The organism is Burkholderia sp. DN3021 (assembly GCF_049805555.1).
Lineage (GTDB): Bacteria > Pseudomonadota > Gammaproteobacteria > Burkholderiales > Burkholderiaceae > Burkholderia > Burkholderia pyrrocinia_C.
The window spans coordinates 1-227183 of the sequence record NZ_JBNCAB010000001.1 but is presented as its reverse complement, the minus strand read 5'-3'; the positions used below and the strand labels follow the sequence as shown (position 1 = coordinate 227183).

General features: G+C 66.0%; 208 protein-coding genes, 1 tRNA gene and 6 pseudogenes (1 of these 215 running past the window's edge). 124 read left to right on the top strand and 91 right to left on the bottom strand.

Annotation, left to right across the window (positions count from 1 at the left end; all coding sequences use genetic code 11):
• Positions 1–269, bottom strand: partial view of an aspartyl/asparaginyl beta-hydroxylase domain-containing protein gene (locus ACPUER_RS01075; RefSeq protein ID WP_425130119.1) — the 5' portion only. 421 nt of this gene lie to the left of the window's left edge; 269 of the gene's 690 nt are visible here — the first part of the coding sequence; its start codon is at positions 267–269; the stop codon falls past the left edge of the window.
• Positions 270–485: 216 nt separating this feature from the next.
• Between ACPUER_RS01075 and ACPUER_RS01070 the strand changes: the two genes are divergently transcribed.
• Together ACPUER_RS01070 and ACPUER_RS01065 are read left to right on the top strand one after the other, a co-directional pair.
• Positions 486–830 carry a DUF4148 domain-containing protein gene (locus ACPUER_RS01070; RefSeq protein WP_425130118.1) on the top strand — a complete coding sequence of 115 codons (345 nt, stop codon included), beginning with the start codon at positions 486–488 and terminating at the stop codon, positions 828–830.
• 71 nt (positions 831–901) lie between these two features.
• Positions 902–1177 (top strand): DUF4148 domain-containing protein, encoded by a 276-nt coding sequence (locus ACPUER_RS01065; protein WP_111020361.1) that lies wholly within the window; start codon positions 902–904, stop codon positions 1175–1177.
• Positions 1178–1443: 266 nt separating this feature from the next.
• On the opposite strand, the gene ACPUER_RS01060 is transcribed toward ACPUER_RS01065, so the two are convergent.
• Positions 1444–1971 (bottom strand): cytochrome b, encoded by a 528-nt coding sequence (locus ACPUER_RS01060; protein ID WP_425130117.1) that lies wholly within the window; start codon positions 1969–1971, stop codon positions 1444–1446.
• Positions 1972–2042: 71 nt separating this feature from the next.
• Positions 2043–2672, bottom strand: a complete 630-nt coding sequence (locus ACPUER_RS01055; protein WP_425130116.1) for a hypothetical protein — start codon at positions 2670–2672, stop codon at positions 2043–2045.
• Positions 2673–2858: 186 nt separating this feature from the next.
• On the opposite strand from ACPUER_RS01055, the gene ACPUER_RS01050 reads away from it, so the two are divergent.
• From ACPUER_RS01050 to ACPUER_RS01040, 3 genes are read left to right on the top strand one after another with little or no spacing between them, the layout of a single operon-like run.
• Positions 2859–3209 (top strand): hypothetical protein, encoded by a 351-nt coding sequence (locus ACPUER_RS01050; protein WP_175962165.1) that lies wholly within the window; start codon positions 2859–2861, stop codon positions 3207–3209.
• Positions 3210–3260: 51 nt separating this feature from the next.
• The gene (gene hpnI, locus ACPUER_RS01045; RefSeq protein ID WP_425130115.1) at positions 3261–4430 is read left to right on the top strand and encodes a bacteriohopanetetrol glucosamine biosynthesis glycosyltransferase HpnI; all 1170 of its coding nucleotides are present in this window, start codon (positions 3261–3263) and stop codon (positions 4428–4430) included.
• On the top strand, positions 4427–5515 hold the full coding sequence (locus tag ACPUER_RS01040) for a lysylphosphatidylglycerol synthase domain-containing protein (RefSeq protein ID WP_425130114.1): 1089 nt from the start codon (positions 4427–4429) through the stop codon (positions 5513–5515). Before hpnI ends, ACPUER_RS01040 begins: the two co-directional genes overlap by 4 nt.
• Before the next feature lie 69 nt (positions 5516–5584).
• Here the strand turns inward: ACPUER_RS01040 and denD are convergent, their stop codons facing one another.
• The 8 genes from denD to ACPUER_RS01000 all read right to left on the bottom strand — a co-directional run bounded on the left by denD (position 5585) and on the right by ACPUER_RS01000 (position 13750).
• Positions 5585–6556, bottom strand: a complete 972-nt coding sequence (gene denD, locus ACPUER_RS01035) for a D-erythronate dehydrogenase (RefSeq protein ID WP_425130113.1) — start codon at positions 6554–6556, stop codon at positions 5585–5587.
• 28 nt (positions 6557–6584) lie between these two features.
• Positions 6585–7361, bottom strand: a complete 777-nt coding sequence (gene otnI / locus ACPUER_RS01030; protein WP_175750150.1) for a 2-oxo-tetronate isomerase — start codon at positions 7359–7361, stop codon at positions 6585–6587.
• 64 nt (positions 7362–7425) lie between these two features.
• Entirely contained in the window at positions 7426–8751 is a 1326-nt protein-coding gene (locus ACPUER_RS01025) for an MFS transporter (protein WP_175962170.1), read from the bottom strand.
• A gap of 121 nt (positions 8752–8872) precedes the next feature.
• The gene (locus ACPUER_RS01020) at positions 8873–9514 is read right to left on the bottom strand and encodes an aldolase (RefSeq protein WP_425130112.1); all 642 of its coding nucleotides are present in this window, start codon (positions 9512–9514) and stop codon (positions 8873–8875) included.
• Positions 9511–10809, bottom strand: coding sequence for a 3-oxo-tetronate kinase (gene otnK / locus ACPUER_RS01015; RefSeq protein WP_425130111.1), 1299 nt, complete (start codon positions 10807–10809; stop codon positions 9511–9513). Before otnK ends, ACPUER_RS01020 begins: the two co-directional genes overlap by 4 nt.
• Before the next feature lie 19 nt (positions 10810–10828).
• Positions 10829–11719: an L-threonate dehydrogenase gene (gene ltnD / locus ACPUER_RS01010; protein ID WP_425130110.1), complete on the bottom strand. Its 891-nt coding sequence runs from the start codon at positions 11717–11719 to the stop codon at positions 10829–10831.
• 70 nt (positions 11720–11789) lie between these two features.
• Complete coding sequence (locus ACPUER_RS01005; RefSeq protein WP_425130109.1) at positions 11790–12494, bottom strand: FadR/GntR family transcriptional regulator; 705 nt, start codon at positions 12492–12494, stop codon at positions 11790–11792.
• Between the two features lie 188 nt (positions 12495–12682).
• Entirely contained in the window at positions 12683–13750 is a 1068-nt protein-coding gene (locus tag ACPUER_RS01000) for a GlxA family transcriptional regulator (RefSeq protein ID WP_072444463.1), read from the bottom strand.
• Positions 13751–14034: 284 nt separating this feature from the next.
• Between ACPUER_RS01000 and ACPUER_RS00995 the strand changes: the two genes are divergently transcribed.
• The 7 genes from ACPUER_RS00995 (at position 14035) to ACPUER_RS00965 (ending at position 21527) form a co-directional block, all read left to right on the top strand.
• Positions 14035–15420, top strand: coding sequence for an L-serine ammonia-lyase (locus tag ACPUER_RS00995; RefSeq protein ID WP_425130108.1), 1386 nt, complete (start codon positions 14035–14037; stop codon positions 15418–15420).
• 16 nt (positions 15421–15436) lie between these two features.
• Complete coding sequence (locus ACPUER_RS00990) at positions 15437–16681, top strand: sarcosine oxidase subunit beta family protein (protein ID WP_006480591.1); 1245 nt, start codon at positions 15437–15439, stop codon at positions 16679–16681.
• A gap of 22 nt (positions 16682–16703) precedes the next feature.
• Positions 16704–17018 (top strand): sarcosine oxidase subunit delta, encoded by a 315-nt coding sequence (locus tag ACPUER_RS00985; protein ID WP_034180812.1) that lies wholly within the window; start codon positions 16704–16706, stop codon positions 17016–17018.
• Positions 17015–20026 carry a sarcosine oxidase subunit alpha family protein gene (locus ACPUER_RS00980; protein WP_425130107.1) on the top strand — a complete coding sequence of 1004 codons (3012 nt, stop codon included), beginning with the start codon at positions 17015–17017 and terminating at the stop codon, positions 20024–20026. The genes ACPUER_RS00985 and ACPUER_RS00980 overlap by 4 nt, the downstream gene beginning before the upstream one ends.
• Entirely contained in the window at positions 20016–20648 is a 633-nt protein-coding gene (locus ACPUER_RS00975; RefSeq protein ID WP_425130106.1) for a sarcosine oxidase subunit gamma, read from the top strand. The genes ACPUER_RS00980 and ACPUER_RS00975 overlap by 11 nt, the downstream gene beginning before the upstream one ends.
• Positions 20645–21085 carry a dihydroneopterin aldolase gene (locus ACPUER_RS00970; protein ID WP_034180809.1) on the top strand — a complete coding sequence of 147 codons (441 nt, stop codon included), beginning with the start codon at positions 20645–20647 and terminating at the stop codon, positions 21083–21085. The genes ACPUER_RS00975 and ACPUER_RS00970 overlap by 4 nt, the downstream gene beginning before the upstream one ends.
• Before the next feature lie 115 nt (positions 21086–21200).
• Complete coding sequence (locus ACPUER_RS00965) at positions 21201–21527, top strand: helix-turn-helix domain-containing protein (protein WP_175962175.1); 327 nt, start codon at positions 21201–21203, stop codon at positions 21525–21527.
• Between the two features lie 141 nt (positions 21528–21668).
• Here ACPUER_RS00965 and ACPUER_RS00960 read toward each other — a convergent pair whose 3' ends face one another.
• A complete protein-coding gene (locus ACPUER_RS00960; protein WP_425130105.1) occupies positions 21669–22742 on the bottom strand; it encodes an alkene reductase in 1074 nt (357 codons plus the stop codon).
• Positions 22743–22911: 169 nt separating this feature from the next.
• On the opposite strand from ACPUER_RS00960, the gene ACPUER_RS00955 reads away from it, so the two are divergent.
• The gene (locus ACPUER_RS00955; RefSeq protein ID WP_175962177.1) at positions 22912–23787 is read left to right on the top strand and encodes a LysR family transcriptional regulator; all 876 of its coding nucleotides are present in this window, start codon (positions 22912–22914) and stop codon (positions 23785–23787) included.
• On the opposite strand, the gene ACPUER_RS00950 is transcribed toward ACPUER_RS00955, so the two are convergent.
• Both ACPUER_RS00950 and ACPUER_RS00945 read right to left on the bottom strand, forming a co-directional pair.
• The gene (locus ACPUER_RS00950) at positions 23750–24865 is read right to left on the bottom strand and encodes an FUSC family protein (RefSeq protein WP_175962178.1); all 1116 of its coding nucleotides are present in this window, start codon (positions 24863–24865) and stop codon (positions 23750–23752) included. The two genes, ACPUER_RS00955 and ACPUER_RS00950, sit on opposite strands and share 38 nt — an antisense overlap.
• 9 nt (positions 24866–24874) lie before the next feature.
• Complete coding sequence (locus ACPUER_RS00945; RefSeq protein ID WP_072444451.1) at positions 24875–25456, bottom strand: hydrolase; 582 nt, start codon at positions 25454–25456, stop codon at positions 24875–24877.
• Positions 25457–25521: 65 nt separating this feature from the next.
• Here ACPUER_RS00945 and ACPUER_RS00940 point away from each other — a divergent pair, with 65 nt between their 5' ends.
• Positions 25522–26169: a TetR/AcrR family transcriptional regulator gene (locus tag ACPUER_RS00940; protein WP_425130104.1), complete on the top strand. Its 648-nt coding sequence runs from the start codon at positions 25522–25524 to the stop codon at positions 26167–26169.
• A 64-nt stretch (positions 26170–26233) separates the two neighbouring features.
• Here ACPUER_RS00940 and ACPUER_RS00935 read toward each other — a convergent pair whose 3' ends face one another.
• The 5 genes from ACPUER_RS00935 to osmF all read right to left on the bottom strand — a co-directional run bounded on the left by ACPUER_RS00935 (position 26234) and on the right by osmF (position 30926).
• The gene (locus ACPUER_RS00935; protein WP_175962180.1) at positions 26234–26899 is read right to left on the bottom strand and encodes a lytic transglycosylase domain-containing protein; all 666 of its coding nucleotides are present in this window, start codon (positions 26897–26899) and stop codon (positions 26234–26236) included.
• Between the two features lie 220 nt (positions 26900–27119).
• Entirely contained in the window at positions 27120–27896 is a 777-nt protein-coding gene (locus ACPUER_RS00930) for an ABC transporter permease (protein ID WP_425130103.1), read from the bottom strand.
• The gene (locus tag ACPUER_RS00925) at positions 27893–28831 is read right to left on the bottom strand and encodes an ABC transporter ATP-binding protein (protein WP_425130102.1); all 939 of its coding nucleotides are present in this window, start codon (positions 28829–28831) and stop codon (positions 27893–27895) included. The genes ACPUER_RS00930 and ACPUER_RS00925 overlap by 4 nt, the downstream gene beginning before the upstream one ends.
• Positions 28828–30006 (bottom strand): ABC transporter permease, encoded by a 1179-nt coding sequence (locus ACPUER_RS00920; RefSeq protein ID WP_425130101.1) that lies wholly within the window; start codon positions 30004–30006, stop codon positions 28828–28830. The genes ACPUER_RS00925 and ACPUER_RS00920 overlap by 4 nt, the downstream gene beginning before the upstream one ends.
• Positions 30003–30926, bottom strand: coding sequence for a glycine betaine ABC transporter substrate-binding protein OsmF (gene osmF, locus ACPUER_RS00915; RefSeq protein ID WP_175962184.1), 924 nt, complete (start codon positions 30924–30926; stop codon positions 30003–30005). The genes ACPUER_RS00920 and osmF overlap by 4 nt, the downstream gene beginning before the upstream one ends.
• Before the next feature lie 166 nt (positions 30927–31092).
• Between osmF and ACPUER_RS00910 the strand changes: the two genes are divergently transcribed.
• Positions 31093–32022 carry a 2-hydroxyacid dehydrogenase gene (locus ACPUER_RS00910; protein WP_175962185.1) on the top strand — a complete coding sequence of 310 codons (930 nt, stop codon included), beginning with the start codon at positions 31093–31095 and terminating at the stop codon, positions 32020–32022.
• Positions 32023–32122: 100 nt separating this feature from the next.
• On the opposite strand, the gene ACPUER_RS00905 is transcribed toward ACPUER_RS00910, so the two are convergent.
• The gene (locus ACPUER_RS00905; RefSeq protein ID WP_425130100.1) at positions 32123–34081 is read right to left on the bottom strand and encodes a Xaa-Pro dipeptidyl-peptidase; all 1959 of its coding nucleotides are present in this window, start codon (positions 34079–34081) and stop codon (positions 32123–32125) included.
• Positions 34082–34770: 689 nt separating this feature from the next.
• Complete coding sequence (locus ACPUER_RS00900) at positions 34771–36024, bottom strand: lipoprotein-releasing ABC transporter permease subunit (RefSeq protein ID WP_425130099.1); 1254 nt, start codon at positions 36022–36024, stop codon at positions 34771–34773.
• A 307-nt stretch (positions 36025–36331) separates the two neighbouring features.
• Between ACPUER_RS00900 and ACPUER_RS00895 the strand changes: the two genes are divergently transcribed.
• The 3 genes from ACPUER_RS00895 to pbpC are packed head-to-tail and all read left to right on the top strand — an operon-like array spanning position 36332 to position 44773.
• A complete protein-coding gene (locus ACPUER_RS00895) occupies positions 36332–37480 on the top strand; it encodes an Ig-like domain-containing protein (RefSeq protein WP_425130098.1) in 1149 nt (382 codons plus the stop codon).
• 24 nt (positions 37481–37504) lie between these two features.
• A complete protein-coding gene (locus ACPUER_RS00890; protein ID WP_425130097.1) occupies positions 37505–42334 on the top strand; it encodes an alpha-2-macroglobulin family protein in 4830 nt (1609 codons plus the stop codon).
• Between the two features lie 45 nt (positions 42335–42379).
• Positions 42380–44773: a penicillin-binding protein 1C gene (gene pbpC / locus ACPUER_RS00885; RefSeq protein ID WP_425130096.1), complete on the top strand. Its 2394-nt coding sequence runs from the start codon at positions 42380–42382 to the stop codon at positions 44771–44773.
• Between the two features lie 111 nt (positions 44774–44884).
• Here the strand turns inward: pbpC and ACPUER_RS00880 are convergent, their stop codons facing one another.
• The 6 genes and pseudogenes from ACPUER_RS00880 to ACPUER_RS00855 all read right to left on the bottom strand — a co-directional run bounded on the left by ACPUER_RS00880 (position 44885) and on the right by ACPUER_RS00855 (position 51677).
• A complete protein-coding gene (locus tag ACPUER_RS00880; protein WP_310132222.1) occupies positions 44885–46291 on the bottom strand; it encodes a methyl-accepting chemotaxis protein in 1407 nt (468 codons plus the stop codon).
• A gap of 224 nt (positions 46292–46515) precedes the next feature.
• Positions 46516–47586 (bottom strand): porin, encoded by a 1071-nt coding sequence (locus ACPUER_RS00875; RefSeq protein ID WP_425130095.1) that lies wholly within the window; start codon positions 47584–47586, stop codon positions 46516–46518.
• Between the two features lie 217 nt (positions 47587–47803).
• A pseudogene (locus ACPUER_RS00870) lies at positions 47804–48241 on the bottom strand (AMP-binding enzyme); the annotation flags it as partial.
• Between the two features lie 19 nt (positions 48242–48260).
• Positions 48261–48575, bottom strand: a complete 315-nt coding sequence (locus tag ACPUER_RS00865) for a high-potential iron-sulfur protein (protein ID WP_310132226.1) — start codon at positions 48573–48575, stop codon at positions 48261–48263.
• 98 nt (positions 48576–48673) lie between these two features.
• On the bottom strand, positions 48674–49876 hold the full coding sequence (locus ACPUER_RS00860; RefSeq protein ID WP_425130094.1) for a c-type cytochrome: 1203 nt from the start codon (positions 49874–49876) through the stop codon (positions 48674–48676).
• Between the two features lie 79 nt (positions 49877–49955).
• On the bottom strand, positions 49956–51677 hold the full coding sequence (locus tag ACPUER_RS00855) for a methanol/ethanol family PQQ-dependent dehydrogenase (RefSeq protein WP_175962194.1): 1722 nt from the start codon (positions 51675–51677) through the stop codon (positions 49956–49958).
• Between the two features lie 277 nt (positions 51678–51954).
• Here ACPUER_RS00855 and ACPUER_RS00850 point away from each other — a divergent pair.
• Positions 51955–52237 (top strand): annotated as a pseudogene (locus ACPUER_RS00850) (TonB-dependent receptor); the annotation flags it as partial.
• A gap of 69 nt (positions 52238–52306) precedes the next feature.
• Here ACPUER_RS00850 and ACPUER_RS00845 read toward each other — a convergent pair.
• Positions 52307–53368, bottom strand: coding sequence for an alpha/beta fold hydrolase (locus tag ACPUER_RS00845; protein WP_425130093.1), 1062 nt, complete (start codon positions 53366–53368; stop codon positions 52307–52309).
• A 340-nt stretch (positions 53369–53708) separates the two neighbouring features.
• Here ACPUER_RS00845 and ACPUER_RS00840 point away from each other — a divergent pair, with 340 nt between their 5' ends.
• From ACPUER_RS00840 to pqqE, 6 genes are all read left to right on the top strand, one after another.
• Positions 53709–55730: a sigma-54-dependent Fis family transcriptional regulator gene (locus tag ACPUER_RS00840; protein ID WP_425130092.1), complete on the top strand. Its 2022-nt coding sequence runs from the start codon at positions 53709–53711 to the stop codon at positions 55728–55730.
• 333 nt (positions 55731–56063) lie between these two features.
• The gene (gene pqqA, locus ACPUER_RS00835) at positions 56064–56138 is read left to right on the top strand and encodes a pyrroloquinoline quinone precursor peptide PqqA (protein WP_006485436.1); all 75 of its coding nucleotides are present in this window, start codon (positions 56064–56066) and stop codon (positions 56136–56138) included.
• 62 nt (positions 56139–56200) lie between these two features.
• Positions 56201–57124, top strand: a complete 924-nt coding sequence (gene pqqB, locus ACPUER_RS00830) for a pyrroloquinoline quinone biosynthesis protein PqqB (RefSeq protein ID WP_425130091.1) — start codon at positions 56201–56203, stop codon at positions 57122–57124.
• A 2-nt stretch (positions 57125–57126) separates the two neighbouring features.
• The gene (pqqC, locus tag ACPUER_RS00825) at positions 57127–57846 is read left to right on the top strand and encodes a pyrroloquinoline-quinone synthase PqqC (protein ID WP_425130090.1); all 720 of its coding nucleotides are present in this window, start codon (positions 57127–57129) and stop codon (positions 57844–57846) included.
• Positions 57843–58124 (top strand): pyrroloquinoline quinone biosynthesis peptide chaperone PqqD, encoded by a 282-nt coding sequence (gene pqqD, locus ACPUER_RS00820; RefSeq protein WP_034180785.1) that lies wholly within the window; start codon positions 57843–57845, stop codon positions 58122–58124. The genes pqqC and pqqD overlap by 4 nt, the downstream gene beginning before the upstream one ends.
• Before the next feature lies 1 nt (position 58125).
• The gene (gene pqqE / locus ACPUER_RS00815) at positions 58126–59265 is read left to right on the top strand and encodes a pyrroloquinoline quinone biosynthesis protein PqqE (RefSeq protein ID WP_425130089.1); all 1140 of its coding nucleotides are present in this window, start codon (positions 58126–58128) and stop codon (positions 59263–59265) included.
• 278 nt (positions 59266–59543) lie between these two features.
• On the opposite strand, the gene ACPUER_RS00810 is transcribed toward pqqE, so the two are convergent.
• Complete coding sequence (locus ACPUER_RS00810; protein ID WP_425130088.1) at positions 59544–59882, bottom strand: helix-turn-helix domain-containing protein; 339 nt, start codon at positions 59880–59882, stop codon at positions 59544–59546.
• A 78-nt stretch (positions 59883–59960) separates the two neighbouring features.
• Between ACPUER_RS00810 and ACPUER_RS00805 the strand changes: the two genes are divergently transcribed.
• A complete protein-coding gene (locus ACPUER_RS00805) occupies positions 59961–60860 on the top strand; it encodes a hypothetical protein (protein ID WP_175962200.1) in 900 nt (299 codons plus the stop codon).
• A 207-nt stretch (positions 60861–61067) separates the two neighbouring features.
• On the top strand, positions 61068–61298 hold the full coding sequence (locus ACPUER_RS00800; RefSeq protein ID WP_072442034.1) for a hypothetical protein: 231 nt from the start codon (positions 61068–61070) through the stop codon (positions 61296–61298).
• Positions 61299–61440: 142 nt separating this feature from the next.
• Here the strand turns inward: ACPUER_RS00800 and ACPUER_RS00795 are convergent, their stop codons facing one another.
• The 4 genes and pseudogenes from ACPUER_RS00795 to ACPUER_RS00780 form a co-directional block, all read right to left on the bottom strand.
• Positions 61441–62319: an alpha/beta hydrolase gene (locus ACPUER_RS00795; RefSeq protein WP_175962285.1), complete on the bottom strand. Its 879-nt coding sequence runs from the start codon at positions 62317–62319 to the stop codon at positions 61441–61443.
• 112 nt (positions 62320–62431) lie between these two features.
• Positions 62432–62578 (bottom strand): annotated as a pseudogene (locus ACPUER_RS00790) (alpha/beta fold hydrolase); the annotation flags it as partial.
• A 49-nt stretch (positions 62579–62627) separates the two neighbouring features.
• Positions 62628–63434, bottom strand: coding sequence for a DinB family protein (locus ACPUER_RS00785; RefSeq protein ID WP_425130087.1), 807 nt, complete (start codon positions 63432–63434; stop codon positions 62628–62630).
• A gap of 145 nt (positions 63435–63579) precedes the next feature.
• Positions 63580–64011 (bottom strand): YciI family protein, encoded by a 432-nt coding sequence (locus ACPUER_RS00780; RefSeq protein ID WP_310132249.1) that lies wholly within the window; start codon positions 64009–64011, stop codon positions 63580–63582.
• A 214-nt stretch (positions 64012–64225) separates the two neighbouring features.
• Between ACPUER_RS00780 and ACPUER_RS00775 the strand changes: the two genes are divergently transcribed.
• On the top strand, positions 64226–64456 hold the full coding sequence (locus tag ACPUER_RS00775; protein ID WP_047902501.1) for a hypothetical protein: 231 nt from the start codon (positions 64226–64228) through the stop codon (positions 64454–64456).
• Between the two features lie 43 nt (positions 64457–64499).
• Here ACPUER_RS00775 and ACPUER_RS00770 read toward each other — a convergent pair whose 3' ends face one another.
• From ACPUER_RS00770 to ACPUER_RS00755, 4 genes are all read right to left on the bottom strand, one after another.
• Positions 64500–64754, bottom strand: coding sequence for a hypothetical protein (locus ACPUER_RS00770; RefSeq protein ID WP_310132252.1), 255 nt, complete (start codon positions 64752–64754; stop codon positions 64500–64502).
• 12 nt (positions 64755–64766) lie between these two features.
• The gene (locus tag ACPUER_RS00765; RefSeq protein WP_425130086.1) at positions 64767–66191 is read right to left on the bottom strand and encodes an MFS transporter; all 1425 of its coding nucleotides are present in this window, start codon (positions 66189–66191) and stop codon (positions 64767–64769) included.
• Between the two features lie 162 nt (positions 66192–66353).
• Positions 66354–67115, bottom strand: a complete 762-nt coding sequence (locus ACPUER_RS00760; RefSeq protein WP_175962204.1) for an ABC transporter permease — start codon at positions 67113–67115, stop codon at positions 66354–66356.
• Between the two features lie 5 nt (positions 67116–67120).
• Complete coding sequence (locus ACPUER_RS00755; RefSeq protein ID WP_072442024.1) at positions 67121–68065, bottom strand: ABC transporter ATP-binding protein; 945 nt, start codon at positions 68063–68065, stop codon at positions 67121–67123.
• Between the two features lie 434 nt (positions 68066–68499).
• Between ACPUER_RS00755 and ACPUER_RS00750 the strand changes: the two genes are divergently transcribed.
• The 11 genes from ACPUER_RS00750 to ACPUER_RS00700 all read left to right on the top strand — a co-directional run bounded on the left by ACPUER_RS00750 (position 68500) and on the right by ACPUER_RS00700 (position 79894).
• The gene (locus ACPUER_RS00750) at positions 68500–68796 is read left to right on the top strand and encodes a cupin domain-containing protein (protein ID WP_072442022.1); all 297 of its coding nucleotides are present in this window, start codon (positions 68500–68502) and stop codon (positions 68794–68796) included.
• Between the two features lie 615 nt (positions 68797–69411).
• On the top strand, positions 69412–71025 hold the full coding sequence (locus ACPUER_RS00745) for a DUF2957 domain-containing protein (RefSeq protein WP_310132258.1): 1614 nt from the start codon (positions 69412–69414) through the stop codon (positions 71023–71025).
• Positions 71026–71096: 71 nt separating this feature from the next.
• Entirely contained in the window at positions 71097–72350 is a 1254-nt protein-coding gene (locus ACPUER_RS00740) for a DUF2957 domain-containing protein (protein ID WP_425130085.1), read from the top strand.
• Positions 72351–72423: 73 nt separating this feature from the next.
• Positions 72424–73248, top strand: coding sequence for an OmpW/AlkL family protein (locus ACPUER_RS00735; RefSeq protein WP_072442016.1), 825 nt, complete (start codon positions 72424–72426; stop codon positions 73246–73248).
• A gap of 121 nt (positions 73249–73369) precedes the next feature.
• Complete coding sequence (locus ACPUER_RS00730; protein ID WP_034180772.1) at positions 73370–73873, top strand: hypothetical protein; 504 nt, start codon at positions 73370–73372, stop codon at positions 73871–73873.
• A 225-nt stretch (positions 73874–74098) separates the two neighbouring features.
• A complete protein-coding gene (locus tag ACPUER_RS00725) occupies positions 74099–75211 on the top strand; it encodes a hypothetical protein (RefSeq protein WP_425130084.1) in 1113 nt (370 codons plus the stop codon).
• A 379-nt stretch (positions 75212–75590) separates the two neighbouring features.
• Complete coding sequence (locus ACPUER_RS00720; protein WP_072442013.1) at positions 75591–76733, top strand: MGDG synthase family glycosyltransferase; 1143 nt, start codon at positions 75591–75593, stop codon at positions 76731–76733.
• A complete protein-coding gene (locus tag ACPUER_RS00715) occupies positions 76730–77224 on the top strand; it encodes a hypothetical protein (RefSeq protein WP_175962208.1) in 495 nt (164 codons plus the stop codon). The genes ACPUER_RS00720 and ACPUER_RS00715 overlap by 4 nt, the downstream gene beginning before the upstream one ends.
• A gap of 13 nt (positions 77225–77237) precedes the next feature.
• On the top strand, positions 77238–77837 hold the full coding sequence (locus ACPUER_RS00710; RefSeq protein WP_425130083.1) for a dual specificity protein phosphatase family protein: 600 nt from the start codon (positions 77238–77240) through the stop codon (positions 77835–77837).
• 463 nt (positions 77838–78300) lie between these two features.
• Positions 78301–78615 (top strand): helix-turn-helix transcriptional regulator, encoded by a 315-nt coding sequence (locus ACPUER_RS00705; protein WP_343300749.1) that lies wholly within the window; start codon positions 78301–78303, stop codon positions 78613–78615.
• Positions 78608–79894: a type II toxin-antitoxin system HipA family toxin gene (locus ACPUER_RS00700; RefSeq protein ID WP_072442005.1), complete on the top strand. Its 1287-nt coding sequence runs from the start codon at positions 78608–78610 to the stop codon at positions 79892–79894. Before ACPUER_RS00705 ends, ACPUER_RS00700 begins: the two co-directional genes overlap by 8 nt.
• A gap of 23 nt (positions 79895–79917) precedes the next feature.
• On the opposite strand, the pseudogene ACPUER_RS00695 reads toward ACPUER_RS00700, so the two are convergent.
• The 4 genes and pseudogenes from ACPUER_RS00695 to betI form a co-directional block, all read right to left on the bottom strand.
• Positions 79918–80204, bottom strand: a pseudogene (locus ACPUER_RS00695) (TIGR03751 family conjugal transfer lipoprotein); the annotation flags it as partial.
• 299 nt (positions 80205–80503) lie between these two features.
• Positions 80504–82204 (bottom strand): choline dehydrogenase, encoded by a 1701-nt coding sequence (gene betA / locus ACPUER_RS00690; RefSeq protein WP_425130082.1) that lies wholly within the window; start codon positions 82202–82204, stop codon positions 80504–80506.
• A 16-nt stretch (positions 82205–82220) separates the two neighbouring features.
• Complete coding sequence (gene betB, locus ACPUER_RS00685; RefSeq protein WP_065501270.1) at positions 82221–83690, bottom strand: betaine-aldehyde dehydrogenase; 1470 nt, start codon at positions 83688–83690, stop codon at positions 82221–82223.
• 30 nt (positions 83691–83720) lie between these two features.
• The gene (gene betI / locus ACPUER_RS00680) at positions 83721–84305 is read right to left on the bottom strand and encodes a transcriptional regulator BetI (protein ID WP_175962213.1); all 585 of its coding nucleotides are present in this window, start codon (positions 84303–84305) and stop codon (positions 83721–83723) included.
• A 719-nt stretch (positions 84306–85024) separates the two neighbouring features.
• Between betI and ACPUER_RS00675 the strand changes: the two genes are divergently transcribed.
• The 8 genes from ACPUER_RS00675 to fdhA all read left to right on the top strand — a co-directional run bounded on the left by ACPUER_RS00675 (position 85025) and on the right by fdhA (position 94908).
• The gene (locus ACPUER_RS00675; RefSeq protein ID WP_425130081.1) at positions 85025–85927 is read left to right on the top strand and encodes an alpha/beta fold hydrolase; all 903 of its coding nucleotides are present in this window, start codon (positions 85025–85027) and stop codon (positions 85925–85927) included.
• 67 nt (positions 85928–85994) lie between these two features.
• A complete protein-coding gene (locus tag ACPUER_RS00670; RefSeq protein ID WP_425130080.1) occupies positions 85995–86564 on the top strand; it encodes a methyltransferase family protein in 570 nt (189 codons plus the stop codon).
• Positions 86565–86581: 17 nt separating this feature from the next.
• Positions 86582–87865: a glycosyltransferase gene (locus ACPUER_RS00665; RefSeq protein ID WP_425130079.1), complete on the top strand. Its 1284-nt coding sequence runs from the start codon at positions 86582–86584 to the stop codon at positions 87863–87865.
• A complete protein-coding gene (locus tag ACPUER_RS00660; protein WP_425130078.1) occupies positions 87862–89457 on the top strand; it encodes a DHA2 family efflux MFS transporter permease subunit in 1596 nt (531 codons plus the stop codon). Before ACPUER_RS00665 ends, ACPUER_RS00660 begins: the two co-directional genes overlap by 4 nt.
• A 10-nt stretch (positions 89458–89467) precedes the next feature.
• The gene (locus tag ACPUER_RS00655) at positions 89468–90406 is read left to right on the top strand and encodes a glycosyltransferase family 2 protein (RefSeq protein WP_425130077.1); all 939 of its coding nucleotides are present in this window, start codon (positions 89468–89470) and stop codon (positions 90404–90406) included.
• Between the two features lie 8 nt (positions 90407–90414).
• Positions 90415–92268, top strand: a complete 1854-nt coding sequence (locus ACPUER_RS00650; protein ID WP_425130076.1) for an efflux transporter outer membrane subunit — start codon at positions 90415–90417, stop codon at positions 92266–92268.
• Positions 92268–93458: an efflux RND transporter periplasmic adaptor subunit gene (locus tag ACPUER_RS00645; RefSeq protein ID WP_425130075.1), complete on the top strand. Its 1191-nt coding sequence runs from the start codon at positions 92268–92270 to the stop codon at positions 93456–93458. Before ACPUER_RS00650 ends, ACPUER_RS00645 begins: the two co-directional genes overlap by 1 nt.
• Before the next feature lie 253 nt (positions 93459–93711).
• Positions 93712–94908 (top strand): formaldehyde dehydrogenase, glutathione-independent, encoded by a 1197-nt coding sequence (gene fdhA / locus ACPUER_RS00640; protein WP_027781331.1) that lies wholly within the window; start codon positions 93712–93714, stop codon positions 94906–94908.
• Positions 94909–95008: 100 nt separating this feature from the next.
• On the opposite strand, the gene ACPUER_RS00635 is transcribed toward fdhA, so the two are convergent.
• On the bottom strand, positions 95009–95461 hold the full coding sequence (locus ACPUER_RS00635) for a helicase (protein ID WP_425130074.1): 453 nt from the start codon (positions 95459–95461) through the stop codon (positions 95009–95011).
• Here ACPUER_RS00635 and ACPUER_RS00630 point away from each other — a divergent pair.
• Positions 95460–95585: a hypothetical protein gene (locus ACPUER_RS00630; RefSeq protein WP_425130073.1), complete on the top strand. Its 126-nt coding sequence runs from the start codon at positions 95460–95462 to the stop codon at positions 95583–95585. The two genes, ACPUER_RS00635 and ACPUER_RS00630, sit on opposite strands and share 2 nt — an antisense overlap.
• A gap of 462 nt (positions 95586–96047) precedes the next feature.
• Here the strand turns inward: ACPUER_RS00630 and ACPUER_RS00625 are convergent, their stop codons facing one another.
• Positions 96048–97469: a PLP-dependent aminotransferase family protein gene (locus ACPUER_RS00625; protein WP_425130072.1), complete on the bottom strand. Its 1422-nt coding sequence runs from the start codon at positions 97467–97469 to the stop codon at positions 96048–96050.
• 267 nt (positions 97470–97736) lie between these two features.
• On the opposite strand from ACPUER_RS00625, the gene ACPUER_RS00620 reads away from it, so the two are divergent.
• Positions 97737–99149 carry a discoidin domain-containing protein gene (locus ACPUER_RS00620; RefSeq protein ID WP_425130071.1) on the top strand — a complete coding sequence of 471 codons (1413 nt, stop codon included), beginning with the start codon at positions 97737–97739 and terminating at the stop codon, positions 99147–99149.
• A 235-nt stretch (positions 99150–99384) separates the two neighbouring features.
• Here the strand turns inward: ACPUER_RS00620 and ACPUER_RS00615 are convergent, their stop codons facing one another.
• From ACPUER_RS00615 to ACPUER_RS00595, 5 genes are all read right to left on the bottom strand, one after another.
• Positions 99385–99849: a hypothetical protein gene (locus ACPUER_RS00615; RefSeq protein ID WP_425130070.1), complete on the bottom strand. Its 465-nt coding sequence runs from the start codon at positions 99847–99849 to the stop codon at positions 99385–99387.
• A gap of 72 nt (positions 99850–99921) precedes the next feature.
• Positions 99922–100410, bottom strand: coding sequence for a hypothetical protein (locus ACPUER_RS00610; RefSeq protein WP_425130069.1), 489 nt, complete (start codon positions 100408–100410; stop codon positions 99922–99924).
• The gene (locus tag ACPUER_RS00605; protein ID WP_425130068.1) at positions 100410–101084 is read right to left on the bottom strand and encodes a M35 family metallo-endopeptidase; all 675 of its coding nucleotides are present in this window, start codon (positions 101082–101084) and stop codon (positions 100410–100412) included. The genes ACPUER_RS00610 and ACPUER_RS00605 overlap by 1 nt, the downstream gene beginning before the upstream one ends.
• Positions 101071–101622, bottom strand: a complete 552-nt coding sequence (locus ACPUER_RS00600; RefSeq protein WP_425130067.1) for a PAAR domain-containing protein — start codon at positions 101620–101622, stop codon at positions 101071–101073. Before ACPUER_RS00600 ends, ACPUER_RS00605 begins: the two co-directional genes overlap by 14 nt.
• A 10-nt stretch (positions 101623–101632) precedes the next feature.
• Positions 101633–102295: a hypothetical protein gene (locus tag ACPUER_RS00595; RefSeq protein WP_425130066.1), complete on the bottom strand. Its 663-nt coding sequence runs from the start codon at positions 102293–102295 to the stop codon at positions 101633–101635.
• A 256-nt stretch (positions 102296–102551) separates the two neighbouring features.
• On the opposite strand from ACPUER_RS00595, the gene ACPUER_RS00590 reads away from it, so the two are divergent.
• Together ACPUER_RS00590 and ACPUER_RS00585 are read left to right on the top strand one after the other, a co-directional pair.
• The gene (locus tag ACPUER_RS00590; protein ID WP_175962226.1) at positions 102552–102710 is read left to right on the top strand and encodes a hypothetical protein; all 159 of its coding nucleotides are present in this window, start codon (positions 102552–102554) and stop codon (positions 102708–102710) included.
• A gap of 73 nt (positions 102711–102783) precedes the next feature.
• On the top strand, positions 102784–102963 hold the full coding sequence (locus tag ACPUER_RS00585) for a hypothetical protein (protein WP_175962227.1): 180 nt from the start codon (positions 102784–102786) through the stop codon (positions 102961–102963).
• 50 nt (positions 102964–103013) lie between these two features.
• On the opposite strand, the gene ACPUER_RS00580 is transcribed toward ACPUER_RS00585, so the two are convergent.
• Positions 103014–104039 (bottom strand): GlxA family transcriptional regulator, encoded by a 1026-nt coding sequence (locus tag ACPUER_RS00580; protein WP_175962228.1) that lies wholly within the window; start codon positions 104037–104039, stop codon positions 103014–103016.
• Between the two features lie 445 nt (positions 104040–104484).
• Between ACPUER_RS00580 and ACPUER_RS00575 the strand changes: the two genes are divergently transcribed.
• The 11 genes from ACPUER_RS00575 to ACPUER_RS00525 all read left to right on the top strand — a co-directional run bounded on the left by ACPUER_RS00575 (position 104485) and on the right by ACPUER_RS00525 (position 118760).
• Positions 104485–105759, top strand: coding sequence for a serine hydroxymethyltransferase (locus ACPUER_RS00575; protein WP_072441970.1), 1275 nt, complete (start codon positions 104485–104487; stop codon positions 105757–105759).
• 40 nt (positions 105760–105799) lie between these two features.
• Entirely contained in the window at positions 105800–106771 is a 972-nt protein-coding gene (locus ACPUER_RS00570; protein WP_072441968.1) for a dipeptidase, read from the top strand.
• Between the two features lie 137 nt (positions 106772–106908).
• Entirely contained in the window at positions 106909–107442 is a 534-nt protein-coding gene (locus ACPUER_RS00565; RefSeq protein WP_425130065.1) for a DUF5943 domain-containing protein, read from the top strand.
• 68 nt (positions 107443–107510) lie between these two features.
• Positions 107511–109574: an NADH:flavin oxidoreductase gene (locus tag ACPUER_RS00560; protein WP_034180747.1), complete on the top strand. Its 2064-nt coding sequence runs from the start codon at positions 107511–107513 to the stop codon at positions 109572–109574.
• A 2-nt stretch (positions 109575–109576) separates the two neighbouring features.
• Complete coding sequence (locus ACPUER_RS00555) at positions 109577–111502, top strand: (Fe-S)-binding protein (RefSeq protein WP_175962230.1); 1926 nt, start codon at positions 109577–109579, stop codon at positions 111500–111502.
• Positions 111503–111506: 4 nt separating this feature from the next.
• Positions 111507–112673: an electron transfer flavoprotein subunit alpha/FixB family protein gene (locus ACPUER_RS00550; RefSeq protein WP_425130064.1), complete on the top strand. Its 1167-nt coding sequence runs from the start codon at positions 111507–111509 to the stop codon at positions 112671–112673.
• Positions 112670–113455 carry an electron transfer flavoprotein subunit beta/FixA family protein gene (locus tag ACPUER_RS00545; RefSeq protein ID WP_072441962.1) on the top strand — a complete coding sequence of 262 codons (786 nt, stop codon included), beginning with the start codon at positions 112670–112672 and terminating at the stop codon, positions 113453–113455. The genes ACPUER_RS00550 and ACPUER_RS00545 overlap by 4 nt, the downstream gene beginning before the upstream one ends.
• A 52-nt stretch (positions 113456–113507) precedes the next feature.
• Entirely contained in the window at positions 113508–114749 is a 1242-nt protein-coding gene (locus ACPUER_RS00540; RefSeq protein WP_425130063.1) for an aromatic ring-hydroxylating oxygenase subunit alpha, read from the top strand.
• Positions 114750–114779: 30 nt separating this feature from the next.
• On the top strand, positions 114780–115928 hold the full coding sequence (locus tag ACPUER_RS00535) for a hybrid-cluster NAD(P)-dependent oxidoreductase (protein WP_310132329.1): 1149 nt from the start codon (positions 114780–114782) through the stop codon (positions 115926–115928).
• 133 nt (positions 115929–116061) lie between these two features.
• Entirely contained in the window at positions 116062–116925 is an 864-nt protein-coding gene (locus ACPUER_RS00530; protein ID WP_310132331.1) for a glycine betaine ABC transporter substrate-binding protein, read from the top strand.
• Positions 116926–117104: 179 nt separating this feature from the next.
• Positions 117105–118760 carry an APC family permease gene (locus ACPUER_RS00525; protein ID WP_310132335.1) on the top strand — a complete coding sequence of 552 codons (1656 nt, stop codon included), beginning with the start codon at positions 117105–117107 and terminating at the stop codon, positions 118758–118760.
• 134 nt (positions 118761–118894) lie between these two features.
• On the opposite strand, the gene ACPUER_RS00520 is transcribed toward ACPUER_RS00525, so the two are convergent.
• A complete protein-coding gene (locus ACPUER_RS00520) occupies positions 118895–119968 on the bottom strand; it encodes a substrate-binding domain-containing protein (protein WP_425130062.1) in 1074 nt (357 codons plus the stop codon).
• A 212-nt stretch (positions 119969–120180) separates the two neighbouring features.
• On the opposite strand from ACPUER_RS00520, the gene ACPUER_RS00515 reads away from it, so the two are divergent.
• The 5 genes from ACPUER_RS00515 to ACPUER_RS00495 all read left to right on the top strand — a co-directional run bounded on the left by ACPUER_RS00515 (position 120181) and on the right by ACPUER_RS00495 (position 125771).
• Positions 120181–121173, top strand: coding sequence for a substrate-binding domain-containing protein (locus tag ACPUER_RS00515; RefSeq protein ID WP_425130061.1), 993 nt, complete (start codon positions 120181–120183; stop codon positions 121171–121173).
• A gap of 87 nt (positions 121174–121260) precedes the next feature.
• On the top strand, positions 121261–122820 hold the full coding sequence (locus tag ACPUER_RS00510) for a sugar ABC transporter ATP-binding protein (protein WP_425130060.1): 1560 nt from the start codon (positions 121261–121263) through the stop codon (positions 122818–122820).
• Positions 122813–123820: an ABC transporter permease gene (locus ACPUER_RS00505; protein WP_425130059.1), complete on the top strand. Its 1008-nt coding sequence runs from the start codon at positions 122813–122815 to the stop codon at positions 123818–123820. Before ACPUER_RS00510 ends, ACPUER_RS00505 begins: the two co-directional genes overlap by 8 nt.
• A 2-nt stretch (positions 123821–123822) precedes the next feature.
• Positions 123823–124881, top strand: a complete 1059-nt coding sequence (locus ACPUER_RS00500; protein WP_175962240.1) for an ABC transporter permease — start codon at positions 123823–123825, stop codon at positions 124879–124881.
• Entirely contained in the window at positions 124878–125771 is an 894-nt protein-coding gene (locus ACPUER_RS00495) for a sugar phosphate isomerase/epimerase family protein (RefSeq protein WP_425130058.1), read from the top strand. The genes ACPUER_RS00500 and ACPUER_RS00495 overlap by 4 nt, the downstream gene beginning before the upstream one ends.
• A gap of 82 nt (positions 125772–125853) precedes the next feature.
• Here the strand turns inward: ACPUER_RS00495 and purU are convergent, their stop codons facing one another.
• Entirely contained in the window at positions 125854–126729 is an 876-nt protein-coding gene (gene purU, locus ACPUER_RS00490) for a formyltetrahydrofolate deformylase (protein WP_175962241.1), read from the bottom strand.
• A gap of 170 nt (positions 126730–126899) precedes the next feature.
• Complete coding sequence (locus ACPUER_RS00485) at positions 126900–127805, bottom strand: choline sulfate utilization transcriptional regulator (protein ID WP_065501307.1); 906 nt, start codon at positions 127803–127805, stop codon at positions 126900–126902.
• A 241-nt stretch (positions 127806–128046) separates the two neighbouring features.
• Here ACPUER_RS00485 and betC point away from each other — a divergent pair, with 241 nt between their 5' ends.
• The 3 genes from betC (at position 128047) to ACPUER_RS00470 (ending at position 131989) form a co-directional block, all read left to right on the top strand.
• On the top strand, positions 128047–129582 hold the full coding sequence (gene betC / locus ACPUER_RS00480; RefSeq protein WP_425130057.1) for a choline-sulfatase: 1536 nt from the start codon (positions 128047–128049) through the stop codon (positions 129580–129582).
• 45 nt (positions 129583–129627) lie between these two features.
• Entirely contained in the window at positions 129628–130593 is a 966-nt protein-coding gene (gene choX, locus ACPUER_RS00475; RefSeq protein ID WP_425130056.1) for a choline ABC transporter substrate-binding protein, read from the top strand.
• A gap of 256 nt (positions 130594–130849) precedes the next feature.
• Positions 130850–131989 carry a porin gene (locus ACPUER_RS00470; RefSeq protein ID WP_425130055.1) on the top strand — a complete coding sequence of 380 codons (1140 nt, stop codon included), beginning with the start codon at positions 130850–130852 and terminating at the stop codon, positions 131987–131989.
• A 573-nt stretch (positions 131990–132562) separates the two neighbouring features.
• On the opposite strand, the gene ACPUER_RS00465 is transcribed toward ACPUER_RS00470, so the two are convergent.
• Both ACPUER_RS00465 and ACPUER_RS00460 read right to left on the bottom strand, forming a co-directional pair.
• The gene (locus ACPUER_RS00465; protein ID WP_425130125.1) at positions 132563–134149 is read right to left on the bottom strand and encodes a glycoside hydrolase family 68 protein; all 1587 of its coding nucleotides are present in this window, start codon (positions 134147–134149) and stop codon (positions 132563–132565) included.
• A gap of 362 nt (positions 134150–134511) precedes the next feature.
• Complete coding sequence (locus ACPUER_RS00460) at positions 134512–136146, bottom strand: glycoside hydrolase family 32 protein (protein WP_425130054.1); 1635 nt, start codon at positions 136144–136146, stop codon at positions 134512–134514.
• 847 nt (positions 136147–136993) lie between these two features.
• Here ACPUER_RS00460 and ACPUER_RS00455 point away from each other — a divergent pair.
• Positions 136994–138244, top strand: coding sequence for an MFS transporter (locus tag ACPUER_RS00455; protein ID WP_425130053.1), 1251 nt, complete (start codon positions 136994–136996; stop codon positions 138242–138244).
• Positions 138245–138257: 13 nt separating this feature from the next.
• Here the strand turns inward: ACPUER_RS00455 and ACPUER_RS00450 are convergent, their stop codons facing one another.
• The 5 genes from ACPUER_RS00450 to ACPUER_RS00430 form a co-directional block, all read right to left on the bottom strand.
• Positions 138258–138620 carry a YbjQ family protein gene (locus tag ACPUER_RS00450; protein WP_425130052.1) on the bottom strand — a complete coding sequence of 121 codons (363 nt, stop codon included), beginning with the start codon at positions 138618–138620 and terminating at the stop codon, positions 138258–138260.
• 196 nt (positions 138621–138816) lie between these two features.
• Positions 138817–140070, bottom strand: a complete 1254-nt coding sequence (locus ACPUER_RS00445) for a M20/M25/M40 family metallo-hydrolase (protein WP_425130051.1) — start codon at positions 140068–140070, stop codon at positions 138817–138819.
• A gap of 79 nt (positions 140071–140149) precedes the next feature.
• Positions 140150–141862 carry a M36 family metallopeptidase gene (locus ACPUER_RS00440; RefSeq protein WP_175962249.1) on the bottom strand — a complete coding sequence of 571 codons (1713 nt, stop codon included), beginning with the start codon at positions 141860–141862 and terminating at the stop codon, positions 140150–140152.
• Between the two features lie 489 nt (positions 141863–142351).
• Positions 142352–143296 (bottom strand): GlxA family transcriptional regulator, encoded by a 945-nt coding sequence (locus ACPUER_RS00435; RefSeq protein WP_175962289.1) that lies wholly within the window; start codon positions 143294–143296, stop codon positions 142352–142354.
• 259 nt (positions 143297–143555) lie between these two features.
• Positions 143556–145136 carry an isocitrate lyase gene (locus tag ACPUER_RS00430; RefSeq protein WP_258284277.1) on the bottom strand — a complete coding sequence of 527 codons (1581 nt, stop codon included), beginning with the start codon at positions 145134–145136 and terminating at the stop codon, positions 143556–143558.
• Between the two features lie 707 nt (positions 145137–145843).
• Between ACPUER_RS00430 and ACPUER_RS00425 the strand changes: the two genes are divergently transcribed.
• The 6 genes from ACPUER_RS00425 (at position 145844) to ACPUER_RS00400 (ending at position 151590) form a co-directional block, all read left to right on the top strand.
• The gene (locus ACPUER_RS00425) at positions 145844–146797 is read left to right on the top strand and encodes a choline ABC transporter substrate-binding protein (RefSeq protein WP_072441929.1); all 954 of its coding nucleotides are present in this window, start codon (positions 145844–145846) and stop codon (positions 146795–146797) included.
• Positions 146798–146876: 79 nt separating this feature from the next.
• The gene (locus ACPUER_RS00420) at positions 146877–147806 is read left to right on the top strand and encodes a 3-keto-5-aminohexanoate cleavage protein (protein ID WP_175962250.1); all 930 of its coding nucleotides are present in this window, start codon (positions 146877–146879) and stop codon (positions 147804–147806) included.
• 82 nt (positions 147807–147888) lie between these two features.
• Positions 147889–148854 carry an L-carnitine dehydrogenase gene (locus tag ACPUER_RS00415; RefSeq protein WP_034180716.1) on the top strand — a complete coding sequence of 322 codons (966 nt, stop codon included), beginning with the start codon at positions 147889–147891 and terminating at the stop codon, positions 148852–148854.
• Between the two features lie 22 nt (positions 148855–148876).
• Complete coding sequence (locus ACPUER_RS00410) at positions 148877–149365, top strand: thioesterase family protein (RefSeq protein WP_425130050.1); 489 nt, start codon at positions 148877–148879, stop codon at positions 149363–149365.
• Between the two features lie 28 nt (positions 149366–149393).
• Positions 149394–150362, top strand: coding sequence for an alpha/beta hydrolase (locus ACPUER_RS00405; protein WP_425130049.1), 969 nt, complete (start codon positions 149394–149396; stop codon positions 150360–150362).
• Positions 150363–150384: 22 nt separating this feature from the next.
• A complete protein-coding gene (locus tag ACPUER_RS00400; RefSeq protein WP_425130048.1) occupies positions 150385–151590 on the top strand; it encodes a TauD/TfdA family dioxygenase in 1206 nt (401 codons plus the stop codon).
• A gap of 201 nt (positions 151591–151791) precedes the next feature.
• Here ACPUER_RS00400 and ACPUER_RS00395 read toward each other — a convergent pair whose 3' ends face one another.
• The 3 genes from ACPUER_RS00395 to ACPUER_RS00385 form a co-directional block, all read right to left on the bottom strand.
• Positions 151792–152094 (bottom strand): DUF4148 domain-containing protein, encoded by a 303-nt coding sequence (locus tag ACPUER_RS00395; RefSeq protein WP_034180712.1) that lies wholly within the window; start codon positions 152092–152094, stop codon positions 151792–151794.
• Between the two features lie 214 nt (positions 152095–152308).
• Positions 152309–153295, bottom strand: coding sequence for an oxidoreductase (locus ACPUER_RS00390; protein WP_425130047.1), 987 nt, complete (start codon positions 153293–153295; stop codon positions 152309–152311).
• Between the two features lie 167 nt (positions 153296–153462).
• On the bottom strand, positions 153463–153753 hold the full coding sequence (locus tag ACPUER_RS00385) for a DUF3331 domain-containing protein (RefSeq protein ID WP_034180711.1): 291 nt from the start codon (positions 153751–153753) through the stop codon (positions 153463–153465).
• A gap of 665 nt (positions 153754–154418) precedes the next feature.
• Here ACPUER_RS00385 and ACPUER_RS00380 point away from each other — a divergent pair.
• The 9 genes from ACPUER_RS00380 (at position 154419) to ACPUER_RS00340 (ending at position 163713) form a co-directional block, all read left to right on the top strand.
• Positions 154419–155183: an SDR family oxidoreductase gene (locus ACPUER_RS00380; protein ID WP_175962255.1), complete on the top strand. Its 765-nt coding sequence runs from the start codon at positions 154419–154421 to the stop codon at positions 155181–155183.
• A gap of 40 nt (positions 155184–155223) precedes the next feature.
• Positions 155224–156066: an ureidoglycolate lyase gene (locus ACPUER_RS00375; RefSeq protein WP_111018759.1), complete on the top strand. Its 843-nt coding sequence runs from the start codon at positions 155224–155226 to the stop codon at positions 156064–156066.
• A gap of 23 nt (positions 156067–156089) precedes the next feature.
• A complete protein-coding gene (locus ACPUER_RS00370) occupies positions 156090–157367 on the top strand; it encodes an L-fuconate dehydratase (RefSeq protein ID WP_425130046.1) in 1278 nt (425 codons plus the stop codon).
• A 62-nt stretch (positions 157368–157429) separates the two neighbouring features.
• Positions 157430–158206: an SDR family oxidoreductase gene (locus ACPUER_RS00365; RefSeq protein WP_425130045.1), complete on the top strand. Its 777-nt coding sequence runs from the start codon at positions 157430–157432 to the stop codon at positions 158204–158206.
• 21 nt (positions 158207–158227) lie between these two features.
• The gene (locus ACPUER_RS00360) at positions 158228–159766 is read left to right on the top strand and encodes a sugar ABC transporter ATP-binding protein (protein ID WP_425130044.1); all 1539 of its coding nucleotides are present in this window, start codon (positions 158228–158230) and stop codon (positions 159764–159766) included.
• A 19-nt stretch (positions 159767–159785) separates the two neighbouring features.
• Positions 159786–160823 (top strand): ABC transporter permease, encoded by a 1038-nt coding sequence (locus ACPUER_RS00355; RefSeq protein ID WP_425130043.1) that lies wholly within the window; start codon positions 159786–159788, stop codon positions 160821–160823.
• A gap of 70 nt (positions 160824–160893) precedes the next feature.
• Positions 160894–161835, top strand: coding sequence for an ABC transporter substrate-binding protein (locus tag ACPUER_RS00350; protein ID WP_204421785.1), 942 nt, complete (start codon positions 160894–160896; stop codon positions 161833–161835).
• An 85-nt stretch (positions 161836–161920) separates the two neighbouring features.
• On the top strand, positions 161921–162793 hold the full coding sequence (locus tag ACPUER_RS00345) for an amidohydrolase family protein (RefSeq protein WP_425130042.1): 873 nt from the start codon (positions 161921–161923) through the stop codon (positions 162791–162793).
• Positions 162794–162951: 158 nt separating this feature from the next.
• Positions 162952–163713, top strand: coding sequence for a FadR/GntR family transcriptional regulator (locus ACPUER_RS00340; RefSeq protein WP_425130041.1), 762 nt, complete (start codon positions 162952–162954; stop codon positions 163711–163713).
• A 31-nt stretch (positions 163714–163744) separates the two neighbouring features.
• On the opposite strand, the gene ACPUER_RS00335 is transcribed toward ACPUER_RS00340, so the two are convergent.
• Entirely contained in the window at positions 163745–164986 is a 1242-nt protein-coding gene (locus ACPUER_RS00335; protein ID WP_425130040.1) for an NAD(P)/FAD-dependent oxidoreductase, read from the bottom strand.
• A gap of 414 nt (positions 164987–165400) precedes the next feature.
• Here ACPUER_RS00335 and ACPUER_RS00330 point away from each other — a divergent pair, with 414 nt between their 5' ends.
• From ACPUER_RS00330 to ACPUER_RS00255, 16 genes and pseudogenes are all read left to right on the top strand, one after another.
• The gene (locus ACPUER_RS00330; protein ID WP_425130039.1) at positions 165401–166573 is read left to right on the top strand and encodes an ImmA/IrrE family metallo-endopeptidase; all 1173 of its coding nucleotides are present in this window, start codon (positions 165401–165403) and stop codon (positions 166571–166573) included.
• Positions 166570–166791, top strand: coding sequence for a DUF4411 family protein (locus ACPUER_RS00325; RefSeq protein ID WP_425130038.1), 222 nt, complete (start codon positions 166570–166572; stop codon positions 166789–166791). The genes ACPUER_RS00330 and ACPUER_RS00325 overlap by 4 nt, the downstream gene beginning before the upstream one ends.
• Positions 166775–167068, top strand: a complete 294-nt coding sequence (locus ACPUER_RS00320; RefSeq protein ID WP_425130037.1) for a DUF4411 family protein — start codon at positions 166775–166777, stop codon at positions 167066–167068. The genes ACPUER_RS00325 and ACPUER_RS00320 overlap by 17 nt, the downstream gene beginning before the upstream one ends.
• Before the next feature lie 365 nt (positions 167069–167433).
• Positions 167434–168132 carry a YfiR family protein gene (locus ACPUER_RS00315; RefSeq protein ID WP_425130036.1) on the top strand — a complete coding sequence of 233 codons (699 nt, stop codon included), beginning with the start codon at positions 167434–167436 and terminating at the stop codon, positions 168130–168132.
• On the top strand, positions 168129–169397 hold the full coding sequence (locus ACPUER_RS00310; protein WP_425130035.1) for a diguanylate cyclase domain-containing protein: 1269 nt from the start codon (positions 168129–168131) through the stop codon (positions 169395–169397). The genes ACPUER_RS00315 and ACPUER_RS00310 overlap by 4 nt, the downstream gene beginning before the upstream one ends.
• An 85-nt stretch (positions 169398–169482) precedes the next feature.
• Positions 169483–169995 carry an OmpA family protein gene (locus tag ACPUER_RS00305; RefSeq protein ID WP_175962269.1) on the top strand — a complete coding sequence of 171 codons (513 nt, stop codon included), beginning with the start codon at positions 169483–169485 and terminating at the stop codon, positions 169993–169995.
• A gap of 345 nt (positions 169996–170340) precedes the next feature.
• Entirely contained in the window at positions 170341–172215 is a 1875-nt protein-coding gene (gene tssF / locus ACPUER_RS00300; RefSeq protein WP_310132444.1) for a type VI secretion system baseplate subunit TssF, read from the top strand.
• Between the two features lie 134 nt (positions 172216–172349).
• Positions 172350–174487: pseudogene (locus ACPUER_RS00295) on the top strand (type VI secretion system Vgr family protein).
• A gap of 13 nt (positions 174488–174500) precedes the next feature.
• Complete coding sequence (locus ACPUER_RS00290; protein ID WP_425130034.1) at positions 174501–174959, top strand: DcrB-related protein; 459 nt, start codon at positions 174501–174503, stop codon at positions 174957–174959.
• Entirely contained in the window at positions 174956–179299 is a 4344-nt protein-coding gene (locus ACPUER_RS00285) for an RHS repeat-associated core domain-containing protein (RefSeq protein WP_425130033.1), read from the top strand. Before ACPUER_RS00290 ends, ACPUER_RS00285 begins: the two co-directional genes overlap by 4 nt.
• Before the next feature lie 471 nt (positions 179300–179770).
• Positions 179771–180214, top strand: coding sequence for a hypothetical protein (locus ACPUER_RS00280; RefSeq protein ID WP_425130032.1), 444 nt, complete (start codon positions 179771–179773; stop codon positions 180212–180214).
• A 75-nt stretch (positions 180215–180289) separates the two neighbouring features.
• Positions 180290–180910 carry a hypothetical protein gene (locus ACPUER_RS00275; protein ID WP_425130031.1) on the top strand — a complete coding sequence of 207 codons (621 nt, stop codon included), beginning with the start codon at positions 180290–180292 and terminating at the stop codon, positions 180908–180910.
• A gap of 469 nt (positions 180911–181379) precedes the next feature.
• Positions 181380–181763 carry a hypothetical protein gene (locus ACPUER_RS00270; protein ID WP_425130030.1) on the top strand — a complete coding sequence of 128 codons (384 nt, stop codon included), beginning with the start codon at positions 181380–181382 and terminating at the stop codon, positions 181761–181763.
• Between the two features lie 314 nt (positions 181764–182077).
• Positions 182078–182587 (top strand): hypothetical protein, encoded by a 510-nt coding sequence (locus ACPUER_RS00265; protein ID WP_425130029.1) that lies wholly within the window; start codon positions 182078–182080, stop codon positions 182585–182587.
• A 214-nt stretch (positions 182588–182801) separates the two neighbouring features.
• Positions 182802–183779, top strand: coding sequence for a hypothetical protein (locus ACPUER_RS00260; RefSeq protein ID WP_425130028.1), 978 nt, complete (start codon positions 182802–182804; stop codon positions 183777–183779).
• A gap of 573 nt (positions 183780–184352) precedes the next feature.
• Positions 184353–184571 (top strand): hypothetical protein, encoded by a 219-nt coding sequence (locus ACPUER_RS00255; protein ID WP_175959706.1) that lies wholly within the window; start codon positions 184353–184355, stop codon positions 184569–184571.
• Positions 184572–184671: 100 nt separating this feature from the next.
• On the opposite strand, the gene ACPUER_RS00250 is transcribed toward ACPUER_RS00255, so the two are convergent.
• Positions 184672–185280, bottom strand: a complete 609-nt coding sequence (locus tag ACPUER_RS00250; RefSeq protein ID WP_425130027.1) for a hypothetical protein — start codon at positions 185278–185280, stop codon at positions 184672–184674.
• Between the two features lie 813 nt (positions 185281–186093).
• Here ACPUER_RS00250 and ACPUER_RS00245 point away from each other — a divergent pair.
• The 5 genes from ACPUER_RS00245 to ACPUER_RS00225 all read left to right on the top strand — a co-directional run bounded on the left by ACPUER_RS00245 (position 186094) and on the right by ACPUER_RS00225 (position 191066).
• Positions 186094–187212 carry a branched-chain amino acid ABC transporter substrate-binding protein gene (locus tag ACPUER_RS00245; protein WP_425130026.1) on the top strand — a complete coding sequence of 373 codons (1119 nt, stop codon included), beginning with the start codon at positions 186094–186096 and terminating at the stop codon, positions 187210–187212.
• Between the two features lie 173 nt (positions 187213–187385).
• Positions 187386–188312, top strand: coding sequence for a high-affinity branched-chain amino acid ABC transporter permease LivH (gene livH, locus ACPUER_RS00240; RefSeq protein ID WP_072441879.1), 927 nt, complete (start codon positions 187386–187388; stop codon positions 188310–188312).
• An 11-nt stretch (positions 188313–188323) separates the two neighbouring features.
• Positions 188324–189595, top strand: a complete 1272-nt coding sequence (locus ACPUER_RS00235) for a high-affinity branched-chain amino acid ABC transporter permease LivM (protein WP_175918448.1) — start codon at positions 188324–188326, stop codon at positions 189593–189595.
• Entirely contained in the window at positions 189592–190365 is a 774-nt protein-coding gene (gene livG / locus ACPUER_RS00230) for a high-affinity branched-chain amino acid ABC transporter ATP-binding protein LivG (protein ID WP_425130025.1), read from the top strand. Before ACPUER_RS00235 ends, livG begins: the two co-directional genes overlap by 4 nt.
• Positions 190365–191066, top strand: a complete 702-nt coding sequence (locus tag ACPUER_RS00225; RefSeq protein WP_175959701.1) for an ABC transporter ATP-binding protein — start codon at positions 190365–190367, stop codon at positions 191064–191066. Before livG ends, ACPUER_RS00225 begins: the two co-directional genes overlap by 1 nt.
• A gap of 95 nt (positions 191067–191161) precedes the next feature.
• Here the strand turns inward: ACPUER_RS00225 and ACPUER_RS00220 are convergent, their stop codons facing one another.
• Entirely contained in the window at positions 191162–192013 is an 852-nt protein-coding gene (locus tag ACPUER_RS00220; protein ID WP_175959700.1) for a LysR substrate-binding domain-containing protein, read from the bottom strand.
• Between the two features lie 158 nt (positions 192014–192171).
• Between ACPUER_RS00220 and ACPUER_RS00215 the strand changes: the two genes are divergently transcribed.
• The 4 genes from ACPUER_RS00215 (at position 192172) to ACPUER_RS00200 (ending at position 195520) form a co-directional block, all read left to right on the top strand.
• Positions 192172–193152: a hypothetical protein gene (locus tag ACPUER_RS00215; RefSeq protein ID WP_425130024.1), complete on the top strand. Its 981-nt coding sequence runs from the start codon at positions 192172–192174 to the stop codon at positions 193150–193152.
• Positions 193153–193181: 29 nt separating this feature from the next.
• Positions 193182–194168: a 2OG-Fe(II) oxygenase gene (locus ACPUER_RS00210; protein ID WP_425130023.1), complete on the top strand. Its 987-nt coding sequence runs from the start codon at positions 193182–193184 to the stop codon at positions 194166–194168.
• A 12-nt stretch (positions 194169–194180) separates the two neighbouring features.
• Positions 194181–195104: a DMT family transporter gene (locus ACPUER_RS00205; RefSeq protein ID WP_425130022.1), complete on the top strand. Its 924-nt coding sequence runs from the start codon at positions 194181–194183 to the stop codon at positions 195102–195104.
• 65 nt (positions 195105–195169) lie between these two features.
• Entirely contained in the window at positions 195170–195520 is a 351-nt protein-coding gene (locus ACPUER_RS00200) for a VOC family protein (protein WP_425130021.1), read from the top strand.
• A gap of 27 nt (positions 195521–195547) precedes the next feature.
• On the opposite strand, the gene ACPUER_RS00195 is transcribed toward ACPUER_RS00200, so the two are convergent.
• Complete coding sequence (locus tag ACPUER_RS00195) at positions 195548–195928, bottom strand: DUF2000 domain-containing protein (protein WP_244137234.1); 381 nt, start codon at positions 195926–195928, stop codon at positions 195548–195550.
• A gap of 1 nt (position 195929) precedes the next feature.
• Between ACPUER_RS00195 and ACPUER_RS00190 the strand changes: the two are divergent.
• The 4 genes and pseudogenes from ACPUER_RS00190 to ACPUER_RS00175 form a co-directional block, all read left to right on the top strand.
• Positions 195930–196046, top strand: a pseudogene (locus ACPUER_RS00190) (branched-chain amino acid ABC transporter ATP-binding protein); the annotation flags it as partial.
• A 198-nt stretch (positions 196047–196244) separates the two neighbouring features.
• Entirely contained in the window at positions 196245–196844 is a 600-nt protein-coding gene (locus tag ACPUER_RS00185) for a helix-turn-helix domain-containing protein (protein WP_175959696.1), read from the top strand.
• Positions 196816–197262 carry a DNA-binding protein gene (locus tag ACPUER_RS00180; protein ID WP_175959695.1) on the top strand — a complete coding sequence of 149 codons (447 nt, stop codon included), beginning with the start codon at positions 196816–196818 and terminating at the stop codon, positions 197260–197262. Before ACPUER_RS00185 ends, ACPUER_RS00180 begins: the two co-directional genes overlap by 29 nt.
• An 84-nt stretch (positions 197263–197346) precedes the next feature.
• On the top strand, positions 197347–197697 hold the full coding sequence (locus ACPUER_RS00175; protein ID WP_425130020.1) for a VOC family protein: 351 nt from the start codon (positions 197347–197349) through the stop codon (positions 197695–197697).
• A 27-nt stretch (positions 197698–197724) separates the two neighbouring features.
• Here ACPUER_RS00175 and ACPUER_RS00170 read toward each other — a convergent pair whose 3' ends face one another.
• From ACPUER_RS00170 to ACPUER_RS00160, 3 genes are all read right to left on the bottom strand, one after another.
• Complete coding sequence (locus ACPUER_RS00170; RefSeq protein ID WP_425130019.1) at positions 197725–198132, bottom strand: DUF2000 family protein; 408 nt, start codon at positions 198130–198132, stop codon at positions 197725–197727.
• Positions 198133–198176: 44 nt separating this feature from the next.
• Positions 198177–199034 (bottom strand): AraC family transcriptional regulator, encoded by an 858-nt coding sequence (locus ACPUER_RS00165; RefSeq protein ID WP_425130018.1) that lies wholly within the window; start codon positions 199032–199034, stop codon positions 198177–198179.
• A 154-nt stretch (positions 199035–199188) separates the two neighbouring features.
• Positions 199189–200166, bottom strand: a complete 978-nt coding sequence (locus ACPUER_RS00160; protein WP_425130017.1) for a cupin domain-containing protein — start codon at positions 200164–200166, stop codon at positions 199189–199191.
• A gap of 41 nt (positions 200167–200207) precedes the next feature.
• On the opposite strand from ACPUER_RS00160, the gene ACPUER_RS00155 reads away from it, so the two are divergent.
• Entirely contained in the window at positions 200208–200957 is a 750-nt protein-coding gene (locus ACPUER_RS00155; RefSeq protein ID WP_310132495.1) for an SDR family oxidoreductase, read from the top strand.
• A gap of 84 nt (positions 200958–201041) precedes the next feature.
• Here the strand turns inward: ACPUER_RS00155 and ACPUER_RS00150 are convergent, their stop codons facing one another.
• Positions 201042–202343 carry an aspartate aminotransferase family protein gene (locus ACPUER_RS00150; RefSeq protein ID WP_425130016.1) on the bottom strand — a complete coding sequence of 434 codons (1302 nt, stop codon included), beginning with the start codon at positions 202341–202343 and terminating at the stop codon, positions 201042–201044.
• 78 nt (positions 202344–202421) lie between these two features.
• Between ACPUER_RS00150 and ACPUER_RS00145 the strand changes: the two genes are divergently transcribed.
• Positions 202422–203306, top strand: coding sequence for a LysR family transcriptional regulator (locus ACPUER_RS00145; RefSeq protein ID WP_425130015.1), 885 nt, complete (start codon positions 202422–202424; stop codon positions 203304–203306).
• A 259-nt stretch (positions 203307–203565) separates the two neighbouring features.
• Here the strand turns inward: ACPUER_RS00145 and ACPUER_RS00140 are convergent, their stop codons facing one another.
• Entirely contained in the window at positions 203566–204807 is a 1242-nt protein-coding gene (locus tag ACPUER_RS00140; protein ID WP_175959687.1) for an MFS transporter, read from the bottom strand.
• Between the two features lie 139 nt (positions 204808–204946).
• Here ACPUER_RS00140 and ACPUER_RS00135 point away from each other — a divergent pair, with 139 nt between their 5' ends.
• On the top strand, positions 204947–205819 hold the full coding sequence (locus ACPUER_RS00135) for a LysR family transcriptional regulator (RefSeq protein ID WP_175959686.1): 873 nt from the start codon (positions 204947–204949) through the stop codon (positions 205817–205819).
• 169 nt (positions 205820–205988) lie between these two features.
• Here the strand turns inward: ACPUER_RS00135 and ACPUER_RS00130 are convergent.
• A tRNA-Leu gene (locus ACPUER_RS00130) sits at positions 205989–206073 on the bottom strand.
• Between the two features lie 146 nt (positions 206074–206219).
• On the opposite strand from ACPUER_RS00130, the gene ACPUER_RS00125 reads away from it, so the two are divergent.
• Positions 206220–207545 (top strand): leucine-rich repeat-containing protein kinase family protein, encoded by a 1326-nt coding sequence (locus tag ACPUER_RS00125; protein WP_425130014.1) that lies wholly within the window; start codon positions 206220–206222, stop codon positions 207543–207545.
• A 51-nt stretch (positions 207546–207596) separates the two neighbouring features.
• On the opposite strand, the gene ACPUER_RS00120 is transcribed toward ACPUER_RS00125, so the two are convergent.
• The 8 genes from ACPUER_RS00120 to ACPUER_RS00085 all read right to left on the bottom strand — a co-directional run bounded on the left by ACPUER_RS00120 (position 207597) and on the right by ACPUER_RS00085 (position 212987).
• Positions 207597–208226, bottom strand: a complete 630-nt coding sequence (locus tag ACPUER_RS00120; RefSeq protein ID WP_425130013.1) for a LysE family translocator — start codon at positions 208224–208226, stop codon at positions 207597–207599.
• Positions 208227–208318: 92 nt separating this feature from the next.
• Positions 208319–208492 carry a hypothetical protein gene (locus ACPUER_RS00115; RefSeq protein WP_175959683.1) on the bottom strand — a complete coding sequence of 58 codons (174 nt, stop codon included), beginning with the start codon at positions 208490–208492 and terminating at the stop codon, positions 208319–208321.
• A gap of 32 nt (positions 208493–208524) precedes the next feature.
• The gene (locus tag ACPUER_RS00110; protein WP_175959682.1) at positions 208525–208971 is read right to left on the bottom strand and encodes a copper chaperone PCu(A)C; all 447 of its coding nucleotides are present in this window, start codon (positions 208969–208971) and stop codon (positions 208525–208527) included.
• 83 nt (positions 208972–209054) lie between these two features.
• A complete protein-coding gene (gene copC, locus ACPUER_RS00105) occupies positions 209055–209420 on the bottom strand; it encodes a copper homeostasis periplasmic binding protein CopC (RefSeq protein WP_425130012.1) in 366 nt (121 codons plus the stop codon).
• 256 nt (positions 209421–209676) lie between these two features.
• Complete coding sequence (locus tag ACPUER_RS00100) at positions 209677–210054, bottom strand: DUF2946 domain-containing protein (RefSeq protein WP_175959680.1); 378 nt, start codon at positions 210052–210054, stop codon at positions 209677–209679.
• Between the two features lie 92 nt (positions 210055–210146).
• A complete protein-coding gene (locus ACPUER_RS00095) occupies positions 210147–210641 on the bottom strand; it encodes an SRPBCC family protein (RefSeq protein WP_175959679.1) in 495 nt (164 codons plus the stop codon).
• A 58-nt stretch (positions 210642–210699) separates the two neighbouring features.
• Positions 210700–211002, bottom strand: a complete 303-nt coding sequence (locus ACPUER_RS00090; RefSeq protein ID WP_204421749.1) for a 2Fe-2S iron-sulfur cluster-binding protein — start codon at positions 211000–211002, stop codon at positions 210700–210702.
• A gap of 80 nt (positions 211003–211082) precedes the next feature.
• Complete coding sequence (locus tag ACPUER_RS00085) at positions 211083–212987, bottom strand: sigma-54-dependent Fis family transcriptional regulator (RefSeq protein ID WP_310132531.1); 1905 nt, start codon at positions 212985–212987, stop codon at positions 211083–211085.
• 257 nt (positions 212988–213244) lie between these two features.
• On the opposite strand from ACPUER_RS00085, the gene ACPUER_RS00080 reads away from it, so the two are divergent.
• Both ACPUER_RS00080 and ACPUER_RS00075 read left to right on the top strand, forming a co-directional pair.
• The gene (locus ACPUER_RS00080) at positions 213245–213520 is read left to right on the top strand and encodes a DUF2964 family protein (RefSeq protein ID WP_244137239.1); all 276 of its coding nucleotides are present in this window, start codon (positions 213245–213247) and stop codon (positions 213518–213520) included.
• Between the two features lie 240 nt (positions 213521–213760).
• Entirely contained in the window at positions 213761–214048 is a 288-nt protein-coding gene (locus tag ACPUER_RS00075) for a DUF1488 domain-containing protein (protein WP_034180648.1), read from the top strand.
• Between the two features lie 152 nt (positions 214049–214200).
• On the opposite strand, the gene ACPUER_RS00070 is transcribed toward ACPUER_RS00075, so the two are convergent.
• From ACPUER_RS00070 to ACPUER_RS00060, 3 genes are read right to left on the bottom strand one after another with little or no spacing between them, the layout of a single operon-like run.
• A complete protein-coding gene (locus ACPUER_RS00070) occupies positions 214201–215058 on the bottom strand; it encodes an MBL fold metallo-hydrolase (RefSeq protein ID WP_425130011.1) in 858 nt (285 codons plus the stop codon).
• A 3-nt stretch (positions 215059–215061) separates the two neighbouring features.
• Positions 215062–215388, bottom strand: a complete 327-nt coding sequence (locus tag ACPUER_RS00065; RefSeq protein ID WP_175959675.1) for a hypothetical protein — start codon at positions 215386–215388, stop codon at positions 215062–215064.
• A gap of 13 nt (positions 215389–215401) precedes the next feature.
• Positions 215402–215941: a sugar ABC transporter gene (locus tag ACPUER_RS00060; protein ID WP_425130010.1), complete on the bottom strand. Its 540-nt coding sequence runs from the start codon at positions 215939–215941 to the stop codon at positions 215402–215404.
• A gap of 200 nt (positions 215942–216141) precedes the next feature.
• Here ACPUER_RS00060 and ACPUER_RS00055 point away from each other — a divergent pair, with 200 nt between their 5' ends.
• Positions 216142–216993: a LysR substrate-binding domain-containing protein gene (locus tag ACPUER_RS00055; protein ID WP_175959673.1), complete on the top strand. Its 852-nt coding sequence runs from the start codon at positions 216142–216144 to the stop codon at positions 216991–216993.
• A gap of 90 nt (positions 216994–217083) precedes the next feature.
• Here the strand turns inward: ACPUER_RS00055 and ACPUER_RS00050 are convergent, their stop codons facing one another.
• Positions 217084–218385, bottom strand: a complete 1302-nt coding sequence (locus ACPUER_RS00050) for an NCS2 family permease (protein WP_175959672.1) — start codon at positions 218383–218385, stop codon at positions 217084–217086.
• 767 nt (positions 218386–219152) lie between these two features.
• Here ACPUER_RS00050 and ACPUER_RS00045 point away from each other — a divergent pair.
• Entirely contained in the window at positions 219153–219431 is a 279-nt protein-coding gene (locus ACPUER_RS00045; protein ID WP_047902603.1) for a hypothetical protein, read from the top strand.
• Between the two features lie 160 nt (positions 219432–219591).
• Here ACPUER_RS00045 and ACPUER_RS00040 read toward each other — a convergent pair whose 3' ends face one another.
• The 5 genes from ACPUER_RS00040 to ACPUER_RS00020 all read right to left on the bottom strand — a co-directional run bounded on the left by ACPUER_RS00040 (position 219592) and on the right by ACPUER_RS00020 (position 224255).
• Positions 219592–219966 carry a DUF2917 domain-containing protein gene (locus ACPUER_RS00040; RefSeq protein ID WP_425130009.1) on the bottom strand — a complete coding sequence of 125 codons (375 nt, stop codon included), beginning with the start codon at positions 219964–219966 and terminating at the stop codon, positions 219592–219594.
• A 250-nt stretch (positions 219967–220216) separates the two neighbouring features.
• The gene (locus ACPUER_RS00035) at positions 220217–220504 is read right to left on the bottom strand and encodes a hypothetical protein (RefSeq protein WP_034180641.1); all 288 of its coding nucleotides are present in this window, start codon (positions 220502–220504) and stop codon (positions 220217–220219) included.
• 78 nt (positions 220505–220582) lie between these two features.
• Positions 220583–221488, bottom strand: a complete 906-nt coding sequence (locus ACPUER_RS00030; RefSeq protein ID WP_175959670.1) for a metal-dependent hydrolase — start codon at positions 221486–221488, stop codon at positions 220583–220585.
• A gap of 34 nt (positions 221489–221522) precedes the next feature.
• Positions 221523–223310 carry an SDR family oxidoreductase gene (locus tag ACPUER_RS00025; protein WP_425130008.1) on the bottom strand — a complete coding sequence of 596 codons (1788 nt, stop codon included), beginning with the start codon at positions 223308–223310 and terminating at the stop codon, positions 221523–221525.
• Between the two features lie 45 nt (positions 223311–223355).
• On the bottom strand, positions 223356–224255 hold the full coding sequence (locus ACPUER_RS00020; RefSeq protein ID WP_425130007.1) for a M24 family metallopeptidase: 900 nt from the start codon (positions 224253–224255) through the stop codon (positions 223356–223358).
• Between the two features lie 607 nt (positions 224256–224862).
• Between ACPUER_RS00020 and ACPUER_RS00015 the strand changes: the two genes are divergently transcribed.
• Positions 224863–226140, top strand: coding sequence for a haloacid dehalogenase-like hydrolase (locus ACPUER_RS00015; protein ID WP_425130006.1), 1278 nt, complete (start codon positions 224863–224865; stop codon positions 226138–226140).
• Between the two features lie 88 nt (positions 226141–226228).
• Here the strand turns inward: ACPUER_RS00015 and ACPUER_RS00010 are convergent, their stop codons facing one another.
• Both ACPUER_RS00010 and ACPUER_RS00005 read right to left on the bottom strand, forming a co-directional pair.
• Positions 226229–227002 (bottom strand): slipin family protein, encoded by a 774-nt coding sequence (locus ACPUER_RS00010; protein ID WP_175959666.1) that lies wholly within the window; start codon positions 227000–227002, stop codon positions 226229–226231.
• A partial coding sequence (locus tag ACPUER_RS00005; protein ID WP_425130005.1) for an NfeD family protein occupies positions 226999–227183 on the bottom strand: 185 nt, incomplete at its 5' end. The genes ACPUER_RS00005 and ACPUER_RS00010, both read right to left, overlap by 4 nt.

The window sequence follows — 227183 nt, the reverse complement described above, 5'->3', positions numbered from 1 at the left end:
GGCTGGCCGTACGCCTGCATGATGAACATTCGCCAGTCGCGCGCATCGTTGGCCGAGATGTCGTACTGCTCGCGCATGATCTCGTGGAAGCGCGGGATACGCGGCATGTCGCGGGCCACGGCGAGCGCTTCCGCACGAATCGCAGGCCATGCGTGCACGAAACGCTCGGCATCCGGGAACGCGGCCGTATCGAGCACCGCGTCGCCGTCGATATGGCGGTCGTACAGCTTGCGGAGCAGGCCGGCTGCATAGTCGTAAGCGACGGACATGGTCGATCGATGGGCGAGCCGTATCAGGTGTCGTCAGTCTGCACGAAGCGCGACGGGCGCTGCGTTACGTCAGATTACGCCGTCTGACGAAAGAATGACAGTTCGATGACCGGTCGCCGCAAGCGGCGCGAGCCACAACGCGCGGGAATAAACGAACCCCCTCCGTCGTCATACGGGTGTAGCACATCGTCTCGTTGACTTCAGAAGGAGTAAACCATGAACAAGCATTGGCTGGTGGCCGCCACGGTGGTGGCGATGTCTGTCGCGGGTGTCGCGACGCAAGCGTCGGCACAGGCGCTCACGCGCGCGCAGGTCAGGCAGGAACTGATCGACGCCGAAAACAACGGGCTGCGCTTCGTGACCGATACGTCGTATCCGGACGTGAGCCCGCTCTTCCAGCGGCAGGTCGAACAGATGCCGCAGCGTCAGTCCAGCACGGCGGTCGGCAGCGATCCGGCCGTTTCATCGGAAGCCGGCAAACCGGCGGCGATGTCGCCGCGCCAGCGCCCGGCCGCGTGCGTCGGCCCCGCGAGCTTCTGCACGATCTATTTCGGAAGCTGACAAACCGGCCTGCATCCGCAGGTTCGGCATTCACAACGGTTGATCGATACGGAACATTGAAGGAGTCGATGATGAAGACATATATCGCAGTACTGACAATGATCGGAATGATCGTCGGTCAGTCGGCATTCGCGCAATCGGCTGCACCGTTGACGCGTGCGCAGGTTCGCGACGAGCTGATGCGTCTGGAAGCGGCCGGGTATGACCCGGCGAAGGGAGATGACGGCGAGTATCCGGCGGACATCCAGGCCGCGGAAGCGAAGCTCGCCGAGCAGGATCGGGCCCGGCAGGCGGCCGCCGCCATGCATGCGCCGGCCCCCGGTATGCCTGCTCAAACCAGCAACTAGGTGTCGATATGTACGTGTGTGGTTTCTGGCCGCCGTGTTCGCGGTACGGCAATCCGCGCGCCCGTCGCGCCGCTCGACCTGGCCGAAGGGCGCCGGCTGCCATGCCGCTCATCGCACGCCGCTTCGCGCGGCGTCGCGATCATCTCGCCAACCGATCCCGATGGGTGGGCAGGTTTATAGGACGATGAACAGGAATGCAGATGATATAGAAAACTGGAACAATCCGGTTCATGCCGGCGATGATGCACTGAAACAGGGGGAGGCTATCACCACGGCATCATGCGCTGCACGACCTGATCGCGCAGCACGAAGCGGTGTGCCAGCGCGGCTGCCACGTGCAGGCAAATGCCGGCAAACAGTACCCATGCGAGGATGCCATGCACGTCGCCCATCGCGTGACCGACTCCGGAGCCGACCGCCGACAGCGCCGGCAACGGGACGACACCGACCAGCGTCACGGCCCAGGCGCGCGACGATGCGTTGATCCAGCCGAGCAGCGGCACCGCGATCAGCAGCGCGTAGATCGCGAAATGCGTCACGCCGGACAGCGCGCGCATCGCGGGCGGCAGGTCGCTTGCGGGCGGGCGATGCGTCGCGCGCCACAGCACGCGGCAAGCCATCGCCGCGAGCAACGCGGTACCCACGATCAGGTGCGCGGCGATCAGGCCGATCGGTTGCGTATCGCGATGCACGTCGGGCATCGTCCAGCCGATCGCGTACTGCGCGACGACCAGCGCCACGATCAGCCAGTGAAGAAAGCGTGCAACTGCGTCATAGCGGGCGGGTGTGCGCATGAAAACTCCTGACGAATGGCGGGAATCGTATATATGTCGGCGAATTCTACGGGCGAATCCTTAACGAAACGTTAAGCAACCGGCATCGCGCGCGATCGATCGTCGTGTTCGTCGGCCGGCGCACTGCGCGGCATCGATCCGGCCGCGTTCGCCGACGGCAGCGCGACCACGACTCCAAGGCCTTGGCCGCCGATGTCGGGCTCGAATTGCACGGTGCCGCCGAAGTATTGCGCGATGAACGCGCGCTCGCGCACGATCGATTGCCGCAGCCTCGCCAGCAGTCGGTCGATCGCGTCGACCAGCGTGCGCACTTCCTCCGGCACGGTGGCGATGCCGAGCGGTTCGAGCGATCGCGCATCGCGCGCGCCGATCAGCGTCGACAGCGTCTTCAACGGCGCGAGACTGCGTCCGATCAGGTACCAGAGGAGGAGCGCCAGCACCGGCAGCGCGACGATCAGCGGCAAGACGATGCCGCGTGCGATGCCAGTCGCCAGATCGCTGCGCGTGTTGAGCGTTTCCATCACGCGTATCCATCGCCCCGACGGGTTGTCGCGCAGCGTATGCGTGCGCCATTGCGTGTCGCCGATGACGATCGTCCGAGGGGCGCCGCGCGGTTCGCGTGCATCGGGCAGGCCGGCGGCGTCGGCCGGCAGGTTAGATGCGACGACGTGGTTCTGCGCGTCGCGCACCTCGAACAGCATGTCGCGCGGCAGGCGATCGCCGTCGTTGTCGGGGCCCGATCTTGATTCGCCGAGCGCCAGTTCGACGCGCGCGTCGGGCGGAAAGCAGGCGAGGCGGGCGAGGTCGGCCGGCGAGAGACCGAATCCGCGCCCCTTCGGTTCGATTTCAAATCGATCCGGGTCGCCCGCACGGGAGGTTCATTCTTCATGGCACCCTCGACGATCGAGCGATGGCGCGCCCACCTGCTGATCGCCGCGCTGACCGGCATGTTCGTTCAGTGTTTCGTGCCGGTTTCGCTGCTTGCATTGCGCGTACCCGAAGCGCTTTTCACGACGATGACATTTCGCGTGTGGATCGTCGTCGCGGTTGCGACTGCGATCCTTTCGGCCCGCAAGCTTGCCGATGCGGCGTTCAGGGCCGCAGTCGCGTGCGGATACGTGCGCGTGACCGGAATCGATCGCCGCACGATAGTTGTGTCATCTGATTGCGCGTACCGTCGCTTGGTCGTCCTTCATATCCGGCTCAACGGGAATCGATACGGCAGCGTGCACGGGTGATCCCGCGTGCGCGGCCGGTTGCGGTCGTACGGGTCACCACTGGGGAGAAGCATGGTTTTGCTGCATGTGCTGCACGCGCTGGCCGGGGCACTGTCGATCGTCTGCGGGCTGGGCGTGTTGCTGGGCATTGCCTACACGGTCACGGCCAGCGTGCTGGTCGGCAGGTTCTTTTCCCGGGCGGCGGCGGTGCCGCGCGATTATCCGGGCGTCACCGTCGCGAAGCCGCTGCACGGCGACGAATGGGATCTCGTACAGCATCTCGAAAGCTACTTCGTGCAGGATTATCCGGGGCCGGTCCAGCACCTGTTCGGCGTGCACGATGCGGGCGACGCGGCGCTCGCGGCCGTCGAGACGCTGCGTGCGCGCTATCCGGACGCGAACATCAAGGTCGTCGCCGATGCGCGGCTGTACGGGCCGAACCGCAAGGTCGCGAATCTCGTCAACATGCTCGAACATGCGGAGCATTCGGTGCTTTGTCTTGCCGACAGCGACGTGCTGGTCGGGCGCGATTATCTGCGTGCGGTCGTCGGCGCGCTACAGCAGCCGGAAGTCGGTATCGTGACGAGCGTGTATCGCGGTGTCGCGGCGCCGGGATTCTGGCCTGGCGTCGCCGTCGCGATGACGAATTACCATTTCCTGCCCGGCGTGATTACCGGGCTCTTCATCGGGCGTGCACGGCCATGCTTTGGACAGACGATTGCGATCACGCGCGCGACGCTCGAACGCATCGGCGGGCTTGCGCGTTTCGCGCATCACCTGGCCGAGGATCACGCGCTTGGCGAAGCGGTGCGGCAGGTGGGCGCGCAGGTCGTCATCCCGCCGTTCGTCGTCGGGCATGCCTGTGTGGAAGAGACGTTCGCGAAGTTGTATGCGCACGAATTGCGCTGGAGTTGCACGATTCGCGCGGCGGACCGGCTCGGTCATGCCGGGTCGGTGCTGATGCACCCGGTGCCGCTCGCGCTGCTGGCCGTGCTGTTCTCCGGCGGTACGCCGGCCGCCTGCTGGCTGACGGTCGCGGCGCTCGCCGCGCGGGCGCTGCTGATGCTGAAAACGAGCCGTGCGACCGGCGCCGGCCTGCGCGGCGCCCTCTGGCTGCCGTTCGTCGATCTGCTGCAGTTCATGGTCTTCGTGGCGAGCTTCTTCTCGTCGCACGTCGTCTGGCGCGGCACGCGCTTTCGCGTCGACCGGGAAGGCTTGCTGTCGCCGGCGGGTGAATCATGATGACGGAGACGAACACCGCCAAAGCCGACGCGCAACGCGTGTCCGCGCGTCACGACGCACGGCTGCGACATGCGGGACGCGCGGCGGCGCTGGCCGGGCTGGCGCTCGCGGTGTGGCTGATCTGGCGCGAGCATCCGCTGGAGATCCTGCACCGGCTGCGGATCGCCGGCGCCGGGCTGCTCGTCGCCGCGCTGGCCCACATCCTGCCGATGCTCGCGAATGCGTGGGACTGGCGGATGCTGATCCGCGGCCCGCGCCGCCCGTCGTTCGCGACGATGCTGAAGCTCGTGTGGATCCGCGAATCGATCAACGGGCTGTTGCCGGTCGCGCGGATCGGCGGCGAGATCGTGTCGTTCGGGCTGCTGCGGCAGGCGGGCGTGCGGCCGGCGACCATCGTGGCCAGCCTCGTCGCCGACATGCAGCTCACGCTGATCAGCCAGCTGGTGTTCGCGCTGATCGCGATCGGCTATGTGCTCGAACACGTGTCGTCCGACGCTGCGCAGGTGGCCGCGCACCTCGCCATCGGCATGGCCGCGCTGGTGCCGGTGCTGCTGCTGTTCGCGCTGGTGCAGCATGCGCGGCCGTTCGAGCGCGCGATGCGCGCGGTCAACCGGATCACGAGCGGCAAGGTGGTTGCGCTGGTCGGCGAATCGGCACGCACCGATCAGTCGATCCGGATGATCTGGAGAAAGACCGGCATCGTCGTGCGCTATCTGGGGATCTGGCAGACGCTGCAGTTTGCGGGTTATGCGCTGGAAATCTGGCTCGCGCTTTACTTCCTCGGCGCCGATCCGACCTTTGCGCAGGCGCTCGCGATCGAGGCGCTGATCCAGCTCGTGAGCAGCATCGCGTTCCTGATGCCGGGTGGGTTGGGCGTGCAGGAGGGCGGGTTCGTGCTGATCGGCGGGCTGCTCGGGTTCGACGCGCCGACCTGTCTTGCGCTGGCCGGCGCCCGCCGCGTGCGCGATCTGCTGTTCTATCTGCCGGGCTTGCTGGCGTGGCAGTGGGCGGCCGGTTCGGCGAACCGGCCGGGCGGCGCGAAGCGCGTGTCGCCGGGCATCGAGGAATCCGCCAGGCCGCGCTGACGCGGCCCGACGACGATGTGTGCGTGCCCCGGGCGAGCACGCATCCGCCGACGCGCCGCGGCGCGTGAATCAGCGCCGTTCGTCGGCGATATAGCTGCGGATCACGTCCGCGAACGACGTGTCGCCCTTCAGCCCGAGCGCTTCCGCACGCGTCGTGTCCCAGCGGCCCGGCCAGCTGCCGACGATCTTCTCGACGCGCTCGTCGGGCGCATGGCGGATCAGCTTCACGACGTCGTCGCCCGCGACTTCGCGCAGCGCTTCGATCATCTCGTCGACCGACACCGACAGGCCGGGCAGGTTGATCACGCGCTTGTTGCCGAGCTTCGCGCTGTCGATCTCGCAGCCCGCGACGAGCGCGTCGATCGCGCCGCGCGGCGACAGCAGCCACAGCCGCGTCGAACCCGGCACCGGGCACACGCTTTCCTCGCCGTTCAGCGGCTCGCGGATGATGCCGCTCGCGAACGACGACGCGGCCGCGTTCGGGCGGCCGGGCCGCACGCTGATCGTCGGCAGCCGCAGCACGCGGCCGTCGACGAAGCCGCGCCGCGCGTAGTCGCACAGCAGCAGTTCGGCGATTGCCTTCTCGGCGCCGTACGACGATTGCGGATTCAGCGCGGTGTCGTCCTGCACGACGTCGGGCAGTGCGCCGCCGTAAACCGCGACGGAGCTCGTGAACACGACGCGTGGCTGGTGGCCGCGTGCGCGGCACACGTCAAGCAGCGTGCGCGATGCGTCGAGGTTGATCCGCATGCCGAGATCGAAATCGGCTTCGGCCTGCCCGCTGACGATCGCCGCGAGGTGGAAGATCGCGCCCGTCTGCGTGTCGATCGCGCTTTCGAGCACCGCGCGATCGGCGATGTCGCCGACGATCGACGTCACGCGCGCGTCGCCGAAATCGCTGCCCTTGACGACGTCGAGCAGCACCAGTTCGTCGATCTTGCCGATCCGGCCGTCGGGGCCGGTCAGTTCGCCGCGCTCGAGCAGCTTGCGTGCGAGGCGCTGGCCGAGAAAGCCGGCGCCGCCGGTGATCAGTACTTTCATGTTCTTTATCCTCTTCGGAATACGTGAATCACAGGTACGGCTTGAGCCAGCCGAGGCCGGCCGACGTGCCGGCCTTTGGGCGGTATTCGCAGCCGATCCAGCCGTCGTAGCCGAGCGCGTCGATCAGCTCGAACAGATACGGGTAGTTGAGTTCGCCGAGATCCGGCTCGTGGCGCTCGGGCACGCCCGCGATCTGGATGTGGCCGATGCCCGCGAAATCGCGCTTGAGCTTCATCGCGAGATCGCCTTCGACGATCTGGCAGTGGTAGCAGTCGAACTGCACCTTCAGGTTCGGCGCGCCGACTTCCGCGCAGATCGCCTGCGCGTCGTCCTGGCGGCTCAGGAAATAGCCGGGCATGTCGCGCTGGTTGATCGGCTCGATCAGGATCGTGACGCCGCGTGCGTTGGCGGCCTGCGCCGCATGCCGCAGGTTCGACAGGTAGGTGTCGCGATGGCGTGCGCGGTCGGCGCCGGGCGCGACCATGCCGGCCATCACGTGCAGCTTCTTGTTGCCGAGCACGCGCGCATAGTCGAGCGCCTGGTCGATGCCGCGCCGGAATTCGTCCTCGCGGCCCGGCAGCGAAGCGATGCCGCGTTCGCCCGCGGCCCAGTCGCCCGGCGGCGCGTTGAACAGCGCCTGTTCGAGGTTGTGCGAGTCGAGGCGCGCGCGGATGTCCTCGGCGGCGAAGTCGTACGGGAACAGGTACTCGACGGCCTTGAAGCCGTCGTAGGCGGCAGCGGCGAAGCGTTCGAGGAACGCGTGCTCGTTGTACATCATCGAGAGGTTGGCGGCGAAGCGTGGCATGGCAGCGGATCCTGTGAATGAATGGGGCGGGGCATACCGCGCCCCGCGTCGAATGGTGGCCGACTCAGCGGTTCACGAGTTTCGCGGGCGTGAGCCACACGGCGATCGCGCCGATCACGAGCATGGCGGCCAGCACGTACATGCCGGACGACGTGCTGTGCGTGACGTCCTTCAGGTAGCCGATCACGTAGGGGCTCGCGAAACCGGCGAGGTTGCCGACCGAGTTGATGATCGCGATCCCGGCAGCGGCCGCGGAGCCCGCGAGGAACGCGGTCGGCAGCGACCAGAACAGCGGTGCGCAGGTCAGCACGCCGCCTGCCGCGAGCGACAGGAACACGATCGACACCGCCGTATTGTGCGAGTACGACGCGGCGACCGCAAACCCGGCCGCGCCCATCAGCGCCGGCACGATCAGGTGCCAGCGGCGTTCGCGGCGCTTGTCCGCGCTGTGGCCGAACAGGTTCATCACGACGATCGCGACGACGAACGGGATCGCGGACAGCAGGCCGATCTGGAGCGTATCGGTGATGCCAGTCGATTTCACGAGCGTCGGCATCCAGAACGTGAGGCCGTACTGGCCCGTGACGAACGCGAAGTAGATAAGCGACATCCACCACATGCGCGGGTCGGAGAACACGGCCTTCAGCGAATGGCCATGCTTCTGCTGTTCCTGCGGCTGCGCGGCGATTTCGTCTTCGAGGAGCTGCTTCTCGCGCTCGTCGAGCCACTTCGCGCCGCGGATGCTGTTGTCGAGATACAGGATCGTCGCGATGCCGACCAGCACGGCCGGCACGGCTTCGATCATGAACATCCATTGCCAGCCGTGGAAGCCCGAGCCGCCGTGAAAGCGCTCCATGATCCAGCCCGACAGCGGGTTGCCGAAGATGCCCGACACGGGAATCGCGGACATGAACACCGCGATGATCTTCGCGCGGCGGTGCGACGGGAACCAGTACGTGAGGTACAGGATCACGCCGGGGTAGAAGCCGGCTTCCGCGAGGCCGAGCAGGAAGCGCAGCACGTAGAACTGCGTCGGCGTCTTCACGAACGCGAACAGCGCGGACAGCAGGCCCCACGTGATCATGATCCGCGCGATCCAGATGCGCGCGCCGAGGCGGTGCATCAGCAAGTTGCTTGGCAGTTCGAACAGAAAGTAGCCGAGGAAGAAGATGCCCGCGCCGAGGCCGAACACGGTTTCGCTGAACGCGAGATCCTGCGACATCTGCAGCTTCGCGAAGCCGACGTTCACGCGGTCGAGATACGCGACCACGTAGCAGAGCATCAGGAACGGCACGATGCGCCAGAACACTTTCTTGTAGGTGCGGTCGAGTTCGGCCGCATGGGCGGGCGCGGCGGGCGAGCGGCCTGCGGCCGCGTCAAGAGCAGTCATCGTCGTGTCTCCAGGGATGTCTTGTGCCGGCGGCGCGTACGCCGCCGGATCGTTTGTGTGTGCTGACGGAAGGGCCCGCGCACACGGCGGGCATGAGAATCGGTACGGGGTGCGCGCCGCGTTACCAGCGCGCGCCGAAGGTTTCGCGCAGTTCGTCGAGCGCCGCATCGGAAAGCGGCTTGGGCTTCGGGTTCGTCATCAGCCACAGCCGTGCGGTTTCCTCGAGCTCCTCGAGCGCATACGACGCGTGCGACACCGACGGCCCCCACATCACGGGGCCGAGACGGTCGAGCAGCACGCCGCGCACCTGGTCGGCGAGCGCCGCGACTTCGGCCGCGACGGCCGGGTCGCCCGGGCGGCGGTAACGAATCAGCGGAATGTGGCCGACCTTCATCACGTAGTACGGCGTGATCGGCGGCAGCACGTCGGTATCGCGCCACACGCCCGCGAGCGTCAACGCGACGAGGTGCGTCGAATGCGTGTGGACGACGCCGTTTGCTTCGGCGTTGCGCGCGTAGATGCCGCGATGCAGCGCGAGCGTTTTCGACGGCTTGCCGCCCGATACGGGCTGGCCGTCGGCGCCGACTTTCGCGATGTCGTTCGGGTCGAGCCGGCCGAGGCACGCGTCGGTCGGCGTGATCAGCCAGCCGTCGGGCAGGCGTGCGCTGATGTTGCCGGCGCTGCCGACCGCGTGGCCGCGTGCGTACAGGCTCGCACCGACGACGCAGATCTCTTCGCGCAGTTTCGCTTCGTCGCTCATCATGCGGCTCCGTCCAGCGCGCGCAGCGCCTTGTCGAAAAAGTCCATCGCGCCGAAGTTGCCGGATTTCAGCGCGAGGCCGAGCGGCTGTGCATCGATGGTGGCCGTGGCCGGCACGCCCGGATCGATCTGCGCGCCGATCTGCAGCGACTTCACGTCGAGCGCCTGCACGACCGCGCCGGACGTCTCGCCGCCGGCGACGACGAACTTGCGCACGCCGAGTCCGCGCAGGCCCTTCGCGATCGCCGCGAGCGTGCTTTCGACGAGATGGCCGGCCGCCTCGACGCCGAGCGCCTGCTGCACGGCCTTCACTTCGTCGGGCGTCGCGGTCGCGTAGATCAGCACCGGCTGCGGCAGGTGCGCGCGCGCGAAGGCGAGCGCTTCGTCGACGACGGGCTCGCCGCGCGCCGCCGCGAGCGGATCGATGCGGAAGCTCGGCCGCGTCGCGCGCCACGCGGCGACCTGCGCATTGGTCGCTTTCGACGCGCTGCCGGCGAGCACGGCCGACAGCCCGTCGATGCGCGGCAACGATGCCGCGTTGTCGCGCTCGGGCAGCAATTCCGCGCGGCGGAAATTCGCGGGCAGGCCGAGCGCGACGCCCGAGCCGCCGGTGACGAGCGGCAGGCCCGCGCAGGCTTCGCCGAGCACGTAGAGGTCGCGGTCGGACAGCGCGTCGGCGATCGCGAAGCGCGCGCCTTCCGCGCGCAGCTGGTCGATCCGCGCGCACACCGCGGCCGCGCCCAGCGCGATCGTGTCGTAGCGGATCAGGCCGACCGGCGACTTCGTCTGCCGCTGCAGCACGCGCACGAGGTTCGCGTCCTGCATCGGCGTGAGCGGATGGTTCTCCATGCCCGATTCGTTCAGCAGCACGTCGCCGACGAACAGGTGGCCGCGATAGATCGTGCGGCCGTTCTCCGGGAACGCCGGGCACGCGATCGTGAAGCCGCCGCCGGCCGCATCGAGCAGCGCGTCGGCGACGGGCCCGATGTTGCCCGCGTCGGTCGAGTCGAAGGTCGAGCAGTACTTGAAGAAAAACTGCCGGCAGCCTTGCGCGCGCAGCCATTCGTATGCGGCGAGCGATTGCGCGACGGCATCGGCCGCGGGGATCGTGCGCGACTTCAGCGCGACGACGATCGCGTCGGTGTCGACTGCAATGTCGACTGCGGCGTCGCCGGCGGGCACGCCGATCGTCTGCACCGTGCGCATGCCGCTCTTGACGAGCATGTTCGCGAGATCGGTCGCGCCGGTGAAGTCGTCGGCGATGCAGCCGAGCAGGGGACGGGAAGCGGAAGCGGTCATGGCGGGAACGTCGTTCGAATCAGCGGGCGGGCGGCAGCGTGATGCCGGGGAAAGTCTTGATCACGGCGGAATCGTCCTCGCCGCCGTGGCCGGCGCTCGACGCGCTCATGAACATCTGGTGTGCGGTGGCCGACAGCGGCAGCGGGAACTTGCTGCGGCGCGCGGTATCGAGCACGAGGCCGAGATCCTTCACGAAGATGTCGACGGCCGACAGCGGCGTGTAGTCGCCGTTCAGGATGTGCGGCACGCGGTTCTCGAACATCCACGAGTTGCCGGCGCTGTGCGTGATCACGTCGTACAGCGCGTCGGCATCGACGCCTTCGCGCAGGCCCAGCGCCATCGCCTCGGCCGCTGCCGCGATGTGCACGCCGGCCAGCAACTGGTTGATGATCTTCACCTTCGAGCCGATGCCGTGCGCGTTGCCCAGGCGATAGACCTTGCCGGCGATCGCGGCGAGCACGTCCTCACAGCCCGCGTACGCGGCGGCCGGGCCCGACGTCATCATCGTCATCTCGCCCGATGCCGCGCGCGCGGCGCCGCCCGACACGGGCGCATCGAGCATCTGCAGGCCGGCGGCCTCGATGCGTGCGCCGAGCGCGACCGCGAATTCGGGCGCGACGGTCGCGCTCGCGATCACGACGCCGCCCGGCTTCATCGCCGCGACCGCGCCGTGCTCGCCGAACAGCACCGTTTCCGTTTGTGCGGCATTGACGACGAGCGTGACGACGACGTCGCACTGTGCGCCGAGTTCGGCCGGCGTCGCGCAGGCAATGCCGCCTTCGGCGGCGAACGCCTGCAGCACGGTGTCGCGCACGTCGCACGCGTGCACGCGCAAGCCTGCGCGCAGCAGCGAGCGGGCGACGCCGAGGCCCATCGCGCCGAGGCCGATGACTCCAACATTTCGTGACATGGTCAACCTTGATCGATTCGGAAGAGGTTCGGGACAACGGCGGCGCCTGGCTCGGCAGGCGCCGCCGGCTTCAGCAGATGCCGGCTTCCGCGAGACGGCGGGCGGCGTTGTACATGTGCGTGCGCGCCGCGTTGCGCGCCGCCATCGGGTCGCGCGCGCGGATCGCGTCGGCGATCGCCGCGTGTTCGTCGCGCACCTGGCGCGAGAAATCGTCGCGCGTCGCTTCGTTGCCCCGCGTGACCTTCACGCCGGCTTCGAGGTACTGGTTCAGGAACTGCAGCGTCTTCAGGAAATACGGGTTGCCGGTGACAGCGGCGATCGTGCGGTGGAACGCGACGTCTTCCGCGACGCCGTCGCGCCCTTCTGAGACTGCGGCGTCGATCTTGCGCAGCGCATCGTCGATGTCGGCCATGTCGTCGGCGGAGTGGTGCAGCGCGGCTTCGGCCGCGACTTCAGCCTCGATCGCGCGGCGCACCGCGAGCAGGTGCGGCAGCGAGCTCGCTTCGACCGCTTCCGCGTAGTCGATTCGCAGCGGCCGGATCGCGCCGTGCTGGTTCACGTACACGCCGCTGCCCTGGCGCGGCTCGACCACGCCCTCGTTCTTCAGCCGCGAGATCGCCTCGCGGATTACGGTGCGGCTCACGCCGAATTCCTGCGCGAGCACGGCTTCGGTCGGCAGCTTGCCGGTGGCCGAGAAACTGCCGACTTCGATCTGCTTGAGCAGTTGCTGCGCGACGTGATCGCTCATCGCGCGGGCGGGAATTTTCTCGAACATGGCACTCAGGTTTGTAAGGTGATATGGTCATCATATAAATTTGAGCGAGGTGAAGCATCCGGAATAACCCTCGATCTACGGCGTGCAACGTCGGTCAAATCGACTGAAACCGGTTCCAAATGAGTCGAAACCGGCGCGATTGCGTGCCGTTCTACGGTCGATCGGGAAGGGGCGGATGCCCGTGGCCGTCAGTCGGCGATGTCCTCGACGGGGTCGGCCGCCATTGCCGCGCCGGCTTCCGCCGCTTCGCCGCCGCGCTCGCGATAGGTGGCCGGCGGCACGCCGAACTGCTTGCGGAATTCGCGCCCGAGGTGCGACGCATCGGCGAACCCGCAGCTCGACGCGATATCGGCGACCGTCCGGTCCGAACTCGTCAGCAGCCACGCGGCGGTGCGCAGCCGCACCTGCTTCGCGAACACCTGCGGGCTCTTGCCCGTCTCGGCCTTGAACAGCCGTTCGAGCTGCCGTGTCGACAGGTCGAGCTTGCACGCCAGTTCATCGAGCGGCAGCGTGCGCCCGACATGCTGTTCCATCAGGAGAATCGCGCGCTTGACCTTCGGGTGCGTCGCGGGTTCGAGCCCCGGCGGGTGCGGCTGCGGCGCGTTGCCCTTCTGCATCTCGCCGACGAGCAGGATGCGCAGCGCCTTCTGCACGGTCGCGTGGTCGAAATGGCGCAGCAGGATCGCGGCGGCGACGTCGATCGACGCGCGGCCGCCCGAACAGGTGATCCGGCGCCGGTCGATCACGAACAGCCGGTCGGCGATCAGCAGGTCGGGATCGGCGGACGGGAAGCGTTCGATGAAATCCCAGTAGTGGAACCAGCTCACGCAGGTGCGGTAGCCGTCGAGCACGCCGGCGCGCATCAGCGTGAACACGCCGGTGCAGATCCCGACGACCGTCGCGCCGCCGGCCGCCGCGCGGCGGACGAAGTCGAGCGTTTCGGGGCCCGCCTGCGGCCCCGAATGCAGCAGCCCGCCGACCACGACCACATAGTCGAACGGTTCGGACGCGTCGAACGTCTCCCACGGCGTGATCTGGATCCCGCAACTCGCGCGCACCGGCGCGAGGGTCTCGCCGATCACGCTCCACGCGCAGCGCACGGGCTTGCTGTAGTCGCCGTCGTCGGCCGACAGCCGCAGCATGTCGACGAAACCCGAGAAGGCCGTCAGCGTGAAGTTCGGCAGCAGCACGATGCCGAAGCGGATGCGCCGCGGTGCGGGTTCTGCAAGGGGGGAAGCGGGTACGTCGGGTGTCATCGCGGCCAATCTCGTCACGCCGGGCAGGCGGTCTCACTCATATCACTCTGGTTGCGGGTACGGCTGCCGGGGCGGCGCGGATGTAGCCAGCGTCGCCGATCGGCTTCGGCCGGACTTGTGGTTTTCCGTCGCGAACCATCGCCAAACCGTACTTTTGCACCGGCCGGCGCGGCGCTTGGCGGCGCTATCCCACGCCGATGCCGTTTTTGTTCTATCGGCCAATTTTACGCTTTGATGTACTGGTGCCCAACGTCATTCCACGCATGTCATCCAGAGGAAGCCAGATGAACGTCAGCGCGTTCGACCTGTTCAAGATCGGCATCGGCCCGTCCAGTTCGCATACGGTCGGCCCGATGATCGCCGCGTGCCGCTTCGCGTCGCACGTCGAGGACGCGAACCTGCTCGGCTTCGTGCGCCGCGTGCGGGTCGAGCTGTACGGCTCGCTGGGCGCGACCGGCAAGGGCCACGGCACCGACAAGGCCGTGCTGCTCGGCCTCGAGGGCCACCTGCCCGACACGATCGATCCCGACCTGATCGAGCCGCGGCTCGCCGCGATCCGCGCGGAGAAGTCGCTGTCGCTGCTCGGCAAGCAGACGGTCCGCTTCGAGGAAAAGGAGCACATCGGCTTCTTTCGCAAGCTGATGAGCGGCACGAGCATCGTGCACCCGAACGGGATGCGCTTCCAGGCATTCGACGAACACGGCCAGTTGCTGGTCGAGAAAGAGTATTACTCGGTCGGCGGCGGTTTCGTCGTGAACCGCGACGGCGATCGCGTGAACGGCGTGCGCGCGGCGGTCGAGGTGCCCTATCCGTTCCGCACCGGCGACGACCTGATGCGCCAGTGCCGCGAACACGGGCTGTCGATCGCCGAGCTGATGCTGCGCAACGAAAGCGCGCTGCGCCCCGCCGACGAAGTGCGCGCCGGGCTGCTCGCGATCTGGCGCACGATGGCCGCATGCGTCGAGCGCGGCTGCAAGGTCGAAGGCGAGCTGCCGGGCCCGATGCGCGTGAAGCGCCGCGCGGCCGAGATGAACGGTAACCTGCGCGCGCGTTCGGAAGAGTCGCTGCGTGACCCGCTGTCGATGCTCGACTGGGTCAACCTGTACGCGATGGCCGTCAACGAGGAAAACGCGGCGGGCGGGCGCGTCGTCACCGCGCCGACCAACGGTGCGGCCGGCGTGATTCCCGCGGTGCTGCACTACTACGTGAAGTTCGTGCCGGGCTCGAACGAAGCCGGCATCGTCGAATTCCTGCTGACGGCCGCGGCGATCGGGATCATCTACAAGGAAACCGCGTCGATCTCCGGCGCGGAAGTCGGTTGCCAGGGCGAAGTGGGCGTCGCGTGCTCGATGGCCGCGGCCGCGCTCTCCGCCGTGATGGGCGGCACGCCCGACCAGGTCGAGAATGCCGCCGAGATCGGCATGGAGCACAACCTGGGCATGACCTGCGATCCGGTCGGCGGGCTCGTGCAGATCCCGTGCATCGAGCGCAACGCGATGGGCGCGATCAAGGCGCTGAACGCGTCGCGCATGGCGCTCAAGGGCAACGGCCAGCACTACGTGTCGCTCGATTCCGTGATCAAGACGATGCGTGAGACCGGCGCCGACATGAAGACGAAATACAAGGAAACGTCGCGCGGCGGTCTCGCCGTGAACGTCATCGAATGCTAACGAAGGGTCAATCATCATGAGCCGCTACTCGATATTCAGCCTGTTCCGCAACGGCCTCTCGTATCACGAGAACTGGGAAAAGCAGTGGAAGAGCCCGGAACCGAAGAAGGAATACGACGTCGTGATCGTCGGCGGCGGCGGCCACGGCCTCGCGACCGCGTACTACCTCGCGAAGGAACACGGGATCACGAACGTCGCGATCCTCGAGAAAGGCTGGATCGGCGGCGGCAACACCGCGCGCAACACGACGATCGTGCGCTCGAACTATCTGTGGGACGAATCGGCCGCGCTGTACGAGAAGGCGATGAAGCTGTGGGAAGGGCTGTCGCAGGACCTGAACTACAACGTGATGTTCAGCCAGCGCGGCGTGATGAACCTCGCGCATACGCTGCAGGACGTGCGCGACACCGAGCGCCGCGTCAACGCGAACCGGCTGAACGGCGTCGATGCCGAGTTCCTGACGCCCGCGCAGATCAAGGAAATCGAGCCGACGATCAACCTGAACAGCCGTTACCCGGTGCTCGGCGCATCGATCCAGCGCCGTGCGGGCGTTGCACGCCACGACGCGGTGGCCTGGGGCTTCGCGCGCGGCGCGGACCGCGCCGGCGTCGACATCATCCAGAACTGCCAGGTGACGGGCATTCGCCGCGAAGGCGGCGCGGTGGTCGGCGTCGATACGGTGAAGGGCTTCATCAAGGCGAAGAAGGTCGCGGTGGTCGCGGCCGGCAACACGACGACGCTCGCCGACATGGCCGGCGTGCGTCTGCCGATCGAAAGCCACCCGCTGCAGGCGCTGGTGTCCGAGCCGATCAAGCCGGTCGTCAACTCGGTGATCATGTCGAACGCGGTGCACGCGTATATCAGCCAGTCCGACAAGGGCGACCTCGTGATCGGCGCGGGCATCGACCAGTACACGGGCTTCGGCCAGCGCGGCAGCTTCCACATCATCGAAAGCACGCTGCAGGCGATCGTCGAGATGTTCCCGGTGTTCTCGCGCGTGCGGATGAACCGCCAGTGGGGCGGCATCGTCGACGTGTCGCCGGACGCGTGCCCGATCATCACCAAGACCGACGTGAAGGGCCTTTATTTCAACTGCGGCTGGGGCACCGGCGGCTTCAAGGCGACGCCCGGCTCGGGCTGGGTGTTCGCGCACACGATCGCGCGCGACGAACCGCATCCGCTGAACGCGCCGTTCGCGCTCGACCGCTTCTACACGGGCCACCTGATCGACGAGCACGGCGCTGCAGCCGTTGCGCACTAAACCCACCATTGGAGAAAGAAACATGTTGCTGATCGAATGTCCGTGGTGCGGGCCGCGCGCCGAATCCGAATTCTCGTGCGGCGGCGAAGCCGACATCGTGCGCCCCGTCAACAACGAGAACATGACCGACCGCGAATGGGGCGAGTACGTGTTCATGCGCGAGAACAAGCGCGGGCTGCACAAGGAGCAATGGCTGCACACGCAGGGCTGCCGCCGCTGGTTCAAGGCCACGCGCGACACGGTGACCTACGATATCAAGGGATACGAAACGTTCGGTGGGGCTGCCATCAGCGGCGCGGCCGCCGGCAACGCACACGAAGAGGGCACGAGCAAATGAGCCAGAAAGACCGTCTCGGCACCGGTGGCCGCATCAATCGCGCGATTCCGTTGACGTTCACGTTCAACGGCCGCACGTACCAGGGCTTCCAGGGCGACACGCTCGCGTCCGCGCTGCTCGCGAACGGCGTGCATTTCGTCGCGCGCAGCTTCAAGTACCACCGTCCGCGCGGGATCGTGACGGCGGACGTCGCGGAACCGAATGCCGTCGTGCAGCTCGAATCGGGCCCGTACACGGTGCCGAACGCGCGCGCGACCGAAATCGAGCTGTACCAGGGGCTCGTCGCGACGAGCGTGAACGCCGAGCCGACGCTCGAGAACGACAAGTACGCGATCAACCAGAAGTTCTCGCGCTTCCTGCCGGCCGGCTTCTACTACAAGACCTTCATGTGGCCGCGCAAGATGTGGCCGAAGTACGAAGAGAAGATTCGCGAGGCGGCCGGCCTCGGCAAGGCGCCCGAGGCGCTCGACGCCGATCGCTACGACAAGTGCTACGCGCACTGCGACGTGGTCGTCGTCGGCGGCGGCCCGTCGGGCCTCGCGGCCGCGCATGCGGCGGCCGTGGCCGGCGCGCGCGTGATCCTCGTCGACGACCAGCGCGAGCTCGGCGGCAGCCTGTTGTCGTGCCGCGCCGAGATCGACGCGAAGCCCGCGCTGCAGTGGGTCGAGAAGATCGAGGCCGAGCTGCGCAAGCTGCCCGACGTGACGATCCTGTCGCGCAGCACCGCGTTCGGCTACCAGGACCACAACCTCGTGACGGTCACGCAGCGCCTGACCGATCACCTGCCGGTGTCGATGCGCAAGGGCACGCGCGAGCTGCTGTGGAAGGTCCGCGCGAAGCGCGTGATCCTCGCGACCGGCGCGCACGAGCGTCCGATCGTGTTCGGCAACAACGACCTGCCGGGCGTGATGCTCGCGTCGGCCGTGTCCACCTACGTGCATCGCTTCGGCGTGCTGCCGGGCCGCAACGTGGTCGTGTTCACGAACAACGACCGCGCGTACCAGACCGCGCTCGACCTGAAGGCGTGCGGCGCGAAGGTGACGGTCGTCGATTCGCGCGCATCGTCGAACGGCGCGCTGCCGGCCGCTGCGAAGCGGCAGGGCGTGACGGTGATGAGCGGCGCGGTCGTGACCGCGGCATCGGGCAAGTGGCGCGTATCGTCGGTCGACGTCGCGTCCAGCACGAACGGCCAGGTGGGCGGCAAGCTGCAGACGCTGCCGTGCGACCTCGTCGCGATGTCGGGCGGCTTCAGCCCCGTGCTGCACCTGTTCGCGCAATCGGGCGGCAAGGCCTGCTGGAACGACGAGAAGGCGTGCTTCCTGCCGGGCAAGCCGGTGCAGGCAGAGGCCAGCATCGGTGCGGCGGCGGGCGAATTCGGCCTGGCGCGCGCGCTGCGGCTCGCGGTCGATGTGGGCGCGGAAGCGGCGAAGGCGGCGGGCTTCACGGCCGCGCAGCGCCCTGCCGCACCGCAGGTTGCCGAAACCGTCGAAGGCGCACTGCAGCCGCTGTGGCTCGTCGGCAGCCGCGAGGCCGCGGCGCGCGGGCCGAAGCAGTTCGTCGACTTCCAGAACGACGTGTCGGCCGCCGACATCCTGCTCGCCGCGCGCGAAGGCTTCGAATCGGTCGAGCACGTGAAGCGCTACACGGCGATGGGCTTCGGCACCGACCAGGGCAAGCTCGGCAACATCAACGGGATGGCGATCCTCGCGCAGGCGCTCGGCAAGTCGATTCCGGAAACGGGCACGACGACGTTCCGCCCGAACTACACGCCCGTGTCGTTCGGCACGTTCGCGGGCCGCGAGACCGGCGATTTCCTCGACCCGATCCGCAAGACCTGCGTACATGAATGGCACGTCGAGCACGGCGCGCTGTTCGAGGACGTCGGCAACTGGAAGCGGCCGTGGTATTTCCCGAAGAACGGCGAAGATCTGCACGCGGCCGTGAAGCGCGAATGCCTCGCGGTGCGCAACAGCGTCGGCATTCTCGACGCGTCGACGCTCGGCAAGATCGACATCCAGGGCCCCGATGCGGTGAAGCTGCTGAACTGGATGTACACGAACCCGTGGAACAAGCTCGAAGTCGGCAAGTGCCGCTACGGGCTGATGCTCGACGAGAACGGGATGGTGTTCGACGACGGCGTGACGGTGCGCCTCGCCGACCAGCATTTCATGATGACGACCACGACGGGCGGCGCGGCGCGCGTGCTCACATGGCTCGAACGCTGGCTGCAGACTGAATGGCCCGACATGAAGGTGCGGCTCTCGTCCGTCACCGATCACTGGGCGACGTTCGCGGTGGTCGGCCCGAAGAGCCGCAAGGTCGTGCAGAAGGTGTGCCAGGATATCGACTTCGGCAACGAAGCGTTCCCGTTCATGAGCTACCGCAACGGCACTGTCGCGGGCGCGAAGGCGCGCGTGATGCGGATCAGCTTCTCGGGCGAACTGGCCTATGAAGTGAACGTGCCGGCGAACGCGGGCCGTGCGGTATGGGAAGCGCTGATGGCGGCCGGTGCCGAATTCGACATCACGCCGTACGGCACCGAGACGATGCACGTGCTGCGCGCGGAGAAGGGCTACATCATCGTCGGCCAGGATACCGACGGCTCGGTCACGCCGTACGACCTCGGGATGGGCGGGGTCGTCGCGAAGTCGAAGGACTTCCTCGGCAAGCGTTCGCTCGCGCGCTCGGATACCAGCAAGGAAGGCCGCAAGCAGTTCGTCGGCCTGCTGACCGAGGACGAGCAGTTCGTGCTGCCGGAAGGCGCGCAGATCATCGAGAAGGACACGCAGGTGTCGGCGGTCGATCCGACGCCGATGATCGGACACGTGACGTCGAGCTACTACAGCCCGATCCTGAAGCGCTCGATCGCGCTTGCGGTGGTGAAGGGCGGCCTGAACAAGATGGGCGAGAGCGTCGTGATTCCGCTGGCCAACGGCAAGCGCATCACCGCGAAGATCTCGAGCCCGGTTTTCTACGATACCGAAGGGGTGCGCCAGCATGTGGAATGAAACGAGAAACCAGACGCAGGTGGCGGGCGCGGGCGGCGTGACGCTTGAATCGCCGTTCGTCGGCGCGGCCGACGTGCTGAAGACGCACCAGGCTCGCGCATCGAAGAAGTTCATGCTGCGCGAGCGGCCCTTCCTCGACCTCGTCAACGTGCGCGGCGAGTTGAGCGATCCGGCGTTCGTGAGCGCGTTCGAGCGCGTGGTCGGCTGCCGGCCGCCCGCGCAGCCGAACACGGTCGTGCGCGGCGCCGAGTACGACGTGCTGTGGCTCGGCCCCGACGAGTGGCTCGTGCGCTCGAACGGGCCGGTGCAGGCCGGCGTGCTCGAGGCGAAGCTCGCGGAGGCCGTGCAGGGCACGTATTCGGCGGCCGTCGATGTCGGCAGCGGCTACACGGTCGTCGAGATCAGCGGCGAACGCGTGCGCGACGTGCTCGCGCGCGGCTGCCCGCTCGATCTCCATCCGCGTGCGTTCAAGCCGGGCCAGTGCGCGCAGTCGCATTACTTCAAGTCGTCGATCGTGCTGATCCCGACCGGCGACGATGCGTTCGAGATCGTGCTGCGCCGCAGCTTCGCCGACTACTTCGTGCGCATCATGCTCGACGCGGCCGCGCCGCTCGCGTCATGAAGCCGTTCGACGAACCGTTCGTGGCGATCGACGCGCCGCGCCTGCGCGGGCGCGGCTGGAGCGTGTTCGTCGACGAACTGAAGGTGCCCGCGCGGATCGGCATTCATGCTCACGAGCATGAAGCGCCGCAACCGATAGTGATCGATGCGCGGCTCGGGTATCGCTGCGAGCCGAGCGAGCAGGGCGAGTGGATCGATTACGACGGCTATTGCGCGCGCGTCGCGTCGTTTCTGTCGCACAAGCCGCATACGCGGCTGCTGGAGACGCTCGTCGCCGATATCGCGGTGCTGTCGTTCCGCGAATGGCCGGCGCTGGAGTCGCTGACGCTGTCGGTGTACAAGCCGAAGATCCGGCCCGGCACGAAGCGCGTCGGCGTGTCGCTCGACTGGACGCGCGGGGATTATTTGCGGTGGACGGGGGCGGCGGGGCAGATTTGAGTGAAGGATCCAGGGAGACGGACGGCATAGTTTGTCGTCTTGAATAATTCCTGAAATATGCGAACAATAGCTCCGCTGAGCAGGCAACTTTCTTTGTTCCTGAAAACCCGGAATTATGGCCCGAACCTTACCGAAGCCAATCGCGACTCCCGACCCACTGGCTCAGGATCTGGCAGCGATGGGGGCGCTCATTCGCAACCGGCGAGCGCAGCACCGGATGCGGATCGACGACGCGGCCGATTTGCTCGGGGTCTCCAAGGACGTGCTGTCGCGGCTGGAAAATGGCCGGGCAGTGAGCCTCGAAAAATTGTTCAAGGTACTGGACGGTTTCGGTCTCAATCTGCTCGTCGTGCCGAAACGCGAAGTGCCCGTGGCCCGCAAGGCATTGCTTGAACACATGGCAGTCCAGGCTGTGCCGCCGGCTTCGCCGGAGGGGGCCTGATGGCACATTGCCTGTATTTCGGCCAATGGCTCGCCGGTCGGACAAATTTGACCGACGATGCCCGTCACGATGATTACGGTTTTTCGGACGACCCGGCATGGAAGGTTCGCACCGATCTGCTCCGACATTCGCGCGCGACCTTTACGCCGCCGCCGCGCCGCTCAATGCCGGATAGTCGACATACCCGCGCGCATCGCCGCCGAAGAACGTGTCGCGCTGCGCGTCGTTCAGCGGTGCGCCCGTCTTCAGCCGCGTCACGAAATCCGGATTCGCGAGCACCATCTGGCCGTACGCTTCGAGATCGGCGAGGCCCGCTGCGACATCCGTACCGATCGCGTCGCGCGCGCGGCCCGGCCGGTTCACGATCAGCGTGCCGTTCCAGCGCGCGCGCAGGTCCGCGAGCAGCGGCTCGTCGCCCTGGTGCATCACGTGCAGGTACGCGAGGCCAAGCCGGTCGAGCTGCGTCGCCAGGTGGCGGTACAGGTCCGGCCCTTCCGCGCCTTCGTCGATTCCCCACAACGTAGTGCCGGGCGACAGGCGGATCGCGGTGCGGTCCGCGCCGATCTCGTCGGCGATCGCCTCGGCGACCTCGATCGCGAAGCGCGCGCGATTCTCGATCGAACCGCCGTAGGCGTCGCTGCGCGTATTGGCGTTCGGCGCGAAGAACTGCTGGACCAGATACCCGTTCGCGCCATGGATCTCGACGCCGTCGGCACCGGCCTCGATCGCGCGGCGCGCGGCGAAGCGGAAGTCGTTCACGGTGTCGCGCACCTCGTCCGTCGTCAGCGCGCGCGGCGCGGGAATCTCCTGCATCCCCTTCATCGTGAACATCGGCACGCCCGGCGCGATCGCCGACGGCGCGACGCCCTGGCGATGATGCGGCGTGTTGTCGGGGTGCGACATGCGCCCCACGTGCATCAACTGGATGAACAGGCGGCCGCCGCGCGCGTGCACGCGGTCGCTGATCGCCTTCCAGCCGGCGACGTGCGCATCGGTATAGATGCCGGGCGTCGTCAGGTAGCCCTGGCCGTCGTCCGACGGTTGCGTACCTTCGCTGACGATCAGGCCGAGGCCCGCGCGTTGTGCGTAGTACTCGGCGGCCCACTCGCCGGGCGTGCCGTCGAACGCGGCGCGGCTGCGCGTCATCGGTGCCATGACCAGGCGGTTCTGCAGCGTGTAGCGGCCGACACGGGCCGGGGTGAACAGTGCGTCCATGATGCGTGCTCCTTGAGGGTCTGGTAACGGCACCGGGGCGATACCGTATCGGGCGCCGGCCGCGCACCGTTGCGCCAGCCTTGCCGCCATGGACACATCATCCATTGCTTCTTTTTCGAGATAAATATGGTAGTTTGGATAACATTGATCCATTGATGGAGCAGTGGGCGTGGAACTGCTGAACGACATGGCGCTGTTCGTGGAGGTCGTGAAGGCGAAGGGTTTTCGCAGCGCGGCCGACGCGCTTGGGATGCCGAATTCGACGCTGTCGCGGCGGATCGGCGCGCTGGAAAAGGCGATCGGCTTGCGGCTGCTGCATCGCACGACGCGCCGGATCGAGCTGACGGAGGCCGGGCAGCTGTATTTCGAGCGCTGCAAGCGCATCGTCGACGAGGCGCGGCTCGCGCACGAGCAGCTCGGCGAGCTGCTGGCCGAACCATCGGGCGTGCTGCGCGCGTCGTTTCCGGTCGATTTCGCGGTGATCTACCTGACGCCGCTGATCGTCGAATTCGCGAACCGTCATCCGAAGCTGACGTTCGATTTCGAGCTGACGTCACGGCGCGTCGATCTGGTGAGCGAGCCGTTCGACGTCGCGATCCGTATCGGCGAATCGGCGGATTCGCAGCTCGTCGCGCGGCGGCTCGCCACGTTCCGCAATTACTTGTATGCGTCGCCGCGCTATCTGGAGCGCTCGGGCGAGCCGCGCGAGCCGGACGACCTGACGCGGCATCAGTGCCTGAGCGTGCAGCGCGTCGATGCGTGGACGTTGCATGACGGCGCGCGGGAGATCGAGGTGCCGGTGGGCGGGCGGTTCGTCGTGAACAGCGTCGGCATGAACCGGCAGCTGGCCGTGCATGATGCGGGGATCATCCAGATGCCGGAGGAGGTCGTGGCCGACGACGTGGCCGCCGGAAGGTTGCGTCGCGTGCTGCCCGGATGGGAGGGCGCGCCGGTGCCGGTCTATGCGATGACGGAAACGCGCTTGCTGCCCGCGAAGACGCAGATTTTCATCGAGTTTCTGCGCGCGCATTTCGCGCAGGGGTGACAGCGGGGGCAGCGGCGGGCCGACGATCCGGCAGGCGGCGCGCAATCACCGGTGCGGCGAGCGCGCACGCGAGCCCGATGGCGCTGCCCAGCGCGACGTTGACGAGGCGTTCGCCGGCAAAGGCCCACGCGTGCCCGGCGACGACCAGTGCCGTCGCCGCGCATGCGCAGCGCGTCGCGAACGCGAGCCGGTAGGGGCGGATGCCGACGAGCGTGAGCAGGGTTGCAAACACGACCCAGGCGCGCGTGGCGGGATCGTCCGGTACCTGCAGCCCGATGAAGATGCCGACCGGCACGCCGGCCAGTACACCCAGCACGCGGTCGGCAAACTTGGCGCGCGCGCTTGCCGTGCTACCCGTTACGACGCTTGCCGCGGACCAGATCATCCATTGCCCGTGCTCGATGTGCCGCCATTCGACCAGCGCGGCCGCGCCGCCCACCGCGATCGCGACGGTCAGCATCAGTTCGACCGACCACGCGCGATCGCCGTAATCGGTGCGCCGGGCCCAGGCCAGGCAGCGCGCGCGGCGGCTGTCGCCGGAGCCGCGTGCGAGATCGGCGAGCGCTAGCGCGATGACCGGCAGTGTGCCCGCCAGCAGGAACGGCAGGACCGCGAGCGCGCGCGGTACGAGCGCGCCGTGCGCGACGCCTTCCGCGCTTTCGAAGGCGAGATACAGCACGGGAATGAACGTATAGCTGCCGAGCGAGCGCAGCGTGCGGCCCCATGCGGTGATGGCAATCGACGCGGCGCCGAGCGCGGCGGTTGCCGCGACGAAGGCGGGTGGCCACGCCAGTGCCGCCATCAGCACGACGAATCCCGCGCAGACAAGCAGGCCATGCGCGGCGGCGCCCAACGGCGCGAGCGCGACGCGCTCGACGCCGACCAGCAGCGCGATCGTGACGATCGACGCAATCAGCCATTCCGCGCGGCCGGTCGCCAACGCGAGCGAGACGAGCGGAAGCAGCACGAGCGACGCGCGGGTTAGCGCCCGGAGATCGAGCGCGCTGGCGACGGACGCGGCGGCCGATCTCGTCGCGCGCCGTGCTGCGTGCAGGCCGGCCATGCCGCGGCGTGCCATTGTCCGCCTTCAGCCCGCGAGAGCGGCGAGCACGTCGGCGGAGGAGCGCACGAGGCCGAGTCTCGGGAAGATGAAACGCAGCGACGCGTCGTGCTGGTCGGCGGCCGCGCAACTCATCGCATCCTCGACGAACACGATCGAATAGCCGTGCTCGTAGGCCGCGCGGGCAGTCGATTCGACGCCGATGTTCGTCGAGATGCCGCCGAGCACGATCGTCCGGATACCGCGCCGGCGCAACTGGAGATCCAGTTCGGTGCCGTGGAATGCGCCCCATTGCCGCTTGGTGATCAGGAGGTCGGATGGCGCGGCGTCGAGCACGTCCGGAAAGGTCCACCAGTCCGGCGGCAGGCCTGCCGCGGGCGGCGTTGCTGGCTGGTCGACGGGCTGCTTCAGCGCGTCGCCGAAATCCGCGCTCCAGCCGACGCGCACCAGCACGACCGGCGCGCCGGCTTCACGAAAGCGCTTCGCAAGCGGTGCGGCGGCGGCCAGCACGGCGTCGCCGGTGCGCGGCGCTTTCGCGAAGCCGAGGATGCCTTGCTGCAGGTCGACGAGAACAAGGGCGGTGGTACGGGGATCCAGTGTGTCCAGCATGATGGCTCTCGATTGATTGGGACAGGACGAACCTGTATTGTGAGGGTCGTCTCACATTCAAATATATGAGGATGGACTCACAAAAGTCAAGCCGTTCGGCGGGCGACGCCGTGCCGTCCGCGAAGGCACCCAGCCGGGCGCGCGGCCGAGCGCGCGTCGCCGCGCTGCTGGACGCCGCGGGCGTGGAATTCGCGGAAAAGGGGTACGAAGCGACGACGATGACGGCGATTGCGGCGCGCGCCGATTCGTCGATCGGTTCGCTGTACCAGTTCTTTCCGACCAAGGAACAGGTGGCCGCGGGGCTGCTCGAGCACTATCTGGCGTCGCTTGGCGACGAGCTCGATCAGTTACGCACACTGGCGTCGTCCGGCGATCTAGTGCCGCTCGCGGCGCGTCTGACGACGGCGTTCGTGACGTTCCGGGTCGCGCATCCGGCGTTTGTCGTGCTGGTCGATGCGTACGATTTCGCGTTGCCGGGCGCGCTTGATGTGCGCACGCGCTTGCGCGGCGCGATCGGGACGGTGCTGGAGGCGCTCGCGCCCGGCATGCCGGCCGGCGAGCTTGCGGTGCGAGCGGCGATCGTGCAACACCTGATGAAGGCGGCCGTGGCGCTGAGTCGCGACGTGACGATCGCGGACCCGGCTGCCGCGCTTCAGGCGCTCGAGGGCGTAATGCTGCGCTATCTGGAGGAGACGGTTGAAACGGGCGCGTGATGTTGCGCCGAACGGGCCGGCGCGGCAGCGCGTGCGCGGCCCGTCACCGGGGCCCGGGCGACGCTCAGCGCGGCGCGAGCGATGATGAGGTGCGGACGGCCGAAGCGGGAGCAGCTGGCGCGTTGACGGGCATCATCCCGGCTTTCGCATCGTCGTCGGGTTCGAGCACGAAGCGGAACGAATCGACCCGCTGCATCACCTTCGCCGCGTACGCGTTCGAACCGCCATAGTTCTTCAGCCCGGCCTGCACGTTGCCGCCGGCCGCTCTCACGTAGCCCGACAGGATCGCGGACCCGACCTCGACGTTCGCGTTCGGCTCGGTCAGATCCTTCACGTTGCGCAGCAGGCCGCGGTGCGCGGCCGGCACGACCTGCATCAGCCCCGTCGCGCCGTGCTGGCCGCGCGCCTTTTCCTGGAAGCGCGATTCGATCGAAATGATGGCGTAAACGAGTGCCGGCGGCAGCGAATATTTCGTCGCAGTAACGCTCACGATATCGGCGAGCTTCGCGGCCCGTTCCTTCGCGACGCCGAATTTTTTCGTCAGGTAGGACGTGATGCGGCGGTTTGCTTCGTTCGGCTGATCGTTGGCGTTGGCGAGCGGCGCGGATGCGACGGACGGTGCCGATGCGGCCGCTTCGGGCGAGGACGCAGGCAGCGCGGGCGCTTGCTGCGCCGACGCCTGTTGCGCGATGCCGAGCGAAAGCACGATCAGCCAGAAAAACCGTCGCATGGTGGAGTGCGGGGAATTGGGAGGCGCATAGTATATCGGCCAATCGCCGCCGGTGGTCGAGCGCCGGCTCGAATGAAAGCGCCGTGTAGGCTTGTATCGGTTCGCGACGATCGATGGGCCGATCGTTGCACGGACACGCATCGGAGTCCGGATGAACGTCGCCGCCGGTTCCGGGAACGTATCCTCATTTCCCCGTGCACGGGAAAGCGACGCGAACCGCCTATGCGCGCCGCGCGGCCGCCACCCGCGCAATCGCGCCGATCGCATCGCTGACGAGCACCGCGAGCAGCCCGACGATCACGCCGCCCTGCAGCACGAACGCGGTGTTCGACGTCTGCAGGCCCGCGATGATCACGTCGCCGAGCCCGCGCGCGGCGACCGTCGAGCCGATCGTCGCGGTGCCGAGATTGATCACGACCGCGAGCCGGACGCCGTTGACGATCACCGGAAACGCGAGCGGCAGCTCGACCGACACCAGTTGCTGCCAGCCGCTCATCCCCATCCCGCGCGCGGCGTCGACGACGTCGCGCGGCACGTCTTCGAGCCCCGCGATCGTGCTTTCGAAAATAGGCAGGAGCCCGTACAGCACGAGCGCGATCAGCACGGGTTTCAATCCGAAACCGACGGCCGGCACCGCGAGTGCGAGCACCGCGACCGGCGGGAAGGTCTGGCCGATGTCGACGACGCTGCGCGCGACCGGCAGGAAATCCGCGCCGGCCGGCCGCGTGACGAAGATGCCGGCCGCGACCGCGACAATCGTGCCGATCGCGCTCGACAGCGCGACCGTGCCGAGGTGCGCGAGCGTGAGATCGAGCAGGCTCGCGCGATCGTAGATGACCGGCGCGCCGTTGTCCGCGAACGGTGCGAACAGTCCTTGCAGCCACGTGGGGCGCAACAGCAGCACGAGCAGCAGCGCGAGTGCGGCCGCTCGGGCCGCATACGCGGGCAGCCGCCGGCGCAGCGCCGAACGCGTTGGCCGCACGCCGTGCGTCGTCATGCGGGCTTCCTCGCGTGCTCGCGGATCGCGTCGAGCGTGATGCGGCGCGCGTCGCGGCCGTTGCCGTCGTCTACCGGCAGCGCGTCCGCACCGCGCCACAGCAGCTCGGACACCGCATCGCGCAGCGTGCGTGTCGCGGCGATCGGTTCGCCGTCGGCATGACCGGGTTCGGCCACCGCGTCGATCGGCGTCAGCGCGAGCAGGCGCAGCGGCCGGTCGACGCCCGCGACGAGCTGTTCGACGACGCCGGCTGCCGGCTTGCCGAGAATCTCGGCCGGCGGCGCGACCTGCAGCAGCCGTCCGCCGTCCATCACCGCGATCGTATCGCCGAGCTTCAACGCTTCCTCGATATAGTGCGTGACGATCACGACCGTCACGCCGAGGCGGCGCTGCAGCGCGAACAGGTCGTCCTGCGCCTTGCCGCGAATGATCGGATCGAGCGCGCCGAACGGCTCGTCCATCAGCAGCATCGCGGGCTCGGCCGCGAGCGCGCGCGCGACGCCGACGCGCTGCTGCTGGCCGCCCGACAATTCGTGCGGCAGCTTGTCCGCGAATTCGGTCGGCGCGAGATGGAACAGGTCGAGCAGTTCGTTCACGCGCGCTTCGATGCGCGCCGGTGGCCAGCCGAGCAGGCGCGGCACGGTCGCGATATTGCGCGCGACGCTCCAGTGCGGAAACAGCCCGTGCCCCTGGATCGCATAGCCGATGCCGCGCCGAAGCTGCTCGGGCGCGACGGTCGCCGTATCGATGCCGTCGATGCGGATCGTGCCGCTGGTGGGCGCGATCAGCCGGTTGATCATGCGCAACAGCGTCGACTTGCCGCTGCCCGATGCGCCGACGAGCGCGGTGATCGTGCCGCGTTTCATCGTCAGCGATACATCGTCGACGGCGACGACGTCGCCGAAGCGCTTGCCGACACGTTCGATCTCGATCATCCTGCACGCCCCTTCGCGAGCGACGTCGCGGCTTCGAACACGACGGCGGCCGCCAGTGCGAGCGCGATCGTCGGAATCGCGCCGAGCAGCACGAGATCGGCGGCCGATTGCCCGATCCCCTGGAAGATGAAAGTGCCGAACCCGCCGCCGCCGATCAGCGCGGCGACCGCGGTCAGGCCGATGTTCTGCACGAGCACGATGCGCACGCCGCTCAGGATCACCGGCAGCGCGAGCACGAGATCGACGCGCAGCAGCCGCTGCGCGCGCGTCATGCCCATCGCGCGCGCCGCTTCGGTCACGTGCGGCGGCACTTGCTCGAGCCCGACCACGACGCTCGATGCGATCGGCAGCAGCGAATACAGGAACAGCGCGAGCACGGCCGGCGCGACGCCGATCCCGCGGATGCCGAGCGCGGCCGCGAGCGGCACGTGCGCGGCGAGCAGGCCGAGCGGCGCCATCATCAGCCCGTACATCGCGATGCTCGGGATCGTCTGCACGATATTGAGCACGGGCATCGCGACGGTGCGCACCGCCGCGATGCGCGCGCACGCGATGCCGAGCGGCACACCGGCGACGAGCGCGGCTGCGACCGAGCCGCCCGCGAGCGACACGTGCCGGGTCGCTTCGCGCCAGAAATCGTCGCTGCGCACCGCGTATTCGCGCATCACGGAGAGGCCGTCCCACCAGCCGCTCGCGAGCGGCACCGAGATCGCCGCAATCGCGACGACGAGCGCGACGAGGCGCCGCCACGGGCCGAACGCGAGCCGCGCGAGCGCGTCGGCGACGAGCACGGCCCACGCGAACAGCAGCAGCCAGACACCGGCGGCGGGCGACACGCGCGCGAGCATGTCGTCGGGCACGACGACGTGCGTCGCGGCCGCACCGACCGCATACGCGAGCGTTGCGAGCCACGTGCAGCCGGCCGCGAGCCGCCACGCGGGGCGGCTCGCCGTCATCGCCCACAGCGCGCCGACGATCCACAGCGCGGCGAGCGCAGCGCCCTGCACGGCGGGCAGCGCGGCAAACACCGACAGCCCCGTGCCGGCCGCGATCCGGTTCGGCCGCAGCACCGCGAACGGCATGCCGAGCACGGCGACGATCGTCAGGACACCGATCAGGATGCCGACCTTGTCGGGTATCACGCGCCGCGCGGACGCCGCCGCGCGATCCGTCATTTAACGAAGCCCTTCGATTTCAGGTAGCTTTTCGCGACACCTGCCGCCGGCTCGCCGTTGATCTGGATGCGCGCGTTCAGCGTCTGCAGCGTCTTCAGGTCGAGGCTCGCGAACACGGGCTTCAGGTAGTCGGCGATCTGCGGATGCGCTTTCAGCGCGGCTTCGCGGATCACGGGCGTCGGTGCGTAGACCGGCTGCACGTGCTTGTCGTCGTCGAGCACCGCGAGGCCGCTCGATGCGATGCCGCCGTCGGTGCCGTAGACCATCGCGGCGTTCACGCCGTCGGTCTGGTTCGCGGCGGCCTTGATCGTCGCGGCCGTGTCGCCGCCGGACAGCACGACGAGCTGCTCGGGCTTCAGCTTGAAGCCGTACGCCTTCTCGAACGACGGCAGCGCGGACGCGCTGTTCACGAACTCGGCCGACGCCGCGAGCTTCAGCTTGCCGCCGCCCGCGATCCACTTGCCGAAATCGGAGAAGGTCTTCAGATGCTGCGACTGAGCGACAGGCGCGAGCACGGCGACGCCCCACGTGTTGTTCGCGGGCGCAGGTGCGAGCCACACGAGATGGTTCGCCGCGTAGTCGAGCTTCTTCGCGGTGTCGTAGCCCTGGCTCGCGTTCTTCCACACCGGATCGTCGGCCTTGTTGAAGAAGAACGCGGCATTGCCGGTGTATTCGGGGTAGATGTCGATCTCGCCGCTCGTGAGCGCCTTGCGCACGATCGGCGTCGTGCCGAGCGCGATCTTTTCGGTGACGGGAATGCCGTGGGCCTTCAGCACCTGCGCGATGAGGTTGCCGAGCAGGTTGCCTTCGGTGTCGATCTTCGACGACACCACGACGGGCGTGTCGGCGTGCGCGCCGGGCGCGACGAGGGCGGCGGCGAACGCGAGGCCCAGGATCCGGGCGGGCAGGGCGAGTTTCATCGGGGCCAATCTCCAGGACGGGGGCGTACGCCGAAAGTTACTTGACTGAGCCGGCTTTGGCAAACCGCGTGCGGCGGCGTGTCCACAGCCCGTGTGGGGATAACCCGCATCCGTCATGCGGGCTTGCTACACTGAAATCCGTTCCCGCCTGTGGACACTTGCTGACATGAAGCCCGAGCTGCTGGTCCTCATCGCATTGCGCGGCGACGCGCATCGCGAGATCGCCGCGTCGTTCGACGTGCGCTACGCCCCGACCGCCGAAGAACGCGAACGCGCGATCGCCGAACACGGCGGCACGATTCGCGCGGTGCTGACCAACGGCAGCACGGGCCTTGCCGCTGCCGACATCGATCGTCTTCCGCAACTCACATTCGTCAGCGCCCTTGGCGCCGGCTACGAGCATATCGACGTCGCGCATGCGAAGGCGCGCGGCATCACGGTCGTGACGGGCGCCGGTACCAACGACGATTGCGTCGCCGATCACGCGTTCGCGCTGCTGCTCGCGGCGGTGCGCGGCGTCGTGCGGCTCGATGCGAAAACCCGCGCGGGCGTATGGCGCGAGGGGCTGCCGATGCCGCCGAACGTGTCGGGCAAGAAGCTCGGCATCGTCGGGCTCGGCAAGATCGGCGAGAAGTGCGCGCGCCGCGCGGCCGGCTTCGACATCGAGATCGGTTATCACAACCGGTCGGCGAAGCCTGTTCCTTACCGCTATTTTGACCGGCTCGACGCGCTCGCGCAGTGGGCCGATTTCCTGATCGTCGCGACGCCGGGCGGCGCGGGCACGCGGCACATGATCGACCGCGCGGTGCTCGACGCGCTCGGCCCCGGCGGCTTTCTCGTCAACGTATCGCGCGGCAGCGTTGTCGATACCGCTGCTTTGGCAGACGCGCTGCGCGAAGGGCGCATCGCGGGCGCGGGGCTCGACGTGTATGAAGGGGAACCCGAGCCGCCACGCGCGCTGACGGATCTCGACAGCGTCGTGCTGACGCCGCATATGGGCGGTTGGTCGCCCGAGGCGCTCGATCGTTCGGTGCAGCAGTTTCTCGACAACGCCGCGCGGCATTTCGCGGGGCAGCCGGTGCTGACGCCCGTTTGAGTCACGGTTGAATCAGGTTTTTCGGAGATGAAACAGCGCGGACGGCGACCGACGTCGAGGAGACGTCGGTTGCCGTCCGCTTTGCGTCACGCGCGCCCGCTCACGACGAAGCCGAAACCAGCGGCACCGTCACCGACGTGCCGGCCGGATCGAGCGTCAGGCCGGTGCCGGGCGTCGGCCGCAGCGTCGCCTCGTTGTCGCTGGACAGCACGACGAGCCCCAGCCGGTGGCCGGCTTCGAGCTTGTAGTCGCGCGGCATGAACGTCAGCTTCAGGTCGTACGGCATCCCCGGCAGCACGGGTTCCGACAGCCAGTCGGACAGCCGGTTGCGCGGGTCGGTCCATGCGCGCGTGACGATCGTGGCCGTGCCGTCCGGTGCGCGGTCGACCAGCAGCGCCGTCACGTTGGCCACCCCCGTGAAGGTCAGCTTGACACGGGCCGTCGCGGTGCCGGACAGGCGCGTGGCGGCCGTGAACGGCGCGGTCTCGAAGCGGCTGCGGTTTTCGCCGGTCGGCGCATTCGCCAGCGTGAGCGCGGTAATGCGCGCATCGTCGGTGAAGCGTGCGAGCGGGCCGCCGGTCGGCATCCGCAGCAGCGTGCCGGTACTCGCGCCGTCGCCGCCCGCGAAATACGAAACCGGCGTCGCATGGCGCGCGGCCCAGTCGGCTTCCTTCAGCAGCGTGCCGTCCGCCTGCGCGATCACCGCGCGCGGATCGTGTTCGACGCCGTTGTCATAACCGATCAGGTAGCGCGTAAACCACCGGTTCACCTCCGCCGTCCACGCATCGGCCATCGCCGGCACGCGCGTCGGATCGGTGTGCTTCAGGCGGTGCAGCCACAGCTGCGTCGGCACGCCCTGGCGCCGCATCGCGAGATACCACGACGTCGACTGGTCGACGCGCACGTTGTCGTCGGTCAGCCCCTGCGCGACGAGCGCCGGCGCGGCCGCGAACGCGGTCGGGATGTCGCGCGCGGCCCAGAACGGCGAATAGTCGCCGGTCGTGCGGTTTTCCTTCTGCAACGCTTCGTCGATCAGGTGCGTGCAGCGCTCCGGATGCGCGTTCGTCAGCAGCGCCTTGATGTACACGTCGACGTCCTCGCCCTGATAGCCTTCCGGCGCGCGCACGAGCCCGCCCGAGCGGTAATAGCCGTACATGTTCGACAACCCGGCGACCGGCACGATCGCATCGAGCCCGCGCGTGCGCAGGCTCGCGACCATCTTCGGCAGCGTGCCGTCGTACGACACGCCGTACATGCCGACGTGGCCCGTCGACCAGTTCGCGACGACCGTCTTGCCGCTCGCGTCCTTCGCGGTTGCGTCGCGGCCGAGCCAGCGGATCACCGACGCCATCGCGACCGATTCGTCGCGCGTCAGGATCGTCGGGCAGCCGTCCGAGCCGGCGGTGCCGAGCGAATCCGCATAGACGATCGTAAAGCCGCGCGGCACGAAGTAGCCTTCGATCCACGAGCGCCCGGCAGCGGCCGCTTCGAGCTGCTGCAGCATTCGCGTCTGCGGCGCGGCGGCCATGATGCGCGCGGATGTCGATGCCGACGCGGATGCGCTTGCTGCCGGATGCGGCGTGCCGTCGAGCTCGACGTCGACGTCGTGGTTCGGGCTGTCGGCGAGCCCCGCGTAGTACGGGCTCGCGAGCACGATGACGGGCGTGCGTGCGCCGTTCGCGGTTTCGGCCGGGCGCACGATGCGCACGTGGATGCGGTCGCGCGTGCCGTCGCCGTCGGAATCGACCGGCGTGTCGACCCACGCGTTCTCCTCGATCGTGCCGCCCGACAGCGACGGCTGCACCTGGCCGTTCGCGATCACGGGGCGGTAGCGTCCGCCGCTGGCCGGATTGGCGTACGGGACGCCGGACGGCGAAATGCGTGACGCCAGCGACTGCGTATCGGCCGCCGATGCGGCGGCCCCCTCCTGTTGGCCTTGCGCGAGCGCAGATGCCCCCACCACGCTGCCGCCGTCGTCGCCGCCGCACGCGGCGAGCGTCGTGGCCGCAACGAGCGCGGGAAGCCATGCGCGCCGCAATCCGGTTCGATGAAAGTTCATGAGTGACCTCATTCTTGTTTGTGATTGTCCGGAACCGGCCGGCCCGCGATATGCCCCCTGCGGCCTGGCCGGGTGCTGCATCGGATGAAGCTGAACTGCGACTTCGAAAGCGCCGGGCGAGACGCCCGGGTGCCACGGCCGGTGTTGGCGCACGTTGCGCGGCGCGCCACTCGGCGAGCGTCGGGGCGAGACTGCATGGCCCCGACCGGAAAGCGTCAGCGCGGCGGCCGGTTCGGGCCGCGCGGCCGAAGCGATATCGGCAGCGTGATACGAATACAGGAGTGCGAATCAAATGCGGGCATGCCCGACCTTCCTTCAGGTTTCAGATGAAACGGAACGGCACGATGCGATGAGGCGGGGGTGTTGCGAACGACAGTGCTGCAACGGCAGGAAAGCGCGACGCGTGTCGGCATGGCTGGCCGGATTTCTTTCCGGAAGCTTGCGCAAACTTATCTCAGTGAAATCTCGGTGTCAAACTTTTTTAGCTGGTGTCAAACAAAGTTTCGATGCGTGCGCGGCATGCGGCCGCCGATCCGTGCGGCATCGGTGTCAACTTCGCTGGAGTCGATCGGCAAACAGTCAAAAACAGTCTGAAAAGAGAGAGGGGCATGGCGATTTCGGTCACGCCGGACGACGGCAACAGCGTCGGTTTCCACGTCATCGCGTAACGCCCGCGCCGGACGCCGCGCCTATTCGTCGCGCAAAGCTTCGGCCGGCCGGACCCGCGCGGCACGCCAGCTCGGGTACAGCGTCGCGACGCACGACATCAGGAACGCGGCCGCGGCGATCTCGATCACGTCGATCGCCGCGAGCTTCGACGGCAGCGAACTGAGGAAATACACGGACGGTGTCAGGAAGCGGATGCCGAGCAACTGCTCGATCGCCGGCAGCACCCACGGGATGCTGACCGCGATCGCGCAGCCGAGCGCGACGCCCGCCAGCGTGCCGACGAGGCCGATCGTCATCCCCTGGATCGCGAAGATCTTCGTGATCGACCCGGGCGGCGCGCCGAGGGTGCGCAGGATCGCGATGTCGCCCTGCTTCTGCGTGACGGTCATCACCAGCGACGATACGAGATTGAACGCGGCGACCGCGACGATCAGCATCAGGATCAGCGACAGCATGCGTTTCTGCAGCCGCTCGGCTTCGAACCACGTACGGTTCTGCCGCGTCCAGTCGCGGATATAAAGATCGCCCGACAACGTGCGCGACAGCTCCAGCGCGATGTCCGGCGCGCGTTGCAGATCGTCGAGACGCAACCGGATGCCGGTCGGCGCGGGCACGTTGAACAGCTTCCGCGCATCGCTGATGTGGATGTATGCGAGCGCGCTGTCGTACTGGTAGTGGCCCGACTCGAACGTGCCGACCACGTTGAACTGCCGGAACCGCGGCAGCGCATCGCCGATGCGCGCCGTATTGCCGGGCGCGAAGAACGTGATGCGGTCGCCGATCTTCACGTGCAGCGCGTCGGCCAGCGCGGCGCCGAGCACGATGCCCATCTCGCCCGGCACGAGCGCGTCGAGGCGCCCGGTCTTCAGCTTGCGCGCGATCTCGGACACGCGCGGCTCGAGCACCGGATCGATGCCGCGCAGCGCGACGCCCGTCACGCTGCCCGCGTTCGTCAGCAGCGCCTGCGCGTCGACATAGGGCGCGACGGCGCGCACGGCCGGGTTCCGCAGCGATTCGTGCGCGGTGAGCCGCCAGTCGGGCAGCGCGCCGGACGGCGAGAAGATTTCCACATGCGCGAGCACCGACAGCATCCGGTCGCGCACCTCGGTGCGAAAACCGTTCATCACCGACAGCACGACGATCAGCGCGGCGACGCCGAGCGCGATGCCGGCCATCGCGGCGCCGGCAATGAACGACACGAAGCCGTCGCCGGCCGAGCGCCGGCCGCCGCGCGCATAGCGCAGCCCGATCTGCCATTCGAACGGGAGTTTCAAGCGATTTCCTTTCAATTCGATACGAACCACGTCGAGCCGCGCATTCTAGCGAACGCGGCGCGAGTGCGTGCAGAGATCGGGGGGCGGGCGGAACAGCTACCCGACCGGCCGTTCATTCGCCTGCGTTGCGCGCCAACACGCGGATATTTCCATCGTTTCGGCTCTGACCCATAATGTCGGCCAGCATCCGGTCGAACAAAACATTCCAAGCATTCACGGCGCAACCAGGGCCGCGCCGTCACAGACCAATAAATCTCGGGGTACGTCGCCGCAGCCGGCAGCACGTCCTTGACAAGGAAATAACAAAATGGATTTGCTGCGCTTCCTGCTGCTCCTGCCGATTCGTGCGGCGGGCTTCGTCTGGCGCCTGCTCGGCCGCGTGCTGCGGCCGCTGGTCGGCGACGTGTCATGGACGGCGCCCGCGTGGGCGGGCATCACCGCCGCGGCCGTGCGCCGCCGCCCGTGGCATGCCGGCGGCATCGTGCTGCTCGCGGCCGCGCTCGGTTACGGCGGGTACTGGTTCAAGCATCGCCCGAAGCCGCCCGAGCCCGAGACCGTCGGCTTTACCGTGAAGGCGCCGGCGATCACGACCTACGAGGTCGACGACAGCGACAAGCCGAAGATCACCGTGCATCCGCTCGAAGTGGCGTTCTCCCGATCGGCCGCGCCGATCGAACTGGTCGGCAAGCCGGCCGGGCAGGGCATCGAGATGACGCCCGCGCTGAAGGGCGCGTGGGAGTGGGCCGACGACAAGACGCTGCGCTTCACGCCGGCGGCCGACTGGCCGGTCGGCGCGCACGTCGAGGTGCGCTTCGCGGTGCACCAGGTGTTCGCGCCGCAGGTGACGATGCACGACGACCATTTCGCGTTCGACCTGCCGGCCTTCACCGCGCAGTCGGGCGACAACCAGTTCTACCAGAACCCCGACAATCCGGCGGAGAAGCAGGCGCTGCTGCAGTTGCGCTTCAACTATCCGGTCGATCCGGCCGAGTTCGAGAAGCGCATCGGCCTCGTGCTGGTCGGCCGCGACGGCAAGAACGTGTCGCCGCTGCGCTACACGGTCAACTACGACAAGATGAAGACGAGCGCGTGGATCCATTCGCAGCCGCTCGAGATTCCGAAAGATCCGCTGTCGGTGCGGCTCGACGTCGACAAGGGCGTGAAGAGCGCGCGCGGCGGCGACGGCACGCCGGCAGTGCTGCACGCGTCGGTCGGCGTGCCGGGACTCTATAGCCTGACAATCGGCAACGTTGCGCCGACGCTCGTCGACAACGAGCGTTACGAGCCCGAGCAGGTGCTCGTCGCGGAAACGTCCGACGGCGTGCGCAGCGCCGATCTCGCCGCGCGCGCGAAGGCGTGGGTGCTGCCGAAGCGCAAGCCGGGCGTCGATCAGTCGGACGACGATCCGCCGTACGAATGGAATGTGGCCGACATCAGTGACGCGGTGCTGAAGTAGTCGAAGCCGCTGCCGCTTGCAGCGGTGCCGACCGAGAACGACTTCGCGACGCTGCAAAGCTTCAAGTATCACGCGACGCCGGGCGAGCGCATCGTCGTGCGTTTCGAAGGCGACCTGAAATCGGCCGGCGGCTATCTGCTCGGCGCGCCGGCGACGACCGCGTTCACGGTGCCCGACTATCCGAAGCTGCTGCGTTTCATGGCCGACGGTTCGCTGCTGTCGATGAGCGGCAGCAAGCGGCTGTCGGTCGTGTCGCGCAACCTGCCGGGGATGAAGGTCGAGATCGGCCGGGTGGTGCCCGACCAGCTCCAGCATCTGGTGAGCTTCAACAACGGCACGTATGCGCGACCCGAGCTGTCGTATTCGTTCAGCGAGGATCACATCGTCGAGCGCTTCGTGCAGAAGCGCGCGTTCCCGGCCGGCGACCCCGGCAAGGCGCATTACGAAGGCATCGATCTCGGCCAGTACCTGAAGGGCGGCAAGCGCGGCGTGTTCCTGCTGCACCTGTCGAAGTACGACCCGGCGGCCGAAAAGAAGAAAGCCGACGATGCGAAGGATGGCGATGCTTCGTCGGGCGACAGTAGCCAGGATCAATCCGATAACGCCGAATCGGGCGACAGCAACGGCAACGGCGACGACAGCGACAACGCGCTCGGCGACACGCGCCTGATCGTCGTGACCGATCTCGGGATGCTGGTCAAGCGCGCGCTGGACGGCAGCCAGGACGTGTTCGTCCAGTCGATCCGCAACGGCCGTCCGGTTGCGGGCGCAACCGTGTCGGTGCTCGCGGTGAACGGCCAGACGCTGTTTACGCAGACCACCAGCGCCGACGGCGTCGTGCATTTCCCCGCATTCAAGGGGCTCGACCGCGAGAAGCGTCCGCAACTGTATGTCGTGAAGAAGGACGGCGACCTGTCGTTCCTGCCGGTGGCGGGCCGCGATCGCCAGCTCGATTTCTCGCGCTTCGACGTCGACGGCGAACGCAACGCGACGGGCCAGGGGCAGCTGTCCGCGTACCTGTTCTCGGATCGCGGGCTGTACCGCCCCGGCGATCCGTTCCACATCGGCCTGATCGTGCGCGCGGCGAGCTGGGCACGCAGCCCGGCCGGCGTGCCGCTGCAGGCGGAGATCGTCGATCCGCGCGGGATCACCGTCGAACGCAAGCCGGTGACCGTCGACGCGACGGGCTTCACGGAGCTCGGTTATACGACGGCCGAAACGTCGCCGACCGGCACGTGGACGGTCAACCTGTACATCGTCAAGGACGGCCAGCCGGGTGCCGAGCCGATCGGCAGCACGACGGTGCAGGTGAAGGAGTTCCTGCCCGACCGGATGAAGGTCGACGCGAAGCTGTCGCAGCAGGTCGTCGAAGGATGGGTGAAGCCGAAGGGGCTGAAGGGCATCGTCGATGCGCAGAACCTGTTCGGCACGCCGGCCGAGAAGCGCCGCGTCGCGGCGACGCTGACGCTGCGCCCGGTGTGGCCGTCGTTCCGCAGCTGGCAGGGCTATCGCTTCTTCGACGCACGCCGCGCGAAGGAAGGCTATACGACGACGCTGCAGGACGGCACGACCGACGACAAGGGCCATGCCGAGTTCGACCTCGATCTCGACAAGTACGCGGACGCGACCTACCAGCTCTACTTCCAGGCGAAGGCGTATGAAGCGGAAGGCGGGCGCAACGTCGCCGCGAACGCGCAGACGCTCGTGTCGAACAACGACTGGCTCGTCGGCTACAAGTCGGTCGACGATCTCGGCTACGTGAAGCGCGGCAGCCCGCGCACGGTGCGGCTCGTCGCGATCGACCCGGGCGCGAAGGCGATCGACGTGAAGGACCTGCGCGCACAGCTCGTCGAGGAACGCTACGTGTCGGTGCTGACCAAGCAGGATTCCGGCGCGTACAAATACGATTCGCGGCTGAAGGAAGTGCCGGTCGACGAGAAGCCGCTGACGATTCCGGCGGCCGGGCTCGACTTCGCGCTGCGCACCGACAAGCCGGGCAGCTATGCGCTCGTGATCCGCCGCGCGGACGGCACCGCGGTGAACCGGATCGAGTATTCGGTTGCAGGCGACGCGAACGTCACGCGTTCGCTCGACCGCAACGCCGAGCTGCAGGTAAGCCTCGCGAAGCACGACTACAAGCCGGGCGAGCAGGTCGAGATCGCAATCCGCGCGCCTTACGCGGGCAGCGGCCTGATCACGATCGAGCGCGACAAGGTGTATGCGCACGCATGGTTCCATGCGGACACGACGAGCTCGATCCAGCACATCACGGTGCCGGCGGGCTTCGAAGGCAATGGATACATCAACGTGCAGTACATCCGCGATCCGTCGTCGGACGAGATCTTCATGAGCCCGCTGAGCTACGGCGTCGTGCCGTTCTCGGTGAACCTCGACGCACGCCGCAACGCGCTCACCGTCGACGCGCCGGCGCTCGTGAAGCCGGGTGAAACCGTCACCTTCACCGTGCATTCGGCGAAGCCCGCGAAGGTCGTCGTGTTCGCCGTCGACGAAGGCATCCTGCAGGTCGCGCGCTACAAGCTCGGCGATCCGCTGAAGTTCTTCTTCCGCAAGCGGATGCTCGAAGTCGGCACGTCGCAGATCCTCGACCTGATCCTGCCGGACTTCGAGAAGCTGATGGCGATGGCCGCGCCCGGCGGCGACGCCGACGATGCGATCGGCCGCCAGTTGAACCCGTTCAAGCGCAAGCGCGACAAGCCGGTCGTCTACTGGTCGGGGATCGTCGACGTGAACGGCGACACGCGCGTGAGCTACACCGTGCCCGACTACTTCAACGGGAAACTGCGCGTGATGGCCGTGTCGGTGTCGCCGGACCTGGTCGGCACGTTCGAAGGCGCGACGACGGTGCGCGGCGATTTCGTGCTGTCGCCGAACGTGCCGACGACGCTCGCGCCGGGCGACGAGGCCGACGTCAGCGTCGGCGTCGCGAACAACCTGACGGGCGTCGGCAGCCAGCCGGTGCCGGTCGCGGTCACGCTGAAGACGGGCCCGCAGTTGCAGGTGATCGGGCCGGCGACGCAGAACGTCGCGCTCGCGCCGCAGCACGAGGGCGTCGCGCTGTTCCGCGTGAAGGCGACCGACACGCTCGGCTCGGGCATGCTGTCGTTCGGCGCACGCTACGGCGCGAAGGGCGCGCAGCAGCGCGTCGACGTGTCGGTGCGGCCGGCCGCCGCGTTCCGCACGCAGCTCGACATCGCGCGGCTCGATCCGGGCAAGAAGGCGAGCGTGCCGAACCTGCGGCCGATGTACGACGCGTATGCATCGCGCGACGCGAGCATCTCGACCGCGCCGCTCGTGCTGTCCGAAGGGCTGTCGTCGTATCTCGTCAACTTCGACCACTACTGCAGCGAGCAGATGGTGAGTTCGGTCGTGCCGCGCGTGTTCGCGTCGAAGTGGCTGTCGGTGCGTGCGCTGACGAGCGCGATGCACGCGCCCGAAGCCGGCGCCGACGCGGCGAATGCGGCCTCGATCGCGCAGTTCCTCGGCGTGCTGCGCAGCCGGCAGAACGCGCAGGGCGGCTTCGGCCTGTGGAGCGCGACGCCGGATGCCGATCCGTTCGTGTCCGCTTATGCGATGCACGTGCTGCTCGACGCGCGCGAGCGCGGCATGGCCGTGCCGAAGGACATGCTCGACGCGGGCAGCCAGTATCTGCAGAAGCTCGCGGCGAGCGATTCGCTCGGCTCGCTCGACCTGCTGCGGCAGCGTGCATACGCGGTGTACCTGCTGACGCGCCAGGGCAACGTGACGACCAACAGCCTCGCGGCCGTGCAGAAGCGCCTGCAGGATGCGTATCCGAACGACTGGAAGAACGATCTCGCGGCCGCATGGCTCGCCGCATCGTATCAACTGCTGAAGCAGGACAAGGAGGCCGCCGCGCTGATCGCGGGCCCGCAGGCGCTGCTCGAACGCAAGCGTGCGTCCGACGGCGGTTACGTGACCGGCTACTACATCGATCCGCTGACGCGCGACGCGAGCGTGCTGTACCTGCTCGCGAAGCACTTCCCCGAGCGCATGCGCAAGCTGTCGCCGCGTGCGATGGACAACATCGCCGCGCCGCTGGTCGACAACCGCTACAACACGCTGTCGTCGGCGATGACGATCCTCGCGCTCGATGCGTATGCGGCGTCGAACGCGGGCCAGCTCGACCAGCTCGCGATCGACGAGGTACGTGCGGGCGCCGCGCCGAAGGACGTGTCGTCGATCCAGGCGAACCTCGTGCGCTCGGGCACGTGGGCGGCCGGTGCGTCGCGCGTCGACTTCGTGAACGGCAGCGCGCTGCCCGCGTGGTGGGTCGCGAGCCAGTCGGGCTACGACCGCGACACGTCGACGAAGGCGATCAAGAACGGGCTCGAGATCGTGCGCGACTACACCGATACGAACGGCAAGCCGCTTGACAGGATCACGCTAGGCCAGGAAATCGACGTACACCTGAAGATTCGCGCGACGGGCTCGGCGAACGTCGGCAACATCGCGATCGTCGATTTGCTGCCCGGCGGCTTCGACCCGGTGATCGCGCCGCCGCCCGCGACCGACGCACAGGACGGCGACGGCAATGGCGACGGCGGCGCGTCGGCGCCGGTGGCCGATGCGCCGTGGCATTCGCCGATCGGCGTGACGGGTTCGACGTGGCAGCCGCAGTTCGCGGATGTGCGCGAGGATTGCGTGGTGATCTACGGCACCGCGACCACCGACGTGCGCGAGTTCGTCTACCGGATCAAGGCGAGCAACGCGGGCCGCTTCGTCGCGCCGCCTGCGTATGGCGAGTCGATGTACGACCGCCGCGTGCAGGCGCAGGCGCCCGGCGGCACGACGCTGACGGTGGAGCGCGTGCGATGATGGTGCGCTTGCATTGGCCGTGCCGGGTGGCAGGAGTGCCCGCGCGTGGCTGACGCATCCGTGCTCCGGTGCGCGCTGCATGGCGCCGGCCGCTGGCTGCATCGCTGGCAGAACTGGATCGCCGGCGCGCTGCTCGTGTTCGGCGCGCTGGCCGCGTGCCGGTTGTGGCCGCATCTGCCGCTGCGCGACTGGAAGCCGTCGTCGGTCGCGGTGGCCGACGCGCACGGCCGGCTGCTGCGCGTGACGCTCGCGAAGGACGACCGCTACCGGCTGTGGGTGCCGCTCGACCGGATGTCGCAGCAGCTCGTCGAAGCCGTGATGCTGCACGAGGACCGTTGGTTCCGGTGGCATCCGGGCTTCAATCCGTACGGGCTCGCACGCGGCGCGTGGATCACGTACGTGCGCGGCGGCAATCCGCAGGGCGGCTCGACGCTGACGATGCAGCTTGCGCGCTCGCTGTGGCGCCTGAACACGCGCACACCGGCCGGCAAGCTCGAGCAGGTCGCGCGCGCGGTGCAGCTCGAACTCTTCTATTCGAAGCGGCAGATCCTCGAAGCCTATCTGAACGATGCGCCGTATGGCCGCAACGTCGAAGGCGCGGGCACCGCGAGCGTCGTCTATTTCGACCGGATGCCCGACGCGCTGACGCTGCCCGAGGCGCTCGCGCTCGCGGTGATTCCGCAGGACCCGGCGCGGCGCGTGCGCGGCGGGCAGGACGAGATCAACCGCGCGCTGGCCGCGTCGCGCAACCGGCTGTACGCGCGCTGGCTGACGAAGCACCCGCGCGATGCGTCGTTCAAGCCGCTGTTCGCGTTGCCGCTGGCGATGCGGCCGCTGTCGGCGCTGCCGTTCGACGCACCGCACGCGGTCGACCAGGCGCTTGCCGCACGCAGCGCATGGCGCACGACATCGGGCGATGCCGGCGCACAGCTCGTGACGACACTCGATCTCGATCTGCAGCGCACGCTCGAACGGCAGATCGCGCGCTACGTCGCACGCAACGACACGCGCGGCGTGCGCAACGCGGCCGCGCTGCTCGTCGATACGCGTGACATGGGCGTGAAGGCGCTGGTCGGCTCCGCGAACTTCTTCGATCGTTCGATCGACGGGCAGGTGAACGGCACGCTCGCGCGGCGCTCGCCGGGTTCGACGCTCAAGCCGTTCATCTATGCGCTCGGCTTCGACCAGGGCGTGCTGCATCCGCAGACCGTGCTGCGCGACGTGCCGACTGCGTTCGGTCCGTATGCGCCGGAGAATTTCGACGGCCATTTCCTCGGGCCGATCACCGCGACCGATGCGCTGAACCGCAGCCGCAACGTGCCGGCCGTATGGGTCGCATCGCAGCTCAAGTCGCCCGATTTGTACGGATTCCTGCGGGAAGCCGGCGTGCGCCGGCTCGCGAGCGCGCAGCACTACGGGCTCGCGCTCGTGCTCGGCGGCGGCGAAGTGACGATGCAGGATCTCGCGGCGCTTTACGCGATGCTCGCGAATCGCGGCGAGTTCCGGCCGCTGCGGCTGCGCGCGGACGAACCGGCCGTGCCCGGCCGGCGCCTGCTGAGCGCGGAGGCGAGCTACATGACGATGGACATGCTGCGCCAGCACCTGCGCCCCGACGAGACGAGCGGGGCGCAGCCGTCGAGCGTGCCGGTCTACTGGAAGACCGGCACGTCCTGGTCGTTCCGCGATGCGTGGACGGCCGGCGTGTTCGGCCCGTATGTGCTGGTCGTGTGGGTCGGCAACTTCGATAATTCGACCAACACGGCCTTCGTCGGCGTCGATGCGGCCGCACCGCTGTTCTTCCAGGTCGTCGATGCGCTGAACGCCGAGCGCAAGCTCGTCGAGCCGCCGCGCGCGGTGCCGCCGCACCTGAAGCGCGTGCGGATCTGCCTTGCAAGCGGCGACTTGCCGAACGAATGGTGCCCGCAGCAGGGCTGGACGTGGTTCATTCCGGGCACGTCGCCGATTCGCGTGAGCACCGTGCACCGGCCCGTCGTGATCGACGATGCGACGGGGAGGGCCGCGTGCCCTCCGTACGACGGCAAGCACACGCATACGGAGATCTTCGAGTTCTGGCCGTCGGATCTGCAGCAGGTGTTCGCGCAGGCCGGCATTCCGCGCCGGCGGCCGCCGCAGAACGCGGACTGCCGCGATGCGGGGCAAGTGGACGGCGACCCGCCGCGCATCACGTCGCCGCTGCGCGGCAGTACGTATGCAATGCGCGTGAAGAGCGCCGACGATACGCGCATCGCGTTCAACGCGACGGCCGATGCGAGCGCGCATGCGCTGTACTGGTTCGTCAACGATGCGTATGTCGGCCGCAGCGCGCCGGGCGACGCGCTGTTCTGGCAGCCGCGCACGGCGGGCAGTTATGCGGTGCGCGTGGTCGACGATCACGGGCGCAGCGATCAGCGGCCGCTGACGGTCGGGCTCGAGCAGTAGGGGCGGGCGACGAAATCGATCGCGGTGATCTCGCCCATGTGGCAGACGAACGCGGCGAAGCCGGCCGGGTCGCCGGTGCGGGCGCCGCGCGGGCGACCTGCTAGCGCCGATTCATGCGCTGTAGCCGATCCTCAGGACACCCCATTGCCGTCCGCCGACGACGATGGGTGCCGAAACGTCCTTCATCAGCGCAAAGTTGCCGTTGCCCATGTCGCGCCGATAGGTCTGCAGCAGGAACGGTTTGGTATGCGACACGGAGGTGCGCGCCGTCCGGTCCGTATAGATCCGGCGGTTCCGGCAGTTCGCCGCGTTCCATGCGGCGTCCGCGCGCTGGGGCAGCGAGAACTTCCGGTTGTGGGTCGGCAGGTAGCACTGCTTGTCGAAGCTGGCGCAATAGACGATGCGTTCGTCGATCTCGAGCACCGGCTCCTGGACGGCCGGAAGCACGCGATCGGTGAAGGCCGTGAAGCGCGTCATGAACTGCTGCGGATCGGTGCCGGGAATCGGCACGTAGTTCGCGTCGAACAGCGCGTCGAGCGCGATATCGCCGCGCGCGACCGCATCGTCGAAGAGCTTGCCGATCGCGGCGGCCGTGTTCCGCGCGGTTTCGATAAAGCGCGTGTCGGGCGACTCGATGCCGGTCGCGGCAGTGAGTTCGATGAGCGTCTCCGAGACGGAGAGCAGGTTGCCGAGCCGGTCCTTGGCCTGCGAGAAGTTGTCGCTGGAATCCTCGACGCCGGACGCCATTTCGCCAACCTGCTCCTCTAGACGGAGGCATTGCGTCTCGATCTCGTCCGTCAGCGATGCGATCTGTTCGGCCTCGCCGGCGAGTTCGGTGATCGCGTGCCCCGTCGTGTGCACGACCTCGCCGATCGTGCGCGTGCCTTCGCGGACGCGATGGGCGCGCGCGGCGTTGTCGGTTCCCTCCGCGATCAGGTGTTCGGTCTGCTCGGCAAGGCGCGCGAGGGTCGTCTCGATCTGGGCTGTCGCCTGTCCGGTCTTCGCGGACAGGTTCTTGACCTCGGCCGCGACGACGGCGAAGCTGCGGCCCGACTCGCCGGCGCGTGCGGCCTCGATCGCGGCGTTCAGCGCGAGCAGGTGGGTCTGGCGGGCAATGACGGAGATCTCCTCGGACACGGCCCGCACGTGATCGAGCGCGTCGCGCAACGCACCCATCTGGCTGCCGATCGAGGTGACTCCCTCGACGAGGCCGTGGATGTCGGCGAGCGATGCCTCGATCGTCTGTTGCGACTTCTGGACCGCGCTCGACGCATTGGCGCTGACGGCGCGCACCTGCTGCGCGGCTTCGGCGATCCGGTGGTTGCCGCGCAGCGTGACGGCGGCCGATTCACGCAGCGTGTGGCAGACCTCCGCCTGCCTGGCGACGCGGGCGGCGACTTCCTCGACATGACCCGAGACGTCGCAGATCTCGATGCCGAGCTTGCCGGCCTGCTCGGCGATGTCGCCGACGAGCGCGCGCGATGAACGGCGGCCGCGGCCGATTCCGAAGAGGTTCACGTTGCTGGGTCTCCTAGAGGGCGCGCATTCCCTGTTTCTGACAGATTTTGGGTGTGCGCTCCTGACTTGACGGCAGCGTGGCCGCCGACTTGAGGTCGGGTAAACGTCAGGATCGGCAATCCGGATTGTCGGGCCAGCGCCGCGCGTTCCCGTTTTTGCGGCGGCCGGCTTCCGACGCGGGGGCTGGACGAGCGAGCGACGATCGCCCGTCCGGATACGTCTCGTCAGAATACGTGGTGGATGCCGACGTTGGCGCCGACCGTCGTGCCGGGCAATCCGAACAATGCGCCGCCCGTGATGCCGAGGCCCGTATTCATCGCGCCGTGGTTGTTGACGACGCCGACTTGCGCGTAAAGGCCCGTTCGCTTCGACAGGCTGTAATCGGCGCCGACCGCGGCGAGCAGCGAATGATTGTGCGAATCGTTGCGATCGGTGGTGTACCACGCGCCGGTGTTCAGGTCGAGGGCCGGCGTGACGCGATAGTCCAGACCGGCGCTATACACGTTGTTGCTGAACGAGCCGGCGACCTTGTAGCTCGTGAACGATGCCTTGCCGGTCACGGGCCCGAACGTGTACGCAGTGCCGATCGTGCGGCCGACGAACGCGACCGTGCTCGAAACTGGTGTCGGCGACGTGCCGCCGTTGCCGTCGTAGAGCGCCGCGTTGAGCATGAAGCCGCCGTTCGTATAGGTGAGGCTGCCGGAATACTGGCGTCCCGCCTGGAAGTCCCCGGCTTTGCCGCCGAATCCGAACATCGCGCTGCCCGTCAGCCCGCCGATCGTCGGGCTCGTGTACGAAATCGCGTTCGGGTTGAAGAGGCCCGTGACGAGCACGTTGTCGACGTACGGGATCAGCGCGGCGCCGAAGTGCGAGATATTGCGGGGATCCGAGCCGAGCACCGCGAGCACGAACGGCGAGAACTGCAGGCCGATCTTCGTCTCGCCGAAGCCGCCGTCGAGCCCGACCCACGCCTGGCGGCCGAAGAAGTTGCCGTTCGAATGGCCGAACGCGCCGTCCGTGATGTTGAAGCCGCTCTCCAGCTTGAACTTCGCGTGCAGTCCGCCGCCGAGATCCTCGGTTCCCGTCATGCCGAAGTTGGTCGGCGTCATGCCCGTATCGGTCAGCGCGAACTGGCGGCCGGCGTTGGCGCCGGTTGCCGAGTCGAGCGACCGGCTCGTGTAAAGCAACGCCGCGTCGAGGTCGCCGTACAGCGTGATGCTGCTCTGCGCGAAGCCGTTCGTGCTCGCCGCCGCGCCGAGCAGCGCCGCGCAAATCGTCCATGTCCTGCTCTTCATCGTCTGTCTCCGTTTTTGTCAAGTTTTGTAATTCGTATGACTAAGTAATTCTGCGATGACGGATGCGATGCATGCCGCCTGCATGCCATGCTGTCGGGGAACCCACGGCGGTGCGTCGTGCGGACCGGAATGCGGCCGCGTGCCCGGCGTGGGGCGCGCGCATGCGACCGCGCTCCGGCGCCGCGACGAAGCGAAGCGCCCGCGCGAACGAGCGGTGTTACATCGAACGGCTCAACTGTTCGAGGATGGCCGGATTCTCGAGCGTGGACGTGTCCTGCGCGATCGCCTCGCCCTTCGCGAGCGAGCGCAGCAGGCGGCGCATGATCTTGCCCGAGCGCGTCTTCGGCAGGTTGTCGCCGAAGCGGATGTCCTTCGGCTTCGCGATCGGCCCGATCTGCTTGCCGACCCAGTCGCGCAGCGTCTTCGCGAGCGCCGCCGCTTCCTCGCCCTCCGGACGCGAACGCTTCAGCACCACGAACGCGACCACTGCCTCGCCCGTCGTGTCGTCCGGCCGGCCGACCACGTCCGCCTCGGCAACGAGCTCGTGCGACACCAGCGCCGACTCGATCTCCATCGTGCCGAGCCGGTGGCCCGACACGTTCAGCACGTCGTCGATCCGGCCCATGATCGTGAAGTAGCCAGTGTCCTTGTCGTGCCCGCGCGCGTGCCCGGGATCAAGCAAGCTTTGCATAAACGTTGCACCAGCCTTCGGCGGCAACCGCCTTGCCCGCGAACATCGGGCACGTGCCGGAAGATTCGCCGGCAGCGGCCTTGTAGAAGCGGCAGTTCGCGCACGTCTGGCCTGCCTGATACTTCGGGAACTTGCCCGCGTCGACGGTCGTCGCTTTCGCGCGGTAGCCGAGCGTCTTTGCGGCGGCGTCGTTTTCGTCGACGGGCGGCGCGGCCGCAAATGCGCGGGTTCCGGCCGCGAGCGCGGCACACAGGCCGGCCGTCTGAATCATGAAAGTTCTGCGATTGCGGGAGATCATGTCGTTTTCCTGAATGAAATGAAAAGATAAAATCTGCCCCGCGCGCCGGGAATGCTTCCCGGCGCGGCGGGTGAACCGAAACGAAGGGGACGGGAGCGTTACTTGCGCGGCCCGGCGATGAGCGGCGCCTTCGACGCGTTGGCGGCATCGGCGGTCAGTTTTGTTTTCGACGCGTCGTAGCCGTTCGAGTAGAGCAGGAACGCCATCAGGTCCGAGTATTCCTGTTCGGTCATCTTGCCGGGGCGATCGGCCGGCATGTTGCTCGACATGTACTGGTAGATGCCGCCGACCGTGATGTGCGACTTGCCTTCGGGGGCAAAGGATTCCCCGCTCAGTGCGGGGGCGGTATTGCCTTCGAGCTGGTCGCCGTGGCATTTCGCACATGCATCGGTGTAGATCTTCTTGCCGTGCTGCACCTGCGCCTGGTCGAACGGCGGTACGTCGCTGCCTTCGTTGGTCGAAACCTTGATGAAGCCGCTCTTTAGCGGCTGCACGGATGCGACCGACCCGTCGAGAAATCGGCCGGGCGCATGCGTACCCGTCGCTTGCGCGACCGTTTCCGGAAGTGCCCAGCCGCGTGTGAGCGCCGCGAGAAGGCCGTTGCCGCTCATTCGCGACAAGGCCGCGTCGATGCGCTTCCGGAGGTCTTCCTTGCCCGGCCCGAATGCGAAAGACAGTTGCCAGTCCGAGTACGGCGACGACGTGGCCGCGACCCGGAACTGCTGTTGCGGGTGCGCGCGCTTGTACGCGACGACGCTCGGATACCAGACGATGGCGCGCTGCGCGCGGCCGGCGGCGAGCGCGCCGATCGTCTGCTCGCTGGTGTTTTCCAGATCGAAGCGGGCGTTGGCCTGCTGCGCGGCGATCAACTGCGAAGGACTGCCATACGTGGCCGCGATCGTTTCCTTGGCGCCGGACGATGCTCGCGCGTCGCGCAGCGACACGCTGACATAGCCGGAGCGCAGATAGCCCTGCGAGAACGTCATTCTGGATCCCGACCCGTCGGCGATCTCCGAGCGCGGGAAGCCGGCGATCACGTCGCAGTCGCGTTCGAGCGATTTCTTCAGCTCGCTGGCGGAGATGCCGTCGTCGCCGCCGTCGTCGTCGACGCCGCGCTTGTTGAACGATGCGGCGATGCCTGCGGTGCGGAACACTTCGCGCGCAACGGATTGGTCGAGCGCCGTGGTCGGGCTGCCGGGCAGCGTGCAGATGCGCACGCCGGCCGACGCGGCTGCCGGTGTCAGCGCCACGCCCACGGCGAGCAGACTGGCGACGGTAACGGGAGTGAGGCGAGTATTCATGATCGTGTTTCCGGTTGAAGCGGTTGGGGCGTCGCGCCCGCATCGGGCGCATGCGGGCGCGACCGGGGCTTGCGCCTGATCAGTCGAGTGCGAACACGTAGAGCGTGCCGCCGCGCGGAACGTCCTTCGCGATGTCGGCCATCGGGCCGCCCCAGATCGGGTTCGCGCCGCCGTAGCCGGCGAGCACGGCGACGTACTCCTTGCCGTCGACCTCATACACCGAGGGCTGCGAAATGATGCCGCTCGCGAGTTGCGGGCTTTCCCACAGCACCTTGCCGGTTGCCGTGTCGAACGCGTACAGGTGGCCGTCGAGCGAGCCGCTGAACGCGAGGCCGCTCGCGGTGGTCGCGACGCCGCCGTTCCACGGCTTCTTCGACCAGTGGCTCCACAGCTTCTTGCCGGTGTTCACGTCGATAGCCGTCAGTTCGCCGTAGCCTTCGCTGCCCGGTTCGGGCTTGATCTCGAAGCCTTCGCCGAGATACGGCAGGCCTTCCTGGTAGCTGACCGACTTGCCGGTCAGGCTCATGCACGCGTGCAGCGCAGGCACGACCGCGATGTTGCGATCCTGGTCGTACGAGATCGACCACCAGTTCTTGCCGCCGAGGAAGCTCGGGCACGTTTCGATCGTCGTGCCGGCCTTCGGGAACTTCGATTCGTCCTGGATCGGCTTGCCGTCGGCCGTGTAGCCGGTAACCGAGGTCGCCTTCACGAACGGCGTCGCATAGATCAGCTTGCCGGTCGTGCGATCGATCGCGTGGAAGAAGCCGTTGCGGTCCGCGTGGATGATCGCGTCGTAGTCCTTGCCTTTGTACCGGATGTCCGCGAGGACGGCCGCATTTACGCCGTCGTAGTCCCACGTGTCGTTGCTCGTGTACTGGTAGTGCCACTTCAGGTTGCCGTTCTTCGCGTCGAGCGCGAGCAGCGAGTCGGAATACAGGTTGTCGCCGGGGCGCAGCGCCGCGAGCCACGGGCCGGGGTTGCCGACGCCCCAGTACAGCGTGCGGGATGCCGCGTCGTAGGTGCCGGTCAGCCAGGCTGCGCCGCCGCCGTGGCTCTGCATGCCGTCGGGCCAGGTCTCCGAGCCTTTCTCGCCGGAACCGGGGATCGTGTAGCGTTTCCAGACCTCCGAACCGTCGTCCGGATTCAGCGCGGCGATGTAGCCGCGAATGCCGTATTCGCCGCCGGACGTGCCGACGACGATCGCGCCGTCGAGCGCGAGCGGCGCGAGCGAGAACGCGTAGCCGAGGCCCGGCTCGAACATCTGCTTCTTCCAGACGAGATTGCCGGTCTGCGCGTCGAGCGCCGCGACTTCTCCGTTCAGCATCGCGATATAGACGTTCTTGCCGTACAGCGCGACGCCGCGGTTGACCACGTCGCAGCATGCGGTCTTGAACGATGCCGCGCCGAGCTTCGGTTCGTATTTCCACAGTTGCTTGCCCGTCTTCGCATCGAATGCGTAGACGTTGTCCTTCGGCGTCGTCACGAACAGGTAATTGCCGTTGACGATCGGCGTTGCCTCGAAACCCTGCTTCAGGTCGGCGGGGAACTTGTAGGCCCACACCTGCTTGAGCGCCTTCGCATTCGACGTGTCGATCTGCTTGAGCGGCGAATGCGAGCGGCCGTTGTAGGTGCGGTAGTAGGTCAGCCAGCCCGGATCCTGTTGCGCATCGGTCAGCCGCTGGTAGGTCACAGCCGGGTAGTCCGCGGCCGCTTCGACGAGGCCGGGGTTCAGCGCGACGGCCGCTGCCGCCGCGATGCCGATCGTCGCCAGCCGGCTCGCTGAAGCCGAGAGTTTCTTCATGGTTGTCTCCTGAGTCATTGTGGTCGCACCGTCGCGAACGATTCGCCGCGCCGGCACAGGTGGGGTTCCGGGCCGATTGCGATGCCGTTCACGCAAGTCGCATGCCATCGCGGCGAGAAGCCTGCGCGGCGCGGCGCACGGGCGTATCGCGCGCTGTGCTGTGTCGGACGTGTCGCGCGGCGGTGTCAACGAAGGTGTTGCATTCAGGTACACCGCCGCGCGGGAAGTGTTGCCAAACATGACAGGTGGCGTGGCGCCCGTGACGGTGCGGCCGTCGCATGCGCGCGGCGACGACGACAACCAGGACGCGAACGGCAGGATCGCGGGCTACGTGCTCGTCGATCTCGACATGCGGTATCGGATCGCGAAGCGCTTCGAGGTGTTCGCGAGCGTGACGAACCTGTTCGACAAGCGCTACGCGAGCTTCGGCGTGCTCGGCCGGAATTTCTTCAACGGGCCGAATCACACGTTCGACGGCGCGAATCCTGTCAACCAACAGTTCGTCGGACCGGGGGGCGCCGCGTGGCGCGTGGGGCGGCGTGCGTTATGCGTGGGATTGAGTGTTGCACGGCTGCGCCTGCTGTCGCATGACGACGTGAGCCGGTGCCGGCCGCGCCCGACATGTGCGGTCACGTGAACGGCGCCGCCGCGAACATCGCGTGCACCGCGCGGGCGACGCTGCGCGCCAATGCCGGGTCGCTCGCCAGATGCCCGGCAGGCACGCGTTCGATTTCGGCCACGGGCACGGCACGAGCGAGACGGACAACGTTGTCGACCGGGCAAACGGGGTCGTGCATCCCGTGCGCGGCGAACAGCGGCACGCCTTCGTCTGCCGCCCGCCGCGCGAGTGCGAGCACGCGGCGTTCGCCGAGCCAGCAATCGCGTTGCAGGTAATGTGCCTGGATCCGGTACTTGTCGATCAGCCGGCTGACGGTCTTGTGCGAGCGGATCGCGTGCGCGGGCGAGCGGCGCGTGTGCGACGACGCGAGGACGGCGTTTTCGTACGCGCGCCACGCGAGCGCCACCGCGCGCTTCGGGGCCGCGCCCGCGCCGGGGCGCAGCCGCCGCGCGCAGCACGACAGCAGACGATCCGGCTGTGCGCAGCCGGCCGCCGCACACAGGCGTCGCCATTCACGGGGGGCACGCGTGCGCGACGTCGTGAACAGGCGGCGGACTTCGCGTGGCGACGTCAGGAACAGGCCGCGCAGCACGACGCCGGTCACCCGTGCGGGATGCGTGCCCGCATACGCGAGCGCAAGCGCGGCGCCCCACGATCCGCCGACGACGCCCCAGCGCGCGATGCCGAGCTGCGCGCGTACCGCCTCGAGATCGTCGATCAGCCGCGCGGTGCTGTTATGACGCGTGCCGCCGCGCGGCGACGACGCGCCCGCGCCGCGCTGGTCGACGAGCACGACGCACGTGCGCGTCAGGTCGAACAGGCGCAGGATGCCGGCCTGGCCGCCGCTGCCGGGCCCGCCGTGCAGCACGACGACGGGGTGGCCGTCCGCAGCGCCGGCCACGGTGAACGCGATCGACTGTGCGTCGCGGTGCAGGCGCCGGTGAACGGGGGCGGCGGGCACTGCAGACGAGGCAGGCACGGCAGGTGTGTCGGGTGATACAGGCGCGCGAGGCGCGGCAGGCAAGACCTGCATTGCGGGCAACGGCGTGAGTCGAATCGGGGTAGGCGTCATGTCGACGTGGCTCGGGCGGAATTGGGGGCAACCGTCACGCGGCCGCGTGTGCGCCGGGGCGACTGCCGTGCTTGACCTGAGACAAAGCCAGAACCGCGCCAGGCGCGAAGATCGGGATTCGCACGGGTAGCCGCGAGCCGGGCAATCACGGTATTACGAAGGCCGAACTGTCCGGCGGCACGATCTCGACCGATCGTTTCCTTGCATCCGGCTTTCAATTCGCGGCGCATGACCGGCATCGGACGGCCCGTCCACGCCGCGACGCTTGCGTGGCCCGATGCTTGCTTGTCATGACGGCAAAGAGTCCGGCAGATGACCGGAAGGATCCCCGGAGGAGACAATGCGCGATGACGTAGAGCAAGCGGCCGGGACTCGGGCCGCGCATCCCGCCGGCTGGCCCGCGCCGTCGATCCAGAAAGCCCATGAGCGGTCCGAGACGTTCGGCCTGCAGGTATCGGCACGCCCCGACTACGACGTGCTGTCGAGCGCGGCGCTGGTGCTGAAGCGCGAGCAGAGCCGCGTGCTGTGCGTGCACGCGATGCCGGTGATGGAGACGCTGCACGAGCAGATCGTCAACACGCAGAGCATGATCGTGCTGACCGACGCCGAAGGCCTGATCCTGCATTCGATCGGCGACGACGACTTCCTGCAGCGCGCGGAGAAGGTCGCGCTGCGCCCAGGCGCGAACTGGGCGGAGAGCCGGCAGGGCACCAACGCGATCGGCACGGCGCTCGCCGAGCTGTGCCCGATGGTGGTCCACGGCGACCAGCACTTCCTGGCCGCGAACCGCTTCCTGACCTGTTCGAGCGTGCCGATCCTCGACCCGTACGGCGACGCGATCGGCGTGCTCGACGTGACGGGCGACCACCGCAGCTATCACCAGCACACGATGGCGCTCGCGAAGATGTCGGTGCAGATGATCGAGAATCACCTGTTTACGACGACCTTTCAGGAAACGCTGCAGGTGTCGTTCCATGGCCGTCCCGAGTTCCTCGGCACGCTGATGGAGGGGATCGTCGCGTTCACCGCCGACGGCCGCTTCCTGTCGGCCAATCGCAGCGCGCAGTTCCAGCTCGGCATGCCGCTCGCGGTGCTGCGCGCGCACACGCTGTCGTCGCTGTTCGACATCACGAGCGCGCAGCTGATCGACCGCATGCGCGCGAGCACCGACCGGCACCTGATGCTGAACCTCGGCACCGGCGCGGTGGTTTGCGCGCGCGTGCACTTCCGGCGTGCGACGCTCGCGGAAGGCAGCCGGCCGACGGACGTCCACGACGCGGGCGCGCCGGCCGCGCGCACGAGCGCGGTGCCGGCGCCGGCGGCGGGCACGTCGGCGGGCCTGTCGCGGCTCAACTATCTCGACACCGGCGATCCGCAGGTCGCGTGCGTCATCGCGAAGGTGCGCAAGGTAATCGGCAAGGACATTCCGATCCTGATCACCGGCGAGACCGGCACCGGCAAGGAACTGCTCGCGCAGGCGATCCACAACGACTCGCCGCGTCGCGACGCGCCGTTCGTCGCGGTCAACTGCGCGTCGATTCCGGAGACGCTGATCGAATCCGAGCTGTTCGGCTATGAGGAGGGCGCATTCACCGGCGCGCGCCGCAAGGGGGCGATCGGCAAGCTGCTGCAGGCGAACGGCGGCACGCTGTTCCTCGACGAGATCGGCGACATGCCGTATCCGCTGCAGGTGCGGCTGCTGCGCGTGCTGCAGGAGCGCCTCGTCAACCCGCTCGGGTCGACGAAGACGATCGCCGTGGACATCTCGATCATCTGCGCGACGCACCGCGACCTGCGCGACATGATTGCGCAGAACCGCTTCCGCGAGGATCTCTACTACCGGCTGAACGGCCTCGTGGTGCGCCTGCCGCCGCTGCGCGACCGCACCGATCTCGCGGTCGTCGTGCAGAAGATGCTGCAACGCGAAGCGTTCGCGGGCTCCGACCGGCCGCCGCTCTCCGTCGCGCCGGACGTGATGGCGCTGTTCGTGCGCTGCACGTGGCCCGGCAACTTCCGCCAGCTCGGCAACCTGCTGCGCACGGCGGCGGCGATGGTCGACGACGATGGCGAAATCCGGCGCGAGCACCTGCCGGACGATTTCTTCGACGACCTGCGTCGCGGCGATGCGCAGGCCGAGCCGGCCGCGCAGCACGATCCGGCCGTCGCGCCGTTTGCCGTGGAGGCGTTCCCGCCCGCCGACGCGCGCTTGCAGGACGTCGCCGCGTCCGCGATCGCCGCCGCGCTGGCCCGTCACGGCGGCAACGTGTCGGCCGCGGCGCGCGCGCTCGGCGTGTCGCGCAACACGATCTACCGGAAGATGCCGGCGGCCGACGCGGAGCGCCAAGCGTCGGACGAAAGCTGACGCGCGGGCCGCGCGATCGCGGTTGCGCGGCCGGCGATCCGTCACTGCCGGTGTGTCAAGTTGCAACACCCGTTGCAACACCGGTGTTCAACGATTCAACACCTGTCACCGCCCCCGCGCATCGTGCCGCCGGGGCGGCGAATCGCATCCGCGCGAATCGTGTCGGCTAATTGTAAGGATTCCATCCCGATGCCTGCGCGACGGCCATGTGCCGCCGTCGCACAGGCAAAGTGCGGCTTCGGCACGCTCCTTGCTGAAGAGGAACCGACCGCCGGATTGCCGCGGTTGTCGGACTCACCGACGCGACTCACCAACTCAACCAGGAGACACATCATGCAGTGGACGACCCCGTCTTACACCGACCTGCGCTTCGGCTTCGAAATCACGATGTACATCGCCAACCGCTGATCGTCGCGATGCGCTGTCCGTGCCGCGATGCGCGGCGCGGACGGCCTCGGGAGCTGACGCCCATGAAGATCAAGATACTCGGCTCGGGAGCCGGCGGCGGCCTGCCGCAGTGGAACTGCAACTGCGCGAACTGTCGCCGCGCGCGCAGCGGAAGCGGCCATGTGCTGCCGCGCACGCAGTCGTCGCTCGCGGTCAGCGCGGACGGCATCGACTGGATTCTCGTCAACGCGTCGCCCGACATTCTTTCCCAGTTGCGCGCGAATCCGGACCTGCAGCCGGCGCGCGCGATCCGCGACAGCGGCATCGCCGCCGTCGTGCTGTGCGACGCGCAGATCGATCACGTGACCGGCCTGCTGATGCTGCGCGAGCGTTCGACGCCGCTGCCGCTCTACGCGAGCGCGCCGGTGCTCGACGACCTGTCGACCGGGCTGCCGCTCGTGCCGCTGCTCGGCCACTACTGCGGCGTCGATGCGCACACGATCGCGCTCGGCGAGCCGTTCGCGGTGCCGGCGGCGCGCGGGATCCGCTTCACCGCGATTCCCGTCGACAGCAAGGCGCCGCCGTATTCGCCGCGGCGCGCGTCGGCCGCGCCCGGCGACAACATCGCGCTGTCGATCGAAGATGTCGCGAGCGGCCGGCGCGCGTTCTATGCGCCGGGGCTCGCGGCCGTTTCCGACGACGTGCGCGCGGCGATGGACGGCGCCGATCTCGTGCTGGTGGACGGCACGTTCTGGACCGGCACCGAGATGATCGACCTCGGCCTGTCGAGCAAGCACGCGGCCGACATGGGGCATCTCGCGCAGTGCGCGGAACACGGGCGGCACGGCATGATCGACTGGCTCGACATGCTGCCCGCGCGCACGCGCAAGGTGCTCACGCACATCAACAACACGAACCCGATTCTCGACCCGCATTCCGTCGAGCACGCGCACCTGCGCGCGCATGGCATCGACGTCGCGCACGACGGCATGCAATTCCAGGTCTGACCATGAACGCACCGATCCCCGCTACGGCGTTGCACGCGACGCCCTGGACCGCGACCGAATTCGAGGCGCGCCTGCGCGCGCTCGAATCGCGCTATCACATCCATCACCCGTTCAACCGGCGGCTCAACAGCGGCGCGTGTTCGCCCGCGCAGATCCGCGGCTGGGTCGCGAACCGCTTCTACTACCAGATCAACATCCCGCTGAAGGATGCGGCGATCCTGTCGAACTGCCCCGATCGCGACACGCGGCGCCGGTGGATCCAGCGGCTGATCGATCACGACGGGCAGGGCGACAACGAAGGCGGCATCGAGGCGTGGGTGCGGCTCGGCGAGGCGTGCGGTGTCGATCGCGCCGAGCTGTGGTCGCTCGAACACGTGCTGCCCGGCGTGCGCTTCGCGGTCGACGCGTATGTGAATTTCGCGCGGCGCGCGCCGTGGCAGGAAGCCGTGTGCTCGTCGCTGACGGAGATGTTCGCGCCGCAGATCCATCTCGACCGGCTCGCGGGCTGGCCGTCGCACTACCCGTGGATCGAGCCGGACGGGCTGCATTACTTCCGCAGCCGCGTGCCGCTCGCGCAGCGCGACGTCGAGCACGGGCTTGCGGTCACGCTGCAGCATTTCACGACGCCGGATGCGCAGCAGCGCGCGCTCGGCATCCTGCAATTCAAGCTCGACATTCTGTGGTCGATGCTCGACGCCGTCGAAAAGGCCTACCCCGTATGAACGCGATCGATGCCGCCAGCGGCGTGCCGCTGCGCCCCTGCCTGAGGGGCATGTACCGCCTGCAGTGGGAGGTGGCCCAGGATGCCTACGTGCTCCTCTATCCCGAAGGAATGGTCAAGCTCAACCCGAGCGCGGCCGAGATACTCGTGCGCTGCGACGGCACGCGCGAGCTCGACGACATCATCGGCGAACTCGAGTGCCTGTTCAGCACGTCGGACCTTGCCTCCGACGTATACCGTTTCCTCGATCACGCGCGGCTGCGCGGCTGGCTCGACTGACATGTCGCCCGACACGTCCCGTCCGTCCGCGCCGTTGTGGCTGCTCGCGGAACTCACGTACCGCTGCCCGCTGCATTGCGCGTTCTGCTACAACCCCGTCGACTTCGCGACGCACGGCGCGGAGCTCGACACCGATGCATGGCGCGCGGTGATAAGCGATGCGCGCGCGCTCGGCGCCGCGCAGATCGGCTTCTCGGGCGGCGAGCCGCTGCAGCGCGGCGACCTCGAGACGCTCGTCGCGCATGCGCGCGGGCTCGGCTTCTACACGAACCTGATCACGTCGGGCATCGGGCTGAACGTCGCGCGTATCGAGCGGCTCAAGGCAGCCGGGCTCGATCACATCCAGTTGTCGCTGCAGGATTCGACGCGCGAGCTGAACGATTTCCTGACCAGCACGCGCACGTTCGAGCTGAAGCGCGACGTCGCGCGGCTGATCAAGGCGCACGGCTACCCGATGGTGCTCAACTGCGTGCTGCATCGCTACAACCTGCCGCACGTGGGACAGATCATCGAGATGGCGCTCGATCTCGGCGCCGATTACCTGGAGCTCGCGAACACGCAGTACTACGGCTGGGCGATGCTGAACCGCGACCAGCTCATGCCGACCGTCGAACAGGTGCGCGAAGCCGAAGATACGGTGAACCGCTATCGCAAGCTGGTCGGCGAGCGCTGCCGGATCCTGTTCGTCGTGCCCGACTATTTCGAAGCGCGCCCGAAAGCGTGCATGAACGGCTGGGGCTCGGTGTTTCTCGGCGTCGCGCCTGACGGCACCGCGCTGCCGTGCCATGCCGCGCGTTCGCTGCCGGGGCTCGCGCTGCCGAACGTGCGCGATCGGTCGCTGAAGGAAATCTGGTACGACAGCGACGCGTTCAACGCGTTTCGCGGCGATGACTGGATGCGCGAGCCGTGCCGCACGTGCGACGAGCGGCATACGGATCACGGCGGCTGCCGGTGCCAGGCGTACCTGCTGGCAGGCGATCCGAAGGAAGCCGATCCGGTGTGCGCGAAGTCCGCGCATCACGGCAAGGTCGAGCAGGCGGTGCAATTCGCACGGCGACTGGCACCGCGCGACGAGCAGCCGCTGGTGTTTCGCAGCAAGGAGAATTCGCTCGCGCAATGCGGGGCGGCGTGCGACTGCTGACGAGCTACGGCGACGACGGCTTCGTCACCGCCCCCCGCGTCCGCGCGGCAACCCTCGCGCCAGTAGCGCAAACAAGGCCTTCCCGCAGCCAGCGAAACCCGAAACAGACGTGAACGGGCGCTGACGCCTGCCGCCGCGCGCTCGCCTACCCGCATCCAGATGCGACACCGGCGGCGACGAGATCGATCGTCGCCACCCGCGTGCTGTCGTGCCGCGTCGGCTTCGCTCCCGGCCCACTTCGAGCCGCCCGGCAAAGCGAACGAAATCGAACCGCGACATCACCCGTCGTCGGCCTTCGCCTGCAGATCCTTCAACCCCTGAATTACGACCAGCAGCGCGCGCCCGTGCTCGTCGGAGCCGTCCCATGCGTCGACGATCGCGTCGCGCAGCAGGTCGTTATAGCGGCGGCGCGATGGCCCGGTATCGACGCCATAGAAACTGCATAGCTTATTGAATGGCACGCTGCGGCGCAGCCGATGCCCGTTCGACAGCCTCAGGCGCGACACGGTTGGCTGGCTGACCCCGGAAAGTCGCGCGATTTCGCTGGACGAGCGTGTATCTGCCATCAGGCGGCGCAACAGGTCTTGAACGGGAAAATCTTGGTCCGGGGCTTCCATGCGATGCATTATACCTATACAGTTACGGCTGTTGAATGGGCTTCCTGTCACCAGCGAGGCTGTATCCCGAGAAAGTTGATGACGCTGAAACACCTCCCACCCACGTTCTGCTGGACCAAGATCGGTACCGAGTCCGGCGAGGAACTGCCGACCGTCGTGCTCCGCAAGGAATGGGAGCGCCGGCTCGGGGGCGGGCGTTTTCTGTGGGGTATCAACCAGCCGCTCGGCAGCAGCGCGCAAGTCGCCGCGCATCGCACGGGCTCGCTGCTCGCGCTGTTTTCGCCGGTCGCATCGCGCCCGCGCGCGGGCGAGCGCAAGGACGCGCTGCTGTGGAATGCATGGGTCGACGCGAGCGGTCAGGTGCGGCCGCTTCCGCCGCACACGTTCATCGCGAGCCGCTCGACGCTGCCGTCGGGCCGTCGCCGCGAACAGCACTACGCGCTCGTGTGCGCGTCGTCCACCGCGCTGACGGTCGGCACGCAGTTGCGCGTGTTTCCCGATCACCTGCGCAGCGTGAGCACCGGCAAGCCGCTTGGCGCCGCACAGGGCGCGGCCGTGGTCGATTGCGTCGGGCGCGCGAAGGAGCAGACGGGCAGGAGCTATCCGCTCGCGCTGTCGGTCGAGCTCGAAGCGCCGTATTTCGTGCGGCTCGCGCAGCCGTGCGTGCTGAAGGCGCGCGATCTCGCGGAAGTGAACAAGGCGACGCGCGCAGGCGATTTCGATCGCTTCGTCGAGCTGGTTGCGCGCTTGCGCGGCCGTTCGCCGACGGATGCCGTGCGCGGCGTCACGCGCGACCTGTTCGACGTACCGCCGATCGAAACCGCGGCCGCGTATGTCGCACCCGCGCATGCGGCGCGATTGCGCAGCCGGCCGGCGGTCGAGCATCCGCGCGATCTCACCGGCGATCTGTTCGACCTGTCGCCGGGCGAGGCTGCTGCGTTTGGTGGCCTTGCGCATCCGCGCATCGGGCGCGCGTGACGACAAGCGCGGAGCAGGTTGCGCAAGAATTTGTTGCAATCTCGCCGTAGCGGATCGGCGAGCGCAGGGGGACAATCGGCACGAAGCGCGCTGCGCGGCGGCCGATGCGTCGACAATCGATGGATCGTGGTTCACGCCGCCGACATGCGCACCACGCACACTGAGCGTCGGCTTGCTTCACACTGCAATCCTGAGGGAGGAGTGTCGATGTCGACCCATATCTGTTCGAGGGAAGCCCGGGCCGCGCAACGCTTCGTCGAAGCGACGCGCAACGTCGATCAGGCCTTTCGCGCGGTACGCGGCGAAAGCGACGACGACGTCTCGTCGGCCGAATACGCACGCGCGATGTCGCGCCTCGATCGCGCGCTCGACGAGCTGGCGCGTGCGCAGGAAGTCTTCGATCGCGTGGTGAGTGCCGACGCGGCGCGTCAGATCTGATCCAGGCGTTTCCGCTTTAGTCGCGTCGATCGGCGCACTTTCTTTCTGTTGCCGGCTGCTGTTCGGCACGTCTGTCGTTCAATCCGACCGCATCGAATCGATACCGTTGAACCGCGTTGCGCCACTGCGCGCGGCGCGCGCATCAGCCCGCGCGCGTCATGCCCGGTGCAGGGGGGGCCGGATGGAACGCGTAGCCGCGATGCTGGAACGACGCCGCGAAGAACCGCATCTGGTAGCGGATTGCATTCGCCCAGTAATCCCAAGTATGGCCGCCGGCCCGCTCCGCATAGTCGTGCGGCACGCCGAGCGCGACGAGCCGTTCGTGCAGCGTGCGGTTGGAGCCGACGAGCGCGTCGTCGCGGCCGCAATCGATCGTCACGTCGAGATGAGCACGCACGAACGCACGAGCGCTTTCGACGATCGCATTGCGGTTCCAGAACGACGGATGGCGGCCGGGATCGCCGAACACGTGGTCGATGCCCGGCTCGTCCTCGCAGCAGCGCGGATCGACCGCGCCGCTGATGCTGCCGACCGCGCCGAACGTGTCGGGCCGGTCGAGTGCGATGCGCAGCGCGCCGAAGCCGCCCATGCTGAGCCCGGTGATTGCGCGGGCGCGCTGCGTCGCGATCGTGCGGAAGTGCGAATCGACATAGGATACGACTTCGTCGCCGACGAAGGTTTCGTAGCGGCTGCCCGAATCGAACGGGCTGTCGATGTACCAGCTTTCGTGTCCGCCGTCGGGCATCACGAGGATCACGCGGTAGCGGTCGGCCAGCGCGGCGATGTGCGTGTTCGACGTCCAGTCGGTATGGTCGCCGCCCGAGCCGTGCAGCAGGTAGACGACCGGGTAGCGTTCGCCGTTGCGGTTGGCGTGTGCGTAGTCGTCGGGCAGCACGACGGTCGCCCTGAGCGTCTCGCTCATCGCGGCGCTCGGGATCGCGACGACCCGCGCATGAAATGCGAAGGCAGGGCTCGTGACGGCGAGCAGCAGAAGCAGCCAGAAGGCGCGTGCCAGGTGCATCGATCCTTGCATGTGTCGACCCTGTCCGGCGCCGGGGCACCGGGAAAACCCTGTTCGGACGACTCTAGCAACCGCACCTTTCAACCATATTTCGGCGAATCCTACGGGTTTGTCAGGCGGGCCGCACACACACGATGCGCGCGATTGCCTCGCGAAACGCGTCGGGCCGCTCGGCCGGCTTCAGGTGCCCGCAGCGTTCGATCGTGTCGAAGCCGGCGCGGCGCGCGAGCGCCCGGTCCGGCACGTGCGAGCCTGCACGTCGAACGTGCCGATGAACCCGTGGATGAAGACGACGGGCGCAGGCAGGATCATCGGGCGGGCGCGGAAGGAAGGGGCGGCAACTCGAGTTCGGCGAGCAGCTCGTCGAGTTCGAGCACGTGCGTGCGGTCGTGGTCGAGCAGTTCGCGCACGAGTTCGTCGAGCGACATGCGGCGGATGCCGTCGCGCAGCCCGCGGCGCGCGAGCTGCGCGGGTTCCAGCGCGGCGGCCGTTGCGCACAGCGCGGCGCGGCCGGTGCGGAATGCGGCGACGGCGCGGTCGATCGGCTGCGCGAGATAGTCGCGCTGCGCGGCGAGCGCGGTGCCGTCGACCGACGCGATCACCGGCAGTTCGACCGTGCGCACCGCGTCGATGCGTTCGGCGAACACCGCGTCGAGGTCGCGCAGGTGGCACGCATGCTCGACCAGCGAGAATCCCGTGCCGGCCGGGCGGCGCGTCCACAGCGCGGCCGGCACGTGCGCGGCATACGCGGCGAGCCGGTCGGGCATGCGGGCCAACTCGGCGACGACGTCGGCGAACGGCAGCGTTTGCGGATATGCGCTGAACACTGCGCCATAGCTGAACAGCGTGCCGCCGAGCCGCCCGCGCGCCTGCACGACGTCGTGGCCGTGGCGGCGCATGACTTCCGCGACCATCGCACCGCAGAACTGGCGGGCTGTCGTGTCGGCTTCGATTTCGGGGAAGTTGCGCGCGATCTCGTGCTGGATCGCGCCGATCGCGGCGACGCCGACGCGCGACAGCGCCGCGAATTCCGGATAGCGCTCGGGCTGTGCGATCAGCGCTTCGAGCTGGGTGCCGAGCGCGGTGGTGCGGAAACGGTCGAAACGGGAATGCATGGCGAACGGACCCCATCTAGTAACGTGTCAAAACGATACGTTACTAGATGGGGTGTCGTCAACCGGTTCATTCGGGCGAGAGATGGCGCGACGCCGCGCCTCGGCGCGATCCAGGGCGCGCGCGAGATTCGCGCCCGCCCGCCGGTCAGGATTTCTGCCGGGCGTCGATTTCCGCGCGTATGCGCGCTTCCTGCTGTTGCAGCTCCGGCGTGAATTCGTCGCCGAATTCCTCGAGTTCGAACAGCGGGCGGATCTCGATGTCGGAGTCGCCGGGCATCGGATTCGGGCAGCGCTTGACCCATTCGACGGCTTCTTCCATCGATTTGACCTGCCACAGCCAGTAGCCCGCGACGAGTTCCTTCGTTTCGGCGAACGGGCCGTCGATGACGGTGCGGTTCTTGCCGGAAAAGTGCACGCGCTTGCCGCGGCTGCTCGGGTGCAACCCGTCGGCGGCGAGCAGGATGCCGGCTTTCACCAGTTCTTCGTTGAAGCGGCCCATCGCGGCCAGCATTTCGGTGTCGGGCATCCGGTAGGACTCGGAATCGGCGGTCGCCTTGACGATTACCATGACGCGCATTGTCGTATCTCCTTGAACGGGAATCGGGGGTTGCCGCTGGTCGTGCCGACGGCAAAACAAAACGATCGGTTACGACAATACGACGCGCGAGAATGGCGCGAATCGACATCGTGCACGAAGAATTTTCGATGACGGGCGAACCGGCGGGCGCTGCCGCGGAGCGCCCCGTCAAAACTGGTATGCTGATCCTCACCACGTTTACGCGGAGGGTGCCATGGCTGCTAAAGAAGTCTCGAAGAAGAAATACCTGAAAATCCTGAACAAACGCTTGCGTGCCGAACCGGCGGCCCCGGACGGCGCGTCGTTCGTGTTTTTCCCGCTGGGCGCGAAGGCGAAGCACGCGACGGGCGTCGTGTCCTCCGACGCGCGCAGCAAGCGTGAACTGGCGGTGATGGCCGCGGTCCAGCGCAAGGCGGCCGAAGAGTTCGTCGTCACCGGCGCCTGACCGGCATCCGTCATAGCAACGCTTGCATCGCCGCCTGCGTGCGTTACGCGGCGGCCGCGTCGCAATACGCGATCGCACCGGCCAGCACGCGCGGGATGTCGTGCGTGATGGCCGGCCCGTGCATCGGCAGGATGATGTCGAGGTCGAGCGACTGGATGCGGCGCAGCGCGCTCGCCAGGTGCGCGAGCGACGGCAGGTAGTCCGAGCGCTCGATCGAATCGACGATCGCCGGCAGCGGGTCGTCCGTTGCTTCGTTGTCGGCGCCGAACGCCTTCCCGGCCTGAAGGAAAACCGCCATCCGATCCGCGGATCAGGACACTTCGTCAGCGGCCGCCGCCGGATACCGGCCGCCGCCGCCGGCTTCGTCGCCCGCCGCCAACTGCTCCAGCGCGAGGCCCTTCGTCTCGATCCCGAGCGTCCACACGGCGACCGCGGCCGCGATGAACGACAGCGCGCCGAGCGTGAACACGCCGCCCTGGCCGAACACGGGCAGCACGACGCCCACCACGTAAGGCCCGATCAGCGAGCCGACGCGCCCGATCGCCGACGCGAAGCCCGAGCCCGTCGCGCGCGCGCCGGTGCCGTACAGTTCGGGCGTGTATGTGTACAGCGCGGCCCACATCCCGAACAGGAAGAACTGCATCGCGAGGCCCGTACCGATCAGCAGCGCCATGCTGCCGCCGTACAGCGCGCTCTGGCCGTATGCGTATGCCATCGCGCCACCGCCGATCAGCGACGCGATGCAGGTCGGCTTGCGCCCCCAGCGTTCAACGAGCCACGCGGCGCACAGGAAGCCCGGCACGCCGCCGAGCGAGATCAGCACCGTGTAGAACACCGATTTCGTGACTTCGAAGCCGGCCTGCTGCAGCAGCGCGCCGAGCCACGACGTGAGGCCGTAGAAGCCGAGCAGCGCGAAGAACCACAGCAGCCACACCATCACCGTGCGGCGGCGGTACACGCCGCTCCAGATCTCGCGCAGCGCGCCGCGACCGCGCGCGGCCACCGGTTCGGCGAGCCGCGACGGCGGCGGCAGCGTCGCGACGCCAGCCGAGCGCATCACCTTCGCCTCGATCGCGTGCATCACCGCGTCGGCTTCCGCGTGCCGGCCCGCATGTTCGAGCCAGCGCGGCGATTCGGGCACGATGCGGCGCACGACGAGCACGAACACCGCGGGAATCGCGAGCAGCGCGAACACCGTGCGCCAGCCGAACTGCGGCAGCACGAAGTACGCGACGACGCCGGCCGTGATGAAGCCGAGCGGCCAGAAGCCGTCCATCAGCGCGATCAGGCGGCCGCGCTTCTCGGTCGGCACGAATTCGGACAGCAGCGTCTGCGCGACCGGGAATTCCATCCCCATCCCGATCCCGAGCAGCACGCGGTAGACGATCAGCGCGTCGACGCTCTGTGCGGTCGAGCACAGGTACGACGCGGCGCCCCACAGCACCATGCTCCACTGGAACACCGGCCGGCGGCCGAAGCGGTCGGCGAGCAGGCCGGCGACGGCCGCGCCGAGCACCATCCCGAAGAAGCTTGCGCTCGCAACGAGGCCGGCGGCCGCGGTCGACAGCCCGAACTCCTTGCGGATCGAGCCGAGCACGAACGTCATCGTGCCGAGATCGACCGAGTCGAAGAAGAACGCGATCGCGATGATGAAGAAGATCCGCTTGTGATAGCCGGAGAACGGCAGGCGTTCGAGCCGGGCGGCGGCGGAGGCGGGAGCGGTGGCGGCGGGCATTGGCGTCCTCTGAAATGAAACAGGGCCTCGCAGCGCATGCTCCAAGGCCCCGATGCTTCGGTATTCAGTAGACGCGACCACAAAATGCCGCATCAGAGGAAAAGCGCCGCCTGCTTGCCCAAATGCGTCATCGGCGGGCGGCGTGGGATGAGTCGGTTGGCGTCAGTTCTTCAGCTTGTATCCGGTGCGGAACATCCACGCGACGATCGCGAGCAGGATCACGAGGAACAGCCCGGTCGCGGCGAGGCTGATCCACACGTGCACGTCCGCGAGCCCGTAGAACGACCAGCGGAAGCCGCTGACCAGATACACGATCGGGTTGAACAGCGTGATGACGCGCCACGCGGGCGGCAGCATGTCGACCGAATAGAAGCTGCCGCCGAGGAAGGTGAGCGGCGTGATGATCAGGAGCGGCACGAGCTGCAGCTTCTCGAAGCTGTCGGCCCAGATGCCGATCACGAAGCCGAACAGGCTGAACGTGACCGCCGTCAGCACGAGGAACAGCACCATCCAGAACGGATGCAGGATATGCAGCGGCACGAACAGGCCGGCCGTCGCGAGGATGATGACGCCGAGCAGTATCGACTTCGACGCGGCCGCGCCCACGTAGGCGATCACGATCTCCCAGTACGACACGGGCGCGGACAGGATCTCGTAGATCGTGCCCGTGAAGCGCGGGAAGTAGATGCCGAACGACGCGTTCGAGATGCTTTGCGACAGCAGCGACAGCATCACGAGGCCCGGCACGATGAACGACCCGTAGCCGATGCCGTTCACGTCGCTGATGCGCGAGCCGATCGCGGAGCCGAACACGACGAAATACAGCGACGTCGAGATCACCGGCGCGATGATGCTCTGCATCAGGGTGCGGCGCGTGCGGGCCATTTCTGCGCGGTAGATCGCGCGGATTCCTTGAAGATTCATGCGCGTCAGGCTCCTTGTGCGCCGTTGCGGCGGTTGTCGATCAGGCTGACGAAAATATCCTCGAGCGAGCTCTGCGTCGTGTGCAGGTCGCGAAAGCCGATGCCGGCCGAGCCGAGCGCGTTGATCAGCGTCGCGATGCTCGCGTCGTCGCGCTGCGAGTCATACGTGTAGACGAGCGCGGCGCCGTCGTCCGCTCGTTCGAGCCCGAACGGCGCGAGCGCGGGCGGCACGTCCGCGAGCGGCTGCTCGAGCTGCACGGTCAGCTGCTTCTTGCCGAGCTTGCGCATCAGCTCGTGCTTTTCCTCGACGAGCACGAGCTCGCCGCCGAGGATGATGCCGATCCGGTCGGCCATTTCCTCGGCTTCCTCGATGTAGTGCGTGGTCAGCAGGATCGTCACGCCGCTTTCGCGCAGCGAATCGACGAGCTTCCACATGTCGCGGCGCAGCTCGACGTCGACGCCGGCGGTCGGCTCGTCGAGGAACAGGATGCGCGGCTCGTGCGACAGCGCCTTCGCGATCATCACGCGGCGCTTCATCCCGCCCGACAGCGTCATCAGCTTGCTGTCGCGCTTGTCCCACAGCGACAGCGCCTTCAGCGTCTTCTCGATGTGCGCGGGATCGGGTGCCTTGCCGAACAGGCCGCGGCTGAACGACACGGTCGCCCACACGGTTTCGAACGCGTCGGTGGTCAGCTCCTGCGGCACGAGGCCGATCATTTCGCGGGCCGCGCGGTATTGATCGCGGATGTCGTGGCCGCCGACCGTCACGCGGCCTTCGGTCGGCGTGACGATGCCGCAGATCGAGCCGATCAGCGTCGTCTTGCCGGCGCCGTTCGGCCCGAGCAGCGCGAAGATCTCGCCGGGGCGGATGTCGAGGGTCACGTGCTTCAGCGCCTGGAAGCCGGACGCGTAAGTCTTGGAGAGGTCGGAGACGGAAAGGATCGGTTGCATGCTCACGGATGGCACGGCCGGCCGGCGCGACGGTGTGCGCCGCACGTGCCCGGAGTCGCCGCCGCTGCGAAGCGGCCGGGATCGGGGACGGCATGGCGAACGGGCGTCATGTCGAACGGCGTTGTGGTGCGGGATCGCGGGACCGCCATATTAGCAATCGGTAGATGGAAATGCATTTCGGTGGAAAGGTCTTGCGTTGTCGGTGCCGGATTTGCTTGAAATGGCCGAGTTTTTCTCAATAGAGTGGTGCTTTGTTTGAGTTGCTCGAACAATTTGGACTGTTTCCTGCGAACCGGACGGCGATCGCGTTTTCTCGCGGCCGCGCGGCGGCCGGCCCGCCGACTGTGCTGCCCGAACGCCTCTGCGCCGTACCGGGACGGCATGCCCGGCGCTCGCGATAATGCGTTCCTTTCACGGTTCACGGAGCGGGGCGAATGTCTTTGATCGATTTCAAATCCGTTGCGGCCGCGCAGGCCGCCGCGTGGAAATCCACGATCGTCGGCGAGGTCGGGCCGGCCAGGATCAAGGTGTTGCGCATGGATGCGCAGCCGTACGAAGCGGAAGTGCACGACTACAACGAAGGGCTGCTGGTGCTCGACGGCCAGCTGATGCTCGAAGTCGGCGCGGAAACGGTCGTGGTCGAGGCCGGGCAGATGTATCTCGCGCTCGCCGGCACGCGCCACGCGGTGCTGCCCGGCAGCCACGGTACGCTCGCGATCATCGACGTGTAAAAGGTGGCGCGCCGCGTTCGCGGGGCCGCCTGCGGGCCGGCTCGCCCGCCCGGCGCGGAAAGCGGCCTGCCGCGCAAGCCCGTCGCGCGGCCCATCTATTTGTCTGAGCAAATAAAATGAAGGCTGTTTGAAAAACTGTCAAACGACGTGAAAACACTAGGATCGCGTGGTTCCGTTCGTTTGGAACTCTGCATCCATTTACTTGTTTGAATGGTCCGATCATAGTCTCGTCAAACGACGCATCACGATAACGAATCAAGCGTACGTACGGAGACGAATTCATGCGACGCGTATCCACGGGGCCAACCGGACTGCCGTTTCCCAGTTTTTCGCTGAATGCAGGCGCGACATACGTCGTCGGCCTGCGTTGGCGCATCGCCGTGTAGCGGCGCACCACTTTCCGTTTCGATCGTTCCGACGGCGCCGTGCCGCATGACGGCGCCGCGGGAGCGCGCTTGTCTGCCGCCGCGGCTTTCATCGCATTTGCATGAGCTGCAGGGCGGTTGCATTGCGAACACCATCATGCGCCGCGCGCTCGTGCGGCGGCGCGATACCAACCGGCGAGCCATGCAGCCCGTCCGGACGAGACTTGTCGTACCTGTAAAGGAGGGGTTGATGATTTGCATTCCTGAATGGCGGAAGGTGATCCTGTCGTGCGCGGTGCTGGCGCTGCCGTTCGTCGCCGGTTGCGGCGGCGGCGACGATCCGGGGCCGATCAACGTGCCGCAGTGCTCGGGCAGCGCATGCGGGCCGAGCGGCGCGATCACGCAACCGCCCGTCGTGACGAAGCTGTGTCCCGATTCGCTCGATTACACGACGACCTACACGGGTGGCGCCGGCAGCGGCGAATACGTGAAGGTGAAGTTCGACACGACGAAGCTCACGTATCAGATGCAGTTCATCGAATCGTCGGTACCGACGTCGGCGGGGCAGGTCAACAACACGCGCGCGGGCCTGACGATCAGCGGCGCATTCCATCATCCGACCAACCTTCCGACCGCCGAGCAGAACCGCTGCGCGTTCGTGCTCGACAGCGGCGCGACCAGCGACGGCGCGTATTCGGTGACGATCAAGCGTACCGATCCGCCGATGCTGTTCGTCGGCAATGGCGTGGTTGGCGGCGGAATTCCGGGGGCGACGATCGCGTTCCAGGGCATCGAGCCGATTCCGGGTTTTGTCCTTGGCGTGGTGCCGTCGCGCACATTCGATTTCTATCCGTTCATCGGCTTTGTCGAAACGGAAACCGACTTCACGAAGGTCGCGGGCAACTACAACGAAGTCGGTATCCATTTGTCGCCGGTCGGCGGTACCGCCCAGGATGCGAACGGGGCTGTCGGCTGGGAGCCGGACGTCGTCAACTGGAACCAGACGTTCAATGCGGACGGTTCGTGCACGATCACGCAGGGCAGCGACTACTCGTGCCAGACGACCGGGTCGCCGTGGACGCTGCGCAAGAACGCGGACGGGTCGGCGGACAACGTGTTCGTGAGCAATGCGGTGGCGAACCCGTTCGGTACGGTTGCGTATCCGGTCGCCGGGCAGGCGCCGGGCCTCGTGATCGTGACGCCGAGTCAGGCGAAGGGCATCATGATCGTCGGCAAGCTGAACGGCGTACGGGTGCCGATTGTGATTCGCGTCGGCTATACCCATGTGGATACGACCAATCCGCTCGCCTCGGTCGCCGATGCCGAAGTCGGGATCTCGATGCTCTCGTCGTCCACAGCGATTGCCGCGAACTCGCTGAAGGGCGGTTACATCGGCGCGACGAGCGCATCCGCATGCGGTGTCGTGACATCTACCGGTGTGGGGAACACCATCGCGCAGTCCGGCCCGAGCTTCGATAACCAGGTGCCGCACCCGGATCTGCCAGGCACCTTTGCCAACGGCTTTTTCATGGCGGAAGCGGGTAGCTGCAACGACGGCACTGCCGTGTCGACGATCTCCGCGAACTACACGTCGACGTTGTTCCAGGGCGGCACCGCGGCATTCATCGATCCGCAGACGTCTTCGGTGACCTCGCAGTTCGCGCTCGACTACACGCAGGCAACGCCCGGCAAGATCAAGGTCACGGCCAACAGCGATTTCAACGCGAAGGGCGCAAGCGGCAATGTCGCGATCTTCAAGAAGGGCGACACGGGCTGGATCGTGACGGCCGGCAACGTCTACGCAATGGTCGTCAACAACAGCCAGGTCAATCCGTTCTTCACGGTCGGCGCGTTCGTCCAGTAACTGCGTACCGAACAAGTCACGCCGGCGGCGCATGCGTCGCCGCCGGCGAATCGAATTTCAAGAGGATTCCTATGAATTTGAAGCAATGGATGGTTGCGGCGTCGCTCGCACCCGTGCTGGCTGCGTGCGGCGGCGACGGCGACCCGCCGCCCGCGCCGGCGGTCCGGCTGTGCCCGCAGACGATCGACTACAGCACGGTATTCATCGGCGGCTCCGGGTCGGGCGAGCTCGTGAAAGTGCAGCTCGACACCACGAAGATGACGTTCCGGATGACCTACCTCGCATCGCCGGTGCCGACTACCGCGGGCACCGTGCAGCCGACGCGCGATACGGCGCCGGCCAACGTCGTCGACGGCACGCTGGCCGACGAAACGGGCCTGCCGACGGTGAAGCTGAACCAGTGCACGTTCCGGATGCAGAACGCGAGCCTCGATCCGAGCCGGCCCGCGCGGCTGTTCCTCGGCGAAGGCGTGCTGGGCGGCGCGATCCCCGGCGCGACGATCCAGTTCGACGGCGTGATCGGCGTCGGCAGGATTCCGAAGACGACGTTCCCGTATTACCCGTTCATCAGCTTCTCGTCGCTGGAGACCGACCTGACGAAGATCGCCGGCACCTACAACCAGCTCGGTTATCACCAGGTGCCGTCGCAGAACTTCCAGCCGGTGGCGCTCGATCAGAAGGTGACGATCAACGCGGACGGCAGCTACGTCGAGACCGACAACTTCGGCAAGAAGAACGGCGGGCAGCCGCTTGCGTCGAGCACGACCGTGAACCAGCCGTTCACGCTGCGTCCGGATGCGCCGGCGTTCCAGTCGCTCAACTACCAGCCGCAGATTCCGCCGACGCTCGCCGCGCTCGATCCGGCGAAGGCCGGCAAGGGGATCCTGATCGTCGGCAAGCTGCGCAACCAGCTCGTGCCGGTCTTCATCCGCACCGGCGCCGCGAACGCGGACCTCACGCAGGGGCCGCCGAGCGCGGACGACGAATCGGGCATCTCGTTCCTGAGCCCGCAGACGGCGATTGCGCTCGGCTCGCAGAACGGCGAGTACACGGGCGTCGACAGCGCGTTCAACTACCGCGCGACCGCGCTCGTCGGCGCGCAGGCCACGCTGCTCGATCCGTTCAACGCGTCGCAGGCCGCGCTCACGCGCGCACTGAACCTCGACTTCACGCAGAAGGTGCCGGGCGTCGTGACGACCGTGCATGCGGATGCTGCGTCGGGGCCGGCGACCGGCAAGTTCGTGTTCACCGGCGGCGTATTCGGGTTCCTCGACATGGCCGATACGAGCAATCCGTACTTCACGGTCGGCGCGTTCGTGCAGTGACCACACCCGGACGGAGACACGGCGGCGTCGCGCGCGGATGCGCGGCGCCCGGACAGAATGAGAGGGAGACTTCATGAAGAAGCTGATTGTCGCGGGTGTCGTCGCAGGCGTGTCGACACTCGCATCGGCCCAGCAGGCGGGCGACAACGTCGCGACGCTGGGCTGGCTGCACATCATGCCGCAGGATTCGACCAACGGCCTGACGACGAATCTCGCGAACATGCCGATCAACGGGCCGCTGCGCCTGCCCGGGTCGTTCACGTCGCCGGGCACTAGCCTGACGGTCAACAACGCCGATACGGTCGGCCTCACGCTTACGCACTTCTTCACCGACCACATCGCGGTGACGTCGGTGCTCGGCGTGCCGCCCGAGTTCACGCTGACCGGGCACGGCGTGATCCGGCCGCCGGGTCCGGCCGGCTCGCTCGGTTCGGTCGACATGGACAAGACGTCGAATCAGCCGGCGGTGAAGAACGCGCGGCAGTGGAGCCCCACGATCATTCTGCAGTACTACTTCAATGCGCCGACGGCGAAGTTCCGCCCGTTCGTCGGGATCGGCGTGGCCTACAGCTGGTTCAGCAACATCGAGCTGAACGGCAACTTCGCGAAGGACATCAACGAAAACCTCGGCAGCGTGCTCGCGGCCGGCGCCGGCAAGCCGGGGCCGACGTCGGTGGAGGGCAAGGCGTCGTCGTCGTTCACGCCGGTCTACAACATCGGCGCGAGCTATGCGATCGACAAGCACTGGGGGCTCACCGCGACGCTGACGTACATGCCGCTGAAGACGTACTCGTCGCTCGTGATCAAGGCGGCCGACGGTTCGACGCTCGCGACCACGCGCACGCGGCTGAAGGCCGATCCGCTGATCACGTTCGTCGGGATTTCCTACAAGTTCTGAGCCGACCGGCGCGCATGACGCGTGCCGGCGGCTTCCTGCGACCGGCTGGCCGGGCTCTTTCGGCCGGACGGTTGCGTTCCTGGCGGCGTGCCGCCATTTGTGAAGAGAGGGGGCAGTTCAAATGAGCATTCGCAAAATCGTATCGCTTGTTGCTGCAGTGGCATTCACCGCGGTTTCGGCCGCGCCTGCTTTCGCAGTCACCGTTTCGCGCGCTGACGGGCAGCCGATGAACCCGAATGGCGAGCCGTTCTCCGTATCGGGGCTCACGACGCTGAGCAAGGGATCGATCAGCGCAAACTGTACCGCGACGTTCAACGGGACGATCACGTCGACCGGCATCGTTCACATCACGTCGACGCAGTTCGCCGGAGGCGCCACGTGCGGACTGATCAGCGGCAGCGCGAGCAGCACGTCGCCGTGGACGGGCCAGGCCGACAGCACGACGCAGCTGTCGATCAACAACGTGCAGGTGAACGTCGCGCTGCTCGGCGCGTGCGGCCCGAGCAAGGTGGTAACGGCATGGAACGATCCGAACTCGTCGCTGACGTTCAATAACGCTGCATTGACGCCGAATTGCACGGTGTCCGGCACGGTCACGACGTCGCCGAAGTTCCACGTGCAGTAAGCGTCGCGGATCGAAGCGGGGCGTCCGCCGTGCGCGAGGGCCGTGCGGCATGCGCGGCGGGTTTCCGCAGCTTCGATGCATTCGAGCCGTCGCGCGTATCGGCGCGACGGCCGATTGGCCGCCCGCATCGCGATCCGATGCGGGCGGACCTGCAAGGTCGGCACGGTGTACCGCGCGGACTGAAACGACATTATTCCAATTGGCCAGAACACTCCCGGACGACCCATGCTCACCGACCCAGCGAAGTATGGTGATGCCCGCGGCGCGACGCCTGACCGGCTGCGCACGGCCGCGTGGCTGCAGTACCTGATCGAACATCTCGACGCCGCCGCTTGCGCACCGGCGGCGGGCGACACGGCAGTCGTCGCGTCATACGCGATACGCATGCGGGCAGGCGAGAGCCTGTCTCGTGACGCAGCGGCCGTTCTTCACGGGCTTGCGCCGTGGATCGCAACGGATGGCGGCGGCTGCGCTTGCGACCCGACCGACGTGCTCGGCGCGTGCGCGCATGTGCCTTCCGCGCAGCAGCTTGCCGAAGCCGAACGCTGTTGCCCCGGCTCGCGCGCCGTGTTCGATGCGGCGCACGGCGTGATCGATGCGTGCGCATTCGACGATCCCGATGTCGGCTGGGCCGCGCTCGCGCGGATTGCCGGCGGTGTCGAATGCAACGGCGAAGACGCAGGCGAACGTACCGCACATGAAGGAGAAGAGCATGGCGAGGCGCCGCCTGCGAAGAACCTGAGAGAAAAGCTGGCTGTCATCGCGGCGGCGAGTGCGGAAACGTCGGCCCGTCACGGTGCCATCATCGACGCGATCGTGCTGCGCGTGTGCGGCCCGCGCGACGACGCATCACGCATCGACGAGATGGCCGCGCTCGCGATGTTCTCGGCCGCGCTTGCCGCAGGCAACGGGATCTCCGTTGCCGCGTATGGTGGTCAGCACAACCTCGTCGCGCGGGCGATCCGTACGAATCGCGCCGATCTCGCATCGGTGGACGGGTTGCTTGCCGCGCTGTCCGTGTGCCGGCTCGACCGACTCGCCGGCGCGGGCAGCTTCTGGGCGTACTACCTGCTGACGGGCATCGTGATCGCCGCGCCGGACGCGGTGCGCGAAATCGGCCGTCGTTTTCATGGCGACACATGGCAGACGTGGCTCGACGACGTGCTCGCGTGGCCGGCGGTCAGCCGTTTCGGGCCGAAGGAGGATGTCGCGTTCGAACGCCTGCGCGACGCGATGAGCCTGACGTCGCGATGGAACCCGATCGTCCGCGCAAAGCGGATGCGGACGCGGGCCGTGGCGACTGCCAGGTTCGGCGAAGACGCGGAGAAGGCCCGCTGACACTCGGCTTTTGCCGACATGAAACGACATGACCTGCGCGCGAGCACCCGTTCGCGCTGAAATACGGCACCCCATTCGCGCGCGCGAGTGGGGCATGAAGCGGCGGCGCCCCTAGCCGCCACGCGCGGTCGGCGCCTCCCGCCGACCGCGCGCCATGCGATCCTGACTGACAGCGCGGCGGCGGCAGATCCGGGCCGCATCGTCCGGACGCAGTATGATTCCGCAGACGATGCCGGCGATCGATCGATTCGGAGTACCCGACCGCCCGCGCCGCCGAAGATCCGCCAAGCTTGTCGAAAGCCGGAAGCGAGACGCAGTCGCGTGAGAGCGCCGCTGCCGAACCCGCGTCCGGATCACCTTCATCGAAACGGTCAGTCAGATGTCAAAGCACAACAAAAAAATCCTTCTCCTGAGCGTCAGCGCCGGCGCCGGTCATACCCGCGCGGCCGAAGCGATCCGCGCATTTGCCGACAGCCATCCCGCCGGCATCGAAGCCACGCACCTGGACGTGATGGATTTCGTGTCCACCGGCTTTCGCAAGCTGTACACCGACCTCTACATCAAGCTCGTCAGCAGCCAGCCGGCGCTGTGGGGCTACCTGTACCAGAAGACCGACGAGGTCGATCCCGCCGCGCCGTCGCAGAAGATCCGGCGCGCGATCGAGCGGCTCAATTGCCGGCAGTTGCTCGCGGAAATCGAACGGCAGCGCCCGGACGCGATCATCTGCACACACTTCCTGCCCGCCGAACTGCTGTCGCGCGAGATCCGCAAGGGGCGCGTCGACACGCCGGTGTGGGTGCAGGTCACCGATTTCGACCTGCACAGCATGTGGGTCGTGCCGAACATGCGCGGCTACTTCGCGGCCAACGACGAGATTGCGTGGCGCATGCACGCGCGCGGCATGGCGCCCGAAACGGTGCACGTCAGCGGTATCCCGATCATGCCGGCGTTCGGCCGGCCGCTCGATCGCGCGGCCTGCGCGGCCGAGTTCGGCCTCGATCCCGCGCGACCGACGTTCCTGATGATGTCCGGCGGCGCGGGCCTCGGCGGGCTCGACGTGCTGGCGACGCGGCTGCTGGAGATGGACGCCGATTTCCAGTTGATCGCGCTGGCCGGCAAGAACCAGACGATGCTGGCGTCGCTGCAGACGCTCGCCGCGCAGCATCCGGGCCGGCTCTTTCCGCAGGGTTTCACGCAGCAGGTCGAACGCCTGATGGCCTGCGCCGACCTCGTCATCACGAAGCCGGGTGGCCTGACGACGTCCGAATGTCTCGCGATGCAGCTGCCGATGATCGTCAACTCGCCGATTCCGGGCCAGGAGGAGCGCAATGCGGATTTCCTGCTCGAACAGGGCGTGGCGCTGAAGGCCATCGACGACGATGCGCTCGTCTACCGGATCCGCGCGCTGCTGCAGACGCCGGAGCGCCTGGCCGACATGCGCCGCCGTTTGGCCCCGCTCGGGCGGCCGTTGGCCGGACGCTTCGTGCTCGATCGCGTGCTGGGACTGGAGCCTGCCGCATGAGCGTCGCGCGTTTTGTGCCGACGCGTCATACGCTGTTCGTCGTCGCATGGGTCATGTTGCTCGCGTTCTTTTTCGCGAACGTCGAGATCCAGATCGAGGGCAGCGCGGGGTGGGCCGCCAACCTGCCGACCTGGCGCATCGACAAGCACTGGCTGCTCGACATCTTCTGGGGCGGGCGCCCGATGACCGGATACCACGCGTGGGTGTTCCCGTTCGTCGCGCTGTTCTTCCACCTGCCGCCTGTGTTCAACGGGCACTGGTCGTGGCGCATCGAAGCCCGCATCATCGCGTGCATCATGGTGTTCTGGCTGACCGAGGATTTTCTGTGGTTCGTGCTGAATCCGGCCTACGGTCTTGCCCGCTTCAACCCGGCGCACGTGCCGTGGCATATCCACTGGCTGGGCGTGGCACCCACCGACTACTGGACCATGAGCGCCGCCGCGATCGTCCTGTTCATCCTGTCGCGCGAGCGCAAGCGCGCATTCCACTGAACACCGAACCAACATGAAAATTGCCTTCATTGCCGCGATCGCCGTCACGCTTGCCGGGCTCGTGAAGCCGGCATACGCGGACGCGGTTTTCGGCGTTGCGGCCCGACCGATCGCGGCCCGACCGATCCAATGGGCGCAAAACATTGCCGATGCGCGCGTGAACAACCTGCATCGCATCACGCCGACGTTGTACCGCAGCGCGCAGCTCTCGCGGGAAGACGTGCCGGAATTGCAGAAGCTCGGCATCCGCAAGGTCATCAGCTTCCGCGCGTTTCACGCGGACGACAGCATCCTGGCCGGCACGCAGATCACGATGCAGCGCATCCGGATCAACACGTGGTACATCCGCGACGAAGACATGGTCGCCGCGCTGAAGGCGCTGCGGACCGCCGACCAGGACGGCCCGGTGCTGATCCATTGCCAGCATGGCGCCGATCGCACCGGGCTCGTGTCGGCGCTGTACCGGATGGTGTACCAGGGCTGGACGCGCGAGCAGGCGCTCGATGAGTTGCAGCACGGCGGCTACGGGTTCCATCCGATCTGGCAGAACATCACGAATTACCTGAAGCACGTCGACGTCGAGCGTTTGCGGCAAGAGGTCAACAACGGCTGAGCCGGAAAGGAAAAACGCCGCTGACGGTGATCGTCAGCGGCGTTTTTAGTGGGCGCGCCCGCCGTCGTCAGACCGTCTCCGGCTGCCGCACCGCCTTCGCGACGAAGTAACGCACGACGAAGCACACGAACGGCTTCCTGCCGCGAATCTGAAGTGTGGTCATGATTGGCGCCTTGTGGCCCGACAGACTTCCTTTCTTCAGAAGCGGGGGCGAACAAGGCCGTGCACTCGTGCAACATGCGATCTGACCTCCGCACTGCCCCGGATAGTCCGCGCAGCCCCGGAGCGGTCTGATCGGCCGCTTCTTTGGTGTGGAGCTGCTTAACTCCATTATATTGTGGCTATTTGCGTAATCTTTCCGATAAGGCACTAAATTGAGGAATTACGCCTCTTGAACCAAGGTGGCGTTAATTCTATAATTTTGGGTGCTAACTGGCATAGAAGGGGGTAGATACACACTATGTTGGATTTAAGCTTTAGCAAGCCGAGTGAGGTCGTCAAGCGCCTCTGCGATCGCTTGCGCACAGAGCGTTTGGCTCTGGGCATGACACAGTCGGATCTGGCCGGGCGTGCCGGCATTGGGGCCAACACCGTGTCCAACCTGGAGGCCGGGCGCAATGTTGGCTTCGAGGCCGTGGTCCGGGTGGCGATGGCGCTCGGCCGAATCAAGGAGTTCGAAGGTCTGTTCCAGCCAAAGCTGGACAGCATCGAGGATATTCTGCGCTACGAGAAAACAGCCAAGCGCCTCCGTACAAAGAGAAAGTCCAGCAATGCCTGAACAAGTGAATGTCTTCTACGAGGGCTGGGGGGAGCGATGGCATTGGGGCACGCTGGTCTCCACGACTGCCCTGACCGGTCGCCCACTGATCGTGTTCGAGTACAGCAACGAGGCCAGGCAAAGGGGCCTGGAGCTGTCTTCGTACACGCTGCCGCTGGAGGGCCCTCAGTTGCGGCGAGATTTCCCAGGCCATCAATTGCAACTTCCGGGGCCTGTCTATGACGCCTTGCCAGACGGGTGGGGCATGCTGCTGATGGACCGTATGTTCAGGCGCCGTGGACTCAACACGGCCCGCATTGGCGCCCTGGAGCGGTTGGCCTATATCGGTAGCAACGCGATGGGGGCCATGACGTTTGAACCCGTCGCACCCGAAGGAGAGGCGCCGGATGTCCACATCCCGCTGCAACAGCTTGCCGCCGAAGTGCAGGAAGTGCTCCATGGTGAAGGTAGTGAGTTCCTGCAGACGTTGCTGCGGGTGGGCGGCTCGCCCCAAGGTGCAAGGCCCAAGGCCTTGGTCTATCGCGATCCGCAAACCGGTGGGTTTACCACGGCCGTCACGCCGGGCTTCGACGCCTGGCTGGTCAAGTTCCCGGCCAGAGAAGAGCATGCCGAGGTGTGCGCCATCGAGATGGTCTACGCCGAATGTCTGCGCAGATGTGGCATCGAGACCCCGGACACGCAGTACTTCAGTTTGCCCAATGGGCTGGCGGCGTTCGCCAGCAAGCGCTTTGATCGGCATGACGGATTGCGCGTCCCCATGCAGAGTCTCGCGGCGTTTACGGGGGCCGATTACCAGATTGCGGGGTCGTTGGACTACTTCAACTTCTTGCGGGCGACCCAGATCTGTACCAACGATGTGCGAGAGATGGGGAGGGCCTTCGAGCGCGCCGTCTTCAACGTCGCGTTCAACAACCGAGACGACCATCCCAAGAACTTCTCCTACGTCATGGCGCCAAATGGTCAGTGGAGACTGGCGCCGGCCTACGATGTGACCTTCTGCGAGGGACCCGGTGGATATCACCAAATGGACGTGATGGGTGAGGCACTGGAGATTTCCCGCGCACACATGCTTCGGCTTGCCGAGGAAGCCGAAGTGCCCCAGGACGTTGCCAGCAGAATGATTGACGGCATTTGCGAAGTGGCCAGCCAATTCTCAGACACGGCCGAGAACATGCACCCGCGGATTATTAATCGAGATACCTTGCGCACGATCCAAGGCCGCATCAACGAGAACGTAGCTCTGCTACGCCAGGGTCCCGCGGGCCGCGCTCACCGGTGAAGATGAACCGGCCGACGAACGGTTCAGAAGTCCTCCAGCCGTTCGCCCGGTAGCGCGTACTGCATCCGCTGGTACGGCGGGAACACTGTGGAGTATCCGGGCACCGGCACCAGATCGGTGCCGGCCAGGTGCGGGAACACGTACATGACCAGATCGGGATTGGGCAGCCGATGGAACGGGCGGTAGATCTCGTTCTGAGCCGTGCGGGTGTAAGCGCTGCCGTCAATCGGTGCGTCCTGCTCAGGCAATGGCCGGCACAACTGCTGGCGGCGTCGAGCAGCAGGCGTGCGGACTGGCCGGCTTCCGCATTCGCCAAAAGAGCGCGACGTCTTCGCGGGTTTTCGTTCTACTTGCCGCTCGTCCGCGCTTTCGGCGGTGCAGTGGCATGCGTACTCGACTGTCGTCGGCTGGTCCGCTGCCCTGAACCCCGGCAGCCTCATTTCAAAGCGCGTGCGCCCGCGAACTCATCCGGCCGATGTGATCACATGGCTGCAAGTCGGGAACTCGCTTCCGCGCAAGTCACCGTAAAAGAAACGAAAACGCCGCCAACCATCACTGCCGGCGGCGTTTCGTCAATATGCCGATGAGCGGGCAGCACGCCCGCCGTTATCAAACCGTCTCCGGCTGCCTCACCGCCTTCGCGACATCGCGCGCGAGCGCGCCGTTCGCGACGAAGTACGGCACATCGACGCGCGCGAGCGGCTGCTTCCCGCGAATCCTGTCGGCGATCTTCTCCGCGATCATGATCGTCGGCGCGTTCAGGTTGCCGGTCGTGATGATCGGCATGATCGACGCATCGACGACGCGCAGGCCTTCCAGCCCGTGCACGCGACCCGCTTCGTCGACCACCGCCATGTCGTCGTAACCCATCTTGCACGAGCACGACGGATGGAACGCGGTCTCCGCGCGGGCCCGCACGAACGCGTCGAGCTCCTTGTCGCTCTTGCAGTCGGCGCCCGGGTTCAGCTCGCGGCCGCGATAGCGGTCGAGCGCGGGCTGCCGCATGATCTCGCGCGTCGCGCGGATCGCATCGCGGAACTCGCGCCAGTCGAGCGCTTCGGCCATGTAGTTGAACAGGATGCTCGGATGCTGGTTCGGATCGCGCGAGCGCAGTTTCACGCGGCCGCGGCTCGGCGAGCGCATCGAGCCGACGTGCGCCTGGAAGCCGTGCATCTCGATCGCGTTCGAGCCGTTGTAGTTGATCGCCACCGGCAGGAAGTGATACTGGATGTTCGGCCAGGGATCGTCGTCGCGCGTGCGGATGAAACCGCCCGCCTCGAAGTGGTTGCTCGCGCCGAGGCCGGTGCCGTTCAGCATCCATTCGACGCCGATCTTCGGCTGGTTCCACCACTTGAGCGCCGGGTACAGCGACACGGGCTCCTTGCACTCGTACTGGATGTACATCTCCAGGTGGTCCTGCAGGTTCTGGCCGACACCGGGCAGGTCGAGCACGACGGGGATGTCGAGTTCCTTCAGCCACGCGCCGGGGCCGACGCCCGAGCGCTGCAGCAGTTGCGGCGACGCGATCGCGCCGCTGCACACGAGCACTTCGCGGCGCGCATGCGCGGTCGCGCGCTCGCTGCCGCGCAGGTACGTGACGCCCGATGCGCGCTTGCCGTCGAACAGGATGCGGTCGGCGAGCGCATGCGTGACGATCTCGAGGTTCGGCCGCGCACGCGCCTGGTCGAGATAGCCGCGCGCGGTGCTCGCGCGGCGGCCGCGCGGCGTGACGGTGCGGTCCATCGGGCCGAAGCCTTCCTGCTGATAGCCGTTCAGGTCGTCGGTGCGCGGATAACCGGCCTGCACGCCCGCGTCGACCATCGCCTCGAACAGCGGGTTCACGCCCGGCTTGCTGGTGGTGACCGACACGGGGCCGTTGCCGCCGTGATAGTCGTTCGGGCCGACGTCGCGCGTCTCGGCTTTCTTGAAGTACGGCAGGCAGTCGAGATACGTCCAGTTCTCGAGACCCTTGTGCGTCGACCAGTTGTCGTAGTCGAGCGCGTTGCCGCGGATGTAGCACATGCCGTTGATCAGCGACGAGCCGCCGAGCCCCTTGCCGCGGCCGCATTCCATCCGGCGGTTGTCCATGTGCGGCTCGGGATCGGTCTCGTATGCCCAGTTGTAGCGGCGGCCCTGCAGCGGATAGGCGAGGGCGGCCGGCATCTGCGTGCGGAAGTCGAAGCGGTAGTCGGGGCCGCCCGCTTCGAGCAGCAGCACCGTGACGTCCGGATCTTCCGTCAGGCGCGTTGCGAGCACGTTGCCCGCGGAACCTGCGCCGCAGATGACGTAGTCGTATTCGCGTGTCGTCATGACGGGTTGTCCTCCTTTAAAACACCGGGTTGTAGCGGCCGAGCTCGACCTGCACCGACTTGATCCGAGTGTAGTGCTCGAGCGTCGTGATGCCGTTCTCGCGTCCGACACCGGATTGCTTGTATCCGCCAACCGGCATTTCGGCCGGCGATTCGCCCCACGTGTTGATCCAGCAGATGCCGGCTTCGAGGCGATGGATCGTGCGGTGCGCGCGCGACAGGTTCTCGGTCACGACGCCGGCCGCGAGCCCGTAGTGCGTGTCGTTCGCGCGGGCGATCACTTCGTCCTCCGATTCGAAATCGAGGATGCTCATCACCGGCCCGAAGATTTCCTCGCGGACGATCTTCATGTCGTCGCGGCAATCGCCGAACACCGTCGGCGCGACGTACTGGCCGCTGCCGAAGTGGCCGTCGGTCAGGCGCGTGCCGCCGGCGAGCAGCTTCGCGCCTTCGGCCTTGCCGCTATCGATGAAGCCGAGCACCTTGTCGAGCTGCGCGGCCGACACGAGTGGGCCGAAGTTGGTGTCGGCATCGGTCGGCTTGCCGACGCGGATGCGCTTCACGCGCTCGAGCACGCGCTGCGTGAACGCGTCCTTGATCGAACGGTGCACGAATACGCGCGTACCGTTCGTGCAGACCTGGCCCGAGCTGAAGAAGTTGGCGGTCACCGCGATGTCGGCCGCGCGGTCGAGGTCCGCATCGTCGAACACGATCAGCGGCGACTTGCCGCCGAGCTCCATCGTCACTTCCTTCAGCGACGATGCGCCGGCCAGCGACATCACCTTCTTGCCCGTCTCGACGCCGCCGGTGAACGACACCTTCGCGATGTCCGGGTGGCCCGTGAGCAGCGCGCCGACCGAGCCGTCGCCCTGCACGACGTTGAACACGCCGGCCGGCACGCCGGCTTCCGTATAGATTTCCGCGAGCTTCAGCGCCGTCAGCGGCGTGACTTCGCTCGGCTTGAACACCATCGCGTTGCCGGCCGCGAGCGCGGGCGCCGTCTTCCAGCACGCGATCTGGATCGGGTAGTTCCATGCGCCGATGCCCGCGCACACGCCGAGCGGCTCGCGGCGCGTATAGACGAACGAATCGGCGCGCAGCGGCACCTGCAGCCCTTCGATCGCTGTCGCGAGGCCCGCGTAGTACTCGATCACGTCCGCGCCGGTGACGATGTCGACCGCGAGCGTTTCGCCGATCGGCTTGCCGGTGTCGCGCGTTTCCAGCGCGGCGAGTTCGTCGTTGCGCTCGCGCAGCAGGTCGACCGCGCGGCGCAGGATGCGCGAGCGCTGCATCGCGGTCATCGCGGCCCATTCGCGCTGGCCTTCCTGCGCGGACGCAACCGCGCGGTCGACGTCGGCCGCGCTCGCCTGCTGCACCTGCGCGAGCAGCTCGCCGGTGGCGGGATCGAAGGTATCGAAAGTCTTGCCGCTCGTGGCGTCGACGTAACCGCCGCCGATGTAGAGGCGCTGCAAACCGAATACGGACATGAGGATCTCCTTGAGGGCGACTGCGTAGCGTCAGTCGGACGCGAGCAGCAGGTCGATGTAATCGTGGGCGAGCTTCAGCGCCGCCCGGGTGTCGATGGGGCCGCCGGCGAGCGCGCCGCGCAGCCACAGGCCGTCGATCAGCGCGGCGAGGCCGCTGGCGGCTTCGCGCGCCTTCGTGCGCGGCAACGCCTTCGCGAATTCCGCGCACAGGTTCGAATGAAGGCGCCGCGTGTTGACGTGCTGCAGGCGCTTGAGCATCGGGTCGTGCATGCTCTGCGACCAGAACGCGAGCCACGTCTTCATCACGGGCGCGCTGACCTGCGTCTCGTCGAAGTTCGCGGCGACGACTGCACGCAGCCGCGAACGCGGATCCTTGCGTGCCGCCACGCGGCGGCGCGTGGTGGCCGACCACAGGTCGCGCAGCACGTGCCGCATCGTCGCTTCGAGCAGGCCGTCCTTGTCGCCGAAGTAGTGGCTGACGATGCCCGTCGAGATCTTCGCGCGTTGCGCGACCGATGCGAGCGTCGTGCCGGGCAGGCCCGCTTCGTCGATCGAACGCAGCGTGGCGTCGATCAACTGAGCGCGGCGTATCTCCCGCATTCCGACTTTCGGCATCGCGACTCCCTTCGCCCGGACGGGCCATCCATGGAAGTCGAGAGCTTAGCGGTTTTTTATTGAACGATCAATCAACAAAAAATCGGGGTCTGACGATGGCAGGGTCTCGGCGGTATGACGGATCGACCACTTGCCGCGATGTGCAGATGCGTAAAAACGAATTGAAAGAAGGTTAAGTAAGCTGGAGTTTGTTTAAAACGGTTTGCGAAAAATGGTGCAATGCACTGGAAAATTTACGGCCGCGTTTCTATTACGAAATGAAAGAGTGTGGATGCCTGTAATATTATTCACGATGTGGAATGGCGAGTGGAGGTGGTGAAGATTGGTAAATTCAGGAAGTCCGTTTTAATCAATCGATTAAAATGGAATATCGCTTTGAATTTAAAGAGAAATATTGGATTTCATTATGCCAAGGAGCGCTGCTCGCAAACGATTGCTGACGCCTTTTTGGCGATCCCTCATACCATATAAATTGATAAAAAAATTTGAATCCGGTGTATTCCCGGGTCGAGTAGAGGGAATCGTTGGGTGACTTGAGTCAGTAATATTGTCCGTATTAGTATGGCGCCGCACTGTGAGGAATGAATTGGCGCCGCCGGTATTTGCCGCGGTGCGTCGGCAATGGGCGCGGCGAAGGATCGCGCGCGGGGTCGGCACCCGCCATTGCGCAGCTGCAGCATGCCGCGACGTCGAGACGCCGCATCCACCGGAGAACGACGATGCCGACCGAAAAACACGTGGTCCCGCTGCCGAATGGTCTGAAGGTCTACGTCGAACGGAACGTGTTCGACCCGGCGTTCGACACGGCGATGCTCGTCAACGGCGCGCTCGCGACGACCGCGTCGTTCGGGCAGACCGTCCAATATCTGGGCGAGCGGATGAACACGATCTGCTTCGACCTGCCGTACGCGGGGCAGTCGCGCCAGCACAATCCGGGCTGCGTCATCCTGACCAAGGACGACGAAGCCGCGATCCTCCAGCATCTGGTCGAGCGCTTCGCGCCGGCATTCCTCGTGTCGGTGTCGTGGGGCGGCGTCGCCTCGCTGTTCGCGCTCGCGCGCGGCTGCCCGAGCGTGCGGCGCGCGGCGATCTGCTCGTTCTCGCCGTTCCTGAACGACGCGATGGTCGACTACGTGACGCGCGCACGCGATCACATCGCGGCCGGCGAGAACCTGAAGGCCGCGCAGCTGCTGAACGACACCGTCGGCCGCTACCTGCCGCGCATCATGAAGCTGTACAACTACCGGTATCTCACGCGCCTGCCGCGCGACGAGCAGGACCAGGTCGCGTTCCACGTCGACCAGATCCTGTCGCTGCAGCCCGAGCGCTACTTCAGCGAGTTCTCGAACATCGGCTGCGAGCTGCTGTTCCTGAACGGCGAGCGCGACGAATACACGACGCCGGCCGACGTTCGCCAGCTCGGTGCGCACGTGCCGCGCGCGCGGTTCGCGACGGTGCCGGACGCCGGCCATTTCCTCGACATCGAAGGCCGCGCGCAGCGCGAACACACGCGTGCGGCGCTGCTCGACTTCTTCTGCGACGGGTCGCCGGTCGCGGCCGGCATGGCGCACGCCGCCGCGCATGCGTGCGTGCCCGCGCCGATCCACGCGCTGTCGTCGTGACGCCGCACGTCGTGCCGTGGGCCCGGCCCGCGCACCCGAATTCCCATCCCAACGAGGCAGGCCAGCCGTGAATATCGTTCAGACCATCGCCATCGTCGTTCCCTGGGCCGCATGGCTCGCGTACTGGATCGCCACGTCGCAGGGCGTGAAGACGACCGTGCGCAAGGAGGCGTCGCGCTCGCGCACGCTGCAGTCGATTCCGCTGATCGTCGGCGGCGCGCTGATCATCCTGCCCGATCCGTCATGGCAGGCGCTCGTGCCGGACTGGCAGCGCTTCGGCCTGCAGGCGCAGTGCGGGCTCGCGGTGCTGGTCGCGGGCCTGCTCTTCTCGGTGTGGGCGCGGCTGCATCTCGGCACGAACTGGAGCGTGTCGGTCACGCTGAAGGAGGACCACGAACTCGTCCGCACGGGGCCGTACGCGCTCGTGCGTCACCCGATCTACACGGGCTGCCTGCTCGCGCTCGTCGGCGCCGCGCTGATCGGCGGCGAATGGCGCGGCGCGATCGGCGTGCTGCTCGTGTTCGCGTCGCTTGCGTACAAGGTGCGCGTCGAGGAGAGCTGGCTGACCGGGCATTTCGGGCCGGCGTACACGCAGTACCGCCGCGAAGTCGCGGCGCTGATTCCCGGCTTCTACTGATTCCCGCGAGGCGCGCGATGGCGAAGATGATCGTGACCGCGATCGGCTCGGCGGGCGACGTGCATCCGTTGCTCGGCGTCGCGCGCACGCTCGCGGCGCGCGGTCACGCCGTCGTGTTCTGCACGCACGCGCCGTTCGAGGCGGCCGTGCGCCGTTGCGGTTTCGCATTCGTGCCGGTCGGCACCGCGGCCGAATACGAGGCCGCGATGGCGAACCCCGCGCTGTGGGACCCGCGCACGTCGTTCCGCACGCTGTGGCAGGTGATCGCGCCGATGCTGCGCCCGCATTACGACGCGCTGCATGCGCTGACCGACGACGATACGGTGCTCGTCGGCACGCTGTGGGCGTTCTCCGCGCGCTTCATGCAGGAGCTGCACGGCACGCCGTACGTGTCGGTGCAGGTGTCGCCGTCGACGCTGCTGTCCGCGCATGCTCCGCCGACGCACCCGCGCCTGACGATTCCCGCGCGCTGGCCGCTGCCGGTGAAGGCGGCGCTGATGACGCTGATCGAGCGACAGGTGCTCGACCGCGTATGCGGCCCCGCGCTCGACGCGGTGCGTCGCGAACTCGGGCTCGCGCCCGCGCGGCGCGTGCTCGGCCGCTGGCTGCATTCGACCGACGGCGTGCTGTGCCTGTTTCCCGGCTGGTTCGCGCCGCCGCAGCCCGACTGGCCGTCGAATCATCTGCAAAGCGGCTTTCCACTGTTCAACGACATCGCGGCGCCTGACGAAGATGCGGAACTCGATGCGTTTCTTGCGGCCGGCGAGCCACCGGTCGTGTTCACGGCCGGCTCGACGCTCGTCGATCACGCGACGTATGCGCGCGCGGTGGCGGACGCGCTGCGCGCGACGGGCGCGCGCGGGATCCTGCTGACGCCGCACGATGCCGCGCCGGACGGCAACCGGTTGCTCGTGCGCCGCTTCGTGCCGATGCGCACGCTGCTGCCGCGTTGCCGCGCGCTCGCGCATCACGGCGGGATCGGCACCGCGGCGCTCGCATACGAGGCCGGGATCGTGCAGGTCGTGACGCCGTTCGCGCACGACCAGTTCGACAACGCGCAACGCGTCGCGGCGAGCGGCTGCGGCGTGCGTGTCGACGGTCCCGTCGACGGCGCGCGTCTCGGTGCGGCGCTGGCGCACGTGCTCGGCGAACCCGCATTCGCGGTGCATGCCGAGCGCGCGCGTGCGCTGCTCGCCACCGCGCCGGACGGCTGTCATGCGGCCGCCGATTTCATCGAACGGTTCGCGCCGAAGCGCGGGCAGGCGACCAAGCGGGCCGACGTCGCGGTGGTCGGCGCATGAGTGCCGCGTCGCCGCTTCGCGATGCGCCCGGCGCGCCGTCCGCATTCGACGCGCCGGCCCCCGCGCCGGCCCCGCAGCCGCTGCGCGGCATCCGGCTCGCGCTGCTGACGTTCGCGCTGTCGCTCGCGACCTTCATCGAGGTGCTCGATTCGACCGTGACGAACGTCGCGGTGCCGGCGATCTCCGGCAGTCTCGGCGTATCGAACAGCCAGGGCACGTGGGTGATCAGCTCGTATTCGGTCGCGGCCGCGATCGCGGTGCCGCTGACCGGCTGGCTCGCGCGCCGCGTCGGCGAATTGCGGCTGTTCGTCGGCGCGGTGCTGTTGTTCACGCTGACGTCGCTGCTGTGCGGGCTCGCGCGCGACCTGCACGTGCTGGTGATCTGCCGCGCGCTGCAAGGGCTGTGCTCGGGGCCGATGGTGCCGCTGTCGCAGACGATCCTGCTGCGCACGTTCCCGCCGGACAAGCGCACGATCGCGCTCGCGCTGTGGGCGATGACGGTGCTGCTCGCACCGATCTTCGGGCCGGTGGTCGGCGGCTGGATCGTCGACAACTTCTCGTGGCCGTGGATCTTCCTGATCAATTTGCCGATCGGACTGTTCTCGTTCGCGGTGTGCACCGCGATGCTGCGCCCCGACGCGCAGCGCGGCGCGGCCGGCCCGATCGACGTGCCGGGCATCGTGCTGCTGGTGATCGGCGTCGGCTCGCTGCAGGCGATGCTCGATCTCGGCCACGATCGCGGCTGGTTCGATTCGCCGCTGATCGTCACGCTCGCGGTGGTCGCGGCGCTCGCGATCGTGTCGCTGCTGATCTGGGAGGCGGGCGAAGCACACCCCGTCGTCGATCTCGGCCTGTTTCGCGACCGCACGTTCTCGTTCTGCGTGCTGATCATCTCGCTCGGGATGATGAGCTTCTCGGTGGTCGGCGTCGTGTTTCCGCTGTGGATGCAGGCCGTGATGGGCTACAACGCGTTTCATGCCGGGCTCGCGACCGCATCGCTCGGCGTGCTCGCGCTCGTGTTCTCGATCCTCGTCGGGCTGCATGCGCACCGCTTCGACGCGCGCGTGCTCGCGACGTTCGGCTTTCTCGTGTTCGCGGGCGTGCTCGCGTGGGATGCGCATTTCACGCTGAAGATGACGTTCGCGCAGATCGCCGCGCCGGGGCTGATCCAGGGGATCGGGCTGCCGTGCTTCTTCATTCCGCTGACCGCCGCGACGCTGTCGCGGATTCCGGACGACCGGCTCGCCGCCGCGTCGAGCCTGTCGAACTTCCTGCGCACGTTGTCGGCCGCGTTCGGCACCGCGATGAGCGTGACGCTGTGGGACAACCGCGCGACCTATCACTACGACGTCGTGTCGCAATCCGTCACGCATGCGTCGGCGAATACGCAGCGCTTCGTGCACACGCTGAACGCGATGGGCGTGGACGGCGTGCGCGAGCTGACGACGCTGCACCAGGTCGTGATGCAGCAGGCTTACATGATGGCGACGAACGACATGTTCTGGATGGCGAGCATGACCTGCCTCGTGCTCGCGGCGATGATGTGGCTGACGCGGCCGAAGCGCGGCGCGGCGGCGTCCTTCGGGCATTGAGGAGACGAACATGACGACACTCGGCGCACTCGTGATCCTGTATCACCCGAGCGACGCGCAGCTCGAAGCGCTTGGCGCGTGGAGGCACGCGTGCGACGCGTTGCTCGTCGTCGACAACACGCCGCAGCCCGATGCGCGGGCGCGCGACCTGTGTGAGCGCGAAGGCATCGCGCTGCTGCATCACGGCAACCGCGGCGGGATCGCGGGCGCATACAACGCGGGGCTCGCGGCGCTGTTTCGCGACCGCATCGATGCGGTCGCGCTGTTCGACCAGGATTCGTCGGTGCCGGCCGCGTATTTCCCGGCGATGCGCGATGTCTGCGCGGGGCTCGCGGGGCGCGCGTTCCTGGCCGGCCCGCGCATCTTCGACGAGAATGCGCGCAGCTTCCTGCCCGAACTCTCGACCAACGGGATCGGGCTGCGCCGCCTGCGCATCGAGCCGGGTGCGCCGCTGCAGCGCTGCGCGTTCCTGATCTCGTCGGGCTGCGTCGTATCGCGCGACGCGTTCGACATGCTCGGACGGTTCGACGAGACGCTGTTCATCGATCACGTCGATACCGAATACAGCTTCCGCGCGCTCGCGCGCAACGTGCCGCTTTATATCGTGCCGTCGCTGGTGCTGCCGCACCGGATCGGCGCGAAGCAGCGTCATGCGATCGGCCCTTTTGAAATGACGTCGATGAATCACTCGTGGCAACGGCGCTACTACAGCGCGCGCAATGCGGTGCAGCTCGGGATGCAGTACGGGCTGCGCTTTCCGGTGGCGATCGTGCCGAACCTGCTGACCGTGTGGCAGGTCGTGCAGATCGCGCTCGTCGAGCGCGACAAGCGCGCGAAGCTCGCCGGCATCCTGTTCGGTGTCGCCGATGGCCTGTTCGGCCGGCTCGGCCCGCTCGAACGCACGCGGCCGCGGCTGGCTGCACGCGCGCAGCGCATTCAGCACGGGTGAGGGGCGCGATGCGGCGTGTGAAGAAAGCGGCGGGTTTGGCGTGTGGCGTGCAACGCGGCTCGATGATCGCGACGGCGGCCGTGCTGCTGGCATTGGGCGGATGCGTGCCGTCGGGCTTCCTGCCTTCGCTGTCGCTGCGCGCGCCGGCCGGCGATGCGCTCGCGCACACGGCCGGCCCCGGCGCGAACGGCGCGTGGCCCGCGCCCGACTGGGTGAAGCAGTTGCAGGATCCGCAGCTCGACGAGCTGGTGACGGAGGCATCGCAGAACAACCCCGATCTGCAGGTCGCGCAGGCGCGGCTGCGGATCGCGCAGGCACAGCTTCAGCAGTTCGATTCGCTGACGGGGCTGACAGGCACGGCTGGCGCCACGATCAGCCGCGCGCGGATGCCGAAGCCGGGCGACGACGTCGCCAACGTGTCGGTCAGCGGCTATCGCGTGCCGGTCGAGATTTTCGGCGATCCGAACGTATCGCCGTCGTCGGTGTTCGTCGGGCTGAACTACCAGCTCGACCTGTGGGGGAAGAACCGCGCGGCGACGAAGAGCCTGATGTCGCTGCGCGACGCGGCCGGCGTCGAGGCCGAACAGGTGCGGCTCACGCTCGCCGTCGCGATCGTCACCGTGTACTGCCAGCTCGACCAGGCATACGCGGTGCGCGACCTGCTGCAGCAGAAGCTGAAGATCAGCCAGCGCGTGACGGCCGTGCTGCGCGAGCGCACCGCGCGCGGCCTCGACAACGCGTACGACGCGAGCGATGCATCGATCAAGCGCAGCCGCCTGCTCGAACAGATCGCGCTGAACGACGAGCAGATCAAGCTCGCGCAACTGCAGCTCGGCGTGCTGTCGGGCCGCGGCCCCGAGCGCGGGCTCGCGCTGCAGCGTCCGCGCGTCGGCGCGTTCGCGGGCAGCGCCGTGCCCGCGCGGCTGCCGGCCGACCTGCTCGGCCGCCGGCCCGACATCGTCGCCGCACGGCTGCGCGTCGAAGCCGCGTTCGCGAACGCCGATTCGACGCGCGCGCAGTTTTATCCGGACGTGAACCTCGTCGCGCTCGGCGGCGTATTCGCGCTCACGCCTGCGTCGCTGTTCTCGCGCGATTCGCTCGCGGGCTCCGTCGGCCCCGCGATCTCGCTGCCGATCTTCGATCGCGGTCGGCTCAAAGCAAAGCTCGGTGCGGATGTCGCGCAGGCCGACGTCGCGATCGGGCTGTACAACAAGACCGTCGACGACGCGCTCGGGCAGGTTGCGCAGATCGTCACGTCGCTGCAAACGTCGCAGACGCTCGTCGCGCAGCAGCAGGACGCGGTGGCGGCCGCGCAGAAGATCGTGCAGATCGCGGCCGACCGCCACCGGCGCGGCGTGCTGATGCAGAAGGATGTCGATGTCGCGGATCTCACGCTGATCGACGAGCGCGCGCAGATGATCGCGCTGCTCGGCCGGCAGCGGACGCTGCGCGTCGGGCTGATCGGCGCGTTGGGCGGCGGATTCGATGCGGGCGCAACGGTTGCGCAGGCGCCGGCCGTGCATCAGGCGCGCAGCGGGGCGGCGAGGCGCGTTGCAGCGACCGCTGCGGCCCTTGGCGCGGCTGCGAATCGGGCGGCGGCGGCGGGTACGTCGAACGACGCGCGCCCGGGGAGCGCGGCAGTGCCGCCGGTTACCGGCACGGCGAGTTCCGCCCCGGCACCGGCACCGGCACCGGCACCGCGCGACGACGCGGCGCGCCCGTCGACGGTCGGTGCGACCAACCCCCGCGGCACGCCGGTTCTCGCGCGCACGGCATCGGCGAGCCCGGCGTCGGGCGCGTCGGTCATGCCGGCGATACCCGTCTTCCAGCACGATCGTCTGATCGTTACGCAAAGCGACTGATGCACCACGACAACCTTCATACCGCCGCGCAGCCGGCCGCGCTGAACGATCCGGCACTCGATGCGCGCCGCGCGACGCGCCGCAAGCGCTTCACCGTGTTCTTCGCGGTCGTGCTGCTGGCCGCGCTCGCATGGGTCGCGTACTGGCTGTTGAGCGACCGCTATTACGAAGATACCGACGACGCGTATGTCGCGGGCAGCATCGTGCAGGTCGCCGCGCAGATTCCGGGTGCCGTGACCGACGTGCTGGTTGCCGATACGCAGGCCGTGCGCGCCGGGCAGACGCTCGTGCGGCTCGACGACACCGAGGCGTCCGTCGCGTTCGCGCAGGCGAAGGCGCAGCTCGCTCAGGCGGTGCGGCAAGTCGCTAACGCGAAGATCTCGAACACGATGTACGTCGAGGCCGTGAACGCGCGGCGCGCCGACCTGTCGCTCGCGCAGCGTGCATGGGTTGCGCGCTCGGGCGCGTCGGTCGAGATCGTCGCGCCCGAGGAGCTGGCGCGTGCGCGCGCGGCGGTGGCCGGCGCGCAGGCGAATCTCGCGGCCGCGCAGGCGCAGCTCGATGCCGCGCGCGCGCTCGGCAGCAAGCTGCCGGTCGACGAAAGCCTGGCCGTCGTACAGGCGGCCGCGCAGTTCAAGCTCGCGTACCGGAACCTGAAGCGCACGACGATCGTCGCGCCCGTCGACGGCACGATCGGGCAACGCTCGGTGCAGGTCGGCCAGCAGGTCGGGCCCGGCGTGCCGCTGATGTCGGTCGTGCAGTTGAACCGGCTGTGGATCGAGGCGAATTTCAAGGAAGGGCAGATTCGCCACATGCGCGTCGGGCAGCCGGTCGAGATCGTGTCGGACCTGTACGGCACGCGTGTTGCCTATCGCGGCCGCGTGCAGGGCTTCTCGGCGGGCACGGGCAGTGCGTTCTCGATGCTGCCGTCGCAGAACGCGGCCGGCAACTGGATCAAGGTCGTGCAGCGCGTGCCGGTGGTGATCGCGATCGATCCGCACGATCTCGCCGCGCATCCGCTGCGCGTCGGGCTGTCGATGCGTGCGACGGTCGACACGCACGACCGCAACGGCCATGCGCTCGACAGCGAGCCGCCGACGCCGGCCGTCAGCACGCGCGTGCACGACGGCGTCGCGAGCGAGGCCGAAGCGGCTGCTGCTGCGATCATTCGCGAGAATCAGGGCGGGTAACGCCTGCCGAAAAGTGGAGGGCAGGCCGCCATGGGCGGTCCGACCCCCGGTATATCCCGCCGCACACTGACTTTCCGTCGTTTTCCGCCCGGTTTTCGTATTTCCGCCATCGATGTCGGCGCCGTTCAAACGCATGTCGCGTTTGAGACATCGGCGCCCCTGCCTCCGGGACTACTCTCGAACAGCACGTTGCGTGCGCGCCGCATTGGCCGGCGCGCCGCCGCGCCATCCAACGAGACATGGAGACAATACGATGAGCAGCAATCGAGGTGTCGTCTATCTTGGACCGGGCCAGGTCGAAGTCCAGAAAATCGATTATCCGAAGATGGTCGATCCGAGCGGCCGCGCGATTGGCCACGGCGTGATTCTGAAGGTGGTCAGCACGAACATCTGCGGTTCCGACCAGCACATGGTGCGCGGCCGCACGACCGCGCCGGTCGGCCTCGTGCTCGGTCACGAGATCACGGGCGAAGTGGTCGAAGTCGGCCGCGACGTCGAGACGCTGAAGATCGGCGATCTCGTGTCGGTGCCGTTCAACGTCGCGTGCGGCCGCTGCGCGATGTGCAAGGACACCCATACCGGCGTGTGCCTGAACGTGAATCCTTCGCGTGCCGGCGGCGCATACGGCTACGTCGACATGGGCGGCTGGATCGGCGGCCAGGCCGAATACGTGCTCGTGCCGTATGCCGATTTCAACCTGCTGAAATTCCCCGACCGCGACCAGGCGATGGCGAAGATTCGCGATCTGACCTGCCTGTCCGACATTTTGCCGACCGGCTATCACGGCGCGGTGAGCGCGGGCGTGAAGCCGGGCTCGACGGTCTATATCGCGGGCGCGGGCCCGGTCGGGATGGCGGCGGCCGCATCGGCACGCCTGCTCGGCGCGGCCGTGACGATCGTCGGCGACATGAACGCGGAGCGCCTCGCGCATGCGAGGGCGATGGGCTTCGAGACGGTCGACCTGTCGAAGGACGCATCGCTCGGCGAACAGATCGAGCAGATTCTCGGCGTGCCCGAGATCGATTGCGCGGTCGACTGCGTCGGCTTCGAGGCGCACGGCCACGGTTCATCGGGCCACTCGGAGGAAGCGCCCGCGACGGTGCTGAACTCGCTGATGGAAATCACGCGGCCGGCCGGCGCGATCGGCATCCCGGGCCTGTACGTGACCGACGATCCGGGCGCGAAGGACAAGGCCGCGCAGCACGGCAGCCTGAGCATCCGCTTCGGCCTCGGCTGGGCGAAGTCGCATTCGTTCTTCACGGGCCAGACGCCGGTGCTGAAGTACAACCGCAACCTGATGCAGGCAATCCTGTTCGACCGGCTGCCGATCGCGAAGATCGTCAACGTCGAAGTGATCTCGCTCGACCAGGCGCCGGAAGGCTACAAGAAGTTCGACGGCGGCGCGCCGCGCAAATTCGTCATCGACCCGCACGGCTTGCTGGCGGCCTGATGCGCTAGTGTTCGATACGCGCAACGCGCAACGTGAAACGGGCGGCTCCGGAAACGGGCCGCCCGTTTTTGCTGTGGGCGCGAACGGCCGGACCGCACGCTCAGTGGCCGGCATAGAGCTTCGCGATGTCGGTTTTGTCGGATGCGTTGCGCCGCGAATGGCCGTGGCCATGGCCATGGCCGGTGTGCAGGCTCACACGACGGATCGCATGCGTGCGATGCGCGGGATCGCGGCTGCGTCGCCAGTCTTTCACGCGAACTACCTTGGTGTGGGTCCGGCCGGGCTCGCGAATCGACGGCGCGGCCTGCGCAACCGGCATCCGGTTTGCGGGTTCGCCGGCGCTCGGGCCGTCGCGTTGCGGATTGGCCGCCAGTTGCGTTCCGTCAGTCGAATGAAACGGATAGACGGGCACCGGCAACACCGGCAACACCGGATCGGGCGATGCATGCAGGCCGGACTCGGCTGCTGACGCGGCAGGCGTATCGGAGCCGCGACAAACGGGATCGGCTTTGCACGTCCGGTCGGCCGTCACGTAGCCACCGACCAGCAGCATGAGCGTCAGGATGCTCAGGATCGGTGCGCTCGATGCGCGAGGCTGCCGGAAGGCCGCGTTGCGCAGCGTACGCTCGACGCGCGACGACCAGGTGTGGAAGGACCGTGGCGCACGTATGGCGTGAGCGTCGTCCGATGCGCGGCGAATCGGATCGAACGGCCAGTTCCATCGGCCGCAGACGGGGCAGTGTTCGAGTGCGCGAAACGCCACGAAGCCGCATGCCCTGCAGCGGCAGCAAGCGGTATGTCGTGACTCGGCACGCGTGTTCAGCACGGCGCGCCAGGCATCGCGCGCGCGGACGTTCCGGATGGGCAGGACTCGCATGGTTCGAAGCGGCAGGTGTCATTAACGAGACGAACAGTCGCCGACGAGCGTGTTTTTTTCGAACGCGGCAATCGATCCACGCGCGCCGTCAGCCAGCGGAGCGCGCGTCGTCGACTGTCGTTCGCATGCGGTGCTCATGTGATTCTCCATAACATCGGACGCGTTGAACACGTTCGTCCGCGGCTGTCTTCTGCTTCATTTTTTGTCGCTCGCGCGCGAAACGCAAGGAGCATGTCGGTCTTCGCGATCCACACGTTCCGCGTTAACCGTCGTGCCGCTGCCGGGCCGCCAGCGTTCCGATGGTTTCCATCGCGCGCTCGACGGCGGGCGTCCACGGCCGGCCGTAGTTGAGCCGCAGATAACGGCGGAATCCGCCGGTCGCGGAAAAGATCGGCCCCGGCGCGATGCTGACGCCGCTTTCCATCGCATCGCCGAACAGGTGCATCGCATCCACGCGCGGCGGCAGTTCGATCCACAGGAAATACCCGCCGTGCGGCGCGAACACTTCGGTGCCGTCCGGAAAATACGCGCGAACGGCGGCGAGCATCTGCGCCTGGTGCGCGGCGAGATTGCGGCGCAGTTTCCGCAGGAAGCGGTCGTAGGCGCCGTCGCGCAGGTAGCTCGAAATCGCCATCTGCGCGGGCACGTCGGCCGCCGGTGCGCTCGCGCCTTTCGCCTGCCGGATCTGCCGCACGTAGCGTCCGGCCGCGACCCAGCCGATCCGGAACCCGGGCGCGAGACATTTCGAGAACGAACCGCAATGCAGGACGAGCCCGCTGTTGTCATACAGTTTCGCGGGGCGCGTGGGCGCCGTGCCGAAATGCAGTTCGCCGTATACGTCGTCCTCGATCAGCGGAACGCCGCGCGACGCGAGCAGGTCGATCAGCGCGTGCTTGCGCTCGTCGGTCAACGTCGCGCCGGTCGGATTGTGGAATGACGTCATGAACCAGCACGCGCGCACCGGATGCGTATCGAGCGCTTCGGCGAGCGCGTCGAGATCGAGACCGGTGCGCGGGTCGACCGGGATCTCGACGGCTTTCAGGTGCAGACGCTGCACGGCCTGCAGCACCGCGTAGAATGCCGGTCGCTCGATCGCGACGATGTCGCCGGGGCGCGTCAGCGCCTGCAGGCTGAGCGTCAGCGCTTCGAGCGCGCCGGTCGTGATGATGATCTCGTCCATCGGCAAGGCCGCGCCCGCGTTCAGGTAGCGCAATGCGATCTGGCGGCGCAGCGCGTCGTTGCCGGGCGGCAGGCCGGACAGCAGATTCGTGCGGTCCATGCTCCGGGCCGCCGACGCCACGTAGCGCCACAGGCTGCTCATCGGGAACAGCGAATAGCTGGCGAACGCCGAGCCGAGCGGGACGATGTCCTCGTGCTTCAGGGAGTCGAGCAGGCGGAACAGCGGATCGTCGTCGCCGGTTTGTGCGGCGGCCGGCTTGTGCGGGGGATCGTGACCGAACCGTACGTGTTTGTCTTCGAGGTTCGCAACGAAATAACCGGACCGCGCACGCGCGACGATCAGACCCTCGCTTTCGAGCGCGTAGTACGCGCGAAACACGGTGGACGGGCTCACGCGATGCGCGCGGCACGCGGCCCGCACGGTGGGGATGCGCGCACCGGCCGCCAGGTCGCCGCGCCGGATTGCGTCGGCTATCGTCTGCGCCAGCGCCGCATATCGCTTCATGCCAGCCCTCCGGCCGCTCGGGCCTTGCTGAAAAAAGAGTAGCACGGCACCCGTCGCGCGCAATTGCGCCCCAATCGCTGATCCGCAAGTTTTTGATGGACTTTGATCCTTTTCTTTCGTCTGACAAGCGGGCATGCTCTCGCAAGTTCTATTCCCGACGTCTGACTATGAAGGAGTCCACGCTGCCCGGCGGCTGATCCGTGACTCTTGCGCGTCCTGCGCGCGACCTTGTCTGCGGCGTCCTTACCTTACCCGGAATCATTCAGCGTGAAATCGAAGACCCTCATCGCGGGCCTGGCGGCCGGCCTCGCCCTCAACCTGTTCAGCGGCGCCGCCACGGCGGCCTGCGTCAGCAATCCCGCGGCCCAGCCGAACGCGACGTTTCCCGCCGCGCTGACCGGCAAGCTCGTCTATCACAGCTACGTGAAGTACGGCGACGGCACGAGCCAGTTGTTCCTCTACGACTTCTCGGCCCGTACGCTGACGCAACTGAGCAAGAGCACGTGGGGCATTACCGATCCGATGAACGGCGTGTTCAGCCCCGACGGCAAGTGGCTCGCGTTCATGGGCATCAGCAATGGCGCATGGAACGTGTTCATGCTGCAGCTCGGCGCCGGCACGCCGCCCGTCAACATGACGAACAGCACGGGCGCCACGCGCAACGAGGACCCGAAATTCAGCGCGGACGGCAAGACGCTCGTGTTCAAGCAGAACGGCGACGTCAAGCAGGCCACGCTGTCGTACACGAGCGCGGGCCCGGCGTTCACGTCGGTCGTGAGCCTGACGAACGCACCGGCCGGCACCGAATACTCGATGCCGTTTCTCGCGCCGGACGCGAGCGCCGTCTACTACGCGACCGGCACCGGCTCGAGCATGGGGCTGATGAAGCGCACGATCGCGACCGGCGCGACCGCCGTGTTCGATCGTCCGGCCGGGCTGCAGACGTACTACCCGATCGTGCGTGCGGACGGCATGGTGTTCTACGCGCGCTGGAAAGACAGCGGCGGGGCCGACCAGATCTATTCGAAGACCGCGGACCCGGCGTCGACGCCGAACGCGTTGTCGCTCAACGACTGCGTGAGCAACAACTCGGATCCGGCGCCGGTGAGCGGCACGAACTACCTGTTCTTCTCGTCGACGACGGCGGGCGGCTACCAGCTTTACGTCGGCGACGTGACGACCGGCCAGCGCTGGAGCCTGTCGCAGTTCGGCGTGAATGCCGATACGACGAAGGCCAAGCTCGGATCGAGCTACTACGGCGGCCCGGCCGCCGCGCAGCCGACGCTGCTGTCGCAAGGGCGTCCGGCTGCCGCATCGGCGAGCTACAACGCGTCGCTCACGCCCGACAAGGCGTTCGACGGCAACTCGACGAGCACGCGCTGGGATTCGCCGGAAGGCGCCGGTGTCGGTTCGCAATGGATCTCCGTGGATCTCGGTGCGGTGAAGCACATCGATCACGTCGATCTGTACTGGGATGCGGGCGCGCTGGTCTACCAGATCCAGACGTCGAACGACAACGCGAACTGGACGACGATCTATTCGACGAGCAACGGTGGTTCATATACCCACGTCACACTGCCGAATCTCAACGGCAGCGGACGTTACGTGCGGATGCTCGGCACGCAGCGCGCGACGCAGTGGGGTTACTCGCTTTACGAAATGCAGGTGTGGGGGTCGTAAGTGCACGCCGGAAACGGCCTTCAAAGTCGCTGCATGGTGTCGGTCTCCGTTGCTGCAGTGATGGCCGATACGTCGCAGATTCCGGTATCTCGATGTTTGGGAAAACGCAGGGGTGTGCAGTGTGTCAATCGCGGGCGATGGGCTGACCGGACGAGGGAAGAAAGGCGAACGCGCAGGAGACGCTGGAAGAAGACGGCCCGCTTCGCGCGGGCCGGTCCGAACGCTCCGTGCTACGTCAATGCGTCTTGGGTATCGGGTTCAGGTTCGGGCAGCAGTGATTCGGACACCCGGGGCCGAACGTGATCTCGACGCGCCGCCCGGTATCGTCAAACTCGCTGGCGGGAAACGGCAATTTGTAGATTCGTGCGATGACGGAATTTCGTTCGCCTCGAATCGAAAATTGATCCAATGCGGCTTTGACATTCGCTGCACGTCGTCGAGCAAGGGCTTTCGGGTCTCTCTCAGTCGGTTCCGCCAAACCGACAACCGAGACCACATCGACAATAGAAAAGCGATTGCGCATATCGGCTGACCACACTGACAGCTTCGCCAGCTCGGCGATAGATAGGTCGCTCGAATCATTGTCGAATCGAACGTCAAAATCCCAGCCTGGCAAGTTCGACGGACCATCGCACGCGAATGCCGTATGTGTGCAGCTCAACGCGAGCGCAACGGCAGTTAGCAATTTAGTCAATGTCAACGACGTACCCCGCAATGCTGTCGGCGTTGGGATAAGAACGTTTGCATACGCGGACGTTTCGTTCCATGGTCGTCAATTGATGGCTTTACTTCGTGGCGTAACGCGTGGATCGTTACACATCCATGCACAGCTACCTTTACATATCGGTGTAAATTCCACGATTACCTGATGAATGCTGACTGTGCCGTCGGGCCGTTTCTCCACCATTTCATCGGTAAATGTCTTTTTGTCGACGAAAATATTTTCGGCGCTGATGCCAAGTTTTCGTAGGTAAGATATCGTATTCTCGGCGCGTGCATCCTTTAGCTTCTCAATGTCTTTTTCGTGGATATAAGCGCCGGCAATTACGATTGCTTTAATTTTTACATCAGGCCATTTTTTGGCTTCAATAGCGCTATTCGCTATCGTCACTCTGTCTGCATTGGAAAATGTGGTTTTGTTGAATGGAAATTGCACCAGCGCTTCTTCGCCTATCGTACATGCAGTCGCAGCGCCGGACAGCATTGACGACAGCGCGAGAAGGTAGGCTGCAAAGCCGGATTTTAGTGGATTTCTGTTCATTATTTGACTATCTTGTCAAAGGTTGCAATGTAGCCGGTGATGCTGTCCGCGTTCGTGATGGCGAGATCTGGGTTCTGCATCGCAAATACTCGCATCCCAATTTCCGTGTCTCCATAGATGACGTCATCGGAATTGAATGTGTCGGTGTAGTGCGTACATTCGTGAATCAGAACCTTTATTTTTGCTGCATGGTACAGCTCGCCAAACGAATCGCTGCAAAATTTAGAATAGATGGCGATGCCCCGTTTATGGGAGTCGGGTTTGCATACGGCGGCATGATTTCGGCCGTTGTCCGGTACGACCGAGCAAGTTAGATTCTTGCTAACTCGGCTGTCCCATCGAACAATTTTTTCAGGAACCAGATCGTGCATCGCGGCAAGCAATCGTGGTAGTCCGGAAGATAACGTGCTGCGAATCCGTGCGTCAGCACGTCCAAAATAGATTGTGGCGCGCGCTTGTTCGTTCGCGTCCCATCGCGCTACCGCTGCAATCCGGTCTTTAATCAGCCTGACGGCCGCGTCGCGTGCGCGCATAACGGTCTCTGCGAACTGCTCATTGCTCATGTTTGGGCATATCGGCGTCGTGTTGATGTCGACATATACCTTAGAGCCGGGCGTCGTGTTTGTCGTGGCCGTGTTGTGTACCAACACGTAGTCGTCGTCAGGATTCGGCATTTCTGTTCCTCGCAATCTCGAACTTGAGCGATTCCGCATGCGCGGATATAACGCGCTGCGTATGGCCTGTTGCGTCTGTCTTGCCGGTAAATACCTTTCCGGATGATAAGCGAATCCGATAGCGGACATTCGCGAGCGGTCGTCCGCTATCTGCATCGCGCAACACGTATTGTTCGTCGTGGATGCTCGATGCCGGCGCGTGTCGCGTGGGCGCAAACACAGAGCGCGCGGCGAACGGGTTCGCCGCATTGCGGCCGCCGTCGCCACCGTAGAAGATTGTGCTGTCGCTACCCGCGATTAGTCGGTTTTGCCCGCATGGACAGAGTACGGCGTCACCCTCGAGAGCAACACATCGCCCGTGGTGAATCATGCGCTGCGCACTGCCCACTATCGGGAATGTCCCCTCGCAATTTCCGCATGTCGCCTTGTCGCCATCCAGGGCTACCTGTTTGCCGTGATTGAACATCGTCGACGTAACGGCGATGACGATGCCGCCCGTTGTCGTCGGGTCGCCGTTCCTGACTGCTCGTCGGCTCATAGTCGTTTCCTCAATCGAAGTTGGTAAAGACCCAATCGGCTGACTCGGGGTCATAGATCGCGAATTGATCGATCGCAGCGCCTTCAACAACGATGGTCGATGGCATATGTGCCAGTGCTTCGGCCTCTGCATCGGCTATCTGATCAGCGGTCCACGTATCCATTGCGTCAAGCGTCTCGCTGAACCCGGATAGTCCGGCCCGTAGATACGCTGTTTCGATGCGTTCGACCACGCTATCGGGGAAGCGGATAGTGAAGTGGTCGCGATGTTCGACCGGTACATCGAAGGATGCAGACGTGTAGGTCATTAGCGGATGACCCGCATCGGAAACCACCAAGCGACCCTCGGTCGCTCCATAGGCATAGTTCACGGCGACCGACAGTCGGCCATGCTGTTTCATAAAACGGCGGGTATCGACTTGCCGGAAATCGATTGTCCAAAAGTGATCGTCGCCGCGCACGAGTGCTCGGGAGCCCATGACTGCGTCAAGGGGCGAAAGGTATGTGCAAATGAACGGATCGCCAGTGCAGATCATTTGCATGTTGCCGCTATACATTGGATCGGTTGCATTGGGCGAACGGATCTGCGTGGTATGTAGCTGCTGCACCGTCGCGTAAATCGGGATCGAAGAGTGAAGAAAATACGGACAATCGGTGTGTTCTTTTCCTGTCATAGGCTCGGACATCCTATGTATGAACGAGCTATGGAAGGTCGCCGGTAACGATTGGTTTGTATATAGGACGAGTATGATTTATCGTTAGGAATACGACTAAAGATAAGATGAATTGACGATCGGAAATGCTGAGGTGAAGGATGAACGATCGATCGAGTATGGACGTCCACAAACCGAACGGGACGGTATGCCGCAATCTCGGATCTGATCGTTTGCTGTCGGCACTGCATGTCCACAAGTGGATGCAACTTGGTTCATGGAGCGCCGACCCAACGCATTGGGGACTCGATATTCAGCGTGTGCGGCGGAATGGATCGACTACGACTGCGACGACCTGGAAATGGGCACGCTGCGCCGCATCGACGAATCAATCGCAGCCAACGGTGTGCGCAACGCGGTCGTGATGGCGTTGTGACCTGTTCACTCAATCGAGGTTCGCGCTGCGCTCGATGCCAGAGAGGTTGCGACTCCAAGCAGACTGCGAACGCATGGCCGATGTGATTGCGCCTGTCGTCGCGCCGGGAGACGGTGTATGCGATCAGGTGATGGACGCGGAATTTCTGCTTTCAGAAATTTCCGGGCTTGGACGGGCGGCGCTGATCGGCGCCGCCCGGATCCCCGGAGAACGCCTCCTCTCAAACGAAAATGCCGGTCAGTTGATTAACTGAACGGCATCAGGATTCAAGGCCGCATGATTTTTTACCGCGCAGCGCGCGGTTCACGCATGCAGCACATGCGTCGGAAACGCCGGGCTCGCACTGGCGGCACCCTGCGCGAGCGGCGCGACCTGCTTGCGGCGCTCCCTCGTCGGCGCGACGCCGAACGAGTCTCGATAGCTCTTGCTGAAGTGGCAAGCCGACTGGAAGCCGCATGCCATCGTGATGTGCATGATCGACATGTCCGTCTGCAGCAGCAGCTCGCGCGCGCGGCGCAGCCGCAGTGTCAGGTAGTAGTGCGTCGGCGTCATCCCGAGGTGTTCGCGGAACAGCCGCTGCAATTGCCGCTGCGACATGTTCGCGAGTCGCGCGAGTTCCTCGCGCGACAGCGGCTCCTCGATGTTGTTTTCCATCAGCGAGATCACTTCGAACAGCGACTTGTTCGCCGAGCCGAGGCGCGCGACGAGCGGCATGCGTTGCTGCGCGCTGGTGTCGCGCACGTGTTCGACAATGAACTGCTCGGCGATCTGCGTGACGCGCGCGGTGCCCACGCGCGCGGCGATCAGGTTCAGCATCATGTCGAGCGGCGCGACGCCGCCCGTGCACGTGATGCGGTCGCGGTCGATCACGAACAGTTCCTTCAGGAAGCGCGTATCCGGAAACTCTTCCTTCAGCGCCGACATGTTTTCCCAGTGGATCGCGCATGCATAGCCCGCGAGCAGCCCCGACTTTGCGAGTGCATAGGTGCCCGTGCACAGGCTGCCGAGCGGGATGCCGGAGCGCGCGAAGCGGCGCAGCGTCGACAGATGGGCAGGCGTGGTCGCGCGCTGTACGTCGACACCGCCGCACACGAACACGATGTCGGGCTGCCCGACGCATTCGGCCGGGCCCGTGTCGACCGTGAGGCCGTTGCTCGCCGTGACCGGGCCGCCGTCCGGGCTGATCACCGACCAGCGGTAGAGCGGCTGGCCGCTCAGATAGTTCGCCATCCGAAGCACCTCGATCGCATTGGTGAACGCGATCATCGTGAAGTTCGGTAACGGCATGAACGCGAAGTGGGACAGCGACGCTGTGCGGTCGGGCGACATGGGGAGCTTCCTTGAATCTCTAATAGCTATAGGCCCGAGGCACCGATCGGGCTGCGGTATTGTGTGAGCGAGCGCAACAAGCGTGCCATACGGCTAAACCCTAGCTCCATACGTTGTCTGGGCGTAAGGCCGATGCTGCACTGCACCGTATCCGGGATACGTCGCACTTCGATCGGGCGGCACAGGCACTGCCGAAGTGCGTGTCCATAGGTGAACAGCCGTCGCCGTTTTTGTCGGTCACCCGAAAAAGCACGACCGATCACTTGTATAAAACGGACGCGCATGGCGGAAAAGGCAAAGAACGCGTCTAAATTCATCAATCCGCCGAAAATCCGAACGACAAGAATAGAGCCGTCGGCAGCCTTGCACTGGACAAGCAGGAAACCCAGGCAGAGCGGGCCTTGAGCTTCGGTTTCAGCCCTTTATTCTTCGTCACGGACGCACTATGTCGAACACCCAGTCTTTCTTCTCGCAGCCCCTTGCCGAGCGCGACGCGCCGGTGCGCAGCGCCATCCTGAAGGAACTCGAGCGTCAGCAGTCGCAGGTCGAGCTGATCGCGTCGGAAAACATCGTGTCGCGCGCCGTGCTCGAAGCGCAGGGCTCGGTGTTGACCAACAAGTACGCGGAAGGCTATCCCGGCAAGCGCTACTACGGCGGCTGCGAATTCGCGGACGAAGTCGAGGCGCTCGCGATCGAACGCGTGAAGCAGATCTTCAATGCCGGTTATGCGAACGTGCAGCCGCACTCGGGCGCGCAGGCGAACGGCTCGGTGATGCTCGCGCTGGCCAAGCCGGGCGACACGGTGCTCGGCATGTCGCTCGATGCGGGCGGCCACCTGACGCACGGCGCGAAGCCGGCGCTGTCGGGCAAGTGGTTCAACGCCGTTCAGTACGGCGTGAACCGCGACACGATGCTGATCGATTACGACCAGGTCGAGGCACTCGCTCACGAGCACAAGCCGAACCTGATCATCGCCGGCTTCTCGGCGTATCCGCGTGCGCTCGACTTCGCGCGCTTTCGCGCGATCGCCGACAGCGTCGGCGCGAAGCTGATGGTCGACATGGCGCACATCGCGGGCGTGATCGCCGCGGGCCGCCATGCGAATCCGGTCGAGCACGCGCACGTCGTCACGTCGACCACGCACAAGACGCTGCGCGGCCCGCGCGGCGGCTTCGTGCTGACCAACGACGAGGACATCGCGAAGAAGATCAACTCGGCGGTGTTCCCCGGCCTGCAGGGCGGCCCGCTGATGCACGTGATCGCCGGCAAGGCGGTTGCGTTCGGCGAAGTGCTGCATGCGGACTTCAAGACCTACATCGACAACGTGCTCGCGAACGCGCAGGCGCTCGGCGAAGTGCTGAAGGCCGGCGGCGTCGATCTCGTCACGGGCGGCACCGACAACCACCTGCTGCTGGTCGACCTGCGCCCGAAGGGCCTGAAGGGCGCTCCGGTCGAACAGGCGCTGGAGCGTGCGGGCATCACCTGCAACAAGAACGGCATTCCGTTCGACACCGAGAAGCCGACCGTCACGTCGGGCATCCGTCTCGGCACGCCGGCCGGCACGACGCGCGGCTTCGGCGTCGCGGAGTTCCGCGAAGTGGGCCGCCTGATCCTCGAAGTGTTCGACGCGCTGCGCGCGAACCCGGAAGGCGATCACGCGACCGAACAGCGCGTGCGCCGCGAGATCTTCGCGCTCTGCGAGCGCTTCCCGATTTACTGATCGACACCGACAAGACCAGAGACTCAAGCGAGAGGCAGATATGAGCACGCTGCATCAGGACAGCATCATCATCGACGGACTGAACATCTCGAAGTTCGAGAAGCCGGTGTTCGAAGACATGCGCAAGGGTGGCATCACGGCCGCGAACTGCACGGTGTCGGTTTGGGAGAACTTCACCAAGACCGTCGACAACATCGGCGTGATGAAGAAGAAGATCCGCGACAACGGCGAGCTGCTGACGCTGGTGCGCACGACGGACGACATCTTCCGCGCGAAGAAGGAAGGCAAGACCGGGATCATCCTGGGCTTCCAGAACGCGCACGCGTTCGAGGACAACCTCGGCTACATCGAGGCGTTCCACGACATGGGCGTGCGCGTCGTGCAGCTTTGCTACAACACGCAGAACCTGGTCGGCACGGGCTGCTACGAGCGCGACGGCGGGCTGTCGGACTTCGGCCGCGAAGTGATCACCGAGATGAACCGCGTCGGCATCATGGTCGACCTGTCGCATGTGGGCGGCAACACGTCGTCGGAAGCGATCGCGTTCTCGAAGAAGCCGGTGTGCTATTCGCACTGCCTGCCGTCGGGCCTGAAGGAGCATCCGCGCAACAAGAGCGACGCGCAGCTGAAGGAGATCGCCGATGCGGGCGGCTTCGTCGGCGTGACGATGTTCGCGCCGTTCCTGAAGCGCGGGATCGAGGCGACGATCGACGACTACATCGAGGCGATCGACTACGTCGTGAACCTGATCGGCGAAGACGCGGTCGGCATCGGCACGGACTTCACGCAGGATTTCGCGAAGGAATTCTTCGACATGCTGACGCATGACAAGGGTCGTTATCGCCAGCTGACGAACTTCGGCAAGGTGATCAACCCGGACGGCATCCGCACGATCGGCGAATTCCCGAACCTGACCGCGGCGATGGAACGCGCGGGCTGGAAGGAGTCGCGCATCCGCAAGATCATGGGCGAGAACTGGGTGCGCGTGTTCAAGGACGTGTGGGGCGCGTAAGCGCCACGCCGGCCGGACAGCCCCCAGCGATTCAACAATAAAAATCGGGACGTGCCCGCGCAAGCCGCGCGGGCACGCGGACGATGTCATGCCTGCGCGCCGAGACGCGCGGCCATTTTCCTCACGGAGTCACCACGATGCAACCGCAACTGCCGATCAACGTCGATCCCGATACCGGCGTCTGGACCACCGACGCGCTGCCGATGCTGTACGTGCCGCGCCACTTCTTCACGAACAACCACGTCGCGGTCGAGGAAGCGCTCGGCGTCGAAGCGTATGCCGAGATCCTCTACAAGGCCGGCTACAAGTCCGCATACCACTGGTGCGACAAGGAAGCGAAGCTGTACGGCCTGACCGGCATGGCCGTGTTCGAGCACTACCTGAAGCGCCTGTCGCAGCGCGGCTGGGGCCTGTTCTCGATCATCGAGGCCGATCCGGCCAGCGCGCGCGCGAAGATCGAACTGCGCCACTCGTCGTTCGTGCTCCAGCAGCCGGGCAAGGAAGGCAAGCTCTGCTACATGTTCGCCGGCTGGTTCGCCGGTGCGATGGACTGGGTCAACGACACGACGCCGGAAGGCAAGGGCGCGCCGCGCGCGCAATCGAAGGAAGTGCAGTGCGCGGCCGAGCATCACGACCACTGCGTCTTCGAAGTGTCGCCGATCGCGCATTGATGCCCTGATTCACCGACACCGAACAACACCCGCAACACGAGACATTCGAACGCCAGAGGTCGCCTGCGATGCGTTATCCCCACCTGTTCAAACCCATGCAGCTGAACCAGCTGACGCTGCGCAACCGGATCGTCAGCACCGCGCACGCCGAGGTGTATGCCGAGCCGGGCGGCCTGCCGGGCGACCGCTATATCCGCTACTACGAAGAAAAGGCGAAGGGTGGCGTCGGCCTCGCGATCTGCGGCGGGTCGAGCCCGGTGTCGATCGACAGCCCGCAGGGCTGGTGGAAATCGGTGAACCTGTCGAACGACAAGATCATCGATCCGCTCACGCGTCTCGCCGACACGATGCACAAGCACGGCGCGAAGATCATGATCCAGGCGACGCACATGGGCCGCCGTTCGTCGTTCCACGGCGAGCACTGGCCGCACCTGATGTCGCCGTCGGGCGTGCGCGAGCCGGTGCACCGCGGCAACGCGAAGATCATCGAGATCGAGGAAATCCGCCGCATCATCGGCGATTTCGCAGCAGCCGCGAAGCGCGTGAAGGCTGCCGGCATGGACGGCATCGAAATCTCGGCCGCTCACCAGCACCTGATCGACCAGTTCTGGAGCAAGCGCTCGAACCACCGCACCGACGAATGGGGCGGCAGCCTGGAGAACCGCCTGCGTTTCGGCATCGAGGTGCTGACGGCGGTGCGCGAGGCGGTCGGCAAGGATTTCTGCGTCGGCCTGCGCATGTGCGGCGACGAATTCCACGAGGACGGCCTCGATCACGAGGCGCTGAAGGAAATCGCGCAGGCGATGTCGGAGACGGGCCTGATCGACTACCTGAGCGTGGTCGGTTCGGGCGGCGACACGCACAACACGATCGCCAACTGCATGCCGCCGATGGCATTGCCGCCCGAGCCGTTCGTGCACCTCGCGGCCGGCATCAAGTCGGTCGTGAAGATTCCGGTGATGCACGCGCAGAGCATCCGCGATGCGGGCCAGGCCGAGCGCCTGCTCGCGAACGGCATGATCGACCTGGTCGGCATGACGCGCGCGCAGATCGCCGATCCGCACATGGTGATCAAGATCCGCGACGGCCGCGAGGACGAAATCAAGCAGTGCGTCGGCGCGAACTACTGTATCGACCGCCAGTACAACGGCCTCGACGTGCTGTGCATTCAAAACGCCGCGACGTCGCGCGAAGCGACGATGCCGCACATCATCGAGAAGTCGCGCGGCCCGAAGCGCAAGGTGGTGGTGGTGGGCGCCGGCCCGGCGGGCCTCGAGGCGGCGCGCGTCGCGAAGCTGCGCGGCCACGACGTCGTGCTGTTCGAGAAGAACGCGGAAGTGGGCGGCCAGGTGATGATCGCCGCGAAGGCGCCGCAGCGCGAACAGATGTCGGGGATCATCCGCTGGTTCGACATGGAAACCAAGCGCCTGGGCGTCGATCGCCGCCTCGGCGTCGCCGCCGACGAGAAGATGATCATGGCCGAGAAGCCGGACATCGTCGTGCTCGCGACGGGCGGTTCGAGCTTCACGTGGCAGGTGCCGGGCTGGGGCGTGGCCGAGGGCCTGGCCGTCAGCTCGTGGGACATCCTGACCGGCAAGGTCGAGCCGAAGCAGAACGTGCTGCTGTTCGACGGCGTGAGCACCCATGCGGGCGCGGGCGTGGCGGACTTCATGGCGAGCCGCGGCTCGAAGGTCGAGGTCGTCACGCCGGACGTGAAGGTGGCCGACGATTGCGGCGGCACGACGTTCCCGATCTTCTATCGCCGCCTGTACGCGCTCGGCGTGATCCCCACGCCGAACACGATGCTCGACCGCGTCTATGAAGAAGACGGCAAGAAGATCGCCGTGCTGCGCAACGAGTACACGGAAGAACTGGAAGAGCGTGCGGTCGACCAGGTGGTGATCGAGAACGGTTCGTCGCCGAACGACGAGCTGTACTGGAAGCTCAAGCCGGAATCGCTGAACCGCGGCCAGATCGATCCGCACACGCTGTTTGCGGCCGAGCCGCAGCCGTGCCTGTCGGAAGAACTCGGCAACGGCCGTTTCCTGCTGTTCCGTGTCGGCGACTGCATCTCGATGCACAACGTCCACGGCGCGATCTACGACTCGCTGCGTCTCGTGAAGGATTTCTGAAGATGAATCCGTCCCTCCTCATTACCGCACTGTTGTGGCTGTCGGTGGCGGGGCTCGCGTTCGCGGTCGCGAAGCGTTCGTCCTACTGGCGTCTCGGCCGGGCCACGGCGCCCGGCTCGTTCGGCGTCGCGAACCTGTTCGCGATTCCGAAGCGTTATTTCGTCGACCTGCATCATGTGGTCGCCCGCGATCCGTACATCGCGAAAACCCACGTCGCGACCGCCGGCGGCGCGATCGGCGCGCTCGCGCTGGTATTCGTCAACTACGGTCTTGCGATCTATTCGCCGTGGCTCGACAAGCTGATCTTCCTCGCGGCGCTCGCGATGCTGGTCGGCGCGGTGTTCGTGTGGCGCCGGCGCGCGGCGAAGGACGTGCCCGCCCGCCTGTCGCGCGGCCCGTGGAATACGCTGCCCTGGATGCTCGGTTCGTTCGCGCTCGGCCTCGTGCTGTTCATGCTGGTGCCGACCGGCGCGATGTCGGGCGCGTTCGCGGTGCTCTGCGCGCTGCTGATCGGCATCGGCGCATTCACGATGACGGTCGGCGCCGCGAAGGGCGGCCCGATGAAGCATGCGATCGCCGGCCTGCTGCACCTCGCCTTCCACCCGCGCCAGGAGCGCTTCGCGGCCACGCGCGAGTCGTTCACCGGCAACGGCACGGCCACGCCGCCGACCGCACTGAAGCTGCCGGACATCGAGCATCAGGAGTACGGCGTCGCAAAGCCGGTCGAATTCCGCTGGAACCAACTGCTGAGCTTCGACGCGTGCGTGCAGTGCGGCAAGTGCGAAGCCGCGTGCCCCGCGTTCGCGTCGGGCCAGCCGCTGAACCCGAAGAAGCTGATCCAGGATCTCGTGGTCGGCATGGCCGGCGGCACCGATGCGGCGTACGCGGGCAGTCCGACTCCGGGCCTCGCGGTCGGCCAGCATCGCGGCGAGCCGAACGGTCCGATCGTGTCGGGCCTGATCGAAGAGCAGACGCTGTGGTCGTGCACGACCTGCCGCGCGTGCGTGCAGGAATGCCCGATGCTGATCGAACACGTCGACGCGATCGTCGACATGCGCCGCAACCGCACGCTCGTGCACGGCTCGGTGCCGGGCAAGGGCCAGGAAGTACTGGCGAACCTGCGCGAGACGGGCACGATGGGCGGCTACGACACGGCCGCGCGCTACGACTGGTCGGTCGACCTGAGCGCGCCCGTCGCGCAGCCGGGCAAGCCGGTCGACGTGCTGTTCGTCGCGGGCGAAGGCGCGTTCGACATGCGCTACCAGCGCACGCTGCGCGCGTTCGTCAAGGTGCTGAACAAGGCGGGCGTCGACTACGCGGTGCTCGGCTCGACCGAGACCGACACGGGCGACGTCGCGCGCCGGCTCGGCGACGAGGCGACGTTCCAGCAGATGGCGAAGCGCCTGATCGGCACGCTCGGCACGCTGTCGTACCAGCAGATCGTGACGGCCGACCCGCACGTGATGCACAGCCTGCGCAACGAATACCGTGCGCTCGGGCTGCGCGTGACGGTCAAGCACCACACGACCTATCTCGCCGAACTGGCCGACAGCGGCAAGATCGCGCCGAAGGCCGTCGAAGCGCTGCGCGAGAAGCGCACCACGTATCACGACCCGTGTTATCTCGGCCGCTATAACGGCGAGACGGAAGCGCCGCGCAAGCTGCTGAAGACGATCGGCATCCAGGTCGTCGAGATGGAGCGCAACGGCATGCGCGGCCGCTGCTGCGGCGGTGGCGGCGGTGCGCCGCTGACCGACATCCCCGGCAAGCAGCGCATTCCGGACATCCGCATCGCCGACGCACGCACGATCGGCGCGGACGTGGTCGCGGTTGCGTGCCCGAACTGCACGGCGATGCTCGAAGGCGTCGTGGGCCCGCGCCCCGACGTGCTCGACGTGGCCGAACTCGTTGCCGCCTCGCTGGAGTGAATCGATGAATACGATCAAACGAATCGATCCGCGCCGGCCGTTCATCATCACGGCCGCGGGCCTGAAGCGCATCACGCTCGGCGAGGAAGGCAGCGCCGACGCGAGCGCCGCGCACTGGTCCGCGCACGGCCACGCGGCTGCCGCGAAGCCGCGCCGCGCGGTGCAGGAGCCGAAGCACACGATGCTGGTGGTCGCGCACGGCGAACGCGGCGCGCTCGACGAGCATGCACGGCAGGCGATTGCTGCCGCAGCATTGCTCGCCGATGTCCAGACCGAAGTCGCGCTGCTCGCATTCGGCGAATTGAAGGACGACGTGGCCGAACTCGGCGTCGACAAGCTGGTTGAACTCGCCGGCTTCGATCGCCGCGCATTCGACCCTGAAAGCGAATTGCAAGCGTTGCAGGCGTGTGTTGCAGCACTCGCGCCGAAGCACGTGTTCGTGCCCGACAACGCGACGGGCGACGGCGATCTCGGCCGGCGTTACGCGGCGGTCGCCGGCGCGAGCGTCGCGACCCACGTGGTCGAGATCGACGCGAAGCATGTCGGCGCGTATGCGCGGGCCGGCCGCGCGTTCGCGACGCGCGGGCTGCCCGACGTGATCCTGCTCGCGCAGAACGCGGTCGACGCGAAGCTGCCGTTCGTCGGCGCGGGCGAACGCCTGGCCGCCGATTTCATCCGCCCGGCCCATGATGCCGCGCAGCCGTATCGCGATCTCGGCCTCGAGGAAATCGATGCGGCGCGCGTCGCGCTCGAGGAAGCCGATTTCATCGTGTCGGCAGGCAACGGCGTGTCCGACATCGGCGCGTTCGAGCGGCTGGCCGGTGCGTTCGGCGCGGCGATCGGCGCGAGCCGCGTCGCGGTCGACAACGGCCACTTCACGCGCGACAAGCAGGTCGGCGCGACCGGCAAGACGGTCGAGGCGAGCGTGTATATCGCGTTCGGCATCTCGGGCGCGGTGCAGCATCTGCAGGGGATCAAGGACTGCCGCCACGTGATTGCGGTGAACCTCGACGGCAGCGCGCCGATCGCGAAGCGCGCGAACCTGACGGTGGTCGGCGATGCGCAGGCGACGATCGCCGCGCTGATCGAACAGGTGCAGGCCGCGCGGGTCGCGCGCGGACAATCGCCGGCCGCGGTCGGCAACCGTGAACCGGAAGGAGTCGCAGCATGAACGCCCCTCGCCAGTTGCAACGCATCGCGGTGCTCGTGTCCGTCGGCCGGCACCCGGTCAGCGGCGTCGCGCGCTACAGCCGCAACGACGCGGCTGCGCTCGAAACCGGCCGCCAGCTTGCGGAACGGCATCGCGCGCAGCTCGACGTGATCCACGCAGGCGACCCCGCGAACGCGGCGCTTGCCGAATATCTCGCGCTCGGCGCGCGGGAGGTCGAAGTGCTGGCCTGCCGCGACGGCGACGATGCCGTGCATGCGCTCGCCGCGCGCGTCGAAGGCTACGACCTCGTGCTGACCGGCACGCGCGCCGAGGGCGCGTACGACACCGGGATGCTGCCGTATCGCATTGCCGCAGCGCTCGGTTATCCGCTGGTCGGCTCTGCCGTCGACGTGACGGTCGAAGGCGGTCGTGCAGCCGTGCGGCAATTTTTGCCGAAGGGGCTGCGGCGCCGCGTCGACGCCGCGCTGCCGGCCGTCGTCGCCGTCCATCCGCTCGCCAATGCCGAGCCGCGCTACGCGTATGCGCGGCTGCGTGCCGGCGCGATCCGGCCGGCGCTCGCGGCGCCCGGCGCGGACGCCGACGCGGCCGCGTGGACGGTCGGTCCGGTTGAGCGTAAACCCGTAAAACTGGTCGCCGCCGAGAAGCGCTCCGGGCATGCCCGGATGCTGTCCGCGACGACGACCGAAAGCCGTGGCGGCAACGTCGTAAATGAAGGGAGTTCGGTCGAAAAAGCACAAGTGATCCTCGCGTATTTGCGCGAGCATCAGCTCATCGACTACTGATTTTGATGCCTGTCGGCAAGAACCCAGGGATGCAAGGAATCCGGAGCAAACGATGAAAGTATCGGCAGACATTCGTGCACTGATCGAGCGGCGCAAGGTAGGGCACAGCCTCGACGCACCGTTTTACACGAGCGAGGAAATTTTCGCGCTCGACATGGAGGCGATTTTCCGCCAGCACTGGATCCAGGTGGCGGTCGAGCCGGACATTCCCGAGCCGGGCGACTACGTGACCGTGGAGCTGGGGAGCGATTCGATCCTGATCGTGCGCGACGACGACATGGCGATCCGCGCGTTCCACAACGTGTGCCGTCACCGCGGCGCGCGCCTGTGCAACGAGGACAAGGGCTCGGTCGGCAACATCGTGTGTCCGTACCACAGCTGGACCTACAACCTGACGGGCCAGCTGATGTTCGCCGAGCACATGGGCGAGAAGTTCGACCGCTGCAAGCACAGCCTGAAGTCGGTGCACGTCGAGAACCTCGCGGGCCTGATCTTCATCTGCCTCGCCGAAGAGCCGCCGGTCGACTTCGCGAAGATGCGCGCCGAGATGGAGCCGTACCTGCTGCCGCACGACCTGCCGAGCACGAAGATCGCCGCGCAGATCGACATCATCGAGGAAGGCAACTGGAAGCTCACGATGGAGAACAACCGCGAGTGCTATCACTGCGTCGCGAACCATCCGGAGTTGACGATCTCGCTGTACGAATACGGCTTCGGCTACCAGCGTTCCGACGCCAACGCCGAGGGCATGGACGCGTTCGCGGAAACTTGCATCAGGCGCGGGAAGGAGTGGGCCGAGATGGGCCTGCCGTCCGCCGAGATCGAGAAACTGCTCGACGTGACGGGCTTCCGCACGCAGCGCCTGCCGCTCGACCGCAGCGGCGAATCGCAGACGCTCGATGCGAAGGTCGCGTCGAAGAAGCTGCTTGGTGGATTCGAGAAGGCCGATCTCGGCGGGCTGTCGTTCTGGACGCAGCCGAACTCGTGGCACCACTTCATGAGCGATCACATCGTGACGTTCTCGGTGATCCCGCTGTCGGCCGGCAAGACGCTCGTGCGCACGAAGTGGCTCGTGCACAAGGATGCGAAGGAAGGCATCGACTACGACGTGAAGAACCTCACGGCCGTGTGGAACGCGACCAACGACCAGGATCGTGCGCTCGTCGAATTCTCGCAGCGCGGCGCGAACAGCAGCGCGTATGAGCCGGGCCCGTATTCGCCGTACACGGAAGGTCTCGTCGAAAAATTCTCGTCCTGGTACATCGGCCGGCTCGCCGAAAAAACCGGCGCGTAGTCGTCAGCGGAACAGCAAGCGGAGTTAGACATGATGCGAGATGCGGCCCAATTCGAGCCGACGGACAGCCGGGTGACGCGCCCGGCGTTCTGGAACGCTCTTCCCGAGCGCTGGACGAGCGACGTCGAGGAAACGCTGGTGTGCTGCCAGGTGCGGCAGGAAACGCACGACGTGAAGAGTTTCTTCTTCCGTTCGCCGCAGGGTCGCGCGTTCTCGTTCGAACCCGGGCAGTTCCTCACGCTCGAGCTCGACATCGACGGCGAAACGATCAACCGCTGCTACACGATCTCGTCGTCGCCCGCGCGGCCGCACACGGTGTCGATCACGGTCAAGCGCGTGCCGGGCGGCAAGGTGTCGAACTGGCTGCACGACAACCTGCAGCCGGGCGCATCGGTGCGGGTGCTCGGCCCGGCAGGCGAATTCACGTGCGCGCGGCATCCGGCGCGCAAGTACCTGTTCCTGTCGGCCGGCTCGGGCGTCACGCCGCTGATGTCGATGAGCCGCGCACACCATGATCTCGCGGAAGACCGCGACATCCTGTTCGTGCACAGCGCGCGTACGCCGGACGACATCATCTTCGCGCGCGAGCTCGACCTGATCGCGTCGAATCACACGAATTTCCGCACGTCGTTCGTCGTCGAGCGCGTGGGTGCGCGCACCAACTGGCCGGGCGTCACGGGCTTCCTGACGCTGCCGCTGCTGAAGCTGATCGCGCCGGATTTCATGGAACGCGAAATCTTCACGTGCGGCCCCGCGCCGTACATGAAGGCCGTGCGCGACCTGCTCGACGAAGCCGGTTTCGATCGCAAGCAGTATCACGAGGAGAGCTTCTCGTTCGAAACGCTTGCGCAGACCGCGAGCGACGAGCTGCTCGCCGATCTCGCGCCGCCGGCCGAAGGCGGCGACGCCGGGACGAAGCAGTACACGGTCAGCTTCGCGAAAAGCAACCGCGAGATCGCGTGCGGCTCGGAGCAGCATGTGCTCGACGCGGCGCGCCAGTCGGGCGTGCGGCTGCCGGCCTCGTGCACGCAGGGCATGTGCGGCACCTGCAAGGTGAAGCTCGTGTCGGGGCAGGTCGAGATGAAACACAACGGCGGCATCCGCCAGCGCGAGATCGACCAGGGGATGGTGCTGCTGTGCTGCAGCAAGCCGCTGACCGATCTCGTGATCGACAAGTAGTCAAAACGCGCCATCGGCTGTCCGGGCGCGTCGCGTCCGGACAAGCATCCGTCGGAAAACAACGATACCGCGGATTTGTGGTTGAAGAACCTAGAGAGGCAACGCGCGCAGGCGCATATCAAGGAGATCGACCATGAAGTTGTTCGGAAAACTGTTGTGGACCGGCGCACTGTCGGCAATGGTGGCATTGAGCGCGTCCGCGCTTGCCGATACGAAGCCGACGCTGAAGATCGGCTATGTCGAAGGCTGGGACGACAGCGTTGCCACGTCGAACGTCGCGGCCCGCGTCATCGAGAAGAAGCTCGGCTACCAGGTCCAGCTCGTGCCGGTCGCTGCCGGGATCATGTGGCAGGGCGTCGCGCGCGGCGATCTCGACGCGACGCTGTCCGCATGGCTGCCGGTCACGCACGGCTCGTACTGGGATGAGTACAAGAGCAAGGTCGTCGACCTCGGCGCGAATTTCCCGGATGCGAAGATCGGCCTGATCGTGCCCGCGTACGTGAAGGCGAAGAGCATCGACGACCTGAATGCGGAGAAGGCCAGTTTCGGCGGCCGGATCGTCGGTATCGATGCGGGCGCCGGCGTGATGCGCAAGACCGACGAAGCGATCAAGAGCTACGGGCTGAACTACACGCTGATGCCGAGCTCGGGCAGCGCGATGACGGCCGAGCTGTCGCGTTCGGTCAACGCGAACAAGCCGGTCATCGTGACCGGCTGGGCGCCGCACTGGATGTTCGCGAAGTGGAAGCTGCGCTTCCTCGAGGATCCGAAGAAGGTATTCGGCGGCGCCGAGCACGTCGACAGCGTCGCGAATCCGGGCCTCGAAACGAAGGCCAAGCCGGTCGTCGCGTTCCTGAAGAAATTCCAGTGGAAGCCGGGTGAAATCGACAGCGTGATGCTGGCGATCCAGAACGGTTCGAAGCCGGAAGCGGCCGCCGACGCGTGGATTGCGGCGCATGCCGACCGCGTGAATTCGTGGACGGAAGGTGCGCAGTAAGCACTAAGCGCTTTGTCGTACGAAGCGCCATAAAAAATACGCCGGGAATGGCATGCAGGAATCCGAAATAATCGTGAATTCATGCAGCCATATCCCGGTTTTCTTTTACTGATTCTGCAAAAAAGTGCTTAAGTTGTTACACTACGGCCCTTGTGCAGAGTCATCACAGGAGGATATGGATGAGTCAAGCAGGACTGCGTGCGAACCGCACCAGTGATGTTGAGGCAACGATCTCACATGATTCGACGGGCCACACGCTGCATCGTGGCCTGACTTGGAAAGACGCATTCTGGGTAACGAGCGGCGTGCCGGCAGGCGTGCTGTTCACGATCGGCGGCGTATGCGCGACGATCGGCCAGCCCGCGTGGGCGATCTGGATCGCCGCGATCACGATGGGGCTGATCCAAAGCGCGACTTATGCGGAAATATCGGGGCTATTTCCTCATAAATCGGGCGGCGCGTCGGTGTATGGCGCGATCGGCTGGGTCCGTTACAGCAAGCTGATTGCCCCGGTTTCCGTGTGGTGCAACTGGCTCGCGTGGTCGCCGATGCTTGCGCTCGGCTGCGGCCTCGCGGCGAGCTATGCACTCACGAGTCTCTTCCCCGCCAACGCGGCGGTGCTGCACTGGCAGCTCAAGTTAGCGGACCTGAGCTTTATCAAGCCTGGTCTGTCCCTGCGGATCAACGCGACGTTCATCATCGCGACAATCCTGCTTCTCATCACGTTCAAGCTTCAGCACAGCGGTGCATCGAAGGCTGCGCGCACGCAGCGCATTCTCGGCATCGCATCGCTCACGCCGCTGTTGATCGTCGGCATCGTGCCGTTCGTCACCGGTGACGTACCGATGTCGAACCTGCTCCCGCTGCTGCCGCTCGGTCACGACGCGCACGGCAATCTTACGGCCGCGACGTTCGGTTCGTGGAACGGGCAGGGCGTCACAATGGCGCTCGGTGCGATGTTCATGGCCGGCTGGGCGTCGTACGGCTTCGAGACGGCTGTCTGCTACACGCGCGAATTCCGCGATCCGCGCCGCGACACCGCGAAGGCGATCTTCTGGTCGGGCGCGCTGTGTCTCGTCGTGATGACGCTCGTGCCGCTGGCGTTCCAGGGCGCACTCGGCACGCAGGCGATGCTCGATCCGGCGATCGGCGACGGCACCGGCGTCGCGGCTGCGATGGCGAAGATCGTCGGCGGCGGCGCGTGGGTCGCGAATGCGGTCGTCGTGATGCTGATGCTGTCGATCCTGCTGATCGTGATGACGTCGATGATGGGCTCGTCGCGCACCCTGTACCAGGCATCGGTGGACGGCTGGCTGCCGAAGTACCTGTCGCACGTGAACGAGCACGGCTCGCCCACCCGCGCGATGTGGACCGATCTCGGCTTCAACCTCGTGTTGCTGATGATGTCGGACTACATGACGGTGCTGTCGATCTCGAACGTCTGCTACATGCTGTTCGTATTCCTGAATCTTCAGTCGGGCTGGATCCACCGGATGGATCGCGGCAACTGGGATCGGCCGTTCCGCTGCCCGACATGGCTGCTCGTCGGCGGCGCGATCTGCGGCTATGCGAACCTCGTGTATGTCGGCGCGGGTGCGAACCTGCAGGGCGAGGGCACGCTGCGCAACGGACTGATCGCGATGCTGCTGATCGTGCCGGTGTTTCTCTATCGTCACTACTGGCAGGATCGCGGCCGGTTCCCGGCGCAGATGCAGCGCGACATGGAGCTCGAGGTGCCGAAGCGCAGCATGTGGCTGAATCTGATGCCTTACGCGGCGCTGATCGGCGCGGGGTTGACGATCTGGTTGTCGTATTACTTTGCGTGGGTGAAGTGAGCATCTGACACGTCGTTCGCCGGGAACGGATACCGCACACGGTCCCGGCGAGCACGACACGATGTCGCGCAGCATGAAGAAAGCCCGACCGGTCGCACGACCGGCCGGGCTTTCTTCATTCCGCGTCCGTGAGTTCAGCCGGCCGGCTCTGCGTCGCTGGCGCGCATGTCGTCGTCGAGGGTTCGCATGAAGCGCGTCGGCACCATCACGACCGGATGCGGCGTGGCGTCTCCGGCGTCGCCCGCATCGAGCAGCGCGAACGCTTCCGCGATCAGCCGCTGCACGTCCTGCCGCAGCATCGTGACGTCGAACGGCAGGCGCGCGGCGAACGGGTCCCAGTCGAAGCAGCCGACGGCCGTGCGCTGCCAGATGTCCCACGGCAGCTCCGACGCGAAACGTACGAGCCCTTCGAACGAGGTGATCGAGTTCGTCAGCATGCCGGCCGGCAGCCGGCCGAGCGTGTCGTAGCGCCGCGCCAGCGCCTCGCGCGCGGCTGCGGGCGCGTAGCCGCAGCGCTCGATCGCGTCGTGCGGCGGCGGCGGCAGGCCGCGCGCGGCGAATGCGTCGTGAAAGCCCGCGATCCGCATCTCGGTCGCATATTCGCCGGCGATGCCGCCGAGCAGGATCAGTTCGCCGGGCGCATTGCCGCGCGCGAGCATCTTGTCGATCAGCACGTCGGTCAGCGCCCGCGCGCCCGCGCGGTTGTCCGACACGACCGACGGCGCACCTGCTCCCGGCAGGTCGACGTTGATCGACGGGATGCCGGCCGCGTTGCACAGCGCATTGAGCGGTGCCGGATCGCGCACGCCGGCAATGAACAGCAGTTCGACACGCTGCGCGAGCAGCGTCTGCGCGACGTTCAGTTCGACGTCCGGGGCGCGCTGCGTGCCGACGACGATCGGGCACAGGCCGCGCCGGCGCGCCTCGTCCTCGAAGGTTTCGGCGAGCCCCGCGAAGAAGCGGTTGCGGTAGTGCGGAATGACCATGCCCGCCAGCCCCGAGCGCGACAGGCGCAGGCCGCGCGCGCTCAGGTTCACGTTGTAGCCGAGCGCCTTGGCGCTGTCCAGAATGCGCGTGGCCGTTTCCTCGCTGATCCGGTAGCGCGCCCAGTTGCCGTTCAGCACCATGCTGACCGTGGACGTGGACGAGCCGGTTGCTTTCGCGATGTCGTAGATCGTGGACTTGCGTCCGGTAGTCGTGCGGGCCATCTGCGTCGTCGCTCCCCTCGTGTGCGTTTTTGTGTCGATGATGCCGACGGTATGCGTTTCGGGACGCGATGCCCTATCAGGGTTTTCCCATGCTTTCCGTCGAAGCTAAATGGATTCAGCATACACGAAACGGTTTGCTGAATGGATTTAGCAACTGACCGCCATGCCGGGGCCCGGAAGCCCGGCGACGGTCGCCTTCGGATGGAGGAGACATGTCGGTGAATTTCTTGCGCAAGGTATGCGCGGGCGTGGCTGCGTTCGCGCTCGCGACGGGCATCGCATCGGCGTCGCCGGACAAGCCCGTGATCGGGGTTGTCGTGAAGATCGGCGGCATTCCGTGGTTCAACGCGATGGACGCGGGCATCAGGAAGCGCGGCGAGCAACTCGGCGTGAAGGCGTTCATGGTCGGGCCGACCAGCGCGGACCCGGCGCTGCAGGTGCGTGCGATCGAGGACCTGATCGCGCAGAAGGTCGACGTGATCGGCGTGGTGCCGAACGATGCCGAGGTGCTCGAGCCGGTGCTGCAGCGCGCGCGGGCCGCAGGTATCAAGGTGATCACGCACGAATCGCCGAAGCAGAAGAACACCGACTGGAATTTCGAGCTGGCCTCCGCGAAGGGCTTCGGCGAGGCGTACGCGAAGAACCTCGCCGCGGCGGTGGGCGGCAAGGGCGAATACGCGGTGTTCGTCGGCTCGCTGACGGTGCCGCTGCATAACGCGTGGGCCGATGCCGCGATCGCGTATCTGAAGGCCAACTATCCGGACATGAAGCTCGTCGGCGATCGCTACGGCGTGGCCGAAGACGTGGACGCGTCGCGCAAGACCGCGCTCGACCTGATGCGCGCGCACCCGAACCTGAAGGCGATCATGGCGTTCGGCAGCCAGGGGCCGATCGGCGCCGCGCGCGCGGTTGCCGAGAAGCAGGCGAAGGGCAAGGTCGTGGTGCTCGGGCCGTTCTCCCCGGGGCAGGGCCGGCGGCTCGTGCACGACGGCGTGCTGAACGGCGGCTACATGTGGAACCCCGCGCAGGCCGGCGAGGTGTTCGTCACGCTTGGCACGATGCTCGCGAAGGGGCAGCCGGTCAAGGACGGCATGACGATTCCGGGGCTCGGCGTCGTGCATCCGGAAGGCCACAACCTGATCGTGAACCAGCTCGTCGAGCTGAACGCGAAAACCGTCGACGATCTCGCGAAGCAGGGGCTGTGAGCGGCATGCACGCGGGCGCAACGCGCCGCGCGATGAAGTCGTTCGGTTCTCCCGATGTTTCATAGCAGGCCGCACCGGAGCGTAGCGATGATGTCTGCCCATTCCCGTGAATTCGCGGCGTCCGGCCGGGCGAGCCCGCCGCCGGCCGCGTTCGCGGCCGACGCGCCGTTGCTCGAACTCGACAACGTGTCGAAGACGTTCGGTGGCGTGCAGGCGCTGCAGCAGGTGCGGTTCGACGTGATGCCGGGCGAAGTGCTGTGCCTGGCCGGCGAGAACGGCTGCGGCAAGAGCACGTTGATCAAGATCGTGAGCGGCGTCCATCGCCCGGAATCCGGCGCGGTGATGCGCTTCGACGGCAAGCCGGCCGGCGATCTCGATCCGGCGCGTGCGCGCTCGCTCGGTATCCAGGTGATCTGGCAGGATCTCGCGTTGTTCCCCGAGATGACGGTCGCCGAGAACATCGCGTTCGAGCAGAACCTCGGCGCGCGTCCACGGCTGGTCGACTACGGGCGGATGAAGGTCGCCGCGCGGCAGATTCTCGCGCGGCTCGGCGTCGAGCTCGATCTCGGCAGGCCGGTGCGTACGCTCACGATCGCACAGCGGCAGGTTGTCGCGATCGCGCGCGCGCTCGTCGCCCAGGCACGTCTCGTGTTCATGGACGAGCCGACCGCGTCGCTCAGCCATGCCGAGACGCAGGCGCTGCTCGCGATCGTGCGCCGCCTGTCGGCCGACGGCATCGCGGTGGTGTTCGTCAGCCATCGGCTCGCGGAAGTGCTCGACGTATGCGCGCGCGTGACGGTGCTGCGCGACGGCCGCTATGTCGGCACGTTTCCGACGGCGGGGATGACGCAGACGCGGCTCACCGAGCTGATGACGGGGCGCACTTTCGATTACGCGGTGCGCACGACCGACCTGTCGGCCGCGGCCGCGATGCTGCGTGTCGACGGGCTGTCGCGGCGCGGCGAATACGAGGCCGTGTCGTTCGAGGTGCGGCGCGGCGAGATCCTCGGCCTGACGGGGCGTCTCGGCGCGGGGCGCACCGAGCTTGCGCTGTCGCTGTTCGGGATGACGCGGCCGGACGCCGGCACGATCGCGCTCGACGGCCGGCGGCTGTCGCTGCGCTCCAATCGCGACGCGATTCGCGCGGGCATCGCGTACGTGTCGGAAGACCGCCTGCAACTGGGCCTCGTGCAGCCGCAATCGATCGGCGACAACACGGCGATCGCGGTGCTCGACGACCTGCTCGGTGCGGCACGGCTTATTTCGCCGCGGCGGCGCGATGCGCTGATCCGCGACTGGGTCGCCCGGCTCGCGGTGAAGATCGGTGGCCCCGACGACGCGGTGTCGACGCTGTCGGGCGGCAACCAGCAGCGCATCGTGCTCGCGAAATGGCTCGCGACGCAGCCGAAGCTGCTGATCCTCGATTCGCCGACGGTCGGCGTCGACGTCGGCGCGCGCGCCGGCATCTTCGCGATCATTCACCGGCTCGCGGCGCAAGGCATGGCGATCGTGCTGATTTCCGACGAGATTCCCGAGGTGTACTTCAACTCGGACCGCATCCTGCACATGCGCGACGGCCGTATCGTCGCCGAGTACGTGCCGGGCGGCACGCCGATCGATCACATCGAGCGAGACGTCCATGCGTAAGCCCGGCATATTCGGCATCGGCTCGACCGAAGCGTGGCTGCTCGCGGTGATCGTCGCGATGGCGGTCGGCCTCGGCATCGCTACGCCGACCTTCCTGACGCTGTCCAACCTGTTCGACCTGCTCAACCAGAGTGCGGTCAACATCATCTTCGCGGTCGGGCTGCTGATCGTGCTGATCGCGGGCGGCATCGACATATCGTTCGCGGTCGGCGCATCGGTGGTGCAGTACCTCGCGGCGCTCACGCTGATGCGGCTCGGCGGCGGCAACTGGGCGCTCGGCTTCGCGGTCTCGGCCTGCTTCGGCATCCTGCTCGGCGCGGTGAACGCGACGATCATCTACCGGTTTCGCGTCGTGTCGATCGTCGCGACGATCGCGACCTTCAACATCTTCTTCGGCGGGCTGATGTTCGTGACGGGCGGCGTATCGATCTACGACCTGCCCGACTGGTGGACGAATCGCGTCACGCTTGTGCAGGTCGATACGCCGGGCGGCGTCGCATCGCTTGCGCTGCCGGTCGCGGTGATGGCTGCGGCCGTCGTCGCGACGTGGTTCCTGCTGCGGCGCACGACGCTCGGCCGCCAGCTCTATGCGACCGGCGACAACCCGGAAGCCGCGCGGCGCGTCGGCATCGATCTCGCGACGATGCATTACGTCGCATACGGCTGGCTCGGGATGATGGCGGGCACCGCGGGCCTGATGCAGGCGCACTACGTGCAGGAGATCGTGCCGAACGCGCTGTACGGCCGCGAACTGGACGTGCTCGCGGCCGTCGTGCTCGGCGGCGCGCGACTCGGCGGCGGGCGTGGCACGGTGCTCGGTGCGATTCTCGGCATTCTGCTCGTGTCGATCACCGCGAACGGGCTCAACCTGCTCGGCGTGTCGCCGTACGCATTCAAGATGATCGTCGGCGCGGTCATCCTGGTCGCGATCACCGTGTCGAGCGACGGCGTCGCGCGGCTGGTCGGCTCGCGCTTCCTGTCGCCGCGCGCGAGGACATGATCATGAGACACGCCGAATCCCGGCGCTTTCCGGCGCTGTCCGTTCCGGCCGACGTGGCCGGCCTGCTGGGTTTTCTCGCGTGCATCGTCGCGACGATGAGCGTCGCGTCCGACCGTTTCCTGACGGGCGGCACGTTTGCGTCGATCGCGTTCCAGCTGCCGGAACTCGGCCTGTTCACGCTGGCGATGCTGATGCCGCTGGTGTCCGGCGGCTTCAACCTCGCCGTCACGTTCACCGCGAACATCGCGGGGCTCGCGATGGCGTGGGTGATCCAGTCGCACGGCGGCCCGGAGGCCGGCATCGCGGCGGTCGCGCTCGGCATCGCCGCGGCGCTCGCGACGGGCGCCGCGGCCGGCTGGCTGATCGGCGCGGTGATCGCGCATACGGGCGCGAGCCCGATCCTCGTGTCGCTGTCGGCGATGATCTTCCTGCGCGGTCTCGGCGAATTCCTGACGCGCGGCGGCGACATTTCCGGTTTTCCGCCGGTCGTCCGCGCGATGGGCAACGGGCAGTGGCTCGGCGTGCCGGCGCCGCTGTGGATCTTCGCGGGCTGCGCGCTGCTGTGGCACGTCGTGATGACGTATTCGCGGCTCGGCTTCGTCACGCGGATGATCGGCTCGAATGCGGAAGCGACGCGCTACTCGGGCATCTCGACCACGCGGGCGATCACGCGCATCTACATGCTGTCGGGGCTGATGTGCGGCGTGGCCGGCGTCGTGATGCTGTCGCGCTTCAACTCGGTGCGGGTCGGTCATGGCGAGGCGTTCCTGCTGATCTCGGTGCTCGCCTGCTTTCTCGGGCGCGTCGATCCGTTCGGCGGCTTCGGTCGCGTCGCGCCGGTCGTGATCGCGCTCGTGATCCTGCAGGTGATCGCATCGGGCCTCAACCTGCTCGGCGCGAGCCAGCACCTCGCGACCGCGCTGTGGGGCGCGTTCCTGCTCGCGGTGATGCTGGTGCGCTGGGCATGGGCCCGGCATGCGTCGCGGCCGCGCAATCGCAATCGAATCGCGACGCCGGCGCTCGGCGGCCTCGAACCCTCTCAACGGAAGGAGACGAAATGAACAAGCTTGGCGTACATGCGCTGGTCTGGGAGGCCGGCTGGAGCCGCGACGCATGCGCGCGCGCAATCGCGAACACGGCCGAGACGGGCTTCGATTTCATCGAGGTACCCGCGCTCGATCCCGATTCGATCGACGCCGCGTTCACGCGGCGCGAACTCGAACGGTACGGGCTCGGCATCACGTTCTCGCTCGGGCTCGATGCGCAATCCGACATTTCGAGCGGCGATGCGCAGAAGGCCGCGCGCGGCAAGCAGAAACTCGAGGCCGCGCTGCGTGTCGCGCGCGACTGCGGCGCGACGCACGTATGCGGGATCCTGTATTCGGCGTTCCAGAAGAATTTCACGCCGACGACGGCCGCCGGCGTCGCGATGTCCGCCGACATCCTCGCGCAGGTGGCGGACACGGCCGCGCAAAGCGGCATCACGCTCGGGCTCGAAGTCGTGAACCGCTACGAGTCGAACGTGCTCAACACCGCGTCGCAGGGTGTCGAGCTGTGCCGGCGCGTCGGCCGGCCGAACGTGAAGGTGCATCTCGACACGTACCACATGCATATCGAGGAGTCGGACGTGACGTCGGCGATCCGCGACACCGGCGAGCAGCTCGGCTACGTGCACATCGGCGATTCGCATCGCGGGTATCTGGGATCGGGCAACGTCGATTTCACCGCGGTGTTTCGTGCGCTGGTGTTCGGCGGCTATACGGGGCCGATCGCGTTCGAGAGTTTTTCGTCGCGTGTCGTCGGCCAGCCGCTCGAAGGCATCCTCGCGATCTGGCGCAACCTGTGGGAAGACAGTCACGATCTCGCCGCGCACGCGCTGGCCTTTACGCGCGTGCAGCTCAAGTCCGCGCGCGAGGCGCTGAAGCAGGCCGAACGGAGTCGGTTGCCGTGAGCGGCGAATCGGCACGGCGCCTTCGCGCGTGCCGTCGGCTTCCGCGTGACGGGCGGTCGATCCCGCTTGCAGCGTACCGGCTTTACGAAAACACCACCGTCCGATCCCCGTTCAAGAACACCCGCCGTTCGATAAACGCCTTCACCGCACGCGCGAGCGTGATGCTTTCGACGTCGCGCCCCACCGCCAGCAATTGCTCCGGCCGCAGCGCGTGATCCACACGCTCGACGACCTGCTCGATGATCGGGCCTTCGTCGAGATCGTCGGTGACGAAGTGCGCGGTCGCGCCGATCAGTTTCACGCCGCGCGCATGCGCCTGGTGATACGGCTTCGCGCCCTTGAAGCCGGGCAGGAACGAGTGATGGATGTTGATCGCGCGGTTCGCGAGCTTCGCGCTCGTCTCCTGCGACAGCACCTGCATGTAGCGCGCGAGGATCACGAGTTCGGCGCCGCTCGATTCGAAGAAGTCGAGCCACTGCGCTTCCTGCTGCGCCTTGGTTTCGGCCGTGATCGGGAAGTGCCGGAACGGCAGCCCGTGCTGCGCGGCCATCGGCTCGAAATCGGGGTGGTTAGACACGATGCCGACGATGTCCATCTTCAGTTCGCCCATCCGCCAGCGGAACAGCAGGTCCGCGAGGCAGTGCTCGAGCTTCGACACCATGATCAGCACCTTCGGCCGCGCGTTCACGTCGTGGATTGCCCATTGCATGTCGCCGCCGAGGCCGGCCGCGATCGGCGCGAATTCCTGGCGCAGCGCGTCGATCTGCAGCGTTTCATCCGTCGGATGAAACACGCAGCGCACGAAGAAGCGGTTGCTGAGATCGTCGTCGAACACGTTCAGCGCATCGACATAGCAGCGATGGCGATCGAGAAAGCCGACGACGGCGGCGACCTGGCCGGCCGCGCTCGCGCACGACAGTGTCAGGACGAATTGATCGGGGCGGTGCTCGGCGGTCATGAGAATCCTCGGATGGCATGGGGCGCACGGCCGTGCGGCAGCGCACCAAAGCGCCGCGCCGCGCGGGTTGCGGGAGACTCAAGTAAATCAGGACGATTTTGGGGAGGATAGAACCAACGCGCCGTGTGGCTGGTATCGGTGCGCCAGCGCGCGGGGGCAGGCGCGCTTCGTCAGGCGCTTGCGCACGCGTCGAGCAGCCAGCGCCGGAACACGTGGGTCGCGTCCGGCTCGGGGCGCTGCGGCGGCCGCACCAGGAAGTAGCCGCGCGACGTGACGACGGGCGCGTCGACGAGCTTCACGAGCTGCCCGGACGCGACGAGCTCGTCGACGAGCGGCGACCAGCCGAGCGCGACGCCTTCGCCGAGCAGCGCCGCGTGGATCACGAGCGCGTAGCTGTTGAAGGTCACGCCGCGCGCGGCGGCCGCCGTGTCAAGGCCGTGCGCGTCGAACCAGCCGGACCACGACAGCCAGCGCTCGGGGCGCGTCGGCTGCACGTGCAGCAGCGGCAGCGCGAGCAGTTGGTCGGCCCGCGCGACGTGCGGATGCGCGTCGCGGAACGCGGGCGAACACACGGGCGTGACGGATTCCGGAAAGAGCCGCGCGGCCGTGCACGACGGCCAGTGGCCGTCGCCGAACAGGATCGCGATGTCGCCGTGGTCGCGCTGCGCGTCGTAATCCTGTGACGTGACGACGCGCACGTCGACATCCGGCATCACGCGCTTCAGGCCGGCCAGGCGCGGCATCAGCCAGTAGGTCGCGAAGCCGAAGTCGGTGACGATCGTGAGCGCGCCGTGCTCGCGGCGCGCGCGCAGCGTCGCAGTGGCGCCGCGCAGCGTGTCGAGGCTCAGCCGCACGGCTTCGTACAGGCACTGGCCGTCGGCCGTCAGCGTGACGCCGCGCGGGCTGCGCTCGAACAGCGGCACGCCGAGTTCGGCCTCGAGCTGGAACACCTGCTGGCTCACGGCCGGCTGCGTCGAGCCGAGCTCGCGCGCGGCTGCCGTGAAGCTCGCGAGCCGGGCGGCCGATTCGAACGCGCGCAGCGCCTGCATCGACGGTAACGGTTCGGATTTCGACATAAGTCCTTCTAATGGCCCCATAAGGGCGGGACGCCTTCCCGCACGAATTCGGGCGGGCGATAGTGCATCGGACGGTACGGCACACGCACTTCACGGCCGCCGCGCCAGGCCTTTCCGCGATTCTAGCCAGTCGCGGCGGGCATGCGCGGCACTTTCTTCGGGCCGCATCCGTCATGCCGGACGTCTCGCTGCCAAAGCGGCGCGCCGTTCCATTCGAACATCGTTTTCCCCACGACCGCCGATGACGAACCCGACACCCAACATCCTGATCCTGATGGCCGACCAGCTCACGCCGTTCGCGCTGCCGGCGTACGGCAATCGCGTCGCGCGCACGCCGACGCTCGACCGGCTCGCCTCGCAAGGCGTGGTGTTCGACGCCGCGTACTGCGCGAGCCCGCTGTGCGCGCCGTCGCGTTTCTCGCTGCTGACCGGCAAGCTGCCGTCCGGGATCGGCGCCTACGATAACGCCGCCGAATTGCCGGCGCAAACGCTGACGTTCGCGCACTACCTGCGCGCGGGCGGCTACCGGACGATGCTGTCCGGCAAGATGCATTTCTGCGGGCCCGACCAGTTGCACGGCTTCGAGGAGCGGCTCACGACCGACATCTATCCGGCCGATTTCGGCTGGGTGCCCGACTGGGACAACCCGACCGAGCGGCCGAGCTGGTATCACAACATGAGCTCGGTGCTCGACGCGGGCCCGTGCGTGCGCACGAACCAGCTCGATTTCGACGACGAAGTCACGTTCGCCGCGAAGCAGAAGCTGTACGACGTTGCGCGCGAACGCGCGGCCGGGCATGACGCACGGCCGTTCTGCATGGTCGTGTCGCTGACCCATCCGCACGACCCGTATGCGATCACGCGCGAATACTGGGATCTGTACCGCGACGACGAGATCGACATGCCGGCCGTGCGGCTCGATGCAGCGGACAGCGACCCGCATTCGCAGCGGCTGCGCTTCGTCTGCGAGAACGACCGCACGCCGCCGACCGACGCGCAGATCCGCGCCGCGCGCCGCGCGTACTACGGCGCAACCTCCTACGTCGACGCGCAGTTCGGCAGCGTGCTGGCCGCGCTCGAGCAGTGCGGGTTTGCCGACGACACGATCGTGATCGTCACGTCCGACCACGGCGACATGCTCGGCGAGCGCGGGCTCTGGTACAAGATGACGTTCTTCGAAGGCGGCTGCCGCGTGCCGCTGATCGTCCATGCGCCGGGCCGCTTCGGCGCCGCGCGCGTGCGCGGGCCCGTGTCGCACGTCGACCTGTTGCCGACGCTCGTCGACCTGACCGGCGCCGCGCCCGCCGGCGGCTGGCCCGACCCGGTTGACGGCGCGAGCCTCGTGCCGCACCTGCACGGCACGCCCGCGCACGACGTCGCGCTCGGCGAATACCTGGCGGAAGGCGCGGTCGCGCCGGTCGTGATGATCCGCCGCGGCGACTGGAAGTACGTGCATTGCCCGGCCGATCCCGACCAGCTCTACAACCTCGCCGACGACCCGCGCGAACTCACGAATCTCGCCGGCTCGCCGGAAGCCGCCGGTGTGCTCGCGGCGTTCCGCGTTGAAGCCGCGCAGCGCTGGAACCTGCCCGAGCTGGACCGGCAGGTGCGCGCGAGCCAGCGGCGCCGGCGCTTCCATTACGCGGCGGCGACGCAGGGCCGCATCCACGCGTGGGACTGGCAGCCGTTCACCGACGCGAGCCAGCGTTACATGCGCAATCACATCGAACTCGACACGCTCGAGGCGATGGCGCGCTTTCCGCGGGTCGGGCGCTGAGCGCTCCGCATCGCGATCATTGACGAACGACGGAGGAAGCTGGCGATGGAACGGCAATGCAATGCAGCAATCCGGATCGGCGCGGCGCTCGCCGCGGCCGCCTGCTGGATGACGACGCAGGGCGCGCATGCGGCCGACCCGCAGACGTGCAGCGACGTGAAAATGGCGGCGCCCGGCTGGACCGACATCGACGCGACGAACGCGATGGCGGGCGTCGTGCTGAAGGCGCTCGGCTACCGGCAGGACGTGGCGAACCTGTCGGTGCCGATCACGTATCAGGGGCTCAAGAAAGGGCAGGTCGACGTGTTCCTCGGCAACTGGATGCCCGCGCAGGCGCCGCTCATGAAGCCGTTCGTCGACGAGAAATCGATCGACGTGCTGCACGCGAACCTGAGCGGCGCGAAGTTCACGCTGGCGGTGCCCGACTACGTCGCGGCCGCGGGCGTGCATACGTTCGCCGATCTCGCGCGCTATGCAGACCGCTTCGGCGGCAAGATCTACGGGATCGAGCCCGGTGCGCCCGCGAACCAGAACATCAAGCGGATGCTGTCCGACCACGCGCTCGGTACGGCGAACTGGTCGCTCGTCGAATCGAGCGAGACGGGCATGCTCACGCAGGTCGAGCGCGCGGTGCGCGACAAGCGCTGGATCGTGTTTCTTGCGTGGGAGCCGCATTTGATGAACACGAAGTTCCATCCGACCTACCTGTCGGGCGGCGACGCGTACTTCGGTCCGAACTACGGCGGCGCGACGGTCAACACAGTCACGCGCGCCGGGTTTGCCGGCCAGTGCGCGAACCTTGCGCGGCTGTTCCGGCAGATGACGTTCTCCGTCGACGTCGAGAACCGGATGATCGCCGACATGCTCGATAACAAAACGTCGCCCGCGCTCGCGGCGCAGCATGCGCTGAAGGCCGACCCGGCGCTGGTCGCCGGCTGGCTGGACGGCGTGACGACGGCCGCCGGCGCACCGGGCCTGCCGGCCGTGCGAGCGGCCCTCGACGGCCGTTGACCGCTCCCTGGGCGGCCGGTTTTTGCCGTGCCGCCCGTCTACGTGTTTTCCCGACCGGTCGCATCGTGACCATTTAGTGTCGCCTTCAGACGGGTGACCCGAAATATGGGTTTGTATTTTTCGCCAATGGCTGCGTTATTGCGAAAAACGAAATGCCGAAGCCAGCGGGCGTACCGAATTTGAATCCACCGGCGTATCGCGGCACGCGCCGGGACGAGATTCTTTCCATCGAACGGTTCAGGGAGGGTGGTCGATAATGAAGCACACGAAAGTCGCCGTAGCCGCCGCGCTTGCATGCGCGGCCTGTATTCCCGCCATTGGCCATGCGCAGAGCAGCGTGACGCTGTACGGGATTCTCGACGCGGGCATCACGTACGTGAACAACACCGGCGGCTCGCACGTGGTCAAGTTCGACGACGGCGTCTCATACGGGAACCGCTTCGGCCTGAAGGGCACGGAAGACCTGGGCGGCGGCTTGAAGGCCGTGTTCACCCTCGAGAGCGGCTTCCACCTCGGCAACGGGCAGCTCGGCTTCGGCGGCGCGGAGTTCGGCCGGCAGGCGTATGTCGGCCTGCAGAACGACTGGGGCACGCTGTCGTTCGGCAACCAGCTCGACATCACGAACGAACTCGTGTCGATCTACAACATCTCGGCGTGGGGCAGCGGTTATGCGATCCACCAGGGCGACTTCGACCGCTTCAACGGCGACCGCCTGCCGAATTCGGTGAAATTCCTGTCGAACGACCTCAGCGGCTTCAAGTTCGGCGCGATGTACTCGTTCGGCAACGTCGCGGGCAATTTCCACCGCAACAGCGCATGGAGCGCGGGCGCGAGCTTCACGAAGGGCGACTTCTCGATCGGCGCCGCGTACACGCGCCTGAACAACCCGAACGGCATCTACGCGTTCGACCCGTACGCGATGATCGGCACGCATACGTTCCTCGGCCAGCAGACCGTCACCGTCGATCCGGCGACCGGCGCGCGCACCGACCTGTTCGCGAACACGCCGATGGACGTCGACAGCCAGGGCACGTTCGGCATCGGCTCGAGCTACACGATCGGCAAGCTGACGCTCGACGCCAACTTCTCGTACACGACGATCAAGGGTTTCGGCCAGTCGTCGCACATGCAGGTGTATGAAGGCGGCGGCTTGTACCAGTTCACGCCGGCGCTGAGCCTGATCGCGGGCTACCAGCATACGCGTTTCGAAGGCCATCACTGGAACCAGGGCACGGCGGGCCTGCACTACCTGCTGTCGAAGCGCACCGACGTGTATATCTCCGGCGATTACCTGCGCGCGTCGCACGGCGTCGATGCGGTGGTCGGCTACAGCTTCACGCCGTCGACGACGCAGACGCAGGCCGACGTGCGGATCGGGATGCGGCATTCGTTCTGAGTGGGGTGGTTTGGAGCAGCGACGTCTTCAGCGAGATCTCTCTTTGGCGCGAACTGCGGTTCGCGCTTTTTTTTGTTTCTTCGCGGATTTCCGGGGATGGGGCTGTTCGACCCACTTCGGCCCGTCGACCCAGCGCGACCTCAACGGCAGATTCCAAGCACACAAGCAGTCATCCGTGCCTAAGTGCTGGCGTGCAAGTGCTCGACCATCGGGATCCGACACCTGAGTCCGCGTCGACAATCGGGAATATCTGCTTCGCCCAGTCAGAAACGCGTGCCGCGCGGAACGTCGCCGACATTTTGGCGAGTTGCGATGCTCTACAGAACATATTCTGGATTGCACACGGTCTGATCGTAACGTGCCCGGCGTTGGGCAATGAGCGCTGGGCTGGTTGGGCTGGAACGCTCGTATTGCAGATGGTCGGCACATCCAGACTTTTCGCGCGAGGCGCGCAGCTGCATTGGCAGTCGCAAAGCATGTCAGGTGCGGCCACGAGGCCGCACCCGGATCGAGACGGGTGGCGTACGGGTATGCTGCTCACCGTACAACTCACCCTGTAACAGTCAGGCCAGCTTATGGCGCGTTGCCTCCTCCATTGTTCGCGCCGCCCCGACCGAGAGCGGGCCGGTTGGCTGAGATATCGCCGTATCCGCCCAGACCGCCGGTGCCATAGGTCAGGTCGACCGCCGACGATGTGAGGCCAATGTTGATTTTCACGGTCGGCGCCAGCGAGCCGCCGCGCCGTGGGCCGATCGCGTCGATGAAGGACTCGACCAGACCGCCGGGCATCACATAGTGCGAATACGACTGGAATGTCCGCGGATTCTGGTTCGGGTCCAACGCAAATGGAAAGCCGACCGGTTGAGTGAGGTCGGTCGGGTTTCCGAGCACCAGGCCGCTCCCCCTGTTCATCGGCAGGAAGTCGCTGCGAATGCCGTTGCCGACGAAGCCCATCACCCCATCCGGCCCGTCAACGCCGGTCGCATAGGTCGAACGGTGGGTGATCGTGAAAAGGTAGTACTTGCCGTTGGACAGATAGATCTGCGGCCGCTCGGTCTGATCGTCCACGCAGTTCGCAGACAGAATCGGTGGGAGAAACTTCCATGCAGTGAGCTGAGGGTTCGTCGCGATCGCGAGGCCGACGTTCGCTTTCTGCAGTACCGCGCTTGACGCATTCACCGCAGCCACAGTCTCCGCGAACGGGTCCCCGGACACATAGCCGAGGTCGTCGGCAGTGCACGTGGGCGCCCCGCGCGGGCCGGCAGTGTTGCCCTCGAACACCATGTACGTATCGCCCGGATGAGCCGGATCGAGGAACACGTACGGGTCGCGGAAGTTGTAGAAATTATTTTGCGCACCATTCTGATACAGGACGCCGTCGGGTTGCAGCAGCGCCTGGTGGTCGTTGAAGCCGTCGAACCACACATGCGTGGCGTCCGCGTGGATATGGCCGTCCGCACGCGTGATGATCGCAACCGGCGGCGTGATGTCCGGGCCGCTCGGGGACGTCTTGTTAAACGCTAGCGCCGTATAGTAGATACTGAGGTTAGCGCCGTTGGTGAGGCGGGCCGAGCCGGACCATTCGGCGTTTTGCGTGATCGGCACGGTGGGGCCGAAGACCTTGATGCTCGAGCCATCCGGGAACAGATGGCCGCCGAAGGTCCACCCGCCGTTCGCGGGCCGCTGCGACGCGGGAATCCCGGTCTTGCGGTAGAAGAACCCGATCCGCGCATGCACGTGCCGGTCATCGAACGAATAACCGCCGTGGCGGTCGGCGGTCAGCGAGAAAATCACATCCCAGCCCTTGTAGCTGAGCTGCACCGCGTGCAGATCGGCGAGAGGCCAGGTATCCCATACCCAGAAATCGGCATTGGTATCAGGAAAGTCTGCGGGGATGTTCGGCATGGTGAGCGCAGGGGGAAGGGAGTTCCCGCCGACTGTGGTGGGAAGGGATATGGCCTTGATCTGGCGGGCATCCGCCCGTGTCCACCGGGAGGTGAAGTTGGTGGCCGGATCGAAGGCCTGCTGCGAATGTGGTGTCGGTGCCGGGAATTGCGCTTGAGCGGGTGCTGCGATGATGGCGAGGAGTGCGGCGGAAACTGCGTTGGTCAGTAGACGGGATTGGGCCAATCGGGTTCGTGGAGAGCAGCGATATACCATCATTTGTCTCCCAGGTAATGATCCTGATGATCAGTAGCACGCCATAATTCTTAACGACGCGCGACTCCAGTCAAGAACACGCGTTTGAACGTGTCAACCGATTGATTGTGTCAGTCCGAATGCCGATGGGATTGGCCCGGTGCTGGCATCGTCGGTATTACATGCATAGTTCAAAGTCGCGCCCATTCGTCGAGCGGGTGGACCATCCCGGACGCCTTGACGTTCGCGATGTGCGATGCGACGCGACTGATCGGGAGCCTTGAGCTTAGAGAGAGTCAGGCAAGTCCTTGTCGTAGATCCAGCATGCGATGCGTTGCGGCGGCGCCCCGTTTTCATCCGACCTTTCGCGCCAGCTTTTTGCACTATTGTTCCGCACCGCGCGGACCAGCGAGACGGGTAATCGTCATATCGATGAACGTCGCGTCGCCGTTGTCGGCGAAGACCGACACGCGATTGTCGTCGGGTGCCGGAAAGATGAGGTCCGTGATGACGGCATGGCCCTCGCCCGTAAACACTTCCACCGAATTCCGGTCAACCAGCACGGTAAGGTGCAACTTCCCGTTCTCCAGCGGCAAATTGACAACGTGCTGCTTGCTGAACGCGTTCGAGAACTGGGTGTCGCCGGACCTCGACCGGTCGAGCGTCAAGGTACGGTTTGCGGTGTCGTAGAAGATCCGAGTGCCCGTCTCACCATCGGCCGAGCCGCGCACGATGAGCCCGGCACGCCTGGCCGAATGCGGGCTGATCGTCACGTCGATGTTCTGCACGGCGCCGCGCGTGGCCGGCGCGAGTTCGCGGGTTGCCGACGACACCGTCAGCGTTTTCACGTGCGTCGCCGCAAGGCCTCGCACGAAGGACGCATACTGCGCGACCGGCGCGGACGTGAGCCGCGGCATTCCGTTAATGGTTTTCAGCGCGAGCACGCGGGGCAGCGCCATGGCGCCCCGCCACGGTGTGGTCGGGATCTGCGCCGCGTAGTCCCAGTTGCTCATCCAGCCGATCGTGATCGCCTGGCCGTCCGGCGCATTGGCGAACGTGCCAGCCGCGTAGTAGTCGGCGCCGTTGTCGAGCCACTGGTACTCGGCAGGATCCGAGCCGGCCGGCGCCACATGCTCCGGCGTGAACGTGCGGCCGTCGAAGTGGCCGACGAAATACATCACGCCGGAGCCGCCCGCAATCGACCACGGATTGACGTTGACGATCATCACCCACTTCTGCCTGCGACTGTCGCCGTCGAGTGGCAGCGGAAACAGGTCCGGCATTTCCCAGAGCGTTCCGTGATGGGGGACGTTGCGCAGCGTAAAATCACTGAGAAATTCCCAGTCGATCAGGTTGTGCGAGCGGTACATCTTCACGACGTGCGCGTCGGCGACCACGGTGGTCATCAGCCAGTAGCCGCCCGGCGCGTACCACGACACCTTCGGGTCGCGAAAGTTTTTTGATTCCGGGTTGAGGGTGAGCACCGGATTGTGTGCGTACTGCCGCCATGTCCGACCGCCATCGTTGCTGTAGGCAAGCGACTGCGCCTGGGTGCCGGGCGCATGGCCGGAGGCGGCCTTGTATACGCTTGTGTAAAGCGCGACGAGCGGCGCCGAACACGCGGTGCCCAGTCCGGAAGTGTTGTGCGCATCGACGACGATCGAGCCGGAGAAAAATTCCTCGGTCGGGTTCGCGCGCATCGCGACCGGCTGTTCCTTCCAGTGGAGCAGATCCCGGCTGGTGGCGTGTCCCCACGACATATCGCCCCATACGTTGGCATTCGGGTTGAACTGGTAGAACAGGTGGTACAGGCCCTGGTAGTAGACCAGTCCGTTGGGGTCGTTCATCCAGTTGCGCTGCGGTGTGTAGTGAAGTGCGGATCGCCACTGCGGTGTGTCTGGACCACCTTCGCGCGACGCTTCGGATGCCGCCGCACACGCCGTTGTCGCAACGGCCAGCATTGCAATCACACAAGCGGAGAGGAGCCTCAAGATACGCATTATTTTCTGGTAACGCATGGGACAATCTCTCGTTCAATATAGAACTGGAAGTTCCCGGTTCCAATCACGTTGGAAGCGATCACGCCGCATTCTGGCCATGGAACCACGTCGATTCTCCGCTGTTACGCAGGTTCCTGTAGCGCTGTGCGCCCAGAATTGATTTAGCAGATGTTTGCTGGATACCGCTTCATGCAGAATCCCGGAAGGATTCCGATAGGGTATGAGTACTTCCGTAGCAATACCGGGTGGGTTGGTCGAATCGTTCATCAACGCAATCCGACTTCGGCGCGATGCTCTGGCAAGCCGGCCGCGTCCGTGTATGGGTTATTACACAACCGTCACCGCAGCACAGCCACCGCCCATACCATCGTGATCAGCAAAAGACGAACAGCCCAGTCCAGTTCGAAATCCCCGGTCAAACACGCGACGCGCGTTCAGCATGGGTAGCGTGCGCCGATTTGCTCCCGTCGATGACGCGATGAGCCTGACTGGTGCGTGACTGTCAGCTACCTGGTGCGGATCCGGCGTTCGACTGACCGCTCCACGAAACGGATGAACGGCGATAGATGGCCGATCCCCGACAGTCTGCCCCGCGTTCCCCGGAAATCCACGACGAACTTCTTTTTTGCGGTGCGGGACGGATGCGCCGGTGTAGTGCGCTCCTGCCTCGGCCGATCGAACGGCCGTTTTGCCGTGATTGACATATCATCGCGATTTGGCCGCGTCTGCGCTGTCCAGCCGACCGTCTCCACGACCGGGGACCGATATCGCGTCGCGATGGGCAAGTCGTTGCGCAAGCACGCACATGCGCAGGTAGCCGCTCGTTGAGCGGTTGCGTCACGCACCGCCGATCGCCGAGACCCCGATGACCGCCCACTTACCCGAACCCGCTCCTTCCTCCCCGTTACCTGCCAACCTGTTCCGTCACGCGCCGTTCCAGCGCTTCTGGGGCACGCGCGTGATGTCGTCGCTGGCCTTCCAGATCCTGTCGGTCGCAATCGGCTGGTACGTGTACGCGCTCACGCACAGCGCGTTCGCACTCGGTCTCGTCGGCCTCGCGCAGTTCGTGCCGATGTTCGCGCTGACGCTCGTCGTCGGGCAAGTAGCCGACCGCTACGACCGCCGGCGCATCGCGACGATCTGCCAGGGCGTCGAGGCGCTGGCCGCCGGCGTGTTCCTGCTCGGCGCCGTGCAAGGGTGGCTGGCCGCGCCGGCCGTGTATGCGCTCGCGGCGATCGTCGGCACGGCCCGCGCGTTCGAGTCGCCGTCGGTGTCGTCGCTGCTGCCGGCCGTCGTGCCTCGCACCGACCTGCCGCGCGCGACCGCGCTGTCGACGTCCGCGAACCAGGCCGCGCAGATCCTCGGGCCCGCGTTCGGCGGTCTGCTCTACGGTGTCGGTGCGCCCGTCGCGTTCGGCACGAGCGTCGTGGCATTCGCGATCGCGGCGGTGCTGAGCGGCACGATTCCGTTGCGCAGCGCGCCGCCTGCACGCGAGCCGGTCACGCTGCGTTCGGTGTTTTCGGGGATCGGGTTCATTCGGCGCGAACCGGCGATCCTCGGCGCGCTGTCGCTCGACCTGTTCGCGGTGCTGTTCGGCGGCGCGACCGCGCTGCTGCCGATCTACGCGCGCGACATTCTGCAAGTCGGGCCGTGGGGGCTCGGCGCATTGCGCGCGGCGCCCGCGGTCGGCGCGCTCGCAGGCACGCTGTGGCTTACGCGTTTCCCGTTGAAAGGGCGGCCGGGCCGCGCGATGTTCGGCGGCGTGATCGCGTTCGGCATCGCGACGATCGTGTTCGGGCTGTCGCGGCACTTCGCGCTGTCACTCGTTGCGCTGGCCGCGCTGGGCGCATCGGACGTGGTCAGTGTCGTCGTGCGCCTGTCGCTCGTGCAGCTTCGTACGCCAGACGACATGCTCGGGCGCGTGAGCGCAGTCAATTCGCTGTTCATCGGCACGTCGAACCAGCTCGGTGAATTCGAATCGGGCGTGACGGCCGCATGGTGGGGTGCGCCGACGGCAATCGTCGTCGGCGGTGCTGCGACGATTGCCGTCGCGCTCGCGTGGATGCGGCTGTTTCCTCAGCTCACGAACATGAAGTCGCTCGAGCGCGACGTGTGACGCATGACGCGCGTCACACGTCCTGCGTCACACGCACGGCCGTGCCATAGCAGATCACTTCCGTGACGCCCGACCCGATCTCGGTCGAGTCATAGCGCATCGCGACGACTGCGTTCGCGCCGAGTTTGCGCGCATCGGCGAGCATCTTGTCGAATGCCTGCTGGCGGGCTTTCTCGCACAGCGACGTGTAGAGCGTGATGTTGCCGCCGAAGATCGTCTGCAGCGATGCGCCGAACGAGCCGACGATCGAGCGCGAACGCACGATGATGCCCTGTGCGACGCCGAGCGAGCGAACGGTCGTATGGCCGGGCAGGTCGAATGCGGTCGTGACGCGAGCGGGTGACAGATCGTCGACGGAGCGGGTGGTGTCGGTCATGGGGGAAGCGTGTAGCGGAGTGATCGAACGACGATTCTATCCGGATGATCACGCGTTCGCGGTTCGACGGGAGTCAAGCGTGCGACGGAGGTGACGCACGATGCCGGCGGCGGACCCTTCGCGAAGGACGCGTGTGCGAGCCGCGAGCACATGCGTCCTTCGTTTCCGGATCGACGAACGACATGACCGCCTGCCGTCAGGGCTTCACGGCTGCGGAGCCATCCCCGCCGAGATCGACCGCATAGGCCAGCGCCAGCTTCCCGAACTTCAGCGCGTGGTTTGCCTGGCGATCCGAGTTCTCCAGCGTGTCGTTCACGGTATGGATATACGGGCTGTCGTTCTGGTCGGCCTCGAACGGGAACGACGCCGGATAGCCCTGCGCATTCCACGACGCATGATCCGAGCACGCATACCCGCACTGCGACGTGCCGATCGCGAGTTCCGGCAGGTAGGTCTTCGCCAGATTCGTCAGGTAGGTGTTCTGCGACGCGTTCGTGTAATCGGTGATCAGGTAGATATCCTTCGGATCGCCCTTGTAGTTCGTCATGTCGAGCTGCAAAACGCCGACCACGTTCGCATTCTGCGCGCGGAACTGTTTCGCGATCGCCTTCGAGCCGAGCAGGCCGGCTTCTTCTGCCGCGTATCCGACGAACTTGATCGTCCGTTTCGGCCGGTAGTTGTTCGCGAGCAGCACGCGCAGCGCTTCGGTGAGGCTCGCGATGCCCGACGCATCGTCGTCCGCGCCGGGCGAGCGCGTGTTCTCCGTCGTGCGGCCGACGGTCGAATCGAGGTGGCCGCCCAGCACGACGGTGCCCGCGGCCGGATCGCTGCCGCGGATCGTCAGGATCACGGATTTCTGCGGAAAGCCCGTGTGCGCGAACTGTTCGACGGTGATGTCGGCGCGCGCGCCCGCCAGTTGCTTCCACTGCAGCGCGAGCCAGTCCGATGCGGCAACGCCGTGCGACGTCGTGTAGTAGCGGTTCGTGAAGCCCGACAGCGACGTGATCGTGCCGACGATGTTGCTGGCCTGCAGTTGCTGGATCCAGGTGCCGATCTGCGGCACGTTCGACACCCTGTACGCGGGTGCCGCGGCGTGCTTCGCGAGCGCCGGCGGCAACGGCTGCAGCGCCTGGCGCGCTTCGTCGAACGAATCGTGCACGACGTAGCCGGGCCCGTGGCCGCGCGTGCGGTGCACGGCGTGGGCCAGCTCGCCGAGTCGCGAATCGTCGATCTCGACGACATGAACCGTTTCGCGGCGCGCGGCGCCATCGGCCGTCTTGCCGGCATCGACGGTCGTGCTGTATTGCGCGGTCGCGCTCGCATCGATGCGTTGAAGCTGGCGGAACGCCGCATCGCCGAGCGTGATCCACACGGGGGCCGCATGCGCGGCTGCAGTCAACAGCATGCCGCCCAGCGCGGCGCTCAGATGAGTGAGTTTCAGAGTAGGCATGTTCGATCTCGCGAGGGTAACGATGTCGAGGAGGAGGGCGCGCCGCAGGTCGTGCGATGCGCCCCCGCCTGCTGCGGAACTACGATTTCTGCGGCACGGTCACGCCGTACGTGCAGCTCTTGTTGTACGCATTGCCGATCGCCGTGAGCTGCGCGCTGCTGTAGCCGAGCGCGGAGGCGGCCGTCAGCACGGCCTGAGCGGCGGCCTTCTGGTTGGTCGAGCTGTTGGTCATCGACAGCCCCTTCAGGAACGCCTTGTCCATCGCCTGCGCGCCGATCGCGTCGCGCGCGACGAGGTTGCACGATGCCCAATACTGGCCGGCCGTATGGATCTCGGCACCGCGCGCCTGCGCATAGGTGCGCCCGACGTTCCAGTTGGTCACGCGGCCGCCCCAGTACTCGTTGTGGCCGTCCCAGTTGAAGACCCAGTTGTACTGCGCATCCGACGGGCTCCACTGGTTGAAGTCGCGGCTGTACGCGGCGGCGAGATAGTCGCCGGTGCCTTCGGACAGCCCCTCCTGCTGCGACAGGCCGCCGTTGGTCACCCAGTCGTGGATGCCGTGGCCGAGTTCGTGAATCACGACGTCCGCATCCTCGGCATCGTCGACACCGCCTTGCCCGAAGGTCAGCCGGCCGCTGCTCGACGAGTACGACGAGTTGTCGTCGCCCGATTCGCCGTGCGGATCGTACTGCACGCCGCCCGTGTACTGGTACGGCAACGCCTTGATGCCGAGCGTCTGGTTCACGTAGCGCAGGAACGTGTCGATGTGGTAGTACGCGTTCACAGCCTCGAAATACAGGTTGCCGCGCGTGAACTCGAACGCGGGCGTCGACTGCAGCGGGCACGCGTTGTCGCGCGGCGCATCGAAATCGACGCACGCCGCATACGGGCCCGACAGCGCGTAGCGCGCGCCCGACTGCCCGAGATCCTTCAGCGTCACGCGCACGCGCGCGGCCGTGAGCTGAGTCGAATCGGCGTCGCTGCTGTCCTTGTAGCCGGTGCTGCCGTAGCTGCTTTTCGTCGGCGACAGCGGATCCGGACGGAACACGAAGCCCGTGCCGTCGGTGGCATAGAACGCCTTGTCCTCGGCGCGCAGCACTTCGCCGCTGCCCGAGTCGATCAGCAGTTCCCAGTCGCCCTTCGGGCCGTCCTGCGGGCGGCCGCGCACCTTCCATGCGGTGTGCGTGCCGGCCTTGTCGACGAACGCGACGAGCTGCGCGTCGAGATTCGTGAAGCCGCTCACGCCGAGATACGCGCGCGCACGGTCGAGCGCCTGCTGCTGGTCGACCGCCTGAGACTTGCGCGACGTCGCGACCACGCCGTTGATCGTGTTGCTCGCAACGTACAGGATGCGGCCGTCCTTCGCGACCGTCACCGCGATGTCGCTGCCGTACACGGGCAGCCCGGCGGCCTGCTGCTGCAGGCGCACGACAGTGAAGTCGGCATCGTCGCGCTCCGACGTGACGACGAGGCTCGCGAGCGCGGCCGCGTCGAGCCCGAGCTGCGTCGCCTGCGTTGCGACGAAGTCGCGCGCGATTGCAGCGGGTGTCGCGGCGGCCTTCTTCACGCGATACGCGGGGTTGTACAGCGTGACGGCGACGCCGTCCGCGCGGAACTGCCCGGTGGCCGTATCGGCTTTCGCGGCGGGCGGCGCGACGCCGCGCGTCAGGCTTTCGCGCAGGCTCGCTGCCTGCGGATTCGAGACCTTCGTATCGGCCGCGGTGCCGCCGACGATGCCGAAACCGAGCGCAAGGCTCAGGGCGAGCGGCAATGCTTTGCGTGATGTCTGCATACGTGATCCTCATCTCAACGGTTGGACACGCCCGCGTACTCGTGGCGCGCAGGCACGACACGGCCCGCGCGCCGGCTCGATGGAACCGGTGCGGCGAAGCGGTGTTGGGAGCGTCGACTGACTAAGGAAACCTAAATGTCAGGTCGAGAAGAAACAGGCGGGAGCAGCGGTGGGGAAGCGAACGGCAGGCAGGTGCGGCGACGGCGAAGCGAGCATCGTCATGTCAGACCCCTCGGATCGATACTGATATCGGTTGGATATCGGCCGGCAGCCTTGCGCGGATCGACATGCGTCGAATCCAGTCTCTCGTCTCGTTAGGCTGCCTATCTAATTGCGAGGTATGTTACAGAATATTTTCGGCGACATTGCAAATTATTTTCGACGATCGCTTCGGTCCGTCGATCGATCGCCGGCATTGTTCAGCGAGCGGCGGGAAACGCCGCCGGAACGCGCAATACCACGCAGGATTGTGATTAAAACCCGCGACGATCAGCGTGTTGCGCGACGGTCGCTGCGCGGGCTCAAGCCGAACCGCGCGCGATACGTGCGCGAGAAATGCGACGGCGATTCGAACCCGCACGCGACGCACACCGACGTGATGCTCATGTCGGTCTGCTGCAGCAGTTCGCGAGCACGATCGAGGCGCAGGTTCAGGTAGAAATGCGTCGGCGTATCGTTCAGCGTCGCGCTGAACAGCCGTTCGAGCTGGCGTCGCGTGATCGATACGTCCTGCGCGAGCGCGTCGGAGCCGAGCGGATTTTCCATGTGCTGCTGCATCGTGCCGATCACCTGGATCAGCTTGCGGTTGTGCACGCCGTAGCGCGCGGCGATCTCGAGCCGCTGGCTGTCCGAGCGCTGCCGGATGCGGCTGACGACGAACTGCTCGGAGATCGCCGCCGCGAGATCGGCGCCGTGCCGGCGCCCGATCAGGTCGAGCATCATGTCGATCGACGCGGTGCCGCCCGCGCACGTGATGCGCCGGTCGTCGATCTCGAACAGCTCCTGCGTCGCGTTCAGGCCCGGATAGCGCTCGCGGAACGCGGCCAGCGCTTCCCAGTGCAGCGTCAGCGGCTGCGACGCGTCGAACAGCCCGGCTTCCGCGAGCACGAAGCTGCCCGTGTCGATGCCGCCGAGCGTCGCGCCGTGCCGGTGCTGGCGGCGCAGCCAGTCGCCGAGCGCGCGCGTGTAGCACACGAGCGGATCGAAACCCGCGACGACGAACACCGTATCGACCTGCGCGACGTCCGCGCACGCGGCTTCGGCGGCGACGGGGATGCCGTTGCTCGCGGTGACCGGCGCACCGTCGGCGCTGATCACGTGCCAGCGGTAAAGCTCGGTGCGGAAGCGGTTCGCGACGCGCAGCGGCTCGACCGCGGACATGAAGCCGAGCGCGGAGAAGCCGGGCAGCAACAGGAAGTGGAAATCCTCGGGCATCGGGGCAGGGGATGGAATCCGGTGGTCGTCGCACATCGCACGGGATTGCGAACGGACGGGCACACGCCGCGGCCGGCTCGCAGGCGCCGAACGGTCAGCGTCAGCGGGAGATTATCGCGGGTTTTGCCCGGCTCCAGCACGTTTTTGCGGTACGCACGGTCCGGCGCGCGGTGGTCGACGGCAGTTCGCCGGAACGACTTCCCGAATAAAAAAACGCCAGCCCGGCTGGGCTGGCGTTTCGCTTCGGGTATGACCGGTATCAGAACTGGTTCATCGTGTTGTCCTTACCCGCCGCCTTCAGCGCCGCTTCGCCGCTGAAGTATTCCTTGTGGTCGTCGCCGATGTCCGAGCCGGACATGTTCTGGTGCTTCACGCAGGCGATGCCCTGGCGGATTTCCTTGCGCTGCACGCCGGCCACATAACCCAGCATGCCCTGGTCGCCGAAGTATTCCTTGGCCAGGTTGTCGGTCGACAGCGCGGCGGTGTGGTACGTCGGCAGCGTGATCAGGTGGTGGAAGATGCCCGCTTCGCGCGATGCGTCGGCCTGGAACGTGCGGATCTTCTCGTCGGCCAGCTTCGCCAGTTCGGTCTCGTCGTATTCCACGCTCATCAGCTGCGCGCGGTCGTATGCCGACACATCCTTGCCCTCGGCCTTCATCGCGTCATACGCCTGCTGACGGAAATTCAGCGTCCAGTTGAACGACGGGCTGTTGTTGTACACCAGCTTCGCGTTCGGGATGACCTTGCGAATCTCGCTGACCATGCCGCCGATCTGCGCGATATGCGGCTTTTCGGTTTCGATCCACAGCAGGTCGGCGCCGTTTTGCAGAGCGGTGACGCAATCCAGCACGCAGCGCGCTTCGCCCGTGCCGGCGCGGAACTGGAACAGGTTGCTCGGCAGGCGCTTCGGACGCAGCAGCTTGCCGTCGCGCTTGATGACGACGTCACCGTTGCCCAGTTGGTCGGCCGACAGTTCTTCGCAATCGAGGAACGAGTTGTATTGATCGCCCAGGTCGCCCGGCGTGCTGGTCACGGCGATCTGCTTGGTCAGGCCGGCGCCCAGCGAGTCGGTACGGGCCACGATGATGCCGTCGTCCACGCCCAGTTCCAGGAACGCGTAGCGGATCGCGCGGATCTTCGCGAGGAAGTCCTCGTGCGGCACGGTGACCTTGCCGTCCTGGTGGCCGCACTGCTTCTCGTCGGACACCTGGTTTTCGATCTGGATGCAGCATGCGCCCGCTTCGATGAACTGCTTGGCCAGCAGGTACGTGGCTTCCGCGTTGCCGAAACCCGCGTCGATGTCGGCGATGATCGGCACGACGTGCGTCACGTGGTTGTCGATTTTTTCCTGGATGGCGGCCTTCGCAGCGCCTTCGGCTGCATCCAGCTCGCGGAACAGGCCGCCCAGCTCACGGGCGTCGGCCTGGCGCAGGAACGTGTACAGCTCGCGGATCAGCGCGCTGACGGAGGTTTTTTCGTGCATCGACTGGTCCGGCAGCGGGCCGAACTCGGAGCGCAGCGCGGCCACCATCCAGCCGGACAGATAAAGGTAGCGGCGTTCGGTGCTGTTGAAGTGCTTCTTGATGGAGATCATCTTCTGCTGGCCGATGAAACCGTGCCAGCAGCCGAGCGACTGCGTGTACTTCGCCGGGTCGGCATCGTAGGCGGCCATGTCTGCGCGCATGATCCTGGCGGTGTACTTCGCGATGTCCAGACCCGTCTTGAACTTGTTCTGGGCACGCATGCGGGCGGCATACTCGGGGCTGATGGCATTCCACGCGCTGCCGTGGTTTTCTTTCAAACCGGCAACTGCCTTGATGTCGTCTTGATACTGGGCCATGTCAATCTCCTGAGAGCAAAGCGCGTTTGAGTAAATGGTCGAGCGTGGCGCTCCGTATGTCGAAGCGAACTGCATGACTGAATAGTAACGCCGCTCGATGCGCTTTTGATGATGTCTTATATAAGACATAAGACATAAATTTCCCTTGTTTTTCAATGAGATGCGTGGCGATTTTTGCGATGCAAAACAAGTTTTCAAGCGGCGAAAAAGGGATGCCGCGGGAATTCGACGCGAGTTCCGCAATGTGAAACGGTCTTTCGGCTGCTGGAGGAAGGGCAGCACGATGGTTCGAGCAACGATTGCTCGCGGGACGATCGTGTAGACGTCTGTTTCTACGAACGGACGGACGGCTTTCCAACGTACGATCAAGCGCGCTGTGGAAGTCGCCGGGCCGACCTGGTCAATACATCCGAGCGGCTCCAGCTTCGAGCCCGAAGCCGCATCGGCATCCCGTCCCTTCCCGACGGAATCGAAAGCCTCGCGCCGCATGCGGACAAGCCCGCTTCACCCAAAACACGCGGCAAAACCCCGTCCAACAAGCCTCTCCAAAACACTAGTGGTTTCCACCCATAGTCGCAAATAGTCAAGAACAGGTCGCCGCCGGTCTTCTCGCGGCCAATATGGCTCGTTACTTTTACTCCCACGATGCAGGCCGGCGCACACCCCGCGCACCGGCTGCGACGAGTCCCACCGGGAGGAACCGAACCATGAAGTCGACGAAGATCGCCGCGCTTGTCGCGGCCGTGCTGGCGACCGCCGCGTTCACGAACGCGGCGCGTGCCGAAACGGATGCCGCGACCTGCCGCACCGTGCGTTTCGCGGATATCGGCTGGACCGACATCACGTCGACCACGGCGCTCGCGTCGACCGTGTTCGAGGCGCTCGGCTACAAGCCGACCACGACGATCGCGTCGGTGCCGATCTCGTTCGCCGGCCTGAAAAGCAAGCAGCTCGACGTGTCGCTCGGCTACTGGTGGCCCGTGCAGCAGAAACAGCTCCAGCCGTTCCTCGACAGCAAGTCGATCAACGTCGTCGAAACGCCGAACCTGTCCGGCGCGAAGGCGACGCTCGCGGTGCCGAGCTACGAATACCAGGCCGGCCTGAAGACTTTCGAGGACATCGCGAAGCACCGCGCGGAACTCGACGGCAAGATCTACGGGATCGAGCCGGGCAGCAGCGCGAACGCGACGATCCAGAAGATGATCGACACGAACCAGTACGGGCTCGGCGGCTTCAAGCTGGTCGAATCGAGCGAGGCCGGAATGCTGGTGACGGTCGAGCGCGCGATCCGCGAGAAGAAGTGGGTCGTGTTCCTCGGCTGGGAACCGCATCCGATGAACATCCAGCTCAGCATGAACTACCTGTCCGGTGGCGACGCGTCGTTCGGCCCGAACTACGGCGAAGCGCGCGTGTACACGCTGACGGCGCCCGACTTCATCGCGCGCTGCCCGAACGCAGGCAAGCTCGTCACGAACCTGCGTTTTTCGACGCAGCTCGAGAACCAGCTGATGCAGTCGGTGATGAACAAGACGAAGCCGGCCGACGCCGCGAAGGCCTACCTGAAGAAGAACCCGCAGGTGCTCGATCCGTGGCTCGCAGGCGTCAAGACGTTCGACGGCAAGGACGGCTTACCGGCGGTCAAGGCGTATCTCGGCCTGTAATGGCCTGCACGTTGCACGACGCGTGCACCGAAAAAACATCAGCAATGCGGAATAACCAGAGTCAAGCGAGGCAAACAGCATGAACCATGAAGTCATCGTGACCTGCGCCGTCACCGGCGCGGGCGATACGGTCGGCAAGCATCCGGCGATTCCGGTCACGCCGAAGGAGATCGCGGCCGCTGCGATCGAGGCCGCGAAGGCCGGCGCCACCGTCGCGCACTGCCACGTGCGCGATCCGCAGACGGGGCGCGGCAGCCGCGACCCGAACCTGTACCGCGAAGTGGTCGACCGCATCCGCTCGGCCGACGTCGACGTGATCATCAACCTGACGGCCGGCATGGGCGGCGATCTCGAGATCGGCCCGGGCGAGGACCCGATGCGTTTCGGCAAGGGCACCGATCTGGTCGGCGGCCTCACGCGTCTCGCGCACGTCGAGGAACTGCTGCCCGAGATCTGCACGCTCGACTGCGGCACGCTGAATTTCGGCGACGGCGACTACATCTACGTGTCGACGCCCGCGCAGTTGCGCGCCGGAGCGAAGCGCATCCAGGAGCTCGGCGTGAAGCCGGAGCTGGAGATCTTCGATACGGGCCATCTGTGGTTCGCGAAGCAGTTGCTGAAGGAAGGGCTGCTCGACGATCCGCCGCTGTTCCAGCTTTGCCTCGGCATTCCGTGGGGCGCGCCGGCCGATACGGGCACGATGAAGGCGATGGTCGACAACCTGCCGCCGGGCGCGCACTGGGCCGGCTTCGGGATCGGCCGCATGCAGATGCCGATGGTCGCGCAGGCGATGTTGCTCGGCGGCCACGTGCGCGTCGGCCTCGAAGACAACATCTGGCTCGACCGCGGCGTGCATGCGACCAACGGCACGCTCGTCGAGCGCGCACGCGAGATCGTCGAACGGCTCGGCGCCCGCGTGCTGACGCCAGCCGAAGGCCGCCGCAAGCTTGGCCTGCCCGCACGCGGCGAGCGTCCGCTCGAACGCCGTGCGATCGCCGAATTCGCTTGAGTTTTTCCTGATCGATACGACATGGCGGCGCGCGCAGGCGTGGTCGCCCACCAATTTCCCTTGAATTGAAGGATGCGTTGACATGGCTGTGAAGACCGACATCAAGACATTCGCTGCCATCGGCACCGGCGTGATCGGCAGCGGGTGGATTTCCCGCGCGCTCGCGCACGGTCTCGACGTGGTCGTATGGGACCCCGCGCCGGGCGCGGAAGAACGGCTGCGTGCGAACGTCGCGAATGCGTGGCCCGCGCTCGAACGCGTCGGCCTCGCTCCTGGCGCCGATCCCGCGCGGCTGCGTTTCGTGCCGACGATCGAAGCGTGCGTCGCCGATGCCGATTTCATCCAGGAAAGCGCGCCCGAGCGCGAGGCGCTGAAGCTCGAACTGCACGAGCAGATCAGCCGCGCGGCGAAACCCGACGCGATCATCGCGTCGTCGACGTCGGGGCTGCTGCCGACGGATTTCTACGCGCGTGCGACGCATCCGGAGCGCTGCGTGGTCGGCCATCCGTTCAATCCGGTCTACCTGCTGCCGCTCGTCGAGGTGCTCGGCGGCGAGCGCACGTCGCCGGAAGCAGTCGAAGCGGCGATGGAGATCTACCGCAAGCTCGGCATGCGGCCGCTGCACGTGCGCAAGGAAGTGCCGGGCTTCATCGCGGACCGGCTGCTCGAAGCGCTGTGGCGCGAGGCGCTGCACCTGGTCAACGAAGGTGTCGCGACGACCGGCGAGATCGACGACGCGATCCGTTTCGGCGCGGGCATCCGCTGGTCGTTCATGGGCACGTTCCTGACCTACACGCTGGCGGGCGGCGACGCGGGCATGCGACACTTCATGCAGCAGTTCGGCCCTGCGCTCGAACTGCCGTGGACGAAGCTGGTCGCGCCGACGCTCACCGACGCGCTGATCGACAGCGTCGTCGAAGGCACGACCGAACAGCAGGGCACGCGCAGCATCAAGGAACTCGAACGCTATCGCGACGAGTGCATTACCGAGGTGCTGAAATCGATCGCCGCGGTGAAGGCGCGGCACGGGATGCGATTCGAGGACTAGGAACAGACTCTAAGGACAGGCGATGACGGGCGATACCCCGCTGACGATATACCGCGACGTGGTGCGGCCCGAATGGGTCGACTACAACGGCCACCTGCGCGATGCGTTCTACCTGCTGATCTTCAGCTTCGCGACCGATGCGCTGCTGGATCGCATCGGCCTCGACGACGCCGCGCGTCGCGAGCGGGGCCGCTCGGTCTACACGCTCGAAGCGCACGTGAACTACCTGCACGAGATCAAGGAGGGCACGCAGGTGCGCGTCGATGCGCGCGTGCTCGCGCACGACGCGAAGCGGCTGCACCTGTATCTCGAACTGTTCGCGGATGGGCACGACGACGCGGTATCGGCGAGCGAGCAGATGCTGCTGCACGTCGATACGCGCGACGGCGCGAAGTCTGCGCCGTTCGATGAAGACGTCGCCGCGCGCGTGGCCGAGCTTCATGCGTTGCAGCGCGATTGCGCGGAGCCGGCGTATGCGGGCCGCGTGATCGGGCTGCCGCCGCGGCGCTAGCGTCGATCTTCAACCGCGGAGGCATGCGATGCTCGAACCGGAAATCGCGGCGTTCGTCGCAGCCGTCGACACGTGGTATCCGGCCGACGCGGCGGCGCGCTCGCCCGGCGAGCAGCGCCGCCTCTACGACCGCTTCGCGGCCGAGTGGACACCGGCGGCTCTGCCGACCGGCATCGTGCAGCAGGATGCCGTGTGGCACGCACCGGACGGACGCGCGATCGCACTGCGGCGTTACACGGCCGCGCACGGTACGCCGCGCGGCACGGTGCTGTTTTTTCATGGCGGCGGCTTCGTCGTCGGCTCGCTCGACAGTCATGCACTGATCACCGCGCAACTGGCGGCCGACACGGGGCTCGACGTGATCGCGGTCGACTACCGGCTGGCGCCCGAACACCGCGCACCGGCTGCTCTTGAGGATTGCCTTGCCGTCACACGCGCCGCGCGCGATGCGCGCTGGCCGTTCGGGCCGTGCGCGTGGCCGCTGACGCTTGCGGGCGACAGCGCGGGTGGCATGCTCGCGGCGGCCGTCGCGACCGCGCTGCGCGATGCGGGCGAAGGCGGCATCGACGGCATCGCACTCGTCTATCCGATGCTCGGGTTCGAACCGCAATCGCCCGCGCGCGAAACGGAAGCGCATGCGCCGATGCTGACGCTCGACGACGTCCATCGCTATTGCGCGCTGTACTGGGACGGCCAGTTGGACGGCGACCTGCCCGATGCACTGCTGGACGGCAATCCGCTGCTGCGTGCGTCGGTGCCGCTCGCGGCGTCGCGTTTCGACGGCTTGCCGCCCGTGCTCGCGATCGGCGCCGAGCACGATCCGCTGCGCGACGATGCGCGCGTGTACGTCGAACGGATTCGCGCGGCCGGCGGCGCTGCGCACTACTGGATGGGAGAGGGGCTGGTGCACGGCTGCTGGCGCGCGCTCGGGACGAGCCCGCAGGCGGCGCGGATGCACCGGACGGTCGGCGGGTTTCTGCTCGCACCACACGCGTAGCGGGCGTTTCCGGGAGGCAACGATGCAGGCAGCGCAACACCGTATCGAGGACTGGCGGACGTTTTCCGCCGACGCGGCCAATGCGGCCATTGCCGCGGTAGCAATCGGCGACGGAGCGGTGGACGTCGAATGGAGCGACGCGCGACGATCGCCGTTTCACTTCGACTGGCTGCGCGACAACTGCGCGTGCTCCGCATGCGTGCATGCGGTCACACGCGAACAGGTGTTCGAGATCGCCGACGCGCGCGAGGATCTGTCGGCGCTCACCGTACACGTCGAAACCGACGGCGCGCTGCACGTCGAGTGGAACGACGGGCATCGCAGCGCGTGGTCGCCGGGCTGGTTGCGCGCGCATGCGTACGACGACGCGTCGCGCGCCGAGCGCCAGGCCGCGCACGGGCGGCACGTATGGGCCGGCGACGATGCGACGGCGATCGGCGTGTTCGCGTGGCGCGACGTGATGGAGGACGACGGCGCATTGCTCGCCTGGCTCGCCGCGTTGCAGCGCACCGGGCTGACGCTCGTCGAAGGCGTGCCGGCCGAGCGTGGCCGCGTCGACGAGACCGCGCGCCGCGTGGGCCTGATCCGCGAGAGCAATTTCGGCGTGCTGTTCGACGTCGAATCGAAGCCGCGCCCGGACAGCAATGCGTATACGTCGCTGAACCTGCCGCCGCACACCGATCTGCCGACGCGCGAGCTGCAGCCGGGCGTGCAGTTCCTGCATTGCCTCGCGAACGACGCGACGGGCGGCGACAGCGTATTCCTCGACGGGTTCGCGCTCGCGGACGCGCTGCGGCGCGAGCATCCGGCCGATTTCGAGCAGCTTGCGTCGACGCCGTTCGAGTTCTGGAACAAGAGTGCGAACAGCGACTACCGCTGTTCGGCGCCGGTGATCGGGCTCGATGCGCGCGGCAACGTGACCGAGGTACGTGTCGCGAACTTCCTGCGCGGGCCGCTCGATGCGCCGGCCGGATCGGTTGCGGCCGTTTATCGCGCTTATCGGCGGTTTCTCGCGCTCGCGCGCGAGCCGCGCTTTCGCGTGCAGCGCCGGCTGCGGGCGGGCGACATGTGGGCGTTCGACAACCGGCGTGTGCTGCATGCACGCACCGAGTTCGATCCGTCGACGGGCCGCCGGCATCTGCAGGGCTGCTATGTCGATCGCGACGAACTGCTGTCGCGGTGGCGGGTGTTGTCGCGTTCGGTGCCTGCTGCGGCCGTGCCGCGCTGACCGGCGGCGCACACGGCGTCATCTTGCACACACGCATGCTTCGCAGACGAAAAAGCGCCCGGACGTAAAGCGTCCGGGCGAAGCCACCCGCTGCCGGGCGGCGGAGGTATGCGTTTCACAAAAAAGACGAGCCCCGCAAAGGGGCTCGTCCGGATACGGCTTCATCGCGCGACGCGCGGCGCCCGCCGGGGGCGCATCGGCTTACTGGCCGAAGAAGATCGAATCGCGTGCGTTCGACGACGCCGCGGCAGCCGGGGCGCCCGAGTGGACGAGCGGAGCCGGTTGCGCGCCGTAGCCGCTGGCGTCGGCGCCATGAACGCGCGCTTCCGCGCTCTGGATATCGTTCGGGTAGTACGGGCTCGACACGCCCGGCTTGTAGCCGGCTTGTTCGAGCTGGACCAGTTCGTTCTTCACTTGCGCGCGGGTCACGGTGCTTTGCGCGAATGCGCCGAACGAAGCGGACAGGGCGGCAGCGGCAACGACTGCGGAAACGAGCGATTTCATGATGACCTCCGGTGTTTTATTGAGTTCGCTCTCGACACCATGTCTTAAGCGATTGATCAAATCTTAGTCATCGGATGGTTGAGGGTAAACGCTGATTTTGACGATAAATTGTTTCCTGGGCGGTAACAGTGGTGCGCCGAATCAGTCTTTCAGCCGGCTTTCTTTTCGGTTGATGCAATAAGTATGAAGAATGTTGCGGATCGCGATGCGCGGTTCAGTGCGCGTCGGCCGCCGTGTCGAACGGCCGGCCCGGCGAGCGCCCGGCCGGCGCGCCCGAGCTGAGGAAGCGCACGCCGGTCGCGGCTTCCGATGCTTCCCACAACAGCGCCGCCGAAGCCACGTCTTGCGCCGAGCGCGGCACGCTCGCGGGCGCCGGCAGCCCGCGCGATTCGAACCAGCCGGACGGCCCGATATATGTGCCGCCCGCGAGATCGGGCGCGGTCGCCGCGTGGATCGCGGGCAGCGCGCCCTGGTCGGCCGGCTGCGCGAGATAACGGTTCGCGGCGCGCATCAGCGCGGCGCGGGCGGGCGAACTGTCCATCGCCGGGCCCGCGAACTGCAGGTTGGTCGCCGCATAGCCGGGATGCGCGGCGACGCTGATCCCGGCGAACGCGGCGCGCTCGAAGCGGCGCTGCAGTTCGATTGCGAACACGAGGTTCGCGAGCTTGCTGTCGCAATAGGCGAGATAACGGTTGTAGCGATGCTCGGCGCGCAGGTCGTCGACGCGAATCCGGCCGCCGCGGTTCAAGCCGCTCGACATCGTCACGACGCGTGCGCGTCGCGCGGCGCTCAGCGCGGGCAGCAAATGGCCGGTCAGCGCGAAATGGCCGAGGTGGTTGGTGCCGAACTGCATCTCGAAGCCGTCGCGCGTGTGCCGCAGCGGCAGGAACATCACGCCGGCGTTGTTGCAGAGGATGTCGACGCGGCCGTGGCGTTCGGACACGTCGGCCGCGAAGCGTTCGATCGACGCGAGATCGGCGAGGTCGAGCGCATCGACTTCGACATGCGCATCGGGATGGAGCCGGCGGATCGCATCGACGGCCTGCGCGGCGCGCGCGGCGTCGCGGCAGCCCATCACGACGGTTGCGCCTTTTGCGGCTAGCGTTTCCACGAGCTGCCAGCCGAGGCCGCTGTTGGCGCCGGTCACGACCGCGACCTTGCCGCCCTGCGCCGGGACGTGGCGCGCGCTCCATGCATGCATGTCTGTCTCCATCGACACGGCCGATCGACCGCGGCACGTAATCGTTACATTGAGTGGTGTAACGATAGTGCGTGCGGACGTGGCAGACAAGCGGGGGAATTAGACCGGCGCTTCTAGGGTCGACGCGCGGCGTGGTGCAGCGGGCCGCGGTACGCGGCTGGCAGGATTTACCTGCCCCCGGCGAGGCCGAGCACTTCGGCGGCGGAGATCATCGCGGCCGCGTTCGCGGGCGCCGGGCGTTCGGCCGGGCGGAAGACTTCGTCGCCGCGATGGATGACCTGGCGCGACAGTGCGCAGGTGCCGGTGCGTTGCGCGAAGCGGCGGCGCCAGCGCTGTTCGCCGTAGTGACAGCGGCCGGGTTCGACCCAGCGGACGACGAGCAGCGTATCGGACTGTTCGAGGATTTCGACGTGGACGTCGGGGGGATCGAGCACAGGCAGGGATTGGGAGGCCTTCATTTTGCCGTTTCCTAAAGCTCGTGCGGTTCGGTCGTGGCAGTGGATGTCACTACCCGATGGCGAATCCGTAGCGGGTTCCATGAGTGGTGCGCTAAATGTAAGCGTCTGTGACCGGAAAAAACATCCTGTCTGGCTCAAATTACCTTTTGCCGATTTAGAAACAATCCACGCTCATTTTCTGGGGATCCACGGACAAAAACGCCCCGGACGGAAAGTCCGGGGCGGAAAATCGGCCCGCGCGCCGTGTCTGCTCGCCCAGTCACGGGATACATCGCCGGGGGACGGAGTGCCCGCAGGGATCGAACGCGGGCGGGGAGGCGATGTATCGGAAACGCGGTCCGGCAAGGCCATGATGGCGCGCGCATCCCGTTGAGACGCTGACGCGAACATGACTTTTTTGCCAGTTTGGCGCGGCGGCCGCGTCGGGGTGCATGCGAAAAATCAGCCGAGAAGCTCGCTGGCATTGGGTTGGCATAAATCCGAAAGCACGCTGCCACGGCCGGTCGAGCGCCGGATTCTTGTCGATCCGACGGATTTACCTGCCCGGGTAAATACTGAATCCCAAATTCGTGACAAACGCGCAATCACTTCCTATGATTGGTTGGACCTTTAGTCCTTTGTGCCAATCGGCCGACTAGCGGCCGGCTTTTACGGGAGAGGTGCTCATGAGATTGCAGGGCAAGCGGGCGCTGGTGACGGCGGCCGGGCAGGGCATCGGCCGCGCGACCGCGCTGCGGTTCGCAAGCGAGGGCGCCGACGTGCTGGCGACCGATATCAACGAAGCCGCGCTCGTGCGGCTCGCGGCCGACGCCGAACGCGCGGGCGGCCGGCTGACCACGCGTCGGCTCGACGTCACCGATGCGAACGACGTCGCTGCGCTCGCCGCGAGCGAACGCGCGTTCGACGTGCTGTTCAACTGCGCGGGCTACGTGCATCACGGCTCGATCCTCGACTGCGACGACGACGCGTGGGCGTTTTCGCTGAACCTGAACGTCACGTCGATGTACCGGCTGATCCGCGCGCTGCTGCCCGCGATGCTCGCGGCGGGCGGCGCGTCGATCGTCAACATGTCGTCGGCCGCGTCGAGTGTGAAGGGCGTGCCGAACCGCTTCGTGTACGGCACCACCAAGGCGGCCGTGATCGGCTTGACCAAGGCGGTGGCCGCCGATTTTGTCGGTCAAGGCATTCGTTGCAACGCGATCTGCCCCGGCACGGTCGAGTCGCCTTCGCTCGAGGCCCGTATCGCCGAGCAGGCGCGGACGCAGAACACGACCATCGACGCGGTGCGCGCCGCCTTTGTCGCGCGCCAGCCGATGGGGCGCGTCGGTACGGCGGACGAGATCGCCGCGCTGGCGACCTATCTGGCATCCGACGAGTCCGCATTTACCACCGGCGCCATTCACCTGATCGACGGCGGCTGGTCAAACTGACCACGCCTTCCCATTCACTTTCCGTTTCGGTTCAGACGATATGAAACTGCTGAGATTTGGCGACAAACATCATGAAAAACCGGGCCTGCTCGATGCGCAGGGCCACATCCGCGACCTGTCCGGCGTGATCGACGACATCGCCGGCGACGCGCTGTCGCCGGCCTCGCTCGCGCGGCTGCGCGACATTCCGCCGTCGTCGCTGCCGCTCGTCGAAGGCACGCCGCGGCTCGGCGCGTGCGTCGGGCGCGTCGGCAAGTTCATCTGCATCGGGCTCAACTATTCCGATCACGCGGCCGAATCGGGGATGGAGGTGCCGAAGGAGCCCGTCGTGTTCGGCAAGTGGACGAGCGCGATCTCGGGGCCGAACGACGACGTCGAAATTCCGCGCGGCTCGGAGAAGACCGACTGGGAAGTCGAGCTCGGCGTGGTGATCGGCCGGGGCGGCCGCTATATCGACGAAGCCGACGCGCTGTCGCACGTCGCCGGCTACTGCGTCGTGAACGACGTGTCGGAGCGCGAATACCAGCTCGAACGCGGCGGCACGTGGGACAAGGGCAAGGGCAACGATACGTTCGGGCCGCTCGGCCCGTGGCTCGTGACGGCCGACGAAGTGCCCGATCCGCACGCGCTGCGGCTGTGGCTCGACGTCGACGGCCACCGCTACCAGAACGGCACGACCGCGACGATGGTGTTCCGCGTGCCGCACCTGATCAGCTACCTGAGCCGCTTCATGAGCCTGCAGCCGGGCGACGTGATTTCCACCGGCACGCCGCCGGGCGTCGGCCTCGGGCAGAAGCCGCCCGTCTACCTGCGCGCCGGGCAGGTGATCACGCTCGGCATCGACGGGCTCGGCGAGCAGCGCCAGCGCACCGTGCAGGCCTGATTTCCTTTAACGGACGGTTCGTCATGCCTATCATTCGATCGATGCGCGTCCTCGACGTGCGCTTTCCGACCTCGCGCCAGCTCGACGGCTCCGATGCGATGAATCCGGACCCCGATTATTCGGCGGCCTACGTCGTGCTCGAAACCGACCGCGACGGGCTCGAAGGTCACGGGCTCACGTTCACCATCGGGCGCGGCAACGAAATCTGCTGCGCGGCGATCGACGCGATGCGCCACCTCGTCGTCGGCCTCGACCTCGACTGGATCCGCGAGGACATGGGCCGCTTCTGGCGGCACGTCACGTCGGACAGCCAGTTGCGCTGGATCGGCCCCGACAAGGGCGCGATCCACCTGGCGACCGGCGCCGTCGTCAACGCGGTGTGGGATCTGTGGGCGAAGGCGGAGGGCAAGCCGCTGTGGCGGCTCGTCGCCGACATGAGCCCCGAGGAGCTGGTGCGCGCGATCGACTTCCGCTACCTGACCGATTGCCTGACGCCGGACGAAGCGCTCGACCTGCTGCGCCGGCAGGCGGCCGGCAAGGCCGCGCGGATCGCGACGCTGGAGCGCGACGGCTACCCGTGCTACACGACGTCGGCCGGCTGGCTCGGCTACAGCGACGACAAGCTGCGCCGGCTGTGCCGCGAAGCGGTGGAAGCGGGGTTCGACTACGTGAAGCTGAAGGTCGGCGCGAACCTCGAGGACGACATCCGCCGCGTGACGATCGCGCGCGAGGTGATCGGCCCCGAGCGCAAGCTGATGATCGATGCGAACCAGGTGTGGGAAGTCGACGAGGCGATCGACTGGGTGCGCGAACTCGCGTTCGCGCGGCCGTGGTTCATCGAGGAGCCGACGAGCCCCGACGACGTCGAAGGGCATCGCAAGATCCGCAAGGCGATCGCGCCCGTGCAGGTCGCGACCGGCGAGATGTGCCAGAACCGCGTGCTGTTCAAGCAGTTCATCGCGCGCGGCGCGATCGACGTCGTGCAGATCGACGCGTGCCGGCTCGGCGGCGTGAACGAGATTCTCGCGGTGATGCTGATGGCCGCGAAGTACGGGCTGCCCGTGTGCCCGCATGCGGGCGGCGTCGGGTTGTGCGAGTACGTGCAGCACCTGTCGATGATCGACTACGTGTGCATTTCCGGCACGAAGGAAGGGCGCGTGACCGAATACGTCGATCACCTGCACGAGCATTTCGTCGAGCCGTGCGTGGTGCGCGGCGCAGCCTACATGCCGCCGACGGCGCCCGGTTTTTCGATCGAGATGAAGCCCGAATCGCTGGAGCAGTACCTGTTCCGCGGCTGAAGCACGGCGACGCCCGACGCGCGTCGCCCGCGGCGAGAAAACATGAACGACGGAGACGCGAAGTGGATTTGAACCTGCAAGACAAGGTCGTGATCGTGACCGGCGGTGCCTCGGGCATCGGCGCCGCGATCTCGATGCGGCTCGCCGGCGAAGGTGCGATTCCGGTGGTGTTCGCGCGCCACACGCCCGACGACGCGTTCTGGCGCGAGCTTGTACAGAAGCAGCCGCACGCCGCGTGCGTGTCGGTCGAACTGCAGGACGACGCGCAATGCCGCGATGCGGTCGCGCAGACCGTCGCGCGTTTCGGCCGCATCGACGGCCTCGTCAACAACGCGGGCATCAACGACAGCATCGGCCTCGACGCCGGGCGCGACGCATTCGTCGCATCGCTCGAACGCAACCTGATCCACTACTACGTGATGGCGCACTACTGCGTGCCGCACCTGAAGGCGGCGCGCGGCGCGATCGTCAACATCTCGTCGAAGACCGCCGTCACCGGGCAGGGCAACACGAGCGGCTATTGCGCGTCGAAGGGCGCGCAGCTCGCGTTGACGCGCGAATGGGCCGTCGCGTTGCGCGACGACGGCGTGCGCGTGAACGCGGTGATCCCGGCCGAGGTGATGACGCCGCTTTACAGGAACTGGCTCGCCGGCTTCGACGATCCCGATGCGAAGCTCGCCGAAATCGCCGGCAAGGTGCCGCTCGGCAAGCGCTTCACGACGGCCGACGAGATTGCCGACACGGCCGTGTTCCTGCTGTCGGATCGCGCATCGCACACGACGGGCCAGTGGCTGTTCGTCGATGGCGGTTATACGCATCTCGACCGCGCGATCGGCTGAATGCACCGGAACCCCGACCCCATGCAACCCGACCCGAACCTGAACGCCGCGCCGCCGCTGATTGCGTTGAGCGGCATCGGCAAGCGCTTTCCGGGCGTACAGGCGCTCGACGACTGCCGTTTCGACCTGCATGCCGGCGAAGTGCATGCGCTGATGGGCGAGAACGGCGCCGGCAAGTCGACGCTGATGAAGATCCTCGCGGGCGTCTACCAGCGCGACGACGGCGAGATCCTGATGGAAGGCCGTGCGGTGGAGATCGCCGACCCGCGCGCCGCGCAGGCGCTCGGGATCGGCATCATCCATCAGGAACTGAACCTGATGAACCACCTGAGCGTCGCGCAGAACATCTTCATCGGCCGCGAGCCGCGCGGCCGCTTCGGCGTGTTCGTCGACGAAGACAAGTTGAATCGCGACGCGGCCGCGATCTTCGCGCGGATGCGGCTCGATCTCGACCCGCGCACGCCGGTCGGCCGGCTGACGGTCGCGAAGCAGCAGATGGTCGAGATCGCGAAGGCGCTGTCGTTCGACTCGCGCGTGCTGATCATGGACGAGCCGACCGCCGCGCTCAACAACGCGGAGATCGCCGAGCTGTTCCGCATCATCCGCGATTTGCGCGCGCACGGCGTCGGTATCGTCTACATCTCGCACAAGATGGACGAGCTGCGCCAGATCGCCGATCGCGTGACCGTGATGCGCGACGGCAAGTACGTCGCGACGGTGCCGATGGCGGAAACGTCGATGGACACGATCATCGCGATGATGGTCGGCCGCCAGCTCGATGCGGAGCACCGCACGCCGCCCGATACGTCCGCGAACGACGTCGCGCTCGAAGTGCGCGGGTTGTCGCGCGGCCGCGCGATCCGCGATGTCGGCTTCACGCTGCGGCGCGGCGAGATCCTCGGCTTCGCGGGGCTGATGGGCGCGGGCCGCACCGAGGTCGCGCGCGCGGTGTTCGGTGCGGACCCGGTCGACGCGGGCGAGATCCGCGTGCACGGCAAGGCCGTGACGATCCGCACGCCGGCCGACGCGGTCGCGCACGGAATCGGCTACCTGTCCGAGGATCGCAAGCACTTCGGGCTCGCGGTCGGGATGGACGTGCAGAACAACATCGCGCTGTCGAGCATGCGCCGTTTCGTGCGCCGCGGTGTGTTTCTCGATGCACGCAAGATGCGCGACACCGCGCAGGTGTACGTGCGGCAGCTCGCGATCCGCACGCCGTCGGTCGCGCAGCCCGCGCGGCTGCTGTCGGGCGGCAACCAGCAGAAGATCGTGATTGCGAAATGGCTGCTGCGCGACTGCGACATCCTGTTCTTCGACGAGCCGACGCGCGGCATCGACGTCGGTGCGAAAAGCGAGATCTACAAGCTGCTCGACGCGCTCGCCGCCGACGGCAAGGCGATCGTGATGATCTCGTCGGAACTGCCCGAGGTGCTGCGCATGAGCCACCGGATTCTCGTGATGTGCGAAGGCCGCGTCACCGGCGAATTGCGCGCGGCCGACGCCACGCAGGAAAAGATCATGCAGCTCGCGACGCAGCGCGAGTCGACCGTATTGTCCTGATTCAGACGCTTACCCGATCATGTCCAACGATACGCATCCCGTTCCGCCCCTCGCTTCCGGCGATTCGCCGGCCGGCGCATCCGGCTTCCGCGCCCGCTTCTTCAACCCGGCCGCGCGGCAGAAGCTGCTCGCGTTCGCGAGCCTCGTGCTGCTGATCGTGTTCTTCAGCATCGCGTCGCCGAACTTCCTCGAAGTCGACAACCTCGTCACGATTCTGCAGGCCACCGCCGTGAACGGCGTGCTGGCTGTGGCCTGTACCTACGTGATCATCACGTCGGGCATCGACCTGTCGGTCGGCACGCTGATGACGTTCTGCGCGGTGATGGCCGGCGTCGTGCTGACGAAGTGGGGGATGCCGCTGCCGCTCGGGATCCTGGCCGCGCTGTGCTTCGGCGCGTTGTCCGGCTGCGTGTCGGGTTACGTGATCGCGAAGATGAAGGTGCCGCCGTTCATCGCGACGCTCGGCATGATGATGCTGCTCAAGGGGCTGTCGCTCGTGATTTCGGGCACGCGGCCGATCTACTTCAACGACACGCCGGGCTTCACGTCGATCGCGCAGGATTCGCTGATCGGCAACCTGATTCCCGCGCTGCCGATTCCGAACGCGGTGCTGATCCTGTTTCTCGTCGCGGTCGGCGCATCGATCGTGCTGAACCGGACGATCTTCGGCCGCTACACGTTCGCGCTCGGCAGCAACGAGGAAGCGCTGCGGTTGTCCGGCGTGAACGTCGACGCGTGGAAGATCGCGGTCTACACGTTCAGCGGTGCGGTGTGCGGGATCGCCGGGCTCCTGATCGCGTCGCGGCTGAATTCCGCGCAGCCCGCGCTCGGGCAGGGTTACGAGCTCGATGCGATCGCGGCCGTCGTGATCGGCGGCACGTCGCTGTCGGGCGGCGCGGGCAGCATCGTCGGCACCATCATCGGCGCGTTCATCATGAGCGTGCTGACCAACGGCCTGCGCATCATGTCGGTTGCGCAGGAATGGCAGACGGTCGTGACGGGCGTGATCATCATCCTCGCCGTCTATGTCGACATCCTGCGCCGTCGGCGCCGCTGACGCGCAAGAGCATCCGCTTCACCGCCGGCCCGGCCGGCATCCCAGCAGATACCAACCAAGGAGACGCGAAGTGATCAGGAGCAAGGTGTTGAACGCGATCGTCGGGCTGACGTTCGCCGTTGGCGTCACGGCCGGCGCGCAGGCGCAGGAAACCTACATCCCGCTGATCTCGAAGGGCTTCCAGCATCAGTTCTGGCAGGCCGTGAAATCGGGCGCGATGCAGGCCGCGAAGGACTACAAGGTGAAGGTGACGTTCGAAGGCCCCGAAACCGAGGCGATGGTCGACAAGCAGATCGACATGCTGTCGGCCGCGATCGCGAAGAAGCCGGCCGCGCTCGGCTTCGCGGCGCTCGACAGCAAGGCCGCGCTGCCGTTGCTGAAGAAGGCGCAGGCCGAGAAGATTCCGGTGATCGCGTTCGACTCGGGCGTCGACAGCGACATCCCGGTGACGACCGCCGCGACCAACAACAAGGCCGCCGCGTCGTTGGCTGCCGACAAGCTCGCAGCGCTGATCGGCGACGAAGGCGAGGTGGCCGTGGTCGCGCACGACCAGACGAGCCGCACCGGCATCGACCGCCGCGACGGCTTTCTCGAACGCATGAAGTCAGCGCACCCGAAGGTGAAGGTCGTGACCGTGCAGTACGGCGAAGGCGACCAGCTGAAGTCGACCGAGGTGACGAAGTCGATCCTGCAAGGGTATCCGAAGCTCAAGGGGCTGTTCGGCACCAACGAAGGCTCGGCGATCGGCGTGGTCAACGGCGTGCGCGAAATGAAGCGCAAGGTCGTGATCGTCGGCTACGATTCCGGCAAGCAGCAGAAGGACGCGATTCGCAGCGGGCTGATGGCCGGCGCGATCACGCAGAACCCGGTCGGGATCGGCTACAAGACGGTTGAGGCGGCCGTGAAGGCGATCAAGGGCGAGAAACTGCCGAAGGTCATCGATACCGGTTTCTATTGGTACGACAAGACCAATATCGACGATCCGAAGGTCGCGGCGGCGCTGTACGACTGATTGCCGTGTCATGGCTTCGCCGCACGCGGCGGGTAGCGTGTGCGGCGGCGTGAGATGGCTTGCCGGAGCGGAACACGAGGACACCATGGGCGCAGTGCGTATCGATTCCCATCAGCACTTCTGGCGTTATCGCGCGGCCGACTATCCGTGGATCGGCGCCGGGATGGGCGTGCTGGCGCGCGACTACCTGCCCGACGCGCTGTGGCCGCTGATGCGTGCGCAGGCGATCGGCGCGTCGATCGCGGTGCAGGCGCGCGCGGGGCGCGACGAGACGGCGTTCCTGCTCGATCTCGCCCGTAACGATGCGCGCATCGCGGCGGTGGTCGGCTGGGAGGATCTCGGTGCGCCGCAGCTTGCCGACCGTATCGCCGAATCGCGCAGCCCGAAGCTGCGCGGCTTTCGTCATCAGGTGCAGGACGAAGCCGACGTGGGCGCGTTCGTCGCGGATGCCGGTTTCAACCGCGGCGTCGCGTGGCTGCAGACGAACGGCTATGTGTACGACGTGCTCGTGTTCGAACGCCAGTTGCCGGACGTGCGCGCGTTCTGCGCGCGGCACGATGCGCACTGGCTCGTGCTCGATCACGTCGGCAAGCCCGCGCTGGCCGAGTTCGAGCGCGACGAAACCGCACTGCCGCGCTGGCGCGCGGCGTTGCGCGAACTGGGTGCGATGCCGCATGTCGCGTGCAAGCTGTCGGGGCTCGTGACCGAGACCGACTGGCGGCGCGGCCTGCGCGCGCAGGACATCCGGCATATCGAGCAGTGCCTCGATGCGGCGCTCGACGCGTTCGGGCCGCAGCGGCTGATGTTCGGGTCGGACTGGCCCGTGTGCCTGCTTGCTGCTTCGTATGACGAAGTCGCGTCGATCGTCGAGCGCTGGGCCGAATCGCGGCTGTCGGCCGCCGAGCGCAACGCGCTGTGGGGCGGCACGGCCGCGCAATGTTACGGGGTGCCGGCGTGAGTGCGCGGCTTCGTCGGACGAAGGCCGGCGGGCACCATGGCGTTCGATGGTTGCAGCCGCATCGATGCGCAGGCCGGTGCACGGGCCCCGGCATATAAAATAGGCGCGAACGGTCTGCGCGATTCGTCGGACCGAAACCGATTACCAGCGTCAAACGTATGTCCATCCAGCCGATTCAGAACCGCCGCCTCTACCAGCAGATCGCCGACAAGCTCAGTGCGATGATCGAGTCCGGCGATTTTCCGCCCGGCAGCTATCTGCCGCCCGAGCGCGAACTGGCCGAACAGTTCGGCGTGTCGCGCACGTCGGTGCGCGAGGCGCTGATCGCGCTCGAAGTGAGCGGGCTCGTCAGCGTGCGCGTCGGCGACGGCGTGAAGGTGCGCCATCCCGAAACGGTTGCCGCGCCCGAGCCCGAGCCCGATGCGAAGGCCGCGCCGTTCACGGTCGTCGAGATCGATCCCGAACTCGGCATCGCGCTCGACCTCGACACCGAAATCCCGCCGTTCGCGCTGTTGCAGGCGCGCCGACTGATCGAGCCGGAAGCCGCGTCGCTCGCCGCGACGCACGGCTCGGACGAGCAGATCGAAGGGATCCACGAAGCGTTCCTGCGCAATCAGGAAGACAACCGCAGCGGCTCGCTCACGCATCCGGGCGACCGGCTGTTCCATATCCGCATCGCGGAGGCGAGCGACAACCCCGCATATGCGCTGATGATCAAGCAGTTGCTCGCGCACAAGTACGACCTGATGTTCCAGCGGCTGCAGTCGCTGTACATGCCGAACGACATGCCGCACCGGTCGGAACTGGAACACCGCGCGATCCTCGACGCGATCCGCGCGCGCGACCCGGAGGCCGCGCGCCGCGCGATGGCCGACCATCTCGACGAAGTGATCCGCATCTTCGGCCGCGCGCTCGACTGAGCGCGTGCGTTGATTTTCTACGCGTTCAGAATCAGAAGCGGTCGGCGCGATACGGCGCCGGATCGGTGAAGGGCGTCTCGCCCGTCATCATCTCGGCCAGCAGCCGGCCGGTGACGGGGCCGAGCGTGAGCCCGTGATGGTTGTGCCCGAACGCGAACCACAGCCCGCGATGCGCGGGCGCGGGGCCGATCACCGGGCGCATGTCGGGCGTGCACGGCCGGAAGCCGAGCCACGGCTGCGGGTCGAGCCGCTCGCCGAAGCCGAACACGGGCCGCGCGACGCGTTCCGCGCGTTCGAGCTGCACGCCGGTCGGCGGCACGCGGCGCCGCGCGATCTCGACGCCGGTCGTCAGCCGCAGCCCGCGCCGCATCGGCGCGATCACGTAGCCGTATTCGCGATCGACGATCGGCGCCGACGGCACGCCGCGCGTGGACGGCGCGTAGTGCATGTGATAACCGCGCTTCTCGCGCAGCGGGATCTTGTAGCCGAACTTGCCGAACACCGTGTCGGACCACGGGCCGAGCGCGACGACGACGGCCGGTGCGGCGGCCGTGCCGTCCTGCGTGCTGACCTGCCAGCCGGGCGACAGCGCGTGAAGGCTCGCGGCGTCGCCGGTCAGCAGTGTGCCGCCGCCTTGCACGAAGAGCTGCGCGTACGCTTTGACGAGCGCGGACGGATCGACGACGCTTTTCGGATCGAGCCAGTGCAGCGCGCCGCAGAAGCCGGGCGCGAGGCTCGGTTCGTGCGCGAGCAGCGCGGCGGCATCGAGCGGCGTGATGCCGAGCCCGTGGCGGCGCGCGGTGAGTCCGGCCTCGGCTACGCCGCGTTCGAACGCGGCCGGCGTGCGAAAGGCTTCGAGCCAGCCGCTCGCGCGCACGAGTTCCCCGGCGCCGGCCCGCGCGATCAGCGCGTCGTGTTCGACGAGGCAGCGCTCGATCAGCGGCAGCATGTCGCGCGAGGCTGCCGCATGACGAAGCGGCGCCGATTCCCACCAGAACCGCGCGAGCCACGGCGCGAACGCGGGCAGCGACGCGCTGTGCCAGTAGAGATCGGTCGAACGGTTCAGCGCATAGCGCATCAGCGTGAACGGGCTGCGCGGGAACGGATACGGTTCGATCGACGAGCGCTCGATCAACCCCGCGTTGCCGAAGCTCGTGCCTTCGCCGGGCGCGCCGCGATCGACGAGGGCGACCTTGCGGCCGCGATCCTGCAGGTGCAGCGCGGCGGAGACGCCGACGATGCCGGCGCCGAGAACGATGACGTCGAAATCCATGGGGTGGAGATGGCGATTGATGGAGGTTGTACGTTAATGAATGGGCGAGACCCATGCCCAAAGGTTACGCCGACGTGCGACTGTCCGTCAGGATACTCTCGATGCCGTTCGATCTGCAGAACCAGGTCATGGCTTACCGGATTGGTGCTTCACGATTCGCGACATTGTGGAACGCGCCAAGGCGCGGAGTTCCTGGCGGCATTCTCGTCTTTCTGGCGTATGTCGACGATGGACAGTCGTCTCGCAAACGCGTAACTCCATGATTTAGAATGGGTTCGCCTGACCGGTAGAGGACGGTGGCCCAAGCCGCGGCCGGCGCGGGCGTTTCGTACGCGTTGGACGCACCGGCGGTGAGCGGGAGCTGCATCTGTCATGCTGACGATATTGGCCTCTTGAATTGATAGAGAAACAGGGATGAAACGAGAACCCGTCGCAGGCGTGCAGCCGGAAGTGTTGAGTTGGGCGAGGGAAACGGTCGGGCTGTCGATCGATGAAGTCGCGACCATGCTTCGGATTCCGTCGAGCGAAGTGGCCGATTGGGAGGCGGGAACAGGCGCACCGACATACACCCAGCTCGAGAAGCTCGCGTATCAGATTTTCAAGCGGCCGCTCGCCGTTTTTTTCCTTCCCGCTCCGCCCGACGAGAAAGTACCGCAGCGCGAATTTCGGACACTTCCCGAAGCGGACATGCGGTCGCTCGCCCGCGATACCTATCTGCAGATCCGACAGGCGCAGGCATTCCAGCTATCGCTGCGGGAGGTGTTCGATGGGCGCAATCCCGCGCGTGACATGATCTGGCAATCACTGGCCCTGTCGTTGTCGGAGCCCGTGCCCTTACAAGCCGGGCGCGTTCGCGATGCGCTCGGCATCACGCTGGTCGAGCAGACATCCTGGCGCAACGACGAGCTCGCTCTCAAGCAATGGAGAAGGGCCGTAGAGGAAGCAGGCGTCTTTGTCTTCAAGTCGTCATTCAAGCAGCGCGAGATCTCGGGTTTCTGCTTGATGGACGATGCATTCCCGATCATCTATCTGAACAACGGCACGACGAAGACGCGCCAGATATTCAGTCTGCTACATGAACTCGCGCACTTGCTCTTGAACATGAACGGCTTGAGCAAGCTCGCTCCCGGCTACATCGATGCGCTTCCTCAAACCGAGAGGAAGATCGAGCGATTCTGCAACGCGATAGCGGCGGAGGTACTGATCCTGCACGCAGCTTTTGACACGTTCGTGGTACGGCTTCCCGTCGATGTCGAGTCTGCCTCCGACGAGGCGTTCGCCGAGTTGGCGAGCCATTTTGGCGTGAGCCGGGAGGCTGTGCTGCGGCGATTGCTGGATCAGGGCCGAGTTGGCCAGGCTTTCTATGAACATAAGGCCGGGATCTGGTCAGCCCAGCAGAGAGAGGCAACGGGCGGGAGCTACTATGCGAATCAAGGCGCCTATCTGAGCGACCGCTTTGCCCGGGAGGTCGTCGGCCGTCACTATCGGCATCAGATCACGCTGGAGCAGGCTGCCGATTTTCTTGGCATCAAGCCGAAAAGCTTTGCCGGATTTGAAGAGCATGTTCTTCACGGGGCCGGTGCGTGATCTATGTGTTCGACACCAGCTCCATTCGATCACTTCAGCATTTCTATCCGCGTGTGTTCAGAAGCATCTGGGACGGCATCGAAAAACTCGTTGGCCAACGGCGTCTGATTTCGACCAGAGAAGTCTTGAACGAGATCGAGCGACAGGCACGTCAGTGCAGATGTATTGGCGTGGGTGAAAGGCCATCGATCATTGTTCACGATGCCGAACGCGGATGAGCTGCGGTTTGTCGCCGCGATTTTGCGCGTCAAGCATTTTCAGGCGCTGATTGGCCAACAGCAGCGTCTTAAGGGAACACCGGTTGCCGATCCATTCGTCATCGCCTGCGCGAAGATCCGCCAGGGGACGGTCGTGACCGAGGAAGGATGGCAGCACGCGAATGAAGGGCTTGTCGTCAAACCTCATGCGGCGAAGATACCCAATGTCTGCGCGCATTTCGAGATTCCATGTATCGATCTCGAGGAATTCGTGCACCAGCAGGATTGGCGGTTCTGATCGATGCAACTCCCGAACAATGGTGGTATGTCGCGCGCGGCCGCCGGTTGGCGTTGCGGCGCGGATGCAAAGTCTCTGCTCCGCCGGGATGAGGGCGGGGCAGTGTGAGCTAGCCGCGCGCCCAATCTGCTGATCAATTCGCTGCCGTCCATGCCGAACCGACGATGGATGCCGTGCTTATCACCATCGTCGCGCGCAGCGCAAATTCTCCATACGTTCCGACGTTTCTAGCGGGTGTTTCCCACTGGTTGGTCGCGCGACTTTGTACCTAAGATGAAGAAATCATGCTCGTGATACGGCGCCTGCGCGCGCATGGTTGAAGGCAGAGGGTAACGCCGGGGGCAACGCCAGCGGATGTTTCCATCATGGATGCGAGAGTGTGCGCGGCGGCTGCCAGTCTTGCGACTGCAACGACGCCAACGGGCGCGGCGGCAATCGCCGCGCGGACGACGTCCGGCCGGCCCGGCCGGGCTGCTTCGCTGCGCCATGCGCTGATCGCAATCGTTTGCGTGTTGGGTGCGGCATCCGCCGTGCTCGTCGAGGATCCCGCCGATGCGGACGGTTCGCCTGACACAATGCGCATCGTCGCCACCGCGAGCCCCGTCGATCCTGCCGTTTCGTCACACGACTCCGCCGTGCGTCAGGTCGTGCTGGGCATCATCAGCTTCACGCGCTGGCCGACGACGCCCGTCCGCCTGCATCTGTGCGTCACCGGCCGGCCCGACTACGCGCGCGGCCTGACCGACACGCTGCAGGCCGGCTCGACGCTGCTCGACGTGCAGCGCGTCCGCTTCGACGATCCCTCACTAGGCATGGCCTGCGACGTCGTCTACCTCGGCACCCTGAGCGACGACGAGAGGACGCGGGTGAGAGCCGCGGTGGCCGGCCATCCGGTTCTGACGATCTCGGAACACGATCCGTCCTGCACCGCAGGCGGCATGTTCTGTCTCAATGTCGACGGCGAACGCGTGTCGTTCGACATCAATCTCGACGCCGTGGCGCGCAGTGGCGTGCGCGTGCACCCGAACGTGCTCAATCTCGCGCGCCGGCCGGGGGCGCCATGACACGGTTCGCGCCTCACTTTTCCCCTTCGCGCGTGCCGCGCCCGACGCTGCAAAGCGTGTTGCGCCGCGCGCACCTGCGCCTCGCGTTCGTTGCCGTCGCGATGGCCGCCGTGTCGTTGATCGTGGTCGCCGTGATCGCATTGCGCGCGTATGCCGGCAACAACCTGAACCTGCTGGCGCGATCGCTCGGTTATACGGTCGAGGCGGCGCTCGTGTTCGGCGACCGCGTCGCGGCGAACGAGGCGATCGGCTTGATCGCCAGCGATGAGGACGTGGCGCAGGTGGTGGTCACGGACAGCAATGGCCAGCCGTTCGCGACGTGGCAGTTGCCTGCCGGAAACGGGGTCGCCCGGCTCGAGCGCGGCGTCGCCGATCTTGCGCTGCCGGGGCCCGTGACGGTTCCGGTGATGCACGACGGCATCGTCGTCGGCCACGTCGTCGTGCGCGGCCGCGGGCACCAGTTCTTCGGCTTCCTGCTCGGCGGCGTGGGCGGCATTCTCGGTTGCCTGGCGGTCAGCGTGATCGGCGCGTACGTCAGCTCGAAGCGTCTGCTGCGCAACATCGTTTCGCCGCTGCGCGCGCTGGTCAGCGTGGCGCACGCCGTGCGGCGCGAGCGCGCGTTCGCGCAGCGGGTCGAGCCCGTCGCGATCGCGGAGCTGAACGAACTCGGCGACGACTTCAACGCGTTGCTCGACGAACTCGAAGACTGGCAGAACATGCTGCGCGACGAAAACGCGTTGCTCGAATACAAGGCGACGCACGATGCGCTCACGGGCCTGCCCAACCGCGTGCAGTTCGAGTCGCGCCTGGCGCTTGCACTCGGCGAAGCCAGGGTGACGGGCCAGCGGGTCGGCATCCTGTATCTGGACTGCGACCGCTTCAAGGAGATCAACGATTGCCTCGGCCACGACGCCGGCGACGCGGTGCTGGTCGGCATCGCGGCGCGGCTGCGCGCACAGGTGCGCGAGTCCGATCTGGTCGCCCGCCTGGGCGGCGACGAATTTGCGGTGATGCTGGCGGCAGCACGCGAAACGGGCAGCGTGTGTCGCATCGCCGACGAGATATTGTCCGGTATGGCGCCGTCGATCGAGTTGTCCGACGGCCGCATGGTGGCCACCATGATGAGTGTCGGCATTGCGCTGTATCCCGACCATGCGTCGGACGCGAGCGGCTTGCTGCGCGCGGCGGATGCGGCAATGTACCGGGCCAAGCGTGCTCGGCCAGGATCGTGGCAGTTGGCCGAAGGAGTCGCAGGACCGGTTTGATTGATCGCTTCGCGCTGCGGGCGAGGCCGCGGCAGCGGATGACAAAAAGTGCGCCCAATGCGGGCGCACTCGAAGGGGATGCGAAATGAACAACTCTTTTCCCGCGAGCGTGGGGCGGATGTGCGTCGCGAGCGCGCTGCTGCTGCTGTGTTTGCTGCTGGGGGGCTGCAAGACACCGCCGCTTCATCGTGGGCTGACGCAGACGCAAGTCACGACGCTCAAGTCGGCCGGTTTCCAGGAGACCGAACAGGGTTTCGAGTTCGGCTCGGCCGGGCCGATCCTGTTCGATTTCGATCGCTATAACCTCAAGCCGGATGTGCGGCGGATCGTCGAAAGGATCGGGCGCACGCTCAAGTCGGCAGAGATTAACGGGGTTCGGGTTTATGGGTACTCGGATGGGGAGGGGGCGGACGATTACGACTTCGAGTTGTCGAGGCGGCGAGCCGAGGTCGTGGCGATCGAGCTTGTCGATGTCGGGCTCGATGCGAAGCGCATTGCGATCGTCGGGAAAGGGAAGCGCGATCCGGTGGGGGATAACCGGACGCCGGCGGGGAGGGCGCAGAATCGGCGGGCGGCGATTGTGGTTTCGCCGCGGTGAGGGGGGCGTCGCACACTGGTACGCAACGATTGCGCGTGGGTCGTCTGCCGACACGCAAGCTGCTCAGCCATGCTGCTGAAAGCGCGGATATCGGAATTTCATGGTGTGGTCAGTTGTAACTGTTTGCCATCATTGACACGCAGACACCCGAGCGCTTGCCCACAAGCAGCTGGCCTTTATGTTCGCGGCATGTGGGGTGGATCATTGGCTGAAGCGTTGATTGAAGACCGGAGGCCGCTGGATAAATTCGAAACGAGATTTTCAGTTGCCCGAATAGAATCGTTCCGCTCGATTTTTTGAACTCCGCATCGCCGTTTGGCGAACGCGGCGACGATCGGAACGTGTATGGCCATCGACCCCAAGGATTTGCTCCCGCACTTCGAACGCGAGATGGCGCTGCTACGTCGTTCGATGCAGACGTTCTCGCAGCGTTTTCCTAAAATCGCCGCTCGCCTGGCGATCACGGGCGAGCATTCCGACGATCCGCACGTCGAACGTCTGTTGCAGTCGTTCGCATTGATGTCGTCGTCTCACGACGTCCGCCTCGAGGATGATGTGCCCGCGTTTACGCACGGCCTTCTCGAGACATTGCACGGCGCGTTCCTGCGTTCATTTCCTTCCTGCGCGATTGCGCAATTTCATGGCGACCTGACCGGCAAACGGACCGGGCCCCATGTCATCCCGCGCGGCGAGCAACTGATCGCACCGGTCGGCCGGGAAGTATTTCGCATGACGGACGAAGTCACGATTGTGCCGCTGACCGTCTCGGCGGTGCGTTATGCGACGTCGGCGATCGCGCCGCGAGACGCCGCGTTACCCGCCGAAACTTCCGGTTTGCTGACCGTCACGTTTGCGCTGACTTCGACGGAAGCCACGTTCGCGATCGTGCCGGACCGGTTGCGTCTGCACTTCACGGGCGCGCGCGAGATCGTCGCGGCACTCACGGACGCCGTCTTGCTTCTTGCCGTGCGAGGTTTCGTCGGGACGGACGATTCCGGGCGCTGGAAGCGTCTCCCGAACATGCCGTTCACGGCCGTCGGCCTCGAGCCAATCGACGCGCTGCTCGATATACCGCATGACGATGCCCTCGGGCCATTTCACCTGCTGATGGAGTACTGCGCCGTTCCGGAACGTTTCGACTTTGTCGACCTCGACATACGCCCACTCAAGCGGGCCGCCGGCGGCAGTCGTCGCGTCGCGCTGCACCTGGCGATCGCGGGCGTGCATCCGGACTCTCATCGCGCGCAACGCCTGGCCGCCGCGACCGCCGAACATGTACGTTTATTTTGTACGCCCGTAATCAACCTTTTCCCGGATGCCGCCGAGCCGATCGAGACTCGTCCCGGTTGCGCGTATTACCCGGTGAAGCCGCTTGCGCAGAAAAACGCATCGCAGACGAACATCTGGTCGATCGACACGGTTCGTCAGACTTCCGACGCGGATACGTCGATCCTGGCACCGTTCCATTCGCTGCAGCACGGCATGGGCACCCATCCGGGGCTGTACTGGACCGTGTTGCGCGACGAGGCCCGGCGGGCGCCGAAGAAGCCCGTCGATCCCCAGGCCAAAGAGGCGGGCGAGAAACCGTCCCCGGACGAGACTGCAGACCTCCTCCATGGCGTCGAACTGGGACTGATCGACCGGGACGGCCAACCTGCCGATCCCGGGCGTCGCAAACTGGCGATCCGGCTGTCCTGTACCCAGGGCGACCTGTCCGGAATGCGGGAACGCGAACTGGCGTTGGGCGCGGGCGATCCGGTGGGGACGATCGCGCTGCTGAACCGGCCGACCCGGAGCCGGCCGCCCGCTTTCCGCTACGGAGAGCTGTGGAATGTATTGTCTTTGCTCGTGCCGCAGGCGATTCGCCTGGACAACGGCGGTCTGGCCCAACTGACGCGGCTCTGCGCCCGCTGGGCGGAATCCTCGGTCGACGCCGGGCGGCGCTTCGATGCGCTCGTCTCGTTGTCGACCGCGCGCGTTCGGCGCTGGCTGCCCGGCAAGCCGGCGTCGGCGTTCGTGCAGGGGCTCGAAGTGCGGTTGGTGGTTGATGAGCAGCGTTTCGCCGGGTTCAGTCTTGGCGGGCTCGCGCACGTCCTCGAGAGATGCTTCGCACCGCACGTGCCTGTAACAAGTTTCGTGCAGATTGTGCTGTTTTCAGCGCAAACCGGCGCGGTGCTGCGCCGCGGCCAACCCTGCCCCGGTGTCCAGCCGCTGGTCTAGTTTTTTCGATTTTCGGGGCGCGAACGGAAACGTTTGCGGGTGCCTTTCGCGCGGTCGGAATTTGTCCTACATTAACGGGGCTTCGGGCCGGCCAGCCGGCCCACGGAACCTGAGATCACAAGCAAGGAACAAGAATGAGTTTCGCTCCGAACGGGGGTATTCCCAATGGTTTGGGCGGCAGCGCGCTCGGCTCCTTGAGCGCGCTCGGCGGCCTGGCAGGCCCGGTCGCCTCGAGTGTTGCCGGAAGCGTCGGGCCGCTCGCGGGCCTGGCCGGGCACGTCGACACCGTCCAGCGTGCGCTGCAACTCGCGCAAACCGGCTTCTCGCTGATGGACAAGACGCCCGGCGCGGTTGCCGAAGCGATCAACGGCGCCGCCAACCCCGCGCGCCTGACCCAGCTCAATCGCTACGTCACGCTCGACACGCCGCTCGGCCCGGACGTGCTGCTGGTCAGCGCCGCCGTCGTCGACGAATACGTGAACCGGCTGCCGGAAATCCACCTCGACCTGCTGTCGCATCGCCACGACCTTCGCCCCGACGACCTGATCGGCCAGCAGGTCAAGATTCGATTCGATCAGCAGGCGCGCTTGTCGACGCTCGAACGCGTCGTTGCGTCGGGTGCCGGCGAGAACGACCGTTACTTCGACGGCTACGTTGCGTCGTTCGACCGGGCCGGCAATCCCGGCAATGTCACGCAGTACCACCTGACGGCGGTGCCGTGGTTCTGGTTCCTGACGCGCTCGACCGACTGCCGGATTTTCCAGAACAAGACCGCGCAGGACATCCTCACCGAGATTTTCCAGGAACACGGGTTTTCCGATTTCGTGTTCGACATCCGGACGAGCCAGAAACCGCTCGAATACGTGGTGATGTACCAGGAGTCCTACTACAACTTCTGCGCGCGGTTGATGGAGCAGGAAGGGCTGGTCTGGACGCACCGCTACGAGAAGGACAAGCACTTTCTCGTGATCGGCGACACGAATTTGCTGTTCCGCCCGATCGACGGGCTGGCGACCGTGCCGTTCGCTGCCACCGAAGCGAGCGAGGACAGCGGCATCGACCAGTTGCACGAAGGCCGGCGCTTCGGTGTCGGCAAGGTCACGTTCCGCGACTTCAATCATCAGAACCCGTCGTCGCCGCTGATGCTGGTGGAAGCCGGCCCGCAGAACCTCAAGCACGCGCGGCTCGACTCGACCGAGCGGTTCGAGCACCAGTCGCTGTACGACCACGGCGACGACGGCAATCGTTATGCCCGTATGCGATGGAGGCCGAGGAGGCGCAGGCCCATCGCTATACCGGCGGCGGCTACGCGTGGCGCATGACCACCGCCGGCGCCGTCAACGTGGCGAATCACCCGGTCCTCGAGAACAACCAGGAATACGTGATCCTGCACGTGCGTCACGAGGCGGTGAACGACTACACGCAGCACAGCGCAAAACTGCCGTACCGCAACAGCTTCGCGTTGCTGCCGAAGAAGATTCCGTATCGTGCGCCGCGCGCCACGCCGAAACCGGTGATTCATGGCACGCAGTCGGCGATCGTCGTCGGCCCCAAGGGCGAGGAAATCTACACCAACGGGAGCGCCGTGAAGGTGAACTTCCCGTGGGACCGGCGCGGCAAGAAGGATGGATCCGACTCGATGTGGGTGCGCGTGTCGCAACCGTGGGCGGGCGACGGTTGGGGCGCGGCCGCGATTCCTCGGATCAAGCAGGAAGTGCTCGTGGCGTTCAATCAGGGCGATCCGGATAACCCCGTGATCGTGGGCCGCGTGTTCAACGGCGAGCAGGGCAACCCGTACCACGGTGCCGCCGGCCAGACGATGGGGATCAAGAGCCAGACGCACAAGGGGCAGGGGTCGAACGAGATCCGCATGACCGACACGAACGGCATGCAGGAATTCTTCATGCACGCGCAGAAGGACATGAACACCGTCGTCGAGAACAACGAGACGCATAAGGTGTTCGGGCCGATGCGTACCGTCCTGGTGGCGACCGGTAGCGAAGAAAAGCAGATTCCGCAGGGCAACCTGACCGAGACGATCGCCGAGAAGCGCAGTACGACCGCGACCACCGTCGAGGTGACGACGCCTGCCAAGGACGGGGGCGGCGGCACGCAGGTCTACGTGGCCGAGCGCGGCATCCTGCTGAAGGTGCAGGACAGCTCGATCTCGCTTGCGCCCGAAGGCATTCGCCTCGAGCACAAGGGCTCGGTGATCCTGATGACCGACGACGGCGTGATGGTCAACGGCCAGCGCATCGATCTCAACAAATAACACGAACACAACCATGCACTACGCTATCCACGAAGGCACGTTCGAACTGCCGGACGCGGCGTTCGACCGCACCGTCAACATCCTCGTGATGAACGCCGGCCCCGGCGGCCTCAACCTCGTGATCGCCCGTGGGCGGCTGCGCGACGGGGAAGATATCGATGCGTTCGTCGCGCGCGAATGGGAAGTGGCGTCGCGCGATGCGAAGATGCTTACCGAGAAGGCGCGCCGGGCAGTGACGGTGGCGGGCCGTTCGGGCATCCAGATCGATTCCACGCTCGAGCGGGATGGCCGGCTCTGGCATCAACTGCAGACCATGTTTCCGTCGGACGACGCCGGCCGCGTGCTGGTGATGACGTTGACCAGCGCGGCACCGCTGACCGAAGAGCAGCAGGCGATCGCCGATCGTATGCTCGCCAGTTTCCAGCCGCGCGCGGCTCGACCGACCCTGCTCGGACCGGGTGACGCGTCGTGAGCACGGAACACTTCGCGGCCGCGCGCTTCGAAGACCCGATCCAGCACACGTCGTTCTGGGGTGAGCTTGCAGGCACGGTCGGGTCGGTGATCGGCGGTGCCGTTGTCGGCGCATTGGTGGCGGAGGCGATGGAGGGGCTCGTGTTCGTCGGCCTGGCCGCGCTCGAAATCGGCACGGCAGGGTTGGCGACGCCGCTCGTGATCGCGATCGGCGTGGGCGTGGCGGTCGGCTCGGGCGCGCTGATGGAAGCGAGCGGCATGAATGAAGCCATCGACGACGGCGCCAAGGCGCTGGCCGACTCGATCGCGCCACCCGAGATCAAAGGCAAGATCGCCAGCGGTTCGGGGAACGTTTATGTCAATAACAAGGCGGCCGCGCGGGCGGCGCGGCCGGGGGATCTCGATACCGTCGCGTGCCTGGATCACTCCAGCCCGCAGATGATTGCCGATGGGTCGGGGAGCGTTTACATCAACGATCATCCGGCCGCGCGCGTCGGCGACAAGACGACTTGCGACGGGACGATTGCTGAGGGTTCCGATAACGTTTTCATCGGCGGTGGTACGCAGAGGGTGCGGGACGTCAAGTCGGCGAGCCGGCTCGGGTGGTTGGGCGCGGCGCTCGGTATTGCGCTGGCGGTTTGTGGCCGCGGGAAGATGAGTTGGGGGCAGTTTCTGAAAGGCAAGCTGCCTTGCCTCGCGATCAATTTTGCGGCCGGTGCCTTCGGCACGTGGCTCGGCAGTTTGGCGAGGCCGTCAGCCGGTCACCCGGTCAACGTGATTACCGGCGGCAAGTTTCTCGACGGCACGGACGATACCGACTTCACATTGCCCGGGCCGCTGCCGATCGTGTGGCGGCGTTTTTACAGCAGCCATGATGATCGTGCTGACAGTTTGTTCGGGCCGGGCTGGAGCGTGCCGATCAGCGTCGAGCTGCGGCTTGCGTGTGAACATGGCGAGGTCACGTCGATCACGTATTGGGACGAGCAGGGCCGCGACATCGTGTTCCCGGCCGTGCCGCCGGGTGAGAGCCATTTCAGCGTTCCCGAAGGCATTTACCTGATATGTACTGCCGGCGGTCACTATGTGGTTGAGACGGTCGACGGTATGTATCGCGATTTCGGCCGTGCCCGTACCGATGCGGACAGCGAGACGCTCAAGCTGTGGCGTCTTGAGGATCGCAACGGTAACTGGATTGAGGTGGAGCAAGAAGCGTCTGGTGAGGTTGTGCGGCCTGCGCGGCTGCATGACAGCGCTGGGCGCATGCTGACGCTGGTCTACGATGAGTCGCACCCTCGACGCATTGCCACGATCGAGCTGACTCGTGGCGTGGACGGTGAGCAACCCGACACGCTGGTGCGTTATGCGTACAACGATGCCGGCGAACTGGTGGCCGTTACCGATCGCAGTGGCCACACCGGGCGACGCTTCGCATACGAACACGGACTGATGGTCCAGCACACGTTGCGCGGCGGCCTGCAGTGCTTTTATGCGTGGCAGGGCGTCGGCCGCGACGCGCGTGTCGTGCGCCATTGGACCGATGACGGTGAGACGTACACGTTCAATGCGGACCTTGTTCAGCGTACGGTGACGATCACCGACCAGATCGGTCGCGTTACGCACTGGACGTGGAACGAGGATCAGCAGCCGACGAGCCATACGGATGCGGAAGGCCACGTTTGGAAATTCGAGTGGAATGCGATGCGGCAGTTGGTCAGTACGACCGATCCGGCAGGGCATACGACCCGCTTCGAATATGACGAGCGGGGGCGCCAGACGCAGCGCATCGATGCGCTCGGGCAGGTTGAGCGGACCGAGTGGAACGCTTACTACGACCTCCCTGTCGCGGAAACCGATCCGGCCAACTCGCGCTGGATCTACCGCTACGACGATCGCGGCAACCTGACGATGACGCGCGATCCGGCAGGCTTCGCGACCGAGTATCACCGGGATGAGCGTGGGTTGGTGCACACGATTCGCGACGCGCGCGGCGGTTACAAGTTCCTCGAGTGGAATGGCCGTGCGCAGCTGACTTCGTATACCGATTGTTCCGGCAAGGTCACGCGGTTCGGGTATGACGCACGTGGCGCGCTTGCGCGTGTGACCGATGCGGCGGGCCAGTCTACCGTGTACGAAGCGGATGCGATGGGGCGGGTCACTGGGATCGGAACGGCCGATGGCGCGCGTCAGATGTTCCGATACGACGCGGCCGGGCGTCTTGTCGAGGTCGTTGACGCGAATCAGCGCAGCACGCGCTACGAACTCAATCCGCGCGGCTTGCTGCTGTCACGGACGGACGCGGCTAATCGTGTCGTGCGGTTCGGTTACGACGATGCGTTCAGGCTCGCGAGCCTGACCAACGAAAATCGCGAGGCGTATCGCTTTCAGTATGACCGTCGCGATCTGGTTTCCGCGCAGATCGGCCTCGATGGCCACAAGCGCACGTACGAATACGATGTGTGCGGGCAAGGCACGATCGTACGGGATGGGCAGATCGAGACGCGATACGAGCGCGACGCGATCGGGCGACTGACGGCGAAGCAAGCGACGCATGAGCGTTGTGAGTATCTGTACGACAAGGCGAGCCGAATCGCATCTGCCGAGTTGTACACGCTGGCAGCTCGTGGCCCGTCGCTGAAGAATCGGGTCAGCTTGAAATACGACGCGCGCGGAGCGGTTCTCGAGGAATACACGCCGACCGGCTGGCTCGCGCATACGTACGACGAGCTTGGCAACCGTGTCAGCACCACAATCTCGGGCGAGCGCACGATCGACTGGCTGCATTACGGCTCGGGACACGTGCACCAGATCCGTTTTGACGGTGCTGCAGTTGCCGACATAGAACGCGATGATCTGCATCGGGAGGTGCTACGAACGCAGGGCAAGCTGACCAGTCATTTCGGATATGACGCGGTTGGGCGTCGTGCGCGGCACGCTGCGCAGCGAGGCCGGGCGGCTGACGATCTGCTTGCTAAGCAGTGGCAATACGATGCAGCGGGCGACGTGATCCAGAAGCGGGATCAGCGTCACGGCACGACGAGCTATCAATATGACCCGACTGGTCGGATTGAACAGGCGGCAGGGCCGGGATTGCCGTCTGAAGTGTTTCGCTGGGACGCGGCGGCCAACCTGGTGTCGAGCGATCACCCTGGCGGCTACGTCGAGCACAACCGGCTCAAGATGTTCGAGGACAAGCGCTTCGAGTACGACTCGTATGGACGGCTGGTTCGCAAGCTGAGCGGTCACGGGCCTGCGAAAGAGCTGGTTCTTGAATACGACGACTGGAGTCAGTTGAAGACAGTCGTGACGAAGGACCGTCTCGGCATCGCGACAACGCATTTCGAATACGACGCGTTCGGCCGCCGGATTCGTAAGCTCAATGGCGGTTACGCGAGTACCGATTTCCTGTGGGACGGCATGCGGCTCGTGCAGGAGACGTATCACGATCGCCAGGGTGAGGAAGCGCTGACGTACTTGTACGAGGCCAATAGCTATGTGCCGCTCGCACGGATCGATCAGGGCAAGCCGGCGGCTAACGATGCCGATGGAAGGGATGCGGTCTACTATTTCCACAACGATGTGTCGGGGTTGCCGGAGGAGTTAACCGACGCAGACGGAGAGTTGATCTGGCAGGCCCGCTACAAGGTTTGGGGTAACGCGGTGCAGGAGGAGTGGATCGCGCGGGCGCCGCAGTTGCCAACACCGGAGTGGGGAAATGTGCAAGCGTTGGCGCCGGCACCAACTCACGTGCCGCGACCACAGAATCTGCGTTTCCAGGGGCAGTATCTGGATCGTGAGACGGGACTGCACTACAACACGTTTCGGTACTACGATCCGGATATCGGGCGGTTCATCACGCATGATCCGATTGGGCTCGCTGGCGGCATCAATCTCCATATGTACGCGCCGAACCCGGTAAGCTGGGTTGACCCGTGGGGCTTAAGGTGCGGGCCGGGCCAGGCAACAGGGACTGGGCGTAAAGTGACTCCTGGAAGATGGTTGCGCGGCACCCATGGGAATGCTGGCGCCTTTCCAGAATCGATTGCAAACAAGATGAAGGGACGCTCCTTTAGAGATTTCGATCATTTTAGATCGGAATTCTGGAAGGAGGTTTCGATGGATCCCGATTTGAGTAGTCAATTTTCGAAATCCAATGTATCGAGAATGGCTAATGGGTTGGCTCCAAAGGCGTCAGTTACTCAGGGGGTGGGTAAAAATACCTCATATGTGCTCCATCATATAGAGCCGATTCAGCATGGTGGAGGTGTTTATGATATGGACAACTTGCGTATCGTAACACCTAGATATCACGCTGAAGTACTGGACCCTGCATATCATTATTGAGAGAGTGAATGATGAGTCGAGATGAGTTGATTGTTTTGGTTGGCAGGATGAGGGAATCAAACTACGCCTCCGATGAGGAGGCTGAGTCTGATATCGAGATTTTGAATAAGAATGTGATGGATCCATATGCAATGGATTACATTTTTCAGAAAAAATACGAAAACATGTCGTTGGAGGAGGTTGTCGATAAAATGCTCTCGTATAAGCCGATACAATTGTGATTTCATGCGAATGAGAGGTGTGAGCTCCCAATGAATTGAATCCATGCGGGTAGCTGCTGGCGCGGACGCGATGCCGCAGATCGCGTCGTGAAGTTAGGATGGGTCTTCAGTTTTGAGATGAATAGACCCTGTCCGCCACTAAAAATATATAAATTACGCGCTTCGCCGCGAAGCCACGTGAGTGGAATTGCGTATTGCGAGGTGCCTTTCATTGTCGCCATCAGTTGAGCTTTGGTTGGGAGTCGGCTTTATGGAACAACAGAACAACTTGACGTTGCCAGAGGATTGGTGCGAATTTGCGCGCCCCCACTCGGAATGTGATTTTGACCACGAGCGAATGCAGGCGGAGCTTGAAACTGAGCTTCATTCGAGCCATCCATTTCATGGGTACAAGCTGAAAGTGATAGCACATGCCACCGGTAACGATGACGTCCTATGTGCTCACACTGAAGAGTCGGGGCGTTACTCGATAATTCACCTCACATGGAGAGGGGGGGCGGAGTTAGGCAACTGCCCAACCGTCGATTTCGACGGCGACTGGAATGACATTTGTCACTATTTTGGCGTTATCACTTCGGAGCTAGCTCAGGTTGCAGAAGACGAGCACCTCGGACTGCGGAAGCCAATGACGAAGGCAGGGGCGTCTTCACAGCCTGTAGTTATTCGCTATAACGAACAAAATGACATCGAGTAGAAGGTGAGGTGCTTGGGGTGCGTGGTATTTCGTATGATTTAAAATTCCGTGCATTGAAATATTGAGGTATGCAAGATGGGTGTGGAATTAAAGAAGATATTTGAAAAGAGATTGCAAGAAACTCTCAAGGAAAATATAGGCGAGAGTGGCATCAAAGTATCAAGGAGTGAGATTATTGTCGACCGGGAAGGTGTGGGGAACGGGCGCATCGGATTCAGATTCCTTAAAAATTCAAACGGTTATATTCTTTCTGCTGCTGGTGATTCTTCTGATCTTCAGGGTTTTTATAAAAACAGCAATCCTCCATACAAACCAAAGATACCGACGGGTCTGGTTTTTGCGATGAATACATCCATGGAGAAAGTAAAGTCGTTTTCGCCGAATATCGGTGGGGCAGTTGATTTGCCGCGGGATGAGGTTGGGATCGAGTCGACATGTCGATGGATGTGTGAAAAGGTGGTAAATATTTATTTGCCGAGGGTAGTTAATGTGGTGGAGGTCAAGTCTGGATTGGTTTGGGATGTAATGGATAATCCAAATTACTATTCTTACCCGTTTCTGACAATTATTTTTGCGGCGAAGAGAAATGGTATTGGGTTGGATGGGCTCGATGTTGATTATTTGCTTAGAGGCAAAGTGTCCGGAAATAAGTCGTTCGATGAGAATATTATGAAGCGATATTTGGGGTGTGGTTGAGGTGGTGAGGTCTAACGAAAATAACCAAATCCTTGCCGGATTTCGTTAATCGCTTCATGCTAGAGGATCCACCTTGCGTCGTTAAAGTAGATCGTCAGTTTTGAAATGAATGGCCAACGTCCCGTACTCCAACACCGATTGCGGTCACATATGTTGCGCGCCTAATGCAGAACACACCGGTGTCGTCGTGGCTCACCAAGCGTTACTCGGAGATCGCAATCCAGTTTCAGTCCGTAGCTCGGGAAGCCAGTTCGGCAGAGTCCCAAGGGGCTAAAAGGCTTCACTTCAAGATGCGGCAGCAGGCATCGGAAGCCGCTATATAACAGAGGCGTGAGCCCCTGGGGACAGCAGACCTGCCGGAAGTTCGCCGCGCCCCTTTGTCCTCACTCTGCCTCAGTTCGGCCAGTTGCGATCAGTCGACAGGCGGGAGCAGATCGTCGGCAATTTCTTCAAACCGAAGAGGAATACCTTGGGAATCAACGAAGACATTAGGCGTTTGCGTGGTTGCGGCGTCGTACGCTGCGGAGTTTTGCCGTTTCCGGCACCCAGTCCCGCTTCTGTAGCGAAAGCGTTCGAGTTGCGCGATGACGACGCCTGTTACCGTGAAATCGATGAAAGTACGGCGCGTTATTTTATTGCTGAGGTGCTACATCGCGATCAAGCGTACCGCGCGGAGTTAATGACCGTGGCTCAGGCGGAACAGTTGACAGCAGAATTTCTTGACCAATTCGGCGTTCAAGCTCAGTACTTCACCAACAACTGGTGTTCGGTTACCGACGCGACGTTCGACGCAGGGGTCCTCGTAATCGGTGCCTTACTGTCCGGGTGTCTCTGGGTCGAAGACGAGGATTGAAGTCCAGGTAGCGCTGTAAGGTAGTTACTGTCGCTTCGGAATGGCTACTGCCGTATTGGTCGGCGAACGTCCAGGAGCCGCCATTGATCAACGTCCGATTTCCGGTCATCTGTTGTTGCGAAGACGGTTGGCCAAGCCCGTTATCTAGTGGCCGATTGAAAAGAACGAACGTCCGCAAGCGCTGCATATCTCCATGCGTGAGAGCGCCTATTTCGCCGGCATCGGTTGGTGCTATGGTTTGAGTTCTGCATATCCCGGTATCGAGAAAATTCGTCCACACGGGTGACACCTCAAACGCATGAAAAATCAAAGCGATGATCGATCTTGACAGCCCCCGTTGGGCACAACTTGAGCACGCGTATGGTAATGCCAGTAACATTCCTGCCCTATTGAGGCAGCTCGACGGCGTGCCAACCTCCGCTAACAATTCGGAACCTTGGTTCTCGCTGTGGAGTGCTTTGGCGCATCAAGGCGATGTATACGACGCGTCATTTGCAGCAGTCCCTCATGTAGTGCATGCTCTGGCTTCTGCACCCGAAATAGCGGATCATTCGTACTTTCAGTTTCCAACGTGGGTTGAAATTTGTCGTGCCAAGAATGCGACTCAAGTTCCGGCCGACCTTGAATCAGCCTATTTTTCGTCACTTGCACAGCTACCGTCGCTTGTTGCCGCCGTATCTGAACGAGCGTGCGATGAGACTCTAGTCATATGCATGCTTGCGGCAGTAGCCGTCGCAAAGGGACAACCGAAGCTAGCTGAGGCAACTCTCGAAATGACGCCGGAGATTGCCGAAGAATTTATGGAGTGGTTTTTCACGCGTTAACATGGTTCACCCGCACGCGAAAAAGTCTACTCTTTTGTGATCTTCGGCCCCGAACGGCCGCTTCCAGGCGCCGAATTCTGCCCGGCGAAGGTCCGCTTCGGGTCGACTCGGTCGATCGCGTCGGGCTGCAGTCGGCGGTTGAGGACGCTCGACACATCCTATAGGATCGCCGACAATCGGCGGATATATAGGTGTTCCCATAAGACGTTGCCTAATGAAGACCATCGAAAAAGCAAGGCTCGCCATTTCGCGCATTACTTCGAGAGAGAAAGTTTCGTTAGTCAGGCAAGAAATCGCAGCCGACGACGATGACTGGTTCCGAATCAGTGCGAAGGCGTATTCTCTTCACCTTCAAATTGCTCGCAAGAAACGGAAAGAGGATGCGAAGGAGAGAAATATAGGCATTACCTCGAATGAGGAAATAGGCGAGATTCTGAAATTGAATGACCGGCTATGTATCTATGCAGTGTGTCTGCCAACCTTGGCTACAAAGTCTGACGTTACGACAGCCTCACTCCTGTTATCCCAAATGCCGCAAAGCGAGAATCAGCTACTGCTCCTGATTGAAGGCATGACTTTGGAGCCAAGAGTAAGAGCGTTGCAGAATATCGGTAGAATACGCCACTATTCAGTCTTTAAGGAATTTTCCAACCTCGTCGAGGCGGCGACGCTTTGCTATTACCGAGGGAATTTTGCTAGCGCGTACCTGACTCTTGTTCCAGTGATCGAGGGGATAATTCTTAGATGGTCTGGATATCAAGGTAATGGTGATAAGCCAGAATTTGAGGAAATTCGGAAGTTCTTTGGTGCCTCCCATGTTCGACAGCCATGTCCAGGAAATCCCTTGTTTCATGACGTATTTTGCAGAGCATGTGACAGAATTATTAACGACCATCTCTATCAGCCCTCTCGGCGCGGCACAGCGTATGCGGAATTCAATCGCCATCAAGCCGCCCATCTTCTTCGCGATACAACGTTTGCGACGAGGGAAAACTGCATTCGACTGTTTCTTCTCTTGGACACGATGACAGAAGTTTATCTCTACGAGACATATTGCAGGGATCCCAGATGGGAACTCGAAGATGTGGATATTCGTCGCGAAGTAATGCTATACAAGGCACTTCAGTTGAAAACAGCCGTGAGCAATACTCCTGAAAACATTCTTCTTCGAGGCGGCGCTCTTGTTGGCTAATCTCTTGGTCAACCGGACCGTCAGCAAAGTTGCCGGTTATCGAGTAAGTTGGACGGCGGCTTTCCGGTTTTTCGAAAGACAGAAACGGGTCGAGATCGGTCTGAGTGAGATGCCGAAATCGGACACCATCCGTAAGCAATTTCCGGTGCCCCCGCACGACAACAAAGATTGAGCAGTCGCATCGGCATCGAGACGAACTCATACAGTTCGTCCGATTCAATCGAATTGTTTCGAATCGTCAAGTTCTGATCAGTCACTCACTGTGACAGATCCACGTTCACCATCAGCGCTCACAATGACCATGAGTATTGACCTCGTTGCGTGCCTATAACCAACGGCTAACGTGTGCCCAAGCAACGAACACTGTCTAATAGGCAATGTCCAGCGATGATGATCGCGCGCGTGGATGGAGACGCCGTCGCCCTGATTCAAACGTCAAAACCTTGTTTCCACCGAACCACCAACAAAGGAGGAATCCAAACCATCAAAACCGCCGCAGTAAACGAGCGCGGGCCGCAAGTGCTACCAACACTCACGACCCGCTAACCACAGCCAACTATCCGAGAGTTGCCCATGGCTAAGCCGAATCATAAAGCACGACCACCGAAGACGGAACGTTTCGTAACGATCCAGGAAATGTGGGGTACGCCGAAAACGGACCTCAAGCCGGAGAAGTTCTACCCGTACATGAAGATTGGTGGAATGTGGCTGATCAACGATGCGTGTTTTGTCCCGGGCCGAAAGGCGCAAATCGTTATTGAGCCTGGCCGGCTGATCATCACGCAGTTGTAAAAGGCAACGCCGCAAGATGCGGCCGCGGGGGGGGGCGGGGGGGCGGGGGGCGGGGGGGGGGCCTGGTTTGAGCCGCTCCAGCGCATCACCAGGCGATATTTCAAGACGACCGCGACGTCCCGGCCCCACCCGTTGCCGTGCAATGCGTGCCCGCGCCGTTGTCGTAGAACGTGCGCGTTTCAGGTTGCGGCACAGACGGATCAAACGGATTAGGCGCGCCGTGCGGACCACGTGCGGCATCGTACGGGCGCTGCGGCGCATGCGAGCCGCCACTGCCAGCCGGCCACGAGCCGTTGGCCCGCAGGTATTCATTCCAGTTCTGCTCGCGCTGTTCGTATCCAGGCAACGCCCGACCAAGACTATCGCTGCCACCCGTGCCGAGCGCGACGCGATTCGCGGGCAACACCAAATCGGGTTCATGCTCCGACGAAGGTGGCGGTGCCTCAAGCCTATCGCCCGACACACGCAGCGGCCGCGTATCCGGCGTATCGAACGGACTACGCTCCACGGGCGCCGCATACTGCACGCGGCGACGGTTCATACGTGCCGCATGCCCGTCATCACGAGCAGCAGCACGCCGCTCGGAGCGAAACACATTGGCACCTGCCGACCGATCGGCCAGCGCATCGCGGCCCGACGCATCGGAGGTGGAAACAGAAAGCGCACACGCAAACGCGGCGGCGGAAGTAAGACGGAAGGGATGATTCATCAGCGATCCAAATCAGGTGATGTGCATTGAAAAAAACGGCAGATCACTGGCTGGCGGCTGGGCAACGGACGGCCGTCGAAGCGGCTCTGAAGCGGCTACGAGGCGCGGCGGACGCGGCTCGGAGGAGGGCTGGCTGGATTGCAGAAGCGAATCCGTATTATTTCACATTATTAACAATTGCCTTTCGTGAAGACGAAAACCGTCGGCAAACAGTAGGTTTGAGGCGCTCCACCCGACGCACGGCAATGGTGCCAACCAAACCAATCATCAGTCGATTGAACCACGACGATGCGACCCTTTACCCACCCCGACACAAGCCGCGCAAGATCGCCTATCCCCCGATCTCAATCCCGACAAGGCACAGCGCCAGAAAAGCCACCCCGATAGCAACCAAATTGCACCCCCAGCAAACGTTCTCGATCCCCCAGAGGTTGCGCCGTCATTGCTACCGACCGCCACCCCATCCCTACGTGTTTTCCCTCACTCGACCGGCATTTTTGACAGACGATTTAAAAACGCCCATATAATTTCGGCTGCCTTGCCAACGGCTGTCGGACCATCCCTCCGATCAAGCGATTTGGCAAGCGGGGCAGGCGAAACGCTTGCGCAATGCAAGACGCATCACGATGTCTTTCCGAACCAGACGTCCCCTTCGGGGACTGCAAGAGCCGGGCCCCGCTACGCAACATTCCGCTGGAGTTCCGTCTTCTCTGTGTCTCGGGCGTGTCCCATGTCCTCGCCCCGGGTGCTGTTCGATTGCGCAAGTCATGCCGCCTTTGCCCGTATGACTAAACAACATCGAGGAGCTCCCAGATGACGCTGTCCCGTCTTACGTCCATTTCCGTCGCCGCCGTGCTGTTCGCCGCGGGCGCCGCCGCCGCGCAAGCGGAAACCGTGAAGATCGCCATCGCTGGTCCGATGAGCGGCTCGGTCGCCCAGTATGGCGACATGGTGAAGGCCGGCGCGCTGACCGCGATCGAGCAGATCAACGCGGCAGGCGGCGCGGGCGGCAACAAGTTCGAAGTGGTGATGATGGACGACGCATGCGAACCGAAGCAGGCCGTCGCCGTCGCCAACAAGATCGTCAGCCAGAAGATCAAGTACGTGATCGGCCACGTGTGCTCGGGTTCGACGATTCCCGCGTCCGACATCTACGAGAACGAAGGCATCGTGATGGTCACGCCGTCGGCCACCACGCCGCAGCTGACCGAAGGCAAGAAGCGCCACTTCATCTTCCGCACGATCGGCCGCGACGACCAGCAAGGCCCGGCCGCCGCGCATTACATCATCAACAACGTGAAGCCGAAGAAGGTCGCCGTTCTGCACGACAAGCAGTCGTACGGCCAGGGCATCGCGTCGTCGGTGAAGAAGGACCTCGAAGCCGCGAAGATCCCGGTCGTGCTGTTCGAAGGCGTCAACGCCGGCGATTCGGATTACTCGGCGATCGTCACGAAGCTGAAGTCGCAAGGCGTCGATTTCGTCTACTTCGGCGGCTACCACCCGGAAATGGGCCTGCTGATGCGCCAGGCGCGCGAGCAGGGCGTGAAGGCCACGTTCATGGGCCCTGAAGGCGTGGGCAACAAGGACGTGACGGCGATCGCCGGCCCGGCTTCGGAAGGCATGCTCGTCACGCTGCCGGCCGACTTCTCGGCCGACCCGGCCAACGCGGCGCTCGTGAAGGCGTTCGCGGACAAGAAGCGCGATCCGAACGGCCCGTTCCAGATGCCGTCGTACGCAGCGGTGAAGATCATCGCCGACGCGATCGCGGGAGCGAAGACGACCGATCCGACCAAGGTCGCCGCGTACATGCACAAGACGACGTTCGACACGCCGATCGGCAAGGTGTCGTATGACGCGCAGGGCGACCTGAAGGCGTTCAAGTTCGTCGTGTACACGTGGCACAAGGACGCGACGAAGACCGCCGCCAAGTAATACGGAGTACCCGCCCCGCGCACCCGCTCTGCCCGTCACCCGGGCGGAGCGCGTGCGCATTTGGCTGTTCCGCGGCCAACGGGCGGCCCGAGACGACACCGTGCGTTGCGCGCGGCCGAACGCCGTGATCCGGCGACGGCATGCGACCCAGCGCCAACGGGAGCTTCCCGCACATGACTGACTTCTTTCCGCAATTCGCCCAGCAGCTGGTCAACGGCCTGACGCTGGGTGCGATCTATGCGCTGATCGCCATCGGCTATTCGATGGTCTACGGCATCATCGGCATGATCAACTTCGCCCACGGCGAGATCTACATGATCGGCGCGTACGTGGGCCTCGTGACCCTGACCGCGATCGGCGTCTCCGCCGGTTATCCGCTGCCGCTCGTGCTCGGCGCCGCACTGATCGTGTCGGTGATCGTCACGGGCCTGTACGGCTTCGCGGTCGAGCGCGTCGCGTATCGGCCGCTGCGCGGCGGCCCGCGCCTGGTGCCGCTGATCTCCGCGATCGGCATGTCGATCTTCCTGCAGAACTACGTGCAGATCGGCCAGGGCGCGCGCGACGTGTCCGTGCCGGTGCTGATCTCCGGCGCGTTCGACATCCATCTCGGCGGCGACTTCGACGTGACGATCCCGTATTCGCGCCTGATGATCGTCTGCGTGACGGTCGTGCTGATGATCGCGCTCACGCTGTTCATCTCGCATTCGCGGATGGGCCGGGCGTGCCGCGCGTGCGCCGAGGACATGAAGATGGCGAACCTGCTCGGCATCGACACGAACCGCGTGATCTCGTTCACGTTCGTGCTCGGCGCGATGCTGGCCGCCGTCGGCGGCGTGCTGATCGGGCTGACGATCGGCAAGCTGAATCCGTATATCGGCTTCGTCGCGGGCATCAAGGCGTTTACCGCCGCGGTGCTCGGCGGGATCGGCAGCATCCCGGGCGCGATGCTCGGCGGCGTGCTGCTCGGCCTTGCCGAAACCTTCGCCGCAGGCTACATGCCGGCCGAGTACAAGGACGTCGTCGCGTTCGGCCTGCTCGTGCTGATCCTGCTGTTCCGCCCGACCGGCCTGCTCGGCAAGTCGGACATCGAAAAGGTTTGACGGAGACGCAGATGAGTACAGTCATTTCCGTTCGCCGCCCGGCCGCCGACGCATCGTTCGGCCAGGCGCTGAAAAATGCCATGGCCGCCGCGTTCCTGACGGCGATCCTCACGATCCCCGTGCTCGGGCTGCAGTTGAAGCTCGACGGCTACCAGGTCGTGCTCACGCCGCACTGGCGGCCGGTGTGGATCGCGGTCGCGGCCGTGTTCCTGTTCCAGTTGTTCAAGCCGTGGCTCGTGCGCGCGAAATCGGCGGTGAAGCTGCCGGCGCTGCCCGCGATGGGCGCGCAGCAGCAGCGCGTGGTCGTGTGGGTGCTGCTCGCGGTCGGGCTCGTGTGGCCGTTCTTCGGTTCGCGCGGCGCGGTGGACGTCGCGACGCTCGCGCTGATCTATGTGATTCTCGGCCTCGGGCTGAACATCGTGGTGGGTTTCGCGGGGCTGCTCGATCTCGGCTATGTCGGGTTCTACGCGGTCGGCGGCTATACGTACGCGATGCTGAACCAGTACTTCGGGCTGTCGTTCTGGGAATGCCTGCCGCTCGCCGCGATCGCGGCGGCGACGTTCGGCTTCCTGCTCGGCTTCCCGGTGCTGCGGCTGCGCGGCGACTATCTCGCGATCGTCACGCTCGGCTTCGGCGAAATCATCCGCCTGCTCGCGAACAACCTGACGAGCCTCACCGGCGGCCCGGACGGCATCTCGGGCATCGCGAAGCCGACGGTGTTCGGCTTCGAGATGGCGCGCTCGGCGAGCGTCGAAGGCGCGAAGACCTTCCACGAACTGATCGGGCTGGAATACAGCGGCGAGCACATGGTGATCTTCCTGTACCTGATCGCGCTGGTGCTGGTCGGCTTCACGCTGTTCGTAACGAGCCGCCTGATCCGCATGCCGATGGGCCGCGCGTGGGAAGCGCTGCGCGACGACGAGATCGCGTGCCGGTCGCTGGGCTTGAACCCGACGCGCATCAAGCTGTCGGCGTTCACGCTCGGCGCATCGTTCGCGGGGATCGGCGGCGCGTTCTTCGCGGCGCGCCAGGGCCTCGTGAATCCCGAATCGTTCACCTTCATCGAATCGGCGCTGATCCTCGCGATCGTCGTGCTCGGCGGGATGGGCTCGCAGCTCGGCGTGATCCTCGCGGCGATCCTGCTGACCGTGCTGCCGGAAGTCGCGCGCGGCTTCGCCGAGTACCGGATGCTGATCTTCGGTCTGGTGATGGTGTTGATGATGATGTGGCGTCCGCAGGGCCTGCTGCCCGCGAGCCGTCCGCACGTGGAGCTGCCGCAATGAGCACGAATGCAGAACTGTTGAAGGTCGCCGGGCTGCAGATGCGCTTCGGCGGGTTGCTCGCGGTGGACGGCATCGATTTCGACGTGCGCCGCGACGAGGTGTTCGCGATCATCGGGCCGAACGGCGCGGGCAAGACCACGGTGTTCAACTGCGTCGGCGGCTTCTACAAGCCGACTTCCGGCGAGGTCGAACTCGACGGCCACCCGATCGCCGGACTGCCGAGCCACAAGATCGCGGTGAAGGGCCTGGTGCGCACGTTCCAGAACATCCGCCTGTTCAAGTCGCTGACGGTGGTCGAGAACCTGCTCGTCGCGCAGCATCGCAAGGTGAAGGCGGGGCTGCTGCCCGGCCTGTTCGCGACGCCCGCATATCGCCGCGCCGAGAAGGACGCGCTCGAACGCGCGGCCGTGTGGCTCGACCGGATGGGACTGACGTCGGTCGCCAACCGGCCGGCCGGCACGCTGTCGTACGGGCACCAGCGGCGTCTGGAGATCGCGCGCTGCATGATCACCGAGCCGCGTCTCTTGATGCTCGACGAGCCGGCGGCCGGCCTCAACCCGCAGGAAAAGATCGAGCTTCAGCACCTGATCGACAAGCTGCGCCGCGAGTTCGGCGTGTCGGTGCTGCTGATCGAACACGACATGAGCCTCGTGATGGGCGTGTCGGACCGCATCCTCGTGATGGAGCATGGCCGGCCGATCGTGATCGGCACGCCGGAAGCGGTCCGCAACGACCCGCGCGTGATCAAGGCGTATCTGGGGGAAGAGTGATGCTGAAGCTGGAACAGGTCCATACGCACTACGGCGCGGTCGAGGCGCTCGCGGGCGTGTCGATCGAGGTGAACAAGGGCGAGATCGTCACGCTGATCGGCAGCAACGGCGCCGGCAAGACGACGCTGATGATGACCGTGTGCGGCACGCCGCGTGCATCGTCGGGCCGCGTGATGTTCGAGGGCAACGACATTACCGCGATGTCGACGCACCAGATCATGCGGCAGGGGATGGCGATCTCGCCGGAAGGGCGGCGCGTGTTTCCGAGTTTGACGGTGCTCGAGAACCTGAAGATGGGTGGGTTCTTCGCGAGCCGTCATGAGATCGACGACGGCATCGAGCACGTGTTCAAGCTGTTTCCGCGCTTGAAGGAGCGTGCGACGCAGCGGGCCGGCACGATGTCGGGCGGCGAGCAGCAGATGCTGGCGATCGGCCGTGCGCTGATGAGTAAGCCGCGCTTGCTGCTGCTCGATGAACCGACGCTCGGCCTCGCGCCGCTCGTGATCGCGCAGATCTTCGACATCATCCGGACGATTCGCGACGAAGGCGTTACGGTGTTCCTCGTCGAGCAGAACGCGAACAAGGCGCTGGGCGTGGCCGATCGCGGGTATGTGCTCGAAACGGGGCGCGTGGTGCTTGCCGATACGGGCGCGAACCTGCTCGCGAACGATCGGATCAAGCAGGCTTATCTCGGCGGTTGAGGCCGGAAGCCGCCGGCCCGCAACGGGCCGGCGGCGCTTCTGCTTGCCTGGTCGCTTCCGCATGCAAGGCCGGTCGCGGCCTTGTCTTTTCTTTCCTAGCCGATCCTGAACGTGCTTTTCAGCACGTCGCGCAGATGCAGCGCGGCGCGATTGCTGTCGTCCGTCAGGATATAGATCAGGTGCGGCGGGAGATCGGGCAGCACGATCCCCGCGACGTTGCTCGTCAGGTTGCCCGAGACGCGATCGTGCTCGATGAGGCCGACCGCGAGGCCGTTGGCGATACAGGCTTCGACCGCCGGCGAACTCGCGCTCTCGAGCAGCATCCGGTGCGCGATCCGCTCCTTCTTCAGCGCGTTCAGCGCGGTGTCCCGGTACGGGCATCCCTGCAATTGAACCGCGATCGGCAGCGGTGCGTCGGGGTTGAACTTGAACGTTCGCGCGGCCACCCAGACCGGATGGGTCTTGCTGAGCAGCTCGCCATGCGGCAGCGCTTTCGGCACCACGGCGATCGTGATGTCCAGTTGGCCGCGCGCGAACAGGAGCTGCAGTTCCTCGCTGGAGCGTGCTTCGACCGTCAGTTCGAGCAACGGCCGGTCGGCGGCAAAGCGCGGCAGGAATTCGGCCATGAAGTGCGCCGCGTAGGAGTCGGGGATGCCGAGCCGCAGCTTGCCGGTCAGCATCTGCGGCGACAGCGATTCGACGAGCCGGTCGTGGCTCAACAGGAACTCCGTGGTGTCGCTCAACAGTTTATGGCCGTACTGCGTCAGTTCGACCGCCTGATTGTTTCGCGTAAACAAGCGCTGCGCGACCATCTCTTCCAGCTTCTGAATCTGGGCCGTGACCGACGACGGGCTGCGGTTCACATAGACGGCCGCGTCCTTGAAGCGGCCGAGCTTCGCGACGGCGTGGAAGGTACGCAGCAAATCGACGTCCAGGGTGCGCGGCATGATTTTGATTTTCCGAATTAGTGATTCACGTAATCTCGATTGACGGAATTATTGAGCCTCCCTATCCTCGGGTCAACAGGCAGACTAATGCAGGCAGGCAGGCAGGCAGGCAGGCAGGCAGGTCGATCGAGCGTGACACGTATCCGGGGAACGATTTCATGTCTATCAATGATTTTGTCGTAGATGCGCTGGTGCGGGACAGGAAGCTGAAGGCGGAGTCGGTATGGACGGTCGAGAATCACGAAAAGTATTCGACGCTGACGCGGCGTGACGATGGCGCGCGGCGCAGGGAGGCGGGGCGCGAAGTCTTTTCGCTGATGCGGAACCTGAACGAACTGGGCGTGCGGAGTCCGGCGCTGTGCGCGGACCGCGACGGCAACGGATCGCTCAGGGAAGCGATCGGCGCGTTGAGCGAACGCCTTGCGACGTTGTCGCGCGGCCGTCATGTGCACTACATCGAACTCGGGCCGGAGCCGGTCAAGACGACCGAACTGATGAAGGCCGTCAGCGGCGGCGAGCCGAATCACTTGCGTTACACGGCCGTCGACATCAACGAGTCGTCGGAAGACGCGATGCGGCACGCGATTATGCCGTTCCTGAAGACGCCCGGCTGTTTCAACTACATCGCCGACGATTATCGGAACGTGCAGTGGAACCATATCGACCTGGGCCAGGACGTGACCTTCATCACGATGCTCGGTTTCCAGGAGGGCAACGAATTGCCCGTGACGATCGGCCGGCTGATTCGCAATCTCGGCGGCAAGTCGACCTACGTCGTGTCGGAGATGCAACTGCTCGTCGAGGGCCGCGAAGAGCCGATCTACAACTTCTACCAGAACGAGAACATGGTGCGGTTTTCCGAAATCGTCAGCCGGCAGCAGGGCTTCGAGCCGCTCGGCAAGCATCATGTTTCCATCGTCCGGCTCAACCTGCTCGGCGACCAGTTCCATGTTGCAGTTACGTTGCAGCCGGTGTCGAAAGCCGGCGCCGACGGGCATCTGATCACCAACGTCTGCCTGAAATACACGCCGGAGCAATTCCGCCACGTGCGTGCCAGTCACGGCAATTGCCGCGTGATCGACGAGCTGCGCAGCGGGGACGGCAGCGTCGTGTACCAGATTGCCCAGTTCAAGGGCTGAATGCCGCAACGGCGAAAGCGAGGCACGCGATGAACAAGGGGAATGCATTGCCGGTGTTTGCGCGCGGGTTCGACCGTGTGAGGCTTGCGTTGCAGACCTCGCTGTCCGGCGGCGCGAATGTCGACGGCACGCTGGACACGTCGACGGAGCCGATGCGCTGGACAAGCGATTGCCTGCGCGATGGCTACGAGGTGCGATATCGCCGCAACCTCGACGATCTCGGTTACCGCGACGAGCCGATGCGCGGCACGCGCACGAGCGCGCTCAACGCGGTGTGCAGCCTGCGCGGCCTGTTCACCGGCGAAGCGATCGACGCGTTGCGCGAGATCGGCCGGGCGCTGGAAGGCAGCGCGTCGAGCAGCAACTGGATCATCTCGAAGCGGGTGCGCGCGGTGACGCAGCGCTCGCGGTTCATCGACGACATGATGCACGACCGCGCGTTCCTGTTGAGGGTGTCCCGTCTCGCCGGCGCGCCGCTGATTCCGTATCCGATGGTCAATGCGCGGTCGCAGTTCAACTACTACTATCCATCGGAGCGGCACGACGGCAAGGAGCAGCTGGGCATGTGGCACACGGACGGCACCAGTTTCGTGCTGAATATCGTGCTGTCGGATCGATCCGACTATGCCGGCGGCGACTTTCTGTTCTACGAATCGACCGCCGAGACGTTCGACCGGAATGACCGGGCGCGCACGCATGTGAAGACGGCGAGCCTGGACCAAGCGGGCGACGCGCTGCTCATCTACGGCAGCAAGCTGTTCCATGGCGTCGAACCGGTCGAGGCGGGGCGACGCATGTCGCTGGTGCTGTCGTTCCATTGCCCGTATACGCGCGAGGACGATAACGGCTTCTGGCATCTCGCGTCGGACGACGGCATTCCGCGCACCATCGTCAACTGGCTGGCGCTGCAACGCAGCCTCAGGGACGACGCCGACATGCAGTACCACCGCCTCGGGCTCGCACCCATCCGGGCCGAGGATCTGAAAGACACCCGCTTGTCCATGGCAACACTCTGAGCGCCTTCGCCCATGCAGCTATTCCTGATCCAGCTTGTTTTCGTATTGTCGTGGAGTTCGGGCTTCATTGGCGCCAAGCTCGGCGCGGAGACGGCTGGCGCGTTCAACCTGCTGTTCTGGCGTTTTCTGCTCGTGACGCTGTGCCTGGCGATCGTCCTCAACCGGCAGCTCGGGCGACTGACGCTGGAAAAAATCCGCTATCACGCGGTGATCGGCTTCCTGTCGCAGTTCCTGTACCTGAGCTGCGTCTACGTGGCCATTCAGCACGGCCTGCCGCCGGGCATCGCGGCGGTCATCGCCGCGTTGCAGCCACTCATCACCGCGGCGATGACGACCCTGGAAGGCAGCGAGCGCAGCGGGGCGCGACAGTGGGCCGGGCTCGTCGCCGGATTCGTCGGCGTCGGCATCGTGATCGGCGGGCAATACGCGCTGCCGACCGAGTCGGTCGGCATCGTCATGTACATCCTGCCGCTGGTTTCCGCGCTGGGGCTGTCGGTCGCGACGATCTATCAGCGGCGGCGCGCGCTGACGGCCGCGCGCAGCAACGAGGACGGGTTGTTTCTGCCGCTGTTCGTGCAGGGAGGCGTCAGCCTGGTCCTGTTCGCGGTGTGCGGGATCGTCACGGGCGACCTGCACGTGCCGACCCAGCCGAATGTGTGGGTGTCCGTCGTGTGGCTGACGGTATTCTCGACGTTCATGGCTTACCTGACGTTGTGGGCACTGCTCAAGCGCATGCCCGCGACGCGCGTGGCGACCCTCGTCTATCTCGAACCGCCCGTGACGCTGACCTGGGCCGCGTGGATGTTCGGCGACAGCATCCACGTTTCGACTTACCTCGGCATCGTTGTCGTCGCGATCGGCGTGTGGCTGGCCAGCAAGCAAGGCGAGCGAACCGCCCGGGCCCGGCGCGCGGAAATGGAGACGGCCGGCCGCTGAGCCGCTGGTTGCGCGCGCGGTTCCGGTGTAGCTTCGCGATACGACCCGGCCCGCGGAGGAACCCGATGAAAGTCAAACGAATCGTCGCCAATATCGACACGCAATCGGTCGACGACGCGAAGCGTTTCTATCAGCAGATCTTCGGTCTCGACCTGTTGATGGATCACGGCTGGATCGCTACCTACGGCAATGCCGAACGGATGGATGTGCAGATCAGCTTTGCTTCGCAGGGCGGGTCGGGCACGCCGACGCCCGACCTGTCGATCGAGGTCGACGATCTCGACGAAGCGCTCGCCCGCGTGCATGCGGCGGGCGTTCCGGTCGAATACGGCCCGGCCGACGAGCCGTGGGGTGTCCGGCGCTTCTACGTGCGCGATCCGTTCGGCAAGCTCGTCAACGTGCTGGTGCATCGCTGACTTGAATCGTCGGGTTCGAACCGGCGTTCACGCATGCAACGCCAGCCCTTTCACCGCCTTGTCCACGGCCTTCTTCGGCCCGTGCAGCGCCAACCCGACAAGATCGAGATTCTCCGCATCCTCGGCGCGAAACACTTCGCGGTTGGCCGCGTCGTGCCCGGTCGAGAACATCGCGCGCACGTAGGGCACGATCTTGAGTTCGCGCGACAGCGCTTGCCGGTGCGCGGCTTGCAGGCCGCCCAGATCGGCCGCGAACACCAGCATCGGCTGGCCGAGCATCCGGCCGTAGCGATTTCCGGCCGCATCCTCATAAGGCTCGCCGAGCGCCTGGGGTGCGCCGGCCGCGACGCCCGTCGCGAGAAACGCGACGACATTGAGTTTCTGCCACGCCGCGAGATCGTCGCGCACGACGCTGGGCGTGGCCGATCGCGGGTATGTGCTCGAAACCGGGCGCGTGGTGCTTGCCGATATGGGCGCGAATTTGTTCGCGAACGACCGGATCAAGCAGGCGTATCTCGGCGGTTGATGGCAAACGCCGTCGATCCGACCCGGATCGGCGGCGGGCCACCGCGTTAGCGCAACCGCGAGTCGCATCGCGAAATTTGTAGCTGATTTGGCTTCGATCGTAGCGAAAACGGCTACATTTGGCTTGCCGATCCGGATTGATATGAGCGCCCGGCGGGACTATATCCTGTAGCTAATTCAGCTACAATCGTAGCCAATCATGCTACGATCCATCGCCTCGACCCTATTTAGTGACTACCGGCGCCGTGTACTGGGCCTGCTTTTGTTGCGGCCTGATCAGGCGTTGCACGTCCGCGAAATTGCTCGTTTGACGGGCACAACGCCCGGCACGCTGCACAAGGAACTGAGCAAACTGGCCGAAGCCGGTATCTTGAACAGAGATCGACAGGGAAACCAGGTTGTCTATCGCGCCAATCGAAGCTGTCCGATCTATGAGGAACTGGCTTCGATCATGCGAAAAACCTCGGGCATGGGTGACGTGCTGGCTGAAGCACTGCTGCCTTGTGCCGAGCAAATTGTCGTGGCGTTCGTGTTCGGCTCGGTCGCACGCGGCCAGGAGACGGCGGGCAGCGATATCGACGTGATGGTGATCGGTTCGGTCAGTTTCGCAACGGTGGTCCGGATACTGTACGACGCTCAAGCAACATTGGGGCGGGATATTAATCCCCAGGTACTGTCGCCCGACGAGTTTCGCGATGGTGTCGACAGGCAAGACGCATTCTTGCGGGACGTGCTTGGAAAACCCAAGATCTTCTTGATCGGTAGCGACAATGACCTTGCAGAACTTGCTCGGCGTTAGCCTCGATGCGGTCCAGCCGAACCGGGAACAAGCGACGCGGCTGCTGGCTGCTGCGGAGCGAAATCTGGCGGATGCGCGACTCGCGGGTTTGAGCAACGAAAACCGCTTTGACGCGGCCTATAAGGCGATCATGCAACTTGCGATGCTGGCGTTGCACGCGAATGGCTTTCGCACGATGACGAGCCGGCCGGGGCATCACCAGACGGCGATCCAGACGCTCCCGCAGACGATCGGCCTGCCGGTTGCTCGCATGATCGTGCTCGACGCGCTGCGCAAGCAGCGCAATCTGTCGGATTATTCCGGGGACGTGGTTCAAACGTCCGCGGTAAATGAGTGTTTTGCCAGTGCGACGGCGCTCATGACCGACGTGAAGGCGTGGTTGACGACGAACAAACGCGAGTTGCTGGAAGCGCAATAGCTGCTGCCGTTCTGAAGCGCCATCGTACCGGGGCTTCGACGGCGCTCTCGGGCAATTCTCGTGACACGACTCGCGGAGACACCCATGAAGGTCAAGCGGATCGTCGCCAATATCGACACGCGGTCGGTCGACGACGCCAAGTGCTTCTACCAGCAGATTTTCGGCCTCGACCTGCTGATGGATCACGGCTGGATCGCGACGTACGGCAATGCCGAGCCGATGAGCGTGCAGATCAGCTTCGCGTCGCAGGGCGGGTCGGGCACGCCGACGCCCGACCTGTCGATCGAGGTCGACGATCTCGACGAAGCGCTCGCCCGCGTGCATGCGGCGGGCGTTCCGGTCGAATACGGCCCGGCTGACGAGCCGTGGGGCGTGCGGCGTTTTTACGTGCGCGATCCGTTCGGCAAGCTCATCAACGTGCTGGTGCATCGCTGACCTGAAACGACACGCTGACACCGGCGTTCACGCATGCAACGCCAGTCCTTTCACCGCCTTGTCCACAGCCTTCTTCGGCCCGTGCAACGCCAGCCCGACAAGATCCGGATTCTCTGCATCCTCGGCGCGAAACGCCTCGCGATTGGCCGCGTCGTGTCCGGTCGAGAACATCGCGCGCACGTAGGGCACGATCTTGAGTTCGCGCGACAGCGCATGCCGGTGCGCGGCCTGCAGCCCGTTCAAATCAGCCGCGAACACCAGCATCGGCTGGCCGAGCATCCGGCCATAGCGATTTCCGGCCGCATCCTCGTAAGGCTCGCCGAGCGCATCGGGTGCGCCGGCCGCGACGCCCGTCGCGAGAAACGCGACGACATTGAGTTTCTGCCACGCCGCGAGATCGTCGCGCACGATCAGTGCCACTTTCGTATCGAACATGCTTGCTCCTCATTGGAGCACCCATGATCGGATGCCGCGTGCGATCAGTCTGGAACGTTTGTGCACATCTGCCGGTACGCGGCCGGCGTGATCCGGTACGCGCGGCGGAACCAGCGGCCCAGATGGCTCTGGTCGGCGAAGCCGACGTCCGCGGCCGCCTGTGCGGGCGTGCGGCCGGCCGCCAGCAGCCGACGCGCGGCACGTAACCTCAAGCGCACCAGATACGCATGTGGCGACGTGCCGAATGCGCGCTGGAACAGCCGGGTCAGCCGGAACCGGTCGATCCCGGCGACGCTGGCGAGTTCGTCGAGCCCGATGTTGCCGTCCATCTGCGCATGCAGCAGATCGCGCACGCGCGCGATCGCGGGCGGCACGACACCGCTTTCCAGCGCGAGCGGGCCGCGCAGTTCGCCGCCGAGCCGCGTCAGCAGGCGGTCGAGCGTCTGGTCGCGCGCGAGCCGGCCTTCGTTGCCGTGGATTGCGAGAAACGCCTGCCGGATCGCGTCGACGAGGCCGCGGTCGTCGACGAGCGTGTGGCCGAACGCGGCTTCGACGCCGCCGAGGCCCGGCAGATCCAGCCGGCGCGCCGCGCGCTCGACCCATGCTTGCGGCAGGTACAGCATCCCGTAGGTGAAGCCGCCCGCTTCGGGCGCATGGCCGTCGTGCATCGCGCCCGGCTCGATCAGGATCGCGCGGCCGGGCACGCTCGTATGCAGCGACCGGTGGCACTGGAATTGCTGCACGCCCTGTTCGGTGAAGCCGACCAGCATGTCGTCGTGATCGTGTGCATCGTACGCATGGCCGTTGAAATGCGCGTGCAGGCTTTCGATGCCGGTTTCCTGATCGCGGCGCGCGACGAGCCAGTGGTCGGTCGTGCCGATGTCCTTTGCCGTTGTCGTCATCGGATGCCTCGCGCGTCGTCGTTGCGTGTCGGGCAGTGTACGCAGATCGCGTGATGCCGGTGGCAAACGCGGGCCGTTCGTCCGGCAATCGCGCGAGAAGCGGGGCGGGACCCCGGCGCGTGTCGCGACACGCGGAGTGGCGTGCATGCGCGGTTCATGCTTCGTCCGCCACCGCCTGCTCTTCACGCGCATATTGCGCCGGCGGCCGCCCGACATGCCGCGTGAACGCGACGCTGAAGGTGCTCGCGGAACTGTAGCCGACGCGCCCCGCGATCTCTGCGACGCGGCCTTCGTTGCGGCGGAGCAGGTCTTTCGCGAGCGCCATCCGCCACGTGAGCAGGTATTCCATCGGCGCGACGCCGACCGCACGGTTGAAGCGTTCGAAGAACGTCGAGCGCGACAGCGCCGCTTCCTTCGCGAGCTCGACGACCGTCCACGGATGTGCGGGGCGTTCATGCATCCGGCGGATCGCGGCCGCGAGTCGATTGTCGGCGAGCCCACGCACGAGTCCGGGCGACGCGTTCGTTTCGGTCGTGAACCGCAATGCCTCGATCAGCAGCACTTCCAGCAGGCGCGCCAGCACGATCTCGCGCGCAGGCCGCTGCGCGCGCGATTCGTCGCGCACCAGTTGCACGAGCGTGGTCAGCCGCGGTTCGCCGCGCACGTGCACGAATTGCGGCAGCAGCGACACCAGCAGCGCTGCATCCGGCGAACCGAAGCTGCAGTTGCCGGCCATCATCCGCGTGTCGACCGGGTTGCCCGGATCGCCGATCCGGTATTCGCCGTTGTCGAGTGCGACCGGCGGCGCGGTATCGACGCCCGGCGGCGGCGGTTCGAGGCTGGACATCGCGACGCCGTAGGCCGCCGGAATCAGCACGAAATCGCCGGGCAGCAGCTCGATCGGCGCGTGTCCGTCGATCGCGATCCGGCATCCGCCGTCGAGGATCGCGCAATAGAACGGCTCGCCGGCGACCGTGCGGTTGATCGACCACGGGCTCGCACCGTGAACGGACTTGGAGTACCGCGCGCCCGGTTGCAGCAGCGTCACGACTTCGGTCAACGGGTCGATCATCGCCGGACGCTCGCAAAAGAAAAGCGGATTTTCGATTGTAGCGAATACGGATCCGGCCATCTATCGTACGGACACATGCCCAACACATCCCAGGAGTTCGCATGAAGACCGTACTGATCACCGGCTGTTCCTCCGGCTTCGGCCTCGAGATTGCCCGCCATTTCCTGGCCCGCGACTGGCAGGTCGTCGCGACGATGCGCACGCCGCGCGAGGACGTGCTGCCGCCGTCGGAACGCCTGCGCGTGCTGGCGCTCGACGTGACGAACGCCGACAGCATCCGCGCCGCCATCGACGCGGCCGGCCCGATCGACGTGCTCGTCAATAACGCAGGCTTCGGCGCGGCCGCGCCGGCCGAGCTCACGCCGCTCGACACGGTGCGTGCGCTGTTCGAAACCAACACGATCGGCACGATTGCGGTTACGCAGGCCGTGCTGCCGCAGTTTCGCCGGCGTGGGGCCGGCGTGATCGTGAACGTCACGTCGAGCGTCACGCTGAAGGTGTTGCCGCTGGTCGGCGCGTACCGGGCCAGCAAGGCGGCGGTCAATGCGTTCACCGAATCGATGGCGGTCGAACTCGAACCGTTCGGCGTGCGCGCGCATCTCGTGCTGCCGGGCCGTGCACCCGACACGCGTTTCGGCGACAACGCGCGTGCGCACATGCATGGCTTCGAACACGAGGCTTATGCGGAATTCGTCGGAAAGGCCGTCGCGAGGATGCTCGATGCGTCGGGGCCGATCACCCATGCGCAGGATGTTGCCGAAGCCGTGTGGCGCGCGGCGACGGATCCGTCGACCCCGATGTACATTCCGGCAGGCGCGGACGCCGAAGCGTGGGCGGCCGAAACGCGTTGATCGATCGGGAATCCGTCGCGCCGGTCGCTCGAACCGGCGCGACGAATCGCACGATGCGGAGAAGGGCGTTACCGCGCGGCGGCGTTACAGCGCGCGTTCGATCGCCTGACCGAGCAGCGACAGGCCGAGATCGATCTCGTCCTCGCTGACGGTCAGCGGCGGCGCGATCCGGAACACGCCGCCCATGCCCGGCAACTGCACGATGTTCATGCTGAGCCCGAGGTTCATGCACTCGCGCGTGATCTTCGCGCCGAGCCCGTCCGCCGGTTCTTTCGTGCGGCGATCCTTGACGATCTCGACGCCGAGCAGCAGCCCGCGTCCGCGCACGTCGCCGATGCAGTCGAACCGTTCCATCAGGTCGAGCAGGCCGCGCTTGAGCCGGTCGCCCATCACGTTCGCGCGTGCGACGAGCCCATCGCGCTGCACCACATCAAGCACGCGCAGGCCGACGGCCGCGGGCAGCGGATCCGACACGTGCGTCGTATAGAACAGGTAACCGAGCTCGTGCGCGCGTTCCTCGATCGCCGCGGACGTCACGATGGCCGCGAGCGGCAGCCCGGCGCCGAGCGTTTTCGACAGCGTCAGGATGTCGGGCGTCACGCCGTCGCGCTGGCACGCGAACATCGTGCCGGTGCGCCCGACGCCCGTCTGCGCCTCATCGAGGATCAGCAGCATCCCGCGTTCCTCGCACTTGCGCTTCAGCGCCGCCATATAGCCTGCCGGCAGTTCGATGATCCCGCCCGAACTGAGGATCGGCTCCGCGATGAATGCGGCGAGATTGCCGCTCGACTGGCGATCGATCAGGTCGAACGCGTAGTCGAGTTCGGCGAGATGGTCGTAGGTGCCGTTGCGCTCGAAGCGCGGCCGGTACGTGAACGGCGCCGGAATCGCGAACGAGCCGACGGCAGCCGGGCCGACGCCCTTGCGGCCCGCGCTGTACGTGGCCGATGCGGCCGCGCCCGTCATCCCGTGCCACGACTGCGCGAAGCCGACGATCTCGTACTTGCCGGTGACGAGCTTCGCCATCCGGATCGCCGCTTCGTTCGATTCCGCGCCGGTGCTGAGCAGCAGCGCGCGGTCGAGCCCGTCGGGCGTGATGTCGGCGAGGCGCGTCGCGAGATCGACGACCGGCCGCGACAGCATCCCGCTGAACAGATGGTCGAGCTTGCCCGCGTATTCGCCGATGACGGAGACGATCTCCGGATGGCAGTGGCCGAGCACCGCGCTCATCTGCCCCGACGTGAAATCGAGGATCGCGCGGCCGTCCGCGTCGTAGACGAAGCTGCCTTTCGCGCGCTCGATGATCATCGGCTCGAACGTGCCGCCGTAGCGGACCAGGTGCTGCCTGGCATTGCGCCAGAAGGTTGCGTCGTCGTTCAGGGACATCGGGCTTCTCCGGGCAAGGGGGCAGGGATCGCTTGCAGTCTAGGCGCGCGTCTGGTTTGATGGAAACGAATAGTTCTTATGCAAGGTAGAAAAGGAGCTAATACCTTGGGACTTTCGCTCGACATCGACCTGCTGCGTTCGTTCGTCGTGATCGCCGAGGTGCGCGCGCTCAGCCGCGCGGCCGCGCGCGTCGGCCGGACCCAGTCCGCGCTCAGCCAGCAGATGAAGCGGCTCGAGGATATCGTCGACCAGCCGCTGTTCCAGCGCACCGGCCGCGGCGTGGTGCTGACCCACCCGGGCGAGCGACTGCTCGTGCATGCGCAGCGCATCCTGCGGCTGCACGACGAGGCAATGGCCGACCTGTGCGGCACGGGGTTGTCGGGGACGATCCGGTTCGGCTGCCCGGACGATTACGCGGAGGTGTTTCTGCCGTCGCTGCTGCGGCAGTTTTCCAGCCAGCATCCGCAGGCGATCGTTGAAATCGTATGCGGGCCGACGCCGCGGCTGCTCGAACAGCTTGAGAAACGCGCGGTCGATCTCGCGATGATTTCGCTGCCGGACGACGGGGCGAACGACGACATCATTCGCCGCGAGCAACTGGTCTGGATCGGCTATCCGGGGCTGGAACCCGCGCATTTCGATCCGCTTCCGCTCGCGCTTTCCGATCGCGATACGCTCGATCACATCGCGGCTTGTGAAGCGTTGCATCGTGCCGGCCGCGCTTACCGCGTCGCGTATGCGAGCAGCAGTCTCGCGGGGCTGATCGCGCTGGTGCGCTCGGGGCAGGCGTTCGCGGTGATGACGCAGACGGCCGTGCCGGCCGACCTGGCGATCGTCAACGGCGATCCGCGGTTGCCGCCGGTGCCGGCCGTGGGCATTACGCTGAAGTTCGACCGGAAACGGCCGTCGCATCTGACGGCGGCGTTCGCCGAGCATATCCGGCTGACGCTGCCGATGTTGTGATGGGCGACGCGCAGCGATTGGCGCCGGCGCGTATGACCGCCGCGCCGCCGTTTGTCGCGGCTTCGAATCAGTCGACCATCGACGAGGTTTGTGCAGGCGTGCGGCCATGCATATCCACTACCGCATCACGCATCCAGATCTTCGCCCGCATGTCCGGCAGATTTAGTTCGGTTTCCTGATATTGATTGACCGGATCGGAATCGACAACGATGCGGTAGACGGTGATTGACCGGAAAACGCGGGGCGCCCGCCGCACCCGTTACGCGCGGGTCAATCGCCGTGCAGCCAGCAACCCGACGGCGAGCAGCACCGCGACATACGCGGCGACGCCCGCCCACGCGCCGTGTTGCCAGAACGACCCGCCGACCGAGCCAAGCACGCTCGACCCGAGATAGTACGCAAGCAGGTACAGTGATGCGGCGTGCCCCTTCGCCGATCCCGCGAGATGGCCGACCCAGCCGCTCGCGACCGCATGGGCGACGAAGAAGCCGATCGTGACGAGCACGATGCCGACAATGATCGCGACGAGCGAATGCGACAGCGTCAGCGCGAGGCCCGCCGCGAATACGAGCATGCCGCTGACCAGCACCGGGGCCCGTCCGACGCGGTCGGCGAGTGCGCCGGCGCTCGATGAAGACACCATCCCGAACAGGTAGGCGCCGAAGATCAGGCCGCACTCGGTCGAGCTCAGATTGAAGGGGGCCGCGGTGAGCCGGAACCCCGCATAGTTGTAGATCGTCACGAACGCGCCCATCACCAGGAAGCCGATCGCGAACACGAACGGGAGCCGGGCGTGACGCAGTTGCGCGTTCCACAGCCGCAAATGGTGGCGCAGCGTCAGGTCGGTGCGCTTCACGAAGCGTCGCGATTGCGGCAGCAGCATCACGAAGGCAACTGCCGCGACGAGATCGACGACGCCGATCGTCAGCATCGCCGTCCGCCACGAGAAGTGCTCTTCCAGCGCGCTCATGCCGATCCGTCCGACCATGCCGCCGAACGCGGTTCCGCCGACATAGAGCCCCATCGAGAAACCGAGCCCGTCGGACGCGATTTCTTCGGCGAGATAGGCCATTGCGACCGCCGGGACGCCGCCCAGCGCGAAACCTTCGAGCGCACGCCAGACCAGCAGCAGGTTCCAGTTGGGCGACAGCGCGGCGAGCACATTGAACAGGGCGGCCAGCGTCATCGACGCGAACATCAGCCCGCGTCGTCCGACGCGTTCGGACAGTGCGCCGGCGCACAAAATCGAGACCGCCAGCATCCCGGTCGACAGCGACAACGACAGCGAACTCGACGCCGCGCCCAGCCCGAACTCCCGTGCGAACGCGGGAAGCAGCGGCTGGACGCAGTACAGCAGCGAGAAGGTGGAAAAGCCGGCGAGGAAGAGCGCCAGCGCGATGCGCTTGTACGCGGCCGAGCGCGGGGACACGCCGGCAGGCAGCGCATCGGGCGCGGCGTTCCGCGTACCGGGCATGGATCGGGAAATCGAAGCGGAGGACATGGGTGCACTCGATGTGCGACGGAATGTCTGAATTCTTGCGCACCGTCATGTATATGTCCAATATATGAAAGAAACCGTAGCGATATGTTTAACCACTGGCTGACGAGCCGGCCCGGCTCACCGTGAGGTCATGTAGCGAATGGAACTCAGGCATCTCCGATACTTTCTGGCCGTGGCGGCCACGTCGAATTTCACCAAGGCCGCAGAAACGCTCGGCATCGGTCAGCCGCCATTGAGCCAGCAGATCAAGGCGCTCGAGAGCGAACTCGGCGTGGAGCTGTTCAAGCGGACCGCGCGCGGCGCCGAGCTGACGCTGGCGGGCGAGGTCTTCGCGGAAGAGGCGCGCCGCGTGCTCGACGATGCCGAGCGTGCGGCACGGGCGGCAAGGCGGGCCGCACGCGGGGAAACCGGCCATCTGCGTGTCGGCTTCACCGGTACGGCGGCGTTCAATTCGAAAGTGTCGGATCTGATTCGCCGCTTTCGGGAGGCGTTTCCGGATGCGGAGCTGACGTTGCAGGAGGCGACGTCGCGCGTCCTGCTGGAGGCGCTGGATGCCGGGCATCTCGACGTCGCGATCGTGCGGCCGGAACGTCGTGTCGCCGCGACGTTGCGGGTGACCGACTGGGACGAGGAGCCGATGTATGTCGCGCTGCCCGTCGCGCATCGGCTGGCGCAGCGTCGGCGCATCGATTTGGCCGAGCTGGCCGACGAGTCGTTCGTGCAGGTGCCGCGGGAGGCCGGCAGCGCGCTGTTCGACGACATCGTCGCCGCATGCAATGCCGCCGGATTCGAGCCGCGCATGGCGCAACCTGCGCCGCAAATCACGTCTGCGGTGACGCTGGTCGCGGCCGGGCTGGGCGTGTCGGTCGTGCCGAAGGCGATTACGCAGGTGCAGATTGCCGGGGTCGTCTATCGGCCGTTCGCGGGTAATGCGCTTCGTGCAAGGCTGGCCATTGCGTCGCGATGCGACGAGCCGTCGGCGGTCGTGCGCAATTTTCTTTTGCTGGCCTAGCGGGGTGCGTCGAGATGCTTGGGGCGGATCCGTTCCGCGCTTGAATCTCCCGGTGCGCGCCGGGCTTGCATCGGCATCGTGTCGTCGAACGCGATAAAAGCAAAAAACCCGCGAGGCCATGCGCTGTCGCGGGTTTTTGAAAATGCTCGAAACGCGGAGAAACCGCATCTGGTGCCGACGGCGAGACTCGAACTCGCACAGCTTTCGCCACTACCCCCTCAAGATAGCGTGTCTACCAATTTCACCACGTCGGCACTGCACTGCAAGGGGCGCAATTCTAGCGTCACATTGCGCGTTTGTGAAGGGGGTATGACACGGTTGCGGTGTGCGCGAAAGCGATCCCGGTAGAATTCGGGCGATCGGTCCGACGATCATCGCAACCGCAACCCGTTTTCTCCCAGTGACCACCACTCTCGAACAACTGCAGGCCGGACAACTGTCGGGCGCCCGGCAACTCAAGCTCGCGTGCGGGCTGACCGAATTTCCGCGCGAGATTTTCGAGCTCGCCGACACGCTCGAAGTGCTCGACCTGTCCGGCAATGCGCTCGCCGCGCTGCCGGACGACCTGTCGCGGCTGCACCGCCTGCGCATCCTGTTCGCGTCCGGCAACCGCTTCACCGCCTTCCCCGAGGTGCTCGGCGCGTGTGCGCAGCTCGACATGATCGGCTTCAAGGCGAACCGGATTCGCACGGTGCCGCGCGGATCGCTGCCGCGCGCGCTGCGCTGGCTGATCCTCACCGACAACGAAATCGATGCGCTGCCCGCCGAGATCGGCGCCTGCTCGCGATTGCAGAAGCTGATGCTCGCGGGTAACCGGCTGCGCGCGCTGCCTGCCGAAATGGCCGCGTGCCGTGCGCTCGAACTGGCGCGCCTGTCGGCGAACCGGCTGGACGAACTGCCCGGCTGGTTGCCGCGCCTGCCGCGCCTTGCGTGGCTCGCATACTCCGGCAATCCGTTCAGCGCCGCGCCGGAAGCCGCGGCGTCGGCGGGGCCGGAGGTCGCGGATGTCGACTGGGCGTCGCTCTCGTGCGAGCAGAAGCTGGGCGAAGGCGCGTCGGGCGTCATTTACCGCGCACAATGGCGTGCGGACGGTCATGCGCCGCGAGCGGTCGCGGTCAAGCTGTTCAAGGGCGCGGTGACGAGCGACGGGCTGCCCGACTGTGAAATGGCCGCGTGCCTGCACGCCGGCCGCCACCCGAACGTGATTCCGGTGATCGGCAAGGTGCGCGGTCATCCGGACGGCACGCACGGCCTCGTGATGGAACTGGTCGACCCTGCGCTCGCGAACCTGGCCGGGCCGCCGAGCTTCGCAACCTGCACGCGCGACGTGTATGCGGCCGACGCTCGATTCGAGCCGGCGGAGGCGGTGCGGATCGCACACGGCATCGCGTCGGCCGCACGCCATCTGCACGCGCGCGGCATCATGCACGGCGACCTGTATGCGCACAACATCCTGCACGACGGCGAGGGCGGGGCGCTGCTGGGCGACTTCGGTGCGGCATCGTTTTACGACGCGAGCGATGCACGGCACGGCGCCCGGCTCGAACGGCTGGAAGTCCGCGCGTTCGGCCATCTGCTCGGCGAACTGCTCGCGCACTGCGCGCCGCGCACATGGGGTGGGGCGAGTGACCTGGCAGCGCTCGCGGCGGCGTGCGTGAGCGAGGACATCGACACCCGGCCGTCGTTCGACGGGATCGTCGACGCGCTGGCCGCGCGGAAGGTCTGACGGGGATGGGCTGCCCGCCGTGCCGTCCGTTGCCCGGCGTGCGTATGCTTATTAGACCTGCTGCGCGGTCAGCAGCTTGATCCCGAGCCCGACGAACAGCAGCCCGCTGGCGCGCTTGAGCGCGCGCACCGCGCGGCTCATGCCGAAGCCGCGATGGAACCGGCGCACGCCGGCCGAATAGACGCTGTGAACGACCACGACGGTGCATGCGATCGTCGCGTACATCACGACGAACTGCAGCGCGAGCGGGCGGTCGTGCACGATGAACTGCGGCATGAACGCCGACAGGAAGATCATCGTCTTCGGATTGCTGCCCGACACGAACAGCGCTTCGCGGAACAGCTTCCCGCGGTCGGGCACGGCGATCTCCGCTGCGCCGGTCGACCCGGCTGCCTTGCGGTTGCCGCGCAGTTGCCGGACGCCCAGCACCATCAGGTACGCGGCGCCGACGACCTTCATCGCGACGAACAGCGGCGGCATCGCGGCGAGCACCGCGCCGATGCCGAGCGCGACCAGCAGCACGACCACGCCCTGCGCGACGAGGTTGCCCGCGATCGTCGCGGCGGTGCCGTGCGTGCCGTAGCGCACCGTGTTGCGGATGACGAGCAGCACGTTGGGCCCAGGCGACAGCGTCGTGGCGAGATAGGCTGCGGCAAACAGCATCCAGGTCTGAATGGACATGCGTCGCTCCGGGAGGCGGTTCCGGCGGGAGGGGTGAAGCGATGATGTCACGCCAAAATGGCGCAGGCACCCGCCGGAACCGGCTCGGTGCGTCAGCGCGCGTCGCGCATGCAGTATGCGGGGATCGACGACGGCGTATCGATCGCGGCGGGCCGCGTCATCCACGCGATCCACGCGGCCCATAACCCGCAGGCGATCAGCACGGCGACATTCAGCGGCGTCCGGTAGCGGACGATCAGGGCGGCCAGCGGCAGGCGGTTCTTCATGTTCGTCTCCATCGGTAGTTGCGTATGCAACGTTACTGGCCGGCGTACGCCGGCGCCTTCGCGTCGCAGGTCACGGACACCGTCGCGCCATCCGCGAAATGCAGCCGGAACGGCACCTTCGCGCCGGGCGCGACGGGCTGGCGCGGTTGCTCCAGCATCACGTGATAGCTCTTCGGCTTGAACGTCACGGCGCCGTGCGCGGGCACCTCGACCGCATCGACGTGAACCATCTTCGCGGTGCTGCCGTTCGTCTGCGTTTCATGCACCATCGCCATCCCGTACGCGGGGGTGTCGATGCCTGTCAGCCTGGCGGGCGCATCGCCGTCGTTTTTCAGCGTGAAATAACCGGACGACGGCACCGTCGCCGGCATCGCGCGGATCCAGCAGTTGTCGGCCTGCACGGCCGGTGCGGCGAACGTGGCGGGGGCTTGCAGCGCCAGCAGCGCGAAAAGCAGGCCGGTCGGAATCGAGCGTTTCATCGTTTGTTCTCCTTATCGGGTGTGCCGCATGGGGCATCGACGGCAATGCGATCGGCGCGGAACGCCGATGCGCATCGCATGCGTCACTTCAGCGTGAACGTGTAGCGGCCTTTCGTGCGATGGCCGTCGCTGGCTACGGCGATCCACGCGACCGTGTACGTGCCGGCCGTCAGGCTGGCCAGCGCGACGTGCATCCGCTTCCGGTTGCCGGCGTCGACGGCCGATTTCCCGTCGGCGACCGACTGCCCGTGGCTGTCGGTGACGGCGATCGAGCTGAAGGCCGGCTCGAGCGCTTCGCTGAAAACGATCGTGACCGCATGCGGGGCGCTGGAGAGCGTGGCGCCGGCGGCCGGTTCCTGCGTCTTCGGGAGCGCGTGGGCCTGGGCGGCCTGGATGACGACGAAGCCGAGTGCGGCGAGTGCGCCGCGAACGAAAGGGGTGGTTTTCATGGCTGGTTGTGCGAGTGGCGAATCGGATGGACACACGGATTCGACGGACGGATGCGCGAGCGGCATCGCAGCGGCACCGATGCCGGCTGCGGTCGGTGCGACAGTACGCACCGGAAGCGGCCGACCGCACGCACGGCACGACGCCGCGCGCAACACGGTGACACATGATCGTCCTTCGAAACGTGACACGTCACGCACGCCGGTGGCGTGCGCGGACCGCGCGATGCGCTACGGCATCACGCGTGACGACGACGGTTCAGGACGCGAGCGGAGGGGCGCGCGGCTGCGCGGCCGTGAGCGGCAGCGCGCGGCGCAGGCTGTCGAAGCGGGTCGCTTCGCGGTGCTGGATGACGCGCACGTCGGCCGCGAACGTCAGTTCGGGCGCGGGCAGTGCGGGTGTATGGGCAAGCAGGCTGCAGTAGCCGCATGCCTGGAGGTGGGCCTGCAGGCTCTTCGACGACGAATCGGCGGAGCGGTCGCCGGTGGCCGGCGCGGCCGTGCAGTAGCCGGCCAGCAATGCATCGACGCGGCCTTGCGTCGTCAGCGCCTGCGAGATCGTCGGCGCGAGCGCCGTCATCAGGATGGCGAGCATCCCGATCAGACTGCCGATCTTCCGGAGACGACGACTCAGCATGCGATGCGCGGCGGCGTATGGGCGACGATGGAGCGGATTATGCCACGCACGTCGATTCGCATGTCGGCAGCGGCGTGCGGCATCGCGGCGCGTTATGCGTGCTTCGCCAGGTATTTCGTGATCAGCATCATCTGCGCGGCCCAGCCCTGATCGTTCATCTCGCGCGCCTTCGCGCGACGCGCTTCGATCAACTGGTCGAAACCCGTTTCGGTGACCGTCAGCAGCGTGCCGCCGGCCTGCGGGGCGAGCGTGAACGTGACGAGCGTCATCGGCTCGGACGTGTAATCGAAGTTCGGATCGATCGCGAACGGATGCCAGCGAAACGAGAACAGTTGCTTCGGCTCGATGCGATCGACGACGATTTCGAACACAGTGCCCGCATAGGGCTCCTGTGCCTTGGCGATGTCGTCGTCGACGCGCGTCGGCGTGATGCGGCCGAACAGCGGCTGGCCGGCCGCGAACGGCCCGTCGAACGTGACGCCGAACCAGTGGCCGAATTCCCCGGAATTGCTGACGGCTTCCCAGGCGCGGTCGGGCGATGCCGCGAGCAGGGCCTGCTTTTCGATGCGATCGGTTTGCTGGGTCATCACGTTCTCCATGCAGGATCAACCGTTGCAGGACGGCGCGCGCGACCGCGCGCCGCGTCTAGTCGAGCATGACCGCGTCGGGCACGTCGAGCACGAGGTCGGACGTCGCGATGGCCACGCACGGCAGCGTATAGCCGTCGGCCTTTTCCTCGCGGCTCAACCCCGGCCATTCGATCGTATAGCGTACGCTGCCGCTGACGATCCGGCAAAGGCAGCTTCGGCACGTGCCGTTGCGGCACGAGCGCGGCAGCGACACGCGCGCGAACGCGGCGGCCTCGAGCAGCGTCAGCGAGTCGGGCGCATCGAAGGTCGTGCCGAGCGGCTCGATGCGCACGAGGGGAGGGTGTTCCGGGGTGGTCATGGGAAGCGGGCGGCGGATCGGCGGCAACGCGCCAAGCATACCCGAAGCCGCCTGCGGCCGGCGCCCGCCGGCCGCGGGTATCAGTGCCGGCGCAGGTACCGGTACACGGTATTGCGCGCGAGGCCGAGCTCGCGCGCGGCCGCCGACACGTTGCCGCCGTGCCGCGCGAGCACCGCGTCGATCACCGCGGCCTGATGGCTTTGCAGCGTCGTTCCTTCGCGCGGGTCGGCCGGTGCGGTCGCGGCCGCCGCAGCGGGTGCCGCCGTCGCGTCGTCGCAGTCGAGCCAGAAATCGTCGGGCAAATGCGCGAGCGTGATTTCGGCTTCGTCTTCGGCGAGCATGCCGGCCGTGCGCAGCACGTTGGTCATCTGCCGCAGGTTGCCGGGCCAGCGATGGCGCGTGAACGCGTCGAGCACGTCGGCCGCGATGCGGCGCGGCATCGGCTCGCTGCGGGCGAGCCGCGCGAGAATCCGGTCGACGAGCGCGGGCAGGTCGGTACGCGCGGCGAGCGCCGGCAGCGTGACCGCGAGCCCGTTGATCCGGTAGAACAGGTCTTCGCGGAACGTGCCTTCGGCGATCATCGCGCGCAGGTCGCGATGGGTCGCGCAGACCACGCGCACGTCGACCGGCACCGCGCGCGCGCCGCCGAGCGGCATCACCGCGCGTTCCTGGAGCACGCGCATCAGCCTGACCTGCTGTGCGAGCGGCATGTCGCCGATCTCGTCGAGAAACAGCGTGCCGCCGTCGGCCTGCGCGATCTTGCCGGGGCTGCCGCGCTTGCGCGCGCCCGTGAACGCGCCGTCCTCATAACCGAACAGTTCGGCCTCGATCAGCGAATCGGGCAGTGCCGCGCAGTTGACCGCGACGAACGGGCCGTCCGCACGCGGCGACGCCTGGTGCAGCGCGCGGGCGAGCCATTCCTTGCCGGTGCCGGTCTGGCCGAGGATCAGCAGCGGCAGGTCGCGCCCGCGGATCTTCGCGACGCGTTCGAGCACGGCGGCCATGCGTGCGTCGCCGGTGTCGAGCGTCGCGAACGTGATCGCGTCGGGGTCCGGCGCGCGCACGCGCGCGGCCGGTGCGGGCGGCGTGACGGCGACGGTCGCGCGCTGCGCTTCCGCGAATTCGCAGCGCGCGAGTACGCGTACGCCGGTCGACAGCGTGAGACGGAACGTCGCGCCGGGCGCGCGCGCCGCCTGCTGCGCGAGCTGGCCGAAGCGCATGCCGAACAGCGCGTCGCAGCCTTGATGCTGCAATGCATCGAACGGCGCGCCGAGCTGGAATTGTGCGCTGCGGTTCGCGGCGATCAGCCCGCCGTCGGGGCCGAACGCGACGAGCCCCGCAAACAGCGAGTCGACGCAATCCTCGTGCGCGTGAAAGCGCAGCCGCAATGCTTCCGCACACTGGTTCGCGAACAGGTGGTTCTCGATCAGCTGCGCGGACATCCGCACGAGCGCGAGCGTATGCGGGCTCGAGCCGCGCGGGTCGCCGCTGACGTCGAGCGTGCCGAGCGTGCGGCCGAACGGATCGAAGATCGGCGCGCACGAGCAGGTGAGGATGTGATTGGCGCGCAGGAAATGTTCGGCGCCGTGCACCGCGACGGCCTGGCCCGATGCGAGCGCGGTGCCGATCGCGTTGGTGCCGCGCGCGCCTTCGGCCCACGACACGCCGGTGCACAGCGCGACGCGGTTGGCTTTCTCGATGAAGTCCGCGTCGCCGATGCTGTGCAGGATCACACCGTCGGCGTCGGTCAGCAGCACGAGGCTTTGCGTATCGGCGATTTGCGCGTGGAGGTTCTCCATCACCGGGCGGGCGTGCGAGAACAGTGCGTGATTCGTATCGAGCAGTTCGCGCAGCGCGGTGCGCGACAGCGCCGAGAAATCGGGGCGCTCGTGCGCGCGCAGGCCGACCGCGGTCGAACGCGCATGCGCCTGCGCGAGCAGGTCGGTGCGACCCGCGGTGGCGGGCAGCACGAAGGGTTGCGGCATGACTTGTCTCCTGTCGGCCAGAGTTAGCGCTTCAGCGCTTCAGCGCTTACTCGGGTCCCATGCTTCTTGATCGGCCAATCCTGTGCCGCGGTGCTTGCCGAAGCCATATCGCCGAAATCATCTGCGGATTCCACGTCTCGCTTGCGGCGCACCATCGGGCACGAAGGCCGACCATCCGGGTACGCATCATCATACAAGCGCCACGTGCGATATGCGACCGCGAACAAAATCCACTTGCTTTTAAATGGCCGCCTGCAATGATGGAAATGGAACACGCGCGCGCCGTGTTCCGCATTGCAACATGCATGCGACGCGACATGCATCCGTTCGGGAGACGCATCATGGTTCGGACGGAACTGAGAGTCGTGCTGGCGGCCATCGCCACCTTCATCATGCTGGGCGGCATTGCCGTGGCGATCCACGGGTTGCTGTTCGATCTGACCGATGCGGTGCGATACGGGGCGGCCGCGATTGCGGTGGGCGTCGCGACGGCCGCGATCGCGCTCAACGTCTGGCCCACCGATCCGCGCTGATGCCCGTTTCCGAAACGGTGCCGCAAGCCGCGCTGATCTGATGAAATGCGCGTCGGAACGACGCATGCCGGAAAATTTGTCTCCTGCGCGAAACCGTCTAAAGTGGAAAGCAACCAGCAGGCATTGTCCGCGCCATACCCCGCAGACGATGCTTCCGCTGGCGAGCCCGCGTACATTTCGTCCGGCCGGTGGCGGACGACGCACGCGGTCATTCGTTTTCTACCGGTCGAGGCGGCTTCCATGCAGATCCATTTCACGAACGAGAAGCCTGAATATTCGGGGCGCGACCTGATGCTCGGGTTTACCGCGCTGGTCAATGGCGAGCGCGTCCAGTGTCAGATCACTGCCGAGGCGCTGGAAGACCACTTCGGCGCGGCATCGCCGCGCTTCGAGGACATGGTCGGCGCATTCGACCAGCACCGCGATCGCATCGAGGCGGCCGCACGTCGCCTGCTGTCGGAGACGCGCGCGCAATGCGTGACGCTGCGCAGCGGTTATGTGCGCTTCTACGAGGCGAACTGGCGCTGAACCGGACGACTGGACAGCGACTGAGCGGGCGCCGAATACCGGCGCCCGTGTCGTATCGGCGCATGCTCGTTCGACCGCACGCTGACGCCGCCTGATGCGCGGCCGATCCGATCGTCGTGCGGCGCGATGGCGTGCCCGTTGTTCCGTTTCGCTCAGTCCGCCCCGGTGAGCGCATACGCGCCACCAGTTTCGCCGTTCGTTCGCGCGATGCGTGCGAAGCCGGTTTCGGCGAGGTGCATTCCCGCAATCAGCAGGTTGTCCGAAGCGGCCTCGGCGAGTGTTGCCGCGCGCGTCGCAAACGCCTGCGACGGATCGTGATCGAACGCGATCGAGACGTCGGGGCGAGCCACCTGAATCGGCGCGAAATGCACGAGATCGCCCCAGATCAGCAGGCGCTCGCCACGCGATTCGATGCGATAGCCGGTGTGACCGGGCGTATGCCCCGGTAGCGGCACGGCTATGATGCCGGGCAGCACGCCGCCTGCTTCGATGGTGCGCAGCTTCGCCCGATAGACGTCGAAAGTGTGCCGCGCGATCCGGAAATTGACGCGAGCTCGCTCATTCGCTCGATCGTACGATGCATCGTCCAGCCAGAACGCGCGTTCCCGTTCGTGAATGACCACCTCCGCATCCGGAAAGACCGGCTGCCCGCCCGGGTCGAGCAGGCCGCCGATGTGGTCGGGATGCGCGTGCGTCAGCAGGATCGTGTCGATGTCGCGCGCATCGATGCCGGCTCGCGACAGCGACGGAATCAGGCGGCCGCCCCAGTTCCGGATGCCGCCGGCGCCGGCATCGACAAGCACGGTGCGGCCGTTCCCGCGTATCACGTAACAGTTGATGTTCACGCTGGACGGCGTGTGGATGCCCGCCCGGCGCATGATGCCGGCCGCGTCGTCGAGCGCGATGTTCGAAAGCAAGTCGAGGCTGGCCGTCAGCGTGCCGTCGCTTATCGCGGTGACCGAGAAATCGCCGATCCGGCGGAACGGGAAGCAGGGAAGTGGTTCGCTCATGGATCAATGTCGGGCGTGAAGGTGGATCGTGTCGTAGCCGAAGCAGCGGATGCGTGCGACGAATCCGGTGTGGCGGAGAATTTCGCGATCCAGATCGGTCATGAATCGGTTCATTAACTCAGTGGTGCGAAATGATTCGAGGCGATAGCGGATCTCCGCGCTGACGGGATGTCCGCAGCCGTGCCTGACCGGGACATGAACGACATGGACCGTGCCGGGTGCGGCCCGCAACACGTCGGTGCAGAGGGTCGCGCAGGCCGACGAGAGCGCGTCGAGTGCGGCGTTCGACGGCATGCTCGCCTCGGGGATGAAAATCGTGACGCTGGGCATGACTGGGCTCCCGTCAGCGTGCGGACGTCGACGCCGGCGCGCCGACGAGTTGGTCGCCCATCGGCGCGTAGAGCCGGATCGCGGTGTCGGACGGCTCGGACGCGAGCCGCGCCTGATCGTGTGTCAGGACGGCCAGCCAGCGCTGGGCCGGCTGGCGGTTCAGCGCGATCGCGTGAATCGCGCTTGCTGCGATGCCCGCTCGCGCGAATGGGGCAGCGTCGTCGCACACGGCCAGCCACTGATGGCCGGACACGGTCGGCGCGGGTGCTGCGCCGTCGTACACGTTGCGTCTCCACTCGACGATATGCGGCTGCCAGCGCGCGAAATTGCCGCCGCCTTTGTCGCGATACTCGGCCGACGTCAGCACGTCGGGGCTGTCGATCGTGTGAAGCGCGAGGTAGATGGGGCCGTCGCCGCCGAGGGCGCGAAAGCGTTGCGACGTGCGGAAGCCGGATACGGAGATCAGCGCCGGAAGTTTGATCCTGCTGTAGAAATCGTTCCACTCGGCTTCGGTGGCACGGTCGGCGAAGCTGCATTCAACGGTATAGATCATCACGCCTCCACGGGGAGCAAGCGGCCTTCAGGATCGATCGCCGCTCGACTGGTTGAGTTTTTGTCATGATAATCAGGCGTTGTAGCGGCGAAAAACGACAATTCGTCATCGTTCATTGATATTTGATCAAGCTTTGACCGACGACCGTCGGACCGGGAGCAATCGTGACGCGACGCAGGATTCCGAGCAATTCGGCATTGATGGCATTCGAGGCCGCGGCGCGGCACGGCAGCTTCGCGCGCGCCGCCGACGAACTGGCGTTGACGGAAGGGGCGATCAGCCGGCAGATCGGCCGGCTGGAGACGTTTCTCGGCGTGGCGCTGTTCGAGCGTGTCGGCAACCGCGTTCGGGTTGCGCCGAACGGCGCGCGCTATGCGGCGCAGGTTCGCGAAGTGCTGGACCGGCTCGAGCGCGACAGCCAGTACATGATGGGCCAGCCCGGCGACGGCGGCAGCGTCGATATCGCCGTGACGCCGACGTTCGCGACGCGCTGGCTGATTCCGCGGCTCAAGCGGTTCCAGGCGCAGCATCCGAACATCACGGTGCATTTCGCGGATCGCGCGGATCCGTTCGTGCTGGCCGGCAGCGGATTCGACGCGGCGATTCACTTCGAGCATCCGGCCTGGGCCGGCATGCATACGTACCGGTTATGCGAGGAGGTGCTGGTGCCGGTCTGCCACCCGTCGCTGCTCGCGGGCGGGCATCCGGACGCGTTGCTGGGCACGCTGCCGCGCCTTCACAAGCGCCAGACGCCCGACGCGTGGTCGGCGTACGTGCAGGAGACGGGGGTGCCGGTGAGCAATCCGGCCGCCGGTGCGCGCTACGATCTTTACTCGATGCTGATCGCGGCGGCCCTGGCCGGGCTCGGCGTTGCGCTGGTGCCGCGGCTGTATGTCGACACCGAGATTACGCAAGGGTTGCTCGCCGCGCCCTGGCCGGACGGTCGGGGCGTGGTCAAGCGCTTCTGTCTCGTGCTGCCCGAAGCGCTGGACCTTGGCGACGGGCCGCTGCAGACCTTCGCGCGCTGGGTGCTGGGGGAGGCGGGTACATGATGCGGCGTCGTCCGTGCCGGGCGCATTCGCAAACAAAAACGCCGCCCGAAGGCGGCGTTTCCCATCATGCATCGCGCCGAAGCGCATCTGTCATTCGCTGCCGAGATAGAAGAAGCGGAACAGGAACACGGCCGCGATGATCCACACGATCGGCTTGACCGTGCGGGCCTGGCCCGTCAGCAGCTTGAGGCCGCCGTATGCGATGAAGCCGAACGCGACGCCGTTCGCGATCGAGTACGTGAACGGCATCAGCAGCGCGGTCAGCGCGGCCGGCACGGCTTCCGTCGCATCGTCCCAGGGCACGTCGACCATCTCGCGCAGCATCAGGCACGACACGTACAGCAGCGCAGGAGCCGTTGCGTAGCCCGGCACGACGCCGGCGAGCGGCGCGATGAACAGGCACGCGAGGAACAGCACCGCGACGGTGATGGCCGTCACGCCCGTGCGGCCGCCGGCCTGCACGCCCGATGCGCTTTCGATATACGCGGTGGTCGACGACGTGCCGAGCAGCGAGCCCGCGACGATCGCCGTGCTGTCGGCGAGCAGCGCCTTGTTCAGGCGGTTCATCTTGCCTTCGACGAGCAGGCCCGCGCGGTTCGCGACGCCCATCAGCGTGCCCGTCGCGTCGAACAGCTCGACGAGGAAGAACACCAGGATCACGTTGATGATGCCGGTCGACAGCGCGGCGCCGATGTCGAGCTTGAACAGCGTCGCGTCGATCGACGGCGGCGCGGAAAACACGCCGTGGAACTGGTTGTCGCCGAAGAAGAACGACAGGATCGTGACGCCGATGATGCCGATCAGGATCGCGCCGCGCACGCGCAGATGGTCGAGCGTGACGATCGCGAAGAAGCCGACGATCGCGAGGATCGTGTCGTGCTTGTGCAGGTCGCCGAGCGTGACGAGCGTGGCCGGGCTGCCGACGATCACGCCCGACGTCTTCAGCGAGATGATGCCGAGGAACAGGCCGATGCCGGCCGTGATCGAGATCCGCAGCGATTTCGGAATGCCGTTGACGATCGCTTCGCGCACGCGGAACAGCGTGACGAGCAGGAACAGGCAGCCGGAGATGAACACCGCGCCGAGCGCGGCCTGCCACGTGAAGCCCATCCCCTTGACGACCGTGTACGCGAAATACGCGTTCAGGCCCATGCCGGGCGCGCACGCGATCGGGTAGTTCGCGTACAGCCCCATGATGATCGAAGCCAGCGCCGCGACGAGGCAGGTCGCGACGAACACGGATTCCTTCGGCATGCCGGCGTCGCCGAGGATCGCGGGGTTGACGAAGATGATGTAGGCCATCGTCAGGAACGTGGTGACGCCCGCGAGTATTTCGGTGCGGAAGTCGGTGCCGGCTTCAGCGAAGCCGAAATACCGCTTGATGGATTCCATTAGGGCGTTTCTCCGGTCGGGTTGTCGTGTTGCTTGTTGTGCCGAATTGTTGTAAAGGCAGCGGCCGGCTTAATGTAACCAGCCACTATTGCCCGGCTATCGGCGGATTGTAATAGCGCGGATAGCTCGGACGATATAGTTGGAGGGCACGATCGGCTGCCGGTGCGCGAACGGTCCGGCAGCCCGGCCTCGCGACGAAGGCGCGCATTTTACCGGTTCGGGCGGAACGGGCGGGCGGAAAGGGTAAAAACGGGAGCGTGACGAACAGGGGGCGGCCGATGCGTGCGCAACGGCACACTGGCCACATTGCGCGTGGCCGGTACGCGATGACATTCGACTGAAACGGAGCGTCTGCATGCTGCACGAATACGGTGCAGGCATGACGTGCGCGATGACGTGCCCGCGAACGCGCGTGCGTGGCCGGTGCGAGAGCGCTGCGGCGTGCAGCGGCCATTCGTCAGCCCAGGCGGTTGCAGATAACGAGCTATCCTGCGCCGAAGCCGTCCCGCCCGCAACTGTCATTTCGCGATGCGTGGGCGACTGTGGTTTCTGTGTAAAAGATTGCAAGACCCCATCGCATAAACCGGCAAGTCTTTCTAGGATAGATACACCGCGCATGCACACGCCGGCCGGTAATTGCCGACGCGGGGGAGTCGCAGTCCGTGCAGGCCAGGCGGTGAATGGCGGTCAAGGCCGTTGCGCGTTTGGGCAGGCACGGCCGATTGCGATTGCCCGATGCGGGTTCGTCCGTAATCACGGAGGTCAGCATGTTGAACTGGATCAGCCGTTGGGCGATGCGACACGCCCCCACGCCGGAAAAAACCGCTGCGTCGATGCTCGTGACGGCGCGCATGGAACTGTTCGCAGCCGAACAGCGCGTCATCGATGCGAAATTACAGGCGGATTACTGGCGCACACGTGTGTCATTCCTCGAGGAGGTGCAGAAGCAGGGCATCGATCCGTGGGTGACCTCGCAGGCATCGCAACGCCCCGAGCTCGATTCGACTCCCCGCAGCACGGGCCCGCGTCTCGCCGCCAGCACCTGATGCACCAGCTGCATCCGATAGTTGCGCACGGCGCGCGATCGCTCGCGGCATGCACTTGCGTGCCGCGTCATTCGATGCGCACCTGCAGCGGTTAGCGCCGCAGGTGCGTCCGTTTCCGGTCGCGGCCGTTCCGCGTCTCGCGTGCGTGACGGCGCGTCAATCATCCACTCCTTCTCCATACCCCGACGAGCAAACGTTGCACTTGCGCGAGCGTGCGCCTGAAGCGCTCGCCGCGCCGCACATAAGCGGTCGTGATCGACGCTTCGGCCGATCGGTCGGCATCGGTGCCGATCCAGATGCGGTCGCCGCGTGCGATGCGCAGCACGTCGCCGGGCTGCACCCAGTAGTCGTCGACGTTCGGCGGGCGCGTGATCCATAGCGCCGCGCCGTGTGCGCGGATCTCCGCGTCTTGCGGCGCGCGCCAGGTCATCGTCGTGCGCGGCGCGACCGCGAAACGGATTACGACAGTCGGTAATGCGATCGTGCCGGCGCGGCGCCGGTCGGGACGGTCAAACAGCTGGCTTGCCTGGTCCATCGTCTTCTCCATTCAGTGAGCCGGACGGATGACGCGCACCAGAACAAAAAGGCCTCATCCGTTTCCGGCGAGGCCTTGTGTGACATGCGGTACTGCTCGATTGCTAACGCACAAGCGCCTCCCGTGATCCATTCTTTCGAATGTTCACCGGGCAATGTTTCGCGATGGCGATGAGCTTGAACGTAGGCATGCGAACGAGTTTGTCGTGGCAGCGCGGCGCTGTCAACGACATTTTCGAGATGCGTGGCGGTTACGCGTCGCGTTGCGCGAGCCCGTTCACGAGCAATTCGGACAGCAGGCCCGTCATCCCTTCGGGATGCGTGGCCGCGCGCGCCTTCAGCTGCTCGACGAGTTCGGCGTTGAGCTTGCACGCGAACGGCACGAGGCCCTGTTCCTGGTCGAGCTTGCGCTGCGCGCGGCGGTCGAGCTTTGCCGCGTCTTCGGCGCCCTTGCCGAAACGGGTGGCGCCCGACTGCTTCATCGCATGCGTCAGCTTGAGCGCCTTGTTCTTTTCGAGATCGGTTTTCTTCATGGCCATCGCGGCACCTCCGGGAAATGAAGCCGCGATTGTACGCATTTCGGCGGGCGCCGCCCGCCGCGCCCGCCGGAAACCCGGTTACGCACCCTTCGTGGTGCCCCAGTTGCCGCCGTGCGCGGCTGCCTGCGCGGCGGGCGAGCGCGCGAGGTATTCGAGCGCCTGCTCGGTCGAGCCTTCGTGATGCGGCGTATAGCCCGGCTTGAAATAGCGCAGCGCTGCGCCGATCACCTTCCAGAACGACGGCAGGTGCCCGCGCCGCGAGCCCTGCCACCACGCGAGCACGAAGCCCGGGTAGCGGCCGGCGTCCGGGTCGCGCCTGTACATGAACTTCGCGCCGGTCGTGATGTAGTAGAGCAGCAGCAGGATCACGAACGCCATGTGCATGCAGCGCTCCGGATAGGTGCCGCCCAGGTGCCGGTAGATGTCGAACGCGACGGTGCGGTGCTCGACTTCCTCGGCGCCGTGCCAGCGCAGCAGGTCGACCATCGTCGGGTCGGCACGGCCTTCGTCGAGCCCGTGCGCGTTGAGCACCCAGTTGCCGAGATAGCCGAAGAAGTGTTCGAGCGACGCGATCACGGCGAGCTGCTGCCGCAGCCAGAAACGCGTATGGCCGATCTTCAGCCCGAGCGGCTGTTCGCCGAGCACGCGCGTGAACAGCCGGTTGAGCTTCTGCGTGAACGGTTTCGTGTCGATCCCGTGCCGGTCGTAATAGTGCTTGAGCACGCCGCCGTGCGAACGCGAGTGCACGGCTTCCTGCCGCAGGAAGCCTTCGGCCTCGTCGCGCAGGCGTGCATCGGTGATCAGCGGCAGTGCCTTGTTGTACACGCGGCAGAACCACAGTTCGCCTTCCGGGAACAGCAGGTTCAGCGTGTTGATGATGTGGGTGCTGCCCGGATCGTTCGGCACCCAGGTGATCGGCGTGTCGCTGAAGTCGAACTTCACGTGCCGGGCCTTGATCTTGTGGTAGTCGGCGGTAGCGGTCATTTGTGTCTGTCTCCCTGTGCGGCGTCATGCGCCGTCAATGCGATGCCATGCTGACGCGGGCGATCATCCGGCCGAGCCACGGCATGAGGCGGCCGACCAAGCGCATCGCGTGCGCTTCGCCGCCGACCGCGACGACGGGGCAGTTGCGCAGCACGCCGTCGACCATCGCCTGCGCGACGGCTTCGGGTTTCAGGCCGCGCATCTGGTACAGCTTCGTCGCGCGCTTGCGCAGCCGCGCTTCGTCCTGCGCGTTGGCGCCGGCGTATTGCGTCGACGCCATGATTCCGGTTTCCGCGAAGCCCGGGCATACCGCGGTCACGCCGATGCCTTTCTCCGCGAGTTCCGCGCGCATGCATTCGCTGAGCATCAGCACGGCGGCCTTCGTCGTCGCGTACGCGGGCAGGTCGCGCGACGGCCCGAACGCAGCGGCCGACGCGGTGTTGACGATGTGGCCGCCGGTGCCGCGTGCGGCCATTTGCTGCGCGAACAGCCGCGAGCCGTGGATCACGCCCCACAGGTTCACGTGCAGGATGCGCTCCCAGTGCCGCGTGCTCGTGTCGAGGATGCCGCCGGCCATGCCGATGCCCGCGTTGTTGATCACGACGTCCGCGCCGCCGAGTTCGCTGCCGACCCACGCCGCGAGCGCTTCCATCTCGTCGGCGGACCCGACGTCGACGCGCTTCGCGTGTGCCTGCGCGCCGGTCAGCCCGATCAGCAGCGCAGTGCGCTCCGCGCTCGCGACATCGATGTCGCAGGCGACGACCGTCGCGCCTTCGCGTGCGAACGCGAGGGCCGCGCAGCGGCCGATGCCGCTGCCCGCGCCGGTGACGACCGCGACCTTGCCGCTGAAGCGCCCGCTGGTTGCGCGGCGGCGCGCGTTCGCGAGCGCGGGCGGTTCGTGGCCCGATTCGACCGCGTCGATCAGTTGCCCGGCGAGATCCGCGAAGCGCGCGGGATCGGCGAGCGGCAGCCAGTGGCCGGCCGCAACTTCGCGCCGGTAGTACTGCGGTACCCAGCGCGACAGGTTCTCGGACAGCGCGGGGCTCACGTATTTGTCGCCGAGCGGCACGATCGTCTGCACGGGCGCATGCGCGTAGCGTTCGCGCGGCGCGAACAGGCAGCGGATGAAGTTCGCGCGATAGAGGCGCACGCCGCGCGCGCCGTCGTCGGCCTGCGTCGGGCGCGGCGCGGCGGGCGTCTTTTCGAGGCGGCGCAGCAGGCGCGGCCATGCGCGGCCGAGCCACAGCCGCCAGCCGAGCTCGGGGATGAACGGCAGGTGGAACAGGTACACGTACCACGACCGCACGAGCTGGCCGCCGAGCCTGGCCAGCGACGCGGGCGTCGGGCGCAGCACGCGTTCGCGCAGCCAGAAGCCGACGTGGTCGAGGCACGGCCCCGAGCACGACGTGTATGACGCGATGCGGCCGGAAAGGCGCGGATCGGTGACGAATTCCCAGCCCTGGATCGAGCCCCAGTCGTGCGCGATCAGATGGACGGCGCGGCCGGGGCAGAGTGCATCGATCACCGCGATGAAATCGTCGGTCAGCTTCGCGAGGTGATAGTCGGCCGTACGCGTCGGCACGCCGGACAGGCCCGCGCCGCGCACGTCGTAAGCGATCACGTAGTGCTTGCGCGCGAGCAGCGGTGCGACGTGCTGCCAGACGCTGCTGTCGTCGGGATAACCGTGCACGAGCACGACCGGCGAACGGGCCGGGTCGCCCCAGGTCTTGACCGCGAGCGTCAGGTCGCCCGAGGCGACCGCCGTCTCGTTATGAACCGATTCGAACAGCGCCAGCGGCGCTTCGTCGGAAAGAGGCTGCATCGTGAGTCCGTCGTTCAGGGATTCGTGAGGAAAGGCGCGGGCACGTCAGGCGGCGGCCGGCACGGTCGCGGCGGCCTGAGCACGTTCGGTCTGGCGGCGCTGCCAGCGGCGCACGTGCGGCAGGTCGTTGTCGAGCCAGTACGCGTCGTCGTCGGTGATCACGAGCAGCTCTTCGAATTTCGCGCCGACGCCGGCGAAGCCGAGGTGCGGCTCGACGGCCCACAGGCCCGGCACGGGCGCATGCTCGGAGCGGCGATCGATCGACCACAACGGCGACCAGCCCTGCTGCTTTGCCGCGCGGCCCTGGTCGAGCAGCAGGTTGCGCGTCGCGTTCAGCCCGAAACGCGCGACGAAGCGCGGCTTCGACAGCTTGTGGATCTTCGCGACGCGATGCGCGAGCACCTTGAACGGATAGGCCTTGTGGCGCGGCTCGACGCCCTGGCGGCGGCACAGCGCATCGACTTCCTGCGCGACCTCGGCCATCGATCGGCGCGCCTTCACGAGCCGCACGATCATGTCGCGATGGTCCATCAGGTCGTCCTGCAACTGTTCGAGGATCGGGTTCTCGCCGAGGCAGTGCGCGTAGCCGACGTCGGCCACGATGCCGTCGAGCACGGGCGCGACGTCGAGGATCACCGGCATGTCGGTTTCGAGCTGCCGGTTGCTCGGGAAGAATGCGAGATTGAAGCCGCCCATGTGCTTGAGGCCCGAGAAGCCCTCGAACGCGGTGCGGTCGCCGAACCACGCGAACGGCTTGTGCAGCCAGTCGTGCACGCCGTTGTCCTGCAGCCATTCGGTCAGCAGGCGCGCGGCTTCCTTCTCGGTGATGCCGGGGTAGAGCATCGCACCGACGGTTTCGACGCAGCGGTAGGCAAGCTGCTGGACCGCGCGGAATTGCGGCAGCTCGTCGAGGTGGACTTCCGGCAGCGGGTGGTGGTCGGCCATGATGCGTCTCCATATGTCGGCCAGAGCGGGCGCTTCAGCGCTTGTCGACCGGTGTTGGTGCTTCGGCGCGGACTCCGATCCCACGCAAAGCGCGCTCCGGTCCTGTGCAAAGCGGGGTGCTGATCCGGAATGCATCCGCCGGTGTTCCCGTCGCGAATTATTCAGTCAGCATTTAATGTGCCATTGATTGATGTAATGATGATAGCCGGTTCGGCATGGCGCGCCAGCCCCCGGGGGTGAGGATTTGTCCTAATGAAGGGCCGAAATGGAGAGGAGACTCTAGGTTTCCGGAGGTCGGGGCCGGATGGCTGTGGGCGCACACGCGTACGGATCGGGGACCGGTTGGAGCTTGACACGAGCGGTCCCGGCGCCGGCCCGGATGGCCGCGTGCGGCCGCCTTGCGATGGCCGGCATGTCGCGCTGGATCAACTCCCCGTCGCGTCGCGACGTGACGCCGTCATATTGCCGAAATAATTTCGTCACATCATCCGCCCCCAGTTCGGAGCCGTCCCGGCTTCGACGCGCCGATGAGCCGCCGGTGCGCGGTGCGCCGCGCAGGGTAGCGCCCGAGCCGATTCGAGATTCGACATTTCCACGGAGAGAGACCATGCAACGCCGCAAGTTCATGAATACCCTTGCCGCGGCGACCGCTGCAACGTCGCTGCTGCTCAAGGCCGGCACGGCCGACGCGAAGAGCGCAACCGCGCCGGACGCGCTGGACCCGGGCCGCTGGTCGCCGTTCAACGCCGCGCGCCTGCAGGCGGTGCTCGACCGGCATGGCGTCGCGAGCGCGCGCTACGACGAAAAGCGCCGCCCGTATGCGGTGTTCGACTGGGACAACACGTGCATCATGAACGACTGCGAAGAGGCGCTGCTGATGTACCAGATCAACCATCTGCAGTACAAGCTGACGCCGGACGAATTCGTCGACGTGATGTGGAAGGACGTGCCGAAGGGCGCGTTCGTGAAGGACTACACGACGATCGACGGCAAGCCCGTGACGATGGAGAACCTCGCCGCCGACGTCGAATCCGACTATCGCTGGCTCTACGCGAACTACCAGGGATTCGGCGGCAGCAAGAGCCTCGACGAGATTCGCGAGACCGATCAGTTCAAGGATTTCCGCGCGAAGCTGTACTTCATGTACGACGCGATCTGCGACACGCACCCGCTCGAGATCGGCTACAAGTGGATCATCTACTTCTACAGGAACATGACGACCGCCGAGCTGCAGGCGATGGCGGAAGCGTCGAACAACTACGGCATCGGCGACGCGCTGCGCAAGGTTCGCTACGAAAGCCCGAAGTCGCTGCCGGGCAAGGCCGGCGTAGTGGCCGACATGCATTTCCACGGCATCCGCATTCATGAGGAAATCCGCGCGGTGATGCACACGCTGCGCGCGAACGGCATCGACGTGTACGTGAGCACGGCGTCGCTCGACGACGTCGTGCGCGTGTTCGCCGGCAATCCGAACTATGGCTACGGCGTGCCGCCAGGGAACGTGATCGGCCTGCGCCTCGACATGCGGGACGGCAAGTATGAAAGCCGCTACCCGGACGGCTGGCACTTCAACTACGGCCCCGGCAAGACGGTCGGCATCCGCAACGTCCTCGAATCGAAGAAGGGCTACGGCCCGCTGCTGGTGTTCGGCGACAGCGACGGCGACGCGTGGATGCTGCGCGACTTCAAGGACACCGCGGCCGGCGTGATCGTCAACCGGATGAAGAAGGGCGAAATCGGCGCGGACAGCAAGCTTGCGGCCGAGCAGATCGGCAAGCCGGACGCGCGCTTCCTGCTGCAGGGCCGCGACGAGCACACGGGCCTGATGATCCCGGACGAGAAGTCGATCAAGTACGGCAAGACCGAGCGCAAGCTGCTGGCTTGACGTACGCCGGGCGCCGGGCGCCGGGCCGTCGCGGCCCTGCGTCCGGCGGGATCGACGGCGGCGTCGCGTGGGCCGGGAAACGGACGTGTCAGCGCTCGCGCGGCTTGCCCAACCGGTCCAGCAACGCGCCCAGCAGATCGATCGGCAGCGGGAACACGATCGTCGAGTTCTTGTCCGCCGCGATCGTCGTCAGTGTCTGCAAATAGCGCAGCTGCATCGCCTGCGGCTCCTGCGCGAGCCGCTGCGCGGCCTGCAGCAGCTTCTCGGACGCCTGCAGTTCGCCTTCCGCATGAATCACCTTCGCGCGCCGCTCGCGCTCGGCCTCGGCCTGCCGCGCGATCGCGCGCACCATCGTCTCGTTCAGGTCGACGTGCTTGATCTCGACCGTCGACACCTTGATGCCCCACGCATCGGTCTGCGCGTCGAGCGTCTTCTGGATGTCGGCGTTCAATTGCTCGCGCTCGGCCAGCAGCGCATCGAGCTCGTGCTTGCCGAGCACCGAGCGCAGCGTCGTCTGCGAGAGCTGGCTCGTCGCATCGAAGAAGCGCGCGACCTGGATCACGGCCTTCTCCGGATCGACGACGCGGAAATACACCACCGCATTCACCTTCACCGACACGTTGTCGCGCGTGATCACGTCCTGCGGCGGCACGTCGAACACGACGGTGCGCAGGTCGATCCGCACGACCTGCTGGACGATCGGGATGATCAGCACGAGCCCCGGGCCCTTCACTTTCCAGAACCGGCCGAGCATGAACACCACACCGCGCTCGTACTCGCGGAAGATGCGGATCGACGACGCGACGAGCACCACGACGAAGACGATCAGGACGCTGCTGAAGCCGAAGGTGTAGCCCATCATGTTGGTTCTCCGTGGTGTTGTTGTTCCTGAACCGGCACGTCGTAGAGCGGTGAGACGGTGAGCAGCAATCCCTGGCGGCCGGTGACGCGCACGCGGCAGCCCACGGCGAGCGGCACGCTGCTCGCGACGCGCCAGCGCTCGCCATGCACGCGCGCCCAGCCCGCGGCCGATGGCGCGGGGC

Bases quoted from the DNA above. Each gene is read 5' to 3' on its own strand.
- ACPUER_RS01070 (WP_425130118.1), top strand. From the start codon at position 486: ATGAACAAGCATTGGCTGGTGGCCGCCACGGTGGTGGCGATGTCTGTC.
- ACPUER_RS01065 (WP_111020361.1), top strand. From the start codon at position 902: ATGAAGACATATATCGCAGTACTGACAATGATCGGAATGATCGTCGGT.
- ACPUER_RS01060 (WP_425130117.1), bottom strand. From the start codon at position 1,971: ATGCGCACACCCGCCCGCTATGACGCAGTTGCACGCTTTCTTCACTGG.
- ACPUER_RS01055 (WP_425130116.1), bottom strand. From the start codon at position 2,672: ATGCTGTTCGAGGTGCGCGACGCGCAGAACCACGTCGTCGCATCTAAC.
- ACPUER_RS01050 (WP_175962165.1), top strand. From the start codon at position 2,859: ATGGCACCCTCGACGATCGAGCGATGGCGCGCCCACCTGCTGATCGCC.
- hpnI (WP_425130115.1), top strand. From the start codon at position 3,261: ATGGTTTTGCTGCATGTGCTGCACGCGCTGGCCGGGGCACTGTCGATC.
- ACPUER_RS01040 (WP_425130114.1), top strand. From the start codon at position 4,427: ATGATGACGGAGACGAACACCGCCAAAGCCGACGCGCAACGCGTGTCC.
- denD (WP_425130113.1), bottom strand. From the start codon at position 6,556: ATGAAAGTACTGATCACCGGCGGCGCCGGCTTTCTCGGCCAGCGCCTC.
- otnI (WP_175750150.1), bottom strand. From the start codon at position 7,361: ATGCCACGCTTCGCCGCCAACCTCTCGATGATGTACAACGAGCACGCG.
- ACPUER_RS01025 (WP_175962170.1), bottom strand. From the start codon at position 8,751: ATGACTGCTCTTGACGCGGCCGCAGGCCGCTCGCCCGCCGCGCCCGCC.
- ACPUER_RS01020 (WP_425130112.1), bottom strand. From the start codon at position 9,514: ATGATGAGCGACGAAGCGAAACTGCGCGAAGAGATCTGCGTCGTCGGT.
- otnK (WP_425130111.1), bottom strand. From the start codon at position 10,809: ATGACCGCTTCCGCTTCCCGTCCCCTGCTCGGCTGCATCGCCGACGAC.
- ltnD (WP_425130110.1), bottom strand. From the start codon at position 11,719: ATGTCACGAAATGTTGGAGTCATCGGCCTCGGCGCGATGGGCCTCGGC.
- ACPUER_RS01005 (WP_425130109.1), bottom strand. From the start codon at position 12,494: ATGTTCGAGAAAATTCCCGCCCGCGCGATGAGCGATCACGTCGCGCAG.
- ACPUER_RS01000 (WP_072444463.1), bottom strand. From the start codon at position 13,750: ATGACACCCGACGTACCCGCTTCCCCCCTTGCAGAACCCGCACCGCGG.
- ACPUER_RS00995 (WP_425130108.1), top strand. From the start codon at position 14,035: ATGAACGTCAGCGCGTTCGACCTGTTCAAGATCGGCATCGGCCCGTCC.
- ACPUER_RS00990 (WP_006480591.1), top strand. From the start codon at position 15,437: ATGAGCCGCTACTCGATATTCAGCCTGTTCCGCAACGGCCTCTCGTAT.
- ACPUER_RS00985 (WP_034180812.1), top strand. From the start codon at position 16,704: ATGTTGCTGATCGAATGTCCGTGGTGCGGGCCGCGCGCCGAATCCGAA.
- ACPUER_RS00980 (WP_425130107.1), top strand. From the start codon at position 17,015: ATGAGCCAGAAAGACCGTCTCGGCACCGGTGGCCGCATCAATCGCGCG.
- ACPUER_RS00975 (WP_425130106.1), top strand. From the start codon at position 20,016: ATGTGGAATGAAACGAGAAACCAGACGCAGGTGGCGGGCGCGGGCGGC.
- ACPUER_RS00970 (WP_034180809.1), top strand. From the start codon at position 20,645: ATGAAGCCGTTCGACGAACCGTTCGTGGCGATCGACGCGCCGCGCCTG.
- ACPUER_RS00965 (WP_175962175.1), top strand. From the start codon at position 21,201: ATGGCCCGAACCTTACCGAAGCCAATCGCGACTCCCGACCCACTGGCT.
- ACPUER_RS00960 (WP_425130105.1), bottom strand. From the start codon at position 22,742: ATGGACGCACTGTTCACCCCGGCCCGTGTCGGCCGCTACACGCTGCAG.
- ACPUER_RS00950 (WP_175962178.1), bottom strand. From the start codon at position 24,865: ATGGCACGCCGCGGCATGGCCGGCCTGCACGCAGCACGGCGCGCGACG.
- ACPUER_RS00945 (WP_072444451.1), bottom strand. From the start codon at position 25,456: ATGCTGGACACACTGGATCCCCGTACCACCGCCCTTGTTCTCGTCGAC.
- ACPUER_RS00940 (WP_425130104.1), top strand. From the start codon at position 25,522: ATGAGGATGGACTCACAAAAGTCAAGCCGTTCGGCGGGCGACGCCGTG.
- ACPUER_RS00935 (WP_175962180.1), bottom strand. From the start codon at position 26,899: ATGCGACGGTTTTTCTGGCTGATCGTGCTTTCGCTCGGCATCGCGCAA.
- ACPUER_RS00930 (WP_425130103.1), bottom strand. From the start codon at position 27,896: ATGACGACGCACGGCGTGCGGCCAACGCGTTCGGCGCTGCGCCGGCGG.
- ACPUER_RS00925 (WP_425130102.1), bottom strand. From the start codon at position 28,831: ATGATCGAGATCGAACGTGTCGGCAAGCGCTTCGGCGACGTCGTCGCC.
- ACPUER_RS00920 (WP_425130101.1), bottom strand. From the start codon at position 30,006: ATGACGGATCGCGCGGCGGCGTCCGCGCGGCGCGTGATACCCGACAAG.
- osmF (WP_175962184.1), bottom strand. From the start codon at position 30,926: ATGAAACTCGCCCTGCCCGCCCGGATCCTGGGCCTCGCGTTCGCCGCC.
- ACPUER_RS00910 (WP_175962185.1), top strand. From the start codon at position 31,093: ATGAAGCCCGAGCTGCTGGTCCTCATCGCATTGCGCGGCGACGCGCAT.
- ACPUER_RS00905 (WP_425130100.1), bottom strand. From the start codon at position 34,081: ATGAACTTTCATCGAACCGGATTGCGGCGCGCATGGCTTCCCGCGCTC.
- ACPUER_RS00895 (WP_425130098.1), top strand. From the start codon at position 36,332: ATGGATTTGCTGCGCTTCCTGCTGCTCCTGCCGATTCGTGCGGCGGGC.
- ACPUER_RS00875 (WP_425130095.1), bottom strand. From the start codon at position 47,586: ATGAAGAGCAGGACATGGACGATTTGCGCGGCGCTGCTCGGCGCGGCG.
- ACPUER_RS00865 (WP_310132226.1), bottom strand. From the start codon at position 48,575: ATGATCTCCCGCAATCGCAGAACTTTCATGATTCAGACGGCCGGCCTG.
- ACPUER_RS00860 (WP_425130094.1), bottom strand. From the start codon at position 49,876: ATGAATACTCGCCTCACTCCCGTTACCGTCGCCAGTCTGCTCGCCGTG.
- ACPUER_RS00855 (WP_175962194.1), bottom strand. From the start codon at position 51,677: ATGAAGAAACTCTCGGCTTCAGCGAGCCGGCTGGCGACGATCGGCATC.
- ACPUER_RS00845 (WP_425130093.1), bottom strand. From the start codon at position 53,368: ATGACGCCTACCCCGATTCGACTCACGCCGTTGCCCGCAATGCAGGTC.
- ACPUER_RS00840 (WP_425130092.1), top strand. From the start codon at position 53,709: ATGCGCGATGACGTAGAGCAAGCGGCCGGGACTCGGGCCGCGCATCCC.
- pqqB (WP_425130091.1), top strand. From the start codon at position 56,201: ATGAAGATCAAGATACTCGGCTCGGGAGCCGGCGGCGGCCTGCCGCAG.
- pqqC (WP_425130090.1), top strand. From the start codon at position 57,127: ATGAACGCACCGATCCCCGCTACGGCGTTGCACGCGACGCCCTGGACC.
- pqqD (WP_034180785.1), top strand. From the start codon at position 57,843: ATGAACGCGATCGATGCCGCCAGCGGCGTGCCGCTGCGCCCCTGCCTG.
- pqqE (WP_425130089.1), top strand. From the start codon at position 58,126: ATGTCGCCCGACACGTCCCGTCCGTCCGCGCCGTTGTGGCTGCTCGCG.
- ACPUER_RS00810 (WP_425130088.1), bottom strand. From the start codon at position 59,882: ATGGAAGCCCCGGACCAAGATTTTCCCGTTCAAGACCTGTTGCGCCGC.
- ACPUER_RS00805 (WP_175962200.1), top strand. From the start codon at position 59,961: ATGACGCTGAAACACCTCCCACCCACGTTCTGCTGGACCAAGATCGGT.
- ACPUER_RS00800 (WP_072442034.1), top strand. From the start codon at position 61,068: ATGTCGACCCATATCTGTTCGAGGGAAGCCCGGGCCGCGCAACGCTTC.
- ACPUER_RS00795 (WP_175962285.1), bottom strand. From the start codon at position 62,319: ATGCACCTGGCACGCGCCTTCTGGCTGCTTCTGCTGCTCGCCGTCACG.
- ACPUER_RS00785 (WP_425130087.1), bottom strand. From the start codon at position 63,434: ATGCATTCCCGTTTCGACCGTTTCCGCACCACCGCGCTCGGCACCCAG.
- ACPUER_RS00780 (WP_310132249.1), bottom strand. From the start codon at position 64,011: ATGCGCGTCATGGTAATCGTCAAGGCGACCGCCGATTCCGAGTCCTAC.
- ACPUER_RS00775 (WP_047902501.1), top strand. From the start codon at position 64,226: ATGGCTGCTAAAGAAGTCTCGAAGAAGAAATACCTGAAAATCCTGAAC.
- ACPUER_RS00770 (WP_310132252.1), bottom strand. From the start codon at position 64,754: ATGGCGGTTTTCCTTCAGGCCGGGAAGGCGTTCGGCGCCGACAACGAA.
- ACPUER_RS00765 (WP_425130086.1), bottom strand. From the start codon at position 66,191: ATGCCCGCCGCCACCGCTCCCGCCTCCGCCGCCGCCCGGCTCGAACGC.
- ACPUER_RS00760 (WP_175962204.1), bottom strand. From the start codon at position 67,115: ATGAATCTTCAAGGAATCCGCGCGATCTACCGCGCAGAAATGGCCCGC.
- ACPUER_RS00755 (WP_072442024.1), bottom strand. From the start codon at position 68,065: ATGCAACCGATCCTTTCCGTCTCCGACCTCTCCAAGACTTACGCGTCC.
- ACPUER_RS00750 (WP_072442022.1), top strand. From the start codon at position 68,500: ATGTCTTTGATCGATTTCAAATCCGTTGCGGCCGCGCAGGCCGCCGCG.
- ACPUER_RS00745 (WP_310132258.1), top strand. From the start codon at position 69,412: ATGATTTGCATTCCTGAATGGCGGAAGGTGATCCTGTCGTGCGCGGTG.
- ACPUER_RS00740 (WP_425130085.1), top strand. From the start codon at position 71,097: ATGAATTTGAAGCAATGGATGGTTGCGGCGTCGCTCGCACCCGTGCTG.
- ACPUER_RS00735 (WP_072442016.1), top strand. From the start codon at position 72,424: ATGAAGAAGCTGATTGTCGCGGGTGTCGTCGCAGGCGTGTCGACACTC.
- ACPUER_RS00730 (WP_034180772.1), top strand. From the start codon at position 73,370: ATGAGCATTCGCAAAATCGTATCGCTTGTTGCTGCAGTGGCATTCACC.
- ACPUER_RS00725 (WP_425130084.1), top strand. From the start codon at position 74,099: ATGCTCACCGACCCAGCGAAGTATGGTGATGCCCGCGGCGCGACGCCT.
- ACPUER_RS00720 (WP_072442013.1), top strand. From the start codon at position 75,591: ATGTCAAAGCACAACAAAAAAATCCTTCTCCTGAGCGTCAGCGCCGGC.
- ACPUER_RS00715 (WP_175962208.1), top strand. From the start codon at position 76,730: ATGAGCGTCGCGCGTTTTGTGCCGACGCGTCATACGCTGTTCGTCGTC.
- ACPUER_RS00710 (WP_425130083.1), top strand. From the start codon at position 77,238: ATGAAAATTGCCTTCATTGCCGCGATCGCCGTCACGCTTGCCGGGCTC.
- ACPUER_RS00700 (WP_072442005.1), top strand. From the start codon at position 78,608: ATGCCTGAACAAGTGAATGTCTTCTACGAGGGCTGGGGGGAGCGATGG.
- betA (WP_425130082.1), bottom strand. From the start codon at position 82,204: ATGACGACACGCGAATACGACTACGTCATCTGCGGCGCAGGTTCCGCG.
- betB (WP_065501270.1), bottom strand. From the start codon at position 83,690: ATGTCCGTATTCGGTTTGCAGCGCCTCTACATCGGCGGCGGTTACGTC.
- betI (WP_175962213.1), bottom strand. From the start codon at position 84,305: ATGCCGAAAGTCGGAATGCGGGAGATACGCCGCGCTCAGTTGATCGAC.
- ACPUER_RS00675 (WP_425130081.1), top strand. From the start codon at position 85,025: ATGCCGACCGAAAAACACGTGGTCCCGCTGCCGAATGGTCTGAAGGTC.
- ACPUER_RS00665 (WP_425130079.1), top strand. From the start codon at position 86,582: ATGGCGAAGATGATCGTGACCGCGATCGGCTCGGCGGGCGACGTGCAT.
- ACPUER_RS00660 (WP_425130078.1), top strand. From the start codon at position 87,862: ATGAGTGCCGCGTCGCCGCTTCGCGATGCGCCCGGCGCGCCGTCCGCA.
- ACPUER_RS00655 (WP_425130077.1), top strand. From the start codon at position 89,468: ATGACGACACTCGGCGCACTCGTGATCCTGTATCACCCGAGCGACGCG.
- ACPUER_RS00650 (WP_425130076.1), top strand. From the start codon at position 90,415: ATGCGGCGTGTGAAGAAAGCGGCGGGTTTGGCGTGTGGCGTGCAACGC.
- ACPUER_RS00645 (WP_425130075.1), top strand. From the start codon at position 92,268: ATGCACCACGACAACCTTCATACCGCCGCGCAGCCGGCCGCGCTGAAC.
- fdhA (WP_027781331.1), top strand. From the start codon at position 93,712: ATGAGCAGCAATCGAGGTGTCGTCTATCTTGGACCGGGCCAGGTCGAA.
- ACPUER_RS00630 (WP_425130073.1), top strand. From the start codon at position 95,460: ATGAGCGTCAGGATGCTCAGGATCGGTGCGCTCGATGCGCGAGGCTGC.
- ACPUER_RS00635 (WP_425130074.1), bottom strand. From the start codon at position 95,461: ATGCTGCTGGTCGGTGGCTACGTGACGGCCGACCGGACGTGCAAAGCC.
- ACPUER_RS00625 (WP_425130072.1), bottom strand. From the start codon at position 97,469: ATGAAGCGATATGCGGCGCTGGCGCAGACGATAGCCGACGCAATCCGG.
- ACPUER_RS00610 (WP_425130069.1), bottom strand. From the start codon at position 100,410: ATGAACAGAAATCCACTAAAATCCGGCTTTGCAGCCTACCTTCTCGCG.
- ACPUER_RS00605 (WP_425130068.1), bottom strand. From the start codon at position 101,084: ATGCCGAATCCTGACGACGACTACGTGTTGGTACACAACACGGCCACG.
- ACPUER_RS00600 (WP_425130067.1), bottom strand. From the start codon at position 101,622: ATGAGCCGACGAGCAGTCAGGAACGGCGACCCGACGACAACGGGCGGC.
- ACPUER_RS00595 (WP_425130066.1), bottom strand. From the start codon at position 102,295: ATGACAGGAAAAGAACACACCGATTGTCCGTATTTTCTTCACTCTTCG.
- ACPUER_RS00590 (WP_175962226.1), top strand. From the start codon at position 102,552: ATGGAGCGCCGACCCAACGCATTGGGGACTCGATATTCAGCGTGTGCG.
- ACPUER_RS00585 (WP_175962227.1), top strand. From the start codon at position 102,784: ATGGCCGATGTGATTGCGCCTGTCGTCGCGCCGGGAGACGGTGTATGC.
- ACPUER_RS00580 (WP_175962228.1), bottom strand. From the start codon at position 104,039: ATGTCGCCCGACCGCACAGCGTCGCTGTCCCACTTCGCGTTCATGCCG.
- ACPUER_RS00575 (WP_072441970.1), top strand. From the start codon at position 104,485: ATGTCGAACACCCAGTCTTTCTTCTCGCAGCCCCTTGCCGAGCGCGAC.
- ACPUER_RS00570 (WP_072441968.1), top strand. From the start codon at position 105,800: ATGAGCACGCTGCATCAGGACAGCATCATCATCGACGGACTGAACATC.
- ACPUER_RS00565 (WP_425130065.1), top strand. From the start codon at position 106,909: ATGCAACCGCAACTGCCGATCAACGTCGATCCCGATACCGGCGTCTGG.
- ACPUER_RS00560 (WP_034180747.1), top strand. From the start codon at position 107,511: ATGCGTTATCCCCACCTGTTCAAACCCATGCAGCTGAACCAGCTGACG.
- ACPUER_RS00555 (WP_175962230.1), top strand. From the start codon at position 109,577: ATGAATCCGTCCCTCCTCATTACCGCACTGTTGTGGCTGTCGGTGGCG.
- ACPUER_RS00550 (WP_425130064.1), top strand. From the start codon at position 111,507: ATGAATACGATCAAACGAATCGATCCGCGCCGGCCGTTCATCATCACG.
- ACPUER_RS00545 (WP_072441962.1), top strand. From the start codon at position 112,670: ATGAACGCCCCTCGCCAGTTGCAACGCATCGCGGTGCTCGTGTCCGTC.
- ACPUER_RS00540 (WP_425130063.1), top strand. From the start codon at position 113,508: ATGAAAGTATCGGCAGACATTCGTGCACTGATCGAGCGGCGCAAGGTA.
- ACPUER_RS00535 (WP_310132329.1), top strand. From the start codon at position 114,780: ATGATGCGAGATGCGGCCCAATTCGAGCCGACGGACAGCCGGGTGACG.
- ACPUER_RS00530 (WP_310132331.1), top strand. From the start codon at position 116,062: ATGAAGTTGTTCGGAAAACTGTTGTGGACCGGCGCACTGTCGGCAATG.
- ACPUER_RS00525 (WP_310132335.1), top strand. From the start codon at position 117,105: ATGAGTCAAGCAGGACTGCGTGCGAACCGCACCAGTGATGTTGAGGCA.
- ACPUER_RS00520 (WP_425130062.1), bottom strand. From the start codon at position 119,968: ATGGCCCGCACGACTACCGGACGCAAGTCCACGATCTACGACATCGCG.
- ACPUER_RS00515 (WP_425130061.1), top strand. From the start codon at position 120,181: ATGTCGGTGAATTTCTTGCGCAAGGTATGCGCGGGCGTGGCTGCGTTC.
- ACPUER_RS00510 (WP_425130060.1), top strand. From the start codon at position 121,261: ATGATGTCTGCCCATTCCCGTGAATTCGCGGCGTCCGGCCGGGCGAGC.
- ACPUER_RS00505 (WP_425130059.1), top strand. From the start codon at position 122,813: ATGCGTAAGCCCGGCATATTCGGCATCGGCTCGACCGAAGCGTGGCTG.
- ACPUER_RS00500 (WP_175962240.1), top strand. From the start codon at position 123,823: ATGAGACACGCCGAATCCCGGCGCTTTCCGGCGCTGTCCGTTCCGGCC.
- ACPUER_RS00495 (WP_425130058.1), top strand. From the start codon at position 124,878: ATGAACAAGCTTGGCGTACATGCGCTGGTCTGGGAGGCCGGCTGGAGC.
- purU (WP_175962241.1), bottom strand. From the start codon at position 126,729: ATGACCGCCGAGCACCGCCCCGATCAATTCGTCCTGACACTGTCGTGC.
- ACPUER_RS00485 (WP_065501307.1), bottom strand. From the start codon at position 127,805: ATGTCGAAATCCGAACCGTTACCGTCGATGCAGGCGCTGCGCGCGTTC.
- betC (WP_425130057.1), top strand. From the start codon at position 128,047: ATGACGAACCCGACACCCAACATCCTGATCCTGATGGCCGACCAGCTC.
- choX (WP_425130056.1), top strand. From the start codon at position 129,628: ATGGAACGGCAATGCAATGCAGCAATCCGGATCGGCGCGGCGCTCGCC.
- ACPUER_RS00470 (WP_425130055.1), top strand. From the start codon at position 130,850: ATGAAGCACACGAAAGTCGCCGTAGCCGCCGCGCTTGCATGCGCGGCC.
- ACPUER_RS00465 (WP_425130125.1), bottom strand. From the start codon at position 134,149: ATGGTATATCGCTGCTCTCCACGAACCCGATTGGCCCAATCCCGTCTA.
- ACPUER_RS00460 (WP_425130054.1), bottom strand. From the start codon at position 136,146: ATGCGTTACCAGAAAATAATGCGTATCTTGAGGCTCCTCTCCGCTTGT.
- ACPUER_RS00455 (WP_425130053.1), top strand. From the start codon at position 136,994: ATGACCGCCCACTTACCCGAACCCGCTCCTTCCTCCCCGTTACCTGCC.
- ACPUER_RS00450 (WP_425130052.1), bottom strand. From the start codon at position 138,620: ATGACCGACACCACCCGCTCCGTCGACGATCTGTCACCCGCTCGCGTC.
- ACPUER_RS00445 (WP_425130051.1), bottom strand. From the start codon at position 140,070: ATGCCTACTCTGAAACTCACTCATCTGAGCGCCGCGCTGGGCGGCATG.
- ACPUER_RS00440 (WP_175962249.1), bottom strand. From the start codon at position 141,862: ATGCAGACATCACGCAAAGCATTGCCGCTCGCCCTGAGCCTTGCGCTC.
- ACPUER_RS00435 (WP_175962289.1), bottom strand. From the start codon at position 143,296: ATGCCCGAGGATTTCCACTTCCTGTTGCTGCCCGGCTTCTCCGCGCTC.
- ACPUER_RS00430 (WP_258284277.1), bottom strand. From the start codon at position 145,136: ATGGCCCAGTATCAAGACGACATCAAGGCAGTTGCCGGTTTGAAAGAA.
- ACPUER_RS00425 (WP_072441929.1), top strand. From the start codon at position 145,844: ATGAAGTCGACGAAGATCGCCGCGCTTGTCGCGGCCGTGCTGGCGACC.
- ACPUER_RS00420 (WP_175962250.1), top strand. From the start codon at position 146,877: ATGAACCATGAAGTCATCGTGACCTGCGCCGTCACCGGCGCGGGCGAT.
- ACPUER_RS00415 (WP_034180716.1), top strand. From the start codon at position 147,889: ATGGCTGTGAAGACCGACATCAAGACATTCGCTGCCATCGGCACCGGC.
- ACPUER_RS00410 (WP_425130050.1), top strand. From the start codon at position 148,877: ATGACGGGCGATACCCCGCTGACGATATACCGCGACGTGGTGCGGCCC.
- ACPUER_RS00405 (WP_425130049.1), top strand. From the start codon at position 149,394: ATGCTCGAACCGGAAATCGCGGCGTTCGTCGCAGCCGTCGACACGTGG.
- ACPUER_RS00400 (WP_425130048.1), top strand. From the start codon at position 150,385: ATGCAGGCAGCGCAACACCGTATCGAGGACTGGCGGACGTTTTCCGCC.
- ACPUER_RS00395 (WP_034180712.1), bottom strand. From the start codon at position 152,094: ATGAAATCGCTCGTTTCCGCAGTCGTTGCCGCTGCCGCCCTGTCCGCT.
- ACPUER_RS00390 (WP_425130047.1), bottom strand. From the start codon at position 153,295: ATGCATGCATGGAGCGCGCGCCACGTCCCGGCGCAGGGCGGCAAGGTC.
- ACPUER_RS00385 (WP_034180711.1), bottom strand. From the start codon at position 153,753: ATGAAGGCCTCCCAATCCCTGCCTGTGCTCGATCCCCCCGACGTCCAC.
- ACPUER_RS00380 (WP_175962255.1), top strand. From the start codon at position 154,419: ATGAGATTGCAGGGCAAGCGGGCGCTGGTGACGGCGGCCGGGCAGGGC.
- ACPUER_RS00375 (WP_111018759.1), top strand. From the start codon at position 155,224: ATGAAACTGCTGAGATTTGGCGACAAACATCATGAAAAACCGGGCCTG.
- ACPUER_RS00370 (WP_425130046.1), top strand. From the start codon at position 156,090: ATGCCTATCATTCGATCGATGCGCGTCCTCGACGTGCGCTTTCCGACC.
- ACPUER_RS00360 (WP_425130044.1), top strand. From the start codon at position 158,228: ATGCAACCCGACCCGAACCTGAACGCCGCGCCGCCGCTGATTGCGTTG.
- ACPUER_RS00355 (WP_425130043.1), top strand. From the start codon at position 159,786: ATGTCCAACGATACGCATCCCGTTCCGCCCCTCGCTTCCGGCGATTCG.
- ACPUER_RS00345 (WP_425130042.1), top strand. From the start codon at position 161,921: ATGGGCGCAGTGCGTATCGATTCCCATCAGCACTTCTGGCGTTATCGC.
- ACPUER_RS00340 (WP_425130041.1), top strand. From the start codon at position 162,952: ATGTCCATCCAGCCGATTCAGAACCGCCGCCTCTACCAGCAGATCGCC.
- ACPUER_RS00335 (WP_425130040.1), bottom strand. From the start codon at position 164,986: ATGGATTTCGACGTCATCGTTCTCGGCGCCGGCATCGTCGGCGTCTCC.
- ACPUER_RS00330 (WP_425130039.1), top strand. From the start codon at position 165,401: ATGAAACGAGAACCCGTCGCAGGCGTGCAGCCGGAAGTGTTGAGTTGG.
- ACPUER_RS00320 (WP_425130037.1), top strand. From the start codon at position 166,775: ATGCCGAACGCGGATGAGCTGCGGTTTGTCGCCGCGATTTTGCGCGTC.
- ACPUER_RS00315 (WP_425130036.1), top strand. From the start codon at position 167,434: ATGGATGCGAGAGTGTGCGCGGCGGCTGCCAGTCTTGCGACTGCAACG.
- ACPUER_RS00310 (WP_425130035.1), top strand. From the start codon at position 168,129: ATGACACGGTTCGCGCCTCACTTTTCCCCTTCGCGCGTGCCGCGCCCG.
- ACPUER_RS00305 (WP_175962269.1), top strand. From the start codon at position 169,483: ATGAACAACTCTTTTCCCGCGAGCGTGGGGCGGATGTGCGTCGCGAGC.
- tssF (WP_310132444.1), top strand. From the start codon at position 170,341: ATGGCCATCGACCCCAAGGATTTGCTCCCGCACTTCGAACGCGAGATG.
- ACPUER_RS00290 (WP_425130034.1), top strand. From the start codon at position 174,501: ATGCACTACGCTATCCACGAAGGCACGTTCGAACTGCCGGACGCGGCG.
- ACPUER_RS00280 (WP_425130032.1), top strand. From the start codon at position 179,771: ATGGAACAACAGAACAACTTGACGTTGCCAGAGGATTGGTGCGAATTT.
- ACPUER_RS00275 (WP_425130031.1), top strand. From the start codon at position 180,290: ATGGGTGTGGAATTAAAGAAGATATTTGAAAAGAGATTGCAAGAAACT.
- ACPUER_RS00265 (WP_425130029.1), top strand. From the start codon at position 182,078: ATGATCGATCTTGACAGCCCCCGTTGGGCACAACTTGAGCACGCGTAT.
- ACPUER_RS00260 (WP_425130028.1), top strand. From the start codon at position 182,802: ATGAAGACCATCGAAAAAGCAAGGCTCGCCATTTCGCGCATTACTTCG.
- ACPUER_RS00255 (WP_175959706.1), top strand. From the start codon at position 184,353: ATGGCTAAGCCGAATCATAAAGCACGACCACCGAAGACGGAACGTTTC.
- ACPUER_RS00250 (WP_425130027.1), bottom strand. From the start codon at position 185,280: ATGAATCATCCCTTCCGTCTTACTTCCGCCGCCGCGTTTGCGTGTGCG.
- ACPUER_RS00245 (WP_425130026.1), top strand. From the start codon at position 186,094: ATGACGCTGTCCCGTCTTACGTCCATTTCCGTCGCCGCCGTGCTGTTC.
- livH (WP_072441879.1), top strand. From the start codon at position 187,386: ATGACTGACTTCTTTCCGCAATTCGCCCAGCAGCTGGTCAACGGCCTG.
- ACPUER_RS00235 (WP_175918448.1), top strand. From the start codon at position 188,324: ATGAGTACAGTCATTTCCGTTCGCCGCCCGGCCGCCGACGCATCGTTC.
- livG (WP_425130025.1), top strand. From the start codon at position 189,592: ATGAGCACGAATGCAGAACTGTTGAAGGTCGCCGGGCTGCAGATGCGC.
- ACPUER_RS00225 (WP_175959701.1), top strand. From the start codon at position 190,365: ATGCTGAAGCTGGAACAGGTCCATACGCACTACGGCGCGGTCGAGGCG.
- ACPUER_RS00220 (WP_175959700.1), bottom strand. From the start codon at position 192,013: ATGCCGCGCACCCTGGACGTCGATTTGCTGCGTACCTTCCACGCCGTC.
- ACPUER_RS00215 (WP_425130024.1), top strand. From the start codon at position 192,172: ATGTCTATCAATGATTTTGTCGTAGATGCGCTGGTGCGGGACAGGAAG.
- ACPUER_RS00210 (WP_425130023.1), top strand. From the start codon at position 193,182: ATGAACAAGGGGAATGCATTGCCGGTGTTTGCGCGCGGGTTCGACCGT.
- ACPUER_RS00205 (WP_425130022.1), top strand. From the start codon at position 194,181: ATGCAGCTATTCCTGATCCAGCTTGTTTTCGTATTGTCGTGGAGTTCG.
- ACPUER_RS00200 (WP_425130021.1), top strand. From the start codon at position 195,170: ATGAAAGTCAAACGAATCGTCGCCAATATCGACACGCAATCGGTCGAC.
- ACPUER_RS00185 (WP_175959696.1), top strand. From the start codon at position 196,245: ATGCTACGATCCATCGCCTCGACCCTATTTAGTGACTACCGGCGCCGT.
- ACPUER_RS00180 (WP_175959695.1), top strand. From the start codon at position 196,816: ATGACCTTGCAGAACTTGCTCGGCGTTAGCCTCGATGCGGTCCAGCCG.
- ACPUER_RS00175 (WP_425130020.1), top strand. From the start codon at position 197,347: ATGAAGGTCAAGCGGATCGTCGCCAATATCGACACGCGGTCGGTCGAC.
- ACPUER_RS00170 (WP_425130019.1), bottom strand. From the start codon at position 198,132: ATGTTCGATACGAAAGTGGCACTGATCGTGCGCGACGATCTCGCGGCG.
- ACPUER_RS00165 (WP_425130018.1), bottom strand. From the start codon at position 199,034: ATGACGACAACGGCAAAGGACATCGGCACGACCGACCACTGGCTCGTC.
- ACPUER_RS00160 (WP_425130017.1), bottom strand. From the start codon at position 200,166: ATGGCCGGATCCGTATTCGCTACAATCGAAAATCCGCTTTTCTTTTGC.
- ACPUER_RS00155 (WP_310132495.1), top strand. From the start codon at position 200,208: ATGAAGACCGTACTGATCACCGGCTGTTCCTCCGGCTTCGGCCTCGAG.
- ACPUER_RS00150 (WP_425130016.1), bottom strand. From the start codon at position 202,343: ATGTCCCTGAACGACGACGCAACCTTCTGGCGCAATGCCAGGCAGCAC.
- ACPUER_RS00145 (WP_425130015.1), top strand. From the start codon at position 202,422: ATGCAAGGTAGAAAAGGAGCTAATACCTTGGGACTTTCGCTCGACATC.
- ACPUER_RS00140 (WP_175959687.1), bottom strand. From the start codon at position 204,807: ATGTCCTCCGCTTCGATTTCCCGATCCATGCCCGGTACGCGGAACGCC.
- ACPUER_RS00135 (WP_175959686.1), top strand. From the start codon at position 204,947: ATGGAACTCAGGCATCTCCGATACTTTCTGGCCGTGGCGGCCACGTCG.
- ACPUER_RS00120 (WP_425130013.1), bottom strand. From the start codon at position 208,226: ATGTCCATTCAGACCTGGATGCTGTTTGCCGCAGCCTATCTCGCCACG.
- ACPUER_RS00115 (WP_175959683.1), bottom strand. From the start codon at position 208,492: ATGAAGAACCGCCTGCCGCTGGCCGCCCTGATCGTCCGCTACCGGACG.
- ACPUER_RS00110 (WP_175959682.1), bottom strand. From the start codon at position 208,971: ATGAAACGCTCGATTCCGACCGGCCTGCTTTTCGCGCTGCTGGCGCTG.
- copC (WP_425130012.1), bottom strand. From the start codon at position 209,420: ATGAAAACCACCCCTTTCGTTCGCGGCGCACTCGCCGCACTCGGCTTC.
- ACPUER_RS00100 (WP_175959680.1), bottom strand. From the start codon at position 210,054: ATGCTGAGTCGTCGTCTCCGGAAGATCGGCAGTCTGATCGGGATGCTC.
- ACPUER_RS00095 (WP_175959679.1), bottom strand. From the start codon at position 210,641: ATGACCCAGCAAACCGATCGCATCGAAAAGCAGGCCCTGCTCGCGGCA.
- ACPUER_RS00090 (WP_204421749.1), bottom strand. From the start codon at position 211,002: ATGACCACCCCGGAACACCCTCCCCTCGTGCGCATCGAGCCGCTCGGC.
- ACPUER_RS00085 (WP_310132531.1), bottom strand. From the start codon at position 212,987: ATGCCGCAACCCTTCGTGCTGCCCGCCACCGCGGGTCGCACCGACCTG.
- ACPUER_RS00080 (WP_244137239.1), top strand. From the start codon at position 213,245: ATGATGGAAATGGAACACGCGCGCGCCGTGTTCCGCATTGCAACATGC.
- ACPUER_RS00075 (WP_034180648.1), top strand. From the start codon at position 213,761: ATGCAGATCCATTTCACGAACGAGAAGCCTGAATATTCGGGGCGCGAC.
- ACPUER_RS00070 (WP_425130011.1), bottom strand. From the start codon at position 215,058: ATGAGCGAACCACTTCCCTGCTTCCCGTTCCGCCGGATCGGCGATTTC.
- ACPUER_RS00065 (WP_175959675.1), bottom strand. From the start codon at position 215,388: ATGCCCAGCGTCACGATTTTCATCCCCGAGGCGAGCATGCCGTCGAAC.
- ACPUER_RS00060 (WP_425130010.1), bottom strand. From the start codon at position 215,941: ATGATCTATACCGTTGAATGCAGCTTCGCCGACCGTGCCACCGAAGCC.
- ACPUER_RS00055 (WP_175959673.1), top strand. From the start codon at position 216,142: ATGGCATTCGAGGCCGCGGCGCGGCACGGCAGCTTCGCGCGCGCCGCC.
- ACPUER_RS00050 (WP_175959672.1), bottom strand. From the start codon at position 218,385: ATGGAATCCATCAAGCGGTATTTCGGCTTCGCTGAAGCCGGCACCGAC.
- ACPUER_RS00045 (WP_047902603.1), top strand. From the start codon at position 219,153: ATGTTGAACTGGATCAGCCGTTGGGCGATGCGACACGCCCCCACGCCG.
- ACPUER_RS00040 (WP_425130009.1), bottom strand. From the start codon at position 219,966: ATGGACCAGGCAAGCCAGCTGTTTGACCGTCCCGACCGGCGCCGCGCC.
- ACPUER_RS00035 (WP_034180641.1), bottom strand. From the start codon at position 220,504: ATGGCCATGAAGAAAACCGATCTCGAAAAGAACAAGGCGCTCAAGCTG.
- ACPUER_RS00030 (WP_175959670.1), bottom strand. From the start codon at position 221,488: ATGACCGCTACCGCCGACTACCACAAGATCAAGGCCCGGCACGTGAAG.
- ACPUER_RS00025 (WP_425130008.1), bottom strand. From the start codon at position 223,310: ATGCAGCCTCTTTCCGACGAAGCGCCGCTGGCGCTGTTCGAATCGGTT.
- ACPUER_RS00020 (WP_425130007.1), bottom strand. From the start codon at position 224,255: ATGGCCGACCACCACCCGCTGCCGGAAGTCCACCTCGACGAGCTGCCG.
- ACPUER_RS00015 (WP_425130006.1), top strand. From the start codon at position 224,863: ATGCAACGCCGCAAGTTCATGAATACCCTTGCCGCGGCGACCGCTGCA.
- ACPUER_RS00010 (WP_175959666.1), bottom strand. From the start codon at position 227,002: ATGATGGGCTACACCTTCGGCTTCAGCAGCGTCCTGATCGTCTTCGTC.